At 71.7% G+C, this 227,684-nt stretch carries 208 protein-coding genes and 10 pseudogenes (2 of these 218 only partly in view); 120 read left to right on the forward strand and 98 right to left on the reverse strand.

Annotated elements, in window-relative coordinates; genetic code table 11:
* Positions 1–553 carry the 5' portion of an IclR family transcriptional regulator domain-containing protein gene (locus tag IAG44_RS03800; protein WP_187752485.1) on the reverse strand. It extends 257 nt beyond the left edge of the window, so 553 of the gene's 810 nt are visible here — the first part of the coding sequence; it begins with the start codon at positions 551–553; its stop codon lies beyond the left edge, outside the window.
* A gap of 198 nt (positions 554–751) precedes the next feature.
* Here IAG44_RS03800 and IAG44_RS03805 point away from each other — a divergent pair, with 198 nt between their 5' ends.
* Entirely contained in the window at positions 752–1,300 is a 549-nt protein-coding gene (locus IAG44_RS03805; RefSeq protein WP_187752486.1) for a VOC family protein, read from the forward strand.
* Here IAG44_RS03805 and IAG44_RS03810 read toward each other — a convergent pair.
* Positions 1,185–1,448 (reverse strand): 4-hydroxythreonine-4-phosphate dehydrogenase PdxA, encoded by a 264-nt coding sequence (locus IAG44_RS03810; RefSeq protein WP_281404270.1) that lies wholly within the window; start codon positions 1,446–1,448, stop codon positions 1,185–1,187. The two genes, IAG44_RS03805 and IAG44_RS03810, sit on opposite strands and share 116 nt — an antisense overlap.
* On the reverse strand, positions 1,339–1,638 hold the full coding sequence (locus tag IAG44_RS44185; protein WP_281404271.1) for a 4-hydroxythreonine-4-phosphate dehydrogenase PdxA: 300 nt from the start codon (positions 1,636–1,638) through the stop codon (positions 1,339–1,341). Before IAG44_RS44185 ends, IAG44_RS03810 begins: the two co-directional genes overlap by 110 nt.
* A gap of 128 nt (positions 1,639–1,766) precedes the next feature.
* Here IAG44_RS44185 and IAG44_RS44685 point away from each other — a divergent pair.
* The 4 genes and pseudogenes from IAG44_RS44685 to IAG44_RS03825 form a co-directional block, all read left to right on the forward strand.
* Positions 1,767–2,024: pseudogene (locus tag IAG44_RS44685) on the forward strand (hypothetical protein); the annotation flags it as partial.
* Positions 2,025–2,124: 100 nt separating this feature from the next.
* The gene (locus IAG44_RS03815) at positions 2,125–2,904 is read left to right on the forward strand and encodes an SGNH/GDSL hydrolase family protein (protein ID WP_187745714.1); all 780 of its coding nucleotides are present in this window, start codon (positions 2,125–2,127) and stop codon (positions 2,902–2,904) included.
* Positions 2,905–2,913: 9 nt separating this feature from the next.
* A complete protein-coding gene (locus IAG44_RS03820; protein ID WP_187745715.1) occupies positions 2,914–3,306 on the forward strand; it encodes a nuclear transport factor 2 family protein in 393 nt (130 codons plus the stop codon).
* 89 nt (positions 3,307–3,395) lie between these two features.
* Positions 3,396–3,659: a hypothetical protein gene (locus IAG44_RS03825; protein ID WP_187745716.1), complete on the forward strand. Its 264-nt coding sequence runs from the start codon at positions 3,396–3,398 to the stop codon at positions 3,657–3,659.
* A 27-nt stretch (positions 3,660–3,686) separates the two neighbouring features.
* Here IAG44_RS03825 and IAG44_RS03830 read toward each other — a convergent pair whose 3' ends face one another.
* A complete protein-coding gene (locus IAG44_RS03830; protein WP_187745717.1) occupies positions 3,687–4,886 on the reverse strand; it encodes a sensor histidine kinase in 1,200 nt (399 codons plus the stop codon).
* Between the two features lie 162 nt (positions 4,887–5,048).
* On the opposite strand from IAG44_RS03830, the gene IAG44_RS03835 reads away from it, so the two are divergent.
* Both IAG44_RS03835 and IAG44_RS03840 read left to right on the forward strand, forming a co-directional pair.
* Positions 5,049–5,420 carry a DUF4333 domain-containing protein gene (locus IAG44_RS03835; protein ID WP_187745718.1) on the forward strand — a complete coding sequence of 124 codons (372 nt, stop codon included), beginning with the start codon at positions 5,049–5,051 and terminating at the stop codon, positions 5,418–5,420.
* 86 nt (positions 5,421–5,506) lie between these two features.
* The gene (locus IAG44_RS03840) at positions 5,507–7,510 is read left to right on the forward strand and encodes an FtsX-like permease family protein (RefSeq protein WP_187745719.1); all 2,004 of its coding nucleotides are present in this window, start codon (positions 5,507–5,509) and stop codon (positions 7,508–7,510) included.
* 231 nt (positions 7,511–7,741) lie between these two features.
* Here the strand turns inward: IAG44_RS03840 and IAG44_RS03845 are convergent, their stop codons facing one another.
* The 3 genes from IAG44_RS03845 to IAG44_RS03855 form a co-directional block, all read right to left on the reverse strand.
* Positions 7,742–8,419 carry a TetR/AcrR family transcriptional regulator gene (locus IAG44_RS03845; protein WP_187745720.1) on the reverse strand — a complete coding sequence of 226 codons (678 nt, stop codon included), beginning with the start codon at positions 8,417–8,419 and terminating at the stop codon, positions 7,742–7,744.
* Positions 8,420–8,572: 153 nt separating this feature from the next.
* On the reverse strand, positions 8,573–9,097 hold the full coding sequence (locus IAG44_RS03850; RefSeq protein ID WP_187745721.1) for a P-loop nucleotide/nucleoside kinase family protein: 525 nt from the start codon (positions 9,095–9,097) through the stop codon (positions 8,573–8,575).
* 62 nt (positions 9,098–9,159) lie between these two features.
* Entirely contained in the window at positions 9,160–10,164 is a 1,005-nt protein-coding gene (locus tag IAG44_RS03855) for an ABC transporter substrate-binding protein (protein ID WP_246561436.1), read from the reverse strand.
* A 93-nt stretch (positions 10,165–10,257) separates the two neighbouring features.
* Between IAG44_RS03855 and IAG44_RS03860 the strand changes: the two genes are divergently transcribed.
* Together IAG44_RS03860 and IAG44_RS03865 are read left to right on the forward strand one after the other, a co-directional pair.
* Complete coding sequence (locus IAG44_RS03860) at positions 10,258–10,992, forward strand: GNAT family N-acetyltransferase (protein WP_187745723.1); 735 nt, start codon at positions 10,258–10,260, stop codon at positions 10,990–10,992.
* Positions 10,993–11,089: 97 nt separating this feature from the next.
* On the forward strand, positions 11,090–11,731 hold the full coding sequence (locus IAG44_RS03865) for an FAD binding domain-containing protein (protein ID WP_187745724.1): 642 nt from the start codon (positions 11,090–11,092) through the stop codon (positions 11,729–11,731).
* Positions 11,732–11,738: 7 nt separating this feature from the next.
* Here the strand turns inward: IAG44_RS03865 and IAG44_RS03870 are convergent, their stop codons facing one another.
* The 4 genes from IAG44_RS03870 to IAG44_RS03885 form a co-directional block, all read right to left on the reverse strand.
* Positions 11,739–12,626 (reverse strand): helix-turn-helix domain-containing protein, encoded by an 888-nt coding sequence (locus tag IAG44_RS03870; protein ID WP_187745725.1) that lies wholly within the window; start codon positions 12,624–12,626, stop codon positions 11,739–11,741.
* Positions 12,627–12,787: 161 nt separating this feature from the next.
* Positions 12,788–13,630 (reverse strand): helix-turn-helix domain-containing protein, encoded by an 843-nt coding sequence (locus IAG44_RS03875; protein WP_187745726.1) that lies wholly within the window; start codon positions 13,628–13,630, stop codon positions 12,788–12,790.
* Positions 13,631–13,742: 112 nt separating this feature from the next.
* Complete coding sequence (locus IAG44_RS03880; RefSeq protein ID WP_246561438.1) at positions 13,743–14,708, reverse strand: NAD-dependent epimerase/dehydratase family protein; 966 nt, start codon at positions 14,706–14,708, stop codon at positions 13,743–13,745.
* A 78-nt stretch (positions 14,709–14,786) separates the two neighbouring features.
* On the reverse strand, positions 14,787–15,557 hold the full coding sequence (locus IAG44_RS03885; protein WP_187745727.1) for an SDR family NAD(P)-dependent oxidoreductase: 771 nt from the start codon (positions 15,555–15,557) through the stop codon (positions 14,787–14,789).
* Between the two features lie 105 nt (positions 15,558–15,662).
* Here IAG44_RS03885 and IAG44_RS03890 point away from each other — a divergent pair, with 105 nt between their 5' ends.
* Positions 15,663–16,313 carry a TetR/AcrR family transcriptional regulator gene (locus IAG44_RS03890; RefSeq protein ID WP_187745728.1) on the forward strand — a complete coding sequence of 217 codons (651 nt, stop codon included), beginning with the start codon at positions 15,663–15,665 and terminating at the stop codon, positions 16,311–16,313.
* On the opposite strand, the gene IAG44_RS03895 is transcribed toward IAG44_RS03890, so the two are convergent.
* From IAG44_RS03895 to IAG44_RS03915, 5 genes are all read right to left on the reverse strand, one after another.
* Entirely contained in the window at positions 16,258–16,818 is a 561-nt protein-coding gene (locus IAG44_RS03895; protein ID WP_187745729.1) for a CGNR zinc finger domain-containing protein, read from the reverse strand. The genes IAG44_RS03890 and IAG44_RS03895 overlap by 56 nt on opposite strands.
* A 49-nt stretch (positions 16,819–16,867) precedes the next feature.
* Positions 16,868–17,041, reverse strand: coding sequence for a hypothetical protein (locus tag IAG44_RS03900; protein ID WP_187745730.1), 174 nt, complete (start codon positions 17,039–17,041; stop codon positions 16,868–16,870).
* A gap of 46 nt (positions 17,042–17,087) precedes the next feature.
* Positions 17,088–18,131, reverse strand: a complete 1,044-nt coding sequence (locus IAG44_RS03905; RefSeq protein WP_187745731.1) for an alpha/beta fold hydrolase — start codon at positions 18,129–18,131, stop codon at positions 17,088–17,090.
* A 137-nt stretch (positions 18,132–18,268) separates the two neighbouring features.
* Complete coding sequence (locus IAG44_RS03910; protein WP_187745732.1) at positions 18,269–18,481, reverse strand: Rossmann-fold NAD(P)-binding domain-containing protein; 213 nt, start codon at positions 18,479–18,481, stop codon at positions 18,269–18,271.
* Positions 18,482–18,593: 112 nt separating this feature from the next.
* Positions 18,594–19,565: a zinc-binding dehydrogenase gene (locus tag IAG44_RS03915; RefSeq protein ID WP_223006863.1), complete on the reverse strand. Its 972-nt coding sequence runs from the start codon at positions 19,563–19,565 to the stop codon at positions 18,594–18,596.
* A 329-nt stretch (positions 19,566–19,894) separates the two neighbouring features.
* On the opposite strand from IAG44_RS03915, the gene IAG44_RS03920 reads away from it, so the two are divergent.
* The gene (locus IAG44_RS03920; RefSeq protein ID WP_246561440.1) at positions 19,895–20,488 is read left to right on the forward strand and encodes a TetR/AcrR family transcriptional regulator; all 594 of its coding nucleotides are present in this window, start codon (positions 19,895–19,897) and stop codon (positions 20,486–20,488) included.
* A 410-nt stretch (positions 20,489–20,898) separates the two neighbouring features.
* On the opposite strand, the gene IAG44_RS44690 is transcribed toward IAG44_RS03920, so the two are convergent.
* On the reverse strand, positions 20,899–22,767 hold the full coding sequence (locus IAG44_RS44690) for an FAD-dependent oxidoreductase (protein ID WP_425508418.1): 1,869 nt from the start codon (positions 22,765–22,767) through the stop codon (positions 20,899–20,901).
* A gap of 272 nt (positions 22,768–23,039) precedes the next feature.
* Between IAG44_RS44690 and IAG44_RS03930 the strand changes: the two genes are divergently transcribed.
* From IAG44_RS03930 to carB, 10 genes are all read left to right on the forward strand, one after another.
* Positions 23,040–24,035 carry an SGNH/GDSL hydrolase family protein gene (locus tag IAG44_RS03930; RefSeq protein ID WP_187745733.1) on the forward strand — a complete coding sequence of 332 codons (996 nt, stop codon included), beginning with the start codon at positions 23,040–23,042 and terminating at the stop codon, positions 24,033–24,035.
* A 132-nt stretch (positions 24,036–24,167) separates the two neighbouring features.
* Complete coding sequence (locus IAG44_RS43210; RefSeq protein WP_246561442.1) at positions 24,168–26,768, forward strand: iron-containing redox enzyme family protein; 2,601 nt, start codon at positions 24,168–24,170, stop codon at positions 26,766–26,768.
* A gap of 57 nt (positions 26,769–26,825) precedes the next feature.
* Positions 26,826–28,664: a carbamoyltransferase family protein gene (locus IAG44_RS03940; RefSeq protein WP_187745734.1), complete on the forward strand. Its 1,839-nt coding sequence runs from the start codon at positions 26,826–26,828 to the stop codon at positions 28,662–28,664.
* A gap of 61 nt (positions 28,665–28,725) precedes the next feature.
* Positions 28,726–28,872, forward strand: a complete 147-nt coding sequence (locus tag IAG44_RS03945; protein ID WP_187745735.1) for a hypothetical protein — start codon at positions 28,726–28,728, stop codon at positions 28,870–28,872.
* Positions 28,873–28,915: 43 nt separating this feature from the next.
* The gene (locus IAG44_RS03950; RefSeq protein ID WP_246561444.1) at positions 28,916–29,878 is read left to right on the forward strand and encodes a TauD/TfdA family dioxygenase; all 963 of its coding nucleotides are present in this window, start codon (positions 28,916–28,918) and stop codon (positions 29,876–29,878) included.
* 54 nt (positions 29,879–29,932) lie between these two features.
* Positions 29,933–31,186: an ATP-grasp domain-containing protein gene (locus tag IAG44_RS03955; RefSeq protein WP_187745736.1), complete on the forward strand. Its 1,254-nt coding sequence runs from the start codon at positions 29,933–29,935 to the stop codon at positions 31,184–31,186.
* Between the two features lie 86 nt (positions 31,187–31,272).
* Positions 31,273–31,548 carry a hypothetical protein gene (locus IAG44_RS03960; RefSeq protein ID WP_187745737.1) on the forward strand — a complete coding sequence of 92 codons (276 nt, stop codon included), beginning with the start codon at positions 31,273–31,275 and terminating at the stop codon, positions 31,546–31,548.
* Positions 31,545–32,795, forward strand: coding sequence for an ATP-grasp domain-containing protein (locus IAG44_RS03965; RefSeq protein ID WP_187745738.1), 1,251 nt, complete (start codon positions 31,545–31,547; stop codon positions 32,793–32,795). The genes IAG44_RS03960 and IAG44_RS03965 overlap by 4 nt, the downstream gene beginning before the upstream one ends.
* Positions 32,777–33,919: a glutamine-hydrolyzing carbamoyl-phosphate synthase small subunit gene (gene carA, locus IAG44_RS03970; RefSeq protein ID WP_187745739.1), complete on the forward strand. Its 1,143-nt coding sequence runs from the start codon at positions 32,777–32,779 to the stop codon at positions 33,917–33,919. The genes IAG44_RS03965 and carA overlap by 19 nt, the downstream gene beginning before the upstream one ends.
* Positions 33,912–37,286: a carbamoyl-phosphate synthase large subunit gene (carB, locus tag IAG44_RS03975; RefSeq protein ID WP_187745740.1), complete on the forward strand. Its 3,375-nt coding sequence runs from the start codon at positions 33,912–33,914 to the stop codon at positions 37,284–37,286. Before carA ends, carB begins: the two co-directional genes overlap by 8 nt.
* On the opposite strand, the gene IAG44_RS03980 is transcribed toward carB, so the two are convergent.
* Positions 37,208–37,855 carry a LysE family translocator gene (locus tag IAG44_RS03980; protein ID WP_187745741.1) on the reverse strand — a complete coding sequence of 216 codons (648 nt, stop codon included), beginning with the start codon at positions 37,853–37,855 and terminating at the stop codon, positions 37,208–37,210. The two genes, carB and IAG44_RS03980, sit on opposite strands and share 79 nt — an antisense overlap.
* Positions 37,848–38,438: a DinB family protein gene (locus tag IAG44_RS03985; protein WP_187745742.1), complete on the reverse strand. Its 591-nt coding sequence runs from the start codon at positions 38,436–38,438 to the stop codon at positions 37,848–37,850. The genes IAG44_RS03980 and IAG44_RS03985 overlap by 8 nt, the downstream gene beginning before the upstream one ends.
* A gap of 201 nt (positions 38,439–38,639) precedes the next feature.
* Here IAG44_RS03985 and IAG44_RS03990 point away from each other — a divergent pair, with 201 nt between their 5' ends.
* From IAG44_RS03990 to IAG44_RS04010, 5 genes are all read left to right on the forward strand, one after another.
* Positions 38,640–39,977, forward strand: a complete 1,338-nt coding sequence (locus IAG44_RS03990) for an aminotransferase-like domain-containing protein (RefSeq protein WP_187745743.1) — start codon at positions 38,640–38,642, stop codon at positions 39,975–39,977.
* Between the two features lie 426 nt (positions 39,978–40,403).
* Complete coding sequence (locus IAG44_RS03995; RefSeq protein ID WP_187745744.1) at positions 40,404–41,411, forward strand: LuxR C-terminal-related transcriptional regulator; 1,008 nt, start codon at positions 40,404–40,406, stop codon at positions 41,409–41,411.
* Positions 41,412–41,500: 89 nt separating this feature from the next.
* Positions 41,501–42,832: a pyridoxal phosphate-dependent decarboxylase family protein gene (locus IAG44_RS04000; protein WP_246561449.1), complete on the forward strand. Its 1,332-nt coding sequence runs from the start codon at positions 41,501–41,503 to the stop codon at positions 42,830–42,832.
* Positions 42,819–43,880, forward strand: a complete 1,062-nt coding sequence (locus tag IAG44_RS04005) for a sulfotransferase family protein (protein WP_187745745.1) — start codon at positions 42,819–42,821, stop codon at positions 43,878–43,880. The genes IAG44_RS04000 and IAG44_RS04005 overlap by 14 nt, the downstream gene beginning before the upstream one ends.
* Before the next feature lie 18 nt (positions 43,881–43,898).
* Positions 43,899–45,029, forward strand: a complete 1,131-nt coding sequence (locus IAG44_RS04010; RefSeq protein ID WP_187745746.1) for a cytochrome P450 — start codon at positions 43,899–43,901, stop codon at positions 45,027–45,029.
* A gap of 3 nt (positions 45,030–45,032) precedes the next feature.
* Here IAG44_RS04010 and IAG44_RS04015 read toward each other — a convergent pair whose 3' ends face one another.
* Complete coding sequence (locus tag IAG44_RS04015) at positions 45,033–45,443, reverse strand: HIT family protein (RefSeq protein WP_187745747.1); 411 nt, start codon at positions 45,441–45,443, stop codon at positions 45,033–45,035.
* 187 nt (positions 45,444–45,630) lie between these two features.
* On the opposite strand from IAG44_RS04015, the gene IAG44_RS04020 reads away from it, so the two are divergent.
* Positions 45,631–48,696, forward strand: coding sequence for a S8 family serine peptidase (locus IAG44_RS04020; protein WP_187745748.1), 3,066 nt, complete (start codon positions 45,631–45,633; stop codon positions 48,694–48,696).
* 44 nt (positions 48,697–48,740) lie between these two features.
* Here the strand turns inward: IAG44_RS04020 and IAG44_RS04025 are convergent, their stop codons facing one another.
* Positions 48,741–49,313, reverse strand: coding sequence for a CAP family protein (locus IAG44_RS04025; RefSeq protein WP_187745749.1), 573 nt, complete (start codon positions 49,311–49,313; stop codon positions 48,741–48,743).
* A 65-nt stretch (positions 49,314–49,378) separates the two neighbouring features.
* Here IAG44_RS04025 and IAG44_RS04030 point away from each other — a divergent pair, with 65 nt between their 5' ends.
* The 5 genes from IAG44_RS04030 (at position 49,379) to IAG44_RS04050 (ending at position 55,425) form a co-directional block, all read left to right on the forward strand.
* Positions 49,379–50,524 carry a hypothetical protein gene (locus tag IAG44_RS04030; protein WP_246561451.1) on the forward strand — a complete coding sequence of 382 codons (1,146 nt, stop codon included), beginning with the start codon at positions 49,379–49,381 and terminating at the stop codon, positions 50,522–50,524.
* Positions 50,521–50,958 carry a dienelactone hydrolase family protein gene (locus IAG44_RS43215; RefSeq protein ID WP_246561454.1) on the forward strand — a complete coding sequence of 146 codons (438 nt, stop codon included), beginning with the start codon at positions 50,521–50,523 and terminating at the stop codon, positions 50,956–50,958. The genes IAG44_RS04030 and IAG44_RS43215 overlap by 4 nt, the downstream gene beginning before the upstream one ends.
* A 151-nt stretch (positions 50,959–51,109) precedes the next feature.
* Positions 51,110–52,192 (forward strand): EfeM/EfeO family lipoprotein, encoded by a 1,083-nt coding sequence (locus tag IAG44_RS04040; protein WP_425508511.1) that lies wholly within the window; start codon positions 51,110–51,112, stop codon positions 52,190–52,192.
* Positions 52,189–53,397, forward strand: coding sequence for an iron uptake transporter deferrochelatase/peroxidase subunit (gene efeB, locus IAG44_RS04045; protein WP_187745751.1), 1,209 nt, complete (start codon positions 52,189–52,191; stop codon positions 53,395–53,397). The genes IAG44_RS04040 and efeB overlap by 4 nt, the downstream gene beginning before the upstream one ends.
* 174 nt (positions 53,398–53,571) lie before the next feature.
* Positions 53,572–55,425, forward strand: coding sequence for a phospholipase C (locus IAG44_RS04050; RefSeq protein ID WP_187745752.1), 1,854 nt, complete (start codon positions 53,572–53,574; stop codon positions 55,423–55,425).
* A 45-nt stretch (positions 55,426–55,470) separates the two neighbouring features.
* Here the strand turns inward: IAG44_RS04050 and IAG44_RS04055 are convergent, their stop codons facing one another.
* Positions 55,471–56,175: a L,D-transpeptidase family protein gene (locus tag IAG44_RS04055; RefSeq protein ID WP_246561457.1), complete on the reverse strand. Its 705-nt coding sequence runs from the start codon at positions 56,173–56,175 to the stop codon at positions 55,471–55,473.
* 253 nt (positions 56,176–56,428) lie between these two features.
* On the opposite strand from IAG44_RS04055, the gene IAG44_RS04060 reads away from it, so the two are divergent.
* The gene (locus IAG44_RS04060; protein ID WP_246561459.1) at positions 56,429–57,094 is read left to right on the forward strand and encodes a hypothetical protein; all 666 of its coding nucleotides are present in this window, start codon (positions 56,429–56,431) and stop codon (positions 57,092–57,094) included.
* Positions 57,095–57,103: 9 nt separating this feature from the next.
* On the opposite strand, the gene IAG44_RS04065 is transcribed toward IAG44_RS04060, so the two are convergent.
* Entirely contained in the window at positions 57,104–58,066 is a 963-nt protein-coding gene (locus tag IAG44_RS04065; protein ID WP_187745753.1) for a D-2-hydroxyacid dehydrogenase family protein, read from the reverse strand.
* A gap of 111 nt (positions 58,067–58,177) precedes the next feature.
* On the opposite strand from IAG44_RS04065, the gene IAG44_RS04070 reads away from it, so the two are divergent.
* Entirely contained in the window at positions 58,178–58,654 is a 477-nt protein-coding gene (locus IAG44_RS04070; protein WP_187745754.1) for a MarR family winged helix-turn-helix transcriptional regulator, read from the forward strand.
* 110 nt (positions 58,655–58,764) lie between these two features.
* Here IAG44_RS04070 and IAG44_RS43220 read toward each other — a convergent pair.
* Positions 58,765–59,064, reverse strand: a pseudogene (locus IAG44_RS43220) (ABC transporter permease); the annotation flags it as partial.
* Positions 59,065–59,076: 12 nt separating this feature from the next.
* Entirely contained in the window at positions 59,077–59,763 is a 687-nt protein-coding gene (locus IAG44_RS04075) for an SDR family oxidoreductase (protein ID WP_187745755.1), read from the reverse strand.
* A 71-nt stretch (positions 59,764–59,834) separates the two neighbouring features.
* Between IAG44_RS04075 and IAG44_RS04080 the strand changes: the two genes are divergently transcribed.
* On the forward strand, positions 59,835–60,407 hold the full coding sequence (locus IAG44_RS04080; protein WP_187745756.1) for a TetR/AcrR family transcriptional regulator: 573 nt from the start codon (positions 59,835–59,837) through the stop codon (positions 60,405–60,407).
* 7 nt (positions 60,408–60,414) lie between these two features.
* Here IAG44_RS04080 and IAG44_RS04085 read toward each other — a convergent pair whose 3' ends face one another.
* The gene (locus IAG44_RS04085) at positions 60,415–61,131 is read right to left on the reverse strand and encodes a polysaccharide deacetylase family protein (protein ID WP_187745757.1); all 717 of its coding nucleotides are present in this window, start codon (positions 61,129–61,131) and stop codon (positions 60,415–60,417) included.
* Positions 61,132–61,487: 356 nt separating this feature from the next.
* Between IAG44_RS04085 and IAG44_RS04090 the strand changes: the two genes are divergently transcribed.
* From IAG44_RS04090 to IAG44_RS04100, 3 genes are all read left to right on the forward strand, one after another.
* Positions 61,488–61,643, forward strand: coding sequence for a hypothetical protein (locus IAG44_RS04090; protein WP_187745758.1), 156 nt, complete (start codon positions 61,488–61,490; stop codon positions 61,641–61,643).
* Between the two features lie 127 nt (positions 61,644–61,770).
* Positions 61,771–63,060, forward strand: a complete 1,290-nt coding sequence (locus IAG44_RS04095) for a Fic family protein (protein ID WP_187745759.1) — start codon at positions 61,771–61,773, stop codon at positions 63,058–63,060.
* A 246-nt stretch (positions 63,061–63,306) separates the two neighbouring features.
* Positions 63,307–64,254: an acyl-CoA dehydrogenase family protein gene (locus tag IAG44_RS04100; protein ID WP_246561461.1), complete on the forward strand. Its 948-nt coding sequence runs from the start codon at positions 63,307–63,309 to the stop codon at positions 64,252–64,254.
* Between the two features lie 46 nt (positions 64,255–64,300).
* Here IAG44_RS04100 and IAG44_RS04105 read toward each other — a convergent pair whose 3' ends face one another.
* The 3 genes from IAG44_RS04105 to IAG44_RS04115 all read right to left on the reverse strand — a co-directional run bounded on the left by IAG44_RS04105 (position 64,301) and on the right by IAG44_RS04115 (position 66,037).
* Positions 64,301–65,083, reverse strand: coding sequence for an SDR family oxidoreductase (locus tag IAG44_RS04105; RefSeq protein ID WP_187745761.1), 783 nt, complete (start codon positions 65,081–65,083; stop codon positions 64,301–64,303).
* Between the two features lie 157 nt (positions 65,084–65,240).
* The gene (locus tag IAG44_RS04110; protein WP_187752495.1) at positions 65,241–65,885 is read right to left on the reverse strand and encodes a DsbA family oxidoreductase; all 645 of its coding nucleotides are present in this window, start codon (positions 65,883–65,885) and stop codon (positions 65,241–65,243) included.
* Between the two features lie 5 nt (positions 65,886–65,890).
* Positions 65,891–66,037 carry a hypothetical protein gene (locus tag IAG44_RS04115; RefSeq protein ID WP_187745762.1) on the reverse strand — a complete coding sequence of 49 codons (147 nt, stop codon included), beginning with the start codon at positions 66,035–66,037 and terminating at the stop codon, positions 65,891–65,893.
* A 154-nt stretch (positions 66,038–66,191) separates the two neighbouring features.
* Here IAG44_RS04115 and IAG44_RS04120 point away from each other — a divergent pair, with 154 nt between their 5' ends.
* Together IAG44_RS04120 and IAG44_RS04125 are read left to right on the forward strand one after the other, a co-directional pair.
* Positions 66,192–66,821, forward strand: coding sequence for a TetR/AcrR family transcriptional regulator (locus tag IAG44_RS04120; protein ID WP_187745763.1), 630 nt, complete (start codon positions 66,192–66,194; stop codon positions 66,819–66,821).
* Between the two features lie 168 nt (positions 66,822–66,989).
* Positions 66,990–67,466: a tautomerase family protein gene (locus IAG44_RS04125; protein ID WP_187745764.1), complete on the forward strand. Its 477-nt coding sequence runs from the start codon at positions 66,990–66,992 to the stop codon at positions 67,464–67,466.
* 1,138 nt (positions 67,467–68,604) lie between these two features.
* Here IAG44_RS04125 and IAG44_RS04130 read toward each other — a convergent pair.
* On the reverse strand, positions 68,605–69,195 hold the full coding sequence (locus tag IAG44_RS04130) for a TetR/AcrR family transcriptional regulator (RefSeq protein WP_187745765.1): 591 nt from the start codon (positions 69,193–69,195) through the stop codon (positions 68,605–68,607).
* A gap of 194 nt (positions 69,196–69,389) precedes the next feature.
* Between IAG44_RS04130 and IAG44_RS04135 the strand changes: the two genes are divergently transcribed.
* The 3 genes from IAG44_RS04135 (at position 69,390) to IAG44_RS04145 (ending at position 71,576) form a co-directional block, all read left to right on the forward strand.
* A complete protein-coding gene (locus IAG44_RS04135; RefSeq protein ID WP_187745766.1) occupies positions 69,390–69,821 on the forward strand; it encodes a tautomerase family protein in 432 nt (143 codons plus the stop codon).
* Positions 69,814–70,824 (forward strand): zinc-dependent alcohol dehydrogenase, encoded by a 1,011-nt coding sequence (locus tag IAG44_RS04140; protein WP_187745767.1) that lies wholly within the window; start codon positions 69,814–69,816, stop codon positions 70,822–70,824. The genes IAG44_RS04135 and IAG44_RS04140 overlap by 8 nt, the downstream gene beginning before the upstream one ends.
* Before the next feature lie 86 nt (positions 70,825–70,910).
* Positions 70,911–71,576, forward strand: a complete 666-nt coding sequence (locus IAG44_RS04145; RefSeq protein ID WP_187745768.1) for a PaaI family thioesterase — start codon at positions 70,911–70,913, stop codon at positions 71,574–71,576.
* A 59-nt stretch (positions 71,577–71,635) separates the two neighbouring features.
* Here IAG44_RS04145 and IAG44_RS04150 read toward each other — a convergent pair whose 3' ends face one another.
* Positions 71,636–72,460 (reverse strand): transglutaminase-like domain-containing protein, encoded by an 825-nt coding sequence (locus IAG44_RS04150; RefSeq protein WP_187745769.1) that lies wholly within the window; start codon positions 72,458–72,460, stop codon positions 71,636–71,638.
* Between the two features lie 59 nt (positions 72,461–72,519).
* Complete coding sequence (arsM, locus tag IAG44_RS04155) at positions 72,520–73,335, reverse strand: arsenite methyltransferase (RefSeq protein WP_187745770.1); 816 nt, start codon at positions 73,333–73,335, stop codon at positions 72,520–72,522.
* Between the two features lie 105 nt (positions 73,336–73,440).
* Here arsM and IAG44_RS04160 point away from each other — a divergent pair, with 105 nt between their 5' ends.
* The 8 genes and pseudogenes from IAG44_RS04160 to IAG44_RS43230 form a co-directional block, all read left to right on the forward strand.
* Positions 73,441–73,815, forward strand: a complete 375-nt coding sequence (locus tag IAG44_RS04160; RefSeq protein ID WP_187745771.1) for an ArsR/SmtB family transcription factor — start codon at positions 73,441–73,443, stop codon at positions 73,813–73,815.
* Entirely contained in the window at positions 73,812–74,549 is a 738-nt protein-coding gene (locus IAG44_RS04165; protein ID WP_187745772.1) for an aquaporin, read from the forward strand. Before IAG44_RS04160 ends, IAG44_RS04165 begins: the two co-directional genes overlap by 4 nt.
* Before the next feature lie 33 nt (positions 74,550–74,582).
* Entirely contained in the window at positions 74,583–75,002 is a 420-nt protein-coding gene (locus IAG44_RS04170; RefSeq protein ID WP_187745773.1) for an arsenate reductase ArsC, read from the forward strand.
* 135 nt (positions 75,003–75,137) lie between these two features.
* Positions 75,138–75,986 (forward strand): FAD-binding oxidoreductase, encoded by an 849-nt coding sequence (locus tag IAG44_RS04175; protein WP_246561463.1) that lies wholly within the window; start codon positions 75,138–75,140, stop codon positions 75,984–75,986.
* Positions 75,920–76,099, forward strand: coding sequence for a BBE domain-containing protein (locus tag IAG44_RS43225; protein ID WP_246561465.1), 180 nt, complete (start codon positions 75,920–75,922; stop codon positions 76,097–76,099). The genes IAG44_RS04175 and IAG44_RS43225 overlap by 67 nt, the downstream gene beginning before the upstream one ends.
* 135 nt (positions 76,100–76,234) lie before the next feature.
* Complete coding sequence (locus tag IAG44_RS04180) at positions 76,235–76,627, forward strand: hypothetical protein (protein WP_246561467.1); 393 nt, start codon at positions 76,235–76,237, stop codon at positions 76,625–76,627.
* A 143-nt stretch (positions 76,628–76,770) separates the two neighbouring features.
* Positions 76,771–77,895 carry a questin oxidase family protein gene (locus tag IAG44_RS04185; RefSeq protein ID WP_187745774.1) on the forward strand — a complete coding sequence of 375 codons (1,125 nt, stop codon included), beginning with the start codon at positions 76,771–76,773 and terminating at the stop codon, positions 77,893–77,895.
* 154 nt (positions 77,896–78,049) lie between these two features.
* Positions 78,050–78,376, forward strand: a pseudogene (locus tag IAG44_RS43230) (PaaI family thioesterase); the annotation flags it as partial.
* A gap of 280 nt (positions 78,377–78,656) precedes the next feature.
* Here IAG44_RS43230 and IAG44_RS04195 read toward each other — a convergent pair.
* Entirely contained in the window at positions 78,657–79,532 is an 876-nt protein-coding gene (locus tag IAG44_RS04195) for a hypothetical protein (RefSeq protein WP_187745776.1), read from the reverse strand.
* Positions 79,529–80,446, reverse strand: coding sequence for an RNA polymerase sigma factor (locus IAG44_RS04200; protein ID WP_187745777.1), 918 nt, complete (start codon positions 80,444–80,446; stop codon positions 79,529–79,531). The genes IAG44_RS04195 and IAG44_RS04200 overlap by 4 nt, the downstream gene beginning before the upstream one ends.
* 576 nt (positions 80,447–81,022) lie before the next feature.
* Between IAG44_RS04200 and IAG44_RS04205 the strand changes: the two genes are divergently transcribed.
* A complete protein-coding gene (locus tag IAG44_RS04205) occupies positions 81,023–81,172 on the forward strand; it encodes a hypothetical protein (RefSeq protein WP_187745778.1) in 150 nt (49 codons plus the stop codon).
* A gap of 83 nt (positions 81,173–81,255) precedes the next feature.
* Positions 81,256–82,125: an acetylglutamate kinase gene (gene argB, locus IAG44_RS04210; RefSeq protein WP_281404272.1), complete on the forward strand. Its 870-nt coding sequence runs from the start codon at positions 81,256–81,258 to the stop codon at positions 82,123–82,125.
* Between the two features lie 5 nt (positions 82,126–82,130).
* Here the strand turns inward: argB and IAG44_RS04215 are convergent, their stop codons facing one another.
* Both IAG44_RS04215 and IAG44_RS04220 read right to left on the reverse strand, forming a co-directional pair.
* Entirely contained in the window at positions 82,131–82,610 is a 480-nt protein-coding gene (locus tag IAG44_RS04215) for a GNAT family N-acetyltransferase (protein ID WP_187745779.1), read from the reverse strand.
* 148 nt (positions 82,611–82,758) lie between these two features.
* Positions 82,759–82,959: an MbtH family protein gene (locus tag IAG44_RS04220; protein WP_187745780.1), complete on the reverse strand. Its 201-nt coding sequence runs from the start codon at positions 82,957–82,959 to the stop codon at positions 82,759–82,761.
* Between the two features lie 134 nt (positions 82,960–83,093).
* Between IAG44_RS04220 and IAG44_RS04225 the strand changes: the two genes are divergently transcribed.
* On the forward strand, positions 83,094–84,173 hold the full coding sequence (locus IAG44_RS04225; RefSeq protein ID WP_187745781.1) for an alpha/beta hydrolase-fold protein: 1,080 nt from the start codon (positions 83,094–83,096) through the stop codon (positions 84,171–84,173).
* Between the two features lie 24 nt (positions 84,174–84,197).
* Here IAG44_RS04225 and IAG44_RS04230 read toward each other — a convergent pair whose 3' ends face one another.
* A complete protein-coding gene (locus IAG44_RS04230) occupies positions 84,198–85,124 on the reverse strand; it encodes a LysR family transcriptional regulator (protein ID WP_187745782.1) in 927 nt (308 codons plus the stop codon).
* An 83-nt stretch (positions 85,125–85,207) separates the two neighbouring features.
* Here IAG44_RS04230 and IAG44_RS04235 point away from each other — a divergent pair, with 83 nt between their 5' ends.
* Positions 85,208–86,353: a nuclear transport factor 2 family protein gene (locus IAG44_RS04235; protein ID WP_187745783.1), complete on the forward strand. Its 1,146-nt coding sequence runs from the start codon at positions 85,208–85,210 to the stop codon at positions 86,351–86,353.
* Positions 86,354–86,377: 24 nt separating this feature from the next.
* On the opposite strand, the gene IAG44_RS04240 is transcribed toward IAG44_RS04235, so the two are convergent.
* The 8 genes from IAG44_RS04240 to IAG44_RS04275 form a co-directional block, all read right to left on the reverse strand.
* Complete coding sequence (locus IAG44_RS04240; protein ID WP_187745784.1) at positions 86,378–88,078, reverse strand: ABC transporter ATP-binding protein; 1,701 nt, start codon at positions 88,076–88,078, stop codon at positions 86,378–86,380.
* Positions 88,065–98,876, reverse strand: coding sequence for a non-ribosomal peptide synthetase (locus tag IAG44_RS04245; RefSeq protein ID WP_187745785.1), 10,812 nt, complete (start codon positions 98,874–98,876; stop codon positions 88,065–88,067). The genes IAG44_RS04240 and IAG44_RS04245 overlap by 14 nt, the downstream gene beginning before the upstream one ends.
* Positions 98,877–98,962: 86 nt before the next feature.
* Positions 98,963–100,756 (reverse strand): ABC transporter ATP-binding protein, encoded by a 1,794-nt coding sequence (locus IAG44_RS04250; RefSeq protein WP_187745786.1) that lies wholly within the window; start codon positions 100,754–100,756, stop codon positions 98,963–98,965.
* A complete protein-coding gene (locus IAG44_RS04255; protein WP_187745787.1) occupies positions 100,756–101,820 on the reverse strand; it encodes an iron-siderophore ABC transporter substrate-binding protein in 1,065 nt (354 codons plus the stop codon). The genes IAG44_RS04250 and IAG44_RS04255 overlap by 1 nt, the downstream gene beginning before the upstream one ends.
* A 119-nt stretch (positions 101,821–101,939) precedes the next feature.
* A complete protein-coding gene (locus IAG44_RS04260) occupies positions 101,940–102,794 on the reverse strand; it encodes an ABC transporter ATP-binding protein (protein WP_187745788.1) in 855 nt (284 codons plus the stop codon).
* A 71-nt stretch (positions 102,795–102,865) separates the two neighbouring features.
* The gene (locus IAG44_RS04265; RefSeq protein ID WP_187745789.1) at positions 102,866–103,927 is read right to left on the reverse strand and encodes a FecCD family ABC transporter permease; all 1,062 of its coding nucleotides are present in this window, start codon (positions 103,925–103,927) and stop codon (positions 102,866–102,868) included.
* Positions 103,924–104,982 carry a FecCD family ABC transporter permease gene (locus IAG44_RS04270; RefSeq protein WP_187745790.1) on the reverse strand — a complete coding sequence of 353 codons (1,059 nt, stop codon included), beginning with the start codon at positions 104,980–104,982 and terminating at the stop codon, positions 103,924–103,926. Before IAG44_RS04270 ends, IAG44_RS04265 begins: the two co-directional genes overlap by 4 nt.
* 60 nt (positions 104,983–105,042) lie before the next feature.
* Positions 105,043–106,389 carry a lysine N(6)-hydroxylase/L-ornithine N(5)-oxygenase family protein gene (locus IAG44_RS04275; protein WP_187745791.1) on the reverse strand — a complete coding sequence of 449 codons (1,347 nt, stop codon included), beginning with the start codon at positions 106,387–106,389 and terminating at the stop codon, positions 105,043–105,045.
* A gap of 252 nt (positions 106,390–106,641) precedes the next feature.
* Here IAG44_RS04275 and IAG44_RS04280 point away from each other — a divergent pair, with 252 nt between their 5' ends.
* The 5 genes from IAG44_RS04280 (at position 106,642) to IAG44_RS04300 (ending at position 110,862) form a co-directional block, all read left to right on the forward strand.
* The gene (locus IAG44_RS04280) at positions 106,642–107,589 is read left to right on the forward strand and encodes a methionyl-tRNA formyltransferase (protein ID WP_187745792.1); all 948 of its coding nucleotides are present in this window, start codon (positions 106,642–106,644) and stop codon (positions 107,587–107,589) included.
* 136 nt (positions 107,590–107,725) lie between these two features.
* Positions 107,726–108,322 (forward strand): hypothetical protein, encoded by a 597-nt coding sequence (locus IAG44_RS04285; RefSeq protein ID WP_246561469.1) that lies wholly within the window; start codon positions 107,726–107,728, stop codon positions 108,320–108,322.
* Between the two features lie 74 nt (positions 108,323–108,396).
* Positions 108,397–109,527, forward strand: a complete 1,131-nt coding sequence (locus IAG44_RS04290; protein ID WP_187745793.1) for a PP2C family protein-serine/threonine phosphatase — start codon at positions 108,397–108,399, stop codon at positions 109,525–109,527.
* Between the two features lie 57 nt (positions 109,528–109,584).
* Positions 109,585–110,163 (forward strand): hypothetical protein, encoded by a 579-nt coding sequence (locus IAG44_RS04295; protein ID WP_187745794.1) that lies wholly within the window; start codon positions 109,585–109,587, stop codon positions 110,161–110,163.
* Between the two features lie 243 nt (positions 110,164–110,406).
* Positions 110,407–110,862 (forward strand): peptidoglycan-binding domain-containing protein, encoded by a 456-nt coding sequence (locus tag IAG44_RS04300; RefSeq protein ID WP_187745795.1) that lies wholly within the window; start codon positions 110,407–110,409, stop codon positions 110,860–110,862.
* Between the two features lie 67 nt (positions 110,863–110,929).
* Here IAG44_RS04300 and IAG44_RS04305 read toward each other — a convergent pair whose 3' ends face one another.
* A complete protein-coding gene (locus IAG44_RS04305) occupies positions 110,930–113,005 on the reverse strand; it encodes an alpha-galactosidase (RefSeq protein ID WP_187745796.1) in 2,076 nt (691 codons plus the stop codon).
* 73 nt (positions 113,006–113,078) lie between these two features.
* Here IAG44_RS04305 and IAG44_RS04310 point away from each other — a divergent pair, with 73 nt between their 5' ends.
* The 6 genes from IAG44_RS04310 (at position 113,079) to IAG44_RS04335 (ending at position 121,150) form a co-directional block, all read left to right on the forward strand.
* A complete protein-coding gene (locus tag IAG44_RS04310; RefSeq protein ID WP_187745797.1) occupies positions 113,079–114,116 on the forward strand; it encodes a LacI family DNA-binding transcriptional regulator in 1,038 nt (345 codons plus the stop codon).
* Positions 114,117–114,197: 81 nt separating this feature from the next.
* The gene (locus IAG44_RS04315) at positions 114,198–115,520 is read left to right on the forward strand and encodes an ABC transporter substrate-binding protein (RefSeq protein ID WP_187745798.1); all 1,323 of its coding nucleotides are present in this window, start codon (positions 114,198–114,200) and stop codon (positions 115,518–115,520) included.
* Between the two features lie 2 nt (positions 115,521–115,522).
* Entirely contained in the window at positions 115,523–116,443 is a 921-nt protein-coding gene (locus tag IAG44_RS04320; protein ID WP_187745799.1) for a carbohydrate ABC transporter permease, read from the forward strand.
* Complete coding sequence (locus IAG44_RS04325; protein ID WP_187745800.1) at positions 116,440–117,270, forward strand: carbohydrate ABC transporter permease; 831 nt, start codon at positions 116,440–116,442, stop codon at positions 117,268–117,270. The genes IAG44_RS04320 and IAG44_RS04325 overlap by 4 nt, the downstream gene beginning before the upstream one ends.
* Positions 117,271–117,353: 83 nt before the next feature.
* Positions 117,354–119,822 carry a CBM35 domain-containing protein gene (locus IAG44_RS04330; protein WP_187745801.1) on the forward strand — a complete coding sequence of 823 codons (2,469 nt, stop codon included), beginning with the start codon at positions 117,354–117,356 and terminating at the stop codon, positions 119,820–119,822.
* 410 nt (positions 119,823–120,232) lie between these two features.
* The gene (locus IAG44_RS04335; RefSeq protein ID WP_187745802.1) at positions 120,233–121,150 is read left to right on the forward strand and encodes a UTP--glucose-1-phosphate uridylyltransferase; all 918 of its coding nucleotides are present in this window, start codon (positions 120,233–120,235) and stop codon (positions 121,148–121,150) included.
* A gap of 3 nt (positions 121,151–121,153) precedes the next feature.
* Here IAG44_RS04335 and IAG44_RS04340 read toward each other — a convergent pair whose 3' ends face one another.
* Positions 121,154–121,783: a nucleoside/nucleotide kinase family protein gene (locus IAG44_RS04340; RefSeq protein WP_187745803.1), complete on the reverse strand. Its 630-nt coding sequence runs from the start codon at positions 121,781–121,783 to the stop codon at positions 121,154–121,156.
* A gap of 34 nt (positions 121,784–121,817) precedes the next feature.
* On the reverse strand, positions 121,818–123,398 hold the full coding sequence (locus tag IAG44_RS04345; protein WP_187745804.1) for an alpha/beta hydrolase: 1,581 nt from the start codon (positions 123,396–123,398) through the stop codon (positions 121,818–121,820).
* Positions 123,399–123,580: 182 nt separating this feature from the next.
* On the opposite strand from IAG44_RS04345, the gene IAG44_RS04350 reads away from it, so the two are divergent.
* Positions 123,581–124,183, forward strand: a complete 603-nt coding sequence (locus tag IAG44_RS04350) for a TetR/AcrR family transcriptional regulator (RefSeq protein ID WP_187745805.1) — start codon at positions 123,581–123,583, stop codon at positions 124,181–124,183.
* Positions 124,184–124,292: 109 nt separating this feature from the next.
* Positions 124,293–125,039 carry a response regulator transcription factor gene (locus IAG44_RS04355; RefSeq protein WP_187745806.1) on the forward strand — a complete coding sequence of 249 codons (747 nt, stop codon included), beginning with the start codon at positions 124,293–124,295 and terminating at the stop codon, positions 125,037–125,039.
* 4 nt (positions 125,040–125,043) lie between these two features.
* Here the strand turns inward: IAG44_RS04355 and IAG44_RS04360 are convergent, their stop codons facing one another.
* Positions 125,044–125,736, reverse strand: a complete 693-nt coding sequence (locus IAG44_RS04360) for a GNAT family N-acetyltransferase (protein ID WP_187745807.1) — start codon at positions 125,734–125,736, stop codon at positions 125,044–125,046.
* A complete protein-coding gene (locus tag IAG44_RS04365) occupies positions 125,733–126,653 on the reverse strand; it encodes an NADP-dependent oxidoreductase (RefSeq protein ID WP_187745808.1) in 921 nt (306 codons plus the stop codon). Before IAG44_RS04365 ends, IAG44_RS04360 begins: the two co-directional genes overlap by 4 nt.
* Positions 126,654–126,835: 182 nt before the next feature.
* Between IAG44_RS04365 and IAG44_RS04370 the strand changes: the two genes are divergently transcribed.
* The 5 genes from IAG44_RS04370 to IAG44_RS04390 all read left to right on the forward strand — a co-directional run bounded on the left by IAG44_RS04370 (position 126,836) and on the right by IAG44_RS04390 (position 131,124).
* Complete coding sequence (locus IAG44_RS04370) at positions 126,836–127,441, forward strand: sulfite oxidase-like oxidoreductase (protein ID WP_187745809.1); 606 nt, start codon at positions 126,836–126,838, stop codon at positions 127,439–127,441.
* Positions 127,434–128,183: a ferredoxin reductase gene (locus tag IAG44_RS04375; protein ID WP_187745810.1), complete on the forward strand. Its 750-nt coding sequence runs from the start codon at positions 127,434–127,436 to the stop codon at positions 128,181–128,183. Before IAG44_RS04370 ends, IAG44_RS04375 begins: the two co-directional genes overlap by 8 nt.
* A 114-nt stretch (positions 128,184–128,297) precedes the next feature.
* Positions 128,298–128,891, forward strand: a complete 594-nt coding sequence (locus tag IAG44_RS04380) for an Rv1733c family protein (RefSeq protein WP_187745811.1) — start codon at positions 128,298–128,300, stop codon at positions 128,889–128,891.
* Positions 128,892–129,019: 128 nt separating this feature from the next.
* Positions 129,020–129,988, forward strand: coding sequence for an acetylxylan esterase (locus IAG44_RS04385; RefSeq protein WP_187745812.1), 969 nt, complete (start codon positions 129,020–129,022; stop codon positions 129,986–129,988).
* The gene (locus tag IAG44_RS04390) at positions 129,985–131,124 is read left to right on the forward strand and encodes a serine hydrolase domain-containing protein (protein ID WP_187745813.1); all 1,140 of its coding nucleotides are present in this window, start codon (positions 129,985–129,987) and stop codon (positions 131,122–131,124) included. Before IAG44_RS04385 ends, IAG44_RS04390 begins: the two co-directional genes overlap by 4 nt.
* Here the strand turns inward: IAG44_RS04390 and IAG44_RS04395 are convergent.
* Positions 131,109–131,813, reverse strand: coding sequence for a class I SAM-dependent DNA methyltransferase (locus tag IAG44_RS04395; RefSeq protein WP_187745814.1), 705 nt, complete (start codon positions 131,811–131,813; stop codon positions 131,109–131,111). The genes IAG44_RS04390 and IAG44_RS04395 overlap by 16 nt on opposite strands.
* Positions 131,814–131,911: 98 nt before the next feature.
* On the opposite strand from IAG44_RS04395, the gene IAG44_RS04400 reads away from it, so the two are divergent.
* Entirely contained in the window at positions 131,912–132,466 is a 555-nt protein-coding gene (locus tag IAG44_RS04400) for a kinase (protein ID WP_187745815.1), read from the forward strand.
* A gap of 208 nt (positions 132,467–132,674) precedes the next feature.
* The gene (rho, locus tag IAG44_RS04405) at positions 132,675–133,814 is read left to right on the forward strand and encodes a transcription termination factor Rho (protein WP_187745816.1); all 1,140 of its coding nucleotides are present in this window, start codon (positions 132,675–132,677) and stop codon (positions 133,812–133,814) included.
* A gap of 36 nt (positions 133,815–133,850) precedes the next feature.
* On the opposite strand, the gene IAG44_RS04410 is transcribed toward rho, so the two are convergent.
* Positions 133,851–134,789 carry an alpha/beta fold hydrolase gene (locus IAG44_RS04410; protein ID WP_187752499.1) on the reverse strand — a complete coding sequence of 313 codons (939 nt, stop codon included), beginning with the start codon at positions 134,787–134,789 and terminating at the stop codon, positions 133,851–133,853.
* 78 nt (positions 134,790–134,867) lie between these two features.
* Between IAG44_RS04410 and IAG44_RS04415 the strand changes: the two genes are divergently transcribed.
* Both IAG44_RS04415 and IAG44_RS43235 read left to right on the forward strand, forming a co-directional pair.
* Complete coding sequence (locus IAG44_RS04415; RefSeq protein ID WP_223006775.1) at positions 134,868–135,815, forward strand: helix-turn-helix transcriptional regulator; 948 nt, start codon at positions 134,868–134,870, stop codon at positions 135,813–135,815.
* 241 nt (positions 135,816–136,056) lie between these two features.
* A pseudogene (locus IAG44_RS43235) lies at positions 136,057–136,977 on the forward strand (D-alanyl-D-alanine carboxypeptidase family protein); the annotation flags it as partial.
* 35 nt (positions 136,978–137,012) lie between these two features.
* Here IAG44_RS43235 and IAG44_RS44495 read toward each other — a convergent pair.
* The 12 genes from IAG44_RS44495 to IAG44_RS04475 all read right to left on the reverse strand — a co-directional run bounded on the left by IAG44_RS44495 (position 137,013) and on the right by IAG44_RS04475 (position 149,556).
* A complete protein-coding gene (locus tag IAG44_RS44495) occupies positions 137,013–138,353 on the reverse strand; it encodes a glycosyltransferase 87 family protein (RefSeq protein WP_187745818.1) in 1,341 nt (446 codons plus the stop codon).
* A gap of 20 nt (positions 138,354–138,373) precedes the next feature.
* Positions 138,374–139,834, reverse strand: a complete 1,461-nt coding sequence (mptB, locus tag IAG44_RS04425) for a polyprenol phosphomannose-dependent alpha 1,6 mannosyltransferase MptB (RefSeq protein ID WP_187745819.1) — start codon at positions 139,832–139,834, stop codon at positions 138,374–138,376.
* A gap of 212 nt (positions 139,835–140,046) precedes the next feature.
* On the reverse strand, positions 140,047–141,366 hold the full coding sequence (locus tag IAG44_RS04430) for a hypothetical protein (RefSeq protein WP_187745820.1): 1,320 nt from the start codon (positions 141,364–141,366) through the stop codon (positions 140,047–140,049).
* 131 nt (positions 141,367–141,497) lie between these two features.
* Positions 141,498–142,907: an aspartate ammonia-lyase gene (gene aspA, locus IAG44_RS04435; RefSeq protein WP_187745821.1), complete on the reverse strand. Its 1,410-nt coding sequence runs from the start codon at positions 142,905–142,907 to the stop codon at positions 141,498–141,500.
* A gap of 103 nt (positions 142,908–143,010) precedes the next feature.
* Positions 143,011–144,030 (reverse strand): asparaginase, encoded by a 1,020-nt coding sequence (locus tag IAG44_RS04440; protein ID WP_187745822.1) that lies wholly within the window; start codon positions 144,028–144,030, stop codon positions 143,011–143,013.
* A gap of 37 nt (positions 144,031–144,067) precedes the next feature.
* On the reverse strand, positions 144,068–145,507 hold the full coding sequence (locus tag IAG44_RS04445) for an amino acid permease (RefSeq protein WP_187745823.1): 1,440 nt from the start codon (positions 145,505–145,507) through the stop codon (positions 144,068–144,070).
* Positions 145,504–146,181 carry a FadR/GntR family transcriptional regulator gene (locus IAG44_RS04450; protein WP_187752500.1) on the reverse strand — a complete coding sequence of 226 codons (678 nt, stop codon included), beginning with the start codon at positions 146,179–146,181 and terminating at the stop codon, positions 145,504–145,506. The genes IAG44_RS04445 and IAG44_RS04450 overlap by 4 nt, the downstream gene beginning before the upstream one ends.
* 157 nt (positions 146,182–146,338) lie before the next feature.
* Positions 146,339–147,172 (reverse strand): undecaprenyl-diphosphate phosphatase, encoded by an 834-nt coding sequence (locus tag IAG44_RS04455; protein WP_187745824.1) that lies wholly within the window; start codon positions 147,170–147,172, stop codon positions 146,339–146,341.
* A gap of 97 nt (positions 147,173–147,269) precedes the next feature.
* The gene (gene crcB, locus IAG44_RS04460; RefSeq protein ID WP_187745825.1) at positions 147,270–147,635 is read right to left on the reverse strand and encodes a fluoride efflux transporter CrcB; all 366 of its coding nucleotides are present in this window, start codon (positions 147,633–147,635) and stop codon (positions 147,270–147,272) included.
* 9 nt (positions 147,636–147,644) lie between these two features.
* On the reverse strand, positions 147,645–148,109 hold the full coding sequence (gene crcB / locus IAG44_RS04465) for a fluoride efflux transporter CrcB (protein ID WP_187745826.1): 465 nt from the start codon (positions 148,107–148,109) through the stop codon (positions 147,645–147,647).
* A gap of 68 nt (positions 148,110–148,177) precedes the next feature.
* Positions 148,178–149,134, reverse strand: a complete 957-nt coding sequence (locus IAG44_RS04470) for an SMP-30/gluconolactonase/LRE family protein (protein WP_187745827.1) — start codon at positions 149,132–149,134, stop codon at positions 148,178–148,180.
* A gap of 128 nt (positions 149,135–149,262) precedes the next feature.
* Positions 149,263–149,556, reverse strand: a complete 294-nt coding sequence (locus IAG44_RS04475) for an ArsR/SmtB family transcription factor (RefSeq protein ID WP_187745828.1) — start codon at positions 149,554–149,556, stop codon at positions 149,263–149,265.
* Positions 149,557–149,841: 285 nt separating this feature from the next.
* Here IAG44_RS04475 and IAG44_RS04480 point away from each other — a divergent pair, with 285 nt between their 5' ends.
* Positions 149,842–150,228, forward strand: coding sequence for a VOC family protein (locus tag IAG44_RS04480; protein ID WP_187745829.1), 387 nt, complete (start codon positions 149,842–149,844; stop codon positions 150,226–150,228).
* Positions 150,229–150,307: 79 nt separating this feature from the next.
* Here the strand turns inward: IAG44_RS04480 and IAG44_RS04485 are convergent, their stop codons facing one another.
* The gene (locus tag IAG44_RS04485; RefSeq protein WP_187745830.1) at positions 150,308–151,876 is read right to left on the reverse strand and encodes a glycoside hydrolase family 53 protein; all 1,569 of its coding nucleotides are present in this window, start codon (positions 151,874–151,876) and stop codon (positions 150,308–150,310) included.
* A 150-nt stretch (positions 151,877–152,026) separates the two neighbouring features.
* Positions 152,027–154,045: a beta-galactosidase gene (locus tag IAG44_RS04490; protein ID WP_187745831.1), complete on the reverse strand. Its 2,019-nt coding sequence runs from the start codon at positions 154,043–154,045 to the stop codon at positions 152,027–152,029.
* 183 nt (positions 154,046–154,228) lie between these two features.
* On the opposite strand from IAG44_RS04490, the gene IAG44_RS04495 reads away from it, so the two are divergent.
* From IAG44_RS04495 to IAG44_RS04515, 5 genes and pseudogenes are all read left to right on the forward strand, one after another.
* Complete coding sequence (locus IAG44_RS04495; RefSeq protein WP_187745832.1) at positions 154,229–155,551, forward strand: extracellular solute-binding protein; 1,323 nt, start codon at positions 154,229–154,231, stop codon at positions 155,549–155,551.
* The gene (locus IAG44_RS04500; RefSeq protein ID WP_187745833.1) at positions 155,548–156,474 is read left to right on the forward strand and encodes a carbohydrate ABC transporter permease; all 927 of its coding nucleotides are present in this window, start codon (positions 155,548–155,550) and stop codon (positions 156,472–156,474) included. Before IAG44_RS04495 ends, IAG44_RS04500 begins: the two co-directional genes overlap by 4 nt.
* Positions 156,471–157,376 carry a carbohydrate ABC transporter permease gene (locus IAG44_RS04505; protein ID WP_187745834.1) on the forward strand — a complete coding sequence of 302 codons (906 nt, stop codon included), beginning with the start codon at positions 156,471–156,473 and terminating at the stop codon, positions 157,374–157,376. Before IAG44_RS04500 ends, IAG44_RS04505 begins: the two co-directional genes overlap by 4 nt.
* Positions 157,373–158,404 (forward strand): LacI family DNA-binding transcriptional regulator, encoded by a 1,032-nt coding sequence (locus tag IAG44_RS04510; RefSeq protein WP_187745835.1) that lies wholly within the window; start codon positions 157,373–157,375, stop codon positions 158,402–158,404. The genes IAG44_RS04505 and IAG44_RS04510 overlap by 4 nt, the downstream gene beginning before the upstream one ends.
* 213 nt (positions 158,405–158,617) lie before the next feature.
* A pseudogene (locus IAG44_RS04515) lies at positions 158,618–158,809 on the forward strand (VOC family protein); the annotation flags it as partial.
* A gap of 54 nt (positions 158,810–158,863) precedes the next feature.
* Here IAG44_RS04515 and IAG44_RS04520 read toward each other — a convergent pair.
* Positions 158,864–159,133, reverse strand: a pseudogene (locus tag IAG44_RS04520) (IS200/IS605 family transposase); the annotation flags it as partial.
* A gap of 19 nt (positions 159,134–159,152) precedes the next feature.
* Here IAG44_RS04520 and IAG44_RS04525 point away from each other — a divergent pair.
* The 5 genes from IAG44_RS04525 to IAG44_RS04545 all read left to right on the forward strand — a co-directional run bounded on the left by IAG44_RS04525 (position 159,153) and on the right by IAG44_RS04545 (position 163,562).
* Positions 159,153–160,415, forward strand: a complete 1,263-nt coding sequence (locus tag IAG44_RS04525; RefSeq protein ID WP_187745836.1) for an RNA-guided endonuclease InsQ/TnpB family protein — start codon at positions 159,153–159,155, stop codon at positions 160,413–160,415.
* A 220-nt stretch (positions 160,416–160,635) separates the two neighbouring features.
* Positions 160,636–161,052 carry a MarR family winged helix-turn-helix transcriptional regulator gene (locus IAG44_RS04530; RefSeq protein ID WP_187745837.1) on the forward strand — a complete coding sequence of 139 codons (417 nt, stop codon included), beginning with the start codon at positions 160,636–160,638 and terminating at the stop codon, positions 161,050–161,052.
* 121 nt (positions 161,053–161,173) lie between these two features.
* Positions 161,174–161,833: a DedA family protein gene (locus IAG44_RS04535; protein WP_187745838.1), complete on the forward strand. Its 660-nt coding sequence runs from the start codon at positions 161,174–161,176 to the stop codon at positions 161,831–161,833.
* Between the two features lie 74 nt (positions 161,834–161,907).
* The gene (locus IAG44_RS04540; RefSeq protein WP_343075717.1) at positions 161,908–162,927 is read left to right on the forward strand and encodes a sensor histidine kinase; all 1,020 of its coding nucleotides are present in this window, start codon (positions 161,908–161,910) and stop codon (positions 162,925–162,927) included.
* Positions 162,927–163,562, forward strand: a complete 636-nt coding sequence (locus IAG44_RS04545; protein WP_187752501.1) for a response regulator — start codon at positions 162,927–162,929, stop codon at positions 163,560–163,562. The genes IAG44_RS04540 and IAG44_RS04545 overlap by 1 nt, the downstream gene beginning before the upstream one ends.
* 48 nt (positions 163,563–163,610) lie before the next feature.
* On the opposite strand, the gene IAG44_RS04550 is transcribed toward IAG44_RS04545, so the two are convergent.
* Both IAG44_RS04550 and IAG44_RS04555 read right to left on the reverse strand, forming a co-directional pair.
* Positions 163,611–164,159, reverse strand: a complete 549-nt coding sequence (locus IAG44_RS04550) for a cysteine hydrolase family protein (protein WP_187745840.1) — start codon at positions 164,157–164,159, stop codon at positions 163,611–163,613.
* A 143-nt stretch (positions 164,160–164,302) separates the two neighbouring features.
* Positions 164,303–165,091, reverse strand: coding sequence for an IclR family transcriptional regulator (locus tag IAG44_RS04555; protein ID WP_187745841.1), 789 nt, complete (start codon positions 165,089–165,091; stop codon positions 164,303–164,305).
* A gap of 200 nt (positions 165,092–165,291) precedes the next feature.
* Between IAG44_RS04555 and IAG44_RS04560 the strand changes: the two genes are divergently transcribed.
* On the forward strand, positions 165,292–166,149 hold the full coding sequence (locus IAG44_RS04560; RefSeq protein ID WP_246561475.1) for an AraC family transcriptional regulator: 858 nt from the start codon (positions 165,292–165,294) through the stop codon (positions 166,147–166,149).
* 169 nt (positions 166,150–166,318) lie between these two features.
* On the opposite strand, the gene IAG44_RS04565 is transcribed toward IAG44_RS04560, so the two are convergent.
* Positions 166,319–166,945, reverse strand: coding sequence for a MerR family transcriptional regulator (locus IAG44_RS04565; RefSeq protein ID WP_187745842.1), 627 nt, complete (start codon positions 166,943–166,945; stop codon positions 166,319–166,321).
* A 136-nt stretch (positions 166,946–167,081) separates the two neighbouring features.
* On the opposite strand from IAG44_RS04565, the gene IAG44_RS04570 reads away from it, so the two are divergent.
* The 5 genes from IAG44_RS04570 (at position 167,082) to IAG44_RS04590 (ending at position 173,473) form a co-directional block, all read left to right on the forward strand.
* Positions 167,082–167,477 carry a DUF3291 domain-containing protein gene (locus IAG44_RS04570; protein ID WP_187745843.1) on the forward strand — a complete coding sequence of 132 codons (396 nt, stop codon included), beginning with the start codon at positions 167,082–167,084 and terminating at the stop codon, positions 167,475–167,477.
* Between the two features lie 83 nt (positions 167,478–167,560).
* Entirely contained in the window at positions 167,561–168,874 is a 1,314-nt protein-coding gene (locus IAG44_RS04575) for an MFS transporter (RefSeq protein WP_425508512.1), read from the forward strand.
* A gap of 99 nt (positions 168,875–168,973) precedes the next feature.
* Positions 168,974–171,283: a molybdopterin-dependent oxidoreductase gene (locus IAG44_RS04580; RefSeq protein WP_187745845.1), complete on the forward strand. Its 2,310-nt coding sequence runs from the start codon at positions 168,974–168,976 to the stop codon at positions 171,281–171,283.
* 67 nt (positions 171,284–171,350) lie between these two features.
* The gene (locus IAG44_RS04585; protein ID WP_187745846.1) at positions 171,351–171,902 is read left to right on the forward strand and encodes an EF-hand domain-containing protein; all 552 of its coding nucleotides are present in this window, start codon (positions 171,351–171,353) and stop codon (positions 171,900–171,902) included.
* 125 nt (positions 171,903–172,027) lie between these two features.
* Entirely contained in the window at positions 172,028–173,473 is a 1,446-nt protein-coding gene (locus IAG44_RS04590; protein WP_187745847.1) for a glyceraldehyde-3-phosphate dehydrogenase, read from the forward strand.
* On the opposite strand, the gene IAG44_RS04595 is transcribed toward IAG44_RS04590, so the two are convergent.
* A complete protein-coding gene (locus IAG44_RS04595; protein ID WP_246561477.1) occupies positions 173,470–173,985 on the reverse strand; it encodes an NUDIX hydrolase in 516 nt (171 codons plus the stop codon). The genes IAG44_RS04590 and IAG44_RS04595 overlap by 4 nt on opposite strands.
* A 190-nt stretch (positions 173,986–174,175) precedes the next feature.
* Between IAG44_RS04595 and IAG44_RS04600 the strand changes: the two genes are divergently transcribed.
* The 8 genes from IAG44_RS04600 (at position 174,176) to IAG44_RS04635 (ending at position 185,520) form a co-directional block, all read left to right on the forward strand.
* Positions 174,176–175,672: an ABC transporter substrate-binding protein gene (locus IAG44_RS04600; protein WP_187745849.1), complete on the forward strand. Its 1,497-nt coding sequence runs from the start codon at positions 174,176–174,178 to the stop codon at positions 175,670–175,672.
* A 7-nt stretch (positions 175,673–175,679) separates the two neighbouring features.
* Positions 175,680–177,389, forward strand: coding sequence for an ABC transporter permease subunit (locus tag IAG44_RS04605; protein ID WP_187745850.1), 1,710 nt, complete (start codon positions 175,680–175,682; stop codon positions 177,387–177,389).
* An 845-nt stretch (positions 177,390–178,234) separates the two neighbouring features.
* Complete coding sequence (locus IAG44_RS04610) at positions 178,235–179,059, forward strand: SAM-dependent methyltransferase (protein ID WP_187745851.1); 825 nt, start codon at positions 178,235–178,237, stop codon at positions 179,057–179,059.
* A gap of 231 nt (positions 179,060–179,290) precedes the next feature.
* Positions 179,291–180,133: a polysaccharide deacetylase family protein gene (locus tag IAG44_RS04615; protein ID WP_187745852.1), complete on the forward strand. Its 843-nt coding sequence runs from the start codon at positions 179,291–179,293 to the stop codon at positions 180,131–180,133.
* Positions 180,117–180,836: a WD40 repeat domain-containing protein gene (locus IAG44_RS44500; protein WP_343075718.1), complete on the forward strand. Its 720-nt coding sequence runs from the start codon at positions 180,117–180,119 to the stop codon at positions 180,834–180,836. The genes IAG44_RS04615 and IAG44_RS44500 overlap by 17 nt, the downstream gene beginning before the upstream one ends.
* A gap of 78 nt (positions 180,837–180,914) precedes the next feature.
* The gene (locus tag IAG44_RS04625) at positions 180,915–183,035 is read left to right on the forward strand and encodes an endo-beta-N-acetylglucosaminidase (protein ID WP_187745854.1); all 2,121 of its coding nucleotides are present in this window, start codon (positions 180,915–180,917) and stop codon (positions 183,033–183,035) included.
* A gap of 9 nt (positions 183,036–183,044) precedes the next feature.
* Positions 183,045–184,979, forward strand: coding sequence for a glycoside hydrolase family 84 protein (locus tag IAG44_RS04630; protein WP_187745855.1), 1,935 nt, complete (start codon positions 183,045–183,047; stop codon positions 184,977–184,979).
* Positions 184,980–184,983: 4 nt separating this feature from the next.
* Positions 184,984–185,520 (forward strand): ATP-binding protein, encoded by a 537-nt coding sequence (locus IAG44_RS04635; protein WP_187745856.1) that lies wholly within the window; start codon positions 184,984–184,986, stop codon positions 185,518–185,520.
* 34 nt (positions 185,521–185,554) lie between these two features.
* Here IAG44_RS04635 and IAG44_RS44190 read toward each other — a convergent pair whose 3' ends face one another.
* On the reverse strand, positions 185,555–187,849 hold the full coding sequence (locus IAG44_RS44190; protein WP_187745857.1) for an ArnT family glycosyltransferase: 2,295 nt from the start codon (positions 187,847–187,849) through the stop codon (positions 185,555–185,557).
* Positions 187,850–188,056: 207 nt separating this feature from the next.
* On the opposite strand from IAG44_RS44190, the gene IAG44_RS04645 reads away from it, so the two are divergent.
* Complete coding sequence (locus tag IAG44_RS04645; protein ID WP_246563697.1) at positions 188,057–188,941, forward strand: squalene/phytoene synthase family protein; 885 nt, start codon at positions 188,057–188,059, stop codon at positions 188,939–188,941.
* Here the strand turns inward: IAG44_RS04645 and IAG44_RS04650 are convergent.
* The 4 genes and pseudogenes from IAG44_RS04650 to IAG44_RS04665 all read right to left on the reverse strand — a co-directional run bounded on the left by IAG44_RS04650 (position 188,927) and on the right by IAG44_RS04665 (position 194,068).
* Entirely contained in the window at positions 188,927–189,349 is a 423-nt protein-coding gene (locus IAG44_RS04650) for a hypothetical protein (protein WP_187745858.1), read from the reverse strand. The two genes, IAG44_RS04645 and IAG44_RS04650, sit on opposite strands and share 15 nt — an antisense overlap.
* A gap of 114 nt (positions 189,350–189,463) precedes the next feature.
* Positions 189,464–192,172: a GDSL-type esterase/lipase family protein gene (locus tag IAG44_RS04655; protein WP_187745859.1), complete on the reverse strand. Its 2,709-nt coding sequence runs from the start codon at positions 192,170–192,172 to the stop codon at positions 189,464–189,466.
* 409 nt (positions 192,173–192,581) lie between these two features.
* Positions 192,582–193,306 (reverse strand): annotated as a pseudogene (locus IAG44_RS04660) (transposase).
* Positions 193,307–193,426: 120 nt separating this feature from the next.
* On the reverse strand, positions 193,427–194,068 hold the full coding sequence (locus tag IAG44_RS04665; RefSeq protein ID WP_246561481.1) for a DUF2637 domain-containing protein: 642 nt from the start codon (positions 194,066–194,068) through the stop codon (positions 193,427–193,429).
* An 815-nt stretch (positions 194,069–194,883) separates the two neighbouring features.
* Between IAG44_RS04665 and IAG44_RS04670 the strand changes: the two genes are divergently transcribed.
* Both IAG44_RS04670 and IAG44_RS43255 read left to right on the forward strand, forming a co-directional pair.
* Positions 194,884–195,840, forward strand: a complete 957-nt coding sequence (locus IAG44_RS04670; RefSeq protein ID WP_187745861.1) for a sigma-70 family RNA polymerase sigma factor — start codon at positions 194,884–194,886, stop codon at positions 195,838–195,840.
* 156 nt (positions 195,841–195,996) lie between these two features.
* Positions 195,997–196,221 (forward strand): pilin, encoded by a 225-nt coding sequence (locus IAG44_RS43255; protein WP_343075719.1) that lies wholly within the window; start codon positions 195,997–195,999, stop codon positions 196,219–196,221.
* A gap of 498 nt (positions 196,222–196,719) precedes the next feature.
* Here the strand turns inward: IAG44_RS43255 and IAG44_RS04680 are convergent, their stop codons facing one another.
* Positions 196,720–196,914 carry a hypothetical protein gene (locus IAG44_RS04680; protein WP_187745862.1) on the reverse strand — a complete coding sequence of 65 codons (195 nt, stop codon included), beginning with the start codon at positions 196,912–196,914 and terminating at the stop codon, positions 196,720–196,722.
* A gap of 505 nt (positions 196,915–197,419) precedes the next feature.
* Here IAG44_RS04680 and IAG44_RS43260 point away from each other — a divergent pair.
* On the forward strand, positions 197,420–197,761 hold the full coding sequence (locus tag IAG44_RS43260) for a winged helix-turn-helix domain-containing protein (RefSeq protein WP_246561483.1): 342 nt from the start codon (positions 197,420–197,422) through the stop codon (positions 197,759–197,761).
* Between the two features lie 5 nt (positions 197,762–197,766).
* A pseudogene (locus IAG44_RS43265) lies at positions 197,767–197,958 on the forward strand (transposase); the annotation flags it as partial.
* Here IAG44_RS43265 and IAG44_RS43270 read toward each other — a convergent pair.
* The 3 genes from IAG44_RS43270 to IAG44_RS04695 form a co-directional block, all read right to left on the reverse strand.
* Entirely contained in the window at positions 197,898–198,059 is a 162-nt protein-coding gene (locus tag IAG44_RS43270; RefSeq protein ID WP_246561486.1) for a hypothetical protein, read from the reverse strand. The pseudogene IAG44_RS43265 and the gene IAG44_RS43270 sit on opposite strands and share 61 nt — an antisense overlap.
* Positions 198,060–198,234: 175 nt before the next feature.
* Positions 198,235–198,588 (reverse strand): DUF397 domain-containing protein, encoded by a 354-nt coding sequence (locus IAG44_RS04690; protein ID WP_187745863.1) that lies wholly within the window; start codon positions 198,586–198,588, stop codon positions 198,235–198,237.
* A 3-nt stretch (positions 198,589–198,591) separates the two neighbouring features.
* Positions 198,592–199,473: a helix-turn-helix domain-containing protein gene (locus IAG44_RS04695; RefSeq protein WP_187745864.1), complete on the reverse strand. Its 882-nt coding sequence runs from the start codon at positions 199,471–199,473 to the stop codon at positions 198,592–198,594.
* Between the two features lie 198 nt (positions 199,474–199,671).
* Between IAG44_RS04695 and IAG44_RS04700 the strand changes: the two genes are divergently transcribed.
* On the forward strand, positions 199,672–200,196 hold the full coding sequence (locus IAG44_RS04700; protein ID WP_425508513.1) for an ATP-binding protein: 525 nt from the start codon (positions 199,672–199,674) through the stop codon (positions 200,194–200,196).
* A gap of 335 nt (positions 200,197–200,531) precedes the next feature.
* Here the strand turns inward: IAG44_RS04700 and IAG44_RS04705 are convergent, their stop codons facing one another.
* From IAG44_RS04705 to IAG44_RS04730, 7 genes are all read right to left on the reverse strand, one after another.
* Entirely contained in the window at positions 200,532–200,789 is a 258-nt protein-coding gene (locus IAG44_RS04705; protein WP_187745865.1) for a hypothetical protein, read from the reverse strand.
* 766 nt (positions 200,790–201,555) lie between these two features.
* The gene (locus tag IAG44_RS04710) at positions 201,556–202,461 is read right to left on the reverse strand and encodes an NmrA family NAD(P)-binding protein (protein ID WP_187745866.1); all 906 of its coding nucleotides are present in this window, start codon (positions 202,459–202,461) and stop codon (positions 201,556–201,558) included.
* Between the two features lie 300 nt (positions 202,462–202,761).
* On the reverse strand, positions 202,762–203,574 hold the full coding sequence (locus IAG44_RS04715; RefSeq protein ID WP_187752504.1) for an SDR family NAD(P)-dependent oxidoreductase: 813 nt from the start codon (positions 203,572–203,574) through the stop codon (positions 202,762–202,764).
* A gap of 49 nt (positions 203,575–203,623) precedes the next feature.
* Positions 203,624–203,755, reverse strand: coding sequence for a hypothetical protein (locus IAG44_RS44195; protein WP_281404273.1), 132 nt, complete (start codon positions 203,753–203,755; stop codon positions 203,624–203,626).
* 101 nt (positions 203,756–203,856) lie between these two features.
* Positions 203,857–205,446, reverse strand: a complete 1,590-nt coding sequence (locus IAG44_RS04720) for an ISL3 family transposase (protein WP_246561491.1) — start codon at positions 205,444–205,446, stop codon at positions 203,857–203,859.
* 347 nt (positions 205,447–205,793) lie between these two features.
* On the reverse strand, positions 205,794–207,221 hold the full coding sequence (locus tag IAG44_RS04725) for a coniferyl aldehyde dehydrogenase (RefSeq protein WP_187745867.1): 1,428 nt from the start codon (positions 207,219–207,221) through the stop codon (positions 205,794–205,796).
* A gap of 11 nt (positions 207,222–207,232) precedes the next feature.
* Complete coding sequence (locus tag IAG44_RS04730) at positions 207,233–208,060, reverse strand: SDR family NAD(P)-dependent oxidoreductase (RefSeq protein WP_187745868.1); 828 nt, start codon at positions 208,058–208,060, stop codon at positions 207,233–207,235.
* Positions 208,061–208,133: 73 nt separating this feature from the next.
* On the opposite strand from IAG44_RS04730, the gene IAG44_RS04735 reads away from it, so the two are divergent.
* Entirely contained in the window at positions 208,134–208,724 is a 591-nt protein-coding gene (locus tag IAG44_RS04735; protein WP_187745869.1) for a TetR family transcriptional regulator, read from the forward strand.
* 389 nt (positions 208,725–209,113) lie between these two features.
* Here the strand turns inward: IAG44_RS04735 and IAG44_RS04740 are convergent, their stop codons facing one another.
* On the reverse strand, positions 209,114–209,536 hold the full coding sequence (locus IAG44_RS04740; protein ID WP_223006777.1) for a hypothetical protein: 423 nt from the start codon (positions 209,534–209,536) through the stop codon (positions 209,114–209,116).
* On the reverse strand, positions 209,533–209,976 hold the full coding sequence (locus IAG44_RS04745; RefSeq protein WP_223006778.1) for a hypothetical protein: 444 nt from the start codon (positions 209,974–209,976) through the stop codon (positions 209,533–209,535). The genes IAG44_RS04740 and IAG44_RS04745 overlap by 4 nt, the downstream gene beginning before the upstream one ends.
* 787 nt (positions 209,977–210,763) lie before the next feature.
* Here IAG44_RS04745 and IAG44_RS44695 point away from each other — a divergent pair.
* The 4 genes and pseudogenes from IAG44_RS44695 (at position 210,764) to IAG44_RS04760 (ending at position 212,459) form a co-directional block, all read left to right on the forward strand.
* Positions 210,764–210,940 (forward strand): transposase, encoded by a 177-nt coding sequence (locus IAG44_RS44695; RefSeq protein WP_425508419.1) that lies wholly within the window; start codon positions 210,764–210,766, stop codon positions 210,938–210,940.
* Entirely contained in the window at positions 210,937–211,179 is a 243-nt protein-coding gene (locus tag IAG44_RS44700) for a hypothetical protein (protein WP_425508420.1), read from the forward strand. Before IAG44_RS44695 ends, IAG44_RS44700 begins: the two co-directional genes overlap by 4 nt.
* Positions 211,119–211,655, forward strand: a pseudogene (locus IAG44_RS04755) (transposase); the annotation flags it as partial. The gene IAG44_RS44700 and the pseudogene IAG44_RS04755, both read left to right, overlap by 61 nt.
* Positions 211,656–211,949: 294 nt before the next feature.
* Positions 211,950–212,459: a MarR family winged helix-turn-helix transcriptional regulator gene (locus IAG44_RS04760; RefSeq protein WP_187745870.1), complete on the forward strand. Its 510-nt coding sequence runs from the start codon at positions 211,950–211,952 to the stop codon at positions 212,457–212,459.
* 20 nt (positions 212,460–212,479) lie between these two features.
* On the opposite strand, the gene IAG44_RS04765 is transcribed toward IAG44_RS04760, so the two are convergent.
* The 4 genes from IAG44_RS04765 to IAG44_RS04780 form a co-directional block, all read right to left on the reverse strand.
* A complete protein-coding gene (locus IAG44_RS04765; protein WP_187745871.1) occupies positions 212,480–212,905 on the reverse strand; it encodes a PPOX class F420-dependent oxidoreductase in 426 nt (141 codons plus the stop codon).
* A 49-nt stretch (positions 212,906–212,954) separates the two neighbouring features.
* The gene (locus IAG44_RS04770) at positions 212,955–213,350 is read right to left on the reverse strand and encodes a nuclear transport factor 2 family protein (RefSeq protein ID WP_187745872.1); all 396 of its coding nucleotides are present in this window, start codon (positions 213,348–213,350) and stop codon (positions 212,955–212,957) included.
* Between the two features lie 29 nt (positions 213,351–213,379).
* Positions 213,380–214,162 carry an MBL fold metallo-hydrolase gene (locus IAG44_RS04775; protein ID WP_187745873.1) on the reverse strand — a complete coding sequence of 261 codons (783 nt, stop codon included), beginning with the start codon at positions 214,160–214,162 and terminating at the stop codon, positions 213,380–213,382.
* Between the two features lie 145 nt (positions 214,163–214,307).
* Positions 214,308–214,688, reverse strand: a complete 381-nt coding sequence (locus tag IAG44_RS04780; protein ID WP_187745874.1) for a VOC family protein — start codon at positions 214,686–214,688, stop codon at positions 214,308–214,310.
* 288 nt (positions 214,689–214,976) lie between these two features.
* Here IAG44_RS04780 and IAG44_RS04785 point away from each other — a divergent pair, with 288 nt between their 5' ends.
* Positions 214,977–215,858: an SPL family radical SAM protein gene (locus IAG44_RS04785; protein WP_187745875.1), complete on the forward strand. Its 882-nt coding sequence runs from the start codon at positions 214,977–214,979 to the stop codon at positions 215,856–215,858.
* Between the two features lie 24 nt (positions 215,859–215,882).
* Here the strand turns inward: IAG44_RS04785 and IAG44_RS04790 are convergent, their stop codons facing one another.
* Positions 215,883–216,218: a winged helix-turn-helix transcriptional regulator gene (locus IAG44_RS04790; protein ID WP_187745876.1), complete on the reverse strand. Its 336-nt coding sequence runs from the start codon at positions 216,216–216,218 to the stop codon at positions 215,883–215,885.
* 64 nt (positions 216,219–216,282) lie between these two features.
* Here IAG44_RS04790 and IAG44_RS04795 point away from each other — a divergent pair, with 64 nt between their 5' ends.
* A complete protein-coding gene (locus IAG44_RS04795; protein WP_187745877.1) occupies positions 216,283–217,128 on the forward strand; it encodes an NmrA family NAD(P)-binding protein in 846 nt (281 codons plus the stop codon).
* A gap of 257 nt (positions 217,129–217,385) precedes the next feature.
* On the opposite strand, the pseudogene IAG44_RS04800 reads toward IAG44_RS04795, so the two are convergent.
* Positions 217,386–218,042 (reverse strand): annotated as a pseudogene (locus tag IAG44_RS04800) (Tn3 family transposase); the annotation flags it as partial.
* 844 nt (positions 218,043–218,886) lie between these two features.
* A complete protein-coding gene (locus IAG44_RS04805; RefSeq protein WP_187745878.1) occupies positions 218,887–219,222 on the reverse strand; it encodes an SDR family oxidoreductase in 336 nt (111 codons plus the stop codon).
* A 169-nt stretch (positions 219,223–219,391) separates the two neighbouring features.
* Here IAG44_RS04805 and IAG44_RS04810 point away from each other — a divergent pair, with 169 nt between their 5' ends.
* Both IAG44_RS04810 and IAG44_RS04815 read left to right on the forward strand, forming a co-directional pair.
* Positions 219,392–220,303, forward strand: a complete 912-nt coding sequence (locus IAG44_RS04810) for a helix-turn-helix domain-containing protein (protein ID WP_187745879.1) — start codon at positions 219,392–219,394, stop codon at positions 220,301–220,303.
* 129 nt (positions 220,304–220,432) lie between these two features.
* Positions 220,433–220,726 carry a hypothetical protein gene (locus IAG44_RS04815; protein ID WP_187745880.1) on the forward strand — a complete coding sequence of 98 codons (294 nt, stop codon included), beginning with the start codon at positions 220,433–220,435 and terminating at the stop codon, positions 220,724–220,726.
* 114 nt (positions 220,727–220,840) lie between these two features.
* Here the strand turns inward: IAG44_RS04815 and IAG44_RS04820 are convergent, their stop codons facing one another.
* On the reverse strand, positions 220,841–221,662 hold the full coding sequence (locus IAG44_RS04820) for a DUF6042 family protein (RefSeq protein WP_343075720.1): 822 nt from the start codon (positions 221,660–221,662) through the stop codon (positions 220,841–220,843).
* A gap of 550 nt (positions 221,663–222,212) precedes the next feature.
* Between IAG44_RS04820 and IAG44_RS04825 the strand changes: the two genes are divergently transcribed.
* The gene (locus IAG44_RS04825) at positions 222,213–224,015 is read left to right on the forward strand and encodes a hypothetical protein (RefSeq protein WP_187745882.1); all 1,803 of its coding nucleotides are present in this window, start codon (positions 222,213–222,215) and stop codon (positions 224,013–224,015) included.
* Between the two features lie 387 nt (positions 224,016–224,402).
* The gene (locus tag IAG44_RS04830) at positions 224,403–224,969 is read left to right on the forward strand and encodes an RNA polymerase sigma factor (RefSeq protein ID WP_246561493.1); all 567 of its coding nucleotides are present in this window, start codon (positions 224,403–224,405) and stop codon (positions 224,967–224,969) included.
* A gap of 277 nt (positions 224,970–225,246) precedes the next feature.
* On the opposite strand, the gene IAG44_RS04835 is transcribed toward IAG44_RS04830, so the two are convergent.
* Complete coding sequence (locus IAG44_RS04835) at positions 225,247–225,717, reverse strand: hypothetical protein (protein ID WP_187745883.1); 471 nt, start codon at positions 225,715–225,717, stop codon at positions 225,247–225,249.
* A gap of 254 nt (positions 225,718–225,971) precedes the next feature.
* Between IAG44_RS04835 and IAG44_RS04840 the strand changes: the two genes are divergently transcribed.
* Positions 225,972–227,684: the 5' portion of a SpaA isopeptide-forming pilin-related protein gene (locus IAG44_RS04840; RefSeq protein ID WP_187745884.1), read on the forward strand. The gene runs 1,260 nt beyond the window's last position; only the first 1,713 of its 2,973 coding nucleotides appear in the window; it begins with the start codon at positions 225,972–225,974; the stop codon falls past the right edge of the window.

Raw genomic sequence — 227,684 nt, forward strand, 5'->3', positions numbered from 1 at the left:
GCAGGGCGGCGTCCCGCTCCTCCTCGCCGGGGCACCACAGGGGGGTGAGGCCGGAGCGGGTGGGCTCGGCGAGGGTCCGCTCCAGCTCGGCCGGCTCCAGCGCGGCCAGCAGCACCTTGCCGAGGGAGGTCTGCAGGGCGGGGAAGCGGGTGCCGATGCGCACGGAGAGGGTCACGATCTTCGGGACGGCGACCCGGGCGACGTACACGATGTCGCCGCCGTCGAGCTGGGCGACCGAGCAGGACTCGCGGGTGCGGGCCACCAGGCGTTCCATGTGCGGGCGGGCCACGTCCCACAGGCCCAGCGAGCCGACGTAGGCCATGCCGAGGTCGAGGACGCGGGGGGTGAGGGCGAAGCCGCGTTCGTCGGTCCTGACGTAGCCCAGCTCCTCCAGGGTGAGCAGGATGCGGCGGGCGGTGGGGCGGGCGAGGCCGGTCGCCGTCGCCACTTCGGACAGCGACATCACGGGGCGCTGCGGGGCGAAGGCGGTGATCACCTCCAGCCCTCGGGCCAGCGCTTCGATGAAATCAGGCCCGGTGCCCGTACGCGGCATCTGCTGCGCCTCTCCTCGACTGACGGGCGTCCAGATTACGCCGCCCGTCCGCACTGCGGTCCAGCCTCCGCCGCCGGGACCGGCTTTACCCGATCGAGCCTTCCCGAGGGTTGACGACGTGGGGCGGGCGTACCAGGGTTGCGCGCATGACCGCACAGCGGACATATGTCCGCTGGGATTCTCGAAGGAGAGTCGACGATGACTCAGCCCTCCCCCGACGCCTCGGCCCTCCCGTCGCGCCTGCACCACAACGCCTACGTCACCCGCGACCAGGAGGCGACCCGCGCCTTCTACGAGGACATCGTCGGGCTGCCGCTGATCGCGACCTGGAAGGAGTCCGACGAACTCTTCGGCGCCGTCCGCACGTACTGCCACACCTTCTACGGCCTCGGCGACGGCAGCGCGCTGGCCTTCTTCCAGTTCGCCGACCCCGACGACCAGAAGCAGTTCGGCCCCGAGATGCCGCACTCCCCCTTCCAGCACATCGCCCTCAAGGTCACCGAGGACGTCCAGAACGCGATCGCCTCCCGCCTGGAGAAGGCCGGCTGGAAGCCCGAGGAGACCTACGTCCTCGAACACGGCTACTGCCGCTCCCTCTACACCAGCGACCCCAACGGCCTCCTCCTCGAATTCACCCTCGACGCCCCCGGCATCCACGAGACCGACGCGGAACGCCGCCGGACCGCCCGCGCGGAGCTGGCGGAGTGGCTGAGCGGGGAGCACACGAGCAACAACACGTACCGCTGAACGGGGTTGACGGGAAAGGCGGTTGACGGCGGGGCGGATCACCGCCCCGCCTCCCCTCCTCGCCGTGGCCGAACAGCCCGTTCTCCCCGGCGTGCGGGGTGATGCCGCACACCCAGATCGCCGGTTCGGGCACGCCCGCGCGGACCATCGCCGCGTGCCCCCCGGCGCACGGTCCGCTCGACGAGGCCGGGCTCGATGCGGTGGACGGCGTCGATGAGGCCGATGCGCGTGGTGACGTGGACGACCCTCACCTTCGGTGTCGCCAGCGTCATCGACACCTCCTCGACGCCGGTGAGACGATCCGACGCGCGCGCCGGGCCGGACGACGCGATCGCCACGTACGTCTGGTCGCTGGACGGCGGCCGGGCCCGCCGGACCGCGTCCCTGCCGCACGGCTTCCTCGGCGCCCTGCCGGCCGTCCGGCCCGGCCGGCGGGCGCGCGCTCGCGGACGGCGGCCAGGTCACCGCGCTCGCGTTCAGCGCCGACGGCAAGCGGCTCGCCGTCGGCGACACGGCCGGCACCGTCACGCTCTGGGACGGCGGCTCGCAGCAGCGCGTCGGGGCGGATCTACCGGCGGCGGACGGCGGAGCCGGGTCGCTCGCGTTCGCCCCGGACGGGCAGACGCTGTACGCCGCCGGGCCCGATGCCCCGCGCTCCAGAGCTTCCCGCTCTCCGCCCGGGGCGCGGTGGCCGCGCTGTGCGAGCGGACCGGGGGCGGGCTGAGCCGGGCGGAGTGGCGGGCGTACGTCCCCGACGCGGACTTCCGGGCGAGCTGCGGATAGGCTGATTACTCAACAACGCACCTAGGTGTCAGGGGGTTGGGATGTTCCGGCGCTATGTCGCCCTCGGTGACAGCCAGACGGAAGGGGTCGGGGACGGGGACGACGTCCGGGGGCTGCGCGGGTGGGCGGACCGGCTCGCCGAGGAACTGGCGCGGCACGAGCCCGAGCTGCTGTACGCGAACCTCGCGGTGCGGGGACGGCGGGCGGGGCAGGTGCGCCAGGAGCAGTTGGAGGCGGCCCTCGCGCTGCGGCCCGACCTCGCGACGGTCTCGGCCGGGGTCAACGACCTGCTGCGGCCGGGGTTCGACCTCGACGCGGTCGCCGGGGACCTGGAGGCGATGTTCGCGGCGCTCACCGCGCGCGGGGTGACCGTCGCGACGATGACGTTTCCCGACGTCGGGGCCGTGTCGCCGCTGGCCAGGCCGGTCGGGCGGCGGATCCTCGCGCTCAACGAACGGATCCGGGAGGCCGCCGGGCGGCACGGGGTCGCGGTCGCGGAGATCGCCGTGCACCCCGCGGCGACCGATCCCCGGCTGTGGTCCGCCGACCGGCTGCACACGAGCGCGCTCGGGCATGCGCGGATCGCCGCCGCCGTCGCGCAGGCGCTGGAGCTGCCGGGCAGCGACTCCAGCTGGACGCTGCCCCTGCCGACCGCCCTTCCCGTGGTGCCCGCCTGGCGCGCGGCCGGCACGGAGCTGCGCTGGGCCGGCACGTTCCTCGGGCCCTGGCTCCTGCGCCGCCTGCGCGGCCGCTCCTCGGGCGACGGCCGCGTGGCCAAACGCCCTGACCTCCTCCCCGTAACTACTCAACTAATTGACTAAGGATTCCCCATGCACGCCTTCCGCTCCGCCGTCGAACGCGGCGACATGGACGCCGTCGCCGACCTCCTCTCCGACGACGTCGTCTTCACCAGCCCCGTCGCCTTCAAGCCCTACACCGGCAAGCCCCTCACCGCCGCGATCCTCCGCGCGGTCTCCCGCGTCTTCGCCGACTTCACCTACATCCGCGAGATCAACGACCCCGACGGCCGCAACCACGCCCTCGTCTTCACCGCCACCGTCAACGGCCGCACCCTCCAAGGCTGCGACTTCCTCCACCTCGACGACAACGGCCTCATCGACGACCTCACCGTCATGGTCCGCCCCCTCTCCGCCGCCCAGGCCCTCTCGGAGGCGATGGGGGCGGAGTTCGAACGCATCACGCAGGAGGCGACAGCGGGCTGACGTCCTCGCGTCCGGTCCCCCCTGGGTATTTCCGACCAGGGGACTGGCCAGGGGGACTGGATCGCCGACTCCGCCACGGCCGCGCCCTGATGCAGGCCGCCTCGGTCGCCGGCGCCGAGCACGGTGTCACCCTCAAGGTCGATCTCGGTGACGAGCTCAACCGGCGTGTCCGTGCGGCGACTCAGGCGACCGTCGATGCGCACAAGGCCCAGGTCGCCGCTGCGGCGGAGCTTCGGCGCACCGCCGCTGCCCTGGCCGCCCACGGGCTCACCGGTCGTGACATCGCGCACGTCCTGGGGGTCTCGCCCCAGCGTGTCTCCCAGTTGTTGAAGGACCGTCAGGAGCGGGGCTGAGGCCAGCGGGGGGGTGGTGGTTGGGGCTCAGGCCTTCGGCAGTGGGAACGTTGCTCGTACCTCCCAGCCCGTGTCTCTGCCGGGGCCGGTGTGCAGGGCGCCGCCGAGGGCGGTCACTCGTTCCTTGAGGCCGATGAGGCCGAAGCCGCCGCCGTGGGCTTCCGGGGGGAGTTGGGTGCTGCCTCGGCCGTTGTCGGTGATGGAGACGACGAGGTGGTGGGGGGTGTTGTGGAGGTGGACGTCGATGTGGGTGGCGTCGCCGGCGTGGCGGCGGATGTTGGTGAGGGATTCCTGGACGACGCGGAAGGCGGCGGCCTGGATCTCGTGGGGGAGGCGGTCGGAGAGGGTGGGCGCGCGGTGGAGGGTGACCGTCTGGATGGGGGTCGCGAATCTGTCCGTGAGGTCGGCGATGGCCGCGAGGTCGCCGACGGGCCGGCGGTCGGCGGCGGGCCGATGGTCGGCGGCGTCGTCGCCCGTGTCGCGCAGGACACCGACCGTGCGGCGCATGGAGGCGAGCGCTTCGGTCGCGGCGTGCTCCATGCCGGCGAGGACGGGGTCGAGGGAGTGCCGCTGGGTGGTGGCCATCATGCGGGCCACCTGCGTCTGGACGAGGATGCCGGTGACATGGTGCGCCACGAAGTCGTGGAGGTCGGCCGCGATGGCGACGCGCTCGCCGCGCCGCGTCTCGCTGACGGCGACCGCCCGCCGGTAGTCCATGGTGCGCAGGTAGGCGGCGAGGGCGACGAACAAGCCGATCAGGACGAGGCCGATGAACCCGAGGACGAGCGCGTCCGATCCGGGCAACTCCATGCTCCGTACCGGCAGCAGCATGAGCGCGCCGACGGCGAGCACCCCGTACCCGACGGCCGACCGGGCCGGGCAGCGCCGCACCGCGATGTGCAGAAGGCACAGCAGCAGGACGACCTCACCGGGCCCGAACATGGTCCCGCTCACGCTGATCGCCGAGCCCAGGGAGTAGAGGACCGAGGCGAGGACGGGGACGAGGATCCGCACCCGCAACGTGAGCCAGTCGGGCCTGCGTCCTGACGGCCACAGCACGGCGGCGAGGCCGGTGAGCACGACGGCGAGGGCCGGCCAGACGGCCGGCGCCACCGGCAGGTCCCCCTCTCCGTCGAACCCCACGAGAAGGACGTCGACGGCACAGGCGGAGACCAGGAGACCGTCGGCGAAACCTCGGGCGAGACCACGGGATGACACGGACTTCATGCCGATCACGCTACGGTCCGCCACCCCTCCCCCGGATCGGCCGAACGGCCGAGGCCGCCCGTGGGGAAACGGCCCGTTCACTGGCCGTTCGGCCGAGGCGGCGACGGCGTCGGAGGAGCGAGTCTGGAGGCACGTTCTCCCCACGTCCCCCAGGAGCGGTCGATGCAGCGCAACGGATTCGTCATCGGTGCCGTCGGCGGTGTGGTCGCCGTGACCGCGCTGGTCGGCCTGGCCACCCACCTCATGTCCGGCACCGAGTCCACGACACCGCTGAACGACGACACGGCGGTCTCGGCCGACGGCCACAAGGTGCTCTCGGCGAAGATCGTCGCGGGCCGCACCCAGGGCAAGTACCACCCGCTGCCCTGGATCGGCGACAAGGTCACGAACGTGACCTGCCCGACCGGGCTCAAGGCCGTCACCGGCGCGTCGATCACCTGCACGGGCGAGAAGAGCGGCGGCGGGACCGTGGAGATACCCGTACGCGTGACCAAGGCCGGCGCGACCAGCGTGACGTGGAAGTTCGAGCGCTGACGAATTCCGAGCGCTGCTGAGGAAGTTCGAGCACTGAGAGCCGGCCGCGCGCAGCCGAGCCCCCACCCGACCCACCCGGAGTCCCCATGCGTTCCCCCGTCCTCCCGCTGACCTGGCACCTCGCCAGATCCTCAGGCCGCCGCGGGCTGCAGTCGCAGCTCCTCGCGGCCGGCGCCGCCGCCGTCGGTTCGTTCCTCCTGCTGGTGATGATCGCCGCCGCCCTCGGCGCCGGCGCCCGCGCCGACCACACGACCTGGCGCACCCCCGCCTCCGCCCCGGCGAACCGGGCGACGGCGATCCAGTTGACGACTGTGACGTACGTCCGCCACGACCCCGTCACGGTCGTCAACCTGGCCCACCTGCCGGGCCGCGAGGAGACCCCCGCGCCGCCCGGTCTGAGCGCCTTCCCGAAACCGGGCGAGGTGTACGTCTCCCCCGCGCTGGCCGAACTCCTCGGCAGACTCCCCGCGAACCAGCTCGCCGACCGCTTCCCGAAGGTGACGTCGTACGGCACGCTCGGCTCCGCCGCGCTCGCCTCACCGGACGAACTGGTCGCGGTGGTCGGGCGGACGTCGGGCGACCCGGCGGTGTCGGCGCGGGCCGGCGACCAGAACTACTACGACGAGAACCTGACCGAGCGCGCGCTGGTCGCCGGGTTCACCAGCACGAAGGCGAGCGTCCTCACCGGCACCGACCAGGGCACCGTCCTGCTGGGCGTGCTGCTGCTCGTGATGCCGGTCGTCGTGCTGGCCTCGGCCGCCGGACGGCTCGGCGCGGCCCGGCGTGAACAGCGGCTCGCGGCGCTGCGGCTGGCGGGGGCGACGCCCCGGCAGATCCTCGGCATGACGGCCGTCGAGGCGGCCGGGGTCGGCGCGGCCGGTGCCTTCGCGGGGGCGCTCGGCTACACGCTGCTGCTGCCCGCGCTCGCCCGGCTCCCGTACGGCGTCGGCGGCTGGTACGCCGGCCAACTGTGGGTGGGGCCGCTGTGGTTCGCGGCGGTCGTGCTGGCCGTGACCGCGCTCATCACGGTCAGCGCGGTGACGATGCTGCGTCAGGTGGCCTCGTCGCCGCTGGGCGTCGCCCAGCAGTCCGACCCGCGCCGTACGCGGGCGATCCGGCTGGTGCTGTTCGTCGCGGTCCTCGGCTGCATCTGGATGTCCACGGGCGACGGCCAGTTGAAGAACCGGCAGCTGATCGCGCTGCTGCTGCTCTTCTACGGCGCGTTCTGGCTGTTCGGGCCCTGGGTCGTGGACCGGCTGGGCCGGGTCGTGGGCCGCTTCGCGGTCCGGCCGGCCACGCTGCTCGCGGCGCGCAGGCTCAGCGACGATCCGCGCGGGGCGTGGCGCACGGTCAGCGGGCTGGTGCTCGCCGGGTTCGTGGCCGGGTTCTTCTCCATCAGCGCCCTCGGCCTCGACGGCCCGGACCATCACGGTCAGGTGGCCGTGGTCGCCTCCGACGCGCGGCACACCGCGACCGAGGCCCGCACGGCGCTGCGGCAGGCGGGGGTCACGGCGACGGTGAGGGTCGTCGGCGAGGACGAGTTCGACAGCCTCCTCAGCGGGATGCCCGGCATCGTCGCCCAGGTCTCCGGCGGTCAGGACCAGCTCGACAGGGCCGTCACCGCGCTGACGCCCCTCGGCGGGGGCAAGCTGCCCTTCACCCAGCAGTACGTCGCCACGCCGGACGACACGGTCACCGCGCGCGTCGCCACCGTCAGCACCGCGACCCTCGTCCTCAGCTTCCTCGTCGCGGCCGCCTCGGCGGGGCTCACCGCGGCGGCGAACGTCCTCGACCGGCGCCGCACCTACGGCCTCCTGCGACTGTCCGGCACGCCCCTGTCGGTCCTCGACAGCGCCCGCGTCCGCGAGGCCGTGATCCCGCTGACGGCGCTGGCGGGCGGCACCACGTTGATGGGCGTGTTCGGCGCCACCCAGGTCAACAAGCTGGCCGGCACCACGATGAACACCTCCGGCGCCGTGCGGCTCCTGGTCTGTGTGGTCGTCGGCGCGCTCGCCATGTTCGCCGCGATCACCGCGAGCAAGCCGCTCCTGCGCAGGGTGACGGCGGGTCCGGCCCAGACGTCGGACTGACAGCGACCCGGGGTCCGTTCCGCCAGGGGACGGGGAACGGACCCCGCCGTGGCCGCCCGCCGGACCCCCATGACGGCGGGCGGCCACGGGAAAGGCCGGTGCCGGAAGGGAACCCCCTTTCCGGCACCGGCCGAAGGCAACGCACCGGGCTTCAGCCCCGGCCTCGGCCTCGGCCTCGGCCTCGGTGTGACGCGGACCAGGTCCCGGCTCCGGCTCCGAGAAGGCGCCGCGTCACCCCGACTGCTCCGCCGAACTCTCCCGCAGCATCGCCTGGTACAGCGCCTCGTGCCCGGCCGGCGGGGGCAGTTCGCCCTTCGCCGGGGTCTCCAGGGACTGGATCAGCAGGGCGATGACGCGGCGCCAGGCGTCGGGGGCGGCGGAACCGGTCGCCTTGACGACACCCGCGTTGGCCATGTGGAGGAGGACCAGGTCGGAGGGGTCGAAGTCCTCGCGCAGACGGCCGGTCGCCTTGGCGCGGGCGATGAGTTCGACCATGTCGGCGTACGCGTCGTCGCGGCACTTTTCGAGGACCTTGGCCGTCGGGAAGGCCATGGTCAGCACGTCGGCGAAGCCGGAGTCGGCGGCCTGCATCGCGCAGGCGGACTCGATGTAGCCGACGAAGCCGTGCCAGGGGTCCGGGTCGTCGAGGGCGACGGTGACGGCGTCGGCGTAGGCGGCCATGCGGTCGGCGAAGACGGCGTCGACCAGCTCCGCCTTGGTGGGGAAGCGCCGGAACATCGTGGCGATGCCGACGCCCGCCTCGCGGGCCACGGAGGCCATGGAGGCGCCGATCCCGTCCCGCGCGAACACGGTGCGCGCGGCGGCGACGATCCGTCCGCGGTTGCGCTCGGCGTCACTGCGCAGCGGCGGGGTGGCGGGCTCGTCGCGTGGCTGGTCGGGAGGGGTCATACGCGCCAGTCTAGCTATCGGAGCCCACTATCCGTTTCGGTCGGCGGGTGCCTCCGGCCGCCCGTCAGCGCCCTCGCTCACGCCGGTTTCCGCCGCACCCACGCCGCCCGACCGCGCCGGCGACATCCGACCGCTCACACGACATCCGTCCGCTCACGCGAACGACGGCCACCGTGCCCCGGCCCACTCCGGCCACCCCGCCCACCCGGCGGGCGGACCGTCGATCTCGTCCCCCGCCAGCTCCCCGGCGTCCGGCTCCTCGAACCGCTCGCGCCACAGCAGGACTTCGGTCTCGTCCATCGGCAACGTCTCGTCGGGAGCCGTCGCCTGACGGTGCGCGATCCGGGCGAGCTGGGTCGTCCGGTCCACCGGCAGATACACGACCCGGCAGCCCGCCCCCGCGCTCCGCGCCAGCCAGCGGATCGCCGACCGCTCGTCCCGGGACCAGCACCCGAAGTCGACCACCACATCGGCCCCGCCCGCCAACGCCTCCAACCCGACCCGCAGCAACCGCCCTTCCAGCACGTCCCGCTTCCCGTCCGCCTCCAGCAGCCCGAACAGCGGGATCATCCACTCGTCGGGCGTCAGCCTCACCGCCCGGTGCGCTTGCGCGAGTTGCCGTGCCCGCGTGGTCTTCCCGGCTCCCGGCAGCCCCACCATCAGAAACATCGTCGCCACAACCCGATCGTGCCGGCAACCGCCGACGGCCGCCGCCGGATATCCGCCCGGAGCTTCGCGGGTCAGCCGGTGCGCAGAACGCGGACGTGGCCCGACGGTTCGCGTTCGGCGACCTGGAGCGGTGCCTGCGGCCACTGCCAGAGGCCGGTGGCGGGGTCGGGCGAGAAGGTGATCGGGCCGCGGGTGCCGGGGACGCTGAGATGGGCCCAGGAGGTGGCGGTGCGCAGGGACTCCGTCAGGACGAGCACGGTGTCGTAGCCCTCGAAGGCGACGAACGAGGGGGCCTCGCCCAGGTGGTGGCGCAGGGTCGCCTCGACTCGGGTGCCCAGAGGGGTGAGCTGGTCGGGGAGGTAGCGCAGGAAGGGGATCCCGGTGCCGTCGTCGCCGAGGAATTCGGGCTGTCCCGCGGGGGCGCCGAGGAGGACGCCGGTGAGGCGGTCGTCCCGGCGGACGGCGCGGATGATCCCGACGGCCGGATCGGGGCTGCCGGTCAGCAGCAGGAGGGCGGTGGCCCGGTGCGCGACGAGGGCGTCACACACGTCCGCCGCCGGGTCGAGCACGGTGAGGCCGGCGCCGCGCGGGGTGAGGTGGTCGCGCAGGACGCGTGTCCCGGCGTCCCAGTAGGCGCTGGGCTGCGCGACGACGGCGATCCGGCGGTGGCCGGCGGCGAGGAGGTGGTCCGCGTAGGTCCGCCAGCCCCGGGACTGCGGCGGGGAGAGCCGGGCGACCAGGTCCGTCGGGCGCGGGGTGAGGGTGTCGAGGACCGCCGAGGAGCACAGGAACGGGACACCGAGGGCGTCGGCCCTGGTCGCGGCGGCGCGGGCGACGACGCTGTGGTACTCCCCGGCCAGCGCGGCCACCCCGAGCCCGGCGAGTTCATCGACGGCCGCCTCCGCCTTCGCCGGGTCGGCGCCGGTGTCGCGGACGATCAGTCCGAGCGGCGTCCCGGCGATCCCCCCGGCGTCGTTGACCTCGCGGACGGCCAGTTCGAGGCCGGCGAGGAGGTGGCGGCCCGCGTCGGTCCAGCCGGGGCGGGTCAGCGGGGCGAGGGCGCCGAGGGTGATCATGCCGGCCATTGGAGCCGTCCGAGCGGGCGTCCGGCAAGCGATTAACGGTACGTACGATGATCGCCCGGCGACCCTGCGCGAAGAAGGAGCACGATGGCTGACGACGCCGTCCTCGACGACCCGGTGGGCGAATCCCTGCGCGGACACCACGCCCACCTCGCACGCCGGGTCGGCAGAGCGGCGACCTATCTCCCGGACGTGGCGACCTTCTCGGCGATCTCCACCGACCCCGACGCGACGGACTGGGCCGACCTGGCGCACCTCCTCGGCGAGGGCGCCTTCGCGGACATGTTCAGCCGCCCGGCGCAGCCGCCGGCCGGCTGGGAGCCGGTGTTCGTCCTCGACGGCCGCCAGATGATCTGGCCCGAGGGCAAGCAAGCACCCCTCCCCCACCCCGTCCTCGACCTGGGTCCCGACGACGTCCCCGACATGCTCGCCCTCGTCGACCGCACCCGCCCCGGCCCCTTCTGGAAACGCACCGTCGACCTCGGCACCTACCTCGGTGTCCGCGACGGTTCCGGCACCCTCGTCGCCATGGCCGGCGAGCGCCTGCGCCCGCCCGGCTGGACCGAGATCAGCGCCGTCTGCACGTCCCCCGAGGCCCGGGGCCAGGGCCACGCCGCCCGGCTCGTCGCCGCGCTCACCGCCCGCGTCCTCGCCCGGGGCGAACGCCCCTTCCTGCACGTCGCCGAGGCGAACACCACGGCGATCGCCCTCTACGAACGCCTCGGCTTCGTGACCCGCGCCCGGGTCACGTTCCAGGGCTTCACCACACCTACTACTGCCAGTGGTAGGAACGCCGGTAGTACCGGTACCGGACCTACGTAAACCGTCCGCTTCCCGTCCCACTCGGTCTGCTCCAGGCTGGGGAGCGAGCCGGCGGAGAGCCCGCCGGCGGCTGTTTCCGCCGACCGGGAGAGTGGGCATGTCCGTCGTATCCCCTGGGGTCCCCTCGCCGCGCCGGGTCACCGTCACGCCGCGTGGGGGCCTGCGGATCGCCGCGTCGGCGCCGTCGGCCGTGGTCGCGGCGCACCCGCTGGTGCGGGCGCTGTATCCGGTGGTCGCGCAGGCGCTGGAGGCGTCGGCCGACGTGCTGACCGTCCGCGACGACCTCGCGGGCGACGTCGCCGTGGCGTTCACGGCACTGGAGGTGACGGTCCATCTGCTGGGCCCCGGCGGCGGGCGGAGCGTGCCGTTCGCCGGGCTGCCGGCCGAGCCCGGCGAGTCGGTCACGTCCGTGGAGATCCCGGAGGTGCTGCGGCGGCTGGACTCGGGCTACCTCAAGGTGCCCGGCGCGGTGGGGCCCGTCGCGGTGGCCGTCGTGCTGCGGGTCCGTGACGGGGTGGTCGAGGAGGCGAGGGTGGCCGTCGGCGGCGCGGACGGCGTGCCCCGCAGGCTGTCCGCCGTCGAGCGGCGCCTCCTCGGCGCGCGGCCGTCCGACGCGCTGTGGGCCGAGGCCGCCGCGCGTGTGGTGGACGAGGTTCCCGAACAGAGCGGTGAGAGGGCCGAGTTGCTGAGGCGGACCGTCGAGCGTCAGCTGCGCGCCGTGGGAGGCGCCGGCCGGTGAGCGCGGCTCACGGGCGGTGCGGGTCGCCGTCCCAACTGGCCAGCATCCGCAGGGCCTCTTCCGCGTACGAGCCGGGTTCGGCGACGAAGGTGACGATCCGCATGGGCGCGCCCCCGCGCAGGGCCATGGGCTCGTGGACGAGGACGTACTCGCCCACGAGGGCGTGCCGCAGCCGCACGCGTTCGCCGGCGGTCCCACAGCTCACGTCGTGCCGCGCCCACAGCCGCCGGAACTCCTCGCTCCGGTCGGAGAGTTCCCCGATCAGCGCGGCGAAGTGGGCGTCTTCGGGGCTTTTGCCCGCGTTCATGCGCAGCACGGCCGCGATCCTGCGGGCCATGCAGGACGGGTCGGCGAACCGCCCGCGCATCTCGGGCGACAGGAACGCCAGCCGGGCCACGTTGCGTTCCTCGGGGGCCAGCCGCCTCGGGTCCCCGAAGACGGCGGCGGCGAGCCGGTTCCAGCCGAGGACGTCCATGCGCCGGTCGACGACGAACGCGGGCGTGCCCACCGTGTCGAGCAGGTGCCGGACGGAGGGCCGCAGGCCGGACGGCTCGGGGGCGGCCGTCGTGCTCCTGCGGTCGGGCTGGGCCAGCCTGACCAGGTAGTCGTGCTCCTCCTCCGTCAGCCGCAGGGCGCGGGCGACGGCGTCGAGGACGTCCGTCGACACGGTGTCGCCGTAGCCCTGTTCCAGACGTACGTAGTACGCGTAGGACACGCCCGCGAGCTGCGCCAGTTCCTCGCGGCGCAGTCCCGGAACCCGGCGTCGCCCGTACATGGGCACGCCGACGTCCTGCGGGCTCAGCCTGGCCCGGCGTGAGCGCAGGAACTCCCTCAGCTCGGCGCGCCGGTCGAGCCCCGACGTCGTGTCGTCGCCGGGTGCCACGGGTGCGGTCATCTTCGTCCTTCGGCCTGGTTCATCGGTGCGGAGCCGAGTACAGCACATCCATTCATATCCATGTCATATCCAAGGAAAGCCATTCATGTGCAAAAACTGATTCGTCGCCGCCCATGACACGGGTTCCCTCGCGGACCCGGTGTCCACCCCGGCTCCCCCGCTCACCCCCGATGCGCCTCCCGGAACGCCCCCGGCGTGACCCCCGTGTGCCGTGTGAAGAACTTGCCGAAGTTGGTGGGTTCGGGGAAGCCCAGGCGGTGGGCGATGGTGGCGGCGGGTTCGTCGGTGTGGGCGAGGAGGCGTTGGGCTTCGAGGGCGACGCGGGTGTCGATGACGTGTTTGACGGGGCGTCCGGTGGCGGCGGTGCAGGCGCGGGTGAGGGTCTTGACGGTGTAGCCGAGGCGATGCGCGTAGTCGGCGGCGCGGCGCGTGCGCGCGTAGGAGCGTTCGAGCTCGGCGCGGAAGCGGGCGTAGACCTCGCCCCCGGCATGGGGGTCGCTGCCGTCGGGCCGGGGCAGCCGGTCGACGTGGAGGAGGACGGTCACGAGGAGGTGCTGAAGGATCTCGGCGGAGCCGGCCTGCTCGTACTCGGCCCTCAACTGGCTGAGGAGGGTGGCGAGTACGGCGTACTGAGGGCTCGCCCCGAGCTGGCGGCAGGTGGGTTCGTCGGTGCCGCCGAGAAGGCGGGCGGCACTGCTGAAGGGCGGCGGAAAGGTCGGCGTGAACAGCACGTGAATGCCGTTGCCGTCGGCCGTCCCGGGCCGGGTGTGGCGCTGGACCTGCCCCGGCCGCACCCACAGCAGCGTGCCGGGCCGGCAGGGATACGTCACGAAGTCGACGGCGTGCTCCCCGCTGCCCTCGGTGAACAACGTGAGGGTATGGAAGTCGACGCGGTGGACGGTGTGCCGGCGCCGCCGGTCGAGGACGGCGAGGTCGACGATCTCGAAGCCGGGCACCCGCTGCCGGGGCGGATTGAAGTCCAGCCGGGGGATGGTGTCACCCATCACGTCCTCCGCAGTCCTCGTTCCACCATCAGGGTTCTTCAGACTACCCCGCTGACCTGGCCTTTTCCGAAGGGAACCGTAAAGATCCGACCCTCTTTCACCATCCGGCGTCTCACACGGCCAGCGCCCGCGCCACCTTCAGCTCCCCGTTCCCGATCAGCCACCGCACCGATTCGAGCACGGCCTCCTCCGGCTCGTACCGGGGCGCGTACCCGAGGACCGTCCGCGCCTTCTCGACGCTGAAGCACTGACTGCGGTGCAGGTGCTCCCAGCTCACGGCGGCCAGCTCCGGCGTGGTCGCGCGCCGGAACTCCGCCCAGCTCACCGTCTCCAGCGACGCCTCCTGCCCGAACCACCGGGCGACCTCGTGGGCGAAGCCGCGCACGTTCAGCGCGGTCGGCGCCACGACGACGAAGTCCTCCCCGGCCGCCGCGTCCCGCCGGGCGATCGCCTGCTCGAAGGCGTGCGCGACGTCGTCGGCGTGCACGTGGTGCATCAACTCCGTACCGATGCCCGGGACTTGGAGCGGCTGTCCGGCGGAGAGCCGGTACCAGACCTCGGGGTCGTGACTGCCCAGCGGCCCGATCGGCTGCCAGCCGGGGCCGACGATGTGCCCGGGGTGCAGGGACGTCGTCACGACTCCCCCGGCCGCGGTCTCCTCCTTCAACATCCGCGCGATGAGGTCCTTCTGGACGCCGTACTCGCCGACCGGCGCGGTGCCGGTCTCCTCGGTGACCGGCACCTTGCGGCTGGGCCCGTAGCGCCAGATGGACCCGCAGTGCAGCAGATGCCCGACCCCGCCCCTGAGCCGGTCGAGGAGCGCGGTGGCCGACTCCAGGGTGAAGCAGATGAGGTCGACGACGACGTCCGCGCCCAACTCGGCGATCCGGCCGGGGAATTCGGGCGCCTCCCGGTCCGCGACGACCTGCCGCACCTCGGCCCACTCGGGCGCGTCCGCGTACGCGGCCCGCTCTCCCCGGCTGACGTTCACCACCTCGTACCCGGCCCGGACCAGCCGGGGGACGAGGTAGGTGCCGATGTGTCCACTGCCACCGATGACGACGACTCGCATGCTCATGGGCCAACGGTAGAACTCCCGTCCCTCACCGGGGTGATGGCGGGGTGGCAACTCAAGGGAGCGTCACCCGCCCACCGTTCACCCCGCGACCACCGCGACCCCGGTCCGCCCGCCGTCCACGTCGACGACGGTCCCGTGCACGAACCGCGCCTCCTCGCTCGCCAGCCACACGGCGGCGTGCGCGACGGCGTCGGGGGTGCCGACGGTCCCGGCCGGGGTGCCGTTCATCATCACCTCGCCGGGGTGCGGGTCGGTCCCCTCGGGGCTGGGCGGGAGGATGACGCCCGGCGAGACGGCGTTGACCCGCACGCCGCTGGGTCCGAACTCCGCCGCCCACGCCCGGGTCAGCGTCTCCAGCGCGCCCTTCGTCGAGCTGTAGAGCGCCCCGCCGGGGACTCCGAGGCGGGCGATCCAGGAGCCGAGGTTGACGATCGCGCCGCCGCCCGCCGCCACCATCCCCGGCACGACGGCCGCCGTGAGGAAGAACGGCGCCTTGACGTTGACCCCGTACACCCGGTCGAATGTCTTCTCGTCGGTGCCGGCGGTCCTCGGCGCCGGGTAGACGCCCGCGTTGTTGACGAGGACGTCGATCCGCCCGCCCAGCGCCTGCCGGGCACGGTCGGCGAGTCGCCGGGACGCCTCGGGGCTGCCGTCGAGGTCCGCCGCGACGAAGTCGGCCCGGCCGCCGGACGCGCGGATCCCCGCGACGACCTCGGCGCCGCGTGCCTCGTCCCGTCCGGACACGACGACGTGGGCGCCCTCCGCCGCGAACGCCTCGGCGATCGCCCGGCCGATGTTACTGGTCGAACCGGTGATGAGGGCGGTCTTGTCGCGCAGTCGTTCGGTCATGGTCGGTGCTCCTTCGCTGAAGCTGATGCGGTGACGTTCACGGTGCCGCCGGGAAAATGGACCGGCAAGTCCAGTCGACCGCAGGCCGGCCGTAGGCTCGTCGGCATGAGAGACGCGCTCACTCCCAAGGGCCGGGCGACCCGGGACCGGATCGTCGCCGGGGCGGCCGAGGTGCTGCGGGAACAGGGGGTCGCCTTCACGACGCTGGACGACGTCCGGGGCCGGACCGGGACCAGCAAGAGCCAGCTCTTCCACTACTTTCCGGGCGGGAAGGACGAACTCCTGCTGGCGGTGGCCCGGTTCGAGGCGGGGCGGGTGCTGGAGGACCAGCAGCCGTACCTCGGGCGGCTCGACTCGTGGGAGGCGTGGGCGAGTTGGCGGGACGTGGTGGTGGAGCGGTACGAACTCCAGGGCGACCACTGCCCGTTGGGCGCGCTCTTCCTTCAGGTGGGCCGGGACCGGCCGGGGTCACGGGCGATCGTGGTGGAGCTGATGCGCCGGTGGCAGGAGCACCTGGCGCGCGGGGTACGGGCGTTGCAGACGGGCGGCCTGGTGGCGGCGGACCTGGACGCGGAGCGGACGGCGGCGGCGCTGCTGGCGGGCGTGCAGGGCGGGGTGGCGATCCTGATGGCGACCGGCGACTCGGCCCACCTCAGGGCCGCGCTCGACACGGGCATCGAGCACCTGCGCCGGGCGGCGGTCAACCCGCCTTCGCGGGAACCGACTTCTTGCGTGCCCGGTACGCCGCCGCCTTGATCTTGTTGCCGCAGGACTCCATGCCGCACCACTGCCGGCGCGTCCCGCGCGAGCGGTCGACGTAGGTGCGGGTGCACTCGGGGTTGCCGCACTCCTTGAGGAGCGGGACGTCGGGGCCACTGAGCAGTTCGACCGCCTCGCGGGCCACCAGCGAGAGCGCTTCTCGCGGGGTCCCCTGGGTCCAGCGGCCCGAGGGGGTGAGCTGGGGCACGGCGGCGGGGGTGCGGGCGGCGTTGTTGAGGACCGTCAGCGCCGAGCCGTCGTACGGTTCGCCCAGCCGGCGGGCGGTGACCAGGCGGTAGATCGCCTCGCGCACCTCCTTCGCCTCCTCGACGTCGGCGTCCTGGCCCGGGGAGACGGCGTCGACGATGCCGGACTCCACGTACCAGGCGGTCAGCCGGTCCGGCGTCACGAACATCTCGAAGCGGGCCGAGCGGCGGGCTCTGAGGGTCGCGGCGAAGTCGAGCGCCGGGTTTCCGCAGACGAAGACGTGGTCGAGGTTCACGTCACCATTCTGTACGGTGACCGTGCGGATCGGCAAGGTTCCGCGCGGTTCACAGGCCGAGGTCGAGGGCGAGGCAGGCGAGGGTGGTGCGGTCCTGCTCGTGGGCGAACCGCGAGGGGTCGAGCGGGGTGGCGGGCTTCTCCTCGACCAGGTCGTCGTAGCGGATCCGCTCGGGCAGGGTGCCGAAGCGGGCGCGGCGGGCGTGGGTCGCGTCGTCTTCCATGGCCGCGTTCCTCTCACGTCACTTGTCTGACGGGTTACGGGGTGTTCTACCGGAGGTGGTCCGCGTCGACGACCGCCTGGGCGAAGGCGTCCGGGGCCTCCTGGGGCAGGTTGTGGCCGACGCCGGTGAGGGTGCGGTGTGCGTAGGGGCCGGTGAACCGGTCGCGGTAGGACGCGCCGTCGCCGGGGGCGGTGAACGGGTCGAGCGCGGGGTCGAGGGTGATCGTGGGGACGCCGATCGTCGGGCGGGTGGCGAGGCGTCGCTCCAGGGCGTCGTAGCGGCGTTCGCCGTCGGCGAGGCTCAGGCGCCAGCGGTAGTTGTGCAGGACGATCGCCGGGTGGTCGGGGTTGTCGAAGGCGGTGGCCGCGCGGTCGAAGGTCGCGTCGTCGAAGTCCCACGTCGGCGACGTCTCCGCCCATGTCAGCCGGGCCAGGTCACGCCTGAACTCCCGGTCGTTCATGGCGAGTTCGCCGCGTTCGGTGGCGAAGTAGAACTGGTACCACCAGGAGTGCTCGGCCTTCGCCGTCAACGGCTCGAGGTTGGCGGCCCTGTTGGTCACGAGGTATCCGGTCACCGACACCAGCGCCTTGCACCGCTCGGGCCACAGCGCGGCGACGATGTCGGCGGTCCGCGCGCCCCAGTCGAACCCGGCGAGCACCGCGCGCTCGATCTTCAGCGCGTCCATCAGCGCGAGGAGGTCGCGGGCGATCGCCGCCTGCTGTCCGTTGCGGAAGGTCCGGCCGGACAGGAACCGCGTCGTCCCGTAACCCCGCAGGTACGGCACGATCACCCGGTACCCCTCCGCCTCGAGCAGCGGGGCGGCCTCGACGTAGCTGTGGATGTCGTACGGCCACCCGTGCAGGCAGATGACCACCGGCCCGTGCGCGGGCCCCAGCTCGACGTACCCGACGTCGAGCAGCCCGGCCCGCACCTGCTTGACCTGCGGAAACCCGGCGTCCGAGGAGCGCGCGGCCGACACGGGCGCGGCCTCCCGCGTCCCGGCCGACGCCACTCCCGCCCCGGCCCCGCTCAGCGGAACCCCCGCGGCCCCCGCCCCCAGCACCTTGTTGAACACACGCCTGTCGATCACGTGAAGCCCCCTTCGTTCCCGGGTCGTTGACACACGAACATCGTCACCTGTTTAACCGGTGACGTCAACAGGGCGCAGCAAACGGCCGGTTCCGCACGGCGCGAAACCGTGCGGAACCGGCCTGGCGAGGGGGCGATTCAGTCGAGCGGGACGCCCGTGCGCCGCTCCAGCTCCCGCAGCAGACCGGCCTGGAACCGTTCCTCCAGGGCCGCCGGATGCGGCGTCCGCGTCCGCCGGTGGTACCGGTACCCGCCGGTGCGCGGTGTGACGTCGGGCGTCGTGGCGAGCCACACCTGCGTCTCGTGCCCGGCCAGCGGTCGGCGCAGGCCATCACGAGGGTGGTGAGCCACAGCTTCGTGTCGTCGCAGGACACCGGGCCGCCGCCCGCGAGCTGGGCGGGGTCGCGGACGTGGCCGACGACGTCATGTCCGCCGGCGGCGCCGGTGACCAGGGTCAGCGCCATTAGACGGTGAGCAGGACCTTGGTGGCGCGGCGTTCGTCCATCGCCTTGCAGCCCTCGGCGGCCTGGTCCAGGGGCAGGGTGAGGTCGGGGAGGAAGCGGCGGACCGGGGCGGGGCCGCCGAGGGCGTGGATGCCGGCGAAGAAGAGCTGGATGCCGGGGATGGAGACGTCGTGGTTGTCGCCGACGTAGCCGAGGTGGCCGCCGCCCCGGGTGGCGCCGACGGCCTGCATGAACGACTCCTGCGTGCCGACGGCCTCGATCACCGAGTGCGCGCCGAGCCCGCCGGTGAGTTCCTTGACCCTCTCGACGCCCGCGTCGCCGCGTTCCTCGACGATGTCGGTGGCCCCGTAGTAGCGGGCCAGCTCCTGGCGCTCGGGGTAGCGGGACATCGCGATGATCTTCTCGGCGCCCAGTCGCCTCGCCGCGAGGACCGCCATCAGGCCGACCGCGCCGTCCCCGACGACCGCGACGGTCTTGCCGGGGCCCGCCTCGGCGGCGACGGCGGCGAACCAGCCGGTACCGAGGACGTCGGAGGCGGCCAGCAGCGCGGGGACCAGCTCGGGGTCGGGCTGCCCCGGGGTGGCGACCAGGGTGCCGTCGGCCAGCGGGATGCGGGCCTTCTCGCCCTGGGTGCCGATGCCGCCGTGCACGAACTCGGCGTGCACGCACTTCGACTGGAAGCCGGCCCGGCAGATCTCGCAGGTGTTGTCGGAGATGACGAACGACCCGACGACGAAGTCCCCGGGCTTCACGGTCGTCACCGCGTCGCCGACCTCCTCGACGACGCCGACGTACTCGTGGCCCATGAGTGTGCCGTCGGCGGGCTCGATGCCCCGGTAGGGCCACAGGTCCGACCCGCAGATGCAGGTCGCGGTCAGCCGGACGATCGCGTCGGTGGGATCGACGATCTTCGGGTCGTCACGCTCCTCGACCCGGACGTCACCAGCCTTGTGCATCACTACTCCGCGCATGACCCGACTCTCCTCGTTCTGTGTGCCTTGCGGTGCGGGCGGGGCGGGAAACCCCACTTGTGGGGGGTACTGGCAGTACAGGCTGGGGTGCAGGACGTTGACGCGGATGCCGCGGGCGGCGAGTCCGACGGGCCAGACGCGGGCGTAAGCGCCCAGTGGCTCGATGACGGGGTCGGCGAGGTCGCCCGCGTCGCCCTGTACGCCGGTCGCGGCGCGGGCGATCTCGGCCACCGCGTCGTCGAGCCTGTCCTTGTGCCGTCCGGTGATGAAGACGTGCGCGCCTTCCTCATGAACCGGATGATGTATCCGCCGGGCTGTAGCGTAACCAGATGACCCATCCGGTTATGCTGGCCCTCATGACCACCGCACCGATGCGCAAGGACGCCGCCCGCAACTGGCAGCGGATCGCCGAGGTGGGGCGGCGGCTCGTGGACGAGGGCAGCCCTCTCCACCTCAACGAGGTCGCCCGGCTCGCGTCCGTCGGGGTCGCCACCGTCTACCGGCACTTCCCTACGCCGGAGGCCCTGATGGAGGCGGTGGCGACGCCCGGCCTCGAAGCGCTGGTCACCCGCGCGGAACAGGCCCTCGCCGAGGACGACGTCTGGCGCGCCCTCACCGGCTTCCTCCACTCGACCATGGACGCGCAGCTCACCGACCCCTCCATCACCGCCGTCCGCTCCGCCCCCCGCAACGTCCTCCCCCACACCACCGAACTCACCACCACCCTCGACACCCTCGCCGCGCACCTCCTCACCCGCGCCCACACCGCCGGCATCGTCCGCGAGGAGATCACCTGGGAAGACCTCCGCCCCCTCATGTGCGGCATCGCCTACGCGGCCAACATCCACACGGAGGACCAACAGGAACGCCTGGAATCCGGCCGCCGCTACCTGGCGGTGACGATCCGGGGGATGCGGCCCTGAGACAACGGCACCGGTGACCGTGGCCGCTGAGGCTGCCCGGCTCCCGCCCGCAGGTCGCCGCTTTCCTGGCCGGCGCGCCCCGCGTGAATCGCCTGGCACACGCCGGATCCGGCATGGTGTCCCGCCGAGTGGTGCGGCGATGCGGGGCCGTTGCCCCCCGCCCGGAACCGGAGCGGCGCCCGCCGGCCCGCCCGGCCACGGCGTGGTCTGCTCACCGGCACCAGCGCCCCGACGCGCCGACATCGACCCAGCGGGCCGGCCCGCGGAGTCACCGGCACCACGCCGGTACACCACCCAACGGGACGTGACCGGATCCGGACCCCGCGACGGCACCGGCGCCACCCACCCGACCTACGCCGCCCCCTCGCCATCGCGGAGTCACCGCAGGCCTCCCGACAGCACCGAACACCTCACCACCAGCCACCTCTCCAGCAACGGCCCCAACCATCGACCGCCCCGGCTCCCGGCTCCCGGCTCCCGGCTCCCGGCTCCCGGCTCCCGGCTCCCGGCTCCCGGCTCCCGGCTCCCGGCTCCCGGCTCCCGGCTCCCGGCTCCCGGCTCCCGGCTCCCGGCTCCCGGCTCCCGGCTCCCGGCTCCCGGCTCCCGGCTCCCGGCTCCCGGCCAAGCATGCCCCACCGACACGCCACCCTCCACCCCCGGTCCCCGGCCCCGGATCCCGGTCCTAGGCGAAGCGTGCGATATCCCCCTCCCAAGCCAGGAGTTCCGCCAGGGTGTCGTCCCCCGGGCGGGTTTTGGCGGTGGGGCGGCTGGTTGGGGTCGTGGGCTGGGGGGGCTCGGGAGAGGGCAGCGCTTGTTGCGGTGTTGTGTTCGACTCGGGGGCGGCGGAGGGCTTCGTAGTGGGCGAGGGCGGAGGTGAGGTCGGGGAGGTCGCGGAGGGATTTCGCGAGGACGACGGCGTCTTCGAGGGCCATGGAGGCGCCTTGGCCGGTGGCGGGGGCGGCGGCGTGGGCGGCGTCGCCGAGGAGGAGGGTGCGGGGGGTGCGCCAGGGCATGGCGAGGGGGAGTTCGGTGGCGTTGGTGACCATGAGGTGGTCGTGGGTGGCGGCGACGATCGCGGGGGCGGGGGTGGCGTCCCCGACCCCGCTCCTGACCCCAGCCCCGACCCCGCTCCCGGCCTCAACCCCGACCCCGCTCCCGGCCTCAACCCCGGCTCCAGCCCCGTTCCCGGCCCCGGCCCCGGCCCCGGCCCCGACCTCGACCCCGGCCCCGGCCCCGCTCCCGTTCCCAGCCCCAGCCCCAGCCCCAGCCCCAGCCCCAGCCCCGACTTCGCTCCCGCTCCCGGCCCCAGCCCCGCTCCCGGCCCCATACCCGGCCCCGCCCCCACTCCCGTTCCCAGTCCCAGCCCCAGCCCCGACCTCGCTCCCGCTCCCGGCCCCATACCCGGCCCCGGCCCCGCCCCCACTCCCGTTCCCAGCCCCAGCCCCGCTCCCGCTCGCGGCCCCAGCCCTGGCTCCAGCCCCGTTCCCGGTCCCGGCCCCAGCCCCGCTCCCGGCCCCAGCCCCGTCCCCGGCCCCGGCCCCGGTCAGGAGTGGGGCTAGGTGGGCTCGCCAAGTGGCCGGGGTGCCTGAGCTGATTGCCTGCGGCGTGAGGGCGGGGGCGGTGACGCGGGCGAACCAGTAGGTTTCGCCGTCCGGTGAGCAGGCGAAGCCGAAGGCCGCGCGGCCGCCGCGGATCATGGTGAAGCAGTCGGTGGGGGCGGACGGGGGGATGCCCTTGGTGCAGCCGTAGAAGACGTGCTGGCCGGCGTAGCGCGGGGCGGCGCCGGGGGCGACCGTGCGGCGGACGGTGGAGCCGAGGCCGTCCGCGCCGATGAGGAGGTCACCGGTGGCGGTGGTGCCGTCGGCGAAGTGGGCGGTGACACCGTCGGGTTGTTCCGACACGGACGTCAACCGGGCGCCGTACGTGAGCCGCAGGCCACGCCGCAGCGCCTCCGACTGGAGCGCGGCGTTGAGTTCGCCCCGTCTGAGGCACCGGAAGTTCAGCGCGGGGTCGCCCATCGGGACGTGCGCGGCCTCCTCGCCGGTGTGTTCCAGCACCCGGATCGTCCGCAGCGGGAACCCGATCGCGGTGACGGCGTCCAGCGCGTCGATCTCCCGCAGCGCCCGCATCCCGTTACTGGCCAGCGTGAGGAACGCCCCGCTGTCCTCCGCCGACTCGGGACGCGCCTCGAACACCTCGACGTCCAGCCCCGCCTTGGCCAGGGCCAGCGCCGCCGCCGTCCCCGCGATCCCGCCGCCGACGACCAGTACCCGCGTCACGCTCCACACTCCACTCGTCCTCGGGTGAACTGCCTTCGCGCGTCGATGGTTTCACGGCGCGAACCACCCCGGGAACCCGTTTCGCCCCTTTTTCCGGCGCTTTGCTCGCCCTGCAGGAAACCGCACTACACCTTCTCGCTCCTGACACCCGATTGATCCACTGCCGGGGCGCTGAGAGGCTTCCCATGCCTCGAAAAGGGCCGCGATAAAGAGAGAAACACGTGAACTCCCTCCATTCGAAAGGCAGCCCTGTGTCGACCACGCAGCGGGAAATGCTGACTCCACAGATGTTGCGCTACGACGATTTCGACGACCGGGCGGAAACCCGGTATCTGCCGTACCTGATGTATTTCCACCGGGCCAATTACCGTTCGGACACGATCAACACGGACCGGCTCGGATTCCGGATGTCGGTCGGCAACGGCACGCAGGCGTCCGTCGACAACCTGCCGAAGGGCCCGGTGCGGCTGCTGGCCGGCAGCTCCACGCCGTTCGGGATCGGGGCGACGAGCGACGCGACGACGATGGCGTCCCGCCTGTGGTCGCGGTACGCGCCCTCGTTGCCGTGGCTCAACTTCGCCGGGCGCAGCCACAATTCGATGCAGGAGCTGCTGCTGTTCCTGACGCACCGGCACCTGCTGCCGGAGATCGACGAGATCGTCGTCTTCTCCGGTCTCAACGACCTCGCGCTGAGCCGGCTGCCCGACGCGCAGCGCGGCGCGCACGGCGCGTTCTTCAACTGCGGTGAGTACTTCGAGCAGATGGAGGAACTGCGGGCCCGGCACCGCAAGCAGAAGCGCGGCTTCGGACGCCGGCCCGGCGGCCCGGCGCAGGGCGAGGGCCACGTCGTGCCACCGCTCGCGGACCGGATCGCCTACGCCGTCGACCTGACCTCCCAGCACCTCGCCTCGCTGCAACTGCTGGCGGCGCCGACCGGGGCGCGGATCACCTACGTGCTCCAGCCGCTGGCGACGTGGGTGCGCGAGACCGGCTCGGCGCAGGAGCGGGCGGTCTTCGGCGAGCTGGACGAGGTCTCCAACTTCTGGGAGCTGTACGGCGACATCGCCACGATCGCCACCGGGCGCCGGTACGCCGCCGCGCTGGAGCAGGCGTGCAAGGCGCAGGACGTGCGCTTCCTCGACCTGAGCCCGGTCGTCGCGCAGGAGGTGACGGACCGCGACTGGCTGTACGTGGACCGCGCGCACTTCACGGACCACGGCACGGAGATCGTCAGCCGGCTGCTCGCCGACTCCCTCGCCCTGTCCTGACCGCCCACTCCCCTACCAGGAAGGTGACTTCACTCATGTCGTTCGTCCGCAGGATCCTGGCGAAGCTCTTCGGGCGCAAGAAGAAGGCCCAGAGCGACGCGTCGATCTACCCCATGTTCTGAGAGGGAGACGATGCAGACCCGAGAGGCGCCCGCACGGGCGGTGTACGCGTACGCCGCCGACCCGGAGGCGTCCGTCCCCACCGGGGGCTTCCTCCACGACATCCACGCCGAACTGCGCCGGCACACGGCCGACGGCGCGCCCCGCGCGCTCGCCGGGACGGCCGGCGCGTGGGCGGACGCCGAGCGCGCGCGGTTTCGTGCGCTGCTCGCGCCCGACGCGCCCGAGGGGCACCGCGACGAACTCGTGCGGCGGGCCGTGCTCGGCTGCGCGCCGCTGTCCCTGGCGTCCGGGGCGTGGCTGCAGTGGCTCAGCGCGCCCGGCAACGCGGAGGAGCCGGTGGTGCTGCGGATCCTCGCGCTGTACGCGTCCGACGTGGGCGTGGGGCATCCCGAGGCGTCCCGTGGCAGCGCGTTCCTCGCACTGCTGCGGCGGCTGCGGCTCGCGGAGAACGCGGTGCCGACGGCGCGGCTGACCACCGATCCCCGGGTCCCCGAAGGGGCGTTCGCCCTGCCGGCGCTGCTGCTCGCGATGAGCAGGCGGCCGGACGAGTTCCGGGGCGAACTCCTCGGCGCGGACCTCTGTCTGCGCGCGGTGGGGCTGCTGCCGGCCCTCGCGATGGTCCGCGACGCGCTGCCGACGTCCGCCGACTGGGCCTCCGTCGACCCGTCCCTGCCCCGGGGGCCCGAGGACGCGCCGCCCCTCGAACGGTGCCTCACCGCCGTCGACGAACTGCTGGCCCTTGAGGGCGAGCGCGCACGGCTCGCGGTGCGGGCGGGATTCGGCTGGACGCTGGGCGCACTGCGCGCCTGGTCCGACACCCTCCACACGGAGCTGGTCGCGGCAGCCGACCCCGCGTACGCCATGGCCGAGCTGATGCGGGCCCGCGCCCGCGAAGGCGCCGTCTACCACCACGGCTTCCTCCTCGAAGGCCGCCCCCTCGCCGCCTGGCTCGCCGACGCCCGCACCGACCCCGCGCCCCTCCTCGACCTCCTCGCCGCCAGCAAACTCATCAAACCCGGCCGCTCACAGGCAAGCCCCCTGGTCCGCGGCCTGATCAGCGAACGCGGCCCCATGTTCCGCGTCTTCTCCCCCGAGGACCTGGCCGTCATCCGCCGCTGGATCGACTCCCTGCCACCGCGTCCTGTGGGGGGCCGGGGCGGCAAGGCGAGAGGGGAGGGAGAGACACAGAACCGCCGCACGGCGACCGGGACCTCCTCCGGGGCCGGGACGGACGCCCTGCCGACGGCCTCACCCGAAGCCGCCGCGCCCAGGGCGACAACCGGCACCGCGACGGCCGGCGTCACAGCGCGCGTCCAACCCGCCGAAGCCGCCACACCCGGGGCAGCCGCGGGCGCCGGAGTGGCCGGAGGCGAGCCACGCATCCAGCCCGCCGGGGACGAGGCGCACGCCGACCCTGCCGGGGGCAAGGCGGAGCCCCGGCCTGCCGAAGGCCGGCCGCAACCCGACCCCGCCGAAGGCGAGGCACACGCCCAGCCCGGCGAAGGCGCGGCACGCGTCACCCCCGCCGGGGGCGAGGTGCGCGCCCGGTCTGTCGGAGGCGGCGCGGGCAGCTCGCCCGCCTCCACCTCCGCCTACACCTCCGCCAAGGACGGCACCGGCACCCCGTCCGGCTCGTCCCCCAAGTCCATGCCCACCCCCGACACCCCCCGCCTCCTCGCCCGCGTCGCCACCGGCCTCCGGGCCGGGCATCCCGATCCGGGGCGGGCGCCCGCTGATATCCGGGACGCCTATCACCTGCTGATGCGCCGTACCGACACCCCCGCGCTGCGGGAGTGGGCGATGGAGTACGTCGCCGGGTGGCTGGCGAGGTCGCGGTACGGGATGGGGAAGAGCGGGGGGCCGTTGCCGGGGAGGTGGGGGCGGGAGGGGCTGCGGCCGTGGTTGCAGGCGCAGCACGACCGGCACGGGGCGGAGTTCGCGCAGAACGCGGCGGTGCCGTTGCCGTCGCGGGAGGCGGTGGTGGACGACACCGTGCAGACGGCGCCGTTGACGCTGATCGACGGGAGTTGGCTGCAGGGGTTCACGGATTATGAGCAGGCGTCGTCGGCTATCGGGCATTCCTTGTTCGAGACGTATTGGGACGAGTTGGGGAATGGTGAGCCGCCGCTCAATCATCCGTTGATCTACCGCGAGGTCCTGAAAGAGATGGACGTCGATCTCCCGCCCACGAATTCGCCGGAGTTCGCGCGCTGGCCCGGTTTCCGGGACGAGTCGTTCGAACTGCCCGTGTACTGGCTGTGCGTGGGCCGCTTCCCGCAGACGTTCCTGCCGGAGGTGCTGGGCCTGAACCTGGCGATGGAGCTGTCGGGCGTGGGCGGCACGTACCGCAGGGCGCGCCTCGCGCTGAAGGAGTACGGCTTCAGCACCCGTTTCGTGGACATCCACAACACGATCGACAACGTCGCCACCGGCCACTCCGCGTGGGCGGCCGACGCCGTGGACACCCTGCTGGCCGCGCTGCCCGAGGCGCCGGGCCCCGGCAACCGGGCGGAGACCTGGGACCGGGTGCGCACGGGATACCGCTCGCTGAACCCGCCGAGCGGCGTCGGCGCACGGCTCATGGCCCGCCTCGCCGGGCGCCGCAGGTGAAGAACACACACGCATCCGGTCACCGGACAGGTGACCCGACCCGACGGAGGAACCCCGGTGCCTGAGCGGATCATCGGCGTATCGGCCTTCTACCACGACAGCGCGGCAGCGCTGGTCATCGACGGCGTGCCCGTCGCGGCGGCGCAGGAGGAGCGCTTCAGCCGGCGCCGCCACGACTCGGCGTTCCCCTCCCGCGCGGTCGAGTACTGCCTGGACGAGGCGGGCCTGAGCCTGGACGACATCTCGGCCGTCGCCTACTACGAGGACCCGAGCCTGAAGTTCCGCCGGGTGCTGGCGACCTTCGCGGGCGCCGCCCCCACCGGCTGGCCGTCCTTCCGCGACACCCTGCCGGCGTGGCTCGGCAGCGGCGGCAAGCTGCGCACCGCCGACACGGTGCGCAGGGAGTTCGCGAAGCTGGGCCGGGGCAGGGTGCCCGAGCTGTCGGTGCGCCGCCACCACGAGTCGCACGCGGTGTCCGCGTTCTACCCGAGCCCGTTCGAGTCGGCGGCGGTGCTGTGCATCGACGGCGTCGGCGAGTGGGCGACGACGACGCTGTGGCACGGCCGGGGCAACGAGCTGCGTCCGGTGGCCGAACTGCGCTTCCCGCACTCGCTGGGCCTGCTGTACTCGGCGTTCACCTACTTCTGCGGCTTCAAGGTGGACTCCGGCGAGTACAAGCTGATGGGTCTCGCGCCCTACGGCAAGCCCCGGTACGCGAACCTGATCCGCGAGCAGCTGATCGACCTGAAGGCGGACGGTTCGTTCCGGCTGAACATGCGCTACTTCGAATACCTGCGCGGCCAGGTGATGACCGGCCGGGGCTTCGAGAAGCTGTTCGGCGGCCCCAGGCGCACCCCCGAAAGTCCGCTCACGGAGCGGGAGTTCGACCTCGCGTCCTCCGTGCAGGCGGTGACGGAGGAGGTCGTGCTGCGGCTGGCGCGCACCGCACGGGAGCGCACCGGGGAGTCCCGGCTGTGCCTGGCGGGCGGGGTCGCGCTGAACTGCGTCGCCAACGGCAAGGTGATCGACGCCGGGGTCTTCGACGAGGTGTGGATCCAGCCGGCCGCCGGTGACGCCGGGGGCGCGCTGGGCGCGGCGCAGGCCGTGGCGATGGAGCGCGGCGCGCGGCGCACGCACCTCGCGACGGGCCGGGACGCGATGAGCGGTTCGCTGCTCGGGCCCGGCTACGACGACGCGGAGATCGCCCGGTACCTGGAGACCCACGGCATCCCGCACCGGCGCCTGGACCAGACGGCGCTGGCGGGGGCGGTCGCGGACGGGCTGGCCGAGGGGAAGATCGTCGGCTGGTTCCAGGGGCGGATGGAGTTCGGGCCGAGGGCGCTCGGGGCGCGCTCGATCATCGGGGACCCGCGCAACCCCGAGATGCAGTCGGCGATGAACCTGAAGATCAAGTTCCGGGAGTCGTTCCGCCCGTTCGCACCGGCCGTCCTGGAGGAGGACGCGAAGGACTACTTCGACCTGCCGCAGTCCAGCCCGTACATGCTGGTCGTCTCGCAGGTCGCGGCGGCCCAGCGCACGGAGGCGGCGGACACCGGCGCGAGCGGCCTGGACCTGCTGAAGGTGCGGCGCTCGACGATCCCGGCGGTCACGCACGTCGACCACTCGGCGCGCGTGCAGACGGTGACCGAGCACAGCAACGCCGACTTCCACCGGCTGCTGACGGCGTTCAAGGAGCGCACGGGCTGCCCGGTGCTGGTCAACACGTCGTTCAACGTGCGCGGCGAGCCCATCGTGAACACCCCGCACGACGCCTACACCTGCTTCATGCGGACCAACATCGACATGCTGGCGCTCGGCAACTTCCTGCTGGTCAAGGACGAGCAGCCCGCCTGGTCCGAGGCGTCCGACTGGCGCGACGAGATCCCCCTCGACTGACCCGCCACCGGCTCACCACCACCCCGCCCACGCAGCGCACCGCACACAGAACGGAACACCCATGCGCACCTTCCTGCTCCTGCTCCTGTACTGCCTGGTCGTCACGCCGGTCGGGCTGGTGAGCCGGCTCGTCGCCGACCCCATGACCCGGCGCACCGACCGGGGCGACACCTACTGGATCCCCTCCGACCCGTCACCGGCCCGCTGAGCGGCGTGCGATGGCGCACCCCCTGATCTGAACGGAGACATTGATGACATCGGTGCCCAGCCTGCTCCAGTTCACCCGGTGCCGCGTCGAGGACAGCGTCCGCGACCTGCTGGGCAAGGAGATCTCCGCGCGGGTCGCGGAGACCGACCTGGAGTCGGACCTCGACGACGCGATCCTCGCCGGGATCGGCGCGCACGCCCTGCGCCGCCATCTGCCCGGGGACATCCTGCACCGCGTCCAGGTGTTCACGGCCACCGGCTCCCACGCGCTGCTGCTGTCCAACCTGCCCGCGCAGCAGTTCCCGCCCACCCCGGTCAGCGGTTTCGGCGACGAGGCCGAACTCGCCGTCACCAACGCGATCCACCTGGGCCTGATCCGCCTCCTGGAGTGCACGCCGTTCGCGGTGCGCTTCGAGAACGACGGCCGGCTCATCCGCAACGTCGTGCCGAACCCGGCGGCGTCGGGGACCACGAGTTCCTGGGGCGCGGACTCGGAGTTCTTCTGGCACACGGACAACCCGCACCAGCCGTTCGCGCCGCCCGGCTCGGACCCCCGCCTCTACACGCCGCCGTACCTGACGTTCTACGCGGTGCGCAACGAGGAGCGGGTGCCCACCGAGGTCGCCGCGCTGGACGACGTCGTCGTCCGGCTCGACGCCCGGACCCGGCTCGGGCTGATGGCCCCCGACTTCGTGGTGGGCGCGCCGGACTCCAACGACGGCGAGGCCACCCGTTCGCTGTCCGGGGCGCCGGTCCTGGAGACCGGCCCTGACGGCCGGCACCGGGCGCGCTACGACCGGGGCACGACCAGCGGGCGCACCCCGGAGGCGCAGAAGACGCTGGACGACTGGTCCGCCGTCCTGGGCACGATCCCGGCGGCCGAACTCGTCCTGGACACCGGGGACTTCCTCATCTTCGACAACTACCGGGTGCTGCACCGCCGCAAGGCGTTCACGCCCCGGCCCGCGACGACGGCGCGCTGGCTGCGCCGCTGCTACGCCTCCTGACGGCCGTCGCGCACCTCACCCACACCACACTCTCGTCCCACCGAAGGGAACGTCATGGGCAAGTACCGCGTGGCCGTCATCGGCGGCCGGCCCGCGCCGGTCAGCGGCGCCAAGGAGCTGGGCATCGACGTCGTCCTCGTCCACGAGGAGGGCTCGTACGACCCGGCCGTGGCCGAGCACTGCGAGCGCATCCTGCACGCCCCCCTCACCGACGGCCAGGCCATCCTGGACGTGCTGAAGCCGCTGCACGACGAGCGGCCCTTCGACCGCGTCCTGACGACGACGGAACCGGCGGCGGAGTCGACCGGCTTCGTCGTGGACGCGCTCGGCCTGCCCGGGGTCACCGAGGCGACCGCCCGCGCCCTCAAGGACAAGGCGCTCACCCGGCAACTGCTGCACGAGCACGGGCTGAGCCCCGTCCGCTACCGGATGGTGGAGAGCGCCGCCGACATCGAGGCGTTCCGCGCCGAGACCGAGGAACCGATCATCGTCAAGCCGGTCGACGGGGTGGCGAGCCTGCACATCCACCTCGTGCGCGGCCCCGAGGACGTCGAGCCGGCGTGGCGGGCGCTGACGGAGGCGGGCGTCACCTCGGTGATCGCGGAGGAGTACCTGGAGGGTCCCGTCGTCAGCGTCGACTCGTTCTCGCACGAGGGCCGGCACCTGACGATCGGGTACTCCGAGTACCGGATGAACGACCGGTACGTGGAGTGGGAGGTCAGCACGCCGAGCCGGTACGCCCTGCCGTGGCTGGCCGAACTGCGCGAGCTGACGCCGAAGTTCCTGGACGCGGTGGGCCTGACCGAGGGTCCCTCGCACAGCGAGTTCGTGCTCACCCCGCGCGGCCCGCGCGTCCTGGAGTCGCACGCCCGCCTCGCCGGCAGCGGCGCCCCCGAACTCGTCCGCCGCGCGTTCGGCCTGAACCTCAACCGGATGTTTTTGACCGTGCCGCTCGGCATCGACGAGCTGCCGCAGACCTCGCCGGAGCCGCTGGGCGGGGCGGCGGTGCGGTTCTTCACGCCGGAGCCGGGCACGATCGGCGCGATCGAGGTCCCGGAGGGCGTCGCGGACGAGGTCCGGCAGGTGCCGGCGGGCGAGACGCCGCTCGTGTTCCTGCCCTACCTCGACGAGTTCATGGACACCGACGTCGCCGTCGTCATCGGCAAGAGCCCCGGTGACACCGTGCCGCCGCTGCTGACCGTCGCCGACTGCGTCTCCGGGTACGTCATCGCCTCCGGGCGTGACGCGGACGACGCCGTCGCCAAGTGCGACGCCGTCAACGAGCGGATCCGGTTCCGGACGAGCTGACGGCACCCCCCGCTGTGTCCCGCCGGGCGGCTCCGTGCCGCCCGGCCCCTCGTCCGCACCCCCGTCCACTTGGGAGGGAAGCACCCGTGAAGACGTTCACTTCCACGGCCCCGCCACCGGGCGCCCAGGGCCGGCCCGTCGAGCACCTGAACCTCGTCCGGCGTCTCGTCGAGGAGCAGTACACCGGCGAGGAACCCCTCACCCGGGCCGCGCTCCACCTCATCGACTGCGCCCGCGACATCGTGGCCCAGCTCCCGGCGGGCGACCTCGACGCCGCCCGCCACGCCCTCGGCTCGGCGCGCGCCGCCGTCGTCTCCGCGACCTGCGCGGTCGGCATGGTCCACGACAAGGAGCGGGCATGAGCGGCCACGTCCTCGTCGTCCACCGCTGGCGCGACCGGTACGCCCACTACGAGGACTACCTCGACCACCGCGCCCACCGCGTCACCTACGTGACGACCCCGCTGGGCCTGCCGTCCGTGCCCGGCGGCGCGGCGGACGTCCGGGTCGTGCCGGCCACCGACGACCCGCACGCCGTGTGGGACGCCGTCGGTGAACTCGGCGCCCGCTTCGGCACCCCGGAGCGGGTCGTCGCCCTCAACGAGGGCGATCTCGACACGGCCGCGCTGGTGCGCGAACGCCTCGGCTGCGCGGGCCAGCGCCCCGACGAACTGGCCCGCTTCCGCGACAAGCTCGTCATGAACCGCGTCGTGCGGGACGGCGGTCTGCCGCTGCCGGCGTTCGCCGACGCCCCCGACGAGGCGGCCGTCCTGGCGTTCGCCGAGCGGGAGGGCTGGCCGGTGGTGGTCAAGCCGCGCCGGGGCACCGCCAGCCGGGGCGTCGTCCGCCTCGACGGCCCCGCCGACCTGCCCCTGCTGCACACCCTCCCGCCGGAGCCGCGCCTGGTGCAGCGCTACTGCCCCGACGCGATCGTCCACATCGACGGCCTGTGGACGGGCACCGCGCTCGGCCCGTGGCGCGCCTCCCGGTACGTCAACACGTGCGTCGACTTCGCCGAGGGCGTGACCCTGGGCTCCGTCGAGATCGACGACGGTGAACTCCTCGCCGCGCTGGGCGAGTTCACCGCCCGCGCGGCCGGCGCGCTGAGCGATGAGCCCTGGGTGTTCCACATGGAGGCGTTCGTCGGCACCGCGTCCGACGGCTCCCCCGAGATCCGCTTCCTGGAGGCCGGCTACCGGGCCGGCGGGGCGGAGATCCCGTTCGTGTGGCGCGAGGTGCACGGCATCGACCTGATGCGCGCGGCGATGGACGTCCAGCTCGGCCGCCGGCCCGCCCTGCCCGTGCCCGAGGAGTGGCGCACGGCCGGCTGGCTCCTCGTCCCCTCCCCCGTCCCGGCGCCCTGCCGGGTCACCTCCTTCGAGCCGCCGAGCCCGCAGGACGGCCCCTACGCGTCCGTGATCCCCGCCGTCGGGCAGGTCATCCCGCGCGCGGGCGGCTACGAGCACATCGGCGCCCGCTTCCGCTTCCGGGGCGCCACCAGCGCGGACGTCGAGAAGGCCGTCCTGCGCACCGCCGCCCGCTTCCGCATGGAGTGCGTCCCCACCACGGCCCCCGGGCCTGGCCGAGTGGTGTGCGGGCTGGACCGGTGACGCCCGCGCTCCTCGTCCTGGAGGACGGCCGCCTCTTCCCCGGCCGCGCGTTCGGCGCCGTCGGGCAGACCTTCGGCGAGGCGGTCTTCTCCACGGGCATGACCGGCTATCAGGAGACCCTGACCGATCCGTCGTACGACCGTCAGATCGTGGTGGCGACCGCGCCGCAGATCGGGAACACGGGCTGGAACGACGAGGACGACGAGTCGGCGCGGATCTGGGTCGCCGGCTACGTCGTCCGCGACCCGGCACGGGTGCCCTCCAACTGGCGGTCCCGGCGGTCGCTGGACGCGGAACTCGTCGCCCAGGGCGTCGTGGGGATCGCCGGGGTCGACACCCGTGCGCTGACCCGGCACCTGCGCGAGCGGGGTGCCATGCGCGCCGGGATCTTCTCCGGGTCCTTCGGCCCGGCCGCCGAGTTGGTGGCCCTGGTGCGGGCGCAGGCGCCGATGACGGGCGCGTCGCTGTACGAGGAGGTGACGGCCGAGGAGGCGTACGTCGTCCCCGCGATCGGCGAGAAGCGGTTCACCGTCGCGGCGATCGACCTCGGCATCAAGGGCATGACGCCGCACCGGATGGCCGAGCGGGGCATCGAGGTGCACGTCCTGCCCGCGACGGCGACCGCTTCCGACGTGTACGCCGTCGCCCCCGACGGCGTCTTCTTCTCCAACGGTCCCGGTGACCCGGCGACCGCCGACGGACCCGTCGCGCTCATGCGTGAAGTCCTGCGCAGGGGAACCCCGTTGTTCGGGATCTGCTTCGGTCACCAGATCCTGGGGCGCGCGCTCGGGTTCGGGACGTACAAGCTGAAGTACGGGCACCGGGGCATCAACCAGCCCGTGCGGGACCGCACGACCGGCAAGGTCGAAGTGACCGCCCACAACCACGGGTTCGCGGTCGACGCGCCGCTCGACAAGGTCACGGAGACGGAGTTCGGGCGGGCCGAGGTCTCCCACGTCTGTCTCAACGACGGTGTGGTGGAGGGGCTTCGGCTGCTGGACCGGCCGGCGTTCTCCGTGCAGTACCACCCCGAGGCGGCGGCGGGGCCGCACGACGCCGCGTATCTCTTCGACCGCTTCACCTCTTCGATGAGTACCGCTCTGTTGGAGGGCCAGCGTGCCTAAGCGCACCGATATCCAGTCCGTCCTGGTCATCGGCTCCGGCCCGATCGTCATCGGCCAGGCCGCCGAGTTCGACTACTCCGGCACGCAGGCGTGCCGGGTGCTGAAGTCCGAGGGCCTGCGGGTGATCCTCGTCAACTCGAACCCGGCGACGATCATGACCGACCCGGAGATCGCCGACGCGACCTACGTCGAGCCGATCACCCCCGAGTTCGTCGAGAAGATCATCGCCAAGGAGCGCCCCGACGCCCTGCTCCCCACCCTCGGCGGGCAGACGGCCCTCAACACGGCCATCTCCCTCGCCGAGAGCGGGGTGTTGGACCAGTACGGGGTCGAGCTGATCGGCGCGAACGTGGCCGCGATCCACAAGGGCGAGGACCGGGAACGGTTCAAGGCCGTCGTGGAGGCGGTCCGCGCGAAGATCGGGCACGGGGAGTCGGCCCGGTCGGTGATCTGCCACTCCATGGACGATGTCCTCGCGGGCGTGGACACCCTCGGCGGCTATCCGGTCGTGGTGCGGCCGTCGTTCACGATGGGCGGCGCCGGGTCCGGGTTCGCCCACGACGAGGCCGAGTTGAGGCGTATCGCGGGGCAGGGGTTGACGCTGTCGCCGACGACCGAGGTGCTGCTGGAGGAGTCGATCCTGGGGTGGAAGGAGTACGAGCTGGAGCTGATGCGCGACAAGCACGACAACGTCGTGGTCGTGTGCTCCATCGAGAACTTCGACCCGATGGGCGTGCACACCGGTGACTCGATCACCGTCGCGCCGTCGATGACCCTCACCGACCGCGAGTACCAGATCCTCCGCGACATCGGGATCGCCGTGATCCGTGAGGTCGGGGTGGACACCGGGGGCTGCAACATCCAGTTCGCGGTGAATCCCTCGGACGGCAGGGTCATCGTGATCGAGATGAACCCGCGTGTGTCGCGGTCGTCGGCGCTGGCCTCGAAGGCGACGGGGTTCCCGATCGCGAAGATCGCGGCGAAACTGGCCGTCGGGTACACGCTGGACGAGATTCCGAACGACATAACTCAGGAAACTCCGGCGTCCTTTGAACCGACGCTCGATTATGTCGTGGTGAAGGCGCCTCGGTTCGCGTTCGAGAAGTTCCCGCAGGCGGACTCGACGCTGACGACGACGATGAAGTCCGTCGGCGAGGCGATGGCGATCGGGCGGAACTTCACGGAGGCGTTGCAGAAGGCGCTGCGTTCGCTGGAGAAGAAGGGGAGTCAATTCACGTTCGTCGGGCCCGTGGGTGACAAGGCCGAGTTGCTGGCCGCGTCCGTGCGGCCGACGGACGGGCGGATCAACCTGGTGATGCAGGCGATCCGCGCGGGGGCGACGCCGGAGGAGGTCTTCTACGCCACCAGGATCGACCCCTGGTTCGTCGACCAACTCTTCCTGATCAAGGAGACCGCCGATGAGTTGGCTCAAGCCCCCGAGCTGACACACGAGTTGCTGGCCGGCGCGAAGCGGCACGGTTTCTCCGACGCGCAGATCGGTGAGATCCGGGGGCTGCGTGAGGACGTCGTGCGCGAGGTGCGGCACGCGCTGGGAGTGCGGCCGGTCTACAAGACCGTCGACACCTGCGCGGCGGAGTTCGCGGCGAAGACGCCGTACTTCTACTCGTCCTACGACGAGGAGACGGAGGTGGCCCTTAGGGAAAAACCGGCCGTCATCATCCTCGGCTCGGGGCCCAACCGCATCGGTCAGGGCATCGAGTTCGACTACTCGTGTGTGCACGCGTCCTTCGCGCTGTCGGAGGCCGGGTACGAGACGGTGATGGTCAACTGCAACCCGGAGACGGTGTCGACGGACTACGACACCTCGGACCGGCTGTACTTCGAGCCGTTGACGCTGGAGGACGTGCTGGAGATCGTCCACGCGGAGAGGCTGGCGGGTCCGGTCGCGGGTGTGGTCGTGCAGCTCGGCGGGCAGACCCCGCTGGGGCTGGCGCAGGCGCTGAAGGACAACGGCGTTCCTATCGTCGGTACTTCACCCGAGGCGATTCATCTGGCGGAGGACCGGGGCGCGTTCGGGCAAGTGTTGGCGGAAGCCGGGTTGCCCGCGCCGAAACACGGCACGGCCACGACCTTCGCGGGGGCGAAGGCGATCGCGGACGAGATCGGCTACCCCGTCCTCGTGCGGCCGTCCTACGTGCTGGGCGGGCGTGGGATGGAGATCGTGTACGACCAGGCGCGGCTGGAGTCGTACATCGCGGAGTCGACGGAGATCAGTCCGTCGCGTCCGGTGCTGGTGGACCGGTTCCTGGACGACGCGATCGAGATCGACGTGGATGCCCTGTACGACGGGCGGGAGCTGTATCTGGGCGGGGTGATGGAGCACATCGAGGAGGCCGGGATCCATTCCGGGGACTCGGCGTGTGCGCTGCCGCCGATCACGCTGGGCGGGCACGACGTGAAGCGTCTGCGTGCCTCGACCGAGGCCATCGCGCGCGGGGTGGGGGTGCGGGGTCTGATCAACATCCAGTTCGCGATGGCCGGGGACATCCTCTACGTCCTGGAGGCCAACCCGCGCGCCTCGCGCACCGTCCCCTTCACCTCCAAGGCCACCGCCGTCCCCCTGGCCAAGGCCGCCGCCCGCATCTCGCTCGGCGCGACCATCGCCGACCTCCGCGCGGAGGGTCTGCTGCCGGCGCGGGGGGACGGGGGTGAACTGCCCATGGACGCGCCGATCTCGGTGAAGGAGGCGGTGATGCCGTGGTCGCGGTTCCGTGACATCCACGGGCGCGGTGTCGACACCGTCCTGGGCCCGGAGATGCGCTCGACGGGCGAGGTCATGGGTATCGACTCCGTCTTCGGCACCGCCTACGCGAAGTCGCAGGCCGGGGCTTATGGGCCGTTGCCGACGAAGGGGCGGGCGTTCATCTCGGTCGCCAACCGTGACAAGCGCTCGATGATCTTCCCGGCGCGTGAGCTGGTCGCGCACGGCTTCGAACTCCTCGCGACCTCCGGCACCGCCGAAGTCCTCAAGCGCAACGGCCTGAACGCGACCGTGGTGCGCAAGCAGTCCGAGGGCACCGGCCCGGCCGGGGAGAAGACGATCGTCCAGCTCATCCACGACGGTGAGGTCGACCTGATCGTCAACACCCCCTACGGGACCGGAGGCCGCCTGGACGGCTACGAGATCCGTACCGCGGCCGTGGCGCGCAGTGTGCCGTGCCTGACCACCGTCCAGGCCCTCGCCGCCGCCGTCCAGGGCATCGACGCACTCAACCACGGCGGCGTCGGCGTGCGCTCACTCCAGGAACACGCTCAGCGGCTGGCCGGTCAGTTCGGGGCGCTGGGGGCGGAGGTGTCGATGGCGAGGGTGACGGCGAGGGTGCCGAGTGCCGCGCCCATGACGTAGCGCTGGACCTTGAGCCAGGCGGGGCGGCGGGCGAGGAAGCCGGAGATGGAGCCGGCGGCGAGCACGATGGACAGGTTGACCGTGAGGGCGACGGCGATCTGGACGGAGCCGAGCAGGATGCCCTGGAGGAGGACGTTGCCGTCGTCGGGGTTGACGAACTGGGGGATCAGCGAGAGGTACATGATGGCGATCTTGGGGTTGAGCAGGTTGGTGACCAGGCCCATCGTGAACAGCTTGCGCGGGGTGTCCGGCGGTATCTCCTGGGGGGCGAAGACGGAGATGCCGCCGGGCTTCAGCGCGGTCCAGGCGAGGTAGCCGAGGTAGAGGGCGCCGGCGAGTTTCACCGCGACGTACAGCTCGGGGACCGCGATGAACACGACGGAGAGGCCGAGGTTGGTGATGATCAGGTAGACCAGGAAGCCGACGGCGACGCCGCCCAGGGATATGACGCCGGCGCGGCGCCCTTGGGTGATGCTCCGGGAGACCAGGTAGATCATGTTCGGTCCCGGGGTGAGCACCATGCCCAGCGCCACCAGGGCGACGCCGATGATGCCGCTCGTCTCAACCATGTCCGTCCTCGTTGTTCTGTGGGTGTGCCGTCGCCGTGGCCGTGCGCGCGTCGGGCGCGCGGATGCCGCGCCTGGCGTCGTGGAGGCTGTGGCGGATGTCGTGCAGGAGGTGGCGTGTGAGCACGCCGAGGGTGAGTCTCAGGTCGGGGAGGCGGGGGTCCTCGCGCTCCCAGTCGTCGGCGGTGAGGGCCGTGAGGCGGTCGGCGAGGGCCGTGGCGGCGCGGCCGAGTTCGCCCGCTACCTGTCGGGCGTCCTCGTCGCAATAGCGTGTGGGGGAGTTTGTCACCTCGGAACTCGGTGCAATGTTCCGGGGTTCGCCGAGCATTGTGTCGAGTTGGCGGCGGAAGAGGAGGCACATGTCGCGGACGTGGCAGCCGTGTTCCAGGACGGTCCAGGCGGGGGTGCCCGCGCAGGAGCGGGTGACGTCGGGGCCCGCCAGGACGTGCTGCCAGTCGGTGGTGGTGTCCCGTAGCAGGTCAGGGGCGGTGTGCCGGTCGCAGGTCGCGGGGTCGAAGGCGCAGCGGGGGCAGGCGGGCGGGGTGCGTGGGGGGCGGTTCTGTGAGGTGTGCGCTATGACGTTCACCGTGCTGTGACCGCCTTCCGTGTGGGGGGTGGCGTGCCGCCCTGGCGCCTGATTGCTCGTCGTGCCGGGTTGCCTCGGGGCGGGCTCGGGCCGATGGTGAGTGTATGTCGGTTCAAGGGTCGGTTCAATAAGACCCTTTGCCAGGCGTTGCTCTTGGTGCAATCGAACTGCTTGGATACGTGGTGCACGGAAGGAGGGGTGGTGAGGAACTACCAGAGCGTGGCCGACGCGGTCGCCGAGGAGATCAGGGCCGGCCGTCTCAGGGCGGGCGACCGGCTGCCGCCCCAGCGTGACTTCGCGCGGTTGCACAACATCGCCGCCTCCACCGCGACCCGCGTCTACCAGGAGCTGGCCCGTCGGGGGCTGACGGTCGGCGAGGTGGGTCGCGGGACTTTCGTGTGCGCCACGGCCGGTGCCCCGTCGGGCGCGGGGTCCGCCGGGGCGGCGGACGGGCGGGTGGATCTGGAGCTGAACTATCCGGTGGTGCCGGAGCAGAACGAGCTGCTGGCGGCGGGGCTCACTCGGCTGCTGCGGCCGGAGCTGCTGGGCGCGGCGATGCGGTCGGCGGGTCCGGTGGGGGCGCCCGCGGTGCGGGAGGCGGCGGCGGATCTGCTGGCGCGGGCGGGGTGGCGGCCCGATCCGGCGCGGGTGCTGTTCTCGGGCAGTGGCCGGCAGGCGATCTCGGCGGCGGTCGCGGCGCTGGCGCCGCCGGGGGCGCGGCTGGGGGTGGAGGAACTGACGTATCCGGCGCTGAAGGCGATCGCGGGCCGGCTGGGTGTGACGCTGGTGCCGCTGGCGATGGACGGGTCGGGGCTGGTGCCGGAGGCGGTGGCCGAGGCGCATCGCGCTCAGCCGCTGCACGCGGTGTACGTGCAGCCGGCGCTGCACAATCCGCTGTCGCTGTCGATGCCTCGGGAGCGGCTGGAGCGGCTGGCGGAGGTGCTGACGGAGCTGGGGATCCACGCGATCGAGGACGGTGTGTGGTCGTTCCTGTGTGACGGTCCGCCGCTGGCGTCGCTGGCGCCGGAGCTGACGGTGCTGGTGGACAGCCTGTCCAAGCGGCTCGCGCCGGGGCTCTCGCTGGGTCTGGTGGTGGCGCCCGCGTCGGTCGCCAACAGCGTGTCGGTGTCGCTGCGTTCGGGCGGCTGGACGCCGATGCGGTTCGCGATGGAGGCGATGTACCACTGGCAGGCGGACGACAGTGTGGCGGCGATCGTGGCGGCGAAGCGCCGGCAGGCCAGGCAGCGGCAGGAGCTCGCCCAGGGTCACCTCGGTGGTTTCGTGACCCGGGGCGACCCCCGCTCGTACTACCGCTGGTGGGAGCTGCCCCACCCCTGGCGTGCCGACACGTTCGTGGCCGCGGCCGCGCGGTACGGCATCGCGGTGACCCCGGCGGCGGCGTTCGCGGTGGACCCGCGCCGGGTGCCGAACGCGGTCCGGCTGGGCCTCGCCTCGCCCGCCGCCGACACGCTGTCGCGCGCTCTCGCCACGCTGGCCGATCTGGCGCGGTCCGCGCCGGACGACCTGGTGACGGACTGAACGGCTCCGGGGGCGCGTTTCGGTCAACCTTCCGGCCGAGGTGGCCGAAAAGGCGACCGGATAGTCAATTGCGGCCCCAGGCGGAGTCCCGCCGGGTGCGCCGCCCGCAGCTCGCCGGCCGGTCGCGCCATGCCTCTGAAGTGCGCGTATGGCAAGCGAAGGAAACGTTGACGATCCGAGACATAGATCCCCCGAGCACTGTGATCATTCCGACGTTTGAACGTTGACCATTCGTTTTCCGCCACGCTTTACACGCGTGACCTCTCTGCACCCTGTCCGTCCGTCGCCTCCCTTTGTCGCCGAATTCTTTTTGTCTGGCGGCGCACCCATTCTGTAGAAAGTCCGTCCACGGAACGAGCACGCCCTGCCATCGTGATCGCGCAACGCCACAACACGAAGGACAGGCGAATGTGTCGATCTGCGGACATGGATGCATCCCTCCGCGGGGAAGTTACTCTCTGCGACGAAGGGCTCCAGCGCTACCGAGAGGCACTGGAGGTGGGCCGCCTGTCGGGCGACGTCCCGTCCTGTCTCACCGAGTACCGGCTGGTCAGGCCGCTGCTCGGCCGGACCGACTCCTTCGTCCCGGTGCCGCCCAGGGTCGCCGAATCAGAGGTGTCCCGGCCGATGCAACGGAAAATCGAAAAGTATCAGGGAATCCTGACGTCCCTGCACTCCTCCTTTCACGCGGCGGACCTTGTTTACCGGAATGCTCATTTGCGCGCCGAGCCTTCGATCGAGCCGCTGAGCGGTGAGGCGGTGATTGGCGAGGCGCTGCGGCTCGCGGTGGCGTCCTGCAAGGACGAATTGCTGACCGCGCAACCGGGCGGCGGCCGGGCGCCGGAACTCCTCGGCGAGGCGCTGCCCCGCGATCTCGCGCTGCTGCGCCGGGGCGTGCGCCAGCGCACCCTGTACCAGCACAGCGTGCGCTCGCACCAGCCGACGCTGACCTACATCGAGCGGGTCCTCGCCGAGGGCGCGAAGGTCCGGACGCTGGAGGAGATCTTCGAGCGGGTCATCATCTGTGACCGCTCGGTCGCCTTCATCCCCGGTTCCCCGGAGCGGCACACCGCCGCGCTCGCCATCCGGCACACGGGCATCGTCGACTTCCTCATCAAGGTGTTCGAGCACATGTGGGATCGCGCGCAGACCGTCTCCATCACCATGGACCAGTACCGCCCCGACCTGCTCACCGACTCCGTGCGGCGCACGGTCCTGCGCATGGTGGTGGCCGGCCACACGGACGAGAGCATCGCCGCCCGCCTCGGCGTCAGCACCCGTACGGTCTCCACGCACATCAAGAAGGTCTCCGACGCGCTCGGCAGCCGCAGCCGCGCGGAGCTGGGGTTCCTCGTGTCCCAGCGAAGACTCCTGGAACAGGAGAGACCGCTCTCCGCCGCAGCCGAGGGGAAAAGACGGGGCGTTTCACCCTGATGCGAACATGGGCAGTTGTTTCCCCTGAGGGGTGACAACTACCCATGAAAGGGATGCCGTTGTCGGCTTTGCGGTTACCGGAGGACGTCATGCGCGCGCTGGGCCACCGGGGCGTCGACCTGCTCGTCGAGCACTTCGCGCGACTGGCGGACGACCCCGTGTCCGGCGTGAAGTACGCCCCGCCGCGCGAGTGGGAGGAGGTGCCGAGGGCGGCGGCGCCCGACCCGCTGGCGGTGCTGGAGGAGACCTGCCGGATGCTGCGGCACGGCAACGCCCACCCCGACCACCCCCGGTTCCTCGCGTTCGTGCCGAGCCCCGGCAATTTCGTGAGCGTCCTGGCCGCCGCGCTCGCGACCGGGTTCGCGGTACCGGGCGGCCACCGGCTGACCGGCCCGGCCTCGGCGGACGTCGAACTCACCACCGTCCGCTGGCTGGTGGAACTGCTCGGGCTCCCGCCGGGCAGCGGGGGCCTGTTCGTCCCCGGCGGCTCGATGGCCAACCTCACGGCGCTGACGGTGGCCCGCGACCGGCGCGGCCCCGGCACCGCCTACTTCTCCGACCAGACCCATTTCTCCGTGCCCCGCGCCCTGCACGTCCTCGGCGTCGGCGCCGACCGGGTGCGACGGCTGCCCTCGGACGGCGCGCAGCGGCTCGACGTCGACGCGCTCGCCTCGGCCGTCCGCCGGGACCGGCGCAGGGGGCTGCGGCCGTTCGTGGTCGTCGCCAACGCGGGGACCACCAGCACCGGCGCGGTCGATCCGCTGCCACGGCTGGCCGAGTTCTGCCGGGCGGAGGGGATCTGGCTGCACGTCGACGGGGCGTTCGGCGCCGCCGCCGCGCTCACCGACGCGGGCCGGACGCTCCTCGACGGCCTCGGCCTCGCCGACTCCTGGACGGTCGACCCGCACAAATGGCTGTTCCAGCCCGCCGAGTCGGGCTGCGTGCTGCTGCGCAGGCCGCACGAGCTGCGGGAGTCGTTCGGCGTCGACCTGCCCGGCTACCTCGACAACAGCGCCGCGGGCGACGGCGACTTCCTGCAGTACGGCATCCAGCTCACCCGCGAGTTCCGGGCGCTGCGGCTGTGGCTGTCGCTGAAGGTGTTCGGCGCCGACGCCTTCCGCGACGCCGTCGCCCGGGGCATGCGCAACGCCGAGGAGGCGGGCCGGTTCATCGACGCCGAGCCGGGCCTGGAGCTGGTGACGGCGCCCTCGCTGGCCGTGCTGACGTTCCGCTGCGCGGGCGCGGACGCCGACCGGGTCTGCCGGCGGCTCGCCACGGAGGGGTACGCGCTGGTCATGCCGACGACCGTCGCCGGCGAGCGGGTGCTGCGTCTGTGCACGATCAACCCGCGCACCAGCGCCGGGGAGTTGAGGCGGATCGTGACCCGGGTGCGGGAGCTGAGCCTCGATGCCACTGCCTGACCCCGCCCGGCTGCACGCCGAGGCGGAACGGACGACGGGGCTGGCCGACTTCGGGCCGGACGGCTACCGGGACGCCCTCGGCCGGCTCGTGGACGCGCTGAACACCGAGGCCCGCCTCAACGCCCACGGGTACGCCGAAGCCCGGCGCACCCTGTCGGGGGCGCTCGTCCACCGCCTGCGCCTGTACGCCCGGCCCGCGCCCCCGTTCCCGGCCGTCGACCCCGTCGTCATCGTCGGCCCGCCCCGCACCGGGAGCACTCTCCTGCACCGGCTGCTCGCCCGCCACCCCGGCCTGCACGCGGTGCGGCTGTGGGAGCTCACCCATCCCGTCTCCCCGCCCGGGGTCACCGACGCCGAGCTGATCGCCGAGACGCGGCGGGCGGTGGCCGCTCACCACCGGGCGGCGCCCGGCCTGCGGGACATCCATCCGACGGGCGCGCGGGAGCCGGAGGAGTGCGAGCACCTGATGACGACGGACTTCCACAACTCGGTGCTGGGGCTGGTGAGTTACCGGGTGCCGAGCTACGCCGACTGGCTGCTGGGGCAGGATCTCACCGCCGCCTACCGCCTCCACCGCCGCCAGCTCGCCCACATCCTGGCCCGGCGCCCGGCGGCCCCCGGCGCCCGCCTCCTTCTCAAAAGCCCCTCCCACCTGTGGCACCTGCCTTCCCTCGCCGCCGTCTACCCCCGGCTCAGTGTCGTCGCCCTCCACCGTGACCCCCTGCGCGCGACCGCGTCCGCGTGCAGCCTCGCCCTCCACGCCCGCCGCAAACGCAGCGACCACACCGACCCCCACGAGATCGGCCGCCAACTGGAGGCCGCGCTCCGCCTCGGCGCGCGGCGGCTCGACGCGTTCCCCGGGGTCGACGTCCGCGTCGGGTACGACGAGCTGGTGGCCGACCCCGTCGCGACCGCCGCCCGGGTCTGCCGCGCACTCGGTCTCACCGACGCGCCGCACGTCCGCGAGGGCATGCGCCGCCACCTCGCCGGGCAGCCGCGCACCGCCCGACACGCCTACACGCCCGAGGACTTCGGGCTCACCCCGTGAAAGCTCTGAGGTCGCACGATGCTGCGCTACCCCTTCGAACGCGCCGACAGCCTCTCCCCCATGCCCCACCTCGACCTGCTCCGGCACGACACCCTCCCGCGCGTCCTCATGCCCAGCGGCGACCCCGCCCACCTCGCGCTGCGCCACGCGGACGTCGTCCAGGCGCTGTCCGACGGGCGGTTGAGCCGCCGGGCGATGTTCGCCACGCCGGGCGGGCCCCGGTTCACCGGCGCCGACCTGGACGAGCCGAGCCTCGTCGGCACGGACCCGCCGGACCACACCAGGCTGCGCCGCCTGTGCGCGCCGGCGTTCCGCCCGGACCGGATCGCCGCGCTGCGGACGCCGGTTCAGCAGCTGACGGACCGTCTGCTGGTCCAACCAACCGATCTGCACGCCGACTTCGCCGTCCCCCTCGTCACCCACACCGTCTGCGACCTCCTCGGCGTCCCGCACGCCGACCGGGACCAACTCCTCGTCTGGGCGCACCAGAAGCTCGCGCTCACCGGCCCGCCGGACGAGGCCCGCGCCGGGCACCGGGCGCTGCGCGAGCACTTCACGACGCTCACACCGGACGCCGGGCTCCTCGCCGGCCTCGCGGAGGCGCACCGCGCGGGCGGGCTCAGCGGGCGGGAACGGGCCGCCGTCGCCGTGAACCTGTTCGTCGCCGGGGCCACCACGACCGCGGCGGTTCTCACGAACGGGCTGCTGTGTCTGCTCAACCACCCCGCCCAGTACGCCGCGTTGACGCCCGCGCGGGTGCCGGGGGCGGTGGCGGAGATCCTGCGGTACGACGTCGCCGGGGACATGGGGCTGCCCCGGCTGGCGCTGGCCGGGCTGCGGATCGGCGCGACCGAGGTGCGGGCCGGGGAGGTGGTGATCCCGGCGCACGCCTACGCCGGGCGCGATCCGGCCGTCCACCGCGATCCGGACGTCTTCGACATCGCGCGGCGGCCCGTCCCCGGCCTGGCGTTCGGGTACGGCCCGCACTACTGCGTCGGGGCGCGGCTGGCGGTGCTGCTCCTGGAGACCGCGCTGACCGGCGTCGTCGCCCGCTTCCCCCGCCTGCGACTCGCCGTGCCCGCGCGGTCGTTGGGGTGGCGCAACGGGACGCTGACAGGCGGGGTCGGGCGGCTGCCGGTCGTGTACTGAGCCCTACACGTGGCCCAACTCGCGCAGCGCCGCGCGGAGTCGGTCGGCGGCCTCGTCCAACTTGGTCTCGTCCTTCTCCACTTCGGCCTTGGAGAAGTCGAAGTCGCCCATGTCCCAGGCGGGGGCGACGTGGATGTGCATATGGGGGACCTCGAAGCCGGCGATGATCAGGCCGGCCCGCGGCGCGTCCCACGCCTTGCGGACGCCCTGGCCGATCTTCTGGGCCACCGAGACGCAGTGCGCGAGGAGTTCGCCGTCCGCGTCGGTCCAGCGGTCGACCTCCTGGCGGGGGACGACCAGGGTGTGGCCGGGGGTGAGGGGGGCGATGCTCAGGAACGCGGCGGCCTTCTCGTCCTCCCAGACGAAACGGCCGGGGAGTTCGCCGGTGAGGATGCGGGTGAAGAGAGTGGACATGCGGTCAGTCTCGCATCCCTCCCCACACCTTCCTCACGTGCAGGATTCGTGAGGACTTGCCGGTAACGCGCAGACCGGTCTTTCCCGGCGGTCACCGACTCCACAAGATGTGGATCACGGGGAAAGATCGACGCCGTTCCCGCTCACCAGGGCACTCAGGGAACGTTCAGGGAAAGAGAACCAGCACGTGTCCTACAACCACTCCGGCAGACGGGCGGCCCCGCTCGTCCTCGCCGGAATCCTCGCGCTGACCACGCAGCTCCCGGCGCACGCCGACTCCTCGGGGCCGCGGCTCCCGGGGACGTACCTCGTCCAGCTCGCGGACGCGCCCGTCGCCGTCCACGAGGACACCCGGGCCCCTGCGGGCCGGCGTCTCGACACCGGGACCAGGGCCGCCCGCGAGTACGTGGACCACCTCGGGGAGCGGCGGGACGACGTCCTCGCGGGCGTGCCCGGGGTGAAGCCGCTGCGCACGTTCACCACGGTCGTCAACGGGTTCACCGCGCGGCTGACGTCGGCGCAGATCGGGCGGTTGTCGCGCATGCCGGGAGTGGTGTCGGTGACGCGGAACCAGATGCTGCCGTTGGCGGGGGAAGCGGGCAGGACGGGGACGGGGAGGGCCACGGCCGCCCGCACCAGCACCACGAAACCCCCCGCCTCACCCCCGTACGCCCGTGAAGCGGCCCCCCTCCCCGTCCCCGACATGGCCGCCTTCCTCGGTCTGAAGGGCGAGCACGGTCTCTACTCCCGTATCCCCGGCGGTCAGGCGAACGCGGGCCGGGGCACGATCATCGGCGTCGTCGACTCCGGTATCGACACCGGCAACCCCTCGCTCGGCGCGCTGCCCGCAGACCCCGTCGCCGACAAGGCGATCGCGGCGAAGTGGAAGGGCGGCTGCGACCCCGGCAAGGACCCGGCGCACCGGGCCACCTGCAACAACAAGGTGATCGGCGCCCAGTACTTCCCGAACGACGGGGTCGTCGACACGAAGGCGGGCGACTGGGACTCCCCCAGGGACTCCGACTCGCACGGCACCAGCACGGCGACGACCGCGGCCGGCAACCTGAACATTCCCACGACGGTCCCGGACACCGGCCTCACCGGGCGGATATCGGGGCTGGCCCCGGCGGCCAGGATCGCCGCGTACAAGGTGTGCTGGGTCAGCGCCTGCGGCTACAACGAGTCGGTCGCCGCGATCGACAAGGCGGTCGCGGACGGCGTCGACGTCATCAACTACTCGATCGGCGGCCCGGATCTGAGCGTGCCGAGCGGGGTGCTGGAGACGGCCCTGCGCAACGCGGCCGAGGCGGGCGTGTTCATCTCGGCGGCGGCGGGCAACGAGGGTCCGGGGACGGTCCGGCACGAGATGCCGTGGGTGATGTCCGTGGCGGCCTCGACCCACGACACCGGTTACCGCACCACCCTCACCCTGGGCGACGGCCGCTCCTACGACGGCGTCGGCTTCAGCGCGACGGCGCTCCCGGCGACCCGGCTGGTCGACTCGGCGCGGGCGGGCGCCGGCGGCGTCACCGAGGCCGACGCCCGGCTGTGCGCGGCGGGTTCACTGGACCCGGCGAAGGTGCGCGGCGCGGTCGTGCTGTGCACGGGCAACACGGGGCGGGTCGCCAAGAGCGTCGAGGTCCAGCGGGCCGGCGGCGTCGGCATGGTCCTCGTCAACGAGGCGCCCGGCGAGGAGCTGATCGCCGACGCGCACCGGGTGCCGTCCGTCCATCTCACCAGCGCGGACGGCGCGTCGGTGCGGGCGTACGCCGAACGGGCCGGTGCGACCGCCGAGTTGAGCGCGGCCGTCGCCGTCCCGCAGCGGGCGCCGGTCGTCGCGGGGTTCTCGTCCTCCGGCCCCGAGACGGTGAACGGCGGTGACCTGATCAAGCCGGACGTCACCGCGCCGGGCGTCGGGACCGTCGCGGCCACGGTCGCCGGGAGCTTCCTCTACAAGGGGTCGCAGGGGCTGTTCAACGGCACTTCCGACTCGGCCCCGCACGTCGCCGGACTCGCCCTGCTGCTGCGGCAGTCGCACCCCTCCTGGTCGGTGGCGGCGCTCAAGTCGGCGCTGATGACGACGGCTTCGACGACCGACAACACCGGCCGGCCCATCCAGCGCACGGGCGCGGGCACCGCGACCCCGTTCGACTACGGCGCCGGGCACGTCGTCCCGTCCTCGGCCGCCGACCCGGGGCTCGTGTACGACGCGGGTGCCGCCGACTGGACGGCGTACACCTGCACCCGGGACGGGAAGCTGACCAGCGCCGACGGCGGGGCCGCCGCCTGCGCCGGGGTGCCCCGGCTCGACGCGAGCGACGTCAACTATCCGATGATCGCGGTCGGTGACCTCGTCGGGCGGCAGACCGTCACCCGGAAGGTCACCAACGTCGCCGCGACGACCGGCGTCTACACGGTCCGCGTCCAGGCGCCGCGCGGTTTCACCGCCGAGGTCACGCCCCAGCGGCTGACGCTGGCGCCGGGTGCGAGCGCGACGTACACGGTCGCCTTCACGCGGACCGACGCGGCGTTCGGGGCCTGGAGCTTCGGGGCGGTGACCTGGTCCGACGGGCACCACCAGGTCCGTAGCGCGGTGTCCCTGCGGGCCGAGGTGCTGGACGCGCCCTCCGAGGTCACGGCGAGCGGCGCCGAGGGTTCCGTGAAGCTCACGCCGAGGACCGGGTGGGCCGGGACGCTCACCGCGGGCGCGAGCCTGTACGGCGGGGAGAAGAGGACCGGCACGCTGACCGGTACCGACCACGACTTCGACCCGAACACGTCCCCGCTCACGCCGGCCACGTACAGGACGACGTTCACCGTCCCCGCCGGCCTCAAGGCCGCCCGCGTCGGGATCTCGGCCGCCGACTACGCGGCGGGCAGTGACATCGACCTGTACGTCAAGGACGACGCGACCGGTGACTTCGTGCACTGGGCGGCGGACTCCAGCGACGAGCACGCCGACCTGAAGCCGGGGACGTACACGGTGTACGTCAACCAGTACGTCGTTCCGTCGGGCGTCACCAGTCAGCCGTTCGCCCTGCGGTACTGGCTCATCGGCTCCGGTGCCGGGCACGCCGCCGCGGTCTCCCCCGCGTCCCAGCGGGTCGCCATGGGCGCCGAGCCCGGTGTCGGCGTCTCCTGGAAGGGGCTGTCGGCCGACGTGTCACCCGTGTATCTGGGGGTCGTGGAGTACGGTGACGGCTCCCGGACGGTCGGGCGGACGCTGCTGTCAGTGAGCGTTCCCCGGCGGTGAACTCCCCTTGCGGACCGGTGTCTTCGTGGCGCCGGTCCGCAAGGTCACTTCGGCGGCAGGACGTTCGCCGCGAACTGGTTGATGAAGTTGCCGGGCGGGTCGAAGTTGACGACGACGTACGTCTTTCCGCCGCTCGCCGTCGCCTTGCCGACGCCGATCCGCGCGGACGACTTCCACACGACCTGCGTGAACAGGCCCCAGTTCTTGAAGGTGCCCATGTCGGGCTCGCTGCCGTAGTAGTGGTAGTCCTTGACCTGGTTGTACCAGCCGTCGACGACCTCCGCGCCGGTCGGCGACGAGCCGTCCGGGCGCCACGCGTAGTGCAGGTTCTCGCCGTACTTGTTGTTCGGCCGGTGCGCGAACTGCCCGCTGCTCGCCAGCTGGTCGGCCCACTCCTGCGCCCACCCGCTGATCTCCCCGTTCAACGTCAGCGGCGGGACTCCGTGTTTGGCCCTCAGGTAGTTCGCCCGGTCCAGGACCTGCTGGTCGAACGCCGGGTCGGCGGAGGCGGCGGAGGCGCGCGGGGCCGCGGGCGCGGCGAGCGTCAGGGCGGCGGCCAGGGCCACGAGCGCGGCGAGGGTGCCCCGGACCGCGTTGCGGCGGTTCATCGTTGTCATACCGCCGTAACGATCATCCGGGTGCGCGGTCACCGGGTTTCCGTCCATCCGGGAGACTGGACGTCGTGACGAAGCCTTCACTGTCCCCCGGTCGCGTCGACGAACTCGTGGCGCTCAGCGGCGATCTCAAGGGCGAGCTGGTCGCCTTCGCCCAAGGTCCGCGCTACGCACGGCGGTTGGACGCCGTGCTCGACGAGGCCGCCGACCGGCACGGCTTTCTGGACGAGACCACCGCCGTCGCGGCGATCGACCACTTCGCGCTCCAGCACCGGCTCTCGGACGGCTCCACGGTCGTCGAGCGGTTCGCCGAGCGGCGCCGGCCCGCGCTGTCGCCGGAGGAGCGGGCGATGGTGCTCGGCTGGCGGGACGTGGTCGAGGGGATCTTCGAGGTGCGGCGCGGGGGTGCGCTGCACAACCTTCTCGACGACCTCGTCTACGAGGTCCGTTCGACGATGGGTCCACGTGCGCTGCGGGCGCTGCGGCCGGGCATGTTCACCGTCGCCCGTCTGGTGCCGCTGCACCCCGACACGGACGTCCGGCTGGTCAGCGGTCACCTCACGACGTATCCGCGCGGCGACGGGCCGGAGTTGGCGCGGGCCGCCGCCCAAGCCGTCGCCGCTGACCCCCGGTTGCTGTGCCGCAATCCCGAACTGCTGCGCCAGGGCTGGGAGACGCAGGCCGCCGCCCGCGCGGACTTCGTCGAGCTGTTCGGCACCGACCTGCTCGTCCTGCCGCCCGCCGAGGCGCGAGAACGGCTGCGGGAGTACCACCGGCGCCGGCTGGCGAAGATCCCCGGCGGGGCCGGGGGCGTGTCCCTCGACGAGCTCAGCGCCCTCCCCGAGGGCCTTCGGGACGCGGACACCGTCGCCGTGTACTTCGACGAGACCGAAGGGCTCTGCTACTACGCCGACTTCGGGCTCCTCGACGACCTGTTCACGCGCCCCTCCTCCGCCGGGCTCGCGGTGCTGCGGCGCTACCTCGACGACGAGTCCGTCTCCCCCGCGGTCGTCCAGCGGCTCGTCCGGCGTCACCCGGACACCGCCGACACCGTCTTCCGCAAACTGCTGCGCAAGCCGGCGTTCACCTGGGAAGCGGACGGTGAGGCGCTCCTGCGGCGCCGCAAGAAGAGTCACTACGCGCGCGAGCCGCTGCCGGGCTTCACTCCGGTCGGCTCCCGGCTCGCGGAACTCCTGCGGGGGCCGGGGAAGTGAGCACGTCGTCGGAGGGCGTTCTGGAGCGGGGCGGCACGGACGCCGGGGTGCTGGTGCTCGCGGGGTCCAGCGGGCGGATCGAGCACGAGCGGGTCCGGTTGCTCGCCGGGCACGGAATGACGGCGCTGTCGATCCGCTGGTTCGGCGGGGCCGGGCAGCCGTCGGAACTCTGTGAGGTGCCGCTGGAGACGTTCACACGGGCGATCGATCCGCTGCTGGCGCAGGGGGTGCGCCGCATCGGTGTGCTGGGGACGTCCAAGGGCGCGGAAGCGGCCCTCCTCACCGCCGCGCACGCCCCCCTTCGAGCAGGCTCGGCGCCGCCACGACCTGCGGAATCCCGTCGCCGGACCGCCCACGCCACCTGGCGGAACGCCGTGGACGCCCCGTCCACACCACCCCGCTCCCCCGGTCTCGCCGTGCACGCCCCCCGGTGAACCCCCGGCGAATTCTGCGCCAGGGTTCGGTCAGGGGGTGGTCAGGGGAGCGGATCGGGGGGTGGGGGGCTGCTTACGATCGGGGCGCCGCCCTCGTCCGAACGAAACCTGGAGGCCAGGCGTGCGTGGAAAGGCCCTGTTCGTGGGGGGTGTGATTGTTGTGGTGGCGGGTTGTGGGGGGCATGGCCGGCCGGTGGGGAGTGAGGATGGGCTGCGGCATACGACCGTGCGGGTCGCGGTCGGGGAGTGTGGGGAGGGGTGGAGGGAGCCGGAAGGGGGGCGGCAGGTGTTCGATCTGGAGAACACGTCCGGGGCTGCTGCCGAGGTGGATCTCGTGGATGCGCGGACGGGTGCGGTGTACGGGGAGGTCGAGGGGCTGGGGCCGGGGACGGAGCGCGCGCTGAGGGTGACGCTCGGGGATGGTGCGTACGCGTTCAAGTGTCTGCCCGATGACGCGGACGCGGTGACCGGACCGACCGTGCGGATCAGTGGGAGCGGGGTACGGAGCGGTCCGGCCGCGTTGCCGGTGACGCAGCAGGATCTCATCCCGCCGACGCTGGCGTATCAGCGGTGGATCCAGGCGAGGACCGTCGAACTCGCCGAGAAGACAGACGTGTTGGCGGCGGACGTCGACCGGGGCGACCTCGCCGCCGCTCGCGCGGACTGGCTCCCCGCTCACCTCGTGTACGAGCGGATGGGCGCCGCGTACGGAACGTTCGGGGACGCGGACGAGGCGATCAACGGGGACGCGACGGGGTTCCACCGGGTGGAACAGGGGTTGTGGCACGGGGAGTCCGCGGCGAGCCTGCGCGCCCCGGCGGACCGGCTCGACGCGGCCGTGCACGCGCTCCAAAAGAGCTGGCCGGACGAGCGCATGGACCCCGCGGACGTCGGTCTGCGGGCGCACGAGATCATGGAGAACGCCGTGCAGTTCGAGCTGACCGGCCGCACGGACCACGGCAGCGGCACCAACCTGGCGACGACCCGCGCCAATCTCGACGGCACCCGCCAACTCCTCACGTTCCTGCGCCCGTTGCTGAAGACACGCGACGCGGGCCTGACCGCTCTGGACGCCGCGATGAACCGCGCCCAGCACACCCTGGACACCGTCGACACGAAGCCCCTCGCCCAACTCACGCGCGCACAGCGGGAGAAGGTCGACGCGGACGTCGGCGCACTGGTCGAGCGGCTGGCGGACGTGGCCACCCTGACGGACGTACGGAGGACGGCATGAGCGGCGAGGTGGGCCGCCGGGGTTTCCTGGCGGGCGCGGGCGCGGCGGCGATGGCCGGCACGGGCCTGGTGGCCGCCGACCGGGCAACGGCCGTGGCGGCACCCCCGCGTACCCCCTTCCACGGCACGCACCAGGCGGGCATCGTCGACCCGGCGCAGAAGGCCACGGCGTTCGTGTCGTTCGACGCGACGGCCGCCAGCCGCGCCGAACTCACCGACCTGCTGCGGACGTTGACCGAGCGCGCCCGTTTCCTGACGGCCGGGGGCAGCCCGGACGAGGCCGGGATCACGGCGCCGCCGGTCGACTCGGGGACCCTCGGTCCGGTGGTCGCGGCGGACGGTCTGACCGTCACCGTGGGCGTCGGGGCGTCGCTGTTCGACGCGCGGTACGGGCTGGCGGCGCGCAGGCCGCGCCGGCTGACCCTGATGCCCGCGTTCCCGGACGACGACCTGAACGCCGACTGGTGTCACGGCGACCTGAGCGTGCAGTTCAGCGCGGGCAGCATGGACACGGTGCTGCACGCCCTGCGGGACGTCGCCCGGCACACGCGGGGCGGGATGCAGGTGCGGTGGCGGATGGACGGGTTCGTCAGCCCGCCCCGGCCGTCGGGCACGCCCCGCAACCACCTGGGTTTCAAGGACGGCATCGCCAACCCGGACACCGCCAGCACGCGGGAGATGGACCGGCTGGTGTGGGTCGGCGCGGGTGACGGCGAGCCGGGGTGGGCGGTCGGCGGGAGCTATCAGGTCGTCCGGCTGATCCGGATGCTCGTCGAGTTCTGGGACCGGGTGTCGATCACCGAGCAGGAGCGGATGTTCGGGCGGGCCCGCGACACGGGTGCGCCGCTGGACGGGCGGCACGAGAGCGACGTCCCCAACTACCCGCAGGATCCCAAGGGTTCGGTGATTCCGCTGGACAGCCACATCCGGCTGGCGAACCCGAGGACGCCGTCGACGGACGGGCAGCGGATCCTGCGGCGCGGGTACAACTACGACCGGGGCACGGACAGCAACGGGAACCTCGACATGGGGCTGTTGTTCACGTGCTACCAGCGGGATCTGGCGCGGCAGTTCGAGGCGGTGCAGAAGCGGCTGGCCGGGGAGCCGCTGGTGGACTACGTGTCGCCGTTCGGGGGCGGGTACTTCTTCGCGCTGCCGGGGGTGCGGGACGGGTCGGACTGGCTGGGGCGGACACTCCTCGCCTGAGAGCTGCCTGAGGCGAACTCTCCTCGCCCGAAGGTGTCAAGAAAAGTTCAAGTTCGTATGGGCAGGTCCTGACCCGCCGTTCGTCCCCCGGTCACCGCCGCTCCCCCGCCGCGCCGCCCGGATTGCCCAGGATCCCAGCAGTACACCCCTGTTCTCCCGGAAGTCGAGACACGCATGACCGGCACAGCATCCCCCTCCGGCCCCCGGCGCCTCGCGCGCGTCGGCGCCCTGCTCGGCGCCGCCGCCCTGGCCGCGGCGGGCGGCACGGTCCCCGCGTCGGCCGCCGCCGCGCACGGGGGCCACGGCACCCCGCACACCGCGACACACACCGCGACGCCGATCAAGCACCTGGTGGTGATCTACGACGAGAACGTGTCGTTCGACCACTACTTCGGCACCTACCCGAACGCCGCGAACACGGACGGCACGCCGTTCCAGGCCGCCGCGCACACCCCGAAGGCCGACAACCTGTCGACCGCCGGCCTACTGAAGAAGAATCCGAACCTGTACGCGCCCAAGCGGCTCTCCGGCGCGCAGGCGATGACGTGCGACCAGAACCACTCCTACGGCCCCGAGCAGTACGCCGCGAACGGCGGCAGGGCCGACAAGTACGTCGAGAACACCGAGGTCGACAAGTGCACCGGCCTGTTCGGTGAGCCCGGCCTGGTCATGGACTACTACGACGGCAACACCGTCACCGCGCTGTGGAACTACGCCCAGCACTACGCGCTCGGCGACCACTCGTTCAGCTCGGTCTACGGCCCGTCCACGCCGGGCGCGCTGAACCTGGTCTCCGGCCAGACCCACGGCGTCGTCTCCGTCGACCCGAAGACCGGGAAGCGGACGTCGAAGCCGGACGCGTACGCCGTCGTCTCCCCGGACGCAAAGGGCGTCGGGACGGTCGTCAACGACCCCGACCCGGCGTTCGACGACTGCTCGGACAAGGACCGCACGAGCACGGACGCGCTCGCGCAGATGCGCGGCAGGAACATCGGGGACCTGCTCAACTCCAAGGGCGTCAGCTGGGGTTGGTTCCAGGGCGGGTTCCGGCCCAGCACCAAGTGGGACGGGAAGAGCGGCACGTACGCGAAGTGCGCGGGCGCCACCCACACGAACGTCGGCGGGGCGGCCGTCGAGGACTACTCCCCGCACCACTCGCCGTTCCAGTACTACAGGTCGACGTCGAACCCGCACCACCTCGCGCCGAAGAACCTCGCCGAGATCGGGCACGCCGGGCGCGCGAACCACGACTACGACCTCACCGACTTCGACGCCGCCCTCAAGGCCGGCAAGCTGCCCGCGGTGAGCTTCCTGAAGGCCGCCGAGTACCAGGACGGCCACGCCGCCTACTCCGACCCGCTCGACGAGCAGCACTTCCTCGTCAAGGAGATCAACGCGCTCCAGCAGTCCCCGGAGTGGAGGTCGACGGCGGTCGTCATCGCGTACGACGACTCCGACGGCTGGTACGACCACGTCACGTCGAAGGTCCTCAACGGCTCGAAGGACTCGACGACCGGTTCGAACGGCAAGGCCGTCGACTCGCCCTTCTGCCAGGCGGGCCCCGCAGCCGCGCACGGGTACGCGGACCGCTGCGGACCCGGCACCCGGCAGCCGCTGCTGGTCGTCTCCCCGTACAGCAAGGTGAACGCGGTCGACCACACGGCGACCGAGCAGGCGTCGATCACCCGGTTCATCGAGGACAACTGGCACACCGGGCGCATCGGTGACGGGTCCTTCGACCAGCGGGCCAACAGCCTGACCGGCCTGTTCGACTTCCGGCACCCGAACGGCAAGCAGGTGCTGCTCAACGCCGACGGCTCGGTGAAGTCCGTCAAGCCGATCCCGCACCACTTCGCGCGGACGGCGGCCTCCCCGCAGTACATCGCCGACCTCAAGGCGCAGAACACGGCCGCCGAGACGTCCTCCACGTCCCCGGTGCTGCCGGTCGCCCTCGGCGGCGGGGTGCTCGCGGCGGGCGCGGTGGCGACGGTGTTCGCGCTGCGGCGGCGGGCGCGGACGACGGCGTAGCGGGCCCGCGGGACCGGCTCTGTGGGGGAGCCGGTCCCGCGCTGTTCACGCTCCCGGTCCGGCCTCGCGCACCACGCCCGGCCGTACACCCCAGACGACCACCCGGTCGCCCTTCTTCAGCACGCCCCACAGCTTGCGCGCGTCCGGCACCCGCAGGTTGACGCAGCCGTGCGAGCCGCCCCTGAAGAGGTCGCCGTGCGAGCCGTGGAACGCCTGGCCGCCGTCGAAGAACTGCGAGTACGGCATCGGGGAGCGGTTGTAGAGGGACGAGTAGTGGTCCTTGTGCCGCAGGTAGACGCGGTGGGTGCCGGTGCGGGTCTCGTAGCCGTCGCGGCCCGAGCGGATCGGGACGGGCTTGTAGAGGACGCGCTTCCCCTTCTGGACCCACATCAGCTGCCGGGCCAGGTCCACACAGGCGACCCGGTACGAGCTGACCGGGCAGCGGCGGGCGGCATTGGGGTTCTTGACGGCTCGGGCGACCAGCATCATGCGGTACGTGCGGTAGTCGGCGTACCCACTCGCCGGAAAGAGGCCGCTTGCGGCCTGGAAGGCGCTGATCGCCGCGCAGTCGGCGCTGGACTGCGTACCGTCGACGGGCCGCTTCAGGTACCCCTCCAGCTGCCGCTGGTAAGGCCCGGTCCCCGCCGTGCACGACGCCATCCCCTCCGCACTCGCCACCGTCCCCGGCAGCACCGCCCCGACCAGCACGGCCACCGACGCCACCCCACGCCACATCCGATGCATCTCCATGGGCCCAGAAAACCCGCGCGCCCGGCCCCCGGAGACGCGAGCTGCGCCGAACGGCCCACCACCCGGCCCGGACACACCCGTTCGGATGAACGAACCGCGTGGCTGCGGGACTTCTCGGATCACTCGGGTACATGCACGAAACCCCTCACGGGGCGCGGACCCGTCCTCCTCGCGCGCGGCGCCGCTCTTTGCGGTGGCGCCACGGTCCCGTTCAATGGGAGAGGGGTCGATCGGGGTGACTGCTGGGGGGCGGATGGCTGAGGATCCGGATCAAGGGGGCACTCCCGCGCGGCGGTTGGGGGAGATCGCCGCGCTGGTCTCGGCGCTGGCGGCGGTGGCGGGCATTCTGCTCGCCGTCTTCGGGGTGCCGTCGCTCCACGGGTCGACGGCCGCGCGCCCCGCTCCCCCGGCCACTACCGCCGCCGCGGTTCCCTCGCCTTCGCTGCCCGCGGTCCCACGAGGGTGGCGGCGAGTGAAGGAGCCTGAGCTGACTGCGGCGTTCGCCGTTCCGGACGGGTGGACGCGGACCAGGAAGAACGCGATCCAGAGCGTGTGGGCCTCGCCCGGCGGTACCTATGAGATCGCTCTCAAGCGTGACACCTCGTACGGGCCGACCGCTCGGGCCGCGGCTGCCGGGCAGCTCGCCTGGTATCGCGACGAGGCCGCGTCGTCCATGGCCGGTCTGCGGGCCACGACGCGTGCGGTCCGGCAGGGCGGCGAGGAGGAGGTGCGGCTGGAGCTCGGGTATCACTGGCGCGGGCAGAGTGCCACGCGCAGCCGGGTCGAGGTGTTCGTCGCGGGAGCGGCGGGCCGGGTCTACCAGCTCCTCGTCGACACGCCGGCCGGTGGTGAACACCTCGTGCGGCAGCGGGAATTGCTGGAAACGGCCCGCGCGTCCCTGGTACCGGACACCGAGTAGTCCGAGGGTTCAGTTCGGGGTCAGGACCCGTACCGGCTCGCCCGCGAGGAACGCGGCGATGTTCTCGACCGCTTCCGGGTAGAACGTGCGGTAGTTGCGGTCGGTGACGTAGCCGAGGTGGGGGGTGGCGAGGACGTTGGGGAGGGTGCGCAGCGGGTCGTCGGCGGGGAGGGGTTCGGTTTCGAAGACGTCCAGGCCGGCGCCGGCGATCCAGCCTTCGCGCAGGGCGCGGACAAGGGCGTCGTGGTCGACGATGGGGGCGCGGGAGGTGTTGACGAGGTAGGCGTGGGGGCGCATGGCGCGGAGTTCGGGTTCGCCGAGGAGGCCGCGGGTGCGGTCGGAGAGGACGAGGTGGATGGAGACGAAGTCGCTCCGGGAGAGCAGGTCTTCCTTGGACGCGGCGAGTTGGGCGCCGGCGTCCGCCGCGCGCCGGTGCGTGAGGTTCTGGCTCCAGGCGAGGACGTCCATGTCGAACGCCTTGGCCACGCGGGCGACTTGGCGGCCGAGGCGGCCGAGTCCGAGGAGGCCGAGGGTGCGGCCGGCGAGGTCCTGGCCGACGGTCGACTGCCAAGGCCCGTTCTCCCGCAGGGCGTTGCTCTCGGCGGTGAGGTGACGGGCGAGGCCGAGCAGCAGGGCCCAGGTGAGTTCGGCGGGCGGGGTCGCGTTGCTCGCGGTGCCGCAGACGGTCACGCCGCGTTCGGCCGCCGCCGCGAGGTCGATGGACGCGTTGCGCATGCCCGTCGTCACCAGCAGTCTCAACGTGGGGAGTCTGCGCAGGAGTTCGGCGTCGAAGGGGGTGCGTTCGCGCATCGCGACGACGATCTCGCAGTCCCCGATCTCGGCGGCGAGCCGGTCCCGGTCGGTGATGTTCTCGCGCAGGGTGCGCACCTCGACCCCGCTGAGGCCGCTCCAGTCCGCGTACGTCAGGGCGACGCCCTGGTAGTCGTCCAGTACGGCGCAGCGGAGGGTCATGCGTCCTGCCTTCCGGGAGGGGCGGGGTGTGGGGGTCCCGCCGGGGTCGGTCATCCGTACGGCGCTCACCGTATATATGACCTGTCATTAATTCCACTAGGCTTGCCCCTCATGACGCAGTGGTTGACCGACGAAGAACTCCATGCCTGGCACGGGCTCGTGACCCTCAGTTCCCGCCTCCAGACCGACCTGGGCCGGCAGCTCCAGGACGGGCACGGCATCTCCGTCGCCGACTACGAGATCCTCGACCGCCTCGGCGACGCCCCCGACGGCCTGCGCGCCCGCGACCTCGGCGCCTCCCTCGACTGGGAGCAGAGCCGCGTCTCCCACCAGCTCTCCCGCATGCACGGCCGCGGCCTCGTCACCAAGAAAGAGTGCGCGACCGACCGCCGAGGCGTCGTCTTCCACCTCACCGACACCGGCCGCCAACTCCTCACCGCAGCGGCCCCCGGCCACGTCAACGCCGTCCGCACCCTCGTCTTCAACGCCCTCACCCCCGACCAGGTAACCCAACTAGCCACCCTGACCGGCCACTTGCTCCGCCACATCGACACCTGCCCGCTGGCGAGGGCACTCAGGAAGAGCTGACGCCCCACACCGCCCTAGGGCCTGTCCGGCGGGAGGGGACCACGTGGCGGTGCCGGTTCTGTGAGGGAGGGTCGGTCCGGGCCGGGTCAGGTGTGTTCGCGCCACGGCACGACGGCGAGCCGGACCCCGGTCAGCGTCTCCGGCAGGGCGGAGGGGACGACGACGTTCCGGATCACGTCCCAGCGTCAGGTGCTTCGGCACGGCGGCGACGGCCGTCGTCATAAAAACACCGCCACGGGCGGGGACGCGGTCGGCGCGAGCAGCGTGATCTTCGGTTCCTCGTCGATGCCGAGGCCCGCGCCGAGCGCGATGCGGCGCAGGCTGATGCCGAGGTGTTCGACGAGAGTGGTGCCGCTGCAGCCGCGTACGCCGTCGCGCGTGGTGGAGACGTCGACGAACGCGCCCCACAGCTTCGCCGGGGGTCAGGCGACGGTGAGTCCGCCGTCGACCGGCAGGATCGAGCCGGTGACGTACGTCGCGCCGACGAGGTAGCGGATCGCCTCGGCGACGTCCGCCGGGCGGCCTACCCGGCCGGCGGGGACCGTGCCGGCGGTGGCGTCGAACTGGGCCCGCCGGTCCTCCTCGGAGAGGAACGACCACCACGGGGTGTCGACGGCGCCCGGTGAGACGGCGTTGACGCGGACCGGGGCGAGTTCGGCGGCCAGCGGGGAGACGATCCGCTCGATCGCGCCGTTCACCGCGGCGAGCGCCGTCGTCCCGGCGAGGGCCGAGCGGGCGGTGGCGGCGGAGACGAACGTGATCGAGCCGGTGACCTCGGCCCGCTGGACGGCGGACAGGTACGGGAAGAGCTTGCCGTCGAACGCCGCGCGGACGTCGGCGAGCCGGGTCCCGGCGAGCGGGCCGAGGCCCACGGCACCGGGGCTGAACGCGAGCACCAGGTGCTCGAAGGCGCCGGTCCGCTCGAAGAACGCGGCGACCTCGGCCTCGTCCGTGCCGTCCAGCCGCACGGCCGTTGCCGGGATGTTCCGGGCCCCCGCCAGTTTCTCCGGGTCGCGGCCGGTGACGGTCACCTCGGCGCCGTCGGCCGCGAGGAGTTCGGCGGCGGCGAGCCCGATGCCCGAGGTTCCGCCCATGATCACCACACGCATGACTGCTCCCTCATTTCAAGACGCTACGTCTCGGTACTATATCGAGACGCGGCGTTCTGTAAAGTGGGGGCATGAGTGGTGAACGGCGGCCGGGCAGGCCGCGCAGCGAGGAATCGCGCGGGGCCATCCTGGCGGCGGCGCTGGAGGGCCTGCGGGAGCACGGGTTCGCGGCGCTGACCATCGAGGGGATCGCCGGCCGGGCCGGGGTGGGCAAGCAGACGATCTACCGGTGGTGGCCGTCCAAGGCGGACGTCGTGCTCGACGCGCTGCTCGACCAGGCCGAGGAGACGATCCGGGTCCCGGACGAGGGGTCGCTGCGGGCCGATCTGACGGCCTTCCTCGGCGCGACGTTCCGGCAGACGCACCAGCGCCCCGTCCTCGTCGGGCTCATGGGGCAGGCGCTGCTCGATCCCGGCTTCGCGCTGGCGTTCCGCGAGCGGTTCCTGTTCCGGCGCCGGGGCACGCTGCGGGAACTGTTCGATCGGGCGATCTCGCGGGGGGAGATCGCCGCCGGGGTCGACCCCGAACTGCTCGTCGACGTGGTGTACGGCGTGCTGTGGTACCGGCTGATGCTGGATCACGCGCCCCTGGACGGGGCGGCGAGCCGTCAGCTCACGGAACTGGTGCTGCGCGCCGTGCGGTGAGGCCCGGTCAGGGCTTGTACGCCTTGCGGTTGTCGTACGTCACCTTGCCCGCGGGGAGTTTCGCCGGGGCGAAGAGCTGGTCCACGGTCACCAGGTGGAAGCCGCGCGACTTCAGGCCGGAGATGATGCCGGGGACCGCGTTGACCGTCGTCTTGTGGATGTCGTGCATCAGGACGATGTCCCCGGGCCGACTCTGCGTCGTCACCGTCCTGACCAGGCGGGCCGTGTCGCGGTACTTCCAGTCCAGGGTGTCGATGCTCCAGTGCACCAGCGGGCGGGCGGCGGCCTTGCGGACGGCCGCGTTGTGCGCGCCGTAGGGGGCGCGGATCGTGCTCGGCTTCAGCCCCGTCGCCTGCCGGATCGCCGTGTCCGTCCGCGAGAACTGCGAGCTGATCTTCGCGGCGCTCAGTTTCGTCAGGTCGGCGTGGTCCCAGCTGTGGTTGCCCAGTTGGTGGCCCGCCTTCGCCGCCGCCTTCGCGATCGACGGGTTGCGCTGCACGTTCTGGCCCACCAGGTAGAACGTCACCTTCACGTTCCGGTCGCCGAGCGTCTTCAGCAGCCTCTTCGTGTCCGCCACCGGGCCGTCGTCGAACGTCAGCGCCACACACTTCACCTTTCGGCAGTCCACGGCCTTCGGCGCCGCCGAGGCGGACGTCGCCGTACCGGCCAGCGTGCTCGCGCACATCGCCGCCGTGAGCGCGGATATGACGAGTCGTCTGCGCATGAGATCCCTCCGAGATCTACGGGTTTGCCTCTAAGACGCGCCCGGAGGGGGCGTGGATGCACGTACGTTTCACGAAATTCCGTACGACTGCGGGGACTTCGGCCACATCCAGTCACAGGGCGGACATGAACTCCCGCGCCCGGCGCGCGATGTGGGGCCAGTCACCTTGACGGCGACGACGCCGAGGTCCAGGGACCGCGCCACCTACGTGGGCGTGAACGCACCCATGACCAGGGGGACTTCGGCCGTCATCGCCGCTTCGGCCACCTCCTCCCGGCAGCCGGGGGTGGTGTACGTGAACTCGACCCAGTGGATGCCGCCGTCGAGCAGCGCGAGGGACGGCGCGCAAGAGCACGGTGCTGCGGCTGCTCTCCCCGCTGCGGGACACCCGCCTCGTCGACCAGGACCCCGAGAGCGGCCACTACCGGCTCGGCCCCCAGAACGCGCTCCTCGGCCGGCTGTACCTGAACGCCTCGACGCCATCAGCATCTCCGGACCGGCCTCCCGCGTGAACCACGACCGCCTCCCCGAACTCTCCGAACAGGTCCGCGAGGCGGCTTCGGGGGTCACGGAACGACTGGGCGGGGCGAGGGGTGAATCTCTTTGGAGCGGGGGGAGTCGGCGGTGCAGGGTGGAGGCATGAGGGACGAGATCGATCCGCGGCACCTGGAGTGGGACGACGTGGATCCCGCCCGGCACCCCTTCGACAAGGGGACGGTGTCGGAGGTGGTGCGCGGACTCGGGCCCGCCCGGACCGTACCCACGCGGGACCGGGAGGCGGGCCGGCCCTGGGCCGACGCGATGACGTGGGCGCTCCGGGAGGAGTACGGGCGGTGGGTCGCGGGCTGGCGGTGGGCCCTGGACGAGGGTGACTTCGACGGAGGGCCGGTCGGGAGCTGGTGCTGCGCCGCGCACTCGATGACCTCGCCGGACGAGACGCTGCAGCGGGTCGTCGCCGGGGTCGTCGAGTGGCGGGAGTGGCTGGAGAGCCTTGCCGGCTGGTTCGAGGCGTATCCGCTGGATCCGGGGGACGTCGAGGAGCAGCGGGTGCTGTGGGAGTGCGCCGTCCGGAAGCTGATCCTGCACGTCGTGGACCGCACGGGGGCGGGGAGCGGGTGGCACGGGCACTGCCGTCAGGTACTGCGGTGGTTCCTCGGCCGGTGGGGCGTCCCGCCCGCGCTCGCCCGGGAGCTGGTGGACGACGCGGTCGGCGGGCGCTTCACGAGCTGGACCGGCCCGGACGCCGTGCTGGTCGACGACGTCGCCGAGCGCGTCGCCGGGTCGCTGCGCGCGGACGACGTGCGGGGGCCGGAGGCCGACGGGGCGCCGCCGGACCACCTCGCCCTGTGGCTGGCGGTGCGTGAGGCGACGCCGTGGGAGGAGGCGCCGCCCGACCGCACGCCGGTGAGCCCCGGGACCGACGGCGCTGTCGAGGACGTCCGCGCCTTCGACGGTGCCCTCGATCCCGGCCGCGCTCAGGGGCTGTTGGCCGCTCTCGCCGTCGTCCGCGCCGACGCGGCGCGCGGCGTTCCGCTGGACTTCGAACTGCTCCGGCGCTGGCAGCGGCACGTCCTCGGGACGGCCGAGCCGCCGGGGTTCCGTACGCTGCCCGCCTTCGCCAAGCGGGGGCGGGAACGGTACGGCATCGCGCCGGGCACGCGGGCACTCCTCGACGCCTGCCTCGCCGAGAGCGCGCGGGACGACGCGCGCGCCCTGCCGCTCGCCTCGCGCGCCGCACGGGCGTATCTCGACGTCTGCTTCTTCCACCCTTTCGACGACGGCAACGCCCGCGCCGCCTTCCTCACGCTCGTCTTCGTCCTCGCGCGCGAGGGGGTGGGGCTGGAGCGGGTCGGTCCGCTGCGGCGGGTCTCCTTTCGGGCGGACGACGGGCTGATGCTCGCGGGGTGGATCGGCTCGGGAACCGGATGAGGGGAAGCCGCGCGTCGGAAGGGTGCCGTAGCGTGGCGGGCGTTCGTCGGAGCAGTCCAAGGAGTGGGCGGGATGGGGCAGTTGGAGCGGGTGTTGCGGGTTGTCGGTGAGCGGAGGGGGGAGTTCGAGGAGAGGGGGTATGTGCCGAGGGATGTGGTGGGGGAGTTCAAGCGGGCGGGGATTTATCGGGCGGGGGTGCCGGGGAGGTTCGGGGGTGATGCGTTGGCGCCGGGGGAGTTTTTGAGGGTGGTCGAGAGGATTGCGGAGGTGGATGGGTCGGCCGGGTGGGTGGCCAGTTTCGGGGCGGCGACGGTTTATCTTGCGGGGCTGCCGTTGGAGACGCAGGCGGAGTTGTACGCGGACGGGCCGGATGTGGTGTTCGCGGGTGGGCTGTTCCCGGTGCGGGAGGTGCCGCGGGTCGAGGGCGGGTACCGGGTGTCGGGGCGTTGGAGGTTCGCGAGTGGATGTCATGGCGCGGATGTACTGGGTGTCGGGATCAGGGCGGCCCGGGAGGGTGCGGGCGAGGTTCCCGGGCGGCCTCTCACCGCCGTTCTGCGGCCCGCACAGGTCGAGATCGTCGAGAACTGGGACGTCGTCGGGCTGCGCGGCACGGGCAGTCACGATCTCGCGGTGGACGGTGTGACGGTGCCCGAGGAGTGGACGTTCGTGCGTGGCGGCCCCGCGCGGGTGGACGAGCCGCTGTACCGCTATCCGACGGTCCCGTACGCCGCGCAGGTCCTCGCGGTCGTGGGCCTCGGAGTGGCGCGCGCCGCACTGGACCACGTGACGGCGGACGGCTCGCGCCCGGCGTGGACGGGGGCGCCGAGGCCGGCCGACCGGGCGGCGTACCGGATCTCCCTCGCCCGCGCGGAGGCTCAACTCCGGTCCTCGCGGGCCTTGTTCTACGAGACGACGGACGCCGTGTGGGCGACGGTGGTGTCCGGTGATCCGGCGTCGAGGGAGCAGGCGAGCCTGTTGCGGCTGGCGTCGGCGCACCTCGCGCAGACGGCGTCCGAGGTGGCCCTCGCCGCGTACCGGCTGGGCGGCACGGACGCGCTCGCGGCGGGCGGCGTCCTGGAGCGGTGCCTGCGGGACGCGTCGGCCGTTCCCCAGCACGCCTTCCTCCAGGAGTCGGTGTTCGAGGGGGCGGGCGCGGTGCTGGCGGGTGTGGAGCCGTTTCCCGGGTACGTCTGAGCCGGACGGCCGTCCCTGGTCCGCGCGAACCGGTGCCGGCTCGTGTTCAGCCGAAGAGCTTCGGGCCCCGCACGGTCGCCTCCGCGCCGCTGTCGGAGAAGATGACCTGGCCGGTGACGTGGCGGTTCTCGGGGCTGGTGAGCCAGACCAGGAGGTGGGCCACGCTGTCGGGTTCGGCGGCGCCGCCGAGGGGCGAGGGGACCTGTTCGAGGAGGGCGGCGTGGGCTTCGGGGGTCGCCATGAGCGGGGCCGTCATGGGGGTGAGGACGATGCCGGGGGCGACCGCGTTGAGGGGGATACCGGCTCTGGCCCAGTCGTCCGACACCGCCTGCCGGCGGACCCACTCGGTCAGGACGCGTTTCGTCGTGGTGTAGATCAGGGCCTCGGCGTCGGTGCCGGCCAGTGCGCCGGCGCGGGCGGTCGCACGCTGTTCGTCGTCCGCCCTCAGCGCGTCGGCGAGCCCGGGGTCCTCGTCCATCAGCGCGGCGAAGGAGGCGACGGCCACGGCGCGGGGTGCCGCCGACCGGGCGAGCAGGGGGCGCAGCCGGGTGAGGGTGGCGAGGGCGCCGAAGTAATTGACGCGCACGGTCGTGGAGTTGGGCAGCGCCGAGCCCGCGACGGCGTGGAGCGCGTCGACGCCGTCCGGGGCCAGCGCCCGCACCGCGTCGGGTAACGCGGCGCGGCCCGCCTCGTCGGACAGGTCGCAGACGATGTCGGCGTCGCGCAGGTCGACGCCGATGACGCGGTCGCCGCGCGCCTCCAGGATCCGCCGGGTCGCGGCGCCGATGCCCGAGGCGCTGCCGGTGACGACATGGGTCCTGCCGGTCACACCGATCACTTCCTTCCGTCCGTTCCCCTGGGTTTCCCCGTGTGTTGGGCATCCCCGGAAGGAGGGCCGCGCAAGCCGCCCGCGCGGTGGTGGCGCGGGCGGTTTCCCGTCAATCGGGCTTCACATCAGCCGGGTTTCGCGTCAGCCGGGTTTCCCGTCAGCCGCTGACGAGGTCCGCGTGGGCGGTGCGCAGGGCGGACAGGAACGTGTCGGCGGGCTGGGCGCCGGAGATGCCGTAGGCGCGGTTGACGACGAAGAAGGGGACGCCGGTGGCGCCGTAGCGGCGGGCGTCGGTGAAGTCCTGCCGCACGGCGTCCTGGTAGGCGTCGGTCGCGAGGACCTTGCGGGTGTCCTCCTCGGGGACGCCGACCTCGGCCGCGAGCCGGGTCAACGTGTCGGCGTCGTCGACGAGTTCGCCCTCGCAGAGGTGGGCGCGCAGGAGGCGTTCGTGCATCTGGTCGCCGAGGCCCCGCTCGGCGGCGAGGTGGCCGACGCGGTGCGCGTCGATCGTGTTGACGGAGATCGCGCCCTCCAGGTCGTACGACAGCCCCTCGGCGGCGGCGAGTTCGGTGACCTGGCCGGTCATCGCGCGGACCTGCGCGGGCGGGGCACCCATCTTGCGGCCGATGACCTCGAAGGTGGGCGTGCGCTGCCCCTTCGGGTGCGCGGGGTCCAACTGGAAGCTGTGCCAGTGGACTTGGACGTCGTCGGCGTGCTCGAAGCGGGCCAGGGCCGTCTCCAGGCGGCGCTTTCCGATGTAGCACCAGGGACAGACGACGTCGCTCCAGATGTCGATGCGCATCGTGCTCACAGGTGGCACACTCCGTCCTCGCAGGTGGGGGCGTCGTCCGAACCCAGGAGCCGTAGCGCGGGCCGGGGCTGCGGCGTGACTTGGGGTCGCGGCGCGGGTTCAGGGGTGTCCGTCTCGGGGGTGTCGGTCGTCTCGGTGGTCATCTCGGTCCCTTTCCCGGGAGCCTTGACGGTGATGTTGACCCTGCGGTCAACTTATGCGCGCGACTCTAGCAGTCAAGTTGACCGTGCGGTCAAGTTGCTGGTCGGGGGTGGGTGCGACCATGGAGTCCGGCCGACCTACCAGGAGGAACACCCGATGCGCGCCGACGCACGACGCAACGCGGAGAAGCTGCGGGCAGCCGCCGCCGAGGTCTTCCGCGAGCAGGGGCTCGACGCGCCGCTCAAGGAGATCGCCCGGCGGGCCGGGGTGAGTCACGGCACGCTCTACAACCTCTTCGGCACGCGCGAGGCGCTGATCGACGAGGTCGCCGTCGGGTTCGCGGGCGGGCGGCTCGAAGAGGCCGCCGAACAGGCGCTGGCCCACGAGGACGCCTGGGCCGGGTTCGTGTTCTACCTGGAGACGGTCTGCGAGCTCCAGGCGACCGAGCCGGCCGTCGGGGACGTCATGTCCGGGCGCTTTCCGGGTGCGGCCCGGCTCATGGCGGTCTGTGCGCACACGCAGGACACAGCCGCGCGGATCATCGCGCGGGCCCAGGAGGCCGGTTCCCTGCGGTCCGACTTCACCCGCGAGGATCTGCTGTTCCTCTTCGGGTCCAACGCGCTGGTCGCCCGCGCGTCCCGGGGCACCGCGCCGGACGCCTGGCGGCGGGGGCTCGCGCTGTCCCTCGACGGGTTGCGTGCGGAGGCCGCGCATCCGTTGCCGGTGTCGGCACTGTCGGAGGAGCAGCATCGGGTGGTGTTGGGGCGGTTGGTGGGGGCGGTCTAGAGGGCGCCGGGGTGGTGTGACCTCGGCTTTCCGGGGGCGCCGCAGCGGTTTCCGGTATGCGCCGGTCCGGCTATGACGTGCGTCTCGTCCACGCACACCCTGCGGTTATGACACTCGCTATAAACCGGGGTATGGTCGATGCATAACGACCGTTATAGGAGGTCAGCCGTGACCGTCATCACCGTCAACACGTCCCGTGGGCGTCTGTCCCTCGAACAGCGCCGTACCCTCGCCGAGACCCTTACGGACGCCGTTCTCGTCCCGGAGGTCGGGCACTTCGACCCCGCCGCGCGTCCCGGGTTCCAGGTCCGCTTCGTCGAGCACGACACGGACATGATGGCCATCGGGGGGCGTCTCGTCTCCGACTCCGGGTCCGGTCTCGACGTCATGGTCATCGACGTCGCCGTCATGGACGGGGACTGGCCCCCTGCGGTCCGCGCGGAGGTCATCGAACGCCTCCTCGCCGCCCTCACCTCGGCCTGCGGACTCCCCGCGCCCTCCCCGGCCTGGTGGGTCAACTTCCGCGTCATCGACGAGGGGAGCTGGGGGTCCGGCGGCGGGGTGACGTCGATCCTCACGCTGCTGGCGAGCGGGGTGTTCACGGAGGAGAAGGCGAAGGCGATCAGGGCGGCTGTCGGGGCGTGAGGGGACGGAGGGCCGGGAGGTGGGGGCCTGGGGGGGGAGGAGTGCGGCGGGTGGCGCGGGGCTGGTGGGCGGGGGCCTCGGGGTAAGGACGGGCCGAGGGTGGCGCGGGACTGGTGGGCGGGGGCATCGGGGTAAGGACGGGTTGGGTGGGGGGTGGGGTCCGGTGAACGGGCGCCTCGGGGTAAGGGCAGGTCAGGTGGGGCGGGCCGGGTGGGGCAGGTCGGGTGGCGAGCCCTGGGGTCCGCCTTTCCTCGACGCCCAGCGCCGCCCCGCCCTCCCTCGGGCACGCCCCGCCTCCACGCCCGCCCCCTCAGGCACTCGCCGCCGAGCCCGCTCCGTCAAACACCCTGCCTCCATGCCTGCTCCGTCAAGCACCCCGCCTTCATGCCCGCTCCGTCAAGCACCCCGCCTCCATGCCCGCTCCGTCAAGCACCCCACCCCCTCAGGCTCCTCATCGCCGCGCCTACCCCCGCAGGTATCCCGGCACCGCGCCCGTCCCTCAAGTACCGCGCCGATTCCGGCGGTCGAAGGTTCGGCGCCGCCGCCGCAGGCACGTCCAGCGGGACCCTGGCCAGGGGGAAACCACCCAGGTCCGCCAGTTCAGGCCCGTCGACCCTGCCCGCCACTCCCATGCCCGCTGGACCAGATCCGCCGCCTCGGGGGTCACCACCCCGGGCCCGCCAGCTCAGGTCCGCCGCCCCAGGCCCGTCGCCCCGGGGCCGCTTCGAGACCGGCGTCGCAAGGTTCGGCACCCGCACCGGCCGTTGCGGACGGGGCCGGGCCGCAACGGGGCAGCCGGGCATCGCCCCGGACAGGTGCGCGCCGCGCCCTCGCCTGTGCGCCCTTCCCTCAGCTCCGCGCGCCGCACTCTCGCCCGTACGCCCTCCCCAGCTCCGCGCGCCGCACCCTCGGCCCTCACGCCCCCCCAACTCCGTGCGCCGCACCTTCGCTCGCACACCCCCTCAACTCCGCGCGCCGCGCCCCCGCTCGTACGCCTCCTCAACTCCGTGCGCCGCACTTTCACCCGTGCACCCCCACAACTCCGTCCCGCCCTCGTGGTCTCCGCCCCACGCCCTCGCCCGTGCGCCCCCTCAGCCCCGCGCACCCCCCCCAAGCCCCATGCGCCCCACACTCCCCCTCAACCCCGCTCCCCCACCGCCCCCTCGATCACCGTCTCCAACTGCTGGGCCACCAGATCCAGCGGCTCCATGCTCCGTTTCGCCCGGCACATCGCGATCGCGCCCTCGACGGAGGCGACGACGAGGGTCGCGACGCCCTCCGCGCGGTCGGCGTCGGCGCCGTGGGCGCGGAGGGAGTCGGAGAGGAGGCGCTGCCAGGTGTCGAAGGACTCGGCGGCGGCCAGGAGGGAGGGGGGCAGTTCGTCGGTCAGGGGCTCCTCGACGGAGACCGCGAGGACGGGGCAGCCGGCGTGGTAGTCGCTCTTGAGGACGATGCCGCGCCAGAGGGAGAGGAAGGCGCGGAGGCCGGGGAGGGGACCGGCGTCGAGTTCGCGGCGGAGGATGCCGGCGACGGTCGTGCCGGCGTAACGGACCGCCTCGGTGGCGAGCTGCTGCTTGCCCTCGGGGAAGTAGTGGTACGTCGAACCGAGCGGCGCCTTCGCGTGCTTGGCCAGCTCACGGATGCTCGTGGCGTTCAGCCCGCGCCGGCTGATGAGGTCGGCGGCGCCTGCCACGATGCGGTCGCGCGACGGCGTGTTCGATCCGGCCACGGCCGTACCCCCTTCTGAGCCCACTGGACCCACCAAGCTCTTGATCCCACTGGGCCCGCTGAACTCCTGACCCCTCTGGCTATAACAGCCGTCATAGTCTAACGTGAGCCCCGCTATAACGACTGTCATAGGCCGTGCGCGGAACGACATCACCCGTCCGGCCCCATCGCCCGTGCAGCATCGAGGAGACCCCCGTGCCCATGATCCGGCTCACCGTCCCCGCAGGCGCCCTGACCGAGACGGGCCGCGCGTCCGTCCAGCGCGACCTGGCCGGCGTCCTGCTGCGCTGGGAGGGCGCCCCCGACACCGCGTTCTTCCGGGCCCAGGCGTGGAGCTACCTGACCGAGGTGCCCGAGGGCGCGCAGGTCACCGCCGAGGACGAGGCACCCCGGTTCCTGGTCGAGGTGACCGTCCCGCAGGGCGCGTTGTCGGACCGGCGCAAAGCGGGCCTCGTCGAGGAGGCCACGCGGACGGTGCTCGCGGCGGCCGGGCTCCCCCACGAGGCGGCGCCCCGCGTGTGGGTGCTGGTGCACGAGCAGCCCGACGGCACCTGGGGCGCGGGCGGTTCCGTGGTCCGGTACGCCGACCTCGTCGCCCTCGCGAAGGAGCAGCGGGCCGGTGCGTGAACTGACCTACGTCGCCCGGAACCGCGTCGAGTGGCGCGAGGTACCTGATCCGAGGCTCGGCTCTGACGCGGAGGCGATCGTCGCGCCGGTCGCGGCGACCTCCTGCGACGTCGATACGGCGATCCTCGCCGGGCACGGCTTCAGAGAACCCCCCTTCGCGCTGGGCCACGAGTGCGTGGCCCGTGTCGTCGAGACCGGCGACGCGGTCACCTCCGTCCGCCCCGGTGATCTCGTCGTCGTCCCCTGGTCGATCAACTGCGGTACGTGCGGGCCCTGTTCGCGTGGGCTCACCGCGCACTGCGACGCCGTCCCGCACATGGCGATGTACGGCGCGCCGATCGGCGGGAGCTGGGGCGGGCTCTTCTCCGACCTGGTCCGGGTGCCGTGGGCGGACGCGATGCTGGTGCCGCTGCCCGGCGATCTCGACCCGGTCGCGATGGCGGCGGCGAGCGACAACTGGTCGCTGTCGTGGCGACTGGTGGCGCCGCACCTGAAGGCGAGGCCCGGCGCGCGGGTGCTGGTCGTCGCGCGCGGCAGCATCGGCCTGTACGTGTGCGACATCGCGCGTGCGCTGGGCGCCGGCGAGGTGCTGTACGTCGACCCGCACGCCGGACACCGGGCGATCGCGCGGGAGTTCGGGGCGACGACGGCCGAGACGCTGGAGCCGGTGCGGCACGGCTTCGACATCGCCGTCGAGGCGACGGGCCGGGTCGACCAGTTGGCGCTGGCGGTCACGTCCCTCGCCCCGGAGGGGATCTGCGAGTCGGCCGGCAACCACTTCCGCCCCGGCGGGCTGCCGCTGCTCGACATGTACCTCACGGGCGTCACCCTGCGCATCGCCCGCGACAACGTGCGCGGGCACATCCCGGACGCCCTCGCGCTCGCCCGCTCCGGCAGGGTGGACCCCCGCCGGGTCGTCTCCCACGTCCTGGAGTGGGAGCGACTGCCCGAGGCCCTGCCGGAGAAGCACCTCAAACCGGTGTTCGTCCGCACCGGCGTCTGACCCGGACGGCCGGTCCCCCCACACGCCGACGTACCCTCCTCAAATTCCTGACATCCACCCCCCACCACACAGCAAGAGACAGCGCCATGAACGCACCATCGAGCACCGCCCCCGAGCTGAGCCTCGCCTCCCGCCGGGCCGCCGTCACCGCTCTCGGCCGGGAACTCCGCGCCCTGACCGAGGCCGCCCTCGCCACCACCGCCCCGCCCGAGGCCCTTCACGACCTCGCGGACACCCTCCGCGACCTCACCGCCCGCCTCACCGAGGCCGCCCCGCGCCGCCCCTTGGGCGATGTCCCGGACGTCGACGAATTCCCGGGCGCCGTACGGATGTTCAGCCCTGTGATCGGCGAGGGCAGCCCGCTCGCCCCGCCGGTCCGGGTCACGCAGGGCGACGGCGGTGTCGTCGGGCTGTGCACGCTCGGCGTCGCCCACGAGGGCCCGCCCGGTTACGCGCACGGCGGGTTCAGCGCGATGCTGCTGGACGAGCTGATGGGGCACGCCTGCATCGCGGCGGGCAGGCCGGGCATGACGACCGGCCTCACCACCCGCTACCACCGGCCGGTCCCCCTCGGGACGCCGCTGCGGATCCACGCGCGCGTGACCGACACGGACGGCCGCAAGGTCCACGTCTCCGGCACGGTCAGCGCCGCGCACGACCCCGACACCGCCCTGGTCAGCGGCGAGGCGGTGTTCGTGACACTCGATCCCGCGCGGGCGCGGGCGCTGTTCCCGCAGGTGCGCGGCGACTGAGTCCGGACGAAGGTCTGGGCGCCGGAGTCCGAGCACGCCCCAAAGCGACCCCGGCGCCCTCACGTGGGTCCCCCCTTCCCCAACAGGCGCCGGGGCACGGCCAGTTCCTCCCGCGCGGACAGCTCCGCGAGCACCCCCGGCTCCCCCTCCGCGCACGCCCGCGCGACCTCGTCCACGAGCCGGTCGTACTCCTCACCGGTCCGCCCCTCGTACGCCTCGGTCATCCGCCCCCACTCGTCCCACGGCAGCATCTCCCGCTTGCACAGCGCGGCGAGGTCCCGCACGGCGTTGCCGCTGATCTCGGCGGGTCCCCAGGCGGACTCGGTGCCGGCGACACCGTACGCGCGCGGGTCGATCAGCCCCTGCCGGCAAAGCTCCCACGCCTCACCGCCGGTCAGGAACTCTCCGGGCGCCAGGTCCTCAGGGCGGTCCACATAGCCCTTGCCGAGGTGTTCGACGTCGACACGGACCCAGCGGTGGCCGTCGTGGTACTCGGCGATCCAGTGATCGAGGCCGTACCCCGCCCGAAAGTACGTCCCGAAGCCGCAGCGCGCCCGGGAGGGAATGCCCCGGGCACGCAGGAACGCGCAGGCGAGAGTGGCGAAGTGACGGCAGGTGCCGACGACGCGGGCGGCGGGCGCGCGAGGCACGTGCAGGGGCGCCGGATCGAGGGCGGCGAGGACGGCCACCATCCCAGCAGCCGGACGAATGTCCTTCTCCGGCACCCGCGCCTCGGGCACACCGGCAGCGATCGCGTCGCCGGGCTGGATCACCAGCCCCTGGGCGACGGCACAGATCGCGACGGGGTCGGAGGGCAGGTCCCCGACGAGGTCGGTGAGGTCGGTGAGGGCTGTATGGGCTCCCGGCTCGGCATATTCGAACATGCATCCGATCCTAGAGGGCGGGTCTGACAACCGGCCGCGAACTGGCAGCCGCCGCCATGTCAGCCCCGGCAGCCGCAGCGGGCATCGTCCGTCTCCGACTCCACCGCCTCGGAGTGGACGGCTGCGGTCGCCGGCTTGACCGCGCGGACGACGGCAGAGCGCATGCCGTCGGCGACGGCGTGCGTCGGGGTGATCGAGATGTCGGTGAACCCCGCGGCCCGAAGGCCCTCCTGGTACTCCGTGAAGGACAGCGCACCCGCGATGCAGCCGACGTGGTCGCCGCGCTCGCCGCGCTGCTCGGGGGTGAGGGAGTCCTCGGCGACGACGTCGAAGACGCCGATCCGGCCGCCGGGCTTGAGCACCCGGAACGTCTCGGCGAAGACGGCGGGCTTGTCCGTGGACAGGTTGATCACGCAGTTGGAGATGACGACGTCGACGGTGTTCGCGGGCAGCGGGACGGCTTCGACGGCGCCCTTGAGGAACTCGACGTTCGTCGCGCCCGCCTTCGCCGCGTTGGCGAGAGCCAGGGCGAGCATCTCCTCGGTCATGTCCAGCCCGTACGCCTTCCCGGTCGGCCCGACGCGGCGGGCGGAGAGCAGGACGTCGATGCCGCCACCGGAGCCGAGATCCAGGACGCGCTCACCCTCGCGCAGTTCGGCGACGGAGACGGGGTTGCCGCAGCCGAGCGACGCGGCGACGGCCTCGGCCGGCAGGGCGGCGCGCTCGTCGGCGGCGTACAGGGTGGAGCCGAAGTTCTCGTCGACCTCGACGGGCTCGGGGCCGCAGCAGGCGGTGCCGCCTTCGGTGACCTTCACGGCTGCGGCGGCGTACCGCCGACGGACGGTTTCGCGCAGGTCGATGGTCTGCTCGCTCATGGCTTCACTCCTGGGACGACGGGCATGGATCCGCCCGGAACGGCTTGCATTGACGTTCTTCGATTCAACCTTGCGCCTTGAATCGAAGAACGTCAACATAGAGGCATGTCGAAACAAGAGCTTGAGGTCATCGGCCAGGCCGCCGCGTGCTGCCCGGGGCTGTCCGCCGAGCCGCTGGACGAGGACCGGGCCGCCGACCTGGCGAAGGTCTTCAAGGCCCTGGGCGACCCGGTCCGGCTGCGGCTGATGTCGATGATCGCCTCGCGCGGCGAGGACGGCGAGGTCTGCGTGTGCGAGCTGACCCCGGCCTTCGACCTGTCCCAGCCGACGATCTCCCATCACCTGAAGCTGCTGCGCCAGGCCGGCCTGATCGACTGCGAGCGCCGCGGCACCTGGGTCTACTACTGGGCCCTGCCCGGCGTCCTGGACGAGCTCGCCGCGTTCCTGACCACCGCGCGGCCCGCCGGGGCCACGGCGTGAGCGCGCCGCTCGGCCGCCGGGTTGCCGCCGAGGCGATCGGGACCGGGCTGCTGGTGACGGTGGTGGTCGGCTCCGGCATCCAGGCCACCGAGCTGTCGCGCGACGTCGGCGTGCAACTGCTCGCGAACTCCCTGGCCACCGTCTTCGGCCTGGGCGTGCTCATCCTGCTGCTCGGGCCGGTCTCCGGAGCGCACTTCAACCCTGCCGTGACCCTGGTCGCCTGGTTCACCGGCCGCCGTACCCCCGGCGGCCTCGTCCTGCGGGACGTCGCGGCGTACGTGCCCGCCCAGATCGCGGGAGCGATCGGCGGGGCGGTCCTCGCCGACGCGATGTTCGCCGAGCCGCTGGTGAAGTTCTCCACCCACGACCGGTCCGCCGGCCACCTTCTGCTGGGCGAGGTCATCGCCACGGCGGGGCTGGTCCTGCTGGTCTTCGGCCTGGCCCGGATCGACCGGGCCGCACTGGCCCCGGCCGCGGTGGCCTCCTACATCGGGGCCGCCTACTGGTTCACCTCCTCCACGTCGTTCGCGAACCCGGCGGTGACCGTCGGCCGGGCCTTCACCGACACCTTCGCCGGGATCGCGCCCGCCTCCGTCGCCCCGTTCATCGCCGCCCAACTGCTCGGCGCCGCGCTCGGACTCGGGATCGTGACCGCGGTCTACGGCGCCCGCCCGGCCCCGGCGCGGCCCGAGGCCGCCGTCGCGCCCGCACAACCCGAACTCGCCTCGTCCTGAGCATCCGCCTCGTCTCCGGGAAAGACCCTCGCCATGAGCACTCCTGTTTCGCGCCCGTCGGTGCTGTTCGTCTGCGTCCACAACGCCGGACGCTCCCAGATGGCCGCCGCCTTCCTCAGCCACCTCGCGGGCGACCGCGTCGAGGTCCGCTCCGCCGGCTCCGCCCCCGCCGACAGCGTCAACCCGGCCGTCGTCGAGGCGATGAACGAGGTCGGCATCGACATCTCCGCCGAGACCCCGAAGATCCTCACGTCCGAGGCCGTCCAGGCGTCCGACGTCGTGATCACCATGGGGTGCGGCGACACCTGCCCCGTCTTCCCCGGCAAGCGCTACCTCGACTGGCGGCTCGACGACCCGGCCGGGCAGGGCGTCGACGCGGTGCGCCCCATCCGCGACGCGATCGAGACCCGCGTCCGCACACTGATCTCGGAGGGGCCTTGGGCGGCAGGGTGACCGTCATGAGCGCCAGGTCGTAGACGTTGACGTCCGCGCGGATCACGCCCTCGGAATGGGCGTGCCGGATGAGCTCGTCGCGGGCGTCGATGAGGGCGGGGCCCGAGTCCGTCACCCGCCTGCGGGAGACCGGGAATGGAGACCTCGTACCCCCGGTCGGCGAAGACCGCGCGGGGCGCCTCCACGATGCGCCGGACGTTCTCACGCGCGTCCGCGCGCCGGGACTCCGCCTTCCCCGCCGAGTTCCGCGGGACGGTCCTGCGTCCGGCCGACGACGGGTTCGACGAGGCCCGGGTCGTCTGCAACGGCCGCTCCTCGGACGGCCGTCCGGCGCTGATCGCCCGCTGTCTGGACGCCGACGACGTCGTCACGGTGATGCGCCACGCGTCCGCGCGCGATCTGCCCGTCGCCGTGCGCGGCGGGGGCCACGGCGCGGCGATGCCGGACGGCGCTCTCGTCGTCGACCTGTCCGGTATGCGCGAGGTCTCCGTGGCCCCTGTCGCCCGTACCGTGCGCGTGCAGGCGGGCGTGCGGCTGGGCGAGCTGGACGCGCCGACGCAGGAGCACGGGCCGGCCGTCCCGGCGGGCACGGCCGCCACGACCGGCGTGGCCAGGCTGACGCCGGGCGGTGGGATCGGGCACCTGATGCGGAGTTCCGGCGCGACGGTCGACAACCTGATCGGCTGTGACGTCGTCACCGTGGACGGCAGGCGCGTGCGCGCGGACGCGGAGACCAACGCCGACCTGTTCTGGGCGCTGCGGGGCGGCGGGGGCAACTTCGGGGTCGTCACGGCGTTCGAGTACCGGGCGCATCCGGTGGGCCCGGTGAGGCGGACGGACTCGTCGCGCAGTTCGCCGCGCTGGGCACGCCCGTGGTCGACACGGTCGGGCGTACGACGTGGCTGGCGACGAACAGCATGCTCGACCCGCTCATCGCGTACGGCCTGCGCACCGCCCAGCTCGGCGGCCACCTCACCGAGCTGACGCCCGAAGAGGGCGAGGCGAAGCACCGCAGGCTGCGGGAGGCCAAGCGGGTCTGGGACCCCCGGAACCTGCTGCGGTACGACAAGAACATCGCGCCCGCGGACGAGACGTGACCGCCCCGGGGCACTGACGTGCGAGCCCTACCGATTCGGGGGCGTTACCAGGGTTAACGGGAGCGAGGGGCGACGGCGGGCCGACAGGGTGGGCTCGTTGGTACACACCTTTCCCGACCACAAGGGGTTCTGACCGTGGCTCCACTGCGCCACTCCGTGCTCGCCCTGGCCACCCTCGGCCTGACCGCGGCACTCACCACTCCGGCCGCCGCCGCACCCGTCCCGGTGGACGTCACCTACGGCGCCACCTACGTCCGTGGCGACCTGACCTTCACCAACCGCTCGGTCTCCTTCACCGGCACCTACCGCTCGGTGTCCCCGACCGACTGCCGCCGCGCCTGGTTCGGCACGCTCGACGGCGACGGCAAGCTGCTCGCCGCCCGCAGCACGGGCACCCTGTGCAACGGGATCCGGGCGATCAACACGACCGTCCCGGCCGACGTGCGCGGCGGAGCGGGCAGCGTCCTCGTCTGCCTGGACAACGGGAGCGCGGCACCGCTCAAGTGCGTGGAGTACAAGCGCCCCTGACCCGCGCCGACACGTCGTGCCCTGCCGGGCCCAGAGGTTCCGGCAGGGCACGGCGTCCTACGTCCGGGGGACGAGGGCGGTGGGGGCGGTCCTACGTCCTTCGCCCGTTCCGTGGGGGCGTGTTCCGGCCTAGCGTTCTCGCCATGGACGACACCACCGGCATTCTCGACGAGGCTCTGCGGCGGCTCCACGTCTCGGGGCCGGAGCGGCTGGGACGGCTGACGAACCACGCCCCGATGGCCGTCGAGGCGCTGGCCGCGCGCGGGCGGGCGAAGGCCGTGCACCGCTGGCTCGACCTCTACGCGTCCCGGCTGGAGGACTTCCCTGCCGCCGTCGAACCGGTCACGGCCGACAACTGGCGCACCGCCCTGGGCGACCCCCGCCGCGCCGCCGACTGGATCACCTACTTCGACCACGAACTCACCGCCCGCCCCTGGCGCGACGTCCTCGCGGAGTGGTGGCCCCGCCTGCTGCCCGGCCTGTACGGGGGTTCGACCCATCCGGTGATCCGGGTGGGGCACGCGGTGCGGACGCTGCTCGCCGGGGAGGCGGACGCGGGCGCGCGCACGCGTATGGAGGCCAGTTCCGGCACCGGCGCGGATGCGTCCGCACGTCCCGGCGTCGCCCCTGATCCCGCCGGCGTTACCACTCCCCCGCCCGTCCCCACCCCACCCCGCCTCACCGAGCTGGCCCACGGCCTCGGTTACTGGGCCGCCCGGCATCACACGCTCCCCGTGCTCAGGCCCCTGTCCGGTGCCGGGAGTGCGGCGGCGGCGTTGGAGGCCGTGCGGCCGATCGCCGACCAGGACGGCGGGTTCCCGGTGCTCCTCGCGCGCGTGGAGGCGCTGCCGGTGTGGGCGGCGGGGGTGACGGAACCGGAGGAGGCGTACCGGCGGCTGACGGAGCTGGTGCGGGCGGCGACGCACCGGTACGCGACGCACGGGCACGGGGAGGAGACGATGCTGGTGCACGCGGCGACGGCCCCGAACGGCGTCCTGCGCGCCCTGCCCGCCCTCCCCCGCGCCCTGTGGGCCCCCAGCCTCCACGCGGCATGGTCGGCCTCGGCCGCGGTCACGGCGATGTACTCCCCGGCCGAGGCCGTCGCGTGGACCCCGACCGGCCTCACCCCGGAGGAGGTCGTCGAGAGGGCAGCCGCGCACGGCGACGAACACGTCATCAAGCTCACCGACACCGCGCTGGACGTCGGCGACGAGCAGGCGCTCGCGGCGGCGGTGCGGGCGATCGAGCTGAGCGAGCCACTGACCTGAACGCGGCCCCGCGCAGCCTGAACGCGGTGCCGCGCGGCGTGCGCGCGATCGCCGTGCCGGGGCACGCGGAACGTCCTGAAGAGGTGTTGACCGGCGTGCCGGGCCCGCTGCGAGACTGGCCCACCCGCTCGCCCCCACGAAAGGCAGGCCCGCCATGTCCCTCGCCCTCGACGACCTCCTCGCGGCCATGCCGTTCGCCCGGCGCAGCGGGGTCGAGCTGACGGAGGCGACGCCGGAGCGGGCGGTCGGCACGCTGGCCTGGTCCCCGGAGGCGTGCACGGTCGGCGGCATCCTGCACGGCGGCGCCCTGATGACGCTGGCCGACGCCGTCGGCGCGGTGTGCGCGTTCCTCAACCTCCCGGAGGGCGCGGGGACATCGACCGTCGAGTCGAAGACCAACTTCCTGCGCGGGGTGCGCTCGGGCACGGTGACGGCGACGTCCCGGCCCCTGCACGTCGGCGGCAGACTGATCGTCGTCCAGGACGTCCGCCGGGCGCCGGCCGACCCGTGGCTGTCGCTCGACAAGAGCCGTGCGACGCCCGGATCCGGCAAAGCTGCGGTGGTGACGGAGAAGGCCCGCCCCGGTGAGGGGCGGGCCTTCTCGTGTGGAGCGCTGGGCAAGCCTTGCACCTGCATCTCCCCGCAGGAAGCGGGACGTCTTTCCTTGGACCACCAACGCATCGTCCGGGGCCCCGAGTTGGGGTGACCGGCTCAAGATCCACTGTAGCGCAGGGGCGCGGGACGTCCTAATCGGCTGCTCGCTAACGGACCAGGTAGTAGCGGGGGTTGGTGCCGGAGTCGTCGGTCTTGACGCGGAAGCGGCCGGGCCAGCAGTCGGCGACGGCGTCCTTGAGGGCCTTGAAGGCGCCGGGGCCGTCCTCGGAGGTGGCCTCGACCATGAGGCGTTCCAGGGTGGTCTCGGCGGCCGGGCGGGTCTCGGCTGTGGGGCGGTTGGGGAGGGGGCGCAGCCGGGTCGCGGGGCGGCGGGGGGCCGAGGTGGCGGCGGCGATGATCTCCAGGTGCTGGGCGAAGTCCGGTCCTGGCAGGGGGATTTCGACGCCGGGGTGGCGGTCGTAGCCGATCGCGACGGCCGTGCCGACGAAGTCGATCACGGCGGTGGCGGCCGGGGTGTGGGCGCGGGGCGGGGCCTGTTCGGTGAGGCGGCTGAGGACGCGCAGGACGGTCGCGGTGTCGGTGTCGGCGGTGAGGAGGCCGTCGTCGCCGTCGTCGTCGCAGGTCTGGGCGCGCCAGAACGCGGCGGCGTGCGGGTCGCCGTGGGCGAGGTGGTGCAGGTGGAGGCTGTAGGCGGCGGCGGGGTCGCCGGCGCCGGCCGCGTACTGCCACCAGAAGCGGGCGCCGCTCTCCAGGCCGGCGAGGTGCAGGGCGCAGCCGAGGGTCCAGGCGACGCGCGGTTCGGGGAGCTGGTCGGTGACGAAGTCGGCGAGGTGGCCGGGGGTGCAGTGCAGGAGGGCGGCCTCGCTGAGGGCGGTCAGGCCGCGCAGGGCGCCGGGGTCGCCGGGGGCGGCGGTGGCGCTGACGTCGTCGTCGTACTCGTCGTAGGGGACGACGTCGCTCGGGACTCGGGGGTCGCGCAGCAGGAGGGACTGGTGGAGGAGGTCGTCGATGGCGGTCGTCACGGGGTGGTCGCTCCCGGGTCGTCGGGGTGGGGAAGACCCTGGCCCTCCAGCGCCCAGCGGGCGTGGTGGTCGAGGGTGTGGGCGATGGCCGGGGACAGGCCGAGGACGCCGGGGACGGCGTCGCGGTGGATGCCGCAGAGGTAGCGCAGGACGACGACGTCGCGCTGGTCCTCGGGGAGGGCGGCGACGGCGTCGAAGAAGTGGCTGAACCGCTCGATGTGGGCGAAGCGTTCGCCGAGGTCGTCGATGCGGGCCTGGGCCTCGGTGGCGAACGCGGCGGCGCGCAGGTCGGGGCGGCCGTCGGGCCTGCGGTGGGCGCGGTGCAGGACCCGGCCGCGCAGCAGGTGCCAGGCGTGGCGGCGGGTGTCGGGGGCGGCGATCGCCTGGTCCCAGGTGAGCCAGAGGATGTCGAAGACCTCGCCGACGGTGGCGCGGGCGCGGCGTTCGGACTGGAGGAAGGCGTGCGCGTAGGCGGTGTAGGGGGCGAGCATGGCCTCGGTGAAGCCGCGGTGGGCGACCGGGGGGAGTTCGGAGTCGGGCGGGCGGGCGTCGTCGATGCGGTTCTCGATCCAGCCGGGGCTCTTGTGGGCCTCGTGCGCGGCGGAGGTCCACAGGCGGCGTACGGGTCTGACGGGGATGTCGAGGGCGCGGACGACGCTGTAGGTGATCGCCCAGCCGGGGTAGTAGCCCTTGCCGCGCAGGAGTTCGGAGATGCGGGTCTTGGAGTAGCCGGAGCGGCACACGAGTTCGTCGAGGGTCAGGCCGCTGGCGAACAGGCGGGTGCGGACGGGCTCCAGCCATGCGCGGTGGGTGGGGCCGATCTCCGGTTCGATCGACTCCGGGGGGCGGCCGCGCCGTTTCGCCGGTGGCGGGGCGGGCTCCTCGGGGTTCGGGGACGTCGGGGTTAACGTCATGACGTCACCTGCTTGCTGGTCATCGGACCTTCCTGGTGCCTGAGGTCTGGAAGGCCCCCGCGCGGCGGTGCTGAGGCGCCGCGAAGGAGTCGCCCGCCAGCATGGTGTGTGGGCCGCCCGCCGCTCAACGTGAGCCGGACCCTCCGGAACAAATGAGCGCGCGCTCGCTTGTACCGCATCCCGCTCCCCACCGCTGGAAAATCCGCCCCGATAAACACTTTCGGGCCCTCCCCCGCCCTTCCCGCCCCTCCCCGCTCCCCACCGTCCACCATGGAACCGCACGCCACCTCACCCGGCGTCGCACCTTCCCGCCTGGAAGGTCCCGCGGTCCCCTCGTGCTGAACGAACAACCAGAGGGGACCGCACCCACCCCTTTCTAGGGCGGGGCCGCTCTGCGCGTGGTGAATGAGGGTGTGCGCGGGATCATCCAGGGGCCGGATCACCAGGATGAGCGCGGCGCCCTCCCTGTCGGGCCGCGGTCGGACATTACTTTCGCAGTTAGATTAGGCTAACCTAATTATCGCGTAGGGGTTCGTCGTCGCGCGGTTCGGGTGGGGCCGTTGTGGGAGGAGGGGTGTGCTGTTGACCGCGGCGGACGCGATCGCCGCGTTCTCCGCCGAGGAACACACCATGGCGCTGCGATGGAGCGTGTGCGGCAGCGTCGTCCGCACCACCGACGCACTGCCGCGCGACCCGCTGCCGCGGAGCGGCCGGCGGGAGGCGTGAGACGCCCGGCGTTCGCGCGCCCGACACCGCCGAGTGGTACCAACGTCCTTGTCCGGCCCGGCCCTTCGAGGCCGGGCCCGTCCATGAATGGAGTGCCCCCCGTGAGTGTGACCGCTGCCCGGGAAACCCTCGCCCCGCTGCCGCAGGGCCTGCGAGGCGGTGTGGTCGTCGTGAAGTTCGGCGGCAACGCGATGGTCGACGACGGCCTCCGGCACACCTTCGCCGAGGACGTCGTCGCACTGTGGCGGGCCGGGGTCCGCCCGGTCGTCGTGCACGGCGGCGGCCCGCAGATCAGCGCGATGCTGGACCGCCTCGGCCTGGAGACCAGATTCGAGGCGGGCCTGCGGGTGACGACGCCGGAGACCATGGACGTCGTCCGGATGGTCCTCACCGGGCGCGTGCAGCGCGAACTGGTCGGCGCCATCAACGCGCACGGCCCCTACGCGGTCGGGATGACCGGCGAGGACGCCCACACGATGACCGCCGAGCGCCGGCCCGCGTGGGTGGACGGCCGCCCGGTCGACATCGGGCTCGTCGGTGACGTCGTCGACGTGAACCCGGACACCGTGCGGGCGTTGCTCGACCAGGGCCGCATCCCCGTCGTCTCGCCGGTGGCGCGCGGCACCGACGGCTCGGTCTACAACGTCAACGCCGACCTCGCCGCGTCCGCGCTCGCCTCGGCCCTCGGCGCCGAACGGCTGGTGGTGCTGACCGACGTGCCGGGGCTCTACGCGGACTGGCCGCGCTGCGAGGAGGTCGTCCCCGAGCTGACGGCCGGTGAACTCCAGGCGCTGCTGCCGGAGTTGGCGAGCGGGATGCTCCCGAAGATGGAGGGGTGCCTGCGGGCGGTGCGGGCGGGGGTGCGGCGGGCCCAGGTGATCGACGGGCGGGTGCCGCACGCGGTGCTGCGGAGCCTGGTGGACGGGGAGGGCGGCACGACGGTGACGGCCTGAACGGGTCAGCCCAGGTGGTGCACCAGGACACGTGAACCCTGCCTCGGCCGCCAGCCGGGCGGGGTGCGGGCGTGCGCGGGCAGCGGGGTGAAACCGTGCCGCAGGAACAGGGCACCAGTGCCCGCCGTCGCGGTGAACAGGGCGGTCAGGGAGAGGAGTTGGGCCCGGTCGAGGGCGGCGCGCATGAGGCGTCCGCCGATCCCGGCGCCCTGACGGGCCCGCGCCACGCAGAAGTTGTAGAGGACGCCCGCCTCGCCGTGCGCCTTCAGGCCCACGCAGCCGTCGAGTTCGCCCGCCAGGGACTCGACGACCAGGAACTCGGCGGCCTGGGTGGCGTACACGTCGGCCGGGCGTTCACGCAGGGCGCCCGAGAGGGCGAACGGGCGGGAGAGCGCGGCGAGTCGGGGCGCGTCGGCCCGGCGGGCGGGGCGGACGACGGATACCGGCGAGGGGGTGGAGAGGGGGGCCGGGTGGGGGGTGGCCATGGTCAGGGCGAGTCCTTCCTCGGTCGCGTCGCGCGAGGGGGGCGGCTGTGCGCCGGCCCGGCTCGACGAGCGGAGCAAGGTTAGCCTTACCTAAGACAACAGCCAAACGCGTCTCACGCGAACCCGGCCCGGCCCGCGCCGACCCGCCTCAGCCGGCCAGTGAACGCGGGCGCAGGTCCGTCCAGTTGGCCTCGACGTAGGCCAGGCAGGCGTCGCGGGTGTCCTCGCCGAACGCCACCGTCCAGCCGCCGGGGACCTCCGCGAACGACGGCCACAGGGAGTGCTGGCCCTCGTCGTTCACCAGGACCAGGAAACGGCCTTCGGCGTCGTCGAACGGGTTCGTGCTCATGTTCCGGCCTCCTGGAAACGGACGTCGACATTAGGTTAGGCTCGCCTAATCGAGCTGAGCCTAGTCCGTCGCTTTCCCGCCCACAACTCCCCACTCCCCGCTCTCAACTCCCCGCTCGCAAGGAGACATCTGCCGTGGCCGACAACGCCTTCACCGAGTACGGGCTGTACGGCGAGGTCGGGAGCGACGCGTTCTGGGCGTCCGCCCAGGGTCCGAACTCCGTTCCCCTGAACGGGGGTTGGCGCACCCTCTTCCTGTGGCGCGGCGGCGCGGCGCGGATCGAGTTCGAGAGCTGGCACGAGCCGGTCCCGCTGACCCGGTGGGGCGACACGGACTGCTGGTACGCCGAGGTCCCCATGCCCGAACGGCTGCGCGTGACCTACCAGTTCGTCGCCGGCGACGACGCGTACGCCGACCCCTTCAACCCCGTGGGCGCGGGCGGCGACCGGTCGATCGCGGCGACGCCGGACGCGCCTCAGCAGCCGCACTGGCCCGCCGTCGGAGCGGACGCGGTGCTGCCGGTGCCGCGCGCCCGGGTGCGGTGGGCCAGCGAACGCCTCGGGGGGCGGCGCACCGTGCGGCTCCATCCCGTGGGCGGGGGCGGGCCGTTGGTGCTGCTGCTCGACGGCGACGACTGGCTGTACCTCCACCCCGCCATGACCGCGTTCGACTCCGCGGTCGCCGCCGGCGAACTCCCGCCGGTCACCCTCGCGTTCCTGCCGGCCAAGGACCGCGCGGCCGAGTACACGTGCCGCCCCGAGCTGTGGGAGGCCGTCCGGGACGAACTCCTGCCGCTCGTCGCGGAGTCGGGGGTACCCGCGGACGCCTCTCGGCTCGTCGTCGTGGGACAGAGCCTCGGGGGCCTCAGCGCCCTGTACGCGGCCCTGGAGTTCCCCGAATTGGTGTCCCGAGTGGCCTGCCAGTCGGGGTCGTTCTGGTGGACGCCGGAGGCCGTCGAGGCGGCGGATCCGCTGGGCGGGGTGCCCGGGGGCGCGCTGGCCTCCCGGCTGCGGGACGGGGCTCAACTGGGCGGGCTGCGCGTCGCGTTCGACGTCGGGGAGCACGAGCCGGAGATGCTGCCGCACTGCGAGGTGGTGGAGGAGCTGGTGCTGGGGGCCGGGGCGGAGGTCCGGGTGTCGCGGGCGGCCGCGGGGCACGATCGGGCGGGGTGGCGGGGGGCGTTGGTGCGGGATGTGGGGTGGCTCTTGAGGTGAGGGGAGCACGGGAAACACACCCGCTCACCCCTCCCCCTCGGTCTGGCCGTCGTCTCGCGGCTCCCGAAGCGAGGTGAACGCGCCGGAAAGCTGCTCCAAGAGGGCCGCCACGCACGGGTGAGGATCATGCTCCGGCGTGAGCACATAGATCCCCCGAGTCGGAGGATCGACGAGGGCGACAGTGGTGACGTCAGCCCGCAGCGCCCGCGTCAGCACCCCCGGGATCAAAGCAATGGCATGCCCAGTGGCGACCAGCGCCAGCTTCCCCGGCAGATCGGCCGCCGTGAGGTCGATCCGGGCGACGACCCCGGCACGCCCGGCATGCCGGTTCAGCAGCGCCGCCGAACCCTCGTTGTCCTCGACCCAGACCTCGTCCGCCAGTTCCGCCATCCGCACCGGCCCCCGCCCCGCCCGGGGATGGCCGACGGGCAGGACGACGACCATCTCGTCCAGCCCGAGGAACCGGCGCCGCACCCGAGGATCGACGTTCAGCCCCGGCGGCGCGTCGGTGACGACGGCGACATCGAGATCGCCCGCGAGCACGCGGCCGTGCAACTGCGCGCTCAGCCCGGGAAGCAGGCTCCACCGGACCGGCCCGGCCTGCCCCAGCAGTCCCCGGACGGCCTCGGGGACGAGGCCCGCGGCGAGCGACGGCGTCGCTCCGACGGCCAGGGGCCGGTCCCACGCCCCGTCGCGCGCGTCCCGCACGGCGCGCACCGCGCGGTCGGCCTCGGCGAGCGTGGCCAGCGCGTGGCGCCGGAACACCTCGCCGGCCGGCGTCGGCCGCACCCCGCGCGCGTGGCGCTCGACCAGGGCCACGCCGAACTGCCGTTCCAGACCGGCGATCTGCCGGGAGACCGCCGACTGTGTGTGATGCAGCTCGGCCGCCGCGGCGGACAGCGATCCGGCCCGGCACACGGTCACGAAAGTCCGCCACACGGTCAGGTCCATGGCAGCAAGTATGCGCGTCCCGCAGGGCCGGCATGCGAGATCTGCGCTTGTCGCAAGCATCGGGGTGCACCACTGTGGCGTGCATGACCACACCGCACACGATCGCCGTCCTCGGTCTGGGCCGCATGGGCGGCGCCCTCGCGACCCGGCTGACCTCCCAAGGCCAGGACGTCGTCGGCTGGACGCGCTCAGGGCGCGCGCCGAGCACCGTCAGGAAGACCGGCGACCCGGCCGAGGCCGTGGCGCGGGCGGACCTCGTCGTGCTGGCGCTGTTCGACGGCCCGGCCTGCCGGCAGGTCCTCGACGGCGTCCGTGACGCGCTGCGGCCGGACACGATCGTGCTCAACACCAGCACCGTCTCCCCCGCCGAGGCGACGGCGTTCGCCCGGCAACTCGGCCCGTCCTACGTCCACGCGCCCCTCCTCGGCTCGGTGCCGGCCGCCACCGCCGGCGCCCTGCAGATCCTCGCCGCGGCGGACCGCCACACCCTGGACCGGGTCCGCCCCGTCCTGGAGACCCTGGGCACCGTCCGGCACGTGGACGACGCCGGCACCGCCGCCGCGCTGAAGCTGATCGCCAACAGCGGCCTCGCCGGGGCCGTCCTCGCGCTGCGCGACACCCTGCGGCAGGCCGACGCCCTCGCCCTGCCCCGCGCCCAGACCCTGGACGTCCTCGAACTCGGCCAGCTCGGCGGGCTCGTGGCCCGCAAGCGCCCCTTCCTCGTGGGCGAACCTCCCACGGCCGAGTTCACCGTCGCCGCGCTGGCCAAGGACCTGGCGCTGCTGGCAGACGCGTCGGGCACCCCGCTGCGCAGCGCGGCCGGCCTGTCCGGCACCGCCCCCGAGGCCGACTTCGCCTCCGCCGCCACGGCCCCCGCCCCGGACGCCGCCGTCCTCGAACCCCTCCGCGCCTACGTCCGGGGCCACGCCACCGGCGACCCCGCCCACTTCCGCGACGCGTTCCTGCCCACCGCCCACATCGAAGGCGTCCGCGACGGCACCTTCGTCTCCTGGCGCCTGGACGACTACTGCGCCCTCTTCCCGGGCCACCCGGCACCGGACGAGCCGGCCCGCACCCGCCGCGTCGACAGCCTCGACGTCCACGGCACCGTCGCGACCGCCACGATGACGCTCGTCCACGGGCCGGACACGTTCACCGACCTGTTCCTACTGGTCCGCACCGACGACGGCTGGCGCATCGCCAACAAGGCGTACCACCGCCATGCTTGAGCCGACCCACACCTGAGCCGGCCCTCACCGTGCCACGGCCGCGCAGTACTCCTCGTCCGTGGCCAGCAGGTTGCGGTGCGTGTCCTCCGCCGTGACGGCCCCGTCGTCCAGGACCAGTACCCGGTCGGCCGCGTCCAGCAGCGCGGGGCTGCTGGTGATGACCAACGTCGTGCGCCCCCGGCGGAGTTCGGCGACCCGGCGGGCGATCAGCTGTTCGGTCACCGCGTCCACGGCGGTCGTCGGGTCGTGGAGGACGAGGACGTCCGTGTCGGCGGCCAACGCGCGGGCCAGGGACAGGCGTTGGCGCTGGCCGCCGGAGAGGTTGGCGCCCCGGTCGCGGACGGGGTAGTCCAGGCCCTCGCGGTGCAGGGCGACGACGTCGGTCAGGAGGGACGCCTCCACGGCCGCGTCGACGGTCGAACTCGTCCCGGAGGGATCGATGTTGGAGCGCAGCGTGCCGGCGAAGATCTCGCCGTCGTAGGGGTTCACGAGAATCTGGGAGCGGACCCCTACGACGGAGAGGGAGTCGAGCGCGGAGCCGTCCACGCGGATCTCCCCCTCGTACGCGGACGGCGGCACGCGCACGGCGAGGAGGGCGGCCAAGTCGGCGGCGGCGCGGGGCTGGTAGGGGGCGACGGCGACGAACTCACCTGCTTTGACCTGGAACTTGAGGTCGCGCAGGGCGCCGTAACGGACGCAGTCGATCTCCAGGTCGCCGCCCGGCGAGGGGGTTTCGGTGCCTGCTGTCATCAGCGGCGGCGCGGCGAGGACGAGGGACATCCGGGCGGCGGAGGCCCGCGCGATCATCACGTACTTCGGCATCTCGGAGAACAGTTTCAGCGGCTCCATGATGAACTGCGCGAGCCCGACGGCCATCACCAGCTCACCGATGCTGATGCGCCCCTCGAAGGCGAGCCACCCGGCGGTGAGGGTGACGGCCGCCGCGAGAACGGCGTTGAGGGCGAGGGCCGTTCCGGCGTAGACGCCGTTCACGCGGGCGACGGTCACCGCCTGCTGGCGGGCCTCGGCGCTGACCTCGCGGTAGGAGCCGAACGCGGCGTGGTTGCCGCCGAAGCCGTGCAGCGGACGCAGGCCGGTGATGAGGTCGGCGACCTTCGCCCCGGCCCGCGCGACCCGCGCCTGCTGCTCCTGCGTGCTGGACCCGATCCGCTTGGACATGACGCTCAGCACACTGAGGATCGCGGCGGACCCGGCGATGACGAGCAGCCCGAGCCTCAGGTCCGCGAGCCCGAGGGCGACGGCGGCGACGAGGAGGGAGACGAGGGAGCTGATGAGGAGGGGGACGACCTCGATGATGTCGGCGGTCTGGTCGGCGTCCTCGGTCGCGATGGTGAGGATCTCACCGGACTTGAGGTCGACGTCGCGGGCGACGGGCTGGAGCCCGCGACCTGCGACCTCGACGCGCCAGCGGTGCGCCTCGGTCGTGTTGGCCTTCTGCAGGATCCGCATGCCGAACCGCCACGACAGCGACACGGTCGTGATGATGACGGCCAACGCCCCGATGGACAGGGCGAGTCGGCCGAGGCTCCGGTCCTGCATCGTGTGTTCCACGATGAGGCCGAGCGCGATGGGGAAGGCGGTCTCCCCGGCCTGGTAGAGGCCCATGAGGAGGGTGCCGGCGGCCATCGCGCCCACGTTGCGGCGCAGCGCGGTGCGCAGGATGTCGGCCCCGGGTCGGGGCTTCACGGTCTCAGGAGTTGTCATCGAGGTGGTGGGCAATCGCTTCGGGGGTGCGCAGGGTGAACAGGTCGCGGATGGTGATCACGGGTCCGAACTCGCGGCGGAGCAGCCCGATCAGCCGCACCGCCAGCATCGAGTGTCCCCCGAGGGAGACGAAGTCGCTCACCGCGCTCACCTCGTCGTCGTCCAGGTCCAGTGCTTCGGCGAAGAACTCGCAGACCAGGGTCTCGGTCTCGGTCTCGGGTCCGCGTTCCCCCGCCGTGGTCAGCGCGCCCAGCGGCCGGGCCTCGGGCAGCGCCTTCGTGTCAGCCTTCCCGTTGACGGTCAGCGGGATGCCGTCCACCTGCGCGTAGTGCGTGGGGCGCAGGAAGTCCGGGAGCCCGGCGCCGACTTCGGCGGCGACGTCGGCCAACTCGGCGCCGTCCAGGACGAGATACGCGGCGAGCCGGTGGGCGCCGTCGACCTGCGGGTCGGGCTGGGCGACGGCGGCGGCGAACCGGACGGCGGGGTGCGCGGCGAACACGGCCTCCACCTCGCCGAGTTCGACGCGGTGGCCCCGGATCTTGACCTGCTGGTCGGTGCGGCCGAGGTACATGAGGTTGCCGTCGGGGCGGCGCACCACCAGGTCCCCGGTGCGGTACATGCGTTCGCCGGGCGCCCCGAACGGGCAGGCCACGAACCGGTGCGCGGTCTGGCCCGGCTGCCCGAGGTAGCCGCGCGCGATGCCGACACCGGAGACGTACAGCTCCCCCGGCACGCCGTCCGGGAGGGGCCGCAGCCACGGGTCGAGGACGTACACGTCGGTGTTGTCGATGGCGACGCCCACGACCGGGTCGGCGCACTCGAAGGTGCCGACGCCGAGGGTGTTGATGGTGTACTCGGTCGGCCCGTACAGGTTGTAGCCGACCGTGCCGTCGGTCTCGGCGAGCCGCTGCCACAGCGTCGGCGTCACGGCCTCGCCGCCGAGCAGGACCAGCGGGGGCCGCCGGTCCGGGTCGTCCAACAGGCCCTCGGCGACGAGCTGCCCAGCGTAGGTCGGGGTGACGTTGATGACGTCGATCCCGAACTCCAGGCAGTACTCGACGAGTCGGGGCGCGTCGCGGCGCAGCTCCTCGTCGCAGATGTGCACCTCATGCCCGTCGGCGAGCCACAGCAGCTCCTCCCACGACATGTCGAACGCGAAGGACACGGTGTGCGCGATCCGGAACACCCGGTGCCCGTGCTCGGCCAACACCGGTTCGAAGATGCGGCGTTGGTGGTTGATGAGCATGTTCGTGAGACCCGCGTACTCGGTCACCACCCCCTTGGGCTTGCCGGTCGAGCCCGAGGTGTAGATCGTGTAGGCCGGGTGCCGCAGCCGGTTCGGGTCGTCCGGCGCGAACGTCACCAACGGTTCGGCGTCCGGCAACGGCCGGTCCAGCTCGACGAGTTCGGCGGTGAGCCCGGCCAGCCGGGGCGACACCGACGACACGGTCAGGATGACGTCGGGACGCGCGTCCTCGACGATCGCCGCGATCCGTTCGTCCGGGTGGTCCAGCTCCAGCGGCACGTAGGCCGCGCCGGCCCGCAGGACGGCGAACAGGGCGACGATCGAGTCCAGCGAACGCGGGATCGCGAGGCCGACGTTGGTCTCCGGGCCGATCCCGCGCCCGGCGAGGACGCCCGCCAACACGCGGCTGCGGTCGCGGAGTTCCGCGAAGGTGAGGGTCTTGCCGGCGGCGACGAGGGCGAGCCGGTCCGGGGTGCGGTCGGCGGCCTGGTCAAAGCGGTCGACGACCGTGTCCGTGGTGATGTCGGTCTTCTCGCCGGGCACCGGCTCGGCGCCGAGCCCCGGCAGGGCGCCGACGGGTCCGGTCGCGCGGGCCAGGTCGTCGAGGACGCGGAGATAGTCGTCCAGCAGCCGCCGCGCCTCGGCCGAACTCCCGTGCCGGTACTCCAGTTTGACGGTGAGGCGGTCGCCCGGGGTCACCACCCACGTGTACGGGTAGTGGGTCGAGTCGTCGGCCTTCACCTCGACGATGCCGTGGCGCGCGTTCATCTCGGCGAAGGCGTCCATGTCGAGGAAGTTCTGGAGGACGAACAGGCTGTCGAAGAGGGTGTCGTGGCCGCTGGCGCGCTGGATCTCGCCGAGCCCGAGGTGTTCGTGGTCCATGGCCGCGACCCTCGCCGCCTGCACGCCCTCCAGGTACTCCCGCACGGAGTCGGCGGGCCGGGCCCGCGTCCACATCGGGACGGTGTTGAGGAGGACGCCCACGACGTCGTCGAGCCCTTCGCCCTCGCGCCCGGACACGGTCACCCCGAACACGGCGTCGCCGCGCCCGGTGTGCGCCCCGAGCAGCAGCCCGAAGGCGCCGGTGAGGACGGAGTTGAGGGTGACGCCGTGCGCCTTGGCGGCCTCGCGCAGGAGGTCGGACTGATCGACGGACAGGCTGTGGACGAGACTTGGCGGCAGCTCCGCCGTCAGCTCGGGCGCGGGACCGGCGAGGAGTGTCGGTCCCGGCAGTTCGGCCAGCTGCTCGGCCCAGAACCGCTCGGAGACGGCCGTGTCGCGGGCGGCGAGATTCCGCGCGTACTCCTCGAAGCTGGGCGCGGGCGCCTCGGTCAGTTCGCCCGCGTAGGCGTCGAACAGGTCCCGCAGCACGATCTCGCGCGACCAGCCGTCCCACAGCAGCAGGTGGTAGCTGAGCAGCAACCCGTCACGCCCGTCAGGCAGTTGGACGACCGTCAGGCGGATCAGCGGCGGCTCCCCGGGGTCGAACCCGGCGTCGCGGTCGGCGGCGCGGAAGGCGTCCACCTCGGCCTCGGAGGCGAGGTGGACGGTCCGGACGTCGACGCGGCGGCCCGCCTTGAGGACCTGGACGGGGTTGCCGTCGTCGTCGGTGGTGAAGCCGGCGCCCACGACCGGGTGGCGGGCGATGACCTGGGCCATCGCGTCGGCCAGCTTCCCGGCGTGCAGGCGGCGTTCGAAGGTGAACCAGCTCTGCGCGACGTAGTGCCCGGCCTGCCCCACCAACTGGGCCTGGAAGAACAGGCCGCGCTGGAGCGGGGTGACGGGCGCGGTGCGCTCGGCGGTGGCGGAGGCGTCGGCGATGTGTTCCAGCGCCGTCAGCCAGTGTCCGGTGATCGCGTCCGGGACGCCCTCGGCGAGCGTGAACTCGGCGTGCAGGCTCCCGCCGTCGAGCCAGGCGTTGACCTCGACCGCGTACGGGCTGCCCTGCTCGCCGCCGGTGAGGTGCAGCGCCTGCGCCTCGCTGCCCCGGCCCAGGTAGTTGAACAGGATCTGCGGGCGGGCGGTGAGCAGCGGGGCCGTCTGCGGGTTGAGGTACCTGAGCTGCCCGTAGGCGACGTGACCGCGCTCGTCCGGCTGTCGTGCGGCGACCTCGCGGGCGGCGGCGACCGGGTCGGTGTGCGCGGTGAGGCGGACCGGGGCGATCGAGGTGAACCAGCCGACGGTGCGCGTGTAGTCGTGCTCTTCGAGGACGGGCACCCTGCCGTGCCGCTCCAACTCCACGGCCAGGTCGCCCGGTTGGTCCTGCACCGCCGTGAGCGCGACGCGCAGGGCGCCGACGAGGAGTTCGGTGAGGTCCACGCCGAGGGCGGCGGGGGCGGTCCGGGTGAGGCGGTCGGTGACGTCCGGGGCGAGGACGGCGGTCTCGGTGCGCGACGCGCCGGGTTCGGCGAGGAGTTCGGGCGCCTCCAGCGTGGTGATCCAGTGGCCGAGGGCCCCGGTGTCCTGCTGTGCCTGCGCGGCGAGCGCTTCGGCGTACGCGGCGTACGGGGTCGTCGGGGGCGCGAGTTCCTTGCCGTTCAGGGCCGTTGACAGGTCCTCCAGGAGGATCAGCCACGACACGGCGTCCACGGCGAGGTGGTGCACGACGGTCACCAGGGTGCGGGAGGCCGCCAGCCAGGCGAACGCGGCGACCCGTCCGGCCTCGGGGTCGAGCCGCCCGGCGAGGTCGTCCGCCGCCTCGGCGGCGCCCGACTCGGAGCGCACGACGACGAGTTCGGCGTCCGGCTCGGTCCTGAGCGTCCACACGCCGTGCTCGGTACCGAGCCGCAGCCGCAGCGCGGGGTGCGCGGCGACGACGGCCTTCGCCGCCCGTTCGGCGTCCGCGAACCCGGCGCCCGGGGGGACCGTGAGCGCGCGGGCCTGCGCGAACCGGGCGAGGGAGCCGCCGAGTTGACGCTGCCGGAGGATGACCGGCGTCGGGACGAGGGGCCCGTCCTCGGCCACGGCGGGCGCCGCCTGCTGCGGGGCGGCGGGGACGCTCACGCGTTCCGCCAGTGCACGCGGGGTCCGCAGCAGGAACACGTCACGGGGTGCGATGGCCAGCCCCAGCGCCCTCGCCCGGTTGATGACGGTGATGGCGACGATGCTGTCACCGCCCGCCCGGAAGAAGTCGGTGTCGGCGTCGACGGAGGCGCCGGGGAGGGTGTCGGCGAAGATGCGGACCAGGGCGTCGAGAGCGCCCCCGACGGCCGGCGCGGAACCACCAGCGCCCCCCGCGACACCCCCCTCCTCGGCCCCTTCCTCGGCCGCCCGCGCGACCAGCGCCTTCCGGTCCAGCTTCCCGTTCACCGTCAGCGGCAGCGCGGCCACGGCCAGGACCCGCCCCGGCACCATGTGCGCCGGCAGCTTCGCCGCGAGCCGTTCGCCCAGGTCGCCGGGGACGCGCCCCACGACGTGCGCGACGAGATGGTCCCCGCTGTCCGCGACGGTCACGGCGGCGTCGGTCACCCCGTCGACCTCCCGGACGGCGGCCTCCACCTCCCCCAACTCGATCCGGAACCCCTTGAGTTGGACCTGGTCGTCGGCCCGCCCGGCGAACTCCAGCTCCCCGCCGAGCGTGCGGCGCGCCAGGTCCCCGGTGTGGTACATCCGCGAGCCGTCCCCGGCGAACGGGTCGGCGACGAACCGTCCGGCGGTGAGACCGGGCCGCCCGAGGTAGCCGAGCGACACCTGGTCCCCGGCGACGTAGATGGCCCCCACCCGGCCCGGCGGCACCGGCTTCAGCCGGTCGTCGAGCAGATAGGTCACCAGCCCCGGGATCGGCCCGCCGATCGGGCTGACCTCGCTCGCGAAGTCCTCGTCCGTCAGCACCCGGTGGGTGACGTGGACGGTCGTCTCGGTGATCCCGTACATGTTGACCAGCTCGGGTGTGTCCGTGCCGTGCCGTTCGACCCAGCCCCGCAGCCGGACGGGGTCCAGCGCCTCGCCCCCGAAGACGATCCGGCGCAGGGCGGGCAGCGCCTCCCCGGACAGTCGGTCGGCCTCGGCGAACTGGTAGAAGGCGGACGGGGTCTGGTTCAGCACCGTCACGCCGCGCTCGCGCATCATGCGGTGGAAGTCGACCGGCGAGCGGGTGAGCCCGTACTCGGGGATCAGCAGTTCGGCGCCGTGCAGCAGCGCGCCCCACAGCTCCCAGACCGCGAAGTCGAAGGAGTAGGAGTGGAATTGGACCCACACGTCGTCGGGCCCGAACTCCATCGCGGGCTGCGTACGGGCGAGCAGGGTCACGACGGAGGAGTGCGGGACGACGACGCCCTTGGGCCGTCCGGTCGAGCCCGAGGTGTAGATGACGTACGCGGGGTCGTGCCAGCCGACCTCGAACGGCTCGACGTCCAGCGGGAGTTCGTCGCCCTGCACGAGGACGCGCGCGTCGACGCCGGTGCGGGCCAGCAGCGCGGTGAACCGGTCGCGGTGTTCGGCGTCCACGAGGACGACCTGCGGGGCGGAGTCGGTGAGGATGTGCTCCAGGCGCTCGTCCGGGTAGGCGAGGTCGAGCGGGACGTACGCGCCGCCCGCGCTGACGACCGCGACCAGCGCGACGACCTGTTCGACCGAGCGCGGCACGGCGACGGCGACGCGCTTGCCCGCGCCGACCCCGGCGGCGCGCAGGGCGCACACCAACTCGGTCTTGGCGTCGGCGAGTTCGCCGTAGGACAGGGAGCGGGTGGTGCCGTCGAGGGCGATCTGGGTGACGGCGGTGGCGTGCGGGTCGCGCCAGGCGGCGGTGTCGAAGCGGACGCTGAGCGGGGTCTGTTCGACGCTCGGCAGGGGCTCCTCGGACGAGCCGGAGACGGGCCCGTCGGGGTCGGTGAGGAGGCCGGTGAGGGTGCGGGTGAAGGTGTCCAGGACAGTGCGGGCGTCGCGCTCCCCCAACACCTCTGTGTCGTGGATGAGGTTGAAGCGGTCGCGTTCGACGACCAGGGTCAACGGGTAGTGCGGGGCGCCCTCGTTGACGATCCCGGTGACGGCGAGGGTGTCGCCGGGGCGGCGCAGGGCGGCGGTGTCGGTCGCTATGTCGAACACGACGAGCGTGTCGAAGAGGGCGCCCGCGCCGATCCTGGACAGGGAGACGTGCTGGTGCGCGAGGACCGCGCTCTGGTGCTCGCGGACCGCCGCCAGCAGTTCACCGGCGGTGGTGTCGGCGTCCCAACGGGCGCGTACGGGAATGGTGTTGATGAACAGGCCGACCATGTCCTCGATGCCGGGGACGTCGGCGTCGCGCCCGGAGACCGTGGAGCCGAAGACGACGTCCGTGGCGTGCAGGAGGCTGCCGAGGGTGACGCCCCAGGCGCTGTGCACGGCGACGCTGAGGGGCACGCCCGGTGTCTCGACGTCGGCGGGCGCGGACACCTCGGCGAACGCGTCGGAGGGCGTGTGGCCCTCGGCGACCAGTGAGGGGCCGGTGAAGCCGTCGAGTTCGGCGCGCCAGACGCGGTCGCTCTCGGCGGCGTCGCGTCCGGCGAGGGCGCGGACGTAGTCGGCGAAGCCGCCGATCGGGTAGACGCTGCCGGGCTGGTGGTACTCGGCGAGCAGGGCGCGCAGCATCGGCGGGACGGACCAGCCGTCGGCGATGATGTGGTGGACGGTCTGGACGAGCACCGTGCGGCCGGCGCCCGCGCGGACCAGGGTGTACCGCATCAACGGGCCCTGGGCCAGGTCGAATCCGGCCCGCCGGTCGCGTTCGGCGAGGTCGCCGAGTTCGGTGTCGGTGATGCCGGGGCGGTCCAGGACGGTGAACGGCGCCTGGACGCCGGACTCCAGGACGGCGACGACGCGGCCGTCGGCGAGGGCGGTGAAGCGGGCGGCGAGGTTGGGGTACAGGTCCAGGAGGCGGGTGGCCGCCGCCGCGAGGCGTTCGGCGTCCACCTCGCCCTCCAGGGTGAGGAGTTGCTGTTCCACGTAGGCGCCGGACGCGTCGTCGTCGAAGACGGAGTGGAAGTACAGGCCCTCCTGGAGCGGTGTCAGCGGCAGGATGTCCGTCAGGTGCGGGCCGTCGAAGGTGTCGACGTCGGCCTGGGTGAGGGGGACGAGGTCGAAGTCGCTGGGGGTGTGTCCGCCGGTGTCGAGGGCGGCGAGGCCGGTGAGGGCGGTGGTGAAGTAGGCGCCGAGGGTGGTGATGTCGTCGTCGGTGAAGACGCCCGAGGGCCAGGAGACGGTGGTGACGAGCTGGAACTCGCCGCTGCCCTGGGCGGGCTCGGCGATGGCGTTGAACTCCAGGGCGCGCGGCAGGCGCATCGCGGGGTCGCGCTTCTCGCCCAACTGGCCGGTGGCGCCCGCGAGTTCCCAGTCGCCGTCGGCGCCCGCGTCGAACCGGCCCAGGTAGTTGAAGAGGACCTGCGGGGCGGGGGCGGTGAAGCCGGCGCCGTGCAGGTGGCGCAGCACGCCGTAGGAGAGGCCGCCCGCCGGGACGCGGGCGAGGTCTTCCTTGACGGCCTTGAGGGCGGCCGTCAGATAGGCGGGGTCGGTGAGGTCGGGGGCGGTGCCGGGGTCGACGGTCACCGGGAAGAGGGTGGTGAACCAGCCGACCGTGCGCGAGAGTTCGGGCTCGAAGCCGGCCGAGTCCGCGACGAAGCGGGCCTCGCGGCCGTGGCCCTCCAGCTCGATGTGGGCGAACGTCTGGTCCTGGCCGAGGTCGCGGCGCAGCCGGGCGAGGGCGACGGCGAGGGCGGTGAGGAGGACGTCGTTGACGCCCGCGTGGAACTTCGCGGGCAGTTCACCGAGGAGCGCGGCGGTGGTCTCGGCGTCGGTGGTCAGGACGCGGACCTGTTCGCCGGCGACGGTGTCGTCCGCCGACAGGGCGCGCCTGCCGAGGAGTTGGTCCGGGCCGGGCAGCGGGCGCTCGTAGTGAGCGCGGTCGGCGTCGAACGCGGCGCGCTCCAGGAGCTGCGTCCAGCGCCTGAACGAGGTTCCCACGGGCGGGAGTTCGACGCTTACGCCGGTGCGGTACTGCTCCCAGGCGGTGGCCAGGTCCTCGCGCAGGACGCGCCAGGAGACGCCGTCGACGATCACGTGGTGGGCGACGAGGACGAGGTGGCGTGCCTCGGGGCGCCAGACCGCGCGCAGCATGACGCCGTCGTCGGGGTCGAGTCCCGCGGTGGCGAGGGCGACGCACTCCTCCAACGGGCGGTCGCTGGTCTCCCAGCCGATCGAGGCGCGGCGCGGCTGAGGCACGTCGAAGCCCCAACCGCCGTCCCGTACCAGGCGGGCGCGCAGCATGTCGTGGCGTTCGGCGAGCGCGGTGAGCGCCGCGTCGAGCGCGTCCTCGGTGAGGTCGGCGGGCGTGTTGAGGACGACGGACTGCACGAACCCGTCGACGGCGTCCGTCGTCTCGCCGAGCCAGCGCACGATGGGCGAGCCGGTGACGGTGCCCGTCGGGACGTCCGCGTGGTCCGTCGCGGAGACGTCCTCGCGGCTCGCGACGGCGGCGAGGGCGCCGATGACGCTGTGGGTGAAGATCTGGCGGGCGGTGACGTGCAGGCCCTGTTCGCGCAGGGCGCCGAGCAGGGAGATGGCGAGGATGCTGTCGCCGCCGAGCTGGAAGATGTCCTGGTTGACGCCGACCTCGTCGAGGCGCAGCACCTTCGCGACGGCCGCGCAGACGATCCGCTCGTTCTCGGTGGCCGGGGGCACGATGGTGCCGGTGCGGACCTCGGGTTCGGGCAGGGCGTTCCGGTCGAGCTTGCCGTTGGCGGTGAGCGGGAACGCCGTCATGACGACGATGTGCGCGGGCACCATGTACTCGACCATGTGCGCGCTCGCCCACGCCTTGACGTCGTCGGCGTGCAGGTCCTCGTGTCCGGCGGCGGGGATGACGTAGCCGACGAGGTAGGTGCCGCCGGCGGAGTTCTTCTTCGCGACGACGCACGTGTAGCGGACGGCGGGGTGTTCGGCGAGGCCGACCTCGACGTCCTCGATCTCCAGGCGCATGCCCCGGATCTTGATCTGGTTGTCGACGCGGCCCAGGAAGTCGAGCGAGCCGTCGGGGGCGAACCGGGCCAAGTCCCCTGTGCGGTACAGGCGGGAGCCGTCCGAGGCGAAGGGGTTGGCGACGAACCGGGACGCGGTCAGGCCGGGGGCGTTGACGTAGCCGCGCCCGAGCAGGAAGCCGCCTACGTAGAGTTCGCCGCCGACGCCGACCGGGACCGGCCGCAACTCGCTGTCCAGGACGTAGAGTTGCGTGTTCGGGTTGGCCTTGCCGATGGACGTCGTCAGGCGCCCGGCCTTGCCCCGGTAGATGACGTGGGAGACGCCGATGGTCGTCTCGGCGGGGCCGTAGCCGTGGTACATGGGGATGTCGAGCTTGGTGCGGAACCGCTCGTACAGCTCCGGGGTGAGGACTTCGCCGCCGCACCACACGTGCCGCAGGCTGTCCAGCTTCCCCGAGTCGCCCGCCATCTCCAGCAGGACGTCGAGCATGGACGACACCAAGTAGGTGAAGGTGACGCGCTGTTCGGCGATGACGCTCAGCAGGTGGTGCGGGTCGCGTTCGCCGCCGGGGCGCAGGACGACCAGGCGTCCACCGCTCACCAGGGGCAGGAAGATCTCGTTGATGGAGATGTCGAACGACAGCGGCGCCTTGAAGAGGGAGGCGTCGTCGTGGCCGAAGCGCAGGATCTCGTTCACCTGCCACAGCAGGCGTTCGCTGATCGCCTCGTGCCGGATCATCGCGCCCTTGGGGCGGCCGGTCGAGCCGGAGGTGAAGATGACGTACGCGAGGCCGTTGCCGGGGGCCGTGATCCCGGTCCCGCCGACCGGGTACGCGCTGTACGCCCACGCCCCCAAGTCGACGGCCACAGCGGAGGGTTCAGCATCGTCATGCTCGCCGGTCGCGTTGAGCTGGAGCACAGCGCGCGCGTCCTCGATGACGACCGCCCGGCGCGCCGCCGGCCACTGCGGGTCGAGGGGGACGAACGCGCCGCCCGCCTGGAGCACCGCGAGCAGACCGATCACCATCTCGGCGGAGCGGCCCAGCGAGATGCCGACGACCTGTTCGTCCGTCAGGCCACGCTCGATCAGATGGTGCGCCAACTGACTGGACAGCTCGGCGGCTTGACGGTACGTCAGCGCGCGGTGCTCGTCGACGATCGCGATCTCGTCGGGCCGGGTGCGCGCCTGTTCCCGGAACAGCTCGACGATCGTCGGGCGGTCCCGGTCGGCCCGGTTGTCGTTCCACTCCGCGAGGGTCTTCAGCCGCGCGCCCACACTGGAGGGCGCGATGGTGCCGAGCGGACGGTCGGGGAAGTCGGCGAGGTCGTCCAGGGCGAGCTGGGCATCGGCGGGGTCGACACCGTCGGGGACGGGGACACCGTCCACGTCCCGCTCGCTATTGCCGGCCCACGCGAGGACGTCCGTGAACAGGGTCGCCGGCGTCAGCTCGATGCCCTCGGGACTGGCCCCGGTCGCCCAGAACTCCAGCCCGATCGCACACGCTTCACGAATCGCCCGGTCGGAGTGGTCACCCCCGGTCCGCCGCCGCACACCGGCCAGCCGCTCGGGAGAAAGCCGTACAAATCGAGGAGTGGATTCCAGCATCGAAGACTCCGCGTCCCTTTCAAGTGATGAACGTCGGCTTCACGGTGGGGGGTTGGGCCCTGAAAGATTCAGCTGCCGGGAAAGCTTCAGCTGCCTTCTCGCCACGCTCGCCACAGGCGTGCGTATCGCCCGCCCAGCGCCACGAGTTCGTCATGCGTGCCCTGTTCGACGACCTGCCCGGCGTCCAGGACCGCGATCCGGTCCGCCGACATCGCCTGCGTCAGCCGGTGCGCCACGAACAACGTCGTCCGCCCGGCGCACGCCGCCAGCACAGCCCGCTCAAGCTCAGCGGCCCCCTCACTGCCCGCCTCAGCCGTGGACTCGTCCAGCACGACGACCGGCGTACGGGCCAACACCAGCCGCGCGAGGGCGAGTTGCGCGACCTTGGTGACGTCGAGCCGTTCGCCGCCTTCGCCGACCGGCGTGGAAAGCCCGTCGGGGAGGGCGGACGCCCACTCCCACGCCCCCACCGTCCGCAGCGCGTCGGCGAGTTCGGCGTCGGACGCGGTGGGCGCGGCGAGCCGGAGGTCGTCGGAGAGGGGCCCGGAGAAGACGTGGCTCTCCTGGGTGAGGATGCTCACCAGCGCTCGGGCCCCCGCCTCGTCGAGCGAGGCGAGGTCGGTCCCGCCGATCCGCACGGACCCGGCGTCGGGCCGTCCGATCCCGGCGATGAGCGCGGCCAGCGTCGTCTTCCCGGCCCCGGTCGCCCCGACGAGCGCGAGCGACCCCCCGGCGGGGATGGTGAGGTCGACGTCCCGCAGGACGGGCTGTTCGGTGCCGGGGTAGCTGAAGGTCAGCCCCTCGACGCGCACCCCGTGGGAGCCGCCGGCGCCGGGTGCCGCGTCCCCGACGAGCCGCCCTTCGCTGCCCTCCCCGATCACGCCGACGAGCCGGGTGAGGCTGGCGCCGGACTTCTGGGCCTCGTCGAAGGTGAACATGATCGCGCCGAGCGGCGTGAACAGGCGGTGGAAGAGCAGGGGTGCGGCGGAGACCTGGCCGAGGGTGGCGGCGTCGTTCTCCAGGAGGGCGTAGCCGACGAGCAGGATCAGGGTGAGCCCGATGAACTCGGCGCGGTTCTCACGTCCGACGAACCGTCCGAAGAACCGGAAGACCTCGATGCCGTAGTTCCGCACCCGCCAGGACTCGGCGTCGACCTTCTCGCGGAAGGTGTCTTCGAGCCGGTAGGCGCGGACGGTGTCGATGCCGTCGAGTCCGCTGATGAGGGCCTGCGCGCGGTCGGCCTGCGCGGCGCGCTGTTTGCGGTAGAGGGGCGCCGAGCGCGGCAGGTACCAGCGCAGCGCGAACGCGTACGCGGGCAGCGCGCCGGCGCCGGCGAGGCCGAGGCGCCAGTCGAGGCCGAACATGCCGGCGGTGGCGATGGTGACGAGGACGCCGGCGGAGAAGACGGTGGGGATGGCGGTGCGGATGCCCCGGGAGATGACGGCGACGTCGTCGCCGACCCGGGACAGGACGTCGCCGCGGCCGACCTGTTCGACGCGGGCGCTCGGCATGCCGAGGACCGCGCGGACGGCGCCCTCGCGGAGTTTCGCGAGGAGGTCGGCGCCGAGGCGGCCGATGAGGTAGGTGGAGGCGGCGGTGGCCACCGCGCCGAGGAGGGCGGCGGCCACCATGGCGATGCCGGTGCTGACGAGGACGGAGCGGCCCTCGCCCCCGACGATCCCGTCGACCACACGGCCGAGCAGGAGCACCGGGAGGACTTGGAGGGCGGCCCCGGCCACCGTGGTGAGCACGGTGGCCGCGGTCAGTCCGGGGACCTCACGGCAGTGCGCGACGACCCAGCGGGTGGCCTCGCGGCCGGTCGCCGTGCGCAGCACCGCCGGGGCGGGGCGCGTGGCGGTGCTCACGCCGGCGTCGGGCATTACTGGCTGACCGCCTTGACGAGTTCGTCGATCGCGTACGGCATCGAGGCGAGGGTGGCCTGCGAGGTGGCGGCGCCGATGGCCGGGCCCTCGCTGTCGAGGAGGTAGGTGACCTTGTTCTTCTTCACCGCGTCGAGGTTGCTGAAGAGTTGGAACTTCTTCAGGGCGTCGGTGTCGGCCTTGTCGTTGATGACGATGACGCGGTCGACGTTCACGAGGTCGACGCGCTCGGGGGAGAGCGCGGTGGAGAAGCTGCCGCCGGCGATCTTGTCGATCTCGGTCTGGTACTTGAAGCCCATGCCGGTCAGGAGCTGGCCGCGGACGTCGGTGGAGGTGAAGGGGTTGATGGCGTCCTTGTACCAGGACAGCGCGACGGCGGTCTGGTTCGCGAACTCGGGGTGGGCCTTCTTGGCGGCGGCGAGCTGGTCCTGGACGCCCTGGATCATCCGGGCGCCTTCCTTCTCCTTGCCGAGGGCCTTGGAGATCTGGAGGGCGTTGTCCTGCCAGGGGGCGCTGAAGGGTTCCTTCTCGGTCTTGGTGCGGCCGACCGTGGGCGCGATCTGGGAGAGCTTGTCGTAGCCGGCCTTGTCGATCTCGGAGTACACCGCGATGATCAGGTCCGGCCGCAGGGCGGCGATCTTCTCGTAATTGGGCCCTGAGTCACCGTTGTTCATGATGACCTCGGGCTTGGTGGCGCCCCACTTGTCCTTGACCCAGGGCCACTGGGTGTTGATGTCGGGGGACTTGCCGGCCGGGTTCGGGTACTGGTCGACCATGCCGACGGGCTTGGTGCCGAGCGCGAGGACGGTCTGGTCGTCGGTGTAGCCGACGGTGACGACGCGTTCGGGGGCCTTCTTGATGGTCGTCGAGCCGAAGAAGTGGTCGACGGTGACGGGGAAGGCGCCGGAGGCGGCGGCGCTGGGCGAGGTCTCGGTGCTCGCGTTGTCCGAGTCCGAGTCGCCGGATCCGCAGCCCGCGAGAAGGCCGACGCCGAGCGTCGCGGTGGCCAGGGTGGCCGCCAGCCGGCGCCAGGGCGTCTTGAGCGTCGTTCTGTGGAGGAGCATCCCGCAATCCCTTGCCTTCTCATTGTCCCGCGTGTGCGGCGCCTCGTTCAAAGGGCAGGCAAACCCTACCCAGAAAACTGAGGTTAGCCTAGCCTAACCATCACAATCTCCGTGAGCGGTCACCGAGTTGTGGTGTGCGCCGTCGTGGTGTGCGTCCGCCCGATCGGCACGATCAACGGCCGGTCCCCCACCGGGTCCTCGATGACCATCGCCTTCAACCCGAAGGCGTCGTCGAGGAGTTCGGCGGTGACGACGTCCCGGGGGTGCCCCTGCGCGAGGATCGCGCCGTCGCGCATCACCACGAGGTGGTCGCTGTAGCGGACGGCCAGGTTGAGGTCGTGCAGCACCATGACGACGGTCCGCCCGGCCTCGTGCAGGTCGTCGACGAGGTCGAGGACGTCGACGGCGTGCGCGAGGTCGAGATAGGTGGTCGGCTCGTCCAGGAGCAGCAGGTCGGTACCCTGAGCCAGCGTCATGGAGATCCACACACGCTGGCGCTGACCGCCCGACAGGGAGTCCACGGCCCGGTCGGCGAGGTCCAGGACGCCGGTCATCGCGAGGGCCTTCTCGACGACGTCGGCGTCGTCGGACGACCACTGCCTGAGCCAGCTCTGGTGCGGGTGCCGGCCGCGCGCGACCAGGTCGGACACCGTCAGCCCCTCGGGCGCGACCGGCGCCTGCGGCAGCAGCCCGAGCTTCTTGGCGACGTCCCGGGTCCTCAGGCGCGCGATGTCGTCGCCGTCCAGCACGACGGCGCCCTTGGTGGGCTTCAGCAGCCGCGACAGCGTCCTCAACAGGGTTGATTTCCCGCAGCCGTTGGGCCCGATGATCGTGGTGATGACGCCCGGCGGGACGACCACGTCGAGGCCGTCGATGACGGTCCGGCTGCCGTACCCGACCGTGACGCCCCTCGCGGCCAGCCGCGCCGTCGCGGTGGCCGGGGACTCGATCTCGGTGATGTGCTGAGCGACCACAGGGCCCCCTAGATATTTAGGTGTGCCTAACCTTTGTACCAGCTGCTGCACGGCTGCTTCAGATCCGCCGGCTACTTCAGATTCGCCCGCACCAGCAGGTAGACGAGGAACGGCCCGCCGATCGCCGCCGTGATCACGCCGACCGGCAGGGTCACCGGCAGCGCGGCCCGCGCGACGAGGTCGGCGCCGAGCAGCAGGACGGCCCCGAAGAGCCCGGAGGCCGCCAGCGGGGGCGTGGGGCAGCGGGCGAGCCGCATCGCGACCTGCGGCGCGACCAGCGCGACGAACGGGACGGGCCCGGCCGCGCTCACCGCGATCCCGGCCAGCAGGACGGCGCACAGCAGCAGCACGGCCCGCACGGCGCCGTAGCGCACCCCGAGGCCGGCCGCGACGTCGTCGCCGAAGTGCAGCGGCTTGAACTGGAAGGCGACGCAGGTGACCACGAGCAGCAGGGCGAGCGTCCCCCACAGGGCGATCCACACCTCGTTCCACGACCGGTTGTCCAGCGAGCCCACCAGCCACGCCTGCGCGCGGGCGACGTCGCGGATGTCGGCCTTGACGAGCAGCCAGGTCGTGATCGCCTCCATGACCGCCGAGACGGAGATGCCGATCAGGATGAGCCGGAACCCGTCGACGCCACGCCGCCAGGCGAGGAAGTAGACGAGCAGCCCCGTCCCGAGCCCTCCGATCAGCGCGGCGGCCGACAGTCCGACGGCGTCGGAGATGGCCGTCGCCGCCCCGCCGGAGACCGTCACCAGGAACACCGCGACGGCGCTTGAGCCGCCGGTGATGCCGAGGATGTCGGGGCTGGCGAGGGGGTTGCGCGCGATGGACTGGGTGAGCGCCCCGGAGACGCCGAGCGCGATGCCGACGACGAGCCCGGCGAGGGCGCGCGGCATGCGCAGGTCCATGATGACGAACCTGTCGACCTGTTCGCCCCCGCCGAAGAGCGTCGCGACCACCCGGGAGAGGCTGATCGGGAAGTCGCCGATGGCGATGGACAGGCAGAACAGCAGGAAGGCCGCCGCCGCCAGCATCAGCGTGACCAGGGCGACCCAGGGCCGCCACACGAACGAGACCGTGCCGAGCCTGAGGCCCGGCGCAAGCGATGGCTTCAACTCTGTCCCGTTCACGCGTTCTTGAACTTTCCGAGCCAGACCAGGGCCGCGAAGAACGGCGCCCCAAGGAGCGCGACGACGACTCCGGCGTCCAGCTCCCCCGGCCGCACCACGAGCCGGCCCACGATGTCGCAGACCAGCAGCACGAGCGCGCCGAGCAGCCCCGCGTACGGGACGAGCCAGCGGTAGTCGGGGCCGGTGAGGTAGCGGGCGATGTGGGCGACCATCAGGCCGAGGAACGCGATCGGCCCGCACGCGGCGGTCGCGGCGCCCGCGAGGAGCGTGATCGCCACGATGCCGGTGATCCGGATCCGGGCGATGTGCACGCCGAGTCCGCGCGCCACGTCGTCGCCGAGGTTGAGCAGGTTGATCGACGGCAGCGTGAACAGCGCCAGCAGCAGCCCGGCGGCGACGAACGCGCCGACGGGCCGGATGACGTCGAAACCGACCCCGGCGACCGAGCCGGAGTTCCAGAACCGCAGGGCGTTCAGGGCCTGTTGGTCGCCGAGGGCGATCGCGGTGGTCATCGCGGCGAGGAACACGGTGATGCCCTGCCCGGCGAGGGCGAGAGTCAGCGGGTTCCCGGCGCCCCGGCCGATGCTGGAGAGCCCGAACACGACGACCCCGGCGAGCCCCGCGCCCAGGAACGCGAACCACATGTACTGGAAGGGGTCCGCGAGCCCGAACACCGAGACCGCGGTGACGACCGCGAAGGACGCGCCCGCGTTCACCCCGAGCAGCCCTGTGTCGGCGATGGGGTTGCGGGTGTAGCCCTGGATGAGGGCGCCGCCGACGCCGAGCGCGACGCCGGCGACGACCGCGAGCACCGTGCGGGGCACGCGGACCGTCCGGACGATGAGCCGGATCTCGGTGAGCCGCTGGTCGTCCTGCGGCCCGGAGACCAGGCCGTGCCACACCTCGCCGAGGCTGAGCGCCCGCGCCCCCACGGCCAGGGAGAGCGCCGAGGCGATCACGAGGATCACCACGAGGGTGGCCAAACCCACGACCCGGCGCCGGCGGGACGCCGCGATCCCGCCGGTCGCGGGGCGCGCAACTGTTGTCGTGCCCATTCGTCGTACGTTATCTCTTCGGTCGGTCGGCGGTACGGTCGGCCGGGGGGTGTCCCGGTCTCAGCGTGCGGTGCCGTCGGCGACCGAACGGGCCTCGTCCGAGGCGGACTTGAGGCCCCGGTCGAGGAGCGAGTCCAGGATCTCGCCGACCCTGATCGCCGTGTTGGACAGCAGCGACGAGGTGATGCCGTGGGTGTGCTCGGTGCCGCCCTGGAGGTAGATGCCGCAGCGGACGCCGGCTTCGGTGGCGATGCGGTAGTCGCGTTCGACGCGCACGCGGCCCTCGTCGTCGCGCAGGCAGCGCTCGGCGACGTCGCCGAGGAGGCCGAGGGGGTCGGCCTGGCGGTAGCCGGTGGCGAACACGACGACGTCCGCGTCGAGCCGGGTCTCCTCGCCGGTGACCAGGGAGGTCACGGTCGCGGTGACCTTGTCGCCGTGCTCCTCGACGCCGGTCAGGCGGGCCACGTTGAGGAACCGCAGGCGCTCGGTGCCGAGGACCTTCTCCTGGTACGACTGGCGGTACAGGTCGTCGATCAGGTCGATGTCGACCACGGAGTAGTTGGTGTTGCCGTGGTAGTCCATCAGGCGCCGTTTGACGTCCTCGGGGGCCTCGAAGTAGTCGTCGACGGCCTGCGGGTCGAAGATGCGGTTGGCGAAGGCGCTGTCGTCGGCGGGGCTGTAGCCGTAGCGGGAGAACACCGCGCAGACCTCCGCCTCGGGGAAGCGGCGGTGCAGGTAGGCGACGTTCTCGGCGGCGGACTGGCCGGCGCCGACGACGACGAACCGCTCGGGCTTGGTGCCCGCCAACCCCTCGACCTTGGCGAGGAGTTCGGAGTTGTGCCACAGGCGCTCGCCGCTGGTCACGCCGTCCGGCAGGAGGGGGCGCAGGCCGGTGCCGATGACGAGGTTGCGGGCGCGGTGGACGGCAAGGCCCTCGGGCGAGCGGACGGTGACGTCGAGCCAGTCGACCTCGCCGTCCCTCAGCACCGGTTCGACGCCGACGACCTCGTGGCCGTAGGAGACCTGGTCGTCGACCTTCGCGGCGGCCCACTCGAAGTAGTCGTGGAACTCGACGCGCAGCGGGAACAGGCTCTTGTGGTTGATGAAGTCGATCAGCCGGCCCTTGCTCTGGAGGTAGCACAGGAAGCTGTACTCGCTCGCCGGGTTCCGGAGCGTCACCAGGTCCTTGAGGAAGGAGACCTGCATCGTCGCGTCGTCGATGAGCATGCCGCGGTGCCAGCCGAAGCGCGGCTGCTGCTCGAAGAAGTGGGCGGTCACCGCCTGCTCCCGGCCGACGCGGGCGTTGTGCTCGTCGAGTGCGATCGCCATGGCCACATTGGAGGGGCCGAAGCCGATCCCAATGAGGTCGTGGACCAGTGGTGCGTCAGCAGGAAGCACCTGTGACATGTCTCTCCCATCGTGCGGGCGGTCGCCATGGTGTCGGCGTGGGGGAAAGTGCGGAGGGCGGGCATGCCGAACAGGCGGCCCGAAACTTAGGTGAGCCTAAGCTAATCCCGTGGAGCTGTCGATAGGGGTACCCCAGATCGGTTCGCTTCAACGGCCGATCACCTGGGGCCCGTTGAAAGCTAAGGTAAGCCTTGCTTTACTGACTCCGGCGCTTCACCTGATCCGGCCAGCCCTGCCCCAAGGAGGAACCCCATGCGGGTCGTCATGTTCGGTTACCAGACCTGGGGGCACCGCACCCTCCAAGCCCTTCTGGACTCCGAGCACGACGTGGTGCTGGTCGTCACCCACCCCAAGAGCGACCACGCCTACGAGAAGATCTGGAGCGACTCGGTCGCCGACCTCGCCGAGAAGCACGGCGTGCCGGTGCTGATCCGCAACCGGCCCGACGACGAGGAGCTGTTCCAGGCCCTCAAGGACGCCGACCCGGACATCATCGTCGCCAACAACTGGCGTACCTGGATCCCGCCGCGCATCTTCGGCCTGCCCCGGCACGGCACGCTCAACATCCACGACTCGCTGCTGCCCAAGTACGCCGGGTTCTCCCCGCTGATCTGGGCGCTCATCAACGGCGAGAGCGAGGTGGGCGTCACCGCGCACATGATGAACGACGAGCTGGACGCCGGTGACATCGTCCGCCAGGAGTCCGTGGCCGTCGGGCCCACCGACACCACCACCGACCTCTTCCACAAGACCGTCGACCTCATCGCGCCCGTCACGGTCGCGGCCCTCGCCGACATCGCCTCCGGCAAGACCGAGTTCACCCGGCAGGACCGCTCGCAGGCGACCTTCTTCCACAAGCGCGCCGAGACCGACGTCCGCATCGACTGGACCTGGCCCGCCGAGACCCTGGAGCGCCTGGTCCGCGCCCAGTCCGCGCCCTACCCCAGCGCCTTCACCTACCACAAGGGCAAGCGCCTGGAGATCCTGGCCTCCTTCGTCTCCACGGCCCGCTACGGCGGCACTCCCGGCCGCATCTTCTACCGCGAGGGCGACGGCGTCGTCATCGTCGCCGGCCCCGAGGCCCACTCCGGCCGCAACCACGGCCTCGCCGTCACCCGGGTCCGCACGGAGGACGGCCGCGAACTCGCGGCCACCGACTACTTCACCTCCATGGGCGGCTACCTCACCACCACCCCCTGATCCGTCGGCCCCGGTACGGTCCCGGGGCCGACCGACGATCGCCGTCGCCCCCGATCCCTGTCGGAGGCGACGGCGATCGCCTTGGCACGCCCGGAGGCTGAGGCCAAGGCCAAGTTCCCGCCCTACGGTTGAGGCCATGACAGAGTTCCCGCCCTTGCCGGGCCGTCCCGAGCCGGACAACCGCGAGACGTTCCGCCAGTGCCTCGCGCACCTGCTGCGCCTGCTCGGCCCCGACGCGGACCCCGCGGGGCATCAACGCACCGAGATCCGCAAGGCGCTCGCCCGGCGCCAACCCCTGCCGGAGGAGTTCTTCGTCCCCCTCATCGAGGCGGCGGTCCACGACCCCGACCCCAGCTTCAACCGCCAGTTCGTCGAACCGGCCCTGCGGGCGTTCGGCAGGCGCCGGGTCCAGTCCGCGCTCCTCGACCGCCTGCGCACGGGCACCAACCCCGAACGCGCCGGCGTGGCCCGCGCCTGGTACTGGACCGGGCTCCCCAAGGCGGCGCAGGACCGCGCGCCCGACGTGGTCGCCGCCTGGAACGAGGCCGCGCTGCGGGAGTTCGTCGGCAACGACGACCTCGACGTGCGGCGCTGTCTGATCCCCGGGCTGTGGCTGTACGCGCCGGCCCACTCCCCCGAGCTGCGCCCTCTCGTCGACCGGGCCGTGGCGATCGCCCGCGCCCACCCCGACGACTACATCCGCCACCGCGTCGATCATCAGGTGCACGGATAACGGCGGGGCGATTCCCCGGCGGGAGGGGTGGCTGCATACGGTATGACCAGATCATCACCTGCCCGGGAGTTCCGATGTCCGGTAGCCGTCGTACGAGACCTGTCGAAGCCGCCGAGGCCGTGGGGCCGCCGGGGAACGTCCAGTTGGCGTTGGGCGTCGTGGGGTTGACGGTGCTGGTGGAGGCGTTGGGGGAGCTGTCCGGGTCGGCGGTGCTGCTGCTGGGGCTGCTGGTGTTCCTGCCGGGCGCGGCGGCGGCGCTGTGCACGGTGCGGCAGACCGCGTGGGTGGCGGGCTGGACGGCGGTGGTGGTGACCACGACCGTGCTGACGCGCGGCCCCGCAGGCCACTGGCTCGACCGCGTCCTGCTGATCGTGATCACGATCACACTGGGCGTCGCCTCGACGTACGCCTGCGGCTACCGCATCCGCCGTGAACGCGAGATGCTGCGCCTGCGCTCGACGGCCGCCGCGATGCAGCGCCACATCCTGCACCCCCTCCCCCTGGTGACGTCCGACGTCCTGGTGAGCGGCGTGTACGAGCCGCTGCAGGAGGACCGCCTGGTCGGCGGCGACATCTACGACGTCGTCGACTCCCCCTGGGGCACCCGGGTCCTGATCGGCGACGTCCAGGGCAAGGGCCTCGCGGCGGTGGGCGCGGCGTTCGCGGTGATCGGCGCGTTCCGCGAGGCGGCCCACCGCGAGCCGACGCTCACCGCGCTGGTCGACGCGCTCGACGCCGCCGTCGTCCGCCACAACGTCTACGCCGGTGACACCGGCGAGGACGAGCGGTTCGTGACCGCGCTGATCCTCGGGATCGACCGGGAGACGGAGACGCAGGCCGTCAACTGCGGCCATGTGCTGCCGTATCTGGTGCACGACGGCAAGGTCACCGTCCCGCAGCTCGACTCCGGCGTCCCGCTGGGCCTGTCCGAACTCGCCGCCGAGCCGACGACCGTCGGCTGGTTCGACTTCCCGCCCCACGCGACCCTCGTCCTCAGCACCGACGGCCTCACCGAGACCCGCGCCGCCAGCGGCGTCTTCTACCCGGCCGAGGACCGCCTCACCGCTCTGACCGCCCTGCCCGGCCTCTCCCCCACGACCCTCCCGCAGGCCCTGTACGACGACGCCCGCGCGTACGCCGGACACGGCGGCCGGCACGACGACGTCGCGATCCTCACCGTCCGCAGAGCACCGCGCCGCCCCTGAACATGACCTCCCCCGCGATGGGTATGTGCCAGTAACGGTACGGACTTTGGAGGGGCCGTGGAGTGGCAGACGGAGGAGTTCGGGTCGTCCCACGAAGGCAGGCCGCGCGCCCTGCTCGCGGACGGCACCGAACCCGGGCCGGTGTACTTCGACATCGGCAGCGGCGCCGAGATACCCAAGTCGACGGACTGGTGGGTGTACGACGGCACCCTCGGCGCCCCCGAGGCCACCCACCTCCGCGCCGCCTGCACCTGCGGCTGGCGCGGCGACCGCCTCTACCCCCTCGACTGGACCGAGGTCTCCCGCCGCCACCCCTACGAGTACGACACCTCCGCCCTCTACGAGGACTGGACCCGCCACATCTCCGACGTCGAGTCCCGCTCGGTCCCCCTCCCCACCGACATCGAGGCGACCATCGAAGACCTGGACCGCAGACTCACCGCCCTCGCCGACCAGGCCCCCCTCGCCGCCCTCCGCGCCGTCACCTCCCTCGAACGCGTCACAGCCGACGCCGGCCGCGAAGCCGCCTACAACATCCGCGCGGACGAACTCACCTGGGAAACCATCTCCAAGGCCCTCGGCCTCACCGAGGACGCCGCCCGCTCCTTGCTGTTCCGCTTCAGCTTCCGCAGGTGACCGCAGAAGCTCCTGCCCCGGGGTCCGAGGACGATCCCGGTCGTGGCGAGCCGGTACTTCTCCTCCACAGCCGGACGCGAACCGTTCGACCTCGGGAGAGTAGCCATCCCCCGATTACGTACCTCGAACTTTTCAGGTTCCTCGCACTTCCCGTCCCGGCCAGCATGACCAGAGCAACGAGACACCCTGTCAAAGGGCGGCCTCCACAACAGCGGACGCCGCCCACGACCGAACGGGAAACGTATGCGAACCAACACTCTGACCAGGACGTTAGTCGGCGCCGCCACGGCCGCCGCCCTCACCGCCGGAACACTGGCGGGCGCAAGCGTGGGCTTCGCGGCACCGGCACCGACCACGAAGACCGAGGCCACCGTACTCGCGACGGTCAACCTCGGCCTGACCACCGCCGAGGCGCGGAACGTCCAGCGCGCGCTCGCGGCCCGCTGGGGCTACGACGGCGCGATCGACGGCCTGCTCGGCACCGACAGCTGGAAGGCGATCCAGCGCTTCCTCCGGGCGGACTTCGGCTACACGGACAACATCGACGGGATCGTCGGCCCGAACACGATCAAGGCGTTGCAGCGCTTCCTCGCGCGGTTCTACGGCTACACCGACGCGATCGACGGCGACCCCGGTCCGAACACCCGGGCCGCGTTCAAGCGGATGGCCTCCTACTGCCCCAACGCCTGCCTGCTCTGAACCCACAGAGGCTGAACCCACGGGGCGGTACGGGAAATCCCGTACCGCCCCTCACCCGTACCGCCCCTCAGCCGTCCAACCGCACCAACACCACCCCCGGCCCCGAAGCCACACCCACCCGCACCCCACCCCCGTCCCACACCGCAACCCCCCTCCCCGCCGCAGCCGGATGCACCACCTCAGCCCGCACCCCCCGCCCCGCCCAATGCACCAAAGGCACCCGCACCTCCCCCTCCCCCGCACCCCGCCACCACACCGACAGATAAGACGCCCCACCCGGCACCCGCATCCCCAACACCACCCACTCGTCCTCCCACCCGGGCAACCCCAACGGCCAGAACGGCAAGGCCCGAGCCAGATCCCCCCGGATCGCCTTGTAGACCCCCAACGCGTCCCGCACAAGCCCCATCTGACGATCCGTCATCCGATCCAGATGCCCCGACAGATGGATCCGCCCCAACAACGCCCCACCCAGCGTGAACGAGATCAGCTCATCGGAGTACGACGGCTGCGGATACGCCCACACGGCCCCCTGCTCAGGCGGCGCAGCCGTGGGCGCGGACGCCGCGATCGGCGGATACCGCAACGGATCCTGCTGATCACTGGTCGACTGGAGCTGCGCGACGGCCAGCGTCGCCCCGTCCATCCGCATCCCCCCGGACGCACAGTTCTCGACCACCAACCCGGGATACCGGTCCAACACCCCGCCCAGCCAGTCGAGATACGCGTACCCGTGCCCCAACAGCCCGGCCCCCGGCGCGAGATCCCCCGGCCCGACGGTCCCGGGATCGATCACGATGTTGTAGTCGAGCTTGAGATACCCCACCCCCCACTCCCCCACGATCCGGTCGACCGTGCGATCCAGGTGCGCCCGCGCGGCAGGATGCCTCAAGTCCAGCTGATACCGCCCCTGTTCGACGAGCCGCACCCCGTCCCGCTGGAAGAACGCCTCCGGCGGCAACACCCCGGCGACGGGACTGCGCACCCCCACCACCTCGGGCTCCAGCCACAGCCCCGGCACCATCCCCCGCTCCCGGATCCGCCCCAGCACCCGCTGGATCCCCCCGTCGGGAAACCTCCGCCCCGACGCCTCCCACTCCCCGACGCTGTCCCACCACCCGTCCGCGTCGTCGTCGTACCACCCGGAGTCGATGCAGAAGTACTCGGCCCCGGCGCGAGCCGCCGCGTCGATCAGCGGATACAGCTTCTCCGAAGTGGGGTCCCCCATCAGCGTGTTCATGTAGTCGTTGAAGATCACCGGCAACGCGACATGATCGGGGTGCGGACGCCGCACAGCGCGCCGGTAGGACGTCAGCGCCCCCATCGCCTCGTCGAACCCGGCGCCCAGGGCCAGCACCGCGGGCACGCCGGTGAACTCCTCCCCCGGCGTGAGCCTCACCCGCCACTGGTGCTCGGCGTCCGTGGGCCCGTTCAGCGCCAGGTACGTCGCGTGGTCCCGCTCCCCCAGGTCCCACCGCCAGCCGCCCGGCGACTCGATCTGCCACAACCAGGCCCGCCCGCTCGCCCGTTCGGTCAGCGCCCCCATCGCGAGGTGCCCGTCGGTGGGCCAACTGCCCCGCCCGGTGAGCCGGAACGCGGCCCGGCTGTCGTGCTGATGGGAGTCGACCCCGATGTCGGCGACGGCGTCCCGCAACGGCTCCGATCCCCAACGGCACTCCGCGAGCCAGTCGTTGCGCGCCCGGTGCACGTCGAGGACGTCGGCGGAGGGCAGCCCGCCGAGCACGAGACTGCTGACGGACTGCACGACCAGCGCCGCGCCCCCGTCGTTGCGCAGCCGCACCCGGGACCGCAGCACCGCAAGCCCCTCGAAGGACGTCAGCTCGACGAAGGCCGTCAACCCCGTGACGACGTCGTGGAGTTCGATCGTCAGCCGGTCGCCGTCGACCGAATGTCCTTGGTACCGCAGCCGGTTGCCGAGCGCGGTCCCCGTGAACCGTGGCCCCGACCAGCCGCTCCCGTGCCCGAACGCGGTCAACTCGACCAGGGGTAGGGCGACTTCGACGTCCACCGGTTCGGCGGCGGGTCCCAGCCGCACCACCCGTACCGTTCCGTCCGGCGCGACGCCGAACTCCACCTCCAGCGCCGGGTGACCCCACACAAGCCCGTCCGCCGTCTCGGTCACGGCACCTCCCCGTCATGTGAATCCGCCGTTACGGTCTCTTGACGCCCTGATTGTGACCGGTCACAATCCTGGCATGGATGTGACCGGTCACACAAGGCGCCCGGCGAGCATCAGGGACGTGGCCAGCGCAGCCGGGGTCTCGTACCAGACGGTCTCGCGCGTCATCAACGACCACCCGAGCGTCAGGCCGGCGACCCGGGAGAGGGTCCTCGCGGCCATCGAGACGCTGGGCTTCCGGCGCAACGCGACCGCGCTCGCCCTGGCCAGCGGCCGCAGCCGGGGCGTGACCGTGCTGACCGCCAACACCACGCACTACGGGTACGCGGCGATCCTCCAGGGCATCGAGGAGGCGGCCCGCGCCGCGTCGTACGCGGTGGGGATCAGGGTCCTGGAGTCCGACGACGCGCCCGCCGTCGCCGCCGAGGTGCGGCGCGCGGCCGACGCGGGCGGCGGGCTGGTCGTGATCGCCTACGATCCGGCGGGCGTGCGGGCGCTGGCGGCGGTCCCGGCCGGGCTCCCGGTCGTCGGTGTGGTCGAGACGCCCGCGAGCCCGCCGAAGGGCGACCGGCCGTGGGTGTGGACCGACGACCGCGCGGCGGCGTACGAGGCGACCCGCCACCTGCTGGCGCTGGGCCACCGGACCGTCCACTACATCACCATCCCCTCCAGCACCCGCCGCACCGCCGCCCGCACCGAGGGCTGGCGCCAGGCCCTCACCGAGGCCGGCGCCGCCGTCCCCCGCCCGCTGCAAGGGAGTTGGGGACCGGCGGGCGGCTACTCGGCGGGCCTGAAGCTCGCCCGGGACCCGTCCGTCACGGCGGTCCTGTGCGGCAACGACGACCTCGCGCTCGGCGTCCTGCGCGCCCTGCACGAGACGGGCCGCCGCGTCCCGGACGACGTCAGCGTGGCCGGCTTCGACGACGCCCCGCACGCCGCGTACCTCACCCCGTCCCTCACGACCGTCCGTCTCGACTTCACCGGCCTCGGCAGGGCCGCGTTCGCCCTGCTGCACGGCGTCCTGGAGAAGTCCGACCGGATCGCCCCGCACCCCGTCTCCGTACCGGAGCTGGTGGTCCGGGAGAGCTCGGCCGCACCGCCCGCCGATCGCTGAACACCGCACACCTCAACACCCCGCACGAGCACCGATGTTCTGATCCTGCTTCCAGAACCACCCGTTCTCGAAAGGCACGTGATGCAGACAAGAGCTCTCTCTGCCCTGGCGCTGATCTGCGCCCTCGGCCTGGCCGCCACCGCGTGCAGCGACCCGACCGCCGGCGACTCCGCGACCGACTCGAAGCAGACGGCCGTGAACCCGACGGCCCGGCTCGACGGCGTGAAGCTGACGATGTGGACGGCGCAGAACACGGTGAACGCGCCGAAGCAGGTGATCGACGCCTTCGAGAAGGCGACCGGCGCGCGGGTCGAGACGCAGGCGATCCCGGACCTGTACGAGCAGAACGTGCCGACGAAGCTCGCCTCGGGCGACCGTCCGGATCTGATGTTCTGGCAGCCGTCGATCTCGACGCTGCCGTTCGTCCAGCCGAAGCAGAACCTCCTCACCCTCGACGGCGAACCGTGGGTCGCGAAACTCGGCGACACGGAACGGAAGTTGGGGGTGATCGACGGCAAGCGGTACGCGGCGATCGTCACCAGCCCGGCGATGCTCGGCGTCTACTACAACAAGGACGTCTTCCGGCAGGCGGGCCTGAGCGAGAAGGACTTCCCGAAGTCCTACGACCAGCTCCTCGCGCTGGGCCGCACGGTCGTCGACAGGACCGACGCGGCGGGCTTCTACGAGGCCGGCGGCGACAAGTGGCCGCTCCAGTGGCAGATGCAGCTCCAGCTCACCGACCTCGACCAGCAGTGGTGGGAGGGGCTGAACCGGGGCGAGCGGAAGTGGACGGACCCGGTGGTGGTCGCCGCGGTCAAGAAGTACAAGGACAACCTCCTCGACGCCGGGCTCGCCCAGAAGAACTACCGCACCGGCACGTTCACCGGGCAGGCCGACGCCCTGTGGAACGGCGAGGTGGGGATGGTCCTCAACGTCACCTCGTTCCAGACCCAGTTGCAGGCCAAGCACTCCACCGCCGAGCTGGACCAGAAGATCGGCTGGTTCCCCGTCGCCAACTCCTCGGCGACGGGCCTGTATTCACCGGACCAGACGAACGGCGTCGTCGCCTTCCGCACGGGTGACGAGAAGCGGCAGAACGCGGCCCGGCAGTTCCTCGCGTTCTGGCTCGGCCCCGACTACGCCGACTACATCGCGGCGATGAGGATCCCGTCCGTGCAGCCGTCGGTGCCGACCCCGGCCGGGCTGCCGCAGACGTCGAAGGACCAGGTGGCGGCGTTGCCGAAGGCGATCGGCGTGTTCCAGGCGAAGGCGATCGTCGCCCCGGACACGCATCTCTACCTGGCCGACATGATCTTCGGCAAGAAGAGTCCGCAGCAGGTCGCGCAGGCGATCCAGGACCAGTTCGCCCAGGTCGCCAAGGCGCAGGGCGCGCCCGGGTTCTGACGATGACTCAGACCGTCGCACCCGCCACGTCACGTCCCGCGCAGGGCGGTCCCAGAAAACCGGGGCGCCTTCCGCGTGCCGCCGTGCACCACCCCTGGTGGTTCGCGCTGCCCGCGATCGTCGTCTTCGCGGGCTTCTTCCTGGCCCCCAACCTGCTCAACTTCTACTACCCGTTCACGAACTGGTCGTCGTACCACTCGGACATCGCGTTCACCGGCCTGGACAACTTCCGTACGGTCGCCGAGGACGGGTCGCTGCTGCGGGCGATCCGCACGACGCTGCTGTACGCGGTGCTGGCCGCGTTCTTCCAGAACGGGTTCGGGCTGGTGCTGGCGCTGCTCCTGGAGGCGGACACCCGTTTCAACCGGTTCTTCCGGGCGGTGTTCTTCCTGCCGGTGCTGATCTCGGCGCTCGCCACGGGCTATGTCTTCCAGGCGCTCCTGGACCAGGACGGCGCCGTCAACTCCGTGCTGGGGACGGACGTTCCATGGCTGGGGTCGACGACGTGGACGCTGGTCCTGGTGACGCTCGTGCACGGCTGGAAGTGGATGGGCCTGTCGATGCTGATCTACCTCGCGGGCCTCAAGGGCATCCCGGGCGACATGCTGGAAGCGGCCCGGATGGACGGCGCGGGGCCCTGGCGGACGTTCTGGTCGGTGCGCTGGCCGATGCTCGCGCCGGCGGTCACCTTCAACGTGACGACCGCGCTGATCGGTTCGATGAACACCTTCGACATCGTGCAGGCCACGACCGGCGGCGGGCCCGCCGCGTCCACGGAGGTCTTCAACATCTACATGTTCCGCATCTTCGGCCAGGGCCTGTACGCGCAGGCGACGGCGATGAGTCTCGTCCTCTTCCTGATCGTGGTCGCCGTCGCGATCCCGCTGGTCGTCGGCCTGAGGCGAAGGGAGCAGTTGCTGTGAACCCCTCCGTCCTGTGGCGGTACGGCCGTCCCGCGCTGGTCCTGCTGATCGCCGCGCTCGCCATCGGTGTGCCGCTGTGGCTGGTCGCCGTCACCTCCGCGAAGCCCCAGGGGGAGGCGGTGCGGCCGAACTTGGACCTGCCCCGCCACTGGCAGCCCGCGAGCAACTACGAAGACGCCGTCAGCCAGGGCGAGATGCTGCGCGGGCTGCTCAACTCGCTGCTGGTCGTGGTGCCTTCGGTGGTGCTCGTGCTGGTGCTCGGCGCGGGCGCCGCGTGGGTGTTCGCGCGCCGGACGTCGCGGCTGGTGTCGGCGGCGTACGCGCTGTGCATCAGCGGGCTGCTGCTGCCGCCCGCCGTCGTCACCGTCGTCATGGAGCTGCGCCAGCTCGGGCTCGCGAACACGCGGCCGGGGATGATCGCCGTGTATACCGGGATGTACCTGTCGACGTCGATCTTCTTCATGACGGGGTTCATCCGCGCGATCCCCTTCGAGCTGGAGGAGGCGGCGCGGATCGACGGGGCGCGACCCGCGCGGATCTTCGTGCGGATCGTGCTGCCGCTGCTGCGGCCGGTGATCGCGACCGCGACGATCATGGTGACGCTCTACGCCTGGAGCGACGTCTTCTACGCGTTCTTCGTCCTCGGCGGCGGAGAGCGGGCCACTCTGCCGCTGGGCCTCTACCAGGTGGCCAGCGCCCAGCTCTATCTCGACAACTGGCATCTCGTCTTCGCGTACGTCGTGGTGATGAGCCTGCCGATGGTCGCCGTGTTCCTCGTCGGCCAGCGAAAGATCGTGTCCGGAATCACCAGTGGAGCCGTCAAGTAGACCGGAGGTCCAGCAACGTGACCGCCCCCACCCGCACGAGACTCCGAACCGCCCTCGTCACCACCGCACTTGGAGCCGCCCTCATGGCAGGCGCACTCCCCGCGCAGGGCACCGAGCGGGCAACCGCCCCTCAGCGCCTGACCGTCGACCTCGCCGCCTCCGAAGGCCCGGTCCAACTCGGCGCGAACGGTGCCCTGTACGGGCTCAGCGACGACGGCGTGCCCAGCGACGCGGCCCTCGAACCCCTGAAGATCACCAGCATCTCGCAGAAGGCGGAAGGCGGCGCCCAGCACCCCAACGGCGACGCGCTCACCGTCTCCGACGCGTTCCTGCGCAACGGCGGCGGCGAGATCAACGTCATGATGCAGGACATCTACGCGAAGTGGCCGTACGAAGACCTCGGCATCGACGACTACCTGCCGAAGGTCGACAGGATCACGGCGCAGATCGCGGCCCATCCGAACAGCGAGCGGTTCGTCTACATCCCGTTCAACGAACCGGACTTCATCTGGTACAAGCTCAACGGGCCCCAGGCGGAGTACGAGGTCGAGCGCGACCGGTTCCTCCAGCACTGGAAGACGGTGTACCAGCGGATCCGCGCGATCGACCCGGACGCGGTGATCGGCGGGCCCAACGAGACCGGCTACTACCCGCGTTTCCTGCGGGACTTCCTCACCTTCGCCAAGCGGGAGAACGTCCTCCCGCAGATCATGACCTGGCACGAGCTGAACTCCGGCTCGCTGCGCGACTTCCAGGGCCACTACGACAACTACCGTGCTCTTGAGCGGGAGTTGGGCATCGGGCCACTGAAGATCAACATCGACGAGTACGCCAACCGGCGTGACCTGTCGGTGCCGGGCCAACTCGTGCAGTGGATCTCCATGTTCGAGCGCAACAAGGTGTACGCGAACATGGCGTACTGGGACGCGGCCGGCAACCTCAGCGGCCAGGTCGTCCGCTCCAACATCCCCAACGGCGGCTGGTGGCTCTTCCGTTGGTACGCGGGCCTGACCGGAGACACGGTCAAGGTGACCCCGCCGCAGGCCAACACCATCGACACCCTCCAGGGCCTCGCCTCCCTCGACCGCTCCCGCCGCCAGGCCCAGGTCCTGCTCGGCGGCTCCGAGGGCGACGCGGACGTCGTCGTGGCCGACGTGCCGCGTTCCGTGTTCGGCCGTACGGTCACCGCGACGGTCGCCGAGGCGGCCTGGTCGGGGTACGAGGGTCAGCACGCGGCGCCGCGGGTCCTCGCGCGGACGAAGGTGAAGGTCGCCGCCGACGGCACGGTCACCGTCCCGCTGCGGGGCCTGCACAGGATGTCGGCGTACCGGATCGTCCTCACCCCCGCCGGCACCGGCGTCCCGGCCACGCCGTCCGTGCCGTGGTCCGCGTCGTACGAGGCGGAGAGCGCGGCGATCACCGGCGGGACCGTCCACACGCACGGCACCGTCCAGAACGCCAACGGGTACGCGGCGTCCGGCACGAAGGACGTCGGCTCCCTCAACACCCCCGCCAGCAAGGTCGAGTTCACGGTCACGGTGCCCGAGGACGGCGCGTACGACCTGGCGGTCCTGTACGGCAACCAGTCCGGGCGTCCCGCCACCCAGAAGCTCTCGGTCGACGGCGCGGCCCCGGTGACGGTGACGTACCCGTCCACCGAGAACTGGACCTACCGCGCCAAGCAGGACGTCCGGCTGCGACTGACCGCCGGGACGCACGTGTTGACGCTCGCCAAGGGCGACGCCGAGGTCACGCTCGACCGGATCGACCTCACCCGGTACACGGGCGCGCCGTCCGCGTCGTACGAGGCGACGCTCGCGGACATCAGCGGGCGGCCGTCCTTCGACTACGCGTCGTCCGCCGGGACCGGCACGGGCGCGCTCGGGCTGCGGCGGGGCGACAAGGCGGTGTTCGACGTGTACGCGCCGCGCGACGGCTACTACTCGGTCGTCCCGCGTGCCTCCGCGCCGGTCCGGATCGCCCTGCACGGCACGGCGTCGGCCGCCCTGCCCGACCGTCCGCTGCGGCTCTACCTCGTCGCGGGCAACAACCGCGTCACGGTGACGTCCGGCCACGCGTCCCTGCGGTCCCTCGACGTGTCGGGCGAGGGTTCCAACGCGGGCGTCCTCACGTACGGGGCCGGTGACGCCGTCCTCACGGGCGGCGCCAAGGTGGTCACCTCGGCGCACGCGCCCGGCGGGGCGTATATCGGGAACCTCGGCAACAGCCCTGACTCCACAGCCGAGTTCAGGGTGGACGCGCCTCGCTCCGGGCGCTATCTGCTGGTCGTCACCTACGCGCACAACGACCGCCGCGACAACGGGCACGCCTACAACACCGACATCATGTCCCGCACGGCGGACATCACGGTCGACGGCGCCGCCCCACGGAAGGTCACCTTCAAGAACACCTGGAGCACGGACGACTACTGGACCGTCGGCGTCCCCGTCGACCTGAGGAAGGGCACCAACACCGTGACCCTCGGCAACCCGACCGCCTGGGCACCAGACGTCGCCCGGATCGACCTGGGCAGGATCGTCGCCCAGAACTGACCCCCGCAGGACGCTCATGGCGGGCGAGCCGTCCCACCCGCCCGCCATGAGCACGACCCCCGAAGAGCCGGACGAGACACCCGGCACCGCCGCCCCGGACGCGGCAGGCGCTGCGCGCGGGCACGGACACCTCGGTGCGGCGGTGACCCACGCCGGCCGACCTGCCGGGGGGCACCGGCTCCGGGCCGCCGCACCACGCGGCTGGGCATCGCCCCACGACGCACGACAGACCGCGCCCCCGTCGACGCCGCCGAGCCGCCCCCGGCGCCACGCCCTCAAGGTCCCCGCCCCCGGCGCCCCGGTCCCGGCCACCCCGCCCACCGGCGTGCCCGCGCCCCCGCCCCGCGTTGGTAGCGTCGCCCTGCACCGCGTCCGCCGGCGTGGTGGGCCACTCGTACGAGAGAGAGCAGATGTCCTCCCCCACGATCCGCAGGGCCGTGATCCCCGCTGCCGGGCTCGGTTCGCGTCTGTTGCCCCTGACCAAGGCGATCCCGAAGGAGATGCTGCCGGTCGGCGACAAGCCGGTCGTCGAGCACACGGTGCGTGAGCTGGTGGACTCCGGCATCACGGACATCACGATCGTCGTGTCCGGCGGGAAGTCCCTCATCCAGGACCACTTCCGGCCGAACCCGGCGCTGGTGGACCAGTTGCGGGCGGACGGCAAGACGGCGTACGCGGACGCGGTGGAGGAGGTCGCGGAGCTGGCCAGGAGGGGTCACATCACCTATCTGGACCAGCGGGGCCCGTACGGCAACGGCACCCCGGTGCTGAACGCCGCGCGTTCCTTCAACGACGAGCCGGTGCTCGTGCTGTGGCCGGACGACGTGTTCGTGGCGGAGGTCCCGCGCGCCCAGCAGTTGATCCGGGCGTACGAGCAGACCGGCTGCCCGGTGCTGGCGCTGCTCCCGATGGACCCGAAGGACTCCCAGCGCTACGGCGTCCCGATCGTCAAGGAAGACCTCGGCGACGGCCAGCTCCGCATCACCGGCCTCGTGGAGAAGCCGAAGCCCGCCGACGCCCCGTCGTCGTACGCGGCGATCGGCGGCTACGTCATCACCCCGGGGATCGTCGACGAGTTGCGGGAGCAGACCCGCCGCTGGCACGAACACCGCACGGGCGAGATCTACTTGACGGACGCGATCAACGCGTACGCCGCGACCCGCGCGGTGTACGGGCAGGTGATCCAGGGCGAGTGGTACGACACCGGCAACCCGGCGGACTACCTGGTCGCCCAGATGGCTCACGCGCTCGCGCACCCGGAGTACGGTCCGGTCCTGCGCGACCTGGTCCGCAACCTCGACCCCGCCTCTCAGGAGACGGCCGAATAGCCTTTACGGCTCGGGGAGTTGGGCGGCCGTCAGCACCAGGTCCGCCCGCTCCCGCGTCCCCGCCACCAGCTCGGCGTTGCGCTGATCACTCCTCAACACCCAGGCGACGGCGGCCTCGTGGGACTTCCCGAACTCCTCGTGCCGTGCGACGAGCCGGCGCACCCGGTCCTCCTCGTCCGGCGCGCAGAACCACACCTCGTCCAGCTCACCACGGACCCGTACCCATGAACCGGTGTCCAGCAGAAGGTAGTTGCCCTCCGTGACGACCAACCGGGCGCCGGGCGGCACGGGAACAGCACCGGCGATCGGCTGCTCCAGGACGCGTTCGAACCCCGGCGCGTACACCACCTCTCCCCGCTCGTCCCGCAGCCGCCGCAGCAGCGCCGCGTACCCGCCCGCGTCGAACGTCTCCGGCGCGCCCTTCCGGTCCCGCAGCCCGAGCCGGTCGAGTTCTGCGTCCGCGAGGTGGAACCCGTCCATCGGGACGTGCGCGGCGATGTCACCGAGGTCGCGCACCAGGCGCCGCGCGAGGGTCGTCTTGCCCGCGCCCGGACTCCCGGCGATGCCGAGGATCGCACGGTGTCCGGGGCGGGCGAGGGCGGCGGCCCTGCGCAGGAGATCGTCGTAGGTCATACGACCAGTGTCACGGGAGCCGCCCCGCTTGTGATCAGTAACGCGAACCGATCAGCTCCGGCAGCGGGTTGACGAGTCCGTCCGCCGACTGCCGCTGCGTGCCGGGTCCGGTGGGCCAGACGGCCGGGCAGTGCGTCCCGGGGCGCGGGGTCTTGAGGGTCAGCAGGTAGGTGTCGATGGCCTGGCGGGCGCAGGGGCTGAGCCAGTAGTCGCCGTGCCCGACTCCGTCGTACGTGAGGAGCACGGCCTCGCGCCCGATCTGCTGGGCCGCGTTCGCGCCCCAGGCGTGCGGTGTGGCGGGGTCGTAGCGGCTGTTGGTGAGCAGGATCGGCGGGGTGCCGTCGACCTTGAGCGGGCGCGGCGGGTTGGTGACCTTCGCGGGCCAGTTCTGGCAGCCGGTCATCACCGTCCAGGCGAGCGGGTTGGAGCGGGTGACGGGGGCGACGCGTGCGAGGTCCCGTTCCTGCGCGGTGAGCGCGGCGTAGGAGGGGAGGCGGAAGTCGTAGTCCTGGCACATGACCGCTGAGATCGGGTACGGCGTCGGCTCCCCGAAGCGGCTCAGGCGCCGGGCGTCGTCGGCGCTCGGGTCGTCGATGTCGCTGAGGAGGTCGGCGAGGTCGTACCAGGAGGCGGGGTCGTAGAGGAACCCGAAGATCGCCAACTGGACGTCTCGGGGCTTGAGTTGGATGCCGCCCGGCAGTTCCAGCTCACCGGCCTCGGCGCGCCGGTACAGCGAGTCGAACAAGGCGCGGGCGTCACGGCCGTGCAGGGCGCAGCCGGGCGTGCGCGCGCACCAGTCGGCGAACTGGCCGTAGGACTCCTCCAGCGCGACGGCCTCGGTCCGCTGGAACCCCGCGCGGCCGAGGCTGTGGTCCATGTTGGAGTCGAGCGCGAGGGCGCGGACCCGGCCGGGGTAACGGGCGCCGTACTGCTGGCCGATGGCCGTGCCGTAGGAGACGCCGTAGTAGCTGATCTTCGCCACGCCGAGGGCCGCGCGGATGGCGTCCATGTCCTGGACGACGTTGCTGGTGGCCATGTGGCCGAAGAGGGGGCCGGTGCGGGCGTGGCAGTTCTTGCCGAGGGCGCCGGTGACGGCGCGCAGGGCGGCGAAGTCCCGTGCGCTTTGCGGGTACAGGAGCGGGTCCTGCTTGGCGATGAGGTCCCAGTCGCAGGTCACGGGGTGGCTGCGGCCGACGCCGCGCGGGTCGAAGCCGACGATGTCGAAGCGGGCGAGGAGCGCGGGCGAGAACGTGGAGCGGGCGCCGAAGACGAAGTCGACGCCGGAGCCGCCGGGTCCGCCGGGGTTGACGAGGAGGGGGCCGATCCTGCGGGCCGGGTCGGTGGCCTTGTGCCGGTTGAGGGCGATGGGGATGGTGGGGCCCTTGGGTTTCTTCCAGTCGACCGGCACCTTGAGGGTCGCGCACTCGAACCCTTTGGTGCCGTCGGGGGCCTTGCACGCCTTCCAGGTTATTCGCTGCTGCGCGGCGGCCGGCTGGGGTGCGGCGGCGGCCGGGGTGCCGGTCGTCAACCCGCCGAGGAGTGCGGTGCCGAGGGCGCCAACTGCCAGCGCGCGTAAGGTTCTTGTCCGTCCGCTGTGTGGTCGCTGTGTCGTCATGACGATCATGTCAGCACACGGGCGGCACACAACGGGGCGTTTTTGACAAGGGAGTTCCGGAAAACTTCGCGAAGTGACCGATTGCTCACCCAAACCTCACGTGACTGGTGTCACAAGCGAGACGCGCCCGTTCCGTTGGGAGCGGGTTTAGCCTGAGGCCGACGACGCCGAGGAGGGGTGCCATGGCAGACCGTCGCAGCCGGATCACTCCCCTGCGCGCGTCCCAGGTCTACGAAGCCGTCCTCGGCCTGCTGCGCGAGGTCGGGTACGACGCGCTGACCATGGAGGCGGTGGCCGCCCGCAGCCGCGCCGGGAAGGCGACCCTGTACCGGCAGTGGGGCGGCAAGCCCCAGCTGGTCATCGCCGCCCTGCGCCACCGGCGTCCGCTGCGCACCGAGGCCATCGACACCGGCACGCTCCGCGGCGACCTGCACGCGCTCGTCGAGCAGGCCGGCGAGGACAAGCTCGTCCACGACGCCCGGCTGCACCTCGGGGTGGGCGGCGCGATCCTCGACAACACCGAACTGCGCCGTTCCCTGCGGGAGTCGGTCCTCGAACCGGTCCTCGCCGACATGGCCGCGATGCTCCGCCGGGCCGTGCGGCGCGGCGAGGTCCGCGCGGACTGCCCGGCGCTCGACCTCGTCCCGCGCACCCTGTGCAGCCTGATCATCGCGCGCCTCCTGCTGAGCGACGAGCCCATGGACGTCGCCGAGGCGCGCCGCCACCTCGACGGCCTGCTGCTCCCGGCGCTCGGCATCCACCCCCTCGCCTTAGCCGCCCCCTAGCCCCGCTCCCCCCTCCCCCACTCATCACCCCCACCGCTCCCGGCCCCCCACGCCCTCCCGCAGGACGGCCTCCCCACCCGTCCCCCGGGAGCCACCAGGAGATACGAACATGCACGTGCTTCTCGTCGAGGACGATCCGGAGATCGCCGGCCCCCTCGCCCGCGGACTGGCCCGCTACGGCCACGACGTGCGCTGGGTCGCCACCGGGCAGGAGGCGCTGGAGGCCGGGGGCGACCCGGAGATGGTCCTGCTCGACCTCGGCCTGCCCGACATGGACGGCCTCGACGTCTGCCGCCGCCTGCGCGACCGCAGCGAGGTCTCCCTGATCATGATCAGCGCGCGCGGCACGGAGACGGACAAGGTCGTCGGCCTCGAACTCGGGGCGGACGACTACGTCGTCAAGCCGTTCACGGTACGGGAGTTGATCGCCCGCATGCGCGCGGTGCAGCGGCGCAGGCTCGCCCCGCCGCCGGTGTACCCGGAGCCCGCCGCGGTGCGTCCCGGCGTGGTCATCGGCCTCCCGCAGGCCGCGCGCTGCCGCGACCGTTACGGCCGGCTGTCCATCGACCGGCTCGCCCACCGCACCTATCTCGACGAGGCCGAGATCCCGCTCAGCCCCAAGGAGTTCGCGCTCCTCGTCTACCTCGCCGACCGTCTGGACACGCTGGTGACCCGCGAGGACATCATGGCGTCGGTCTGGGACAGCAACTGGTTCGGCCCGACGAAGACGCTGGACACCCACGTGTACGGCCTGCGCCACAAACTCGGGGACGCGGTGTGCATCGAGGCGGTACGGGGCGTCGGTTTCCGCCTGGCGGTGAAATCCGAGAGCCCCGTACGACAACCGGCGTCATGAACGGCTATACGGTGTAAAACGGCTCCGGTGCCCGCGCGGCGAGAAAGGCCGTGTGCCGCCGCAACCGGAAACCGAGGGATTCGTAGAGCCGGATCGCGTTCGCATTGGCCGCCCCGGTGTGCAGAAAGGGAATGTCCCCGCGCTCCCGGATTCCGTGGGCGACCGCGAGGATCAGCCGGGAGGCGAGTCCCTGTCCCCGGAATTCCGGATCCGTGCACACCGCGCTGATCTCCGTGTACCCCGGCGGGCGCAGCCGCTCCCCCGCCATCGCGACCAGCGCCCCCTCCCGCCGGATCCCGAGGTACGTCCCCATCTCTATGGTGCGCGGCAGGAACGGGCCTGGCCGGGTGCGTTCGACCAGGTCGAGCATGTCCGGGACGTCGGCGGCGCCGAGGACCACGGCCTCGCCGTCGGGCGCGGTCTCCAGCCCGTCGTCCACCAGTTGCACGCCCTCGATGTGGAAGGTGATGTCCCAGCCGTCCGGCACCTCGCCCGCGTATCCGGACAGCGGGACCCCCTGCCCGCTCCCGGCGAGCGCGGCGAGGTCGGCCCAGTCGTCGGGGCCGGGATCGTCGGGCAGGGCGAGCCAGGGAGAGACGTCGGCCTGATAGCGCAGGACTCTTCCTCGCCGCTCGGCGAAACGCGCGTGCGGTCCGGTCAGGGAATGCAGCGGCGGATTGTCCAGGACGTGGCTCATTCCTGTTCCCCGATCTCGATCACGACTTTCCCCCGGGCGTGCCCTTCCTCGACGGCCCGCAATGCCTTTCCGGCGTCTTCGAGGGAATAGCGGGCGGTGACGAACGGGTCCAGATCCCCCTGGACGACCAATTGCGCGACGGCCTCCAGCACGGCCGCGTTCCGCGCCCGCACGACCCGCGTCCCGCCGAGCGCGGCGACGGTCTCCTCGGCGGCCCCGGCGGTGATCAGCTTCCCGGGCCCGCTCACCAGCCCGGCCGCCCGCGTCAGGACGTCGCCGCCGACGAGGTCGTACACGGCGTCGACGGCCCCGGGTACCCGGTCCGCCCAGTCGTCGCCGGACGCCACGTGCACGGCCCCCAGCGACTCCAGGAACTCCCGCTTCGCCTCGCTCGCGACGCCGACGGCCTTCAGGCCCCACGCCCGCGCGATCTGGACGGCGGCCACGCCGACCCCGCCGCCCGCGCCGGTGACCAGCAGCGTCGCGCCCTCGGGCAGGGCGAGCTGGCGCAGGCCGTCGTAGGCGGTCGCGGCGGCGACGGGCAGGGTCGCGGCGTCGGCGAAGGACAGCGCCGCGGGCTTGTGCGCGGCGATCGTGACGGGCAGCAGCGTGTACTCGGCGTACCCGCCGGCGAGGGTCGACCCGAAGACCTCGTCGCCGACGGCGAACCCGCTCACGCCCTCGCCGACCGCGACGACCACCCCGGCCGCCTCGCTGCCGAGGACCGCCGGAAAGACGCGCTCGCCGGTGTCGCCGGGGCGCCGCAGGCCCTCGCGGAGTTTCCAGTCGACGGGGTTCACACCGGCCGCGCGGACGGCGATCAGCAGCTCGCCGGGGCCGGGGTCCGGGCGGTCGGTGTCGATGAGGGCCTGGGTCTCCGGGCCCCCGTGGCGGGTGAAGACGTATGCCTTGGACATGGCTGCCTCTCTGCCGGCTCACGTACGGTCGAGCGGTGCTCGTTTATGCCATCCATCACCAAGAGGCGCAGGTGGGGGCGTATTCCCGGGGCCAGGCAGTGTTCACACCGGCGCAATGATCGGCCCGCGCGCCGTCCACGTATCGTGGAGGGCGCACGAACGTTTCCCCCAGACAGGCACTCATGAACGTCACCCGAGGCTTCACCGGGCGCCCGCGCGTCCACCATCCGGGGCTGCCGCCCGGCCAGTACGACGCGGGCGACGACTGGCCCGTGCTGTCCGCCGAGGTCACCCCCGACCTCGCGCCCGCCGACTGGACGTTCCGCGTCGACGGCCTGGTCGCCGAACCGCGCACCTGGACGTGGGAGGACGCCCACGCGCTGCCCGGCTCCGAGTACCGGGGCGACATCCACTGCGTGACGAGCTGGTCCAAGTTCGGGGTGCGGTTCGGCGGGGTCCCGCTGGACGCGTTCCTGGCGGCCGTCCGCCCGGCGGCGACCGCCACGCACGCGGTCGCCTACTCGCACACCGGGTACACGACGAACCTGCCGCTCGCGGACCTGACCGGCGGCAAGGCGTGGATCGCGTTCTCGTACGAGGGACAGCCGCTGGCGCCGGAGCACGGCGGTCCGGCGCGGCTGCTGGTGCCGCACCTGTACTTCTGGAAGAGCGCGAAGTGGGTCGCGGGGCTGCGGCTCCTCGACCACGACGAGCCGGGGTTCTGGGAGCAGAACGGGTACCACGCGCGGGGCAACCCGTGGGAGGAGCAGAGGTATTCCGGTGACTGAGACGTTCGCTCCCGAGACCCGGTTCGCGGTGCCCGGCCGGATCGCCGTGTCCCAGCGCGCGGCGGCCGTCTGGCAGACGGCGACGCTGACCGAGATCCGCCGCGAGACCCCCTACGCGGCGACGTTCCGCTTCGCGGTGCCCGCCTGGACGGGCCACCTGCCCGGCCAGCACCTCATGCTCCGCCTGACCGCCGGCGACGGCTACACCGCGCAGCGCCACTACTCGCTGGCGTCGGCGCCCGACGCGTCCGGCCACATCGAGCTGACCCTCGACCACGTCGAGGACGGCGAGGTGTCCGGCTGGTTCCACACCGAGGCGCGCCCCGGCGACCGGGTCGAGGTGCGCGGCCCCCTCTCCGGCTTCTTCGCCTGGCCCGGCGACCGCCCGGCACTGCTGATCGGCGCGGGCTCCGGCGTCGTCCCCCTGATGTCGATGGTCCGCCACCACCGGGCGCACCGGCTCGACGTCCCGCTCAGGCTCCTGGTCTCCGCGCGCAGTCCCGAGACGCTGATCTACGCGCGGGAGTACGGGCCGGAGACGACGCCCGTGTTCACGCGGAGCGCCCCCGAGGGGGTGCCGGTGGGCCGGCTCGACGCGCGGCACCTGGCGCCGGTGTTCGCCGAGTCCGGTGACTGGGAGGCGTACGTGTGCGGGTCGAACGCGTTCGCCGAGCACGCGTCGCGGCTGCTGGTGGCGGCGGGGCAGCCGGTGGACCGGATCAGGATCGAGCGGTACGGCTGAGGTGAGGCGGGCGCCGGGATCCGCTCCGTGCCGCTCGGGCCGAACTGGACGCCGATTCGAGCCATACCGACCCTTTCGTGAGGAATGGTCCCCCGAACGGGGTACGACAAGGGTATGGGCGCTCGTACACGGACCCGGGTGCGCGGCTGGCGCTGGCGGCGCAACCCGCTGCGCCGTCCGTCGGACGTCGTCGAGAACTGGACGGCGCTGGCGCTGGCGGTGCTGCTGCTGGTGGCCGCGCCGCTCACGGGCGCGCTGGCGGGGGTGTGGGCGCAGCGCGAGGGGCGGGCCGTCGCCGAGCGGCTGCGCGCCGAGCGGCACCAGGTGCGCGCCGAGGTCGTCGGACGTGTCCCGGACACCCCGGCGGCGGCGAGCGGGCGCGAGCAGTCCTACCGGGTGGCCGTCCGCTGGAGCACGCCGGACGGGCAGTTCCGGACGACGACGGCGCCGGTCCCGGCGGGCACGCGCTCCGGCGACAGGGTCGACGTGTGGCTCGACGCGCGCGGGCGCGGGGTGCGTCCGCCGCCCAGCGGGGCCATGGTGTGGCAGCAGACCCTCTCGGTCGCCTTCTGCGCGGCAGGCGCCACGGCCGGGGTCGTGGTCGTCGGGTACGTCGTGTTCCGGCGCACGGCGCTCAGGCACCGGCTGGCGGAGTGGGAGCGGGACTGGGCGCGCACGGAGCCGCTGTGGACGCGGCGGCGGGCGTGAGGCGTCGAGTGGATCAGAGGACGGCTCGTGACCTGCGGGAACCGAAAACTTTCGGGCTCTGGTGACCCTCCCGCGCGCCACGTACCGTGAGGTCGTTCGTCCGGCCACTCACCCGAAGGCGGTCCTCGATGGCCCTGTTCGACCTGCCCCTCGAAGAACTCCGTGACTACCGCAGCGAGTCGGCGGAGCCGGAAGGCTTCGACGCGTTCTGGTCCAAGACCCTCCAGGAGGCCCGCGAGCACGACCTGAACGCCCGTTTCGAACCGGTCGACGCGGGACTCGCGACGGTCGACGTGTACGACGTGACGTTCGCGGGGTACGGCGGCCACCCGGTGAAGGCGTGGTTCTGCGTTCCGGCGGACGCCACCGAACCCCTGCCGCTGGTCGTGGAGTTCGTCGGCTACGGCGGCGGCCGGGGCCTGCCCCACGAACACCTGCTGTGGGCGTCGTCGGGCCGCGCCCACCTGGTCATGGACACCCGGGGCCAGGGCAGCGCCTGGGGCGGCGGCGGTGGCACGCCGGACCCGGTGGGCAGCGCCCCGGCGTTCCCCGGTTTCATGACGCGCGGCATCGAGGCGCCCGAGTCCTACTACTACCGCCGGGTGTTCACGGACGGCGTGCGCGCGGTGGAGGCGGCCCGCTCCCACCCCCTCGCCGACGCGTCCCGCACGGTCGTCCTCGGCGGCAGCCAGGGCGGCGGCATCAGCATCGCCGTCGCGGGCCTCGTCCCGGACCTCGCGGGTGCCGCCCCGGACGTCCCGTTCCTGTGCGACTTCCCGCGCGCCACGACGATGACGGACCGTCACCCGTACCGTGAGATCGGCCTGTTCCTCAAGACGCACCGGGGTCGCACGGCCGACGTCCTGCGCACCCTCTCCTACTTCGACGGCGTCCACTTCGCCGCCCGCGCCACCGCGCCCGCCCTGTTCTCGGCGGCCCTGGAGGACCAGGTCTGCCCGCCGTCGACGGTCTTCGCCGCGTTCAACGCGTGGACGCACGACGACAAGCAGATCGAGGTGTACGACTTCAACGACCATGAGGGCGGCGGCCCTTACCAGGAAGCGGCGAAGCTGGCCTGGCTGCGGGACCGCGCGTGACGCAGGCGCACGGCCACTGCGAGGAGCGGTTCGCCGGAGTGCGCGCGGCGTTCGAGGAGAACTTCCGGGAGCGGGGTGAACTCGGCGCCGCCGTCGCGGTGTTCGTGGACGGGCGGCCGGTGGCCGACCTGTGGGGCGGCTGGGCCGACGCGGCGCGCACGCGGGCCTGGGAGCGGGACACCGTCGTCAACGTCTGGTCCACGACCAAGGGTGTCACCGCCCTGTGCGCCCATCTCCTCGCCGATCGCGGGCTGCTCGACCTCGACACCGAAGTCGCCCGCTACTGGCCGGAGTTCGCCGCGAACGGCAAGGGCGGGATCCTCGTCCGCCATCTGCTGTCCCACCGCTCCGGGCTCGCCGGGCTGCGCGAACCGCTGTCCACCGGGGAGCTGTACGACTGGGAGGTGACCGTCTCGCGGCTCGCGGCGGCCGGGCCGCTGTGGGAGCCGGGCAGCGCGTCCGGGTATCACGCGCTGCTCTTCGGGCACCTGGTCGGCGAGGTGGTCCGGCGGGTCACCGGGCTGCTGCCGAGCGCCTTCCTGGAGCAGGAGGTCACCGGGCCGCTGGGCATCGACTTCACGATCGGGCTGCCCGAGAAGGACGCCGGGCGCGCCGCCGAAATGGTGTCGCCGCCCGCGCTGACGAGCACCCAACAGGCCGCGCTGCTGGCCTCGTTGACGCCGGTCGCCCTCGCCGCGCTCGCCAATCCGCCGGTCGGCGCGCCCGCCGCGAACTCGGCCGCCTGGCGGGCCGCCGAGATCCCCGGGGCCGGCGGGCACGGTACGGCGCGGGCCGTCGCCGAGCTGTACGGGCTGCTCGCCGGCCGGGGCGGGCTGCTGTCCGCCGGTGCCGTCGAGCGGGTCCGTGCGGGGCAGGGTGCCTCCCGTGACCTGGTCCTCGGGGCGCAGCTCGGGCGGGACACGGAGATGGGGCTCGGGGTGCTGCTGAGCGGGGCGCACGGCTCGTACGGGCCGAATCCGCGCGCGTTCGGGCACGACGGGTTCGGCGGGTCCTGCGGGCTCGCGGACCCGGAGGCAGGGGTGTCCCTGGGGTACGTCATGAACCGCATGGGCCCGCACATCGTCGACGACCCGCGCAAGCTGGCGCTCGTGGAGGCCGTCTACGCCGCCTTGTGAGCCACGACCAGCCGTGCCCTCGGGCTGCCGTCGTCCCGGGTTCCGAACTCCGGCAGCGCCCGCAGCCCGACCCGGAACCCGGCGCCGGTCAACTCCCGTCGTACGTCGCCGAGTCGGAAGGTGCGGTAGTACATCACGAACGGCGGCCGCCACACCGCGTTGCGCACCCGCATGACCCCGTCGAAGCCGAGCAGCGCCCAGTAGGCGGGCGTCGACGCCTTCGGCGGGGCGCCGACGGGGAACGCGAACGTCCCTCCGGGGCGCAGCGCGGTGTGCACCTGCCGGAACAACCCGGGCAGCTCACGCGGCAGAAAATGCCCGAACGCCCCGAAACTCACGACCAGATCGAACTCCCCGACGAACGGCAACGCCCGCGCGTCCGCCCTCACCAACCGCGCCCCCTGCCCCGCCGCCCTCTCCAGCATCCCCGCACTGAAGTCCACCCCGGTCACCCTCTCGCACACCCCGCCGAGCACCCCCAGCCCGGCCCCCGTCCCACAACACAGATCAAGCCCGTCCCCGAACGGGCCCAGCCCCTTTAGTACTTCGGCGGTGGCGTCCAGCACAGCGTCCGGCGTCCTGAACGGCGTGTGGTCGAACTTCGGCGCGAGCAGGTCGTATCCCCGCTCGACGGACGACAGCGCCTGCACGGCGAGCTCACGGAGACTGGGGCCTTCGGCGTTGAACACAGGCTCAGGGTAACCGGGTTGGGCGGGGGCGGACGCTGAGGCGGGTTCACGGAGGCGGGCGTGTTTGTGGCGATCCGCCGTGCGGAAGTCTCCGCCCGATGACCGCACGCACCGGCACTCCTGACACCCGCCTCGTGATCATCCGGGGCAACTCGGCCTCCGGCAAGTCCTCGGTCGCCGCCGGCGTGCGGGAGCGCTTCGGGCGGGGTGTCGCGCTCGTCGGCCAGGACAACCTGCGCCGGGTGGTCCTGCGCGAGCGCGACCGGCCGGGCGCGGCGAACGTCGGCCTCATCGACACCGTCGCCCGGTACGCCCTCGACTCCGGCTTCCACGTCGTCGTCGAGGGCATCCTGTACGCCGCGCACTACGGCGACATGCTCGCCCGGCTGATCGCGGATCACCGGGGGACGACGCGCTGCTACTACCTCGACGTGCCCTTCGAGGAGACGCTCGCGCGGCACGCGACCAAGCCCGAGATGCCGGGCGTCGGCGAGGCCGAGCTGCGCGAGTGGTACCGGGCGCGGGATCTGCTCGCGGGTGGTGTCGAGTGCGTTGTGCCGGCGTCGAGCGGGCTCGGGGAGACGGTGCAGCGCGTCATGCGGGAGAGCGGGCTGGACGGGGTCGGGGAATATGAGGGGCCCGCTGGGGGTTGACAAGCTGCGGTATCCCCAGTGGTACATTGCGGGAAGCATCTGTGCACGCCCCGTCGTGGGCGCCGGTGCGGTTCCTGTTCCTTCTTCGCCCTGTGTTCCGGGGCTCTCTCCGCCGCCGGGAGTGCGTGTCGCCTCCTGGGATCTGTCGCGGCGTTCTTCTTTCCCTCGCATGTCACATGCCCGTCCGTCCGTGGAAGGACCGACCTATATGACCACCATTCTTGAACACCCCCCGATCCAGCAGGGGCCGCCGGCGCGGCTCGTGGCCGGCGTCCTTGATGTCGACGGTGGCGGGAAGGGGCACCTGCGTGGCCCCGGCCTGCTGCCGGAGGCGGACGACGCGCAGGTCCCGGCCGCGCTGATCCGCCGTCACGGCCTGCGCAGGGGCGACCTCGTGGAGGGCGTGCGCGACCGGCGCGCGCTCATCGAGGTCACCTCGGTGGAGGGCCGTCCGCCCGAGGAGGCGCGCGGCCGGCGTGCGTTCGCCGAGCTGACGCCGCTGCACCCCCGTGAGCGGCTGCGCCTGGAGCACCCGGCGGCGGGGCTCGCCGGCCGGGTCACCGACCTGTTCGCACCCGTCGGCAAGGGCCAGCGCGGCCTGCTCGTCGCACCGCCGAAGACCGGCAAGACGGTCCTGCTCCAGCAGCTCGCGGCGGCCGTCGCGGGCAACCACCCCGAGGCCCGCCTGATGGTCGTCCTGCTGGACGAGCGTCCGGAGGAGGTCACCGACATGCGCCGCTCGGTGCGCGGCGAGGTGTACGCGTCGACGTTCGACCGCGCGGCCCGGCAGCACACCGCGCTCGCCGAGCTGGTCGTCGAGCGTGCGAAGCGTCTCGTCGAGGCCGGTGAGGACGTCGTGATCCTCCTGGACTCGCTGACCCGGCTGTGCCGGGCGCACAACAACGCGGCCCCGGGCACCGGGCGCACGCTGAGCGGCGGCGTCGACGCGGCGGCCCTGCTGGGTCCGAAGCGTTTCTTCGGTGCCGCGCGGGCCGTCGAGGAGGGCGGTTCGCTGACGATCCTGGCGACGGCGCTGGTCGAGACGGGGTCGCGGGCCGACGACTACTTCTTCGAGGAGCTGAAGAGCACCGGCAACATGGAGCTGCGCCTCGACCGCGAGCCCGCCTCCCGGCGTCTGTTCCCCGCCGTCGACCTGTACGCGTCGGGCACCCGCCGCGAAGAGCTCCTCCTCACCCCGGCCGAGTTGACCGCCACCCGCGGCCTGCGCCGCGCCCTCGCCTCCCGCGACACCAGCACCGCCCTGGAGACACTGCTGGAGCGGATGCGCAGGACGCCGGACAACGCGGTGTTCCTGCGCCAGGTGCAGCCGACACTGCCGGGAGCCTGAGGGCGGCATCGGGCCCCGCTCATCACGCTGCGGTGATCAGCCCTGCCGGCCCAGCCACCTGAGAATGACCTGGTTCGTCTCTTCCGGCTTCTCCTGCTGGATCCAATGACCGCAATCCAGGCTGACCACTTCCACATTCGGTACGAATTCCGTCAGCCTTTCCGACCTCGCGATCACATCGCGGTCGCCGTAGATCATGAGGGTGGGCTGTCGGACGATCGGGTCCACGTCCGCCAGCAGGCGCCAGTTGCGGTCCAGGTTTCTGTACCAGTTCACACTGGCCGTGAACCCTGATGACTCGAAAGCGGAGACGAGGACAGCCAGTTCGCTGTCGCTCATCACGGGATCACCGAGTGGCGTTTCGGCTCCGGCGAGATCGATCAGCGCCATACCCGGCCGAGGTTCCCCGGGGGGCTCGTTCTTCCGGTACAGGTTGCGAAGGAACTGGGAGGTGTTGTCCTCGAACACGGCGTCCGCGACACCTGGCCGCCGATTGAAGTGGACGAAATAGAAGTCGCCACCGAGCGTGTCTTCCATGAACTCGATCCAGGGCTTCTCTCCGCGCTCCTGGTAAGGCAGGCTCAGATTGATCACCTTGTTCACACGGTTCGGATGCAGCAGGGCCAGTCCCCAGACGACGAACGCGCCCCAGTCATGGCCGACGAAGGTGGCGTCTTCGTATCCGTAGTGGTCGAGGAGCGCGACGAGGTCTCCCGACAGGTGCTCGATGTCGTAGTCCGTCACGTCGACCGGGCGGGACGAATTTCCGTAGCCTCGCTGGTTCGGTGCGATGGCGTGGTAGCCGGCCGCGGCGAGGGCGGGCAGCTGGTGGCGCCAGGAGAAGGCGTGTTCCGGCCAGCCGTGGCAGAGCACGACGGGACGTCCCGCGTTCTCTCTGCCCGCTTCGAAGACTTCGAGTTCCACACCGTTGACCGGAATGAGGGCGGGCTCGGGAAAATCGGCTGGATCGAACATCTGTGGTGAGGTCATGCCGTCATCCTGGCGCCCGAAACCGGTCACCCCATGACCGGTTTGTGTGAGAGTTTTGCCGACGTGCGAACCGACCGGCTGGTGGCCATCCTCCTCATGCTGCAACGGCGCGAGCGGGTGACAGCCGCAGAGGTCTCCCGGGAGCTGGAGGTCTCCGAGCGCACCGCCCGCCGCGACCTCGACGCCCTGGCCATGGCCGGGGTGCCCGTGTACTCCGTACAGGGCCGAGGCGGCGGCTGGCGCCTCGTGGGCGGCGCCCGTACCGACCTGTCCGGGCTGACCGCCGGTGAGGCCCGCGCCCTGTTCCTGGCCGTCGGCCCGGCCTCGGCCGCGACACCGGCCGTGAAGGCGGCGCTGCGCAAACTCGTCCACGCTCTGCCGGAGCCTTTCCGGGTGCAGGCCGAGGCGGCGGCGTCGTCACTGGTCGTGGACCCGCACGGATGGGGGTCGAGCCGGGTCGAGCAGCGCCCGCCCCGCTTCCTCGACGAACTCCAGGACGCGGTGATCCGCGGCGTCCAGGTGCGGCTCGGCTACGTCGACGGCAAAGGCGTCGGCACCCGCAGGACCGTCCACCCGCTGGGCATCGTCGCCAAGGGTCCGGCGTGGTACCTGGTCTCCCACACCGAGTCCGGGCGGCGGACCTTCCGGATCGACCGTGTGTCGTCCGCCGACCCGACCGACGATCCCGTGCACCGGCCCGAGGACTTCGACCTCGCCGAGAGCTGGCGCGAGATCGCCGACGAGGTCGACCGCCGGCGGACGCCGCTGGAGATCCAGGCGGTATGCGCGCCCCACGGGATAGACGTACTCCGGAGGGCGCTCGGTGGCCGGCTCGACGTGGGAGGTTCCACGGCCGACGGCCGCGTCGAGGTCGTGATCCGCGGCCACAGCGAGTCCATGCTCGCCGGCGAGCTCTCCGGACTGGTCGAGTGGGTCGAGGTGACCGGCCCTCCGGGTGTCCGGGACCACTTGGCCGCGATCGGCGGCGCGCTCGTCGAGCGGTACGGCTGACGCCCGGTCACGGCGTCGGCGACGTCGCACCGGGGTCGGACGCCGCAGGGTGAGCCGTCTCCGGGAACCACCCTCGTCGCGCTTGCGGGCCTGCCTGCCGGTCCCTTCGAGATCATCCCGTCGCCTCTTCGGCGCGTATCCCGGTCGCGCCCCGGGAGCGCGTACGGCATCCGGGTGCTCGCGCCCCCGCGACCGGCACGGGCAGCACGCCGATGCACATGATCGTTTCTACGTTGGCAGTATGACGATCGGATTCTCCTCCCGGGCCGCCGCCGCGGCCTGCGCGTTGTGTGCCGCGCTCTCGCTGACGTCGGTCCCGGCGGCGGTCGCGACGTCCGGCACCGCCCCGGGCGTCCGGGGCACCCCGGCGCCGTCGCACACCGTCGCCGCCCCCGGTCGTCAGCAGGCGTACGACGCCCCCTCCCCCGGCCTCCTGCGCGGTCCCGGCGTCCATGTCCGTCCGCATCCGGGCGCTCCCGCGCCGCCCGGCGTCTCGGCGCTCTCGTGGGTCGTCGCGGACGCGGGCAGCGGGGCCGTCCTGGCCGCGTCCGGGGCCCACCGCAGGCTGCCCCCGGCGAGCACCCTGAAGACGCTGTTCGCGCTGACCGTCCTGCCGGTGCTGCCCGGTGGGATCCGGCACCGGGTGGGCCCCGGGGAGCTGGCGGGCATCGGGCCCGGCAGCAGCCTGGTCGGCGTCGCGGAGGGGCGGACGTACACGGTCGCCGACCTGTGGCGCGGGGTGTTCCTGAACTCGGGCAACGACGCCGTGCACGTGCTGGCCGAGCTGAACGGCGGCTGGGCGACGACGGCCTCGCTGATGCAGGCCAAGGCGCGTGCGCTGGGCGCCCTGGACACGCAGGTGCGCTCGCCCGACGGGTACGACGCGCCGGGTCAGGTGTCGTCGGCGTACGACCTGGCGGTGTTCGGGCGGGCGGGGCTGCGCAACGCGGACTTCGCGCGGTACTGCGGGCTCACGCGGGCCCGGTTCCCCGGGGGCGGGGGCTGGTCGTACGAGATCGAGAACACGAACCGGCTGCTCACCGGGGAGGACGGGGTCGCGGCCTACCCGGGGCTCGTCGGGGTGAAGAACGGTTACACCTCCCATGCCGGGAACACCCTGGTCGCGGCGGCCCGCAGGGGCGGGCGGACGCTGGTGGTGACGGTGATGAATCCGCAGGCGGGCGGCGGGTTCGCGGTCTACGAGGAGGCGCGTTCCCTGCTGGACTGGGGGTTCGCGGCGGCGGGGCGGGTGGATCCGGTGGGTTCGCTGGACGCGCTGCGGTCGAGGCCCCGGCCGGGTCCCGACGTGCGTCCGGCGGTCGTGTCGGCGGCTGTCCCCGCCGGGGCCGGTGGGCCGGGGTGGCTGGAGGCGGCGGCGATCGCGGGGGCCGCCGTGCTGGGCGGGGGCGGGGTGTCGCTCGCGTTGCGCGCGGGCAGACGGCGCTGACCGGTCGGCAGCCACAGCAGCAGGCCGAGGGTGATCCATACGTACGTGTTGCTGCCGAGGAACCCGTCGAGGCCGGACGCGTCGTGGAACCAGATCCACACCACACTGGTGCACATGACGGCGTACAGAGTTGACGCGATCCACACATGTCCGGCGCGGATCAAGATGACGAACGACGGAATCAACCAGATCAAGTGATGCACCCAAGTAACTGGACTGACCAGACAGGCCGTCAACCCGGTCAATGCGAACGCCGTTCGCCAGTCCTCGACCCGGCGCACCCGCCCCACCCACACCGCGAGCACCAGGAGCACGGCGATCGCCCACACCGCCTTGCTCTCGACACCCAGGCGGGCCAGGACGCCCTGGAGTGACTGGTTGGAGACGTAGTCGAGGCGCCCCACGCGCGCGGTGTCCCACAGGGCCGTCGTCCAGTAGAACCGTGAGGCGTCCGGCGCGACCAGCGCGGCGAGCCCGGTCGCGCCGGCGGCGACGGCCGTGGCGACCCCGGAGGCGCGCCGTCGCCGGGTCACCAGGAGCAGCCCGATGAACAGCGCGGGCGTCAGCTTCACGGCCGCCGCGAGGCCGATCCCGACGCCCGCCAGGCGCTCCCGCCCGGTCGCCAGGAGGTGCGCGTCCACCAGGACGAGGGCGAGCAGCAGGATGTTCACCTGTCCGAAGCTGACGGTGTCCCGCAGGGGCTCGAACAGCGCGAGCGCGCACAGGGCGAGCCCGACGCCGAACCAGCCGTGCCGGCGCCACTCACGGCCCGCCAGGAGCCGCAGGACGAGCGCGAGGGCGGCGAGGTTGAGCAGCAGGGCGAGCGCGATGGCCGTGCGCAGGCCGGTCAGCGCCATGGGGAGCATCGCGACGGCCGCGAAGGGCGGGTAGGTGAAGCCGTACGGGGTGCCGGGGACCCGGTAGTCGTAGACGCGTCCGCCGTGGTGGACCCAGTGGTCGATCGTGCCGTAGTAGACGCGCAGGTCGAACCAGTCGCGCAGGAGCGGCACGGTCGCCGTGAACACCGTGACGGCGCTCGCCAGCGCGAGCAGCAGGAGCAGGCGGCCTCGGCCGGTCTCGGGGAGTCTCATGGTCCTCGGGGTTCGTGGGGTCATGCCGTGCGGCCCTGGAGCGGGCCGGTGGCGAGGCGGGCCTGCCACAGGACGACGACCGCGAGGGCGCCGCCGCAGACGGCGAGCAGGACCTGTTCGGGGTCGGCCGGGTCCCCGTCGGGCAGGACGGCGAGGGCGAGCACCCCCGCGACGGCGACGACGGTACGGTGCCGTCCCGACGTGTCGGGCGCGGCGGCGGCGATCAGGAACAGGCCCCACAGCGCGTACCAGGGGCGGATCGCGGGGCCGAACGCGGCGACGGCGGCGAGGCTCAGGCCGAGCGCGTACACCGGGCGGGGCCGCAGCCGCCACCAGATGGCCGCGACGAGCCCCGCGGTGATCGCGAGGCCCAGCGCGTGCCAGGCGGGCACGGCGAGCGGCGCGAGGTCGCTGCCTGCGTGCGTGAGCAGGGCACCGGTGGCGCGGCCCAGCAGGCTCGTCAGGGCCCAGTTCTGGGGCGAGACGGGGGTGCTGAGGGCCCTGATCCAGCCGTACCCGGTGCCGGTGACGGCGGTGAGGGCGACGGTCGTCGCGGCGGCGGCCGCGAGGGTCTTGACGGTGGCTGCGGCGAGGCTTCTGGCGCTCGCGTACGCCGGTCCGCGCGCCGCCCGCAGCAGGGTCCCGGCGCTCGTGTCCGGCGGGCTGTGCCGCAGCAGCACGATCGCCGCGAGCCCGAGCGCGGCGGGCGCCTTGACCAGGGCGGCGAGGGTGACCAGGACGGCGCCCAGGGTGAACCGGCCGCCGAGGGCGGCGACCAGGCCGATGCCGAGCAGTCCCAGCATGATCGCGTCGTTGTGGGCGCCCGCGATCAGGTGCAGCAGCACCAGCGGGTTCAGCACGCCGAGCCACAGGGCGACCGCCGGGTCCGCGCCGCAGTGCCGGGCGAGGCGGGGCAGCGCGGCGGCCATCAGGGCGACGCCGAGCAGGGCCACGCAGCGCATCCCGTACAGCCCGGCGGGCAGCTCCCCGCGCGTGAGGTCCGCCAGGGCGCCCGCGAGGCCCATGAACGCCGGCCCGTACGGCGCCCCGGTGTGCCGCCACAGGGGCGCGACCTCGTCGGCGAGCGGCCCGCCCAGGCTGGCGGGGCCGTAGGAGTAGACGTCGATGTGGGCGTCGACCATCGCGCCTTGCGCGAGGTAGCTGTAGACGTCCCGGCTGAACAGCGGCGGCGCGACGGCCAGCGGCGCCGCCCAGACCGCGAGGACGAGCACCAGCGCGCGCGTGGACGGCGGCGCGTCGCCGCGCACCCGGCGGCCCAGCAGCACCCAGGCGGCCGTCAGCAGCACCAGTCCGAAGTAGACGCCGACCAGGCCGAGCACGGCGTGCGGCGAGGTGGGCGCGAGCAGTTCGCGCGCGGGCAGCGCGCCGGCGGTCTCTCCGCCCAACGCCAGACAGGAGGTACCGGCCAGGCCGAGCACCTGGCAGCGGCGGAGCGCGGGAGGGAAAGCCTTGGCCAGCACCCTCACAGCGTGGCGAGACAGGGTGGCTGGGAAGCGACGTTCCGCCAGCCGGGCGGTGGTCTGTGTGTGACCGAGGCGTGCGCGCGGGGCGGAGCGGCGGGGTTGGCCGACCTGCGTACGCCGGGTGCTCATCCGGGGTTCGCGTGCGGGCGGGGCAGGGCAGGGGCGCCTGGGTGCCGTCCCGGCCCCGGAAGACCGACGTCAGGACCGGCTCAGGCGAAACGGCCGCTCGGTACGGGCCCCGTGCTGCGCACCCGCGCGCGGTCGCCCCGCAGCCAGGTCGCGCGGACGGCCGTCACGAACTCCGTGAGCCGTTCGCCGGGGTCGTCCGGAGTGGCGCCGTCGCCCTGGTCGGGGGTCGGGTCGGCGTGGACGATCTCGGCGGCGATCTCCTCCTGCGGGCGTTCGTCGGGGCCGCCGCGTTCCACCTGGCCGTCGTCGCCGAGGCGCAGGGTGTCGCCCCAGGGCGCGGTGACCGCCTGGCACAGCAGTGTCGCGCTGTCCGGGGTGACGGCGGGCGGGTCGGTCCAGCAGCTCGCGTGCTCGTGCAGCACCTGTCCCGGCGTCCGGTCGAACAGCGCGCCCAGGATCTCGGGCCCGTCCTCGGTCTCGGCGGTCTCGTTCAGGTCGTAGGCGATGACGACGGTGTCCGCGCGCGCCGCGTCGAACGGCACCGCGGGCAGCCCCAGGACCTCGGCCGCCGCGAGCCCGAGGATCCGGCTCGACCGGTCCGGCAGCAGCGACACGGACGCCGGCCGCACCTGTGCCGCCGCCAGCACGGACGTCAGCCTCGACAGGCCGCGCAGGCACTGGCCGTAGGTGTCCTGGAGCCAGGCGAAGCGTCCGTTCATGCCCGCGTCGTACCCGTACGGCGAGAGCGTGCCGAGGACGGTGCCGCCCATCACGTACTGCCAGCCGCGCAGGTCGGCGCGGTCCAGCGGGCTCACCGTGCCGGCCGCGTCCGCGCGCTCCAGGGCCCTGGTCTGGCGCGCCCGCGCGGGCAGCCACATCTCGTCGCCGGGATCGCCCAGGAGCGCGTGCTGGCGCCGGGCGAGCGCCAGGTCGCCGGCGAGGACGGCGTTGAGGACGAGGAGGTAGCGGTCGGGCCAATCGTCCAGCGCCGTCTCGTGCGCGAGCAGGACGTCCGCCGCCTCCCGGTGCCGCGCGCCGTCCTCGTACGCGGCGACCAGTTCCCGCAGCACCGGCGTGGCCCCGTCCGTCAGCCGCAGCGCCTCCCGCAGCGCGGGCACCGCCAGTCCGGCGACGCCGCGCTCGACGCAGGCGTACCCGAAGTCGTAGAGCGCCCGCGCCTGTTGGGGCGCGCCGACGACCGCCTCCGCGGCCTCCCGCACATCCTCGAACCCGGCCGCCTCCGCCGCCCGCCCGGCCACCAGCGCCACCTCCACGAGCGGCATCCCCTCCGCGCCGGCCCGCAACAGGCGCAGCGCGCCGGGGAGGTCGCCCCGGTCGAGGCATTCCCATGCCTTGAGGGCGTCGGGGGACTTGGGACGGCGGAGCCTGCGGGAGAACATACGTGCGATCCTCGCGGGTCTGCGGGGCGCGCCTCAACCGGATTTCGGGCGCCCTGGCGGACGTGCCGACAGAGGGCCCGGAGACCGGCATCCCGGCCCGCCGCACCGACCGCCCCTGCCCCCCGTCGCGCCTACACCGCCGGCGCCCCGTTCCCCGCGACGACCTCCGGTCGCAGCACGGCGGCCAGGGCCTCCGCCGGCAGGAGCCCCTTCTCCAGGACGAGTTCGGCGACGCCGCGTCCGGTCTCCAGGGCCTCCTTGGCGATGTCTGTGGCGGCCTCGTAGCCGATGTGGGGGTTGAGGGCGGTGACGAGGCCGATGGAGTTCTCGACGGTGGCGCGCAGCCGCTCGGTGTTGGCGGTGATGCCGTCGACGCAGCGCTCGGCGAGGGTGAGGCAGGCCGCGCGCAGGTGGGTGATCGACTCGGAGAGGGAGTGCAGGATGATCGGCTCGAAGGCGTTGAGCTGGAGCTGCCCCGCCTCGGCGGCCATCGTGATGGTGACGTCGTTGCCGATGACCTCGAAGGCGACCTGGTTGACGACCTCGGGGATGACGGGGTTGACCTTGCCCGGCATGATCGAGGACCCGGCCTGGACGGGCGGCAGGTTGATCTCGCCGAGCCCCGCGCGCGGGCCGGAGGACAGCAGGCGCAGGTCGTTGCAGCTCTTGGAGAGCTTGACGGCGATCCGCTTGAGGACGCCGGACATCTGGACGAACGCCCCGCAGTCCTGCGTCGCCTCGACGAGGTTCGCCGCGGTGACGAGCGGGAGCCCGGTGATGCCGGCGAGGTGGCGGCGGGCGGCCTCGGCGTACCCGGCGGGCGCGTTGAGGCCGGTGCCGATGGCCGTGGCGCCCAGGTTGATCTCATGGATCAACTCGACGGCCTCGTCAAGACGGCTGCGGTCCTCGTCAATCATGACGGCATAGGCCGAGAACTCTTGACCGAGCGTCATGGGAACCGCGTCCTGCAACTGTGTACGGCCCATCTTGAGCACGTCACGGAACTCGACGGCCTTGCGGCCGAAGGAGTCCTGGAGGACGGCCATCGCCTTGAGCAGGCCGCGCACCGCGAACACCGTCGCGACCTTGACGGCGGTCGGGTAGACGTCGTTGGTGGACTGCCCGAGGTTGACGTCCTCGTTGGGGTGCAGGAACTGGTACTCCCCCTTGGCGTGCCCGAGGAGTTCGAGGGCCCGGTTCGCGATGACCTCGTTGGCGTTCATGTTGGTCGAGGTGCCGGCCCCGCCCTGGACGACGTCGACGACGAACTGGTCGTGGAGCTTGCCCGCGCGGATCTCCTGGCAGGCGGTGACGATCGCGGCGGCCTTCTCGGGCGCGAGCAGCCCCAGCTCCTCGTTGGCGAGGGCGGCGGCCTCCTTGACGGCGGCGAGGGCGTCGATGAGGTGCGGGTAGGCGGAGATGGCCGTCCCGGTGATGGGGAAGTTCTCGGTGGCCCGCAGGGTGTGGACGCCCCAGTAGGCGTCGGCGGGGATGTCGCGGAAGCCGAGGAGGTCGTGCTCGCTGCGGGTGAGGGTGGTCATGGTGAGGGACGTCCTCTGTGGAGTGGGTGAGGGTTTCTCGAAGGGGGCGCGGGGGCACGGCGCGCACACTCGCCGCGCCCCCGCTTCGAAAGCCGGCGTGCGCTCAGGCGCAGGCCGGGAGGTCGTGCACCGGGTCCAGCGCGCGCACCGCGCGGACCTGGCCGACGGGTTCGCCGCCGCCGAGCAGCGCCTCGCCGGCGAACGCGGTGAGGCGGGCCGGGTCGACGCCCGCGCGGGCGAGGGCGGCGGCGGTGACGGGCACGCGCGCGCGGTTGGCGCCGTCGGAGATCTTGACGGCGACCGCGCGCCCGTCCGGCAGGGCGGCGACCTCGACGCCCTCGAAGCCGTCCTTGGCGAGCAGCCCCGGCACGGCCCGCATGAGGGCGGCGACGTCGCGGTCACCGCCGGAGGCCATCTCGGGGAAGTCCCGCATGGCGCCGGCGACCTTGGCCTCGGGTGTCCCCTCGACGGCGGTGGTGATACGGGCGGCGGCGCGCGCGAGCCCGTGCAGGGAGACGGAGAACAGGGGCGCCCCGCAGCCGTCGACGGTGGTCTTGGCGATCCGCTGCCCGGTCAGGTCCTCGACGATCTCGGCGATGGCCTGCTGGAGGGGGTGGGCGGGGTCGAGGTAGCCGTCGAGGGACCAGCCGTTGAGCTTGCAGGTGTAGAGCATCGCGGCGTGCTTGCCGGAGCAGTTCTGCGCGAGCCGCGAGGGCCCCCGGCCGTCACGGATCCACTCGTCGCGCTGGACGGCGCCGTAGGGCATGTCCTCGACGTTGCGCAGGTCGTCCTCGGTGACGCCGGCCAGCTCCAGGATCCGCCGGGTGCCGGCGAGGTGGCGTTCCTCGCCGGAGTGGCTGGCGGCGGCGAGCGACAGGAGTGCGCCGTCGAGGGGGAGGCCGGCGCGGACCATGGCGACGGCCTGGACGGGTTTGAGGGCCGAGCGGGGGTAGAACGCGGCCTCGATGTCGCCCAGTTGGAGGGTGACCTCCCCGCCCGCGCCGAGGACGACGACGGAGCCGTAGTGGACTCCCTCGGTCAGCCCCGCGCGGACGAGGTGGGCGACGGGTGTGTGGAGGGGTTCGCGGACCACGGGTGCGTCCGCCGGGGTGTTGCTGAACATCACTGCCTGCACTGGGGGGTCGTGGGCGGGCGCGGGATCACGCGCCGGCCTCGGTCGAGGTGCGCTGCTTGCGGGCGCGGATGGCGTACCAGCCGGCGACGAGCGCTCCGACGATCAGCGGCAGACAGAGCACGGTGGTGCGTCCGGCGCCGCCGTCGGCGTACATGAGGACCAGGACGGAGGCGAGGAAGGCCAGCGTCACGATCTCGGTCCAGGGGGAGCCCGGCAGCCTGTAGCCGGGGCGGGTCAGTTCGCCCTTCTGGGTCTTCTGCCAGAACAACAGGTGGCAGACCATGATCATGCCCCAGGTGGCGAGGATGCCGATGGCCGCGAAGTTGAGGACGATCTCGAAGGCGTCGGCGGGGACGACGAAGTTGAGGCCGACGCCGAGGACGCAGACGCCGCTGGTGAGCAGGATGCCGCCGTAGGGGACCTGGCTGCGGCTCATCTTGGCGGTGAAGGCGGGGGCGGAGCCGTTGACGGCCATGGAGCGCAGGATGCGTCCGGTGGAGTAGAGACCGGAGTTGAGGGAGGACATGGCGGCGGTGAGGACGACCAGGTTCATGACGCCGCCCGCGGCGGGAACGCCGATGTTGGACAGGACGGTCACGAAGGGGGACTCGCCGGACTTGTAGACGTTCCAGGGCAGCAGCATCGACAGCAGGACGACGGAGCCGACGTAGAAGAGGCCGACGCGCCACATGATCGAGTTGATCGCCTTGGGCATGATCTGCTCGGGGTTCTCGGTCTCGCCCGCGGCGACGCCGACGAGTTCGACGGAGGCGTAGGCGAAGACGACGCCCTGGATGATCAGCAGCATGGGCAGCAGGCCGTTGGGGAAGACGCCGCCGTTGTCGGTGATCAGGGACGGGCCGGGGGTGTGGCCGCCGACGTCGTGCTGGGTGACCAGCAGGAAGATGCCGATCACCATGAAGATGACCAGGGCGCTCACCTTGACGATCGCGAACCAGAACTCCAGCTCGCCGAAGATCTTGACGGAGATGAGGTTGACGGTCAGCACGACGGCGAGGGCGATCAGGGCGAGCACCCACTGGGGGATGTCGGAGAACATGCCCCAGTAGTGCGTGTAGGTGGCGACCGCCGTGATGTCGGCGATGCCGGTCGTCGCCCAGTTGAGGAAGTACATCCAGCCGGCCGTGTAGGCGCCCTTCTCGCCCAGGAACTCGCGGGCGTAGGAGACGAAGGCGCCGGAGGAGGGCCGGTACAGGACGAGTTCGCCGAGCGCGCGCACGACGAGGAAGGCGAAGACGCCGCAGACGGCGTAGGCGATGAAGAGGGAGGGCCCGGCGTCGGCGAGCCGGCCGCCCGCGCCGAGGAAGAGGCCGGTGCCGATCGCGCCGCCGATGGCGATCATGTTGACGTGCCGGTGCTTCAGGGACTTGCTGTAGCCCGCGTCTCCGGCGTCGACATGGGGGGACGAGGGGCGCGTCTCGTCTTTGAGGTGCTGTTCGCTCACGCCTCGGGTCCGCCTTCCAGGGGAGTTTCCGCGCGCGGGGTGCGCACGATGTCGGTGAGGGTCGTCTCGACGCGGTCGAGGTGATGGCTCATGGCCTCGACGGCATCGGCCTGTGAACCGTCGAGCAGGGCCTCCACGATGGCCCGGTGCTCGCGGTTGGACTGTTCACGCCGACCGCCCAGTTCGTTGAGGAAGGCCGACTGACGCGCCAGTGCGTCGCGGATCTCCTCGATGACCCGGCGGAAGACCGGGTTCTGGGCGGCTTCGGCGACGGCCAGGTGGAAGAGGGTGTCCATCGCGACCCACGCGGTGGTGTCCGTCTCCCGTTCCATGCGGTCCAGCAGGTGGGCCAGGTGGTCCAGGTTCTCCGGGGTGCGGCGCAGGGCCGCGTACCCGGCGACCGGGATCTCGATGTGGCGGCGCACTTCGAGGAGGTCGCTGGCCGCGTAGTCGCCGAAGGTGGGGTCCTCGACGGTGTTGGCGATCACGAAGGTGCCCTTGCCGGTCTTGGCGACCGTCAGGCCCATCGTCTGGAGGGCGCGCAGGGCCTCCCGCAGGACGGGCCGGGAGACCTCCAGGGTGCGGCAGAGCTCCGCTTCGGAGGGGAGCTTGTCGCCGATGGCGTACTCGCCGCGTTCGATGGCACGGCGGAGGTGGGTGAGGACCGCCTCCATCGCGCTGACGCGACGCGGGCCCGAGCCACCTGTCTGGCTGTCTGACAGGTTCACGGGAGTGATGGTGCGGCTGCGCGCCAGGTGGTGTCAAGACGAACGAAAGGAAAAATTCACCGGGCGTGGGGGCTGAAAGCCTCTCACACGCCCGGTGGTGTGATCAGGCGCTCAGCGCGCCCGTCGCGAGCAGACCGAACAGCAGGACGCCGACGACCAGGCGGTAGACGACGAACGCGTTGAACGAGTGCTTGGCGACGAACTTCAGCAGCCAGGCGATCGAGGCGTACGCGACCGCGAACGAGACGACGGTCCCGACGGCCAGCGGCACCGCGCCGACGCCCGCGCCGAGGGCGTCCTTCAGCTCGTACAGGCCCGCGCCGGTCAGCGCCGGGATGCCCAGGAAGAACGAGAGACGGGTGGCGGCGACCCGGTCGAGGTCGAGGATCAGCGCGGTCGACATGGTGGCGCCGGAGCGGGAGAAGCCGGGGAAGAGCAGCGCGAGGATCTGCGAACTTCCCACGAGCATCGCGTCCTTGAACGACGTGTCGTCCTCGCCGCGCTTGTGCCGGCCCATCTGGTCGGCCGCCCACATCACGCCGCTGCCGAGGATCAGGGAGGCCGCGACCACCCACAGCGAGCCGAGCGCGCCGTCGATGAGCGGCTTCGCGGCAAGGCCCACGACCACGATCGGGACCGTCGCGCAGATGACCCACCAGGCGAACTTGTAGTCGTGGTGGTAGCGCTCCTCCTTGTGGACGAGGCCCCGGCCCCAGGCGGAGACGATCCGCACGATGTCCTTGAAGAAGTACACGAACACGGCGGCGATCGCGCCGACCTGGATCACGGCGGAGAACCCGACGACCGACGGCTTGTCGACGGGGATGCCCATCAGCCCTTCGGTGATCTTCAGATGGCCGGTCGACGAGACGGGGAGGAACTCGGTCACTCCCTCGACGACTCCGAGGACGACTGCTTGGCCGACGGAGATGCTCATGGAATCCAGTTCTGCGGGAAGGGGGGGACGACTGTGGGGCACAGTCCTACCAGCCCCGGGTAGGGCTCCCGCCGTGCCGCTCTGCCCTGTTTCCCCGCTACGACCAGAACGTCTGCCCGATCCAGAACCCCCCGAAGGCGGCCCCGAGTCCCGCCACGAGGCTCCCCGCGACGTTGGCGAACGCGTACAGCCCGGCACCCGTCTCGGCCAGCCGCAGCGTCTCGTAGGAGAACGTCGAGTACGTGGTCAGCGCCCCGCACAGGCCGGTCCCCAGCAACAGCCGCAGCTCCGGCCCCGCGGACGCGGCCCCGGTGAGCGTGCCGAGGACCAGGCACCCGACGACGTTGACGGTGAACGTCCCCCACGGGAACACCGAGCCGTGCCGCGCCTGCACCGCCCGGTCGGTGAGGTAGCGCAGTGGCGCACCGACCATGCCACCGACGGCGACCAGCAGCCAGTTCACAACCAGTTCTTACCCTTCATGTCCGGTTTCGCCGGGTTCGGCGGAGCGGCCGGCGTACGTGCCGTGGAGGCGGCGGGTCGCGTTGGCCGCGAGCCACACGGCGGCCAGGGCCGCGCACAGCGTGCCGGCCAGGTAGGCGAAGGCGGTCGCGGGGTGGCCGTCGCCCAGGAGCTTGCGGATGTCGACGGTGTACGTCGAGAAGGTCGTGAACCCGCCGAGGACGCCGGTGCCGAGGAAGGGGCGGACCAGGCGGTGGACGGTCAGGATCTCCGTGACGAGGACCAGCAGGACGCCGATGACGGCGCAGCCGACGACGTTGACCGCGAAGGTCGTCCAGGGGAACCCGCCCGTGCGCGCGGGCCAGGCGAGGCCCGCCGCGTAGCGGGCCAGGGAGCCCAGCGTGCCGCCGAGGGCGACCGCCGCGACCACCGGCACCTGTCCCTCACGCGTGCGCTGCGCCGTCGGCGCTGTCATGTCCGTGCCTCTCCTGCCCGGCCGCCGTGATCACGGCCGGGCCTCAGCGTAACGCCGCTGGTGAGGTCCTAGAGGGGCGCGCAGACGGCGATGCCGGGCTCCGCCAGGCTGCCGAGCACCAGGAGGCCGGCCTTCGTGCGGCAGACGCTGGTGACCATGCGGAAGCGGGAGTGGCGGTGGGTGAGGTGGTGGACGGTGCGGCCGGTGTCGTCGACGGCGAGGACGGCGGCCGTGCCGGAGGGCCGGTAGGGGGCGTGCAGGGCGAGGCGGGCGGCGCGGCGGCGCAGGGCGGGGGACGTCCGGTGCAGGAGGTCCAGGGGCGGGACGCGCGGGCCCGCGAGGGCGACCCAGACGGGGCCCTCGGCTCCGTCGCGCCACAGGTTGTCCGGGTAGCCCGGCAGGTTCTGCGCGAAGGGCTCGGCATGACCGGCCCGGGGCCCGGTGAGCCAGTAGCGGGTCAGCCGGCGGGCGCCGGTCTCGGCGACGATCAGGAACGTCCCGCAGCCGCTCACGGCGAGCCCGTTGGCGAACTGCAGGCCCTCCAGCAGCACCTCCGGCACACCGGCGCCCGGCGCGAGCCGCAGCAGCCGTCCGGTGCCGGTGTGGCCGACGAGGTCGCCGATCCACTCCCCCAGCGCGAACTCGCGGCTGGAGACGGTGAAGCAGACGCTCCCGTCGGGCAGCGCGACGACGTTGCTGCAGAACCTGAGCGGCCCGTCCGGGGCCGACTCGGTCAGCACGCGCACACTGCCGTCGGCGGTGTCCAGGCGCAGCAGCGCGCCCTCGGCGTCGCAGACCAGCAGGGCGCCGTCCGGGAGGAGTTCGAGGCCGAGCGGGCGCCCGCCGATCTCACCGACGTGCTCCACGCGTGCGTGCGCCGGGTCGTCGAGCCCCGATATCCGCAGGATCCGCCCGTCCGCGACACCGGTCAGGACGCTGCCGTCCCGGTCGGCCACCACGTCCTCGGGGCCGTGGCCCGGGAGGGTGACGTACCGGAGGGGGACGAGAGCCGCGCGACGGTTCATGAACGTGCGCCCTTCCTGTCGGAGACAGGGAATCCTTTCAGTCGGCGCCGGTGTCCATGCGCGCGGGCCGGGGCCTTTGCCGGGGCTTTCCCCGACCCCGTCTCCCCCGCCCCACCGGCCCGTCCCCGCTACCGCTGCCAGCCCTTCTCGAACATCCGGGCGACCTCGGCGATGCGGATCTCGTCGCGCCGGTAGTAGGTGCGTCGGCCGACCTTCTCGGCCCGCAGGAGCCCTACGCGCGCGAGGAGGTCGAGGTGGTGGCCGGCGACCTTCCTGCGGACGCCGAGTTTGTGGGCGAGCGCTCCGGCGGTGACGCCGTGCTCGGGGGACGTGGCGCGCCGGCGCGCGGGGAAGTGCGCCGCCGGTTCCTTCAGCCACTCCAGAATGTCCAGGCGCCGTCCGGCCACGGGAGTCTTCAGCATCTGGCCTTTCCCTCCGTCCTCGCGTCGGGCCCTCCTCCTACCGCGTCTGTCCACTCTCCCGCAGTCGACGCCCTCCCGTCCCGGACTCCGGGACGCCCGTCCGGGGCACGCCGTCCGGCCTGCGCGGACCGCGCACGCGCGCGGGGCGTGCGGCACGGTTCCGGATCGCCCCGAGGGGGCGCGGGAGCGCGCGGCGGGGGCCCGGACGGCGTCTCCGGTCGAGCAGGCGGCGCCGGGGCCCTACGGTGAGGGTGGCAACGCCGTCCACGCACCCGGAGAGCCCTGATGCGGATCCATCTGACCAACGTGTTCGTCGACGACCAGGAGAAGGCCGCGCGCTTCTACACCGACGTCCTCGGCTTCGTGACGAAGCACGACGTCCCGGTCGGCGCCGACCGGTGGCTGACGGTCGTCGCCGCCGACGCGCCCGACGGCCCCGAACTCCTCCTGGAGCCCTCCGGTCACCCCGCGGTGGGCCCCTACAAGGCGGCGCTGTACGCGGACGGCATCCCGGCGGCCTCGTTCGCGGTGGACGACGTGCGGGCCGAGCACACACGCCTGTCGGGGCTCGGCGTGCGGTTCACACAGGAGCCGGTGGACGCGGGCCCGGTCGTCGTCGCCGTCCTGGACGACACGTGCGGGAACCTGATCCAGTTGATGGAGACGAAGTAGGGCCCCGCCAGACGAGGTAGGGCCCGGCCACACGCGTGCGCGCGCGGCCGGGCCCCGTGAGGTCACCGGGTCGTGTCCTCTACCGGTGCTTGAACCAGGACATCGAGGCGAGGGCCCGGTCGTCGTAGCCGAACAGGGCCTGGTTCTCCCAGCCGTTGCCCGAGGAGGCGTCGGCGGGGTCCCAGCCGTTGCCGGTGACGGCGGTCCAGGTGGCCTCCCAGTAGAAGACGCCCAGGCCGCGGCCGTTGGGGACGGCCTCGACGATGCTGGCGATGTCGTTCATCCACCGGGTCTGGCCCGCGACAGTGGCCGGGTAGCCGCTGACCAGTTCGCTGCTCAGGTCGATCTGGTTCTCCAGGGAGTCGTCCTGGGCGAGCGTGAACGGGTACGCCGTCTCGGCGACGAACACCGGCTTGCCGTAGCGGGCCGCCGCGTCGTCCAGGGTCGTCTGGAAGTCCGAGAGCGGGCCGTGCCAGTAGCCGTAGTACGACAGTCCGATCGCGTCGAACTTCACGCCGTTGGAGACGGCGCTGTCGAACCACCAGCGCGTGCCGGACAGGTCGCCGCCCTTGGCGAGGTGCAGGGCGACCGTGGTGGACGAGTTGACCGCCTTGACGGCGTCGTAGCCGCTGTTGAGGAGCCCGGCGAGCTGCGTCCAGTTGCTGGTGGAACCCTCGTTCCACAGCATGCCGCCGTTGATCTCGTTGCCGACCTGGACCATGTCGGCGGTGGTGCCCTGCGCCTTCAACGCGTTCAGCACGTCGTACGTGTGGTTGTAGACGTCCGTCCTGAGCTGGCTGTAGCTGTGGCTCGCCCAGGCGGCGGGCTTGGACTGGGCGCCGGGGTCGGCCCACTTGTCCGAGTAGTGGAAGTCGACCAGCAGCCTCATGCCGGACGCCTTGATCCGCTTGGCGAGGGCGAGGACGTGCGCCTTGTCGTTGTAGCCGTCGGCGGGGTTGACCCAGACCTTGAGGCGCGCGTAGTTCATGCCGGCGTTCTTGAGGATGTTGATCGCGTCGCCGGTGGTGCCGGAGGCGTTCTTGTAGACGCCGCCCTTGGCCTCGCTCTTGGCGAGGGAGGAGATGTCGGAACCATGGATCGATGTACCGGTGGTCCCTGCACTGAACGTCAGGTCGTCAACATTGATCCAGTTACCGGCGTTCGCGTCACTGTTGATGCTGATGGTGCACTGGTTGTTCGTCACGTTGACCGGCGTGACAATGCGGATCCAACCGCTTGACGACACCGGTATGTCCGTACGCTGCTCGGCGCTCCCGCAATTCTTGAGCGCGATGTACGCCGCGTTCTGCCCGCCTCCGGAGCGCACCCACGCGGTCAGCGTGTAGTTGCCGTTGGTGAGCCCGGAGAGGTACTGGTACGTCTCCACCTTGTAGGCGGAGGACGCCCATTGCGTGAGGCGGTAGCTGCCGCCGTGCCCGCCGGCCTCGGTGAAGGAGGCGGAGTTCTGTCCGCCGGCCGAGTAGGTGGACCAGCCCGCGGGGGTGGCGGTGCCGGTGCCGTCGGACTCGAAGCCGCCGTTGGTGAGCGTCGAGGCGGCGTAGGCGCTCGGCGCGGGCAGGGCGGTGAGGGCGAGGCCCGCGGCCAGCGGCGGCAGCAGGGCCTTGAGGGTGCGTCTGGGATGGAACATCGTCGTCCGTCGTCCCTTCGACATGAACGGGGGTGGGGTGTCCCGCACCTGCCAAGCCGGCCTCCGGGGAGGCCGCCGTGCCGGGTGCGAAGCCCCCCTCCGCCCGCGGCTCGCGGCTCCACGGGCGAAGGGGGAGTCTGGGAGGGGCTCTCAGCCGTCGAGGCGCACGACCCGGACGGCGCCCGCGGGGACCGCGAGGTGGCCGGTGGCGCGCTCGCCCGTCAGGAGTTCGGTGCCGGAGGTCTCCAGCGCCACCTTGACGTCGGCGTCGGTGTGGTTGATCGCGAAGAGGTGGTCGGCGCTCTCGCCGGAGCGGCGCACGACCTCGACGTCGCGGGGCAGGTCGCGCGGCGCGATCCCGGCGTCGGCGGCGGCACCGGCGAGCAGCGTGTCGAGGCCGTCGGCGCCGAGGCGGGTGGCGACGTACCAGGCGCTGCCCCGGCCGAGGCGGTGGCGGGTGACGGCGGGCCGGCCCGCGGCGAGGCCGTCGGTGAACGACCAGACGGTCTCGGCGCCGCGCGGCACGACGAACTCACTCCACACGTCGCCGGTCAGCTCGGCCCCGTCGGGACCGGTGAGCCGGACGGACTCGCCCTCCAGCAGCGGCGAGAACTCCTCCACCGTGAGGCCGAGGACGTCACGCAGGGCGCCCGGGTAGGCGCCGTCGTGCACGGCGTCGTGCTCGTCGACGATGCCGGAGAAGAAGGAGACGACGAGGGTGCCGCCGCCCTCGACGTAGGCGCGGAGGTTGGCCCCGGCGGCCTCGGTCATCAGGTAGAGGGCGGGGACGACGACCATCGGGTACGTCGACAGGTCGGACTCCGGGTGGGCGAAGTCGACGGTGAGGTGGCGGTCGTACAGGGCCTCGTAGAAGGCGTCGGCGCGCTCGCGCGCGTCGGCGTCCTCGCTGGGCCGCCAGGCGAGGTTCTGCGCCCACCAGGACTGCCAGTCCCACAGGACGGCGACGTCGGCCTCGGTGCGCGAGCCCTTGATGGACGTCAACGAGTCGAGACAGGCGCCGAGTTCGACGACCTCGCGCCACACGCGCGTGTCGGTGCCGCCGTGCGGGACCATCGAGGAGTGGAACTTCTCGGCGCCGCGCCGGGACTGGCGCCACTGGAAGAACATCGCGCCCTCGGAGCCGCGGGCGACGTGCGCGAGGGAGTTGCGGGCCATCTGGCCGGGCGCCTTCGCGGGGTTGCGGGGCTGCCAGTTGATGCCCGAGGTGGAGTGCTCCAGGAGGAGCCAGGGGGCGCCGGCGCCGACGGAGCGGGTGAGGTCGGCGGCCATCGCGAGGTTGACGTGGGTGCGGCGGCCGTCGGTGATCAGGTAGTGGTCGTTGGTGACGATGTCGACCTCGCGGCCCCAGGCCCAGTAGTCGACGGAGTCGCACTGGCTGAGGGCGGTCATGAAGTTCGTCGTCACGGGGACGTCCGGCGCGAGGCGGTGCAGGATGTCCCGCTCCGCGCGGAAGTTCTCGCGCATCGTGGCGTCCGCGAACCGCTTGTAGTCGAGGGCCTGGCCGGGGTTGCCGACGGTCGGGGCGGTGCGCGGCGGGTTGATGTCGTCGAAGCTCGCGTAGCGCTGGCCCCAGAAGGCGGTGCCCCAGGCCGTGTTGACGGCCTCGATGGTGCCGTAGGTGCGCTCCAGCCAGCGGCGGAAGTGGGCGGCGCAGGAGTCGCAGTAGCACGCGGAGACGGGGACGCCGTACTCGTTGTGGACGTGCCACATCGCGAGCGCCGGGTGGTCGCCGTAGCGCTCGGCGAGCCGCGTGGTGATGTTCGCGGCGGCGGCGCGGTAGTCGGTGTTGCTGTGGCAGATGGCGCCGCGAGAGCCGAACGCGTAGCGGGTGCCGTCGGCCGCGACCGGCAGGGCCTCGGGATGCTCGCGGTAGAACCACACGGGCGGGACGACCGTGGGGGTGGCGAGGTCGACCCGGATGCCGTTGTCGTGCAGCAGGCCGATGATCCGGTCGAGCCAGCCGAAGTCGTACGCGCCGCGCGCGGGCTCCAGGAGGGCCCAGGAGAAGATGCCGACGCTGACCATGGTGACGCCGGCCTCGCGCATGAGGCGGACGTCCTCCTGCCAGACGGTTTCCGGCCACTGCTCCGGGTTGTAGTCCCCACCGAAGGCGAGCCTGGTCAGGCCCTTGGGGCTGGTCTCCGGCATGGATCTTCTCCCGTTTGATCGACCTCTTGGGAACGTTCACAGGCGGCTGCGGCGTTCGGGGCCCAACATAACCGCACAGCAACAACCATTGACAAGTGTCCGGGATGTTTCTCTACTGTGAACGCTCACAGAAGCATGACAGGCCGCCGCGCGAGGCGGGGGCCCAGGTCAGGGGAGAGTTCCATGCCGAACACGAAGCGCCGTCGCCTCGTGGCCACCGCCATCGCCGTCACCCTCGGCGCCACCGCGCTCGCCGCGTGCGGGTCGTCCGACGGCGACGGTGGGTCCGAGTCCTCCGGTCCGGTCTCGCTGACGTACTGGACCTGGACGCCCGGCATGGACAAGGTCGTCAAACTCTGGAACGACGGCCCCGGCAAGGCCGACCAGATCAAGGTCACCGCCCAGAAGCAGGCGTCCGGTGACGACCTGGTCGCCAAGATCCTCACCGCGCACAAGGCGGGCAACGCCCCCGACCTGGTGCAGGCCGAGTACCAGGCGCTGCCCACGCTGGTCTCCAACGACGTCCTCGCCGACATCTCCAAGAACGTCGGCGACGCCAAGTCCAAGTTCGCCGACGGCGTCTGGCAGCAGACCACGCTGGGCACGGACGCCGTCTACGCGCTCCCCCAGGACGTCGCGCCGATGATGTTCTACTACCGCGAGGACCTGTTCAAGCAGTACGGCCTGACCGTCCCCACCACCTGGGACCAGTTCGCCGAGACGGCCCGCGCGCTGAAGAAGAAGTCCCCGGACACCGACCTGACGACGTTCTCCGCGAACGACTCCGGCCTCTTCGCGGGCCTCGCCCAGCAGGCCGGCGCCAAGTGGTGGACGACCTCCGGCGACAAGTGGAAGGTCGCCATCGACGACCCGGCGACGAAGAAGGTCGCGAGCTTCTGGGGCGGCCTCGTCAAGGAGGGCGCCATCGACAACCAGCCGATGTACACGCCCGCCTGGAACAAGGCGCTCGACACCGGCAAGCAGATCGCCTGGGTCTCCGCCGTGTGGGCGCCCGGCACGCTCTCCTCCGCCGCCCCCTCCACCAAGGGCAAGTGGGCCGTGGCCCCGCTCCCCCAGTGGACGTCGAGCGGCAGCGTCACCGGCAGCTGGGGCGGCTCCTCCACCGGCGTCACCAACGACTCCAAGCACAAGACGGCCGCCGCGAAGTTCGCGACCTGGCTGAACACGAACGGCGACGCCCTGAACGCCCTCGCCAAGGAGGGCGGCATCTACCCGGCGTCCACCTCCGCCCAGCTCTCCGGCGCCTTCACCCGGCCGCCGGAGTACTTCACCAACCAGCCCGACTTCTACAAGATCGCCGCGAACGTCGCCAAGACGACCGCGCCCTCGGCCTGGGGCCCGAACGTCAACGTCGCCTACACGACGTTCAAGGACGCGTTCGCCACCGCCGCGAAGAACAAGTCGGACTTCACGGCCGCGCTCGCCAAGATGCAGGCGGACACCGTCGCCGACATGAAGAAGCAGGGCTTCGAGGTCTCCGAGTGAAAACCGCACGCCGGCAGTCGTACGGGGTCAAGTCGGCCCCGTACGGCTTCCTCCTCCCCGGAATCATCCTGTTCGCCCTCTTCTTCGCCCTGCCCATCGGCTACGCCCTCTACCTGAGCTTCCGCAAGGTCCACGTCTCGGGCCTGGGCCTCGGCTCGGGGGCGCGGAAAGAGGTCTGGGCGGGCCTGGAGAACTACTCCGACGCCCTCTCCGACAGCGAGCTGCTGCACGGCGCGCTGCGCGTCTTCGGGTACGGCCTCATCGTCGTCCCCGTCATGCTGGGCCTCGCGCTGCTGTTCGCGCTGATGCTCGACGCGGACAAGGTGCGCTTCACGCCGTTCACGCGGCTCGCGATCTTCCTGCCGTACGCGATCCCCGGCGTGGTCGCCGCACTGCTGTGGGGCTTCCTGTACCTGCCGGACGTCAGCCCGTTCTACTGGGTGCTCGACAAGCTGGGGATGCCGCAGCCGGACCTGCTGGACGGCGGGCCGCTGTACCTCGCGCTGTCGAACATCGCGGTGTGGGGCGGCACCGGCTTCAACATGATCGTCATCTACACCGCGCTCCAGGCGATCCCCGTCGAGGTGTACGAGGCCGCCAAGCTCGACGGGGCGACGCCGCTGCAGATCGCGCTGAGGATCAAGATCCCGATGGTGGCGCCGTCGCTGGTGCTCACCTTCTTCTTCTCGATCATCGCCACGCTCCAGGTGTTCAACGAGCCGACGACCCTCAAACCGCTCACCAACTCCGTGTCCACGACGTGGAGTCCGCTGATGAAGGTCTACCAGGACGCCTTCGGCAACGGTGACATCTACCGGGCGTCCGCCCAGGCCGTGATCATCGCCTTCGCCACGCTGGTGCTCTCCTTCGGCTTCCTGCGCGCCGCGAACCGCCGTTCCAAGCAGGAGGAGGGAGCCCGATGAGTTCTCTTGCCGTCCACAAGGTCCCCTCGGCCGCAGGTACTACGGGTACGGCCCACAAAAAGCCTCCACTGCGCCGCCGGATCGCGCTGCTCCCGACCGTCACCCTGCTCATCGGGGCCGTCTACTGCCTGCTGCCGGTCGCCTGGGTGGTCATCGCGTCCACCAAGTCCGGCACCGAACTCTTCTCGACGTTCACGTTCTGGCCGGGTTCGGGCCTCGTCGACAACGTCAAGGAGCTCAACGCCTACCGCGACGGCGTCTACTGGCAGTGGATGGGCAACTCCGCCCTGTACGCCGGACTCGGCGCGCTGCTGTCGACGTGCGTGTCCGCGTTCAGCGGCTACGCGCTCGCGATCTACCGGTTCCGGGGCCGCGAGTCGATGTTCAACGTCCTGCTCGCGGGCGTCCTGATGCCGCCGATCATCCTCGCCGTCCCGCAGTACCTGCTGATGGCGAAAGCCGGCGTCACCGACTCCTACGTCTCGGTGCTGCTGCCGCAGATCCTCTCCCCCTACGGCGTCTACCTGGCCCGTATCTACGCGAGCGCGGCCGTCCCGGCGGACGTCGTCGAGGCGGGCCGGATGGACGGCGCGAGTGAGTGGCGGATCTTCACCCGGATCGCGCTGCCGATGATGGTGCCCGGCCTGGTGACGGTGTTCCTGTTCCAGTTCGTCGCGATCTGGAACAACTTCCTGCTGCCGTACATCATGCTCAGCGACGACACCAAGTTCCCCATCACGCTCGGTCTGTTCACCCTTCTCAAGCAGGGCGCCGCGGCCCCCGCCCTCTACACGCTGGTGATCACCGGCGCGTTCCTCGCGGTGCTCCCGCTGGTCGCGCTCTTCCTGGTCATCCAGCGGTTCTGGAGCCTCGATCTGCTCTCGGGAGCCGTAAAGTCATGACCATGAGCACTCCGGGGGGCAGGCGCAAGCCGCCGACCATCCACGACGTGGCACGCGAGGCCGGTGTCTCCCGGGGCACGGTCTCGCGCGTCCTCAACGGCGGCCACTACGTGAGCCCTTCGGCCCAGGAGGCGGTCAACGCCGCGATCCGCAAGACGGGTTACGTCGTCAACCGGCACGCCCGCTCGCTCATCACCGGGCGATCGGACTCCGTGGGCTTCCTCCTGACGGAGCCTCAGGAGCGGTTCTTCGAGGACCCCAACTTCAACGTGCTCCTCAGCAACTGCACCCAGGCGCTCGCCGCGCACGACATCCCGCTGCTGCTGATGCTGGCCGGCACGGAGGACGAGCGGCGCCGCATCACGCGGTACATCACCGCCGGTCACGTCGACGGGGTGCTGCTGGTCTCCAGCCACTCCGGGGACCGGGTCGCCGAGGAGCTGCGCGCGGCGGGCGTCCCGCTCGTGCAGTGCGGCAAGCCCATGGGGCTGCGCTCCAAGGTGAGTTACGTGGCGGCCGACGACCGTGACGGCGCCCGGGACATGGTCCGCCACCTGCTGTCGCTGGGGCGGCGCCGGATCGGCGTGGTCAGCGGCCCACTGGACACGCCCGGCGGCGTCGACCGGCTCGCCGGGTACAAGGAGATCCTGACGGAGGCGGGCGTCGGGATCGACGAACGGCTCATCGTCGACGGCGACTACAGCCGTGCCAGCGGTGAGGCGGGCGCGGAGCGGCTGCTCGCGCAGGCCCCCGACCTCGACGCGATGTTCGTCGCCTCCGACCTGATGGCGCAGGGCGCGCTCGCGGCGCTGAAGCGGGCGGGGCGCCGGGTCCCCGAGGACGTGTCGGTGGGCGGTTTCGACGACTCCGCCGCCGCCCTGGAGGCGACGCCGGCCCTGACGACCGTCCGCCAGCCCTACGACCGGATCAGCACCGAGATGGTCCGAGTGCTGCTCGCGCAGATCGGCGGGGAGGACCCGGCGGCGGTGATCCTGCCGACGGAGCTGGTGAAGCGGGACTCGACGTGAGGGGAGCGTCGGGGTGAGACGGGGGGCGCGTCCGTGCCGGGGAGGGCCGGGCGCGTCCCCTCATGAGGGGGTAGGGGCACGGGCCACGGGGGAGCCCGTGCCCCCTCTCTCGTACGCCGGCCGCCCGACCGGTCAGTTTCGGAGAAGCGGTTCCCCGATGCCCGGCCTAGCGTGGGAGCACAGCACGCAGCCGAGCAGCACGAGGAGCACCCCATGTCCGCCGGAGTCCAGACGATCATCTACCCCGTGAAGGACCTCACCGCCGCGAAGGCCGTCTTCGGCGCCCTGCTCGGCGTCGAGCCGTACGCGGACACCCCTTACTACGTCGGCTACAAGGCGGCCGGCCAGGACGTCGGCCTCGACCCGAACGGCCACGGCAAGGGCCTGACCGGCCCGGTGCCCTATCGGTGATCTTGGCCGGTGCTCCCGCGTCCACGCGGGGGTGTAGGCCATCTCAAATTGGTTCTCGATGTACTGGCGTACGGCGGTCAGCGGTGCACCGCCGCAGCTTCCGGCGAGGAGACGCCCTTGAGGGAGTTGACCAGCTTGGAGAGCTGGACCTTCGGCGGGTAGTGCACCAGCAGTGGACTGGGCGCGCTCGCCGTTGAACTCCTTCAGCTCCACCTCGAAGTCGGCGCACACAGCCCGCATGAACTCTTCGCGAATATCGGAGATGCTTCCCAGCGTAGTGACATGCGCCAATACCATGGCGATTGTTCCGGCCAACACGTGGAGAAAGGAGGGGAAGTTGAAGCGTCAGCGCGGCCATAAGGCGCGTCTGTACCTGACCCCCTCCCAGCTCGCGACGGCCGACGGGCAGGGGCACGCGGCCCGCGCCATGTGGAACTGCCTGCACTCCTGGTGGACGATGCTCCCCAAGGACAAGCGCACCCTTCAGGCGGCCGACGCCGCGATACGGCAGTCCCGTAAAGACCTCGACTTCCTCGGCGCTCTGCCCGCGCAGGCCGCTCAGCAGGTCCTCAAGACGTACTTCCGCGCCTGGGTGAACTGCTGGGAAGGCCGGGCCGGCGAACCGAACTTCAAGGCCCGGTTCCGCTCCCGCATGGCCATCGACATCCCCCAGGGGCGCGACCTCCAGATCGTGCGCCTGGGCCGCCGGTGGGGCCGCATGTGGGCACCGAAGATCGGGCACGTGCTGTTCCGCTGGACCAAAGACCTCCCCGTCGGCAAGCGCGCCGGCAAGTCGAACAAGGTCACCGGCGCCCGGCTGGTGAAGGAGGCCGACGGCTGGCACGTCGTCTTCCGCGTCCAGACCGAGGTACCCGACCCCGAGCCCCACACCGGCCCCACGGTCGGCATCGACCGGGGCATCACCAAGCCCCTCGCCCTCTCCGACGGCACGTTCCGCGAACACGGGGACTGGCTGACGCCTGGCGAGAGTGAACGTCTGCGCCGCCTGGAGAAGGAGTCCGCCCGCAAACGCCACACCCGAAAGAAGGGCGAGAAGACGTCCAGGCGTCTCGCCCGCACCTATGACCAGATCGCCCAGCTCCGCGCAAAAGCCAAGCGCCGGGCCGTCGACTGGCAGCACAAGACCACCACCACTGTCGCCGAGACGTTCTCCCGGGCCGGAGTGGAAGACCTGGCCATCACCAACATGGTCAAGTCCGCCAAGGGCACCGTGGAAGCCCCCGGTACACGCGTCCGCCAGAAGGCAGGACTCAACCGCTCCATCGCCCAGGAAGCATGGGGCCGCACGGTCACCCTCCTCGAATACAAGATGGCCGACCGAGGCGGAATCGTGGTGAAGGTACCCGCACCGAACACCTCGCGCCGCTGCTCGGCCTGCGGCTTCATCACCCTCGGCAGCCGGGAGACCCAAGCGCGCTTCGTGTGCAAGAACCCCGACTGCGGTTTCGAGTGCAACGCGGACACCAACGCATCGAGGAACATCGATCACGCCGCCGGACTGGCGGTGTCAGGGCGTGGAGCCGTAGCCGATGGGCAGGCTGAGAAGCGTCAACCACCCGCTCAGCCGCGCGCGGCCTGAGAAGGGATTCCGCCCCGTCACGGGGCGGAGGAAGTCAATGGCACGTCACCGACCTGCGCGGGGACGTCGGCGACGGCCGGCTGATCGCCTCGGTGCGGGACGGGGACGGAAACTCGTCGGCCTGCTCCAGGACCCCGTCTCCTGAGGGCCGTCCGCCGCCGTGCTCGGTGGCACTTTTCGCGCACTCATCAACCGTTCATTCGGGTGTTACGGTCGCGTCATGGCAGCGAACGCGACCGCGACGGCCCTTGAGGACCGGTGGCGGGACATCCTGGCAGCACACGCCCGTACCCTCTGCGAGATCGACCGCGCCCTGCACCCCCACGGCCTCGGCGCCAGCGACTTCGAGGTCCTGGACCTCCTCGCCGCCGAGAACCCGCAGGCCGGCGACCAGTGCCGCGTCCAGAACCTCGTCGGCCGCGTCCACCTCAGTCAGAGCGCCCTCTCCCGGCTCATCGGCCGGCTGGAGAAGGACGGCCTGGTGGAGCGCACGGTGTGTGCCGAGGACCGGCGGGGCGTGTGGGTGTCGCTGACCGGGAAGGGGCGGGCGCTGCACGCGCGGGTGCTGCCGTTGCAGCGGGCGGCGCTGGAGCGGTCGCTCGGGCAGGTTCCCGGCCAGGCGCTCGGCCAGGGGTGAGGTTTTCCGCAGGGGCAGCCGTGCGGAAAGCCCCGTACCGGTGTTGAGCTGGGGTTTCTAGCGTGGGACGTGGCCTGGGCGACCGCCTGGGCGGGACGGTTCGTTCGCTGGGAGACCCCTTATGCCTCTGATGTTCTCGGCTCTGCCCGAGGAGCCCGCCGGCGGGATCGCGGGCTGGGCCGCCGATCTCGTGGACACCCTGGGTGGCCCGGGGGCCGGCCTCGCCATCGCGCTGGAGAACCTGTTCCCGCCGCTGCCGAGCGAGGTGATCCTGCCGCTCACCGGGTTCGCGGCGGGGCAGGGGGTGCTGAGTCTGGCGTCCGCGTTGTTCTGGACGACGCTCGGTTCGGTCGTCGGGGCCGTCGCCCTGTACGGGATCGGCGCCTGGTTCGGCCGGGAGCGTGTGCACGCGCTGTGGGCGCGGCTGCCGTTGGTGAAGGCGTCCGATCTGGAGCGGACGGAGGTGTGGTTCGCGCGGCACGGGACGAAGGCGGTGCTGTTCGGGCGGTTGGTGCCGGTCTTCCGGAGTCTGATCTCGGTCCCGGCGGGGGTGGAGCGGATGCCGCTCGCGGTGTTCGTGCCGCTGACCGCGCTGGGCAGCCTCTTCTGGAACTCCGTTCTGGTGACGGCGGGTTACTGGCTCGGGGACCGGTGGGAGGTGGTGGAGACGTATGTGGGGGTGCTGTCGAAGGTGGTGCTGGTGCTGGTCGTCGTCGCGTGCGCGGGGTATGTCGGTTCGCGGGTGCGGGGCCGCAACCAGGGCCTGCACAGGCGTGGTTGATGTCCGCTCGGATAGGGTCGGCGTCTGTGTGGGGGGACTTGGCGCGGCGGAGCGTGGGGACGCTGTTGGGGTGCGTGACGGCTCCGGTCGGGGTGCTGGTGCTGCCGGGGCGGGCAACGGCCCGCCGGTGGGCGGGGGTTGAGCGGGCGCGTCGGTCGTTCTTCTTCGGTGACCGGTTTCCCGAGGGCTACGCGGTGTCGGACCGGAAGGTGCGGCGGTATCTGGCGCTGCGTGCGGTCGTGGGGCCGGTGTGCGCGGTCGTGGCCGGGCTGCTGGGTCTGGGCGCGGTGCTGGTGGTGCTGGTCGTGCGCGGGGTTGTCCAAGGGAGCCTGGGGTGGGGCGAGTTGACGGGGCAGGTGGTCCTCGGCGGCGTCCTGCTCTTCCTCGATCTCCAGGGGCTGCGTTCGCTCGCCCGGCTGGACGCGCGGTTGGCCGGCGAGTGTTTCGGGCCCTCGGGTCCCGAGCTGCTGCGGCTGCGCATCGACGAACTGGCGGCCAGCCGTGCGGCGGTCGTCGACGCCGTGGACGCCGAACGCCGCCGGATCGAGCGGGACTTGCACGACGGGATCCAGCAACGCCTGGTCGCGCTCGGCATGTTGCTCGGCCGGGCCCGGCGCGGGCGCGCCCCGGAGCGGACGGACGCGCTGCTGCTCCAGGCCCACGAGGAGTGCCGGGCGCTCCTCGCCGAGCTGCGCGAGGTGACGTGGCGCGTCTATCCGTCGGCGCTGGACAGCCTGGGGCTCGAAGAGGCGCTGGGCGGGGTGTCCGAGCGGTGCGCGCTGCCCGTCCGCACGGAGTTCGACGTCGCCGGTGAGCTGCCCCGGCCGGTGGAGACCGCCGCGTACTTCGTGGTCTCGGAGGCCGTGACCAACGCGGCCAAGCACTCGGGGGCGACGAAGGTCCACGTCCGGGTCGTGCTGCGCGGCCCGGTGCTCGTGGTGCGCGTCCGGGACGACGGGGCGGGCGGCGCGGACGCCGACGGCAGTGGGCTCGGCGGGCTGCGGGGGCGGGTCGCCGCGCTCGACGGCACGCTGTCCGTCGACAGCCCCGCCGGGGGACCGACCACGATCATCGCGGAGCTGCCGTGCGCCTGATGCTCGCCGAGGACTCGACGCTGTTGCGCGAGGGGCTGGTCCGGCTCCTCGTCGAGGAGGGGCACGAGGTGGTGGGCGCGTTCGGTGACGCCGCTCCCCTGCCGGACGCCGTCGCGGCGCACCGGCCCGACGTCGTCGTCCTCGACATCCGTATGCCACCGACGCACACCGACGAGGGGCTGCGGGCTGCCCTGACGATCCGTCAGGAGTGGCCGGGGACCGGTGTGTTGGTGCTGTCGCAGCACATCGAGCGGCACTATGCCGCCCGGCTCCTGGCCGCCGGCGCGGAACGCGTGGGGTATCTGCTGAAGGACCGGGTCGCGCAGGTCGAGGAGTTCCTGGACGCCCTGGAGCGCGTCCACGCGGGCGGCGCGGTCCTGGACCCGGAAGTCGTCCGGCAGTTGGTGGTCCGCACGACGCACACCGACCCGCTGACCCGCCTGACGCCCCGCGAGCGCGATGTCCTCGAAGCGCTCGCCCAGGGGCATACGAACGCGGCGATCGCGCGGAAGCTGCACGTCTCGCTGAGCGCGGTGGAGAAACACCTGGCGGCGATCTTCGACAAGCTGGAGCTGTCCCACGCCACGGGCTACAACCGGCGGGTGCTGGCGATCCTGCGGTACCTGGAGAGCTAGCGGCTCTTGAGGGCCCCGGCTGTCGTGCCGGGGCCCCGGTGTGCGTGGTCAGCGTCCGAGCAGCGCCCTCACCCCCGCGACCGTCGTCACCTTGATCAGCGGCTGGTAGAGGTCCATCACGTCGAGCGCCTTCGCGTGCGCGGTGTCGTTGGCGCCCGCGCAGGCGTCGGCGGCGACGAGGACTTCGACGCCGGCGTCGGCGGCGGCCAGGGCCGTCGACAGGACGCAGCAGTCGGTGCTGACGCCGGCGAGGACGAGGCGGCCGTGGGGGGCGACGCGTTCGGCGAGCTCCGGGGTCCACTTGCCGAACGAGGGGGCGTCCAGGACGTGCGGGGCGAGGGCGGAGAAGCCGTCCGTCAGGTGCCACAGGGGCGCGTCCGGCGGCTGGAGGGCGAACGGCCACTGCGCGTAGTACGCGCGCCAGGCGCCTTCCGGCTCCGGCGGGGCGACGAACCGGGTGAACGTCACGTCGTCCCCGAAGGCCGGCAGCAGTCGCCGTACCCCGGTGGCGGCCTCGCGGTAGCGGGGGGTGGCCCAGGGGCTCGTGGGGTCGGCGAAGACGTACTGCATGTCGACGACCGCGAGGTGGTGGGTCATGTCGCGGCCTCCCGGGCGCGGGCGGAGGCGGTGCTGGCGTGAGGGTCCGTCATCGTCAGGTGTCTGCCTGTCTTCCGGTGCGGGCGCGAGGGGTGTCCGAGGCAGTCCTACCCGGCGGGGCCCCTCGCGCACCGCGCACGGCCTCAGGCACCCATCTCCGTCCGCGCGAACTCGTCCGCGCGCAGACCCCGGGCGATCGCGGCGGCCGCGGCGTGCAGGTGGGGCGCCGTGCGGGCGGGCTGGACGCGGACGGCGTCGGCGATCACGCCGACGGCGGCGACGACGCTCCCGCGCGCGTCCCGCACGGGGACGGCGTGGCTGCTGCGGCCCTGGACGAACGTGTTGTGGACGAGCGCGTAGCCCTCCCGGCGCACGCGCACGAGGCCGCGGCGCAGCGCGCTGACGTCGGTGACGGTGGCCGGGGTGTAGGCGCGCAGGGGCGGTACGAGGGCCTGCTGCTGGACGGTCTCGTCCGCGTGCGCGAGGAGGACGAGGCCGACGGCGGTGGCGTGCAGCGGGAGGCGGCGACGTTCGGCGACGACCCGGGCCGTGCGCTGCGGGTCGCCGCAGACGAAGGCCAGGCAGACGCTCTCGGCGCCGTCGCGGACGGCGATCATCGCGGCGGCCGAGGTCTGCCGGTGCAGGGCGACCAGGCAGGGGTGGGCGGCCTCGACGAGGGAGGAGGCGCGCGGGGCGAGGGAGGCGGTCTCCCACAGGCGCAGGCCGATGCTGTAGCCGCCGTCGGCGGAGCGTTCCAGGGCGCCCCAGGCGTGGAGTTTGTTGACGATGCGGTAGACCGTGGCGACGGGCAGGGAGCAGCGGCGACTGATGTCGCTGAGGGACAGCGTCCGGTTCTCCGGGTCGAAGGCGGCAAGGATGCTCAGCGTCCGGTCGACGACCGAACGCTCCGGGGAGGAGTGGGGAGTGGTCATCCCGTTCAGTTTCCTTTCACCTTCATGACAAGGGTGCTTTCGGGATGCGTGTGGGCACGTGCGGGCACCAAGCGGCACGTGGGGAACCAGAGATGATCCGGCATCGAGCGACCACGTCTATGATTGAACCCTCAAGCTGCATGAGAAAGGTCGATTCCGGAACGCCCATGGTCGATTTCGCATCGTTAGCGATCCCCGTCGTGCCCTTCTCGCCCCTGTGCCGGCCCGGTCTCGGTCTCGCGCTCACCTCGCTGAAGACCCTGCGCGGCTTCGGGGACCCGGAGTTCCTGGCCGCTCCGCACCGGCTGGACTTCCACCAGATCCTGCTGGTGACGGAGGGCGGCGGGACCTATGCGATCGACTCCGCGCGCGTCGTGTGCCGTCCGGGGACGCTGCTGTGGACGCGGCCCAACCAGGTGGTCCAGTTCTGTCCGCGACCGGACATGGACGCCGACATCATCATGTTCACGGAGTCGTTCCCGCTGAGCATGAGCGCGCACATGGGCATGCTCGACGACGTGCTGCGGCCCTCGCACTGGCGGCTGCGGGACGGTGAACTCGCCGCGCTGAAGCGGGTGCTGGGCGTGCTGGAGGAGGAGTTCACGCGCCCCGACCAGGGGCTCGGCGAGGACCTGCTGAAGCATCTGCTGGCGGTCGTCCTGCTGCACATCGACCAGATGTGCCGTCAACGCCACAAGGAGACGGCCGCGTTCAGCGGCGAGCACGGTGAACTGTTCCTGCGTTTCCGCCGCGAGCTGGACCGCTCCTACCGTGCGACCCGGCTCGTCGAGGAGTACGCGGCGGCGCTGCGGTGCTCCACGCGCGCGTTGTCGCGGGCCTGCCGCGCGGTCGCGGGGACGTCGACGAAGGACGTGATCGACGCGCGCGTGGCCCTGGAGGCGCGCCGGCTGCTGGTCCACACCGACCTGCCGATCAGCGCGATCGCGCGGCAGCTCGGATTCTCCGAGGTGACCAACTTCGGCAAGTTCTTCGTGCGCCGCGTGAATATGACACCGGGTGCCTTCCGGCGTGAGTCGAAACGGGGTCACCAGTCGTGATTCGGGCACCTCGGACCCGCTTAATCGTTCGGCCGCTCTATTAAGGGCGGAGGTCTACGCCCGTAAACTCGGTTTTCTTTCCGTTGTTCGGAAGAACGGTTGTTTCCGATTACCGGAAGTGGCAAGACTGTGTCCTGCGTGCTTCGGGCGACCTTCCGTTGCGCGAGTGTCAGCCGTGGCCGTACCGGCGCGCCGACTCGTTCTGCTGCGCCAGGCGCCTGAGCGAGAGGAGAGCGGGTTCGAGGAGGACGGTGAGCAGGAGGGCGCGTTCGGCGCTCTCCAGGGGGTCGTCGATGCCGTCGAGCTGGCCGAGGTCGAGGGCTGCCGTGCGTTCCGCGAGGCGGGCGTAGGGCAGGAGGGTCGTGTGGTCGACGGGGGCGCCGAGGGAGCGCAGTGAGGTGATGGTCTCGGCGAGGGCGGCGCGCGCGGGGGCGCCGGCGTGCACGTTCCAGCCCAACTCGGCGATGAGGGCGTCGACTTCGGCGGTCCCCTCGGGTGCGGACGCCTCTTCGGTTTCGCCGGTGACGTCGATCGCGCCGATGACGAGGCCGAGCAGGATGTGGGGGTCGCCGGTGTACGCGGCGACGGCGTCGAGGACCTGGCGGGCGGTGCTGACGGACAGTCCGCGCACGCCGGTGAGGGCGCGGATCAGGCGGAGCCTGCGCAGGTGCGCCTCGTCGTACTCGGCCTGGGTGGCGGAGGTCTGGCGGCCGGGCGGGAGCAGGCCCTCGCGCAGGTAGTACTTGATCGTCGTGACGGAGACGCCGCTGCGGCGGCTCAGTTCGGACATGCGCATCGGTGGTGCCCCGCTCCGGCCTCGTGACCCTTGCCACTCACTATTGGATACCTCTACTGTCTAACATAGATAGTGCAGGTATCCAATATTGGCCTGCCCTTCACCCACCCCTGCGCGCCGACGTGAGGACACACCCATGCCCGCTCTGAGCTGGACCGCCGCCACTCCTCCCCCGCCGGACACCGAGGCGTACCTCATGGCCTCCCGCTTCGAGGTCCGCACCCTCGCCGACGCCCTGCGTTTCCTGCTGAAGACCCCCGCGGTCTGGAAGCAGGCCAAGGGCGCGCCGGGCGCGTACGGCGCCGCGCTGATCGCCGAGCCCCTGAAGCGCACGTTCTGGACCCTGTCGTCCTGGGAGAGCGAGGACGCGCTCCACGCGTACGCGCGCGCCGTCCCGCACCGGCCGGTGATGACCGGCCTCAGGAAGTCGATGAAGTCCGCCACCTTCACCTACTGGGCGGGCCCGCCCGCGATCGACTGGACGGACGCGCGGAACCGGCTCGCCGAGAAACAGCGGGAGGACGCGTCGTGACGCTCACCGGCACCACCGAGGCGCCCCGCGCCGCGACCCGCCGCGCTCCCCTGTGGCTCGCGGTCGTCGCCGCGAGCGTCCCGATGTTCATGGTCGCCCTCGACAACCTGGTCGTCTCGACGACCCTTCACACCCTCGCCGTCGACCTCGGCGCGAGCACCCAGCAGCTCCAGTGGTTCGTCAACGCGTACGTTCTCGGCTTCGCCTGTCTGCTGATGACCGGCGCCGCGCTCGGGGACCGGTTCGGGCGCCGGCGGGTGTTCGTCGCGGGGATCGCGCTGTTCACGCTGGCGTCGGTGGGGTGCGGACTGGCGGGCAGCAGTGGGCAGTTGATCGCGTTCCGGGCCGTTCAGGGGTTCGGGGCGGCGGCCGTGATGCCGCTGTCGCTGACGCTGCTGTCGCAGGCCGTCCCCGAGCGGCTGCGCGGGCTCGCGCTGGGCGTGTGGTCCGGGGTGAGCGGGCTCGCCGTCGCGCTGGGGCCGGTCGTCGGCGGGGCCGTCGTCGAGGGGCTGGACTGGCGGTGGATCTTCTGGGTCAACGTGCCGGTGTGCGTCGTCGCGATCCCGCTGGTGTACGGCGCGCTGAAGGAGAGTGCGCTGCCGGGCACCCGGCTCGACCTGGGCGGGATGGTGCTCGCGGCGGGCGGGCTGTGCGCGGTCGTGTGGGGCATCGTGCACGGCGAGCCGGACGGCTGGACGTCGGGGACGGTGCTGGGCGCGTTCGCGGCGGGGACCGTGCTGCTCGCGGGGTTCGTCGCCTGGGAGGGGCGGGCGCCGCAGCCGATGCTGCCGCTGTCGTTCTACCGGGTGCGGGCGTTCACGCTGACCAACGTCGTCTCGGCGGCGATGTACTTCGGGGTCTTCGGCTCGCTCTTCCTGCTCACGCAGTACCTCCAGATCGCGCCGCCGCGCACCCCCCTCGAAGCGGGGGTGCGGACGCTGCCGTGGACGCTGATGCCGATGGTCGTGGCGCCGGTCGCGGGGCTGCTGACGGACCGGGTCGGGGGCGGGCGGCTGATGGCGCTCGGGCTGTTCCTGCAAGGCGCGGGGCTCGGCTGGATCAACCTCCTCGCCGGGACGGACACGGCGTACGCGGCGCTCGTGTGGCCGATGGTGGTGGCCGGCACCGGGATGGGGTTCGTGTTCGCGCCGACGGCGGCCGTGGTGCTGGGCTCGGTGGACCGGGAGCACGCGGGGAAGGCGTCCGGCGCCAACAGCACCGTCCGCGAGATCGGGGGCGCGCTCGGGATCGCCGTCCTGAGCACGGTGTTCGTGGCGTACGGGGACACCGGGAGTCCGCGGGGGTTCGTGGACGGGCTGGTGCCCGCGGTGTGGGTGGGGGTCGCGGTGGTGTTCGCGGGGGCGGTCTGCGCGCTCGGGATTCCCCGGAGGCCGTGAGCCGCGCGGGTTGGGCAGAGGGCCGTCGGGGAAGCCTCGGACCGTCGGCCGGCCGTTGCGCGGGGGCGGCGGAGACTTCAGGGATGGAGTTGATGCACGGTGGAACGACGCTTGTCGGTGGCGACGCACTGGGGGAGTTTCGTCGCGGTGGTCGACTCCGGCCGACTGGTGCGGATCGAGCCGAGGGACGACGACCCCGCGCCGTCCCCCATCGGCCCCGGCATGGTGACGGCCGCCGACGACGGCGCCCGCGTGCTGCGCCCCGCCGTGCGCAAGGGCTGGCTGGACGGCCTGCCGCGCGCGAACGACACGGCCCGGGGCGCGGACGCCTTCGTGGAGGTGAGCTGGGACGACGCGCTCACGCTGGTCAGCGAGGAACTGCGGCGCGTGCGCGAACAGCACGGGGACAGCGCGGTGTTCGGCGGCTCCTACGGCTGGGCGAGCGCGGGTGCCTTCCACAACGCGCAGGGTCAGCTCCACCGGTTCCTGGCGCTGGGCGGCGGATACACCGACTCCCGCAACACGTACAGCACCGCCGCCCTGGAGGTCGTCCTCCCCCATGTGATCGGCGGGCATCCGTGGAGCTACCAGTCCCGGATGCCGATGTGGGACGAGATCGCCGAGCACTGCGAGTTCGTGGTGGCGTTCGGCGGGCTGGCCCTCAAGAACAGCCAGATCAACCCCGGCGGGCTGGCCAGGCACCGGACGCGGGACCTCCAGCGCCGGTGCCGTGCGGCCGGGGTGCGGTTCGTGAACGTCAGCCCGATCCGCGCCGACACCGCCGGCTTCCTCGACGCCGAGTGGCTGCCCGTCGTCCCCAACACCGACACCGCCGCGATGCTCGGCATCGCGCACACGATGCTGGTCAACGGGTGGCACGACGAGGACTTCCTGCGCCGGTGCTGCGTCGGCTTCGACCGCTTCGCCGCCTACCTGCTCGGCGAGGCCGACGGCGTCCCCAAGGACGCCGACTGGGCGGCGCGGATCACCGGCATCGGCCGCGACGCGCTCACCGGCCTCGCCCGCCGCCTCACCGAGCGGCGTTCCCTCGTCATGGTCAACTACGCGGTGCAGCGGGCGGATCACGGCGAACAGCCGATCTGGATGTCGGTCGTGCTGGCCGCCATGGCGGGCTCGATGGGCCGGCCCGGCTGCGGCTGGGGCGCGGGGTACGCGACGATGGACGCGACCGGTGTCGCCCCGGGCCGCCCCTTCGTGGCGTCGGTCCCCGCTGTTCCCAACCCCGTCGCGGATTTCATCCCCGTCGCGAGGATCGCCGACGCCCTGCTGCACCCGGGCCGGACCATCGACTACGACGGCCGGCGCCTCACGCTGCCCGAACTGCGCCTGGTCTACTGGTGCGGCGGCAACCCCTTCCACCACCACCAGGACCTCCACCGGCTGACCCGCGCCTGGCAGACCCCGGACACGGTGGTGGTGCACGAGGCGTGGTGGAACACCACGGCCAAGTTCGCGGACATCGTCCTCCCCGTCGCCACCGGCTTGGAGCGCGACGACTTCGCCGCCGGATTCTCCGATCCCCACCTCGTCGCGATGCCGAAGGTGCGGGAACCGGCGGGCGAGTCGCGCACCGACCACCACGTCTTCGCCGCCCTGGCCGCCCGGCTCGGCTACGAGCGGGAGTTCACGCAGGGGCGTTCCGAGTCCGCCTGGGTCCGCCACCTCTACGAGGAGACGCGAGCCGCACTCGGCGACGGGGCCGCCCTGCCGGACTTCGACGAGTTCTGGCGAACCTCCGCCGCCGAACTGCCCGCGCTCACCGGGCCGTTCCCCGGTGACTTCGGGGCGCTGCGTTCGGATCCGGGGCGGTTCCCCCTGCCGACGCCTTCGGGCCGGATCGAGATCTTCTCCGAGGAGATCGACTCGTTCGGCTACGACGACTGCGCCGGGCACCCGACGTGGTTCGAGCCCGCCGAGTGGCTGGGCGGCGACCTGGCGGACCGGTTCCCGCTGCACCTGATCTCGAACCAGCCCGCCTCACGCCTGCACAGCCAGTACGACAACGGGGGCCACAGCCTCGCTTCGAAGATCCACGGCCGTGAGCCCGTGACGATCAACCCGTCGGACGCCGCCTCACGCGGCATCGAGAACGGCACGGTCGTCCGCGTCCACAACGACCGGGGCAGCTGCCTCGCGGGCGCGGTCCTGTCGGACGACGTCATGCCGGGCGTCGTCCAACTGTCCACCGGAGCATGGTGGGACCCCGTGCGGCCGGGGACAAGCGGAACACTGGACCGCCACGGCAACCCGAACTCCCTCACAGCGGACCGGCCTTGCTCACGCCTGTCCCAAGGGCCGAGCGCCCTCAGCGCACTGGTCGACGTCGAGGTCCACGACGGCCCCCTTCCCGAGGTGCGCGCCTTCACACCACCACGACTCGAACGCTGACACGGTCAACGAACGCCTTTTTCAACCCATTTGCGCATACATGACGGTATGAATACCGTGCGCAGACATGACTGCACTCCAAGACCTCAAGTACGCCCAGTGGTTCAGGGGCGCCGACGTCGACGGCGACGGGTTCATCACCCAGCGGGACGTCCGCATGATGAGCGAGCGCTACATCGCCGCCCGGGGCGTCGCGCCGGACTCCACGCCCGCCCGCCTGCTCACCGAGGGGATGGACGTGTTCTGGACGAACGTCATCGCCCCGATGGACCAGGACGGCGACGGGAAGGTCGACCTGCGGGAGATGACCGAGGGGTTCCGGCGCGCCCTGACCGACCCCGCCCTGTACCCGCGGCAGGTCGAGCCGGTGACCGACTGCTTCTTCGACCTCGTCGACCTCGACGGGGACGGCAGGATCGACCAGTCGGAGTTCCGGCTGATGTTCGACGCGGTCGCCGGCGTCTCCGGCGAGGAGTGCGCCACGGTCTTCGCCGCGCTGGACCGGGACGGCTCCGGCGCACTGGACCGCGCCGAATTCCACCGGGCGGTCGCGGAGTTCTTCTACGGCGACGACCCCGGCGCCCCCGCCAACCACCTGTTCGGCAGGGTCGCCATCTGACGAGCCACGGGCGAGGCCACAGGTGGGGCCAAGGGCGAGGCCCCACCCCCCTCGTTGCTCATATGAACACCGGGTTACCATATGAGCACCGCAGATGAGCGCCGCCTAGCTCGAAAGAGAGCCCTGTGACTGTCAACGAGGACTCGTTCACCAACTGGATGAACCGCGAGGAGACCGCGGAGTCGATGATCCCGGTCATCGGGAAGCTGCACCGTGAGCGGGACGTGACCGTCCTCGTGCACAGCCGCTCCCTGGTCAACAAGTCGGTCGTCAGCATCCTCAAGACCCACCGGTTCGCCCGGCAGATCGCGGGCGAGGAGCTGTCGGTCACCGAGACGATGCCGTTCCTCCAGGCGCTCACCACGCTCGACCTCGGCCCCTCGCAGATCGACCTCGGGCTGCTCGCCGAGAGCTACCGGGCCGACGGACGCGGCCTGAGCGTCGAGGAGTTCACCGCCGACGCGGTGGCCGGGGCGACCGGCGCCAACAAGATCGAGCGGGGCGCGGGACGGGACGTCGTCCTGTACGGCTTCGGCCGTATCGGGCGGCTCGTCGCGCGCCTGCTGATCGAGAAGTCCGGTTCGGGCAACGGGCTGCGGCTGCGCGCGATCGTCGTGCGCGGCGGCGGCCCCGGCGACCTCGTCAAGCGGGCCTCGCTGCTGCGCCGGGACTCGATCCACGGCCAGTTCCAGGGCACGATCACCGTCGACGAGACGGCCGGCACGATCACCGCCAACGGCAACGAGATCAAGGTGATCTACGCGGACGACCCCTCCCAGGTCGACTACACCGCGTACGGCATCACCAACGCGATCCTCATCGACAACACCGGCAAGTGGCGCGACCGCGAGGGCCTGAGCGGGCACCTGCGGCCCGGCATCGACAAGGTGCTGCTGACCGCGCCCGGCAAGGGCGACGTCCCGAACATCGTGCACGGCGTCAACCACCACACGATCAAGCCGGACGAGCGGATCCTGTCCTGCGCGTCCTGCACGACCAACGCGATCGTGCCGCCGCTGAAGGCGATGGACGACGCGTTCGGGGTGGAGCGCGGGCACGTCGAGACGGTCCACTCCTTCACCAACGACCAGAACCTGCTGGACAACTTCCACAAGTCCGAGCGCCGGGGCCGCTCCGCGCCGCTCAACATGGTGATCACCGAGACGGGCGCCGCCTCCGCCGTCGCGAAGGCGCTGCCCGACCTGAAGGCGAGGATCACCGGCAGCTCGATCCGGGTGCCCGTCCCGGACGTCTCCATCGCGATCCTCAACCTCCAGCTCGCCCGCGAGACCACCCGCGAGGAGGTCCACGACCACCTCCGCGAGGTGTCCCTGACCTCGCCGCTGCGCCGCCAGATCGACTTCACGACCGCCCCGGACGCCGTCTCCAGCGACTTCATCGGCTCCCGGCACGCCTCGATCGTCGACGCGGGCGCGCTGAAGGTCGAGGGCGACAACGCGATCCTCTACCTCTGGTACGACAACGAGTTCGGCTACTCCTGCCAGGTCGTGCGCGTCGTCCAGCACGTGTCGGGCGTCGAGTACCCGACGTTCCCGGCGACGGCGGTCTAGAGCTCGCCGTCCGTCAGGCAGACCGTCGTCCCCGCCAGCGCCGCCTCGTGCAGGGCGCACAAGGTGCGGAGGTGGGGCGCGGGGAGCAGGGCGTCGAGGTCGGTGAGGTGGTGGAAGGCGTGGCGGTCGTGCTCCTCGCTGAGGCGGACGGCCGCGCCGGGGGGCAGGGTGCCGCCGTGGAAGTAGCAGTCGAGGACGGGGCCGGTGCCGAGGACGTCGGCGCGGTGGTCGATGCCGATCAGGCGCAGCGGGCCGGGGAGTCCGAGGCCCGTCTCCTCGCGCAGTTCGCGGCGGGCCGCCGTCCGGGGGTCCTCGCCGTGGTCGAGCATGCCGCCGGGCAGCCACCAGTCCCCGGCGGCGGGCTGGCCGGGGGCGTAGCGCAGGAGGAGGACGCGGCCGGCGGTGTCCAGGAGGAGGACGCAGGACGCGAGCAGGGTCCTCGGCTGGGTCTGCACCCACTCCTCCCTGGGCAGCCACGCCTCCGGTTTCTCGGCGGTGACGGTCTCGTCCACGGCGGGTTCCTTCCTGAGGAGGGGTCGGGTCGTCCTGGTCAACGACCGAGTTCCGCGCGGGGGACGGTTGCGGAGACCCACTTGTCGGGTTGGTAAGGCTTGCCTTATAAAGTGTCCGAGTCCTCGATGATCGTATTGACATACGTACGTACATCGGGGGCGCGTCCCCTCCCCGTACGACAGGACACCCATGCGCACCACCTCCCGCGGCCTCATCGCGGCACTCGCTCTGACCCCGCTCCTCGCGGGCTGCTTCTCCTCGGGCGGGTCCGGCTCCGCGCAGGGCTCCGGCGACGGACGGCTGCGCGTCGCCCTCGCGGTGCCGCCCGCGCAGGCGCTGTCCCCGTACAGCAACGACGCGACCGTGCTCAGCAAGCTCTCGGTGGTCGAGGGCCTGACCGCGCTCGACAAGAACGGCGCCGCCGCCCCCGCGCTGGCCACGTCCTGGAAGCGGACCAACCCCACGACGTGGACGTTCGAGCTGCGCAAGGCGACCTTCCAGGACGGCACCCCGGTCACCGCCGCCTCGGTCGTGAACGCCCTCGGCCACGCGAACTCCGCCGCGACCAAGCCGCGTGTCCTCAGCGACGTCACCCTCACCGCGAAGGCCGACGACGCCGACACCGTCACCCTCACCACCAAGACGCCCGACCCGGTGCTCCCGCTGCGCCTGGCGAGCCCCGCCCTCGGCATCCTCGCCGCGAAGGCGTACGGCGCGAACGGCGCCGTCACACCGGTCGGCACCGGCACCGGCCCCTTCAGGATCACGAAGCTGACCGGCAAGACGAGCGCCACGCTCGACCGGTACGACGGCTACTGGGGCGGCGAGGCGAAGGCGCCCGGCATCGACGTGACCTGGATCGCGGACGGCACCGCCCGCGCGAACGCCCTGCGCGCCAAGGACGTCGACATCGCCGAGTGGATCCCCACCTCGCAGGCCAAGCTCCTCGACGCGAAGACCCGGCACGAGGTGCCGTCCGTGCGGACCGACAGCCTCGTCCTCAACACCCGCGGCGGCACCTTCACGAACGCCGGACTGCGGGCCGCCGCGCGCGAGGCCGTCGACGGCTCCGCGCTCGTCGGCTCGGTGTTCGGCGGGTACGCGGACGCCCCGCAGGGCCTGTTCGGGCCCGCCGTGTCCTGGGCCGCCGCCGACCGCGTCCCCGTGACCGGGCGGGCCGCCGCCGTGAAGGTGCCCGCCGGGACGACCGTGCGGCTCGCCGCCTACACCAACCGGGCCGAGCTGCCCGAGGCGGCGACCGTGCTGCAACAGCAGTTGGAGAAGGCCGGGTTCACGGTCAAGCAGGACGTCCGCGAGTACACGCAGATGGAGGCCGACCTGCTCGCCGGGAAGTACGACGCGCTCGTGTTCTCGCGGGTGACGCTCCTCGACACCGGGGACGCGGTCGCCTACCTCGCGAGCGACTTCACGAGCGACGGGGTCTACAACCTCGCCGGACTGAAGGACGCGAAGGTCGACCAGGCGATCAAGTCGGCGGCCGAGGAAGGCGATCCGGCCGCGCGGCACAAGAAGATCATGCGGGCCGAGGCGGAGATCCTGCGGACGGACGCGGTGGTGCCGCTGGTGCACGAGAAGGTCGTGCAGGGCATCTCCCCCGACGTCGAGGGCGTGCTGCTCGACCCGCGTGAGCGCTCCCTCATCGACGCCGGCACCCACCTGAAGTGACCTCATCGTGACCGATTCCCGTACGGTGGCCGGCCGTGTCCTGGCCGGGGCCGTCCTCCTCGCCGCCGTCAGCTCGCTGCCCTGGCTCTCCGGAACCGACCCCGCGCTGACGGTACTTCGCGCCCGCTCCGGCGATCAGGACCCGACGCCGGGGCAGTTGGCCGCCGTGCGGGAACAACTCGGGCTCGACGAAGGGCCGTTGCCCCACCTCCTGCGCTGGCTCGGCGGGGACGCCGGGACGTCGTGGGTGTCCGGGGAGGCGGTGTGGCCGCAGGTCTCGGACGCGTTCGCGGTGTCCGTGACGATGATGCTGGGCGCGCTCGCCGTGACGGTCCTGGTGACGGGGCTGGTGTGTGCGCGGACCCTGTATCTCGGCTCGCGCGGGCGGCTGCGGCAGGCCGGGGACGGGGTGTCCGCCGCCGTCCTCGCCGCACTGCCCAAGTTCCTGCTGGCCTCGCTGCTCGCGACCGTGTGCGGGGTGTGGCTCAAGTGGCTGCCGTCCAGCGGATGGGAGGGGCCGGCGTCGATGGTGCTGCCCGCGCTCGCGCTGGGGGTGCCGTCGGGCGCGATGATCGGAGGGCTGCTCCAGCAGGCGCTGCCGGGGGCGTTCCAGGAGCCGTGGGCGCGCACGGCGCGCGCGTTCGGGCTGTCGCGGGGGTATGTCGCGCGCAACGCCCTGCGGCGGGCGCTGCCGGGGGTGCTGCCGCAGCTCCTGCCGACCGTCGTCGGGTTGGTGGGCGGTTCGGTCGCCGTCGAGAAGATCTTCAACATCCCCGGGCTCGGGCGGCTCGCCCTCGACACGGCCCTGGCACAGGATCTGCCGCCGCTCCAGACGGTGACGCTGGTGCTGGTCCTGCTGGGCGTCGGGGCCGGGCTGGCGATCCGGGCCCTGTGCCGGGCGCTGCTCGGACCGGCGCTGCGCGACGGGGCGCTGCCCGCGCTGCCGGTGGTGGACGTGCGGGTGCGGTGGTGGCTCGGGGCGGGGTGCGGCGCGGTGCTGCTCGTGGCCGTCGTCGCCGGGCTGCTGCGCGACCCCGCCCAGGTCGACACGGCCGCCCGCCTGCTCTCCCCCTCGCTCCAACACCCCCTGGGCACCGACTCGTTGGGCCGCGACATGCTGGCCAGGCTCGGACACGGGGCGCTGCGCACGGCGTCCGTCGCGCTCGCGGTGACGGGCGTGAGCGTACTGGTGGGGCTGCTGCTGGGGCTCTCCGGGCGGGTCGGCACGGGGCTGACGGAGGTCGTGTCGACCCTGCCCGCCGTCCTCGCCGGGCTGCTGACGACGGCCGTGACCGGGCCGTCGGTGTGGGGCGCCGCGCTCGCCGTGTGCCTGGTCGGCTGGGCGCCGTACGCGGCACAGACGTCGGCGCTGCTCGCGCAGGAGCGGGCCGCCGGGCACACCATGGCGTCCCGCTCCCTGGGCGCGGGCGCGGCACATCTCCTGCGCCGCCATCACCTGCCGGCCGTGCTGCCCGCCGTCATCCGCAACGCGCTGCTGCGGCTGCCCACGGCGGTGCTCGTCCTCGCGTCGCTGGGCTTCCTGGGGCTCGGCGAGCAGCCGCCGACGCCGGAGTGGGGGCGGCTGATGTCCGAGAACCAGCCGTATCTGGAACTGGCGCCGTGGACGGTGCTGGGGCCCGCGGGGGCGTTGGTGGTACTGGCTGTGCTGGCGGTGTCGGTGGATGGTGGGGTCGCGGGGTGGCGGCGGAAGAGGTGAGGGGCGCGGGGGTGCGGTGAGGGGTGGGGGCAGCGCCGGCGTTTCGGGGCAGGGGTGGCGTGGTGGCGTCCCGCCGAGTGGTGTAGCCATGCCGGCCGTGTGGCTCCGCTCAGGGTCGAGACGGCGCCCGGTGCCGAGGCGAACGCGTCGGCCAATTGACCTGCGGAGTCAAGAGCCCTGCGCCGCCACACCACTCGGCGGGACACCAGCGTTGGCGCCGGGAAGCAGTGTCGGCGTCGGCGGCGGAGTCGACGCCGGGGGCGGTACCGGCGTCGGGAGTGTGCCCGTTCCGCCCGGCCGAGGGTGTCTTGTGGGCCGGGCCCGGTGGAGGTGTCGTCGCGGGCTGAAGCACTCGGTGCGGCCGGGCGTGCCGTGATCCGGCCGACCCCGGTCAGGACGCCCCTCCTCGGCCGGCTCCGCCTTCGCGGGCGGTGCGATCCGTTCGGCAGCGGGGCCGCGTCGCAGTTCGCGCGGCGGTCAACTCCCGTGCGGCGTAGGGCAGTCCGCGTGGTGGACCGGACGCGTGCCGAAATTCGCGGCCAAGTCCCGGTCATGATCCACCCGTTGGGGCGCGGGCGTATGGCGGTTTCGGCGCGCGTCGTGTCGGGTGCGGTCGCGAACACAGCCCGCGTATCCCGGGTTCCGGCCTGCGGCTCTGCCCGTCGCGCCGTCAGCCGGATTGCGAACGCGCCCTGCTCCGGCCCCAGTTGGGCCCCGCCGGCACCCATTGGCCAAAACCTTACGGTCGGTGGCGATGGGTGGGGGCAAGTGGCTTTCGGCCAAAGGGTGTTCGCCTAGGGTGGCGTTCTGATCAGCGTTGTTCACGATCCGCAGGAGGCTCCGCCGTGCCGGACACCCAGGACACCCAATCCCCCGCGAGCAAGGCCCAGGAAGCGCGCTCCCGGATCGACACGTCCACGCCCCACTCGGCGCGGTTCTGGAACTACTTCGTCGGCGGCAAGGACAACTACGAGGTCGACCGGCAGATCGGGAACCAGATCAAGGAGATCTTCCCCGGCCTGGTGGACGTCGCGGTGACGAGCCGGCACTTCCTGGGCCGCGCGGTCACCCACCTCGTCGCGGACGTCGGCGTCCGCCAGTTCCTCGACATCGGCACCGGCCTGCCCACCGCCGACAACACGCACGAGGTGGCGCAGCGCGTCGCCCCGGAGACGAAGATCGTGTACGTCGACAACGACCCGATCGTCCTGGCCCACGCCAACGCGCTGCTGACCAGCACGAAGGAAGGCAAAACCGCCTACCTCGACGCCGACATGTACGACCCGGCGGCGATCCTGGAGAAGGCGGCGGGCACGCTGGACCTCTCGCAGCCGGTCGCGCTGATGATCCTCAACACCCTCGGCCACGTCGCCGAGTACGAGCAGGCGCGTGAGCTGGTCGGCAAGCTGATGGCCGGGCTGCCGTCCGGGAGCCACCTCGTCATCAGCGACTCGACGTCCACCAGCCCCGGCATGATCGCGGCGTCCGAGGCGTACAACAAGAGCGGCGCCGTGCCGTACTACGTGCGCACCGTCGAGGAGATCGGCGGCTTCTTCGACGGCCTCGACCTGCTGGAGCCCGGCGTCGTCCAGGTGACCGAGTGGCGGCCGACGGCGGACACGCACAAGGTGTACGTGGACGCGTACGGGGCGGTCGGCCGCAAGGCGTGAACCGCCGTACGGCGTAAGGGTTTCCGAGAGGCGGGACCGGTCCGGGCCGGTCCCGCCTCCGCATGTCACGGTGGGGCACGCCTCAGGGCGGGGTTCCACCCCAGGCTCTCCAGGTCCTGGTCAGCGACCTGCCGTCACCTGTGTCATCGTGTGCGCACGGAACCACGGACGCCCGTTCGACATCCAGACAGGTGAACGGGGTCGGCGTACGGAGCACGGGAGAGCAGCACGATGCGTGGGCGGATCAAGGGAGCGGCGGCGGTGTGCGCTCTGCTCGTCGCGGGCCTGGCGACGGGATGCACGACGGAGTCCTCGGCGGTGTCCCGGCCGGCGGCGTCCGCGTCCGGCTCCGCGTCGAGCGCGGCGCCCTCCGTGGATCCCCGGGCCGCCGTCGAGGCCGCGTACCGCAAGTGGGGGCTGAAGCCGCTGGCGCAGCCACCCGCGCCGCCCGCGAAGAAGCCGGTCCGGCTGGGGGCGGGCGGGCGGATACCCGTCATCAGCGAGATACCGACCAAGGACAAGGTCGTCTTCCTCACCTACGACGACGGGACCGAGCAGGACCCCCAATTCATCACGATGATGCGGGAGTTGAAGATACCGATCACGATGTTCCTCACGGACGCCGCGATCAGGTCGGACTACGGCTACTTCACGAAGCTCCAGGCCCTCGGCAACCCCGTCGAGAACCACACCCTGACCCACCCCAACCTGCCCACGCTCGGCGCGGACGCGCAGAAGCGGGAGATCTGCGGCCAGCAGACCAAGCTGACCGAGCACTACGGCACCGCGCCGCGCCTGTTCCGCCCGCCCTACGGCAACTGGAACGAGGCGACCCGCGCCGCCGCCGCGTCCTGCGGGCTCCAGGCCATCGTCCTGTGGCGCGAGTCCATGCAGATCAAGAACATGCAGTACCAGCTCCCCGGCAAGAAGCTGCGGCCCGGCGACATCATCCTCGCCCACTTCCGGGGGCCGTCCGAGCTGAAGGGGCGGACGATCACGCAGATGACCGTGAACATGCTCCGGCACATCGAGGAACAGGGCTTCACGGTCGCGCGGCTTGAGGACTATCTGTAGGACGGCCCGCGAACTTGTCCCCGGACACTCCCGCACGGCCCCGTGGACGGCCACGCTGAAGGGGGCACGACGGCGGCATCGGGGGACACCATGCGGGAGAGCTCTTCGGCTGCGGAGCGGATGCGGGACGTGCGGCTCGACGTCACGCCCGATCCCGAACTCGAACCGGAGGCCGCCGAGCGGCTGTTGCGCCGGCTGCCGGCCGGACTACGACAACCCGATCCGCCTGTGGAACACCACCACGGGCAAGCTCGTCACGACCCTCACCGGGTTCGACAACGGCGTCCAGACCATGGTGTTCACCCCGGACGGCACCACGCTCGCGGCGGGCGCGGCGGGCGGCCCCGGCGCGGTCGGACTCTGGAACGTGACGACCGCGAAGCGCACGGCGACCCTCCCCACCGGGTACGTGCTGGCCCTCAGCCCGGACGGCCGGACCCTCGCCACGAGCGGCGAGTTCACCGCCGGCCACAAGGCGAGCCTCTGGAGCGTCCCCACCGCGAAGCACCTCGCCGCCCTCGCCGCCGGCCGCCCCCTGGGCTTCAGCGGCGACGGTAGACTCCTGGCCCTCATCAGCCGCCCTCCCCCCCCCCTGAGCGGACCCCCCCCCCAGAAGATCCGCACGGTCAGCTTCAGCGCGGACGGCGCCGCGCTCGCCACGGCGGCCGAGAACGGAACCGTCCGCATCTGGATCCTCACCTGATAGAGCGTCAACTGCCTCTTGCGACAGGAACTTTAGAGTTCTAGTGTCGCTCTCGCCGCACCGAGGAGAGGGGATCCCTTGCCCGTCGACGCGTCAGGCCCGTTATCCAGACCCCTGCGGCGCCGCGGCTTTCTGCAGGCCGCGGGTGCCGGACTGCTGGCCACCGCCCTCCCCGCGACAGCCGTCCACGCGCAGTCCCTCGCGGCGGCGGGCTTCGGCCCCGAACCTCCTCTGATGCACGGCTATTCGGGGCCGCAGATCAAGGCGTGGCGCCCGGAGACCGACCGGCACGCCCGCTATCTGCGCTCCCGTGTCCCACTGGCCGCCCGGATCGCCCCCTTCGAGCCGACCCAGGCGCGCCGCGGCCTCGACCCGCGCCCCAGACTCGCCGTCCTCGCCAACGACTACGTGCAGCCGGCCTGGGAGACCGAGGGCTATCCGTACGGCCCGGTCGCCGAGGCGTACGCGCTGCGGTTCTGGCAGTACCCCGACGTCTACGCGTCCTGGCACGGGCTGCCGCTGGACGGCCGTCACACCGAACCCGTCCCACCCTACGGCCTGTTGAACCTCCCCAACCCCGGCTACACGGACGCCGCACACCGCAACGGCGTGCTGAGCCTGGGCTGTTGGTTCTGGCCGCGCCCGGAGAACTTCGCGGACATCGTCGAACGGACCCCGCAGGGCACTTTCCCGCTCGCGGACCAACTCATCGCGATGGCACAGCACTTCGGGTTCGACGGCTATTTCGTCAACCAGGAGGCCACCATCACGGCCGCCCAGGCGCGCCTGCTGTTGGAGATGCTGGGCTACCTCGCCCGCACGGCGCCGCCCGGCTTCCATCTCCAGTGGTACGACTCGCTCACGGTCGACGGCCGGATCTCCTACCAGAACGAGTTCAACCAGGTGAACTCCCCCTGGATCGTCAACGGCGGACAGCGCGTGAACAGCAGCGTGTTCCTCAACTACTGGTGGAACTCGGCCAAGATCCAGGCGTCCGCCACGCACGCCCGCTCGCTCGGCCTCGACCCGTTCGAGGTGGTGTACGCGGGCAGCGAGATCGGCATGTACCGCTTCGCGCAGCCCTACGATCCGCGCGCGATCTTCCCCGACGGCGGTGCCCCGCGCACGAGTTGGGCGTTCCTCGGCTCCGAGATGGTCTGGTACACGGTCGACGGCGACAAGAGCACCCTGGCGCGGCAGGCCCCGGCGTACGCGCGTGAGCGCCAGCTCTGGTCGGGTCCCGCCGAGGACCCCTCGCGCACCGGCCGCACCCGTCAGCCGGACAGCGGCCGCCCGCTGGACCCGGCGGGCTGGGACGGCACCGCCCACCACATCGTCGAGAAGTCCGCGATCGGCCGACTCCCGTTCGTCACCCGGTTCTGCACCGGCACGGGCGAGCGGTTCTTCGTCGACGGCGTCCAGGCCGGCGACCGTCCCTGGTTCGACATCGGCGTCCAGGACCTCCTGCCGACCTGGCAGTGGTGGATCCGCGACGGAGCGGGCGCACCGAGTACCGCGATCCGCGCGGACTACGACCACACGGTCGCGTACGACGGCGGCAACTCCCTGCGGCTCAGCGGCGCGTTGGGCCCGTCCGCGTCGGCGGTCGTGCGCCTCTTCAAGACGCGGCTGCCGCTGACGGCGTCGTCGACCGCCTCACTGGTGCACCGGGGTTCGACCGGTTCGGCGGTGCTGCGGCTCGGGTTGGTCTTCGAGGACGCGCCCGCCGACACGGTCTGGCTGAACTCGGGTGCGGTGGGGGCGGGTTGGTCGCGGTGGACCGGCGATCTCGGGGCGTGGGCGGGGCGCACCGTCGCGGCCGTGCACGTGTCGTTGCTGGCCGGGGGTAGCGGGGCCCCGGGGATCGCCCTGCACCTCGGTGAGCTGCGGATCGCGGACGCCGGCCCGGATCCGGCGCCGGGGTGTCCGACCGGGTTCGCCGTCGAGCGGGCGGTGCGGGCGGGGGATGCCGCGAGTGTCTATCTGACCTGGGACTTCGTGCCGGATCAGGTGGCCCGCTACGACCTGTTCCGGCGGACTTCCGGCGGACGGCGGTGGCTGGGGCGGACGTACGACGGGGCGTACTGCGTGTCGCCGCTGGACCGCGCCGGGGACGGGGCGACGACCGTCCTCGAACTGGAGGCGGTGTCCGTGACAGGGCGCCGCAGTTGCTCCGCCACGACCGAACTCACCTGGTAGGGGGCCGACATGGGGCTGAGGCTGACCGTCGCCGCGCTCGTCCTGTCCTGCCTGTTCACCGCCGCACCACCGGCCGCCGCGAGCCCGGACGCCGCCGCGCTGCCCGAAGTGACGCCCAGGCCGCAGCAGTTGACGGCCAACGGCGGTCCGCTGACCGTACCGTCGCGGGTGCGTGTCCTCACCGCCGGGCAGCCGGACCGGCCCACCCGCGACCTCGTCGTCTCCGTGCTGCGTGCGGCGGGGGCGACGTCCGTCGAGGAATCCCCCTTGCCCGCCACGGGAGTTGAGGCGGACGGGCTGACCGTCGTCGTCGGGGTGATCGGGGACGTCCGGGTCGCGGACGCGTTGCGGGCGGCGGGCGGGCAGGTGCCGGCGTCCCTGCCCGCCGAGGGGTACGCGCTCGCGTCCCGTGCCGCGCCGGGCGGCGGCACGGTGGTCCTCGCGGGTGCCGACGCGAGCGGCACGTACTACGCCGCCCAGACGCTGCGTCAACTCACCGTCGGGACAACGGTGTTCGGCGTGTCCGTCGTCGACCACCCGCTGATGCCGCTGCGCGGTGCGATCGAGGGGTTCTACGGGAGTCCGTGGACCCACGCGGAGCGTCTGGACCAACTCGCCTTCTACGGCGCGCTGAAGATGAACACCTACCTGTACGCGCCGAAGGACGACCCCTACCACCGCGAGCGCTGGCGCGAGCCGTACCCGACGCAACTCCTCGCCCAGCTCGGCGAGTTGATCCGCCAGGCCGCCGACCACCACGTCCGCTTCACCTTCGCGCTCTCCCCCGGCGTCTCCATCTGCTACAGCTCCGCCGCCGACCGCGCCGCCCTGGAGGCCAAGCTCCAGGCCGTGTACGACCTCGGGGTGCGCAGTTTCTCCATCCCGCTGGACGACATCAGCTACACGCGCTGGAACTGCGCCGGCGACCGCACCGCCTACGGGGCACCCTCCCAGCAGTCGGCGGCACGGGCCCAGGTGGATCTGCTCAACCGCCTCCAACGCGGGTTCCTGGCAACGCGCCCGGGGACCCAGCCGCTCCAGATGGTCCCGACGGAATACGGCGACGTCACCGAGACCCCCTACAAGAAGACGATCCGCGAACAACTCGACCCCCGCGTCGAGGTGATGTGGACCGGCACCGACACCGTCCCGCCCCGCATCACCGTCCAGGACGCCTCCCGCGCGGCCTCCGTCTGGGGCCGCAAGGTCTTCCTCTGGGACAACTACCCCGTCAACGACTACGGCCAGGCCGAGGGCCGCCTCCTCCTCGCCCCCTACGCCGCCCGCGAACCCGGCCTCCACACCCAGCTCTCCGGCCTCGTCCTCAACCCCATGAACCAGGCCGCCGCCAGCAAGGTCGCTCTCTTCGGCGGCGCCGACTTCGCCTGGAACGACACCGGTTACGACCCGCAGCGGGCCTGGCGCGCGGCGGCCGCCCACCTGGCGGACGGCGACCCGTCCACCGTCGAGGCACTGCTGGCCTTCTTCGACGTCGAACACCTCGCCCCCACGTTCGGCTCGACACCGTGGCAGCCCCAGGCCCCACAACTCGCCGCGCGCCTGGGCGAGTTCCGCTCGACATGGGCCACCGGCGCCAAGGACTCCGCGCTCCGCGCCCTGCGCCCCCACGCCCAACTCCTCACCTCAGCCCCGGCCCGCATCCGAACCGGCGTGACAGACAAGGGATTTGTCGCCGACTGCGCCCCCTGGCTGGACGCGCTCCACCTCTGGGGAACGGCCTTCGAACGCACCCTGGACGCCCTCGCCGCCCGCATCACCGGCGACGAGACCAGCGCCCAACGGCTGTTCACGGAGGCATCCACTCTCACCTCACGCGCCGGCGCCATCCAGACGATCCCCGGGGAGACCCGTCCGCAGGGGCCGGTGCGGGTGGCGGACGGCGTCCTCGACGTGTTCCTGACGGAGGCCCGCACACTACGGTGACGGTATGGATCACACGGAGGTGCTGCTCATCGGCGGCCGCGCGGGCGTGGGCAAGACGACCGTCTCCTGGGAGGTGTCCGCGCTGCTGCGGGCCACCGAGATCCCGCACGCCCTCATCGACGGCGACTTCATGGGCCAGGTCCACCCCGCACCGCCCTCCGACCCGCACCGCGCGGCCATCACGACCGCCAACCTCAAGGCGGTCTGGGCGAATTACGCCGGCCTCGGCCACCGTCGCCTCGTCTACGTCAACACGGCGAGCGTGCTGCCCGACAGCACCGGCATCTTCGAGCGGGCGCTCGGGGACGACGTCCGGCTCGTGCGGGTTCTTCTCACCGCCACCGACGCCACCACGCGCGGCCGGCTCGAACGCCGGGAACTCGGCTCCGAGTTGGAGCAGGAGTGGGGGAACAGCGTCCGCAAGGCGCGGCTTCTGGAGGCGGGGGCGTCGGAGGGTACGGTGCGGGTGGTGACGGACGGGCGGACGGTCGTCGACATCGCGCGGGAGGTGGTGGGGGTGACGGGCTGGGTGGGGTGCTGACTGTCCGTCAGGTCCGGTGCGGGTTGGGGTTCCGTCATGTTCCGCAGTGGTACAGCGTTCCCGTGCCGTCCGCGCCGCCGTACTCGGTGGCCGGGACCTCCGTGCAAGTGGACCGGACCCACTGGGTGATCTCGGCGGCCGTCGTCGAACGGGCCCCGGTCGCGCCGGTTTTGGAGCCGCCCATGCCTCGGTCGGCGCCCACGAGCACGTACTTGACGCCGCCCGACTCGACAAGTCGCTTGAACCCCGCCTGAGTCGGGAACGGCACCCGTCCGCTGAAGCCGCCGAACGGCAGGATGTGGGCGCCGGTCGCGAGGATGTACGGGGATGCGGTGGTCCAGTCGGAGGTGGCGAAGACGTAGGACGCGGAGCCCTGGTGCGCGCGGGCGTAAGCCAGCAACTCCCGCTGGGACACGGTGAGTTCACCGCTGGAACCGACGCCGCCCCTGAACGCGCCGACGCCGAAGCCCGTCCTGCCGAAGCCGCCGGCCCCGTCCCCACCGAGCCCTCCCGACCCGTCCTGCCCGAAGCCGCCCGCACGGACGCCGATGTCTCCGGCTCCCCCGGCCCACCACGACCGCCCCGCCCGACCTCCGGCCGACGCGAACACCCCGTCCGACACGGCCCGCGCGACCGTCCCGCGTCCACCACCAGCACGCGTCGGCCCGACCGCCCCCATCCCCGTGCTCCGGTACGCCGGATTGAACACCTGCGCCACCCACGCACCGGGCGCGATCAGCACGGCGGCGAGCCCCGTCGCAAGCCCCGCGAGAGTGAGCCGCCCACCCAACCCCGCACGCCCACCCGCCCCTGCAGGCCCGCTCAACCCGCTGGGCCCACCCACCCCGGCAGACCCGCCACCACCCGAGCGCCCCACCACCAACAACGCGACCCCCACAGCCCCAAGCGCCCCCACCACCCCCGCCAGCCACGGCAGAAACCCTCCGAACTCCCCCGCGAGACACACACCCCACGCCGCCGTCACCCCCAGCGCTCCCGGCAGCACCCACCCCCGCCGCCCACCACTCCGATAAGCCCGCCACATCACCACGGTCCCGCCCCCGGTCAACGCGGCCACCGGCACCGCGATCACCCCCATGTAGTACGTGTGGTCCCCCACGCTCCCCGCGCTGAACACCAGAAAGAACGTCCCCAACCAGACGCCCCACAACAGAAACCCGGCACGAACCCCGTCGGTCCGAGGCCGCCCCCGCCTCCACAGCACCCCGCAGACAGCACACACCGCCGCGAACGGATACAACCACCCGGTCTGCGAGGCGAGCGAGGCCCCGAACATCTTCCCCCACCCGTCCTCCCCACCACCGACCGCCCGTGCCCGCGCACGAGCCCCAGCACGTGCACCCGCACCAGCCACAGCACCGCCACCCGAACCCGCACGTGCATGTGCATCACCTCCGGCACGCGCATCCCCCTGCACCCCGCTGACACTCCCCGTGGCCCCCGCACTGACCCCCAACGCCGAGAACCGATTCAGGAAGTTGTACCCGACGACCATGCTGAACGCGGAGTTGTCAGTCGTCCCATCCACATAGGGCCGGTCCTTGGCCGGCACCAGCCCCACCACCACCATCCACGACACCGACACAGCGACCATCACCACCGCGGCCACCCCCACCCGACCCACCCGCCGCCGCAGGGAACCCGGCGCCGACACCAGGTACACCACCCCCAGCGCCGGCAACACCGCCCACGCCTCAAGCATCTTGCTCTGGAACCCGACCCCCACCCACACCCCGGCGACCACCAACGGCCCCAACCGCCCGTCCCGCGAGGCCCGTTGCACCGCCTCGGCCGCGAGCAGCAGACACAGCGTGAACGCCGGATCCTCGACCGCCGTACGGAACAACCCCACGGACACCGGCGTCAGCAGGAACACCCCGCACGCGAGCAGCGCCGCGTCAACGCCCGCCCACCGCGACACCAGCCGGTGCAGCACGAGCAGACTCGCCATCCCCTCCAGCACCTGCGGAAGCACCAACGCCCAGGGATGAAAGCCGAACACCCGCGCCGACAACGCCTGCGGCCAGAGAAAACCGGGGAGTTTGTCGAGCGTGATGGAATTCCCCGGATCGAAGGACCCGTAGAAGAACGCCTTCCAGTTCTCGGACATGCTGCGCGCGGCGTCGGCGTAGAACGCGTGGTACGAACTGTGGTCGATACCCCAGGTGTAGAGCACGCCGGCGAGCAGGAGGAGCCCGAGCAACACGGGCCGGGCGTACCCGGGTTGACCGGCAGGAGAGCGCCAGGGAGCATGCCACAGGGGCACGGCGGAATCGGGGCCCGTGGAGACGGGGACTGTCGAAGCCATGCACAGCAGTGTTCGCCACACCCCACCCCCGCCCGCCCGAATACCCGGGCCTCCAAGAGAATTCTCATCGCCCCGATAACACCCCTTTAACAACGCGGCCCGCCTTTCAGCCGATACGGGGAATTCCATTGCCCGCCGATCGCCTGAACCACACACAGGTCCCCCACAGCGGGCCCACTACGATCAGCGCGTGAGCACATGGAAGCGATGCCTGGACGCGGCCGACGTCCGATCCCCCGGACTCCGCCGGGACTACAGCGAACAACGGCGCCTGGTGGCCGGATTCCGCCGGACCTCGTACATCGCGACCCGTCTGCTGCTGCCCCCGCACGTGCTCCCGCACGTCCTCGCGGCGACCGCGTTCATGCACCACTGCGACAACCTCCTCGACACCGGCCCGCGGCGGCCTGGCAGACGTGGGAACACCGGGTCCGCGAGGCCCTGCGCACCGGAACCGGCGACGACGCCCTGCTGCGCGCGCTCGCACACACCGTCGCCACCCACCCCCGGATGCGGGACACCGTCGAGACCTACCTGACGACCGCCCCGGCCGAACTGGACTTCACCGGTTTCGACGACGAGGCCGACTACCAGGCGTACGTGGACGCCTACGTCCTCCCCGCGTTCATGCTGATCGCCACACTGGTCGCCCCCGAGGACGACGACGGGGCGTTCCGCGCGGCCTGCCGGACGTTCATCGACGGCAGCCAGCGGCTGGACTTCGTCAACGACCTCGCCGAGGACGTCCGCGAGGGGCGCACCGGCGTCCCCGCCCAGACCCTGAACCGCTTCTCCCTCACCCCGGAGAACCTGACGTCCCCTCACCACACCGACAACATCCGCCAGTTGGTGATCCACGAACTCACCCGAGCACGCGCCGACCTCGAACACGCCGCCCAACTCCCCACCCTGGCCCCGAAACCCTTCCGCCCCCTCCTCAGCGCCCTCATCGAAATCGAACTGCTCACCGCCGACGCAGCCCTCCAACGCGGCGCCGCCCTCCTCCAGGGCGAGGCAAGCCCGCCCCCGGCCGGCGCCCTGCGCGTACTGCTCAACGCCCTACGCGCCAAACGGACTTCACGACACCCCTGACCACGCCTCGCCCCTGTCCCGCAGCAGCCGTCCGAGTATCCACCCATCAGCGAGCAGAGGCTCATCGAACTCCCGCGACCCCGTAGGTACCGCGCCCAGCACCTGTCCCAGAAAGATCCACATGCTGTCGGCCGGCGCAACCCGCACCACCCGCACACCGCCCTCGTCCCGCACGCTCACCTCGATCTCCAGCTCCAGCGGCATCGAGAACGGCCGCTCCACATGGATGACTTGACGCCTGCCGAGCAGCTGAAGCGTGTTCTGGTAGAGCCCCGTGAACCCGCAGTACCCGACGACGGTCCGCCCCCTCGTGTACCGGGCGAGCGCGCTGTACGCGCACGAGCGACGAACGCCGGGCCAGTTCGACCGCCCCGGCGTCGACGCAGGCCGGCTCGTCGACCACCACATGCCAGCCCCGTTCCAGCAACTCCCGGTCGCGGCAGAGCGCCCGGACCCCCGTCACATCCCCGGCATGGCAGCGTGCGACACTCCTTCGCCACTATCGCTTCGGCGGAGCGATGATCAGCGATTGCCTCCACGGTTGAGCCATGCGCGCACCGCACCCTGGTCATAGACGACGAGGTAGTCGGCCTTTCCGTCGCCGCTGATGTCCTTGAACTGGACGTACTCGCGTGCGTAGTTGGAGGCGTTGGCGAAGTGGTGGTGTCCTTCGAAACCGCCGGCGTCCTTGCCGCCCTTGTTGAGGTAGGCGTGGACGGATCCGTCCGCACCGACCATGAGGTAGTCGGCTTTCCCGTCGTTGTCGACGTCGGCGAAGCGCAGGCCGTCCGGGACAGCTCCGGACACGCCTGGTGCCCAGCTCAGTTTCTCCTCCCACCTGGGCTGGCTACTGCCTGGTGTGGGGGTGTTGAGGTATGCGTGGACCTCTCCGCCGTCTCCTACCCGCAGCACGTCGTCGCGGCCGTCGCCGTTGACGTCCGCGAAGTGCAGCCGGTCCGTCTTCGCGTCCGGAGTCGGGATGACGAGGTTGACTTGCTCGTCCCACGCCGGGGAGTCCCCGTCACGGGACGTGTTGAGCCGTGCCGTGCCCACGAACGAGTCGCCGTAGGGACCGATCAGATCGACGAAGTCATCACGTCCGTCGCCGTCGATGTCGGCGAGGCGGACGTCTGTCGGGGAGATCGACTCACCTGCGGCCGGGGGGCCTCCTGCGGGGAAGAACTCTCCCGAGCCGCCGCCCCACGGCTTCCACGTCGGCTGGCCCGGCTGGTCCGGGGTGTTGATGCCGACTCGGATGGATCCGTCTGTGCGGATCTGTACGTAGTCGGCCCGCTGGTCGCCGTTCATCTCCGCGATCTCGGTGCGGCCGTAGGTGTCCGGCCTGTGCATACCGGGCGCGATGACGCCCAGTTTGCGCCATCCCTCGCCGAGAGCGGTCGTGTCGTCCGGGTCGTCGGACTGCTCGCAGTCCGCGTCGGGCCGCTGAGGTTCCGGCTGCGCGATCCACTCCTTGTCCGCGGCTTGCATGACGCCGCGATAGAAGGCGCGCCCGAGTTTCGCGTACCCCTGGTCGTCGGGGTGGGCATCGTTCTGCAGGCCCTCGTCGACCTGGATGTCGCTGGTGTCGACCAGGACGACGTGCTTGCCCTCGGCCCGTAGATCCGAGACGAGGCGGGGCAGCGCGGCGTTCAGGGCATCGATGCGCGGCTGCAGACCGGGCTTGCCCGTCGGTATGAGCCGGGCGACGACGACCACGGCCTTGGGCGAGTCTTGCAGCGCCTGGGTGATCAGTTCCCTGATCCGCTGAGGGGCGGAGTCGAGGCGGTAGTTCTGGTTGGCGTCGTTGGTGCCCACGTGGAGGGTGATCACGTTCGGCCGGTATCGCGGCACGGTGCAGTCGGCCACCGAGGCGATCTCGTCGATGCGCCGCCCCGGGTGTCCTTCGTGGTCCGGGTCGGTCATCGTGCCCCTGCGCCCCGATCCGACGAAGTCGACCTCCCCGTCGGTCGCGCCGCGCAGGGCTGAGTGGAGCGTCTGGCGGTAGCCGTTGCTGTCCGAGCTCTCCAGGCCGGCGGTGATCGAGTCTCCCAGCGGCATCAGGCGAAGATCCCGCTTGAGCGGTGGCCGGCTGTCCTGCTCAGCCTCCTCGAAGCGCCACCTGTAGTCGGCGTCGACCATCCCCACCAAGCGGAACTGGTCGTCCAACGCCGCTCCCGGTCCCGCCGTCAGAGGGGCGTCGGCATAAGGGTTCAACAGCCTGCCGTCGGAGAAGGACCAGTCGGAGTTCATGTTGCCGGGGTCGCACGAGTCGAACGTCATCCAAGCGCCCCGGGAGTTGCCGGAACGCCCGAGACACCTGTCCCCCATGCGCAGCTTGTACGTGCCGGGCCTGGTCGCGAACAGGACGCGGACCTCGTTTCCGGTCCATGCGTCGTCCGGCTTCGCCAGCCACGGCACCTCGGCCGCGCCGGAATCGATGAGCAGACTCTCGGGTTTGTCTGCTTCGGTCAGGTAGAGGCGGTAGGCGTGACCGGGGACGGGATCGCCGCACCTCGAGTCCTCACGAGTGGAGGCCGCACGGGGCGCCAGACCTCGGCATCCGCCGAAGACGTACCGGACCAGCCAATGGTCCGAATTGAGTCCGAGCCGTGTCACGTCGACTTCGGTCTGGTTGGAGTCGCTGGTGTACGCCCAGTCGATCTCCGACCCGCCCTGATGCGTCGGCTGATTCGGCCGGACCATGGTGCGCTGAAGACGGGGCAGCATCCTGCCGGGGTCGAGATTGAAGTCGGCGAGAACCATCCAGCTGTTGTTCGGCGCGTTGCGAGCCATGAACTGACGCGCGGTTTCGATGATGTCCTCGGCGTCGTTGGGACGGCCGCCCTCCGAGGAGGCGTGAGCGGTGAAGTACCAGACCCCTCGCAGGAGCACCCCCATCATGGGGCGGGAACCTCCGGCGGAGTGAACGTTGAGCTGCACGGCGTCCTGGGCGTGGTCACGCGTCACGATCGCGAGCCCGTTGCGCTGCTGGCCGGTGTAGCTGTAGTAGATCTGCACGTAGTCGGCGCGGGGCGTTGAGCTCAGGTTCCAGATGAACTCATGTACGCCTGGGCGGGGCATGACTCGTTCGCTCTCCCGCGCCGACAGCGGCGGCTCGTTCCCCGCCTCCTGCAGTGCCAGCACCTGCATGCCCTCGGTGAAACGGGGCTGTATCGCGTTGCGATAGCGCGACTCCCGTTCCTTGCCCGTACCCGTGTGCTGGCCCTGCATGTTCCACGACCCCGCTATCAGGCCCTGAGGAACCGCGGCCGCGGGGGGAGGAGTCGGCACGAAAGTCATAAGGCCGGCCGCCACCAGAACCACGACGAGTGCCGCAACCACTCGCGAGCCCATCAGACGGGTTAATCGATGCGGGTTTCCGCCAGATCGGTACACGGCAAAGCTCCTGGAAGACGCACGGAACGTGGCACATGGCGGCACCGCTCATCGCTCTCGCACGGTGCTGCCCCGGCATCAAGCACCCTACCTGCGTCTGTACGTCCGTTCGATTGGGCCGTCCTGGTTCGACTCCGGACAGAGTCCGGGACGACGACGGAGGGGCCCGAGCAGATCGAGGCGATGAAGCAGGAGACAGGGGCTTGACCCGATACCTCAAGAGGCCGCGCAGGTAGGCGTGTGGTCATGGACGGCGGTTCGGGTGTTCGTCCCAGCGGTGGGTCGTCCATGACCGACGGATCAGGCTTCGTACGGTGATGATGGTGTCGGCCAGGTCGAAGAAGACGTCGATGACAGTGGCCCGGCGCTCATAGGGCGCGGGTCCTTTCGACATACCACCCCTGACTTGCCTGGATCGGCGCTTTCTCACCCTTGTGCGCGATGCGGCCGTGCAGGCCGTGTTCGTCGAGCATGGCGCGGGTCTTGTCGCAGTCGCAGCCGGCGTCCAGGTGCACGGTGATGTCGTCGGGCAGCGGTCCCAGGTCGTCCAGACGGTCCAGGGTCGGGGCGAGCAGGGGGGAGTCATGACGGTTCGCTCCGGCCAGAACGCGTCCCAGTGGGATCCCGTGACCATCCGTCACACCGGAGCGCTTCAGCGCCCTGTTTGCTGCGGTTGACCGGTGATCGCCCTGTGGCCTCGCTGCCGGGGGCTTTGGTGAGGGAGTCGTCGATGGCGATCTGCTCGAGGACGAGGCCGGCGACGCGGGCGTAGGACTTCAGGGAGATCTGCTTGAGTTCGGCGAAGAAGCCCAGCCGAAGCGCAGGAGCTGCAGCATCTTGTCGAAGACGATTCGGTCACTGATGCGTGGGCGGTGGCAGCCCAGCGGATGGGTAGGCACGTGGGTCGATCGTGCAGGCAGCAGGGCGGCGAACCGGCACCCGCGGTGACTCGGTCAGCCATGATGGCAGTACCGGCGCAGGTCTCCCCGGTGATCACAGAGCGTCGCAACTCCATGGTCGACAAGGCTTGTGCCTGCACTGCTGCCGAGGTCCCATCACCACACCTACCTGCACAGTTTCCAGGTCGGCTCATCCTGTTCCACTGCCGGGTCCGCTCTGACTCTGTGGATTCTTAAAGGGTTTCGGCGGGGTGGGGATGCGGCCGATGCGGCGCCATCGTCTCAGGACGGCGCGGCCGTAGTTGTTGGTGCCGGCCACTCGGTCGAGGTCGGTTCCGGTCGGGGTGCGGCCGGCGGCGTGTCCGTGTTGGTGGTGCTCCCACATGATCTGCTCGGCGCCGTGCGGTCCGGGTGGGCGAGAGGCGGGAGCGGGGTGGCGTCTCGGCCGTTCGCGGGTGGAGCGTTGGTCTCGTGGCCTCTGCCGCGCCGCTGTGGGGTCTTGGTGCCGGTCTCGGTGGGTGAGGAGTTCCACTGAGAGGAGGAGGGCGACAGGAGGCCAGTCGGCGACGAGGACGGGTTGCCAGGCGAGAGTGAGGGCCGCGGCGATGTTGGCGGCGAGGGAGACGGCAATGCCCAGGAGGAAGGCCGTCCAGACGACGGTGCGCTCTCGGCGCGTCTGCCGTGCGGGGTGGAGGAGGCCGACGGTGGCCAGGAGGAGGAGCCCGCCGACGGACAGGGGCCACAGGACGGCGCTGGTCGCGTCGGCTCCGCCGTGCTGGGCGAAGGCTCTCTGGTGAAGGTAAGAGGCGTAGGCGGCCACGGACGCGACCACTACCGCGCAGGTTCGGCGTATCCATGTCTCGCCGCCGGCTCGGGTGTTCGGCGTCTCGTTTCGCGAGAGTTCTGCCGGTGTACGGAGCCGGGTCATCGAGACCGCCGGGGCGGTCGTGTCCGGGAGGGAGTCTCAGTGGCCCGCGCTCTCGCCGTCCGTGCCGCTCTCGTCCCGGTGGAAGGGCTTCTCGTTCCGAGGCGGGAGCCCGACGAGAGCGGGGGCGGTGCGGGCTCGTCTCGCGGCCCGGTCTCGCGGCCACTGCGGTGTGGGGCCATTCCACCCTCCCTGCGGGGCACAGGCTTCGCCGACATCAGAGAAGGCCGGAATCCAAAGCTGTTTTGGACACGGGCCGGGCAAGATTTTCAGCACGGGCGGGTCTGAGGGTCGCCCTGTAACGACCTTGGATCCGGTGGAATCGTCGCGGTCAACTGCGCAATGGCACCTGGGTCTGTCCGGCGAGGGCGCGGTTGTGCAGACGTGCACGGTGACGAGCCCGGTGCCTGGTCGCCGCCGCCGTCTTCGAGATCCCGAAGACAGGCAGGATGCAACCCTCCGGCGGGACGCACCACGGGCGTCCGCACTACGACTCCGCCGCGCTTTCGCACCGCACCACGGTGACCAGCGGTTGCAGGGCAACCCTTAGATCATCACTAAAACGGAGTTAAATCCGCGTCGGCCGCGGCAGTTGGTGAACGGGCCTTCCGCCTTCGCGCGCCAAGGGGCGCTTAAAGGTTCCTGTCTGGCGGTTTCTTGTTGCCGGTGTGGCTCTGTGAGGGGCGTTCCTGTTCCCTCTCAGGTCGAGGAGGCGTCCGTTCATGGTCGCTCGTCGTCAGTACCGGGGCTGTGCGGGTCGTGTTCTGCCGCTGGACACGGTCCGGGAGTGTTTCGTCCGGCTGGTTTCGGGGCCGGAGCCGTTGTCGGTGGACGGGCGTGCCTTTCACGGGCTGCCGCAGCGGGCGGTGCCGTTGGACGAGGTGCGTGGGCTGTTGATGCGGCGTGGGTGTCCGCGGCTGACGCGGGATGCGGTGTGGGCGCTGCTGGTGCGGCGTGCGCGTCGGGAGGACGGGGTGTGGACGTTGGCGTGTGCGGGGATGGCGTTGCCCGCGTTGGCGGGGGTGGTGCGGCGACTGGATGAGGGGTGCGCGGGGGATGCGTTCGATCTCCAGGCCGAGGTGGTGGCAGGGTTCTTGGACGGGCTGGCGCGGGTGGATGTGGTGCGGCCCCGGGTGCTGACGCGGTTGCGGTGGGCGGCGTACCGGCGGGGGTTCGCCACGCGGGCGCAGGCATGGGACGCGCCGACACCGGTGGCCCCGGGGTACTGGTCGGCCGCGCCGCAGCCGCCGTGGGGGCATCCGGATCTGGTGCTGGCGCGGGCGGTACGGGAAGGGGCGGTGCCCCGGGCCGAGGCCGAGCTGATCGGCTCCACCCGGCTCGACGACATGACCGTCGCCGAGTGGGCGCAGCAGCACGCGCTCACACCGAACGCCGTCTACAAGACACGGCGCAGGGCGGAGGCACAGCTGGCCACTTTCCTGCGCGGCGAGGCGGTGGATGCCACTGTCGACGATCCGGTCGCCCGGGCGGCGATGGACCTGCTGCTGTCCACGCCGCAGGCTCCGGCCCGCCGCTCTACGGCGCCGGCGTCGGCCGCTTCTCCCACCCGTGCCGTGAATTCTTCGTCCGGCATGGCCAAAAAGGGCGCGGATTCCGGCTTCTTGGGGTGCGGGAGTGACATACCCGCGTCCCCGTCAGCTCCGGAGGGACGCCGATGAACCGGGGCTTCTTTCACCGCCGTCCCGGACTCCGGGCACGTCGTGCTGTTGCCGACCGACGCCCGCTGGGGCGGTGGCTGCTCGTCGCGGCGGTGGTACTGCTGTTGGTGTGCCTGCTGGGGGCGGGGTTCGGCACGGGCGGCAGAGTCAGACGCCGTGCTCGCGTTGGCGGCGTCGGTGAACGAGGTGCTGACCAACATCCGCAACTGGATCATGGGCGTCCTCGCCGGGCTCGCGACCATGTTCCTGACCGTCGGTGGGCTGCGGTACGTGATGGCCGGGGGTGATACCGGGGAGGTCGAGAAGGCCAAGACCGCGTTCAAAAGCGCGGGGTGGGGATACGGGATGCGTCGCACCCACGGCGGGCGGTACGGGCGGTAGTAGGCCAGCGGGACCACGACCGTATCGTCGTCGGGCAGCCACGCGATCGGAGTGCTGTAGCTGAACCCTTGATAGGCGATGCGTCCGGCATCGGCGATCGGCCGGTACCGGCCGATCGCGTCTCGGGAAGCCACCCGACGCGGTAGCTGCGTTCGTCGGTCACGCTGAGCGCGCCGTGGGTGCGGAACGGCCGGCGGGACGCCAACGCCCTTCGCACCGCCCAGGACTGCGTGGCAAGCTTGGGCACAGTCCGGTTCCTCTCCGAAAAGAACGGGACGGTGAGGGCCCTCGAGGCGCCGTGCACCCCGCAGCGCGTCGTTGCCGACGGCCCCTCACGCGGACACGGCGGACAGATCTGGTGAGCCTGTCGCCCGTGCCGCTTCTACAGGGTGATCTCCGTACCGGTTCCCAGATCGAAGATCGCCCGCTGCTAGCGCTGTAATCCGGCGTCGACGGCGGTCTGCTGATCGCTGATCACCTCGACCGGGTCGATGTAGATCACTCAATCGTCCAGCCGGCCCCCAGCCCGTTCGCGTTCGTGGGGATCATGTACGGGGCCGGGGTGGTGCTCACCGCGTAGCCGCCGGTGGGGGTGTACGTGCTGCCGTCCGGACGGGTCATGACCGTGAACCCGCCGTTCAGGAACAGCGCGTCGTACAGCAAGGCCACTGCGGCTGTCGTCAGAACGGACATGGCCCGTTCCTCTCCGAGAAAGAGGGCGTCCCGCCCGGCGGGGTAGGGGGCCGTACGGGACTGCACGGCCACACCTCTGCTCAGTCCCCCACTGGGGATTTAGTTGCGCCCCCGCCGAAGCCGCCAATACATCCGTCACCTGCAACAAGGATGCATCGGGCAGCTACCTCTCTAGGAGGTAGCAGGATCGGAACCCTGAAGGGAAGTGAGACCGGAAACCGAGTCGGTGACACAAGCAGGCAATCGATCCGTCAAAATCCGCGACTCACTGAAATCGAGCCGCCCTGGAATGGATATTGATCCGAAACGCTTTGGGTTCAGGCTCGTTGGCTGTGCGTGAGTGATCTGGTGGGGGATACGCGGACGTGGTCGCCGGACGCTCGGGAGGCTGCGCGACTGCTGGCGGTATCCGCACTGGTGGAGGGCAGGGACCGGTCGGAGGTCGCGGCCTTGTTCAAGGTGTCGGTCAGGGCTGTGGACAACTGGTGGGCGAGATAGCAGGCGGGTGGCCGGGACGCGCTGCTGTCCTGGCCGCGAGGCCGCCGCACAGGCGAGCACCAAGCTGTACCGGGTCCGGTTCACCGAGCCCGGCATGGGCAAGTACCTCAAGCAGTGGGGCCTGACCTTCCAACGGCCGGACAAGCGGGCTGTCGAACAGGCCCCGGAGGCCGTCCGCGTCTGGTGCGAGGAGACCTGGCCGGCGATCCGGGCCAGGGCGAAGGCGGAAGGCGCCGGAGTCCTCTTCAGCGACCAGGTCGGGATCCGTTCGGACCAGGTCACCGGCCGCACCTGGGGTGCCAAGGTGCGACGCCGGTCGTCCGCCGCACCGGCAACCGGTTCTCCGTGAACGCGATGTCCGCGATCAGCACCCGCGGCCGGATGCACTTCATGGCCTTTACCAACACCTTCGACACGAAGGTCATGTGCCGCTTCCTCGCCCGACTCGTCGGCCACTTCGACCGCAAGGTCCACCTGATCGTCGATCAGCACTCGACCCACCGCTCGAAGACCGTCCGGACCTCGCTCGCCGACCACAAGAGCCAGATCGAGCTGCACTTCCTGCCCTCGTACTCACCCGAGCTGAACCCCGACGAGCTGGTCAACGCCAACCCCACGTCGCCCGCAGACACTTCGGCGGCGCGCACGTCCGCTACATCCTCGACGAGTGAACCCAATGCATTTCTGATCAATATGGGCCGAGACACACGCAGCCCTCCGCGACCGGGCCAAACAACGCCGAAGAGAAGACATCTCGAACTGACCGAAAGACGTGCTCAAGGGGGCCGACACCACTTTGCCAGCCCCCTTAGCGCCGACAGGTCAGGCCGCGCTCAACTGAGCTTCCCTGTTCTGCACACCGCTCATGAAGCACTCCCATTCATGATTCGTGTACGTGTGAGGAAGAACTGTCTCGTCGGCGCAGTCACTGAGAACGACAGCGTCCGCGGTTATGGCCACCTGAATACGAGTCGACTTCGGGCGTTCCCCACGCAAGTACGCCAGGAATTCCTCCCAGTCGCCGACCGGGTAGACATGAGCGGCCCTGGCCGGGTCGCTGCTGTTGCGTACGGCGATCAGTCCGCCGCCCAAGTCGGCGACCTCCACGCACCCTTGCGCGCTCTCGGACATCTTGGCCTTGCGCCACACGGCGGTGCTCAGGTCGGGGGTGGGCATGGCTCACATCTCCTTGAGTGCGGTACGCAGCCACCGCTCGGTGCCGGCCTCGTCGAGCGCGGCCCCGCGGAGAGCGGCGAACGTCCTCTCGAAGCGCCGCATGTCCGGCGGTTTTTGCAGATAGAGGTTTCCGCCGGGGCTGTCCACGTAGGCCACCGGCGGTTCGGACGGGTCGTGAAAGCCCAGGATCGTGAACGAGCCGGTGAGCGCGGCGTGGGCGCCTCGGTCGTACGGAAGCACCTGAAGGGTGATGTTGGGCGCCCCCATCGAGCGGAGCAGGTGCTCCAGCTGGGCGCGCAGCACGGCTCGGCCGCCGACCTCGCGCCGAAGGCTCGCCTCGTCCAGGACGGTGATGATCTCGGGAGGGGTCTCCGACTCCACCAGAGCCTGGCGTTGCCGTTCCAGGTGGAAAGCGGTGAGCCTGTCGACCTCCCTGGCGTTCTGCGCGGCGGCCCGCAAGATGGCGCGCAGGTAGTCCTCGGTGCGCAGCAGGCTGTGCACGGCCGCGAGGGCGAACACGTTCAGGGACGCCGCCTCCGCCTCCAGTGCCACGTAGTTCGCGAGGCTGGTGGGCATGACGCCCTTGAAGGCGTCCCACCAGCCGTCGTCGTCAATGCCGGCATGCAGCTTGAGCAGGGCCTTCGCGGTCTCGGCGTCCACGTGGTAGACGTCGATCAGCGCCTTGAGCTCGATCAGCAGCGGGGTGCGTTTCCCGTTCTCGACACGGCTGATCGTAGGGTTCGACCGCCCGATCTCGGCAGCAGCCTGCACGAGCGTCAGACCAGAAGATTCACGCAGCTCCCGAAGCTTTTCGCCGAGAAGTCGACGCTTCCCGGCGGATCCACGAGAAGTGGTGCTCATGCGGCGCTGCTCCCTCTTCGACATACCTCGGCGACCCAAGTTTGCCGTACGGGCGGGCGCAGGAGCATCGGCCGGGTCCATGGAGCCTCCACTGACTGAAGAAGGGCCGTGAATCTTCTGTATGTAGTTGCAGTCAGAAGATTCTAGAGCCATGCTGGAGTCATCAGCTCGCGACGGGCCGCAGTCCTCGAAGGCGGTTCGACGTCGAACGAGGGATGCGTCATACGGCGTCAGGCTGCCTCCCAACTCACCGAATGGGAGCTGACCCACCTCGCCGAAACCGCCTGCCTCCTGCTCAGTGAACTCCTGACCAACGCCGTCAAGGCCAGTTCGTCGAAAACGGAGAGGGTGACCGCCCAACTCTCCTGCAACGAGAGCACCTTGAAGGTCGCGGTCAGCGACACGGCCGACGAGCGGCCCCAGTTGTCGGTTCCACCCCTCGAACAGGAGGGCGGACGTGGCCTGTTGATCGTGACGATGCTGTCGAAGGAGTGGGGCACCAGGCCCAACGCCACCGGTCCGGGAAAGACCGTCTGGTGCACCCTCACCCTTCCGCCGTCGAACTCCGGCCCGCACACGGCCCAAGCGCGTGACGACGCTCGTCCCGTCAGCGACTTCGGGCTGTCGCAGGCCGTTTCGCGCCTCGCGCACCTTCGCGTGAGAAATCACGCGCCGCCTGTTCACGCCCGAGTCGGGCTGCCGAGGCCCGCCGAGCGAACCGCGTCGGCGGACCGTCGTTCGGCCTGAGACCCGGGCACCGCGCGGACGCCGCTCCCCAACGTCGTCCCACGGGCGCCCGACGTGGGCTCGGCCCTTCTGCCCTGGGGACACGCCAGGCGCCGGAGCACCCGCCGGCGTGGCTCCAGAAGTTCCGAGCGAGCCGCGGCGCCTTCGGATACCGCGGAATCCCCGCTGCTGTGAGACCAGGGACAAGCACGACAGCGGGTCCACGAACATCTCTTTCCATTCACATGCCGCCCCGGCTCTCAACCGTCCGAGGAACCATGCCCCAGCCCCTCCGCTCCCGCTGCGCGAGCGACGCCCAGCGAGACGCCCGCCGTGCGGCTGTATTCCGCCGGCCGTCAGGCGGCCATCTCCTCCTTCAACCGCCGAAGACTCCGCGTCGCGGATTCATGGCTCTCCGGCAGCCGCTGGGCCGTCGCCTCGCGCACCGCGTCCTCCAGGAGTTCGGCGGCACCCGTGTCGTCAGCGGCGAGGAGTTGGACGTGCGCCATGGTGATCCGCTGGATCACGCGCCACTGCGGGGCCACGGCGGTCGCAGTGGCCGGGCCGCCGTGTTCGACCAGCCGGATCGCCTCCGCCGTACGGCCGGTGGCCACAAGGCCGCGCGGACCTGCAGGACTCGGTGCGCTTGACCGGATGGCGTTCCTCATCCCCCGTCAGGACGTTCGTGAAGACGACGTCCTGCTTCAGGTCAGCCGTGCTGCGTGTGATCCACCACCGCGCGTCCCCGAACCGGGCCGTGAACCCGGGCACGTTGCACGCCGCAGCCGCCGGCATCAGCTTCGCGCCCTCGACGTCGAACGACGCCCGCTCGATGCTGAACGCGACCACCAGTTGCCTCCCGCAGACCCGACCGCGCCCTGCGGCGCGGTGCTCGTAGCGGGTAACGACGTTCGGCCGGTCGGGTGACGCGCGCGCTCGCATACATGAACGTCTCTCTGGATCCCCCTGCCGGACAAGGAAATGCCCTGCTCAGGTCAGCTTGTCAGTGGTCGCTCGTACGCTCGGTACTCAAGATGAGTGACCGGTCCGAACCAGGAGGGCCCATGGCCAGGGATACGCGCCGTGTGCAGACAGCGGTGCTCGACAACGCCGGCTCCGAAGATCCCGTCGAACTCCCCACGGACGCAGCCGACCTGGAGTTGTTCCGACGCGCTCACGAGGGCCGTACCTTCTGGTGCGGAGAGTGGCTGGGCGGTTGTGGCGGGCGGCTGACGACCAGGCTCTGCACGGACAAGATCTGTTCCCTGTCAAGTCCAGCGTGTTGAGTTAGTGGGGCGTCACTGTCCAGCACATCTGGTGCTGGCCGTCGCCCAGGAGGGCGCTGCTGGATATCGGTATGCGTTGGGATTCCTGCGGCAGTCAGCCGAGGTAGAAGTCCTTGCGGACGGCGACGAATTCCTCGACCGTCAGGGGCCGCTTCCCGGTGATGCGCTCGACGTCGATAGTCGCCCTGTCGTAACGGTTCGCGCGGTGCAGCTGCGCCATGGTCGCGATGTGCTGCTCGGTGTGCTGTGGCAGGCCCGCGTTCGCGAGTACCTCTGTACGCCACCATTGCAGGGGGACGTCCAGATAGGTCACCGTGCGGCCGAGCGCCTTGGAGAATTCCTGGGCTACTTCGGTCATGTCGAGCGCCCGCGGTCCGGTCAGCTCGTACACCTTCCCGGCGTGCTCCTCGGGGTTGCGCAGGATGGTCGCGACCACTTGGGCGACGTCGGCGGCGGCGACTGGCGAGGTGCGTCCGGTCCCGAACGGCAGCGCCAGCGTGCCGTTCTCGCGGATCGAGCGCGCCGCGAGGGCGGTGAACAGCGGATTGTCGAGGAACGTCGTCGGGCGCACGTGCACCACGGGCAGGCCCGACCAGTCCAGCACCTGCTCCGCCAGCCAGTGCAGCCGCTGCTGGTGAGATTCCGCGGTGCTGGTGGCGGTCATTTGCGACACCGTCATCTGAGACATGTCCACCAGCAGGTCGAGTTCGCCGTGTGCCTTCGCGACCGTGGCCATGACGGTCGCCGCCAGCAGGTGGTCGGGGGACACACTGAGCCCGAAGTACGTCCGGCGGACGCCGTCGAGCGCGGCCGCCACCGTTTCGGGCCGGGTCAGGTCCCCGGTGACGACCTCGGCGCCCCATGCCCTCACCTCGGCCGCGCGCTCGTCCTCGCGGCGGATCAGGACGCGGACCGGCACGTTCTGCGCGCGCAGCCGCTCGGTGACGAGGCGGCCCATGCCGCCGGCGCCGGTGACGAGGACGAGGTCGTGATCAGCCATCGGTGGCTTCCTTTCGGAGGTGTTCGCCCCGGCCAGGTCCTGGCCGTTGCACGGGCGGCAGTGTTGGTGCTCGGCGTCGCCGACCGGTCCTCGCCGGACGGCCGGCCATGATTCCCATGCGGGATCGGCTCGGTGACGGGCACGGCGAGCCATGGGTAAGGGGATGGGCACCGTGCTCGCGCGGGCTGGTGCTCGTATGAAGATCGATCGGCGTCGCCTGCGGTCAGATGGAGGTCGCGCCGCCGAAGAGGCCGTCGAGGGGGCGTTTGTCGATGTGGTGTGGCGGTGGCCCGGAGGGGGTCAGCGGTGGCCGGGTCGGTTTGAGCGCATCTGCCACTGGGTCATCGCGCCGAAGGCCAGAACGTTGGCTCGGCGGGTGGTGAAGCGCGAGGTCAGGGTCATCACCCAGTTGAAGGTGCCGGAGACGACGCTGGGCGGAGGGTTGCGCCGGTCCAGCGTGCGCAGTGCGGTCGTGACCACCTGACTCGGCGTCTGCAGCCGGACGCCGCGGGCCATGTCGTCGGAGCCGGCCGTGTCGAAGAACTCGGTGCGGGTCGGACCCGGGGAGAGAGCGAGCACGCGCAGCCCGGTCCCTCGCGATTCCTGCCACAGCGCTTCGGTGAAGCTCAGCACGAAGGCCTTGGTCGCCCCGTAGACGGCGGCGTTCGGCCATGGCTGGTACCCGAGGGAGCTGGCGACGTTGACCAGGACGCCGGTCAGCTGGCCGATGAACGCCCTGGTGACGTCGACCAGGCCGGCCACGTTCAGGCCGATCTCCTGCTGGACGCGCGCCGGGTCCTCCTGGCGGAACGGGCTGTGGGTGCCGAAGCCGGCGTTGTTGACGAGGCTGGTGACGGTGATGCCACGCCGGGCCACCTCCTTGGCCAGCGCTTCGCCCCCGGCCGGCACGGTGAGGTCGAACGGCACCGTCGTGACGGTGACCTGGTGCTTCGCGGACAGCTCGTCGGCCAGGGCCTGAAGTCGGTCCGCGCGGCGGGCGACCAGCACGAGGTCCGAGCCGCGCTCGGCGAACTGGCGGGCGAACTCCGCGCCGAGTCCGGCACTCGCCCCGGTGATCAATGTGGTCTGGGTACGGTAGTCGATCTTGTTCATGGCGGTCGGGGACACGGCGCCCTCGCAGGTACCTCTTCCCCTTCTCCTTTCAATCCTTGCGACGGTCGGCGACCGTCATCGCGTGCTCATCCGTTGCCGAGGCGGGCTCGGAGCCCGCCTGGGCGATGGTCGTGACGTTCGAGGTGTCCCCGGTGACGAGAACGAGGTCGTGATCAGCCATCGAGGGCCTCGTTGCGGAGGTGTGTGCCTCGGCCATGCCCGGGTGGCTTTATTCACGAGTCGTGGGCTCTGTCACAGATCTTGGGGACCGGTCGCAGAGGGTTACTGAAGCAGAATCAATTTGCGGAGTAGTTCGAATCCGGCGCGTCCGTAGAGCTGCCTTTTGATCTTTTTGATGCGGTTCACGGCGCCTTCGGTGCCGCCGGAGTTCCAGTGCAGGGTGAGTCCGGCGGTCACGGCGTCGAAGTCGCGGTGAAGGTGAAGCGCGAAGCCGGTGAGGCCGGGGAGTTGGCTGTCGTCGACGGCGTCGATCCAGGCGGGGAGTGTGTGGCCGAGGCGGTTGGTGAGGATCTCGCCGAAGGCGTGGACGTGTCCGGCGGCGGCGTCCAGTTCGGGGCAACGGGCCAGGACGTTCTTCAGCGCGGTGCGCTCTTCCTCGCTCAGGGCGGCGGGGTGGCGGGTGAGCCACCCGGTGACCTGGCGGACCGTGGGTGGTGGAGGAGGTGCTGTCGCCGGCGCGGCGCGCAGGGTGGCGATGTAGGCGCGGACCATCTGGTAGGTGACCGGGGCGTTCTGGTCGAGGAGTTCGCGGTGCAGGCGGGTGACGTTCGTGCATCCTGCGGCGAAGCGCTGTTCCAGGTAGGGCTTGTAGGGGTCGAGCCGGGTGGGGCGGGGCCGGTTCTCGCGGAGGGTGTCCTGCCAGTGCGGGACGCGTGCGTAGCGCAGGACGGTGTTGAGGCTCCAGCCCAGGTGTCGGGCGATCGCCCGGCGTGAGTGGCCCTGGTCGAGGAGTTCGTGGACGAGGGCGTGTGCTGCTTTCTTGCGCCGGGCCCGGCGCCCGTCAGGGTCGGGTCCGGCGGGCGCCGGGGTGTCACCGGGTGATTCAGCTTCCTTTTTGGGCACAGGAGTTGGAGCATTCAGGCATGAGCGGTGGGCCGCGACGCAGGTCTCGACCGCCCGGCCGATGCCCTGCCACAGGTGGAAGCGGTCCGCGACCTGGATCGCGTCCGGGGCGCCGATCCTCGCGCCTTCCGCGTAGGCACCGGCCCGGTCGCGGCAGATGATCTCCACGCCTGGATGGGCGGCCAGCCATCCGGCCAGCGGACCGGAGTCCCGGGTCGGGAGCACATCGATCACGCGGTGGGTCTCTCCGCAGGTCAGGACGGTGGAGTAGGTCTGCCCCCGGCGGGTGGCGAAGTCGTCCACGCCGAGAACGCGTGGTGTCACGGGCTGGGGGTCGGGCAGTGCCATGACCCTGCGCAGCAAGGTCATCCGTCCGACGGGGAAACCGAGTTGGCCGGCCAGCCGGGCGCCGGCCCGCCCGGCGAGAGCGAGCCCGACCCGTTCCAGGACGTGGCCGAGTCGCGCGGTGAATCGTGCGTAGGGCGTGGTCAGCCGGGTGAACGGTTCGGCGAACGTGCGGCGCGGGCAGTCGGGTGCGGCACAGAGGAAACGGCGGACCGTCAGCAGGATCACGACGCTCTGCCCGGCCAGCGGTAGGTCCTTCAGCCTGCGGCGGTAGGAATCGTGCACCCGTGTGGAGAACCGGCCGCAGTCCGGACACACCGCGCCGTCCACCCGGCCTCTCGCCACGATGTCGACCGTGCCGAAAGCGACGGTCACCCCGACGACGTCCACGTTGTCGATCCCGTCGAACACCAGTGAGTCCCAGAACACCGTGTCGGCCTGCATGAACAGCACCGTCACCGACCACGGTCGACTCCGGCCGCGAGACAACACACCTGACGGAGCGTCAATCACGGCCGCCGGACAGAAAGGCGTACGCGGTCTCACTCAAATCCCGGTCTTCGCAATCGAACACCGAGGTCACCCTCTGCGACCGATCCCCAAGATCTGTGACAGAGCCCACTTGAAGTGAACGAAGCCACCCGGGCCGCTGCACGGGCGGTAGTGCGTCCTGGCGTTCGACGCCGCTCGGGGTGAACACCCTTTCCGCCGATCCTCTGACGGTCTCGCCGAACGGACGGCCGACTTGTGCAGGGGGTGCTGAGGAGCGGCGGGCGCCGGCGCTGCCTCCTTCACCGGAGGAGGAAGTTGAGGAGGGTTTCGGTGCGCTTGTTGAAGGGGGCGCGCAGCATGCGGGTGGCGTTCCAGCGGTCTTGTACGTAGATGCCCTTGGGGTGGCTGAGCGTGCGGAAGCCTTCGATGCCGTGGTACTTGCCCATCCCGCTGGCGCCGACGCCGCCGAAGGGGAGGTCGTCCTGGGCGACGTGCATGATGGTGCCGTTGACGGTGACGTTGCCGGAGGTCGTGCGGTCAAGGACCTTGCGCCGGTCGGGGCCGTTGTCGCCGAAGTAGTAGAGCGCGAGCGGCCGCGGTCGTGCGTTGACGTAGTCGATGGCGTCGTCGATGTCGCGGTAGCCGAAGACCGGCAGGATAGGGCCGAAGATCTCCTCGTGGGCGATGCGCATGTCGTCGGTGACGCCGAGCACGACGGTCGGCGCGAGGGTGTGCGGACGGCGGGCCGCGTCGCCCGGCCGGTGTCCGACCTCGACGATCCGCGCCCCGTGAGCGCGGGCGTCCTCTATCAGGCCGGTGAGGATCTTGTACTGCTTGTCGTCGATGATCGAGGTGTAGTCGTCGCTGGTGGGGCCGTCGGGGTAGGCAGTCTTCACCAGACGGTCGTAGGCGGCGATGAAGGCGTCGATCTCCGATTCGTGCACCAGGGCGTAGTCGGGGGCGATGCAGGTCTGCCCACCGCTGAGCAGCTTGCCGAAGACGATGTCGGACACGACCTGGTCCCGCACGTGTCCCTTGGCCACGATGGTCGGGGACTTGCCTCCGAGTTCCAGCGTGACGGGGACGAGGTGGTCGCCGGCCGCCTTCATCACGGCTCGCCCGACCTCGGTGCTGCCGGTGAAGACGAGATGGTCGAACGGCAGCGAGGAGAACGCGGAACCGTCGCCGCTGACCATCGTGACCTGCTCCGGCGGGAAGAGCTCGCTGAGCATCGACGCGAGCACCGCGTTCGTCGCCGGGGTCAGCTTCGACGGCTTGAGCATCACGCGGTTGCCGGCCGCGATCGCGGTGACCACAGGCATCAGCGACAGGTTGACCGGGTAGTTCCACGGCGAGATGACGCCGACCACGCCGAGCGGCTGGTATTCGATGCGGTTGCTGCCGTTACGCAGCAGCAGGTCGATGTGGCGGTGGGTCGGGCGCATGAACCGGCGAAGGTTGCGGTGCAGGTAGTCGATACCCTGCACGACGCCCACGACTTCCATCAACGCGGTCTCATGCCGCGAGCGGTGTCCGAAGTCGGCGTCGATCGCCTCCTCGATGGCGCCGCGCCGGGCGATCAGCGCCGCCTTGAACCTGCTCAGATCGCTGCGACGCGCCTCCAGGGAGGGCGCTCCGTCGCGGAGGTAGGCCGCGCGCTGCGTCTGGAGTATGTGATGGAAGCGCTCGGCGTCGGTGGGCTGATCAGTGATGTCGGTGATGGTCATGACGATGTTCCTCAGATGTTGATGAGGGCGGTGGGGACGCGGTGCTGGGGGCGCTGACGGCGGTCCATCCAGCCCATGAGCCGGACCATCGAGCGGCGCGACAGGAGCCTCCCGAGGAGAGCGACCGGCCGGCCGTTGGTGATCACCGACGGGGGTGCGGACCTGCGGTCGAGCGTGTCCAGGGCGATCTTCACGACCTGCTCGGGGGTTGCCCGCTTCGTGCCGTAGTCGGCGGAGCTGCCGGCGACGTCGTAGAACTCGGTCTTCGTGGCGCCGGGGTTCACGGCCAGGACGCGCAGGCCGGTGCCGCGGGCCTCCTCCCACAGCGATTCGGTGAAGTTGAGGACGAAGGCCTTGGTGGCGCCGTAGGTGCTCATGTAGGGGGTCGGCTGGAAGCCCAGCAGGCTGGCGACGTTGATCAGGAGGCCGGTGTCGGCGGAGGTCAGCGGGTCGATGTAGGCGCGGCTGAGGTCGACCAGCGCGCTGACGTTCAGCGCGATCATGCTCTGCAGGCGGTCGGGGTCCTCGTCGGTGAACGCGTCGTGGGTGCCGAAGCCGGCGTTGTTGACCAGCCCGGTGGCGTAGATGCCGCGGGACTCCAGTTCGGCGCGCAGCGTGCGGCCGGCGTCGGGCCGGCCGAGGTCGCGGGCGACGGCGGTCACCGTGACGCCGTGGGCGCGGGTGAGTTCGGCGGCCAGGCTCTCCAGCCGGTCCGCACGGCGGGCCACCAGTACGAGGTTCGCGCCGCGGCGGGCGAGCTGGCGGGCGAATTCGGCGCCGAGGCCGGAGCTGGCGCCGGTGACGATGACGGTCTGACGGCTGTAGTCGATGTCGCTCATGGCATTCACTCTACGCACGTCTTTGCACTGAGTGCAAGTGTCTGCATGGTGTGCAGTGACGTACCATCGGTGCATGACTCAGAAACCGGCCCCCATCCGGGAACAGACCCGCACCGTGGTCCGCTCCCTGCTCGCCCGCACGGCCATCGAACTGTTCGGCGCCAAGGGCTTCGACAACACGACCCTCGATGAGGTCGCCGCCGCCGCGGGCGTCTCCCGGCGGACCCTGTTCAACTACTTCCGCAACAAGGAAGACCTCGCGCTCAGCGGCCTGGACGAACAGGGCGAACTGATCGCCGCGCGCCTCGCCGAACGTCCGGCCGAGGAGGACGCCTGGACGGCGCTGCGCGCGGCGTTCCAGGTCCTCGAGGAGATCGACATGACAGCCGAAGGGCGCCTGGAGTTCATCACGCTGCTGTTCGGCAACGATTCCCTGCGTGCCGGACACGCCGAGAAGCAAGCCCGCTGGCAGGACCTGTTCGCACCGCACATCGAGCCGCGGCTGCCCGACTCCGACCGCCGCACCCTGCAGGCCCGCGCGATCGCAGCCGCAACGATCGTCTGCCTGCAGGCAGCCAACGAGGAATGGGTGCGCCTGGGCGGACAGGCCGACATGTTCGACCTCTACGACACCGCCGTGCAGGCCATCCGCCGCCCCACCTGACACCGGCCGCATCCGGCTCCACCACGCTCGTCGGCGTGGGAACCAGGGCCCGAACCGTCTGCCCCGTGCCAGCAGGACCGAACGATCCGGCCCCGTAGGCCGCGCGGCCAGAGGTCAGCCCTGGGCGGGTAGCCGCAGCGGCCGGTAGCCGTCGGCATCGAGCGTGGCCGGCTCGCCGTCAATGTCCACCGTGTGGGTGCCGTAAAACGAGCTGGGCCTCCGGGGCCGGCTCGTGCCGGTGGAGTTTCCGCGCCGTCGACCTGTAGCCCGCCGAGCGGGCCGCGCTCGACTAGGGGTGGCGGGGCCGCCGCGAGTAGGAGAGAACCGGGTCAGCGCGCTCGCAGGGTGTCGAAGCCGAGCGGCAGGAGGCTTACCACGCACGCAGGAACTCAGCGGCTCGAGTCCGGGTGCGGTTGCGTTGGCAGCGCTCGGACCGAGGAGGTGGTCTGGGACAGGGCGTGGAGCAACTGCCGGTTGTGCGCGGTCAGTTGGTTGACAGCGCGGACGAGGTGCTCGACGTCGGTCCGCAGCTGGGCCAGTTCGGTGGGGTCCTTGGCGCGGAGTTCCTTCAGCTTGACGATCTGCTGGCGCAGGCGGATCTCGGAGTGCGGCGTCTGCCCGCGTGCCGTGACCTGCGCGTAGAAGTCGTTCTTGAGCTCGAGGCGGCGCTGGGTGAGCGCGTTGCGTGGCACGCCGGCTTCCTGGGCCAGGGTGACGATCGTCAGCGCGCCGGTGGAGTGCTGCGCGGTTCCTTGGAGGATGCGGTCCATGGCCGCGCGGATACGGTCGCGTTCGTCGGGTGCGGGGCTCATGCGGTGCCGTCCTGGAGGCTGATGCGGGTGCGGTGGTGGGTGTCGGCGAGGTCGCGCGGCCGGGCGGCGTTGTCGCGCAGGCGCTCGCCCAGCGGACCAGGGACGCGGCCTGCCTGCTGGTCAAGCACGGTGGCGCGGCGACGGAGACCGGTGGCGTGCTGATCGGTGCGGGCAATGTTCGCGCAGGCGGGGACGCACTGGTCGAGGCTGGGGGTGCCCTTGAGACCGCGGTGGCACAGGGCCTTGTCGCGCCTGTAGACGCACATCAGCAGCGTGTGGGGATTGTCGTAGACGGCCAGGTGAGGGTTGGCGAGGATCTGTCGGGCCTGCCGTGCGGTGATGACGGTGCCGGTGTACTGGGGCGCGGTGGCGGCGGCCTTGAGGGCGCGGCGGGCGGCAGACCCGGAGATGCCGAGGTCACCGTGGAACCCCGCGGGCACAAGCCCTTGCGCTTCGTCTTCGATACCTCCGCGCTGCCCGCGCCCGGAGAGTTCGACGGCGACACCGTCCTCGGTCCGGACACCGAGCCGGGTCAGCGGGTGCTGCGCCTGCGGGGTTACGTGAACCGAGTGCGGGGTGTCTCCGAGGGAGCACAGCGGAAGATACAGATCGGCACCGAGTCCAGCGACGGCGCTGTCACCTGGTACGACGTCACCGCGGACAACGTACAGCTGACGTCCGACGGGCTGACCACCCCGGCCGTGACGGAGATCCGCCGCCGCAACGACACCGTACCGATCGGGGTGCGCGCACAAGACCGCACCGCGAAGAGCACTGCCGCGCCCACAACGCCTACGGCACTGCCGGACGAGCCCCTGGATCGCGGCAACGCTGCCTGGACCAGCTGGAGTCGGCAACCCGTGAGGGAGCAACCGAGGAGGAGAACGAACTGCTGCGCCTTCGCCGTGGCGTGGGCGTTCCGGCGGCCACGTCAGCCAGGTCTCGCCCCGCGAGGCCGACCCGCCTCTTCCCCTCTCTGGAAGGAGAGATGAGCCCGGCGGCCTTCAAGCCGTCATCCGGCGTACGTCCTGAAGGCCGAGCCTCGACCAACCGCCCGCCCGGACCGAAGCCATCCGACGGGGATTCCGCAGACCACGGCGCACAGGTTCCGGACAAGCTGAGTTCCGCTGCCGCTGCTGTGCGCGGCGCGCTCAAGAAGGCCGCCCGCAAGCAGCCATCGTCAGCTGGAGCGAGTTGCGACGCAGACTCGGTTCGGCGCTGCCCCGCATGACCGTTCGCCGACCAGGCCGGCATCCGTTCCGATCAGGTCACCGCTCTCACCTGGTCCGCACATGGCTGGCCCACCACGCCGACAGGATCGAGCTGTACTTCCGGCCCTCGTACTCGCCCGAACTGAACCCCGACGAACTCGTCAACGCCGACCCCAAACGAGGCCTGCCATGAGCAGCAGGGCCCGCAACCAGGCCCACCTCGCAGCCGAGATCCGCAGGTTCTTCCACCACCACCACCACCGCCAGCGCCAGCGCCAGCCGCACATCGTCCGCGGCTACTTCGGCGGCCCCCATGTCCGCTACACCCTCGAAGAGAACTCTTTTGAGTTTCTGATCGACACTGCGTCACCTGGCCTGACGAGGGAATCTTCGCCCAGCTCAACTACGACCTCACCGGGCTCGCCCGCGTGAAGGAAGGCCGCAAGCCCGAGCCCACCGCCTCTGTCATCGACCCCCAGAGCGTCAAGACCTCCACCGACGTACCTCTGGCCGGCCAGGGAACCGGTGCCGCGAAGAAGATCGCCGGCAGGAAACGGGGGATCCTGACCGACACGATGGGAATACGCCTCCTCGACAAAGCGAAACAGACCTACCCGACCATCGCGAAAATCTGGTCGACACCGGCTTCAAGAACGCAGTCGTCGAGCACGGCGCCACCCTTGGAATCGACGTCGAGGTCGTCAACAGAAACCCCGAGAAGCGCGGCTTTCATGTCGTGAAAAGGCGCTGGATGGCAGAGCAGCATCGGGTGGATCATGATGCACCGCCGCCTCGCCCGCGACTACGAGACCCTCACCACCAGCTCCGCGGCAATGATCCACATCACCTCGATCAACAACCTTGCCAAGCGCATAACGGACGAGACCATCCCGACCCGGCGAGGAACTCAACAGGAGGCAAGGGGCAATCTTCCTGGATCAAACGCCTTCTTAGAGGTTTTCTGCAAACGGCGACCTGCGAGAAAATGACTTCCGGGCCTGTCGCAGAACTCTCGGAACTGGTCATTTCTGCGAGAGCACAGCGTAGCGGCGTCAGCCAAGGGGGATGCCATGCCGGGGCGCCGGTGATCCGATCTCGCCCACCCGCTTGCGGGCGCCGCAAGGGTGGCCGGGTTACAGCGAACCGATACCGATGACCTATACTTAAGTTTCCATGGAATATAATTCTCGGGAAGATGAATCATGGCTGATCTGAAGATGCTGTACCGGGAGCTGGTCTCGCTGGAGATCGAGCTGTGGAACGGCATCGAGGCGCGGTTGCGGGCGGAGTTCGACCTGCCGCTGACGTCGTTCGAGGTGCTGCATCTGTTGCTGCGTCGGCCGGGGCGGCGGATCCAGGACATCGCCGAGGAGTTCTCGATCACGGTGGGCGGGACGAGCAAGGTGGTGGACCGGCTGGAGGTGGCGGGTCTGTGTGAGCGGCGCGCAAATCCGAACGACCGGCGTTCCTCGATCGTCGATCTGACGGCCGAGGGGCGCAAGCTGGCGGACGGAGCGGTGAAGGTGTTCGAGGACGAGCTGGAGCTGCGGATCGGGTCAGTGATTCCGGAGCGATCCGTGCGGGAGGTGACCGAGGTCCTCGGTACGCTGCGGGAGGCTGGCCGTGCTCTGGATGCGGAGCGGAAGGCCGCGGGTCAGGCGCCGGTGCCGGCGATGCGGGCGCCGAAGCAGCCCGGCCGGTCGACGCCGTGAGCCGCAGCGCCCGTGGTCGTTCAGTCGGAGATGCCGTTGTAGGCGATGACTTTGTCGATGTGGGCGCGGACGAGGAGGTTGCCGGGGCCGCCGTTGCGGGCGGCGTACTCCTCGGTGCGGTCCTCGCCCATGTAGCGGGCGCCGAGGAGGCCGCCCCAGTGCAGCATCTGGTCGGGGGGCTCGGAGGTCTCGGCGCGTCCTTGGAGGATGACGAACGCATACGGGGGGTGGTCGTCGTCGACGCAGAGGGCGAAGCGTCCGTCGCGGGTGAGGTTGCGGCCCTTGACGCCGTCCTTCTCGGTGGTGAGCACGATGTCGTCGCCGTCGAGGAGGAACCAGACCGGGGTGACGTGCGGGCTGCCGTCGGCCCGGACGGTGGACAGTTTGCCGGTGCGGGTGCCGTGCGTGACGAACGCCCGCCACTGTTCGTCGGTCATCTTCCGCATGCGATGCCCTTTCGAGAGCGATGCCGGGCGTACGAGGGGGTCAGCTGCCTCAGTTGCCCCAGAAGGCGTCTTCGGCGTTCTGGTCGCCGGAGAAGAGCCACATCTCGGTGATCTTGCCGCCTGTGATGCGCAGGAGGTCGACGCCGTCCATGGCCATGGACGCATCGCCGCGGCGGCCGGTGAAGTGGATGGCGGCGGCGACCAGGTCGCCGTTGCCCATGAGGGAGTGGATCTTGTCGATGGCGAAGGTGCCCTGGCTGGCCTCCATCATGCCGCCGAGCATCTGGAAGACGGCGCCCTGGCCCCTGTGGTCGCCGGAGAACCGGTTCGTGCCGGGCTGGTGCCAGACGATCTGCTCGTCGAGGAGGTCGCCGAGGGCGGCCATGTCCCCGTTCTGCACGGCCTGGAAGTAGGCGCGGGCGAGGTCGAGGTTGCTGGTGGTCATCGTGGTCTCCGTGGGATCGGGTCGGGTCTTTATCGGGCGAAGTCGAGGCGGTCGGCGAGGCCGGCCTCGGTGAAGGCGGCCTGGATCTCGGGACGGCCTTCCTGGAAGTGGGCCCAGCTGTCGTAGTGGGCGGGGACGACGCGACGGGCGCCGAGCGTCTTGGCGGCCTCGGCGCCCAGGGCACTGTCGAGGGTGAGCAGGGCGCCGTCGAAGGCGAAGGGCATACGGGCGCCGCCGAGGAAGAGGATCGCGGTGTCGACGGGTGCGAACTTCTCGGCGATCTCCTTGACGTGCTCCATGGCGGCGTTGTCGCCGCTGACGTACACGGAGGGCAGGTCGTCGGAGGTGAGCATGAAGCCGACGACGTCACCGGAGATCGGCTCGCAGCCCACGGGGCCGTGGCGGGCGGGTACGCCGGTGACGGTCACGGTGCCGCCGTCGGGCCGTTTGAGCTCGGCGGTCTCCCAGAAGGCGAGGCCATGGGCGTTGCCGCGCAGGCGGCCGGCGCCGCTTTCGGTGGTGAAGACGACCGGGACCTCGGCCAGCAGGGCCCGGCCGGCGTTGTCGAGATTGTCGTCGTGTGTGTCATGGGAGAGCAGGACGGCGTCGATGCGGCCGAGGTCTGCGGCGGTGACCGGCGAGGGCTCGGTCTTGACGAGCTTGTGGTCGCCCGGGAAGGGCATGAGGTACTCGCCGGGCGGGTCGAAGGTCGGGTCGGTGACGAACCTGAGCCCGCCGTACTCGAACAGGACGGTGGGGCCGCCGTAGACGCGGACGGGGATCTTCTCGCTGGTGGCGCCGGGGCCGGACATCGGGGAACCTCTCGGTCGGGGAACGGTGGCACGTAGCCCTGCGGTGCGCTCCCAGGCAGGGCGAAAGGGGGCTCAGGTGTTACGGGGCTGCCCGGCCCCCCAGAAGGCGGCGACCGCGGGCGGCCGACGGGGCCCGTGGGCGGGCTTACGGGGCGGGTACGGAGAAGACGCCGAAGTGGTTACCGGCAGTGTCCTCCAGCCGGGCGAAGGTGAGGCCCGCGGAGTCGGAGAGCGGTTCCATGAGGACCTTGGCGCCCAGCTCCCGGGCGCGCTCGACGGTCGCGGCTACGTCCTGGACCAGGACGTAGAAGATCGCGTAGTTGGGGAAGGCACCCTCCGACTCCCACACGCCGCCGGTCGGTTGCTGGGCACCCGGGGTCATGACGGAGTGGTAGGTCACGCCGGGGGTGTTGGTGTTGAGGACGTACTTCCAGTCGAAGAGCTCGCCGTAGAACTCCTTGACCTTCTCGGGCTGGTCGGTACCGAACTCGAACCAGGCGACCGAGTTGAAGGCGGGAACGGTCATGACACGCACTCCTTACTCCCAAAAGGGAAGAAATGTGACTCCGTGAGGCAGGGCAGACACAGGCGGTAACCGCCGCTTCGCGGGAGGCTCACGGAAGGGCCGCGGGACCCATGAAGGAGCGGCGGACGCCGGAGCCCTGCCCGATCTCCAGGAAACCATTTCCATTCCATGGAAGCAACTTCCGTGGATTATTGTTCCTCATGTGCGGGTTCGGCGGCCTTCGGCCGGCCCTCGGACACAGGAACCCGGCCCGTCACGGGTGGCGGGTCAACAGGAAGGAAGGACGCCATGGAGCCGATCGAGATCGAGGCGAAGACCCTCATCCAGAAGTCGAAGACCCCGTCGAACGACTACGTCATCAACCCCTATACCGGCTGCGTGCTGGGCTGCGCGTACTGCTTCGCCAGCTTCGCCGGGCGCCAGTTCGGCCGTTCGGTCAAGGAGTGGGGCGACTACCTGTACGTGAAGAAGAACGCGGTCGAGCTCGCCCGCAAGGAGCTGGCCAAGATGCCCGAGGACAAGCGCCGGGGCACGATGCTGCTCAGCTCGGTCACCGACCCCTACCAGGGCCACGAGACGAAGTACCGGCTCACCCGCGGCATCCTGCGCGAACTGAAAGCGGTCGAGTACCCGGGCCTGGTCCGCATCCTGACCAAGTCACCCGTCGTCACCCGCGACATCGACCTGCTCACCAGCCTGCCCCGCGCCGAGGTCGGCATGACGGTCACCAGCACCGACGACAAGGTCAGCCGCTGGCTGGAGGTCCGCGCCCCGCTCGCCTCCCGCCGCCTGCGCACCCTCGCCGAGCTGAAGGGCGCCGGCATCCACACCTACGCCTTCGTCGGCCCGCTCCTGCCCCACTTCGCCACCCATCCCGAGCTCCTCGACGAACTCTTCGCCCGGCTCGTCGAGGCGGGCGTCGACGAGGTGTTCATGGAGCACATCAACCTCAAGCGGTACATCCGCGAGCGCATGGACCAAGTCCTCGCCGACCAGCCCGAGGACGTCCGCGAGGCGTACGTCCAGGCACGGACGAAGGAGCACCGCGAGCAGCTCGACGTGATCGTGGCGGAGCTGCTGGACAAGCACGGGCTGCGGCTGCGGTTCGAGGAGGTCGTCCATCACGACGACAACGACGCCCTGCGCCAGCGGCTCGACTCCCCGTCCTGACCGTGCCGCCCTGCGGGGTGCGTGTCAGGCGGTGACGTCGGCCTCGGGGTCCGGCACCGCCATGGCCCAGGTCCCCATGGCCTCCAGGACCTCGCGCAGCCCCTCCCCGAGAGGGGTCAGCGCATACTCGACGCGCGGCGGGACCTCCGCGTAGGTCGTGCGGGTGACGATGCCGTGCCGCTCGAACTGGCGCAGGCGACTGGTCAAGGTGTGGGGGCTGATGCCGGGCAGAGCCTCGCGCAGCTGGTTGAAGCGGTGAGGTCCGTGCAGCAGCTCGCGCACGATCAGGGTCGCCCACGGGCCGTTGAGCAGCGTGAGGAACCGGGCGACACCGCACTCGGGCAGACAGGGATCGGTCACGATTTTCACCGTACCCCATTAGTGCAGTTGATGTAACTGGTGCATCGTGTGCACTAATGGCGCCATGACCTACGTGATTCACGGCGCCACCGGCGCCCAGGGTGCCCCCGTCGTCGCCGCGCTCGCCGCCGCGGGCAAGACCGTCACCGCTGTGACCCGCAACCCCGACGCCGTCGTGCCCGGCGCCCAGCGCGTCGTGACCGCCGCCTACTCCTCCGCCGCCGACCTGACCGACGCCTACCGAGGCGCCGAGGGCGTCTTCGTCCACCTGCCGGTGGCCTCGGAGGAGGACCGTCAGACCTACGCCCGCAACATCCTCATCGCCGTCCGGGAGGCCAGGCCGGACCGCGTGGTGTTCTCCACCAGCGGCTTCCCCGTCGATCCCGCCATCGGCGGCGCCGCTGCGACCCTCGCCGCCGGCCTGGCCGAGGCCGGCGTGTCCCACGCGGTGATCGCGCCCGAGCTGTACCTGGAGAACCTGCTCATGCCGTACGTCATCGACTCGGTCCGCGAGCGGGGGGTCCTGCCCTATCCGATCCGGGGCGACTTCCCCGTCTCCTGGGCCTCCCACCTGGACATCGCGGACGCCGCCCTCGCCCTGTTCGACCGCGGGGATGTCACCGGCGTCGTCCCTGTCGGCCAGTACCCGGCCATGACCGGACCTGATCTGGCTGAGGCGTTCGCCGCCCGGCTCGGACGGGACGTGGTGTTCGAGCCGATCACTCCCGAGGAGTTCCGTACCTCGGTCGCGCCCGTGATCGGGGAGGGCGCGGCCGCCGATGTCGCGGGGGCCTACCAGGCGATGAGCACCATGCCGGGCCGGCCGATCACGCCGGAGACCTCCGCCGAGAAGCTGCTGGGCGTCACCCCCCGGACCACCGGCCAGTGGCTGGCCGACATCGGCCTTTGACCACAGCTCGGTCGCCCCGGCCGAGTGGCGGGGACGGCATGCCGCCTACTCCATGGACGGCCCGCCAGAGCCGACTGGGAGAAGCTGCCGCGCGAGCACGCCGGTCCCGACGTACTCGTCGTCCGCCCCCGCCAGAACGCCGTCCTCGCCGCAGGGGATCACCACGTTCCGCTGTTCTGAACTGCGCGAACGGGCCCGTGGAGGGCGTCGGGCTGCTGCGGCACTGGCCAGTCCTCCGCTCCGCCCCCCTCCTCGTCGTCCAGCCCGGCCGCGTCCGGGTCTCGCAGCGGTCGCAGCCTTCCGTCGTCGGGGGTGGAGGCGGTGAAGCTGTAGCGCCCCAGCACGTTGAGGTTCCTGTACTTCAGCGGCGACAGGCGGGCGACGTCCTCGTCGCGGATCTCGTGGCCCTCGGCGCGCAGCTGGGCGACGGCGGCGTCGATGTACTTCGTGGTCCACAGCACGACGGCGTTGAGGACCAGGCCGAGTGAGCCGAGCTGGTCCTCCATGCCGTCCCGGTACGCCTGGTGGATGGTGCCGCGCTTGCCGTGGCACACGTCCCGGGCGAGCTTGTGGCGGGACTCCTGCACGGTGAACTGCCGGTTCATCCGGCGGCGGTAGGTGTCGTCGACCGGGTCGACCACGACAAGCAGGTGGCGGGTTTTGGCGATCCGCTCGTACTCGGCGAACGCCTGCCCCAGCGGGGTCGGGCGGCCCTCGCGGCCGAGCATCCGCAGCAGGTCGTACGCGCGGACCTGGTTGGTGACCAGGGAACCGGCCACCCGCAGCATGTCCGGCCAGTGCGTGATCACCTTGTTCAGGTTGATCCGGTTGCGGGCGATGTCCTCCAGCGGCCCGTACGTGCCGGTCTCCGCCCCGGGCATCGTCGCCCGCCAGAACCGCTGGTCGTCCAGGTCCCGACCGATTCCGTTTCGATTCGCCCGCACCATCGCCGCCAACTGCCTCGACCGGTCCGCACCAATCCGCAGCTCCTTCCGCAACGACTCAGCAGAAACCGGACGTTGATGCAGTTCTCTACGCTGATCATCCACACGCCGAGCACGATCCAGCAGCGGATCTCCCAGAGACCCTCACCATCGCCGGCTCCGGTATCACCCTCCCCTGCATCGAACCGGACCCTTGCTCCCCTGCCGGTGTGCCAACAACTCCACCGACAGCAGCAACGCGACCGGCGGCCAGCAGGAACGCCAACCACACGACGTACCGCACCCGACGACCACCCCCGGACGGCTTCAGCGGACCAGCCGTCGCCGGCAACAGCAGCCCGTCGGCCGACAGCGGACAACGACGCGCTCACCTCATCCGCACCGCCCCGAAGAGCGAACTCCCGCTGGTGAACGTACGAGGCGTACGCCGCCACCCCCGCGACCAACAGCGCACACCCACGCCGCAACCACACATCGAGATCGACAGGCCTGTGCTCCAGGGGCGGCGCAGCCCTCACCTCCGAGCCGCCCATCACACTGCCCCGCCCCACGCCGCAGGACGGAACCGCCCCTCCACCACAAGCCTCCCGACAGGGAACCGCTGGTCAGCCCTGCAACCATCTGTACGCGCCCCTGCCAGGTCGTCGCTTGCGTTCACCCCGGCCGGCTTCGCCGCGTTCACGAGGTACGTCTCAGGACTCAACACCTGATTCCACTAGCCAAAAGACCAGGCCCGCTGCCCTTCACGTCGGACGCTTGGGGTAGCGGGCCGTCTCGTAGTCATATGCATCGAGTCAGCAGTTCCTGCCTCGTTTCATCGGCAGCGGGAAGGGGGCGCCTTCCCCTCATGAGACCTGCTCTCCAGTTCTGTATGACTCGGCCTCCGCCTTCGAGCGGGGTATCCGATGGCGCCAGCTGTCGCGGGCGACGACACGGCGGCCTCGGTGATGTCCCCCGGCACGCAGTTCAGCCGGGCCGAACCGGCGACGTCCGGGTCCTGCTCGCGGATCCGGGACCGCACCCGCTCGTCCGCCTGCGCGACCGTGGGCGCCCGTACCACACAGACGATCTCCCGGTCCTTACGGCGCAGCAGCGACGCGCAGAGCCTGGAACCCAGGAAGCCGGTCGCTCCGGTGAGAAGCACTGACATCGCGGACGCCTTTCCCGCTTCCGCGCAGTGCTCCGGTTCACGGCCAAGAGCGTGCCGACGACGGTGGTGCTCGTCGAAGGAAGCCCGGAGACGAAACCTCCATAAATGAACTTATAAGCGCAATATAAGCACTTCATCCAGCCGCGTCGAACGACTGGACCGTGGAGGCATGGAGGTGTACGGACCGTGCGGCGTCAGGCGCGGGGAGGGCTGGGAGCTGGCTTGGAGGCCCCCCGACCGTCGACTGCGGCCCGGGGTGCTGAGCTATCGCGGGTACCACCTGCGGCTGGGGCAGCCGCGAAGCCGACTGGAGCTTCCCACCGGGACGGTCACGCTCCTCTTCGGCTTCGAGGGGCGCCTGCTCCTGACCGACGTGTCCCAGCGTGGCCGCGCCGCCGGAACGGCGGTGTCCTGCGAGGCCACCGCGTACTCGTCGCTGGTCTCGGCGGTGCGGCCCTGTGCGACGATCGGCCGGCACGACGGCCACCTCAGCGGCATCGAAGTCGTGCTCGAACCGTGGGCGGCCTACAACCTGCTCGGTGTCGCCATGCACGACTGGGCCGGGCAGATCGTCGACGCGTCCTTGCTCACAGGTGACCGCATGTGCGTGGTGAACGACATGCTCACCGCGATGCCACGTTGGGAGGAGCGCTTCGCGCTCCTTGACGAGACGTTCATCCGATGGAGGGCCGACGGCCCCGCATACTCTCCCCGGGTGCTGTGGGCGTGGCGGGAACTCTGCCGCACGTCCGGTGCCGTACCCATTCGCCACCTCGCCGAGTGCACCGGGTGGAGTTGGCGGCAGTTCGAGCAGCGGTTCCGCGAGCAGATCGGTGCGACGGCGAAGACGGCGGCGCGCATCATGCGCCTGCAGAAGGCTCTCACGCTGCTCGAAGCAGGTCGGCCCCTTCCGCAGACCGCCATGGCCTGCGGCTTCTCCGACCAGTCCCATCTGACCCGGGAGATCCGCGCGATGACGGGCCGTACAGGTCCCCAACTGACCGTCGTACGCGGGAAGAGCCGGGAAGAACCGTCCGCCCTGGACCGGGTCAGCGGCCAGGTGAGCAGCGTTCTGGTCTGAACGGCGGGACGGTGAGAGAGACGGTCGAAACCGGCCATAGCCGGTCACCCTCGTATTTCTTCAAGACGGCCCGAGCACCGGATGGCGAGGATGGCGGAGCCTCACAGGCATCCAGAAAAGGGGACTGACATGCGTATTGCCGCCGCACTCACCGCCGTCGCCCTGTCCGGCGCGCTCGCCGGAGCCGGCCTCGCCGGCACGGCGCACGCCGCACCGAGCGGTGAAGCGGGCATCCTGGCGTGCTCGACTCAGAAGATCAGCAGCAAGGTAGCTCGCGGATGGTGTTCGGCCGGCACCGACTGGCGCGTCGGGGTGAAGTGCACTGATGGCAGGCACTACTACAGCGGCTGGGTGGCCGACGCACGCTACCAGCACGCCATCTGCGGCAGCGGCACGATCACTCACTACTGGATCGACCGTTGACGGACCCCGGCTCGCGTTGTGCCGCATGATCGGTAGGCCCGCTCCCGCGCGGGCCTACCGTCTGCGTCGTCGCAGTCCGGGCGGGGGACTTGGCAGAGGGCGCAGTCGGCGCGGTCACAAGTCGTCGGGCAGGGTCACCGCGAGCCGGCCGTCCTCGGTCAGGCCGTGGATACCGATCCTCGCCCGGTCGAAGTGCTCCCAGTCGCACCGGATACGGAAGACCTTGTGGGAGGGGAGACCGGTGAGATCCAGGCTGGTGGTGAAGTCGCCGGCCTCGGTGAGGAGACGGACGGCCTCGCGCGCGTCGTGCGGGTCCCCGTCGATGAGCCGGGCCAGCCGGTCCAGGCTGGTGACCACCTCCTCGTGGCGCTCGCCGTCCGGTTCGAAGAGGTCGATGACCCGGTAGGAGTCGGCCTCGTACGCGCTGTCGATCCGAAGCCTCCGCTGGATGGCGGCCTCTTCCTCGGTGAGGTCGAACACGTCGGCAGGCACGGGTGCGGGAGTCCGGGGATAGAACCGCGGTGTCCCGTGCGCGTCCGGTACCTCGTAGATGACCCCCGCGGCCAGGAGGAGATCCAGGACGTCGGCGTGGGTCCGCAGGGAAGGACGGCCGTAGCGTGCCGCGTAGCGTTCGGCGGCGGCGATCAGCGCCGGCTGCGCGGCACGCTCGTCCTCGTCCAGGTCTTCCGGGTCCTGCCAGCAGGAGTCCGCCAGGGCGCTTTCCGGGTTCTCGTGGTGGCCGAGACTCCTGCACAAGTCGCCCCGAGTCGCACCGTTCTCGGCGATTCCGGCTCCCATGAGCAGAAAAAGAAGCGCATGCGGCCGCATCCGTGACCAACCGCTCCGCATGACCTGCTGAAGGAATTCCTCCCGGTCCCGATCGGTCCAGCTCTCCGGCGGTTCCAGCCCGGCCAACGCGCTCTCCTCACCCGGCATCACAACAGGGACGGCCCGTGGTCCGCCGGAAGCCGACTGGAATCGAGCCGGCCACGACAGTACAGCCCCTGTGCCGACCGCCGCCCACCGTTCTCTCACGGCTCCTCAGTCCGTTTCTTCGCGCGCCGCCTTGAGGTCGTCCACGCCATGGTCTGGCCACGCACGGGGAACCTCCCTCCACAGCACTCGTACGGCGGAGGGCGGACGCATCGAAGTCAGCGAATCTCGGCATACCGCGTACCTCAATTCCGGCTGTACGACGCGCCTTTGCCCGCACCAACAGGGTCCGCCCGGTGCTCCCCGCGGTCCCTGACGACTCACCCGGCAGGGTGAAATCGAGGCGCCGGGGCCGAGAAGGGGATGAGGGAGGCACTACGGTCGTGGGCAGCCTGGCCCGAGCGATGGGCCAGTTCCGGGCGTCTCATCCGACCTGCGGACGCCGACGGAGAACCTTCTTTCGCCGCGTCAGCCGTTCCCGCCTTCTCTCAGCATCGACAACACCGCGCTGTTCAGTGCCCGGTCGGGGGCGCCACCACCGAAAGGACACGCGATGTTGCTGCACGAACTCGCCACTGCCCGGGCGGACTTCACCAAGGAGACCCTTGAAGGCGCTCGCGCCAGAACCGCCGAACTCACCACCTTCTCCCGGCTGCTGCCCACGGCCGGTTCCACGCAGGCGCTGCTGGAGTCGTTCGCGCTGGAAGCCCTGGCAGGCCCCGGACACCGACCCGCCGCCTTCTGCCTCGCCGAATCCATCCCGCAGCCCCAGCGCCTCGACCTCCACCTCACCCACCCCGATGCGCTCGTGCCCTTCCTCGCCCTTCTCCCCTCCCGGGACCGCGACCGGGTGGTCCACGGTGTCTCCGGACTGCTCGCCCGGCCCGCCGGACGCGGCGCCGTGCACGTCTCGTTCGACCACCGGGAGGCGGAAGCCCTGTTGAGCGTGTGGTGCCGGGGCACGGACCTGGGCGCGGTGCTCCGCGAGCACGAAGCCTCGGTGGTCGCCTCGGGCCGACGTCCGCTGTGGACGCACAGCACTCCGCGCCGGGCGCCACGCGGCGGAAGCCGCCCCTTCCGCCGCTCGACGAAGAAGCCCGTCCCGATCACCGCAGCCGTACGGCTGCGCACCTCCCGCTACCTGGCCAGCGCGCTGCTGCGCCGCCCCGGGCTGTGGGAACGCCTCACCGGCCACCAGAACCTCTCGGTCACCACCCACGAAGCCGACCACGGCCTCGACTGGCACGTCCACCGGACCGTGGCCTCTGGACACCCCCTCCACGACGACCGGCTGGCCGCCGCGCTCATGGACGCGCTGGCCGGACCCGACCTCATCATGGATAAGCGGGCACACTCGTGTCTGCCCACCACGTGTCACATGCGTTTCGTTCCTCGGAGCAACGACGAAGGCTGGGACGGCATCCTGACCGTGACCACCACGCACGCTCGGACGGAGGTCTCTCCCGCTCCGGTACGCCGTGGCAGGCCCTTCGCGGTTCTCGGTGAATCCCAGACGCCGGACGGCCCCACGGCCCCTGTCCCGCCCACCGCCCGGGGGCGTGTGCTCCAGTTGGAGTGTCCGCCGATGTCCTGGCACCCGTGCACACCATGGCGGCTCGCCCAGCAGCTCGGCGCGGCCTGGGCGCTGCGCGGCGACCATGTGCTCGTCATCCACGACGTCTTCACCCCGTACACCAGCTGGAAACGCGACCACCTCAGCGACTGGCCCCGCACCCGCCTACCCGAGGCGCCCGCGGCCCAGGCCCCCTGGCAGCGTATGCGCATGGTGCCCGGATCCGGCACTCTCCACGTCCATAGCGCCTCGCACGACCTCGACTCCCTTCAGACCCTCGTCGCCCACGCACGGGAACGCTTCGACTGGGTCCTGTTGGCCGACTCCATCGACCACCGCACCTGCCCCGACTTCCTGGACGGCATCGCCGACGACTACCTGCTGGTGACCGAGGACCCCGGGTACCGCACCAGCCTGTCGGTCAGCCGTCCGCGCCACGACGCCTCCGGTGATTCCGGCGTGCCCCTCACCCCCACGGAAGCGGCCCTGCTGTGGCGTGAACAGAGCCTCCGCTACGTCCCCTTGGACAGAATCCCGGTCACCGGTCTCCTCCTGGTGACCGACGCGGCGCGTCACGACACGTTCACCACCGAGGCGGACGACGCCCTCGCCCGCCTGGCACCCCCCGTCTACGGACGCTTCGCCAGAGACTTCATCTCCCGCGACCGCACCGTCCTGGACCAGGACCCCGAGCGATCCGACCCCGCTTTCACCGCCGAGGCCACAGCCGTCGCCACCAGGCTCACCAGCCATCCCTGCCCTGCCGCAACCCCACGGCAATAAGTCGTCGTGGGCCCTGCACACCTCCCGTGGACAGCCCCCGACACCCACATGAGAAAAGTTGTCCGGCCCGCGAGTTCACGCTCGCGGGCTTCTGTCCCCCTTAGCTCGTGACTGGCCCGCAGTACCGAGCAGAAGGGGATTCTTGATGGATCCGGCCACGGTCGTCATCATCTCGACCGTCACCGCCAAGGCGTTCACGTTGCTGGCGCTCTGGCTACGCCTGCGCTGGCGGGTGCGGCGTGAACAGCAGCGGCAGCGTTACCTTCTCCGGGTCTCCGGGACGGTGGTGCCGCACGGCCAAGTGGAACTCGACGACCAGGACGACGGCGGACACCGCCTGCGGGTGAGGATCACCCGTACTCCGGTGCCCGGGGAGGACCAGACCGCGTGCGCAACCACGAACCGGCTGACGGCACCGACCGGCCGACGACCGTACCCGCGCCTTCCGGTCTGCATGACCTCGCCCGGAAGCGAACAAACGAGGAATTCTCCGCTTTCTACCGCGCCACCATCCGCCCGTTGACCGGGTTCCTGATCAACCACGGTGCCGGAGTGCAGGCAGCTGCGGATATCGCCCAGGAAACCATGACCGACGCTTACCGGAACTGGGACCGTGTCACCCACCCAAGAGCCTGGGTCTACAAAGTCGCGTCCCGCGCACTGGTACGCAAGATCGCTTCCGTCGAAGATCTCGTCGACGAAGTCCCCGAGCCCACCTCCCTGATTCCCCGCCCCGACGCCATCGCGGAGTGGGAGGCCCAGTACGACGCGTTACCCCTGCTGCGCAGTCTGCCGATGAGACAACGCCAGGTCATGGCCTGGACGTTGGCCGACTTCACCCCCACCGACATCGCCGAACACCTGGGACTGTCCGCCGAGAACATTCGCGCAGACCTGAAGAAGGCACGCCGAGCCGCAGCCGACCGCCTGAAAGCACGAGGGGAGGAACAGTGACCCGCCGTCCTGCCCGGGCCGTGCACCACTGGCTCACCCAGCACTCGCGTGCCCTGTCCCACGTCCTCGACACCGAGGCCGGCCTTACCGCCATCCTGCTCGGTCCAGCAACAGCCCCGCCAAGTCGCGCCGACGCCACGGACACGGTGAGCCCCTTTCTCGCGCCAGCCCCGCAGACCGCATGGCCCTGCGCAACCACCCCGATGTCAGGAAAGCCAGTCGAGCCCTTGCCGCCGTCCACAGGTCTGTCCACCGACGGACTCGCGCCTTCAGCTGCCTACTCCTCGCCTCGGTCCGTGAACTCGCCGTCGACCTCGTCCACGTACTCGCTCTCGACCTCGACCTCGTGCGCACCCACACCCGCGCTTGCGCCTTCGATATCGATCAATATGTCCTCGAAGTCGCCCGCTTGCCTGAAGCTCTCGATCGGGATTTCGAACTCGCCCTCGATGACTCTCTCCTTCTCGCCCAAGATCTCACCCGCGACCTCGTATACACGTTCGATATGGGTTGTGATCTCGTCCATGCTCCCGAGGTCGAACAGCACATGATTCAGACGACCTGCCTCACCCTCATCGAGATCCGCGCCGCCGAACTCCGCCGAGCCATCGGCCAAGCTCTCAAGCAGCCAACCCCCACGCTCGAAGAACCCGCCCTCCGCGCCCTTCTGGACAACTTCACCACCGCCGATCTGACGACGGCCGACCTGACCGGCATCGATCTCAGCGGCGTCCGCTGGTCGGAGCACACCACCCGCTGGCCCCCGGACATCGACAGCAACGACTCAAATCCCGCTCCCGCGAAACCCACCCCGGCAGCGGCACCTGGATCGTCCGCTCCGGCACCGCCACCATCCATGACCTCGCTCTCTGAAGCCCCGCCCGTCACACGGATGTACGCACTTCGTCCGCCAGGACAGGCAATCCCGTTCCCGAAGCGCGAGAACCACTCGTGACCGGGCCAGACATCGCACACCAGGCCCCGCGAGAAATGAGTAAGGACGTGCCCGCATACCCAGCCGTCCCCAGATCCAGACCCCGCCTCCTCACCACCGCTCTCGCCCTCCTCACCGCCGCCGGCCTCACCACCGCGGCGACCGCCACCCCCGCTCCCACCAAGGGCTCCGGCGACGGGAAGGTCACCGTCAAGGTCGTCACCGAGGTGAACGCCGACGGCACGTATGACAGCGTCCTGGAACCCGGTATCGCGGGCGTCCAGGTCCTGCTCATCGACAACGCCGGCCGCCGGATCACCGCCACCACGGACGCCGACGGCGTCGCGACGTTCACTCCGGCCTCCTCCGCCCTCACCGGCGGCACGTACCGGATCGAGGCGATCAACCCGGACACGGACACCTACGGCCCGGCGATCGCGGGCCTGGGCACCGGTGCGGACGTCATCCGGAGCATCACGGGGTTCGTGGACGTCAGCGGCGGCAAGGACGCCTCGTACACCACGGGTTTCTGGGAGTCGGGCCTGTACTGCCAGGCCAACCCCGACCTGGTCACCTGCGGCACGGCACGGGGCACGACCACCGGCCAGATGGGCGTCGTCACGTTCGGCAGCGACCTGAACACGACGCACCCCGGCGGCCCCGCCACCACCCTCACCACCAACGACAAGCAGGGCGCCGTCTTCGGCATCGGCACCGACCGCAGCGGCAACGTCTTCCTGGGCACATCGGTGAAGCGGCACGTCGCGTACGGCCCGGCCGGCGCCGTGAACGCGATCTACCGCACCACCAGCACCACCCCCGGCACCGTCTCCACCTTCGTCACCCTGCCCGGCACCCTCACCGCCCACGATCCGGGCACGGCCGCCGCCCCGGCCTACCTGAACGACGACACCGTCTACAGCAAGGTCGGCCGCGAGGGCATCGGCGACGTCGACGTCTCGGCCGACGGCAAGACGCTGTACGCCGTCAACCTCAACGACTCCAAGCTGTACGTCGTCCCGATCGAGGGCACCGGCGACAAGGTCACCGCCGGCACGCCGGCGCCGTACGCGATCCCCACCCCTGCCGGCTGTGTCGGTGACTGGCACCCGTACGGCATCGGCGTGCGCGGCAAGCAGGTCGTCGTCGGCGGGGTGTGCGGCGCGGAGACGACCGTCACGACCGCGAAACCGTACGGCGACCCCACGAAGCTCAGCGCGCACGTGCTGACGTTCACCGGATCGGCGTTCACGCCGCTGTTCAGCACGACCGACCTCAGCTACGAGCGGGGCTGCGCGTACCGCTTCCTCGGGGCCCCGGCGACCGCCTACCGGTGCGACGGCACGACGAGGGTCGGCGCGGTGATGAGCGCGGACTGGGAGGCGTGGAACGAGCGGGTGCCCAGCCCGGAGTCGCACCGGTTCGTCAGCGCGCCGCAGCCGATGCTGTCCAACATCGAGATCGCCGACAACGGCGACCTCGTCCTCGGCTTCCGCGACCGCTTCGCCGACATGCAGGGCAACGCCACCCCGGCGTACGGCACCACCACCCCGATGGTCAACGCGATCGCGGCCGGTGAGCTGATCCGGGCCTGCGTCACCTCTCCCGGCACGTACGCCCTGGAGTCCGACGGCTCCTGCGGTGCGCTCACCGGGAACCTGCCCGGCAACGCGATGGGCCCCGGCGGCGGCGAATTCTACGACGACGTGGTGATCCTCTCCGACGCCCACCACGACCAGATCGGCACCGGCGGGCTCGTCCTCCAGCCGTACTACAAGAAG

This window comes from Streptomyces roseirectus, from assembly GCF_014489635.1.
Lineage (GTDB): Bacteria > Actinomycetota > Actinomycetes > Streptomycetales > Streptomycetaceae > Streptomyces > Streptomyces roseirectus.

Coding starts and splice junctions, on each gene's coding strand:
- IAG44_RS03805 (WP_187752486.1), top strand. CDS start 752: ATGACTCAGCCCTCCCCCGACGCCTCGGCCCTCCCGTCGCGCCTGCAC.
- IAG44_RS03810 (WP_281404270.1), bottom strand. CDS start 1,448: ATGGTCCGCGCGGGCGTGCCCGAACCGGCGATCTGGGTGTGCGGCATC.
- IAG44_RS03815 (WP_187745714.1), top strand. CDS start 2,125: ATGTTCCGGCGCTATGTCGCCCTCGGTGACAGCCAGACGGAAGGGGTC.
- IAG44_RS03820 (WP_187745715.1), top strand. CDS start 2,914: ATGCACGCCTTCCGCTCCGCCGTCGAACGCGGCGACATGGACGCCGTC.
- IAG44_RS03825 (WP_187745716.1), top strand. CDS start 3,396: ATGCAGGCCGCCTCGGTCGCCGGCGCCGAGCACGGTGTCACCCTCAAG.
- IAG44_RS03830 (WP_187745717.1), bottom strand. CDS start 4,886: ATGAAGTCCGTGTCATCCCGTGGTCTCGCCCGAGGTTTCGCCGACGGT.
- IAG44_RS03835 (WP_187745718.1), top strand. CDS start 5,049: ATGCAGCGCAACGGATTCGTCATCGGTGCCGTCGGCGGTGTGGTCGCC.
- IAG44_RS03840 (WP_187745719.1), top strand. CDS start 5,507: ATGCGTTCCCCCGTCCTCCCGCTGACCTGGCACCTCGCCAGATCCTCA.
- IAG44_RS03845 (WP_187745720.1), bottom strand. CDS start 8,419: ATGACCCCTCCCGACCAGCCACGCGACGAGCCCGCCACCCCGCCGCTG.
- IAG44_RS03855 (WP_246561436.1), bottom strand. CDS start 10,164: ATGATCACCCTCGGCGCCCTCGCCCCGCTGACCCGCCCCGGCTGGACC.
- IAG44_RS03860 (WP_187745723.1), top strand. CDS start 10,258: ATGGCTGACGACGCCGTCCTCGACGACCCGGTGGGCGAATCCCTGCGC.
- IAG44_RS03865 (WP_187745724.1), top strand. CDS start 11,090: ATGTCCGTCGTATCCCCTGGGGTCCCCTCGCCGCGCCGGGTCACCGTC.
- IAG44_RS03870 (WP_187745725.1), bottom strand. CDS start 12,626: ATGACCGCACCCGTGGCACCCGGCGACGACACGACGTCGGGGCTCGAC.
- IAG44_RS03875 (WP_187745726.1), bottom strand. CDS start 13,630: ATGGGTGACACCATCCCCCGGCTGGACTTCAATCCGCCCCGGCAGCGG.
- IAG44_RS03880 (WP_246561438.1), bottom strand. CDS start 14,708: ATGAGCATGCGAGTCGTCGTCATCGGTGGCAGTGGACACATCGGCACC.
- IAG44_RS03885 (WP_187745727.1), bottom strand. CDS start 15,557: ATGACCGAACGACTGCGCGACAAGACCGCCCTCATCACCGGTTCGACC.
- IAG44_RS03890 (WP_187745728.1), top strand. CDS start 15,663: ATGAGAGACGCGCTCACTCCCAAGGGCCGGGCGACCCGGGACCGGATC.
- IAG44_RS03900 (WP_187745730.1), bottom strand. CDS start 17,041: ATGGAAGACGACGCGACCCACGCCCGCCGCGCCCGCTTCGGCACCCTG.
- IAG44_RS03915 (WP_223006863.1), bottom strand. CDS start 19,565: ATGCGCGGAGTAGTGATGCACAAGGCTGGTGACGTCCGGGTCGAGGAG.
- IAG44_RS03920 (WP_246561440.1), top strand. CDS start 19,895: ATGACCCATCCGGTTATGCTGGCCCTCATGACCACCGCACCGATGCGC.
- IAG44_RS03930 (WP_187745733.1), top strand. CDS start 23,040: ATGCTGACTCCACAGATGTTGCGCTACGACGATTTCGACGACCGGGCG.
- IAG44_RS43210 (WP_246561442.1), top strand. CDS start 24,168: ATGCAGACCCGAGAGGCGCCCGCACGGGCGGTGTACGCGTACGCCGCC.
- IAG44_RS03945 (WP_187745735.1), top strand. CDS start 28,726: ATGCGCACCTTCCTGCTCCTGCTCCTGTACTGCCTGGTCGTCACGCCG.
- IAG44_RS03950 (WP_246561444.1), top strand. CDS start 28,916: ATGACATCGGTGCCCAGCCTGCTCCAGTTCACCCGGTGCCGCGTCGAG.
- IAG44_RS03955 (WP_187745736.1), top strand. CDS start 29,933: ATGGGCAAGTACCGCGTGGCCGTCATCGGCGGCCGGCCCGCGCCGGTC.
- IAG44_RS03965 (WP_187745738.1), top strand. CDS start 31,545: ATGAGCGGCCACGTCCTCGTCGTCCACCGCTGGCGCGACCGGTACGCC.
- IAG44_RS03980 (WP_187745741.1), bottom strand. CDS start 37,855: ATGGTTGAGACGAGCGGCATCATCGGCGTCGCCCTGGTGGCGCTGGGC.
- IAG44_RS03995 (WP_187745744.1), top strand. CDS start 40,404: ATGGATGCATCCCTCCGCGGGGAAGTTACTCTCTGCGACGAAGGGCTC.
- IAG44_RS04000 (WP_246561449.1), top strand. CDS start 41,501: ATGCGCGCGCTGGGCCACCGGGGCGTCGACCTGCTCGTCGAGCACTTC.
- IAG44_RS04005 (WP_187745745.1), top strand. CDS start 42,819: ATGCCACTGCCTGACCCCGCCCGGCTGCACGCCGAGGCGGAACGGACG.
- IAG44_RS04010 (WP_187745746.1), top strand. CDS start 43,899: ATGCTGCGCTACCCCTTCGAACGCGCCGACAGCCTCTCCCCCATGCCC.
- IAG44_RS04015 (WP_187745747.1), bottom strand. CDS start 45,443: ATGTCCACTCTCTTCACCCGCATCCTCACCGGCGAACTCCCCGGCCGT.
- IAG44_RS04025 (WP_187745749.1), bottom strand. CDS start 49,313: ATGACAACGATGAACCGCCGCAACGCGGTCCGGGGCACCCTCGCCGCG.
- efeB (WP_187745751.1), top strand. CDS start 52,189: ATGAGCGGCGAGGTGGGCCGCCGGGGTTTCCTGGCGGGCGCGGGCGCG.
- IAG44_RS04050 (WP_187745752.1), top strand. CDS start 53,572: ATGACCGGCACAGCATCCCCCTCCGGCCCCCGGCGCCTCGCGCGCGTC.
- IAG44_RS04055 (WP_246561457.1), bottom strand. CDS start 56,175: ATGGAGATGCATCGGATGTGGCGTGGGGTGGCGTCGGTGGCCGTGCTG.
- IAG44_RS04060 (WP_246561459.1), top strand. CDS start 56,429: ATGGCTGAGGATCCGGATCAAGGGGGCACTCCCGCGCGGCGGTTGGGG.
- IAG44_RS04065 (WP_187745753.1), bottom strand. CDS start 58,066: ATGACCCTCCGCTGCGCCGTACTGGACGACTACCAGGGCGTCGCCCTG.
- IAG44_RS04070 (WP_187745754.1), top strand. CDS start 58,178: ATGACGCAGTGGTTGACCGACGAAGAACTCCATGCCTGGCACGGGCTC.
- IAG44_RS04075 (WP_187745755.1), bottom strand. CDS start 59,763: ATGCGTGTGGTGATCATGGGCGGAACCTCGGGCATCGGGCTCGCCGCC.
- IAG44_RS04080 (WP_187745756.1), top strand. CDS start 59,835: ATGAGTGGTGAACGGCGGCCGGGCAGGCCGCGCAGCGAGGAATCGCGC.
- IAG44_RS04085 (WP_187745757.1), bottom strand. CDS start 61,131: ATGCGCAGACGACTCGTCATATCCGCGCTCACGGCGGCGATGTGCGCG.
- IAG44_RS04095 (WP_187745759.1), top strand. CDS start 61,771: ATGAGGGACGAGATCGATCCGCGGCACCTGGAGTGGGACGACGTGGAT.
- IAG44_RS04110 (WP_187752495.1), bottom strand. CDS start 65,885: ATGCGCATCGACATCTGGAGCGACGTCGTCTGTCCCTGGTGCTACATC.
- IAG44_RS04115 (WP_187745762.1), bottom strand. CDS start 66,037: ATGACCACCGAGACGACCGACACCCCCGAGACGGACACCCCTGAACCC.
- IAG44_RS04120 (WP_187745763.1), top strand. CDS start 66,192: ATGCGCGCCGACGCACGACGCAACGCGGAGAAGCTGCGGGCAGCCGCC.
- IAG44_RS04145 (WP_187745768.1), top strand. CDS start 70,911: ATGAACGCACCATCGAGCACCGCCCCCGAGCTGAGCCTCGCCTCCCGC.
- IAG44_RS04150 (WP_187745769.1), bottom strand. CDS start 72,460: ATGTTCGAATATGCCGAGCCGGGAGCCCATACAGCCCTCACCGACCTC.
- arsM (WP_187745770.1), bottom strand. CDS start 73,335: ATGAGCGAGCAGACCATCGACCTGCGCGAAACCGTCCGTCGGCGGTAC.
- IAG44_RS04160 (WP_187745771.1), top strand. CDS start 73,441: ATGTCGAAACAAGAGCTTGAGGTCATCGGCCAGGCCGCCGCGTGCTGC.
- IAG44_RS04170 (WP_187745773.1), top strand. CDS start 74,583: ATGAGCACTCCTGTTTCGCGCCCGTCGGTGCTGTTCGTCTGCGTCCAC.
- IAG44_RS04175 (WP_246561463.1), top strand. CDS start 75,138: ATGGAGACCTCGTACCCCCGGTCGGCGAAGACCGCGCGGGGCGCCTCC.
- IAG44_RS43225 (WP_246561465.1), top strand. CDS start 75,920: ATGCTCGACCCGCTCATCGCGTACGGCCTGCGCACCGCCCAGCTCGGC.
- IAG44_RS04185 (WP_187745774.1), top strand. CDS start 76,771: ATGGACGACACCACCGGCATTCTCGACGAGGCTCTGCGGCGGCTCCAC.
- IAG44_RS04200 (WP_187745777.1), bottom strand. CDS start 80,446: ATGACGTTAACCCCGACGTCCCCGAACCCCGAGGAGCCCGCCCCGCCA.
- argB (WP_281404272.1), top strand. CDS start 81,256: ATGAATGGAGTGCCCCCCGTGAGTGTGACCGCTGCCCGGGAAACCCTC.
- IAG44_RS04215 (WP_187745779.1), bottom strand. CDS start 82,610: ATGGCCACCCCCCACCCGGCCCCCCTCTCCACCCCCTCGCCGGTATCC.
- IAG44_RS04220 (WP_187745780.1), bottom strand. CDS start 82,959: ATGAGCACGAACCCGTTCGACGACGCCGAAGGCCGTTTCCTGGTCCTG.
- IAG44_RS04230 (WP_187745782.1), bottom strand. CDS start 85,124: ATGGACCTGACCGTGTGGCGGACTTTCGTGACCGTGTGCCGGGCCGGA.
- IAG44_RS04235 (WP_187745783.1), top strand. CDS start 85,208: ATGACCACACCGCACACGATCGCCGTCCTCGGTCTGGGCCGCATGGGC.
- IAG44_RS04240 (WP_187745784.1), bottom strand. CDS start 88,078: ATGACAACTCCTGAGACCGTGAAGCCCCGACCCGGGGCCGACATCCTG.
- IAG44_RS04245 (WP_187745785.1), bottom strand. CDS start 98,876: ATGCTGGAATCCACTCCTCGATTTGTACGGCTTTCTCCCGAGCGGCTG.
- IAG44_RS04250 (WP_187745786.1), bottom strand. CDS start 100,756: ATGCCCGACGCCGGCGTGAGCACCGCCACGCGCCCCGCCCCGGCGGTG.
- IAG44_RS04255 (WP_187745787.1), bottom strand. CDS start 101,820: ATGCTCCTCCACAGAACGACGCTCAAGACGCCCTGGCGCCGGCTGGCG.
- IAG44_RS04270 (WP_187745790.1), bottom strand. CDS start 104,982: ATGGGCACGACAACAGTTGCGCGCCCCGCGACCGGCGGGATCGCGGCG.
- IAG44_RS04275 (WP_187745791.1), bottom strand. CDS start 106,389: ATGTCACAGGTGCTTCCTGCTGACGCACCACTGGTCCACGACCTCATT.
- IAG44_RS04280 (WP_187745792.1), top strand. CDS start 106,642: ATGCGGGTCGTCATGTTCGGTTACCAGACCTGGGGGCACCGCACCCTC.
- IAG44_RS04285 (WP_246561469.1), top strand. CDS start 107,726: ATGACAGAGTTCCCGCCCTTGCCGGGCCGTCCCGAGCCGGACAACCGC.
- IAG44_RS04290 (WP_187745793.1), top strand. CDS start 108,397: ATGTCCGGTAGCCGTCGTACGAGACCTGTCGAAGCCGCCGAGGCCGTG.
- IAG44_RS04300 (WP_187745795.1), top strand. CDS start 110,407: ATGCGAACCAACACTCTGACCAGGACGTTAGTCGGCGCCGCCACGGCC.
- IAG44_RS04310 (WP_187745797.1), top strand. CDS start 113,079: ATGGATGTGACCGGTCACACAAGGCGCCCGGCGAGCATCAGGGACGTG.
- IAG44_RS04315 (WP_187745798.1), top strand. CDS start 114,198: ATGCAGACAAGAGCTCTCTCTGCCCTGGCGCTGATCTGCGCCCTCGGC.
- IAG44_RS04320 (WP_187745799.1), top strand. CDS start 115,523: ATGACTCAGACCGTCGCACCCGCCACGTCACGTCCCGCGCAGGGCGGT.
- IAG44_RS04330 (WP_187745801.1), top strand. CDS start 117,354: ATGGCAGGCGCACTCCCCGCGCAGGGCACCGAGCGGGCAACCGCCCCT.
- IAG44_RS04335 (WP_187745802.1), top strand. CDS start 120,233: ATGTCCTCCCCCACGATCCGCAGGGCCGTGATCCCCGCTGCCGGGCTC.
- IAG44_RS04340 (WP_187745803.1), bottom strand. CDS start 121,783: ATGACCTACGACGATCTCCTGCGCAGGGCCGCCGCCCTCGCCCGCCCC.
- IAG44_RS04345 (WP_187745804.1), bottom strand. CDS start 123,398: ATGACGACACAGCGACCACACAGCGGACGGACAAGAACCTTACGCGCG.
- IAG44_RS04350 (WP_187745805.1), top strand. CDS start 123,581: ATGGCAGACCGTCGCAGCCGGATCACTCCCCTGCGCGCGTCCCAGGTC.
- IAG44_RS04355 (WP_187745806.1), top strand. CDS start 124,293: ATGCACGTGCTTCTCGTCGAGGACGATCCGGAGATCGCCGGCCCCCTC.
- IAG44_RS04360 (WP_187745807.1), bottom strand. CDS start 125,736: ATGAGCCACGTCCTGGACAATCCGCCGCTGCATTCCCTGACCGGACCG.
- IAG44_RS04365 (WP_187745808.1), bottom strand. CDS start 126,653: ATGTCCAAGGCATACGTCTTCACCCGCCACGGGGGCCCGGAGACCCAG.
- IAG44_RS04370 (WP_187745809.1), top strand. CDS start 126,836: ATGAACGTCACCCGAGGCTTCACCGGGCGCCCGCGCGTCCACCATCCG.
- IAG44_RS04380 (WP_187745811.1), top strand. CDS start 128,298: ATGGGCGCTCGTACACGGACCCGGGTGCGCGGCTGGCGCTGGCGGCGC.
- IAG44_RS04385 (WP_187745812.1), top strand. CDS start 129,020: ATGGCCCTGTTCGACCTGCCCCTCGAAGAACTCCGTGACTACCGCAGC.
- IAG44_RS04400 (WP_187745815.1), top strand. CDS start 131,912: ATGACCGCACGCACCGGCACTCCTGACACCCGCCTCGTGATCATCCGG.
- rho (WP_187745816.1), top strand. CDS start 132,675: ATGACCACCATTCTTGAACACCCCCCGATCCAGCAGGGGCCGCCGGCG.
- IAG44_RS04410 (WP_187752499.1), bottom strand. CDS start 134,789: ATGTTCGATCCAGCCGATTTTCCCGAGCCCGCCCTCATTCCGGTCAAC.
- IAG44_RS44495 (WP_187745818.1), bottom strand. CDS start 138,353: ATGAGACTCCCCGAGACCGGCCGAGGCCGCCTGCTCCTGCTGCTCGCG.
- IAG44_RS04430 (WP_187745820.1), bottom strand. CDS start 141,366: ATGTTCTCCCGCAGGCTCCGCCGTCCCAAGTCCCCCGACGCCCTCAAG.
- aspA (WP_187745821.1), bottom strand. CDS start 142,907: ATGACCACCCTCACCCGCAGCGAGCACGACCTCCTCGGCTTCCGCGAC.
- IAG44_RS04440 (WP_187745822.1), bottom strand. CDS start 144,030: ATGTTCAGCAACACCCCGGCGGACGCACCCGTGGTCCGCGAACCCCTC.
- IAG44_RS04450 (WP_187752500.1), bottom strand. CDS start 146,181: ATGGAGGCGGTCCTCACCCACCTCCGCCGTGCCATCGAACGCGGCGAG.
- IAG44_RS04455 (WP_187745824.1), bottom strand. CDS start 147,172: ATGAGCATCTCCGTCGGCCAAGCAGTCGTCCTCGGAGTCGTCGAGGGA.
- crcB (WP_187745826.1), bottom strand. CDS start 148,109: ATGACAGCGCCGACGGCGCAGCGCACGCGTGAGGGACAGGTGCCGGTG.
- IAG44_RS04470 (WP_187745827.1), bottom strand. CDS start 149,134: ATGAACCGTCGCGCGGCTCTCGTCCCCCTCCGGTACGTCACCCTCCCG.
- IAG44_RS04475 (WP_187745828.1), bottom strand. CDS start 149,556: ATGCTGAAGACTCCCGTGGCCGGACGGCGCCTGGACATTCTGGAGTGG.
- IAG44_RS04480 (WP_187745829.1), top strand. CDS start 149,842: ATGCGGATCCATCTGACCAACGTGTTCGTCGACGACCAGGAGAAGGCC.
- IAG44_RS04485 (WP_187745830.1), bottom strand. CDS start 151,876: ATGTTCCATCCCAGACGCACCCTCAAGGCCCTGCTGCCGCCGCTGGCC.
- IAG44_RS04490 (WP_187745831.1), bottom strand. CDS start 154,045: ATGCCGGAGACCAGCCCCAAGGGCCTGACCAGGCTCGCCTTCGGTGGG.
- IAG44_RS04495 (WP_187745832.1), top strand. CDS start 154,229: ATGCCGAACACGAAGCGCCGTCGCCTCGTGGCCACCGCCATCGCCGTC.
- IAG44_RS04505 (WP_187745834.1), top strand. CDS start 156,471: ATGAGTTCTCTTGCCGTCCACAAGGTCCCCTCGGCCGCAGGTACTACG.
- IAG44_RS04510 (WP_187745835.1), top strand. CDS start 157,373: ATGACCATGAGCACTCCGGGGGGCAGGCGCAAGCCGCCGACCATCCAC.
- IAG44_RS04530 (WP_187745837.1), top strand. CDS start 160,636: ATGGCAGCGAACGCGACCGCGACGGCCCTTGAGGACCGGTGGCGGGAC.
- IAG44_RS04535 (WP_187745838.1), top strand. CDS start 161,174: ATGCCTCTGATGTTCTCGGCTCTGCCCGAGGAGCCCGCCGGCGGGATC.
- IAG44_RS04545 (WP_187752501.1), top strand. CDS start 162,927: ATGCTCGCCGAGGACTCGACGCTGTTGCGCGAGGGGCTGGTCCGGCTC.
- IAG44_RS04550 (WP_187745840.1), bottom strand. CDS start 164,159: ATGACCCACCACCTCGCGGTCGTCGACATGCAGTACGTCTTCGCCGAC.
- IAG44_RS04555 (WP_187745841.1), bottom strand. CDS start 165,091: ATGACCACTCCCCACTCCTCCCCGGAGCGTTCGGTCGTCGACCGGACG.
- IAG44_RS04565 (WP_187745842.1), bottom strand. CDS start 166,945: ATGCGCATGTCCGAACTGAGCCGCCGCAGCGGCGTCTCCGTCACGACG.
- IAG44_RS04570 (WP_187745843.1), top strand. CDS start 167,082: ATGCCCGCTCTGAGCTGGACCGCCGCCACTCCTCCCCCGCCGGACACC.
- IAG44_RS04575 (WP_425508512.1), top strand. CDS start 167,561: ATGTTCATGGTCGCCCTCGACAACCTGGTCGTCTCGACGACCCTTCAC.
- IAG44_RS04585 (WP_187745846.1), top strand. CDS start 171,351: ATGACTGCACTCCAAGACCTCAAGTACGCCCAGTGGTTCAGGGGCGCC.
- IAG44_RS04600 (WP_187745849.1), top strand. CDS start 174,176: ATGCGCACCACCTCCCGCGGCCTCATCGCGGCACTCGCTCTGACCCCG.
- IAG44_RS04615 (WP_187745852.1), top strand. CDS start 179,291: ATGCGTGGGCGGATCAAGGGAGCGGCGGCGGTGTGCGCTCTGCTCGTC.
- IAG44_RS04630 (WP_187745855.1), top strand. CDS start 183,045: ATGGGGCTGAGGCTGACCGTCGCCGCGCTCGTCCTGTCCTGCCTGTTC.
- IAG44_RS04635 (WP_187745856.1), top strand. CDS start 184,984: ATGGATCACACGGAGGTGCTGCTCATCGGCGGCCGCGCGGGCGTGGGC.
- IAG44_RS44190 (WP_187745857.1), bottom strand. CDS start 187,849: ATGGCTTCGACAGTCCCCGTCTCCACGGGCCCCGATTCCGCCGTGCCC.
- IAG44_RS04645 (WP_246563697.1), top strand. CDS start 188,057: ATGCCTGGACGCGGCCGACGTCCGATCCCCCGGACTCCGCCGGGACTA.
- IAG44_RS04650 (WP_187745858.1), bottom strand. CDS start 189,349: ATGTGGTGGTCGACGAGCCGGCCTGCGTCGACGCCGGGGCGGTCGAAC.
- IAG44_RS04655 (WP_187745859.1), bottom strand. CDS start 192,172: ATGCAGGGCCAGCACACGGGTACGGGCAAGGAACGGGAGTCGCGCTAT.
- IAG44_RS04670 (WP_187745861.1), top strand. CDS start 194,884: ATGGTCGCTCGTCGTCAGTACCGGGGCTGTGCGGGTCGTGTTCTGCCG.
- IAG44_RS04680 (WP_187745862.1), bottom strand. CDS start 196,914: ATGTCCGTTCTGACGACAGCCGCAGTGGCCTTGCTGTACGACGCGCTG.
- IAG44_RS04690 (WP_187745863.1), bottom strand. CDS start 198,588: ATGCCCACCCCCGACCTGAGCACCGCCGTGTGGCGCAAGGCCAAGATG.
- IAG44_RS04695 (WP_187745864.1), bottom strand. CDS start 199,473: ATGTCGAAGAGGGAGCAGCGCCGCATGAGCACCACTTCTCGTGGATCC.
- IAG44_RS04710 (WP_187745866.1), bottom strand. CDS start 202,461: ATGGCTGATCACGACCTCGTCCTCGTCACCGGCGCCGGCGGCATGGGC.
- IAG44_RS04715 (WP_187752504.1), bottom strand. CDS start 203,574: ATGAACAAGATCGACTACCGTACCCAGACCACATTGATCACCGGGGCG.
- IAG44_RS44195 (WP_281404273.1), bottom strand. CDS start 203,755: ATGGCTGATCACGACCTCGTTCTCGTCACCGGGGACACCTCGAACGTC.
- IAG44_RS04720 (WP_246561491.1), bottom strand. CDS start 205,446: ATGCAGGCCGACACGGTGTTCTGGGACTCACTGGTGTTCGACGGGATC.
- IAG44_RS04725 (WP_187745867.1), bottom strand. CDS start 207,221: ATGACCATCACCGACATCACTGATCAGCCCACCGACGCCGAGCGCTTC.
- IAG44_RS04730 (WP_187745868.1), bottom strand. CDS start 208,060: ATGAGCGACATCGACTACAGCCGTCAGACCGTCATCGTCACCGGCGCC.
- IAG44_RS04735 (WP_187745869.1), top strand. CDS start 208,134: ATGACTCAGAAACCGGCCCCCATCCGGGAACAGACCCGCACCGTGGTC.
- IAG44_RS04740 (WP_223006777.1), bottom strand. CDS start 209,536: ATGAGCCCCGCACCCGACGAACGCGACCGTATCCGCGCGGCCATGGAC.
- IAG44_RS44695 (WP_425508419.1), top strand. CDS start 210,764: ATGACCGTTCGCCGACCAGGCCGGCATCCGTTCCGATCAGGTCACCGC.
- IAG44_RS44700 (WP_425508420.1), top strand. CDS start 210,937: ATGAGCAGCAGGGCCCGCAACCAGGCCCACCTCGCAGCCGAGATCCGC.
- IAG44_RS04760 (WP_187745870.1), top strand. CDS start 211,950: ATGGCTGATCTGAAGATGCTGTACCGGGAGCTGGTCTCGCTGGAGATC.
- IAG44_RS04765 (WP_187745871.1), bottom strand. CDS start 212,905: ATGCGGAAGATGACCGACGAACAGTGGCGGGCGTTCGTCACGCACGGC.
- IAG44_RS04770 (WP_187745872.1), bottom strand. CDS start 213,350: ATGACCACCAGCAACCTCGACCTCGCCCGCGCCTACTTCCAGGCCGTG.
- IAG44_RS04775 (WP_187745873.1), bottom strand. CDS start 214,162: ATGTCCGGCCCCGGCGCCACCAGCGAGAAGATCCCCGTCCGCGTCTAC.
- IAG44_RS04780 (WP_187745874.1), bottom strand. CDS start 214,688: ATGACCGTTCCCGCCTTCAACTCGGTCGCCTGGTTCGAGTTCGGTACC.
- IAG44_RS04785 (WP_187745875.1), top strand. CDS start 214,977: ATGGAGCCGATCGAGATCGAGGCGAAGACCCTCATCCAGAAGTCGAAG.
- IAG44_RS04795 (WP_187745877.1), top strand. CDS start 216,283: ATGACCTACGTGATTCACGGCGCCACCGGCGCCCAGGGTGCCCCCGTC.
- IAG44_RS04805 (WP_187745878.1), bottom strand. CDS start 219,222: ATGTCAGTGCTTCTCACCGGAGCGACCGGCTTCCTGGGTTCCAGGCTC.
- IAG44_RS04810 (WP_187745879.1), top strand. CDS start 219,392: ATGGAGGTGTACGGACCGTGCGGCGTCAGGCGCGGGGAGGGCTGGGAG.
- IAG44_RS04815 (WP_187745880.1), top strand. CDS start 220,433: ATGCGTATTGCCGCCGCACTCACCGCCGTCGCCCTGTCCGGCGCGCTC.
- IAG44_RS04820 (WP_343075720.1), bottom strand. CDS start 221,662: ATGCCGGGTGAGGAGAGCGCGTTGGCCGGGCTGGAACCGCCGGAGAGC.
- IAG44_RS04825 (WP_187745882.1), top strand. CDS start 222,213: ATGTTGCTGCACGAACTCGCCACTGCCCGGGCGGACTTCACCAAGGAG.